A 230213-nucleotide genomic window follows, 5' to 3' on the forward strand; every position below is an offset into this window, starting at 1 on the left:
TAACATGGCGTTTTCGTTAGAAGACAAAGTGCAGCGTGGCTTGCATTTTGCGATTGTCGATGAAGTTGACTCGATTCTTATCGATGAAGCGCGTACGCCGCTGATTATTTCGGGCGCGGTAGACGAAAATACGGATCTCTATAAAGTCGTTAATCAGTTGGCTCAGCAGCTTGAGAAAGGCGAAGAGAGTGAAGATGACGATGCCCCGGTGGTCGGCGACTTCTTAGTTGACGAAAAGCAGAAACAGGTAGAGCTAACGGAACAGGGGCATAACAAAGTTGAAGAGCTAATGCGCGGCGAGGGTTTATTGGGCGATGAAGAGTCGCTCTATGCCGCGCAAAACCTCAATTTGCTTCAGCATATGCATTCGGCCCTGCGCGCCCGCTACCTCTATAATCGTGATGTCGATTATATCGTTTCTGAAGGTCAGGTAGTCATCGTCGACGAACACACTGGCCGTTCTATGCCAGGGCGCCGTTGGTCGGAAGGCTTGCACCAGGCTGTAGAAGCCAAAGAGGGCGTTACGGTACAGCGCGAAAGCCAAACGCTTGCCTCGACCACCTTCCAGAACTATTTCCGTCTGTATGAGAAGTTAGCCGGTATGACCGGTACAGCGGATACTGAAGCCTTTGAATTTCGTCAAATTTATGGCCTCGACGTGGTGGTTATTCCTACCAACCGTCCATTGGCACGTAAAGACCTGAACGATCTGGTCTATTTGAGCGCTGAAGAGAAATACGAAGCGATCATTAAAGATGTCAAAACTGAGACAGAAGCTGGGCGCCCTGTGCTGGTTGGTACGGCCTCAATTGAAACATCGGAGTACCTTGCCAACCTGATGCGAGAGGCCGGCCTCGCGTTCAACGTGCTTAACGCCAAACAGCACCAGAGTGAAGCCGAAATTATCGCTCAGGCAGGCCGCCCAGGGGCAATTACCATCGCCACCAACATGGCTGGCCGGGGTACCGATATTGTGCTGGGCGGCAATTGGGAGGCTGAATCGGCCAAGCTACAAAACCCAAGCCAAGAGCAGGTTGATGCGTTAAAGGCTGAGTGGCAGGCACGCCACGATGCTGTGTTGGCCGCCGGCGGCTTACATGTGGTGGGGTCTGAGCGCCATGAGTCTCGGCGTATCGACAATCAGCTGCGTGGCCGTGCTGGTCGCCAGGGCGACCCCGGCTCCACGCGGTTCTTCTTGTCGCTTGAAGACAGCCTGATGCGTCTGTTTGGCTCTGATCGTGTTAAGCGCTTGATGCAGGCGTTAGGGCTTGAGCATGGTGAAGCCATTGAGCATAAGATGGTCTCCAATGCGGTTGAGCGTGCCCAGAAAAAAGTCGAAGGGCGTAACTTCGATATTCGTAAGCAGCTGCTTGAGTACGATGACGTTGCCAACGACCAGCGCCGGGTGATCTACGACCAGCGTAATGAAATTCTCGCCGCGGACGATGTGGCTGATGCCGTTATCGGTATTCGTGAAGAGGTAATGGAAACGGCAATTAGCAGCTATGTTCCTCCTCAGAGCCTGCCCGAACAGTGGGATTTGCCCGGTTTGGAAGCGCACCTGAAAACAGAGTTTAATCTTGATGCGCCCGTGGTTAAGTGGGCTGCTGAGGATGATCGCTTTAGCGAGGAGCAGTTACGCGAGCGACTGCAGACCATGCACCGTGAAGCCTATGCGGCAAAAGTGGCTGCAGCGGGCGAGAAACTGATTCGTCGCTTTGAGAAGCAAGTCATGCTGCAGGTGTTGGATACGCGCTGGAAAGAGCACCTTCAGTCAATGGATCATCTGCGCCGTGGTATTCACCTGCGTGGCTATGCCCAGAAAAACCCCAAGCAAGAGTACAAGCGTGAATCGTTTGAGCTCTTCCAACACCTGCTTGACCATATTAAAGAAGATGTAACGCGCATTCTGAGCCACGTTCAGGTTCGCCAGCCCGAGGAAGTGGATGCCCTTGAGCGTCAACGCCGCGAAGCGCTGGAGCGCGAAACCGCCACCGCCGCTAGTCGCCATGACGCCCCGGCCCCTGAGCAGACTGAGAGCGAACATGAGACGTCAGGCAGTGAAGGGCGTCCGGTGCGTCGCGAAGGCCCCAAAGTGGGCCGTAACGACCCCTGTTTTTGTGGTTCAGGTAAAAAGTACAAGCAGTGCTGTGGAAAATTAAGCTAACGGCGATTGTGTCTGAGATAGCGTCTGACCAAGGTTTGCCTAAAGGAGAGAATCATGGCAGTGGGAAACACTCCCTTTCCAGAGTTGCCACCCCTGCAAGGGGTGCGCCTTGGGGTTGCAATGGCGGGTATCAAAAAGCCGAATCGTCGTGATGTGGTGGTGATTGAACTGCCCGACACAGCGACGGTGTCGGGGGTTTTTACCCGTAACGCCTTTTGTGCAGCGCCGGTAGTAGTGGCCAAGCAGCACCTTGAACAGCGCCGTGCGGAGCACCGCTCTCCGCGTTATTGGTTGATCAATACCGGCAACGCGAACGCGGGCACTGGCGAGGCAGGCTTGCGCGATGCGCGGGCATGCTGTGCTGAGCTTGCCAAGCAGGTGGGAGTTGCGACTGAAGATATAATGCCATTCTCAACCGGTGTGATTGGTGAACCGCTGCCAATGGAGAAACTGCTAGCGGGATTAGCACCGGCGCTTGAAAGTTTGTCCAGCGACAGTGTTGCCTGGGAGCACGCAGGCGAGGGCATTTTAACCACTGATACCCGGGCCAAAGGGGCCAGTGTCACGGTTGAAATAGGTAATCAGCAGGTAACGATTAACGGCATCACGAAAGGGTCGGGCATGATCAAGCCCAACATGGCGACCATGTTGGGCTTTGTGGTGACCGATGCAGCTATCGAGGCACCGCTACTGGATCGGCTTCTGCGTGAAACCGTCGACCGCTCGTTTAACTGCATCACGGTGGATAGCGATACCTCTACCAATGACGCCTGTATGTTGGCAGCGACTGGCACAGGCCCTCGAATCGCTGATGAAGCGCAGATAGCCGCGTTCAGTAACGCTTTACAACGGGTAATGACCGAGCTGGCGCAAGCGATCATTCGCGATGCTGAAGGGGCGACCAAGTTCGTTACCCTGCAGGTTGGCGAAGCGCAAAGTCGTCAAGAAGCACTTGATGTAGCTTTCACCGTTGCTCACTCGCCGCTGGTCAAAACAGCGCTGTACGCTTCTGATGCCAACTGGGGGCGAATTCTAGCAGCCGTCGGGCGGGCGCCGGTGAACGACTTTGACGTTAACCGCGTGGTGATTGACTTAGGCGATGTGCGTTTAGTCGAACAAGGCGGACGCGCGGCAGGTTACACCGAAGCAGCAGGAAGCGCTGTCATGGCGCAGTCAGAAATTACCATTCGCATTAACTTGGGGCGCGGCGAAGAGAGTGCCACGGTGTGGACCTCTGACCTCTCTCATGACTATGTGTCTATCAACGCGGATTACCGTAGCTAGTCGGTCGCTCTCAGCCGAGGGCATTGGTTGGCAGGGGTAATGGACACACGCAGCGAGATAGCGCCGATGGCAAAAGCGTTGGTGCGCGCAGTGGATCAAGACGTAACGAGTATATGAGTATATGAGCATAAAGGTAAAACGACGGGTTCACGTCGCGGCAGCTGCGATTATCAGCGCCGATCAACAGCAAGTACTGATCGCCCGTCGGCCGTCAAACGTTGATCATGGCGGACTGTGGGAGTTTCCAGGTGGCAAACTAGCACCTTATGAGACCGGTCTTGAAGGATTAAAGCGAGAACTGCATGAAGAGCTGGGCGTCGAGATTGTTTGTGCTCAGCCGTTGATTCGCGTTCACCATGAGTATCCTGACAAGCATATCCTGCTTGATGTCTGGCAGGTGCATGAGTTTGCCGGAGAGCCTTTTGGCCGTGAAGGGCAGGCCGTGCGCTGGGTGCCTATGAGCGAACTCTCCAACTATCCTTTCCCGGCAGCAAATTTACCGATACTGCGGGCGGTAAGGTTGCCTACCGAGTATTTGATCACCAACGAAGAGGCTGATGAAGCGCGTTTTGATGCGTTTTTGGAGCGCGCGCTGCGTGAAGACAAGATTCGCTTGGTGCAGCTGCGTGCCAAGCAGTTGGACGAAGCGGCTTATCTCGCCCGTGCTCAGCGAGCTCTGACCCTATGCCGTGAGTACGGCGCGCGGCTGCTGCTTAATGGTGAGCCTACTCTGCTGGATCATATTGACGCTGATGGCATTCATTTGACCAGCGAGCGTTTGATGCAGCTTGAACGTCGTCCGATTGCTGAAAATAAATGGCTTTCCGCATCGACGCACAACCAGAAGCAGCTTACCCAAGCAGCCGTATTAGGCTGTGACTTTGTCAGCCTGTCGCCGCTGCGCACCACGCCATCGCACCCTGAAGTCGCTCCGCTCGGTTGGCATGACTTTCAACAGTTGGTCGAGCGTGCTGGTATGCCGGTGTTTGCATTAGGCGGTATGACGCGCTTTGATGCCAATCACGCTCGTGCCGTAGGCGCTCAAGGGATCGCCTCAATTCGCGATTTCTGGAAGTAATACGCTGCGTTAATCGGTCGTGGGTCATCAAAAACGCCTGCCTGAGTATTGATCCCAGGCAGGCGTTTTGTTTTCTAGGGGGCGGGGTTAGTCGCGGTAACGGCGAGTTAGATCCCCATAGGCATCTACTCGACGATCCCTCAGGTAGGGCCAAATGCGGCGTGTGTTTTCACTGCGCGCCATATCAAGCTCAACGACTAACTGTTCAGTCTCTTCCCCCGCATGGTCCAATAGTTCACCTTGCGGCCCACAGACAAAACTACCCCCCAGAACTGAATGCCATCGCCGACTTCGGAGTGATCTGCCTCAAAACCAACCCGGTTAGCTACCAGCACGGGTAAACCGTTGGCTACGCCGTGGGCGCGCTGAATTACTGTCCAGGCATCTTTCTGGCGTGCCTTTTCAGCGGCACCGTCATTGGGATCCCAGCCAATCGCAGTGGGGTAGAGCAGTAAGTCCGCACCGGCCAGGGCCATCAATCGGGCGGCTTCCGGATACCACTGATCCCAGCAGACCAGTACGCCAAGACGACCTACGGATGTCTCAATGGGTGTAAAGCCTTCACCGCGGGCGCTGTCATGGTCGCCTGGCGTAAAATAGAACTTCTCATAAAACCCAGGATCATCGGGAATGTGCATCTTGCGGTACTGCCCAACGCGCCCCTTGGCGCGGTCATAGACCACGGCGGTATTGTGGTAAAGCCCTGGGGCGCGGCGTTCAAACAACGAACCGACCAGGACAATGTCCAGCTCCTTAGCGAGTGCTGCAAGACGCTGGCCGGTCGGGCCATCCAACGGCTCTGCTAGGTCAAACAGCGAAGGGTCTTCGAACTGGCAAAAGTAATGAGTGGCATGCAGTTCTTGCAGCAGTACCAACTGAGCGCCTTGCTCAACGGCACTGCGAATACCTGCTTCACTGGTAGCCAGGCTTTGCGCTTTATCAGGCCACGCAGGTTGCTGCACAACAGCGACGGTTAGTGTCGTCGACATGGTGACTCCTTTAGCAAATAGCGGTCGCAGAAAACGTACTCTGGGTAAGCGTGCCTTGTGGAAGCTGCATGGTTAAGCAGTGCAGGCTGCCATGTTGGCGAATAACGCTGACGCACTCAATCGGAATTAGGGTGTGTTCGGGAAATGCACTTGCCAGCGCGTGTAGCGCGGTGACATCCGCCGGGTCGCCGTAAGTAGGAACCAGTACGGCTTGATTGATGATCAGAAAATTAGCGTAAGTGGCTGGCAGGCGGTGGCCGTCATCAGGGTCGAAGCAGGCCTGGGGCCAAGGTAGCGCGATTAAACGGTAGGGTTCACCATTGCGTTGTCGAAACGCCTGTAACGCCTGCTCCATCGCCGCCAGTGCCGGATAATGAGGATCATTGGGATCATCGCAGCGTACATAGGCGATGGTGGTTGGATCGCAAAAACGGGCAAGCGTATCGATATGACTGTCGGTATCGTCGCCTTCTAAATGACCATTGGCCAGCCACAATACGCGGTCAACACCAAAATCTTGGGCGAGCTGGGCTTCTACATCTTCTCGCGATAGCGTTGGGTTGCGGTTGGGATTAAGCAGGCATGCTTCTGTAGTGAGCAGAGTGCCTTCTCCATCGGTTTCGATACCGCCACCTTCCAGCACTAAATTCCGTGTCGCTACCGGGCAAGCCCAAACGCCCGCCTCGGCAAGCCACTGGGTAAGCCGATTATCACGCTCAGCGGGGAATTTACCGCCCCAGCCGGTGAAGGTGTAATCAAGCATCAGCATCTGGCCCTGGTCGTCGATAACACTGATCGGCCCATGGTCTCTCGCCCAGGTATCATCAGTGGGTGCGACAATAAGCTGCAGCCGGGAAGCAGGCACGCCGTAAGCGTCAAATGTAGTGGCTAAGCGTTGTTGCGTTAACTCATCGGGCACACAAATCAGCACGCGCTGAAAGCGTGTCGTGGCGATCACAATGCGTTCCAGGGTGGCTTCGATGCGAGCAAGCAAGGGCGCCCAATCGCCGTCTGGCCGCGGCCAGGTCAATTGTATTCCGTCTTGGGGATACCATTCGGGTAGCAAACGATAAGTCATAAAAGCGCAGGCCCACGGTCAGCAGTAAATCGGCGCAATGTAGGCGGTGGCGGGGCAAGTTGCAAGCATAAGGTTTTTAATCTGAACGCTCGCAGGGCTGATCGCTCTAATGGCCGTTTGGAACATGCAGCGAGACTAAAAAAACCGTACCATGAGCGCTTATTGATAAGGAATGACGCCATGCTTGATCGTTTGCCTTTCCTGGTGGGGCTGCGCTACGTGCGCGCTAAACGCCGGAACCACTTTATTTCGTTTATTTCGCTTACCTCAATGCTGGGGTTAATGTTAGGGGTCGCCGTACTTATTCTGGTGTTGTCGGTAATGAACGGCTTTGACCATGAGCTAAGGACGCGCATTTTAGGCATGGTTCCACACGCCAAAATTGAGTCCCGTGTGGGAATGGTCGAATGGGAGTCTCTTGCCGAAGAGCTGATGCAGCGAGAGCGGGTCATTGGCGCGGCGCCTTTTGTCGAGCAGCAGGGCATGTTTTCGGTCGGTGGCCACAATCAGGGTGCCATGGTGAATGGTATTAATCCCGATTGGGAAGACCGTGTCTCCATTATTGGCGAACATATGAGCCAAGGTGCATTAGCCGATTTGGTGCCCGGTGAGTGGAATGTAGTGCTGGGGTCGATGCTGGCGCGCAGCCTGGGTGTTGGCGTTGGGGACCGCGTGACGCTGTTGGTGCCTGAGGCTTCGATTACCCCGGCTGGGGTGTTCCCGCGCTTAAAGCGCTTCACCGTTAGCGGTATTTTTAGTGTCGGTGCTGATTTAGACGCCAACCTGGCCTACGCCAATATTGAAGATATGCAGACGCTTGCCCGCTTGGGTGACGCCATTGGCGGGCTTCGCCTACAGCTCGACGACCTGTTTGCTGCTAGTAGCGAAACTCAGGCCATTCTCAACGAGCTTGGCCCTGAGTACCTTGGCAGCGACTGGACGTTCTCTCATGGCAATTTGTTCCAGGCGATACAGATGGAAAAGCGCATGATTGCGCTGCTATTAACCGTCATTATCGCCGTGGCAGCGTTTAATATCGTCTCTACGCTGGTCATGGTAGTCACCGACAAAAGCGCGGATATCGCCATTCTGCGTACGATAGGTGCTAAGCCGAGCTCGATTATGGGGATTTTTATTGTTCAGGGCATGGCCATTGGGCTGATTGGTATCGCCATGGGGGTGGCCGTTGGTGTACTGCTGGCGCTGACCATCGCTGATCTGATTGGCTGGGTGGAAGGGACATTGGGCATTCAGTTCTTGGATGCTGGGGTTTACTTCATTAGCGATTTACCTTCTCGCTTACAGTGGGATGATGTTAGCCGTATCGTATTGGCAGCCTTTGGGCTGACATTCCTGTCCACGCTCTATCCTGCTTGGCGTGCGGCGCGGGTTCAGCCAGCGGATGTATTGCGCTATGAATAATGGCTTCAGGAATAAGGATGACATGATGTCTACGAATACGGTGTCTACCCACGCACAAACAGACGCAGCCATTATGCTCGATTGCCAAGCGCTGACTAAGACTTACAGCGAAGGCCCTCAGGATCTAACGGTGCTCGATAAGCTCAGCCTGCAAGTGCGCGCTGGAGAGCGGGTGGCTATCGTCGGCAGTTCGGGCTCCGGTAAGACCACATTGCTGAATCTGCTGGGAGGGCTCGACCGCCCCAGCGAAGGCAGTGTGGTGATCGCTGGTGAGCCGCTATCGGGTTTGAATGAAGCGGCGCTGGGCAGCTTTCGAAACCGCTACATTGGGTTTGTGTATCAGTTTCACCACCTGCTGGCGGAGTTCACCGCCGTAGAAAATGCGGCGTTGCCGCTGATTATTCGCGGCCAGTCGAAAAAGGCGGCCGAGCAGCGGGCGATGCAGATATTGGAGCGAGTGGGCATGCAGCCGCGTGCCGACCATAAGCCAGGTGAGCTTTCTGGTGGTGAGCGTCAACGCGTGGCGATTGCCCGGGCACTGGTTACCGACCCCAGCTTGGTGCTGATGGATGAACCCACGGGTAACCTTGATCAGACCACTGCAGCGACTATTTTGGCGCTGATGGATGAGCTGGCCAAAGAGAGCGCCTGTGCCTTTGTGATTGTGACCCACGATGTGAGCCTTGCCGCTCATCAGGATCGTGTGCTTAAGCTGGATGCAGGTAGGTTGGTCGAGCAAACGCCAGCGCGTTAACGATGGAGATAGGCTCTTAAAGCTTAATCATCAAATTCTGCTTCAATCTGCGCACGCCGCTGCCGACGTTTTTGGCGGCGGCGTTTCCAATTATGGGAGACGTGCCAGCGCCAGATTAAGCGGATACCGATATTGACGACGATCGCTAATATCAACGCTGTCACCAGCGAGCCAACGATCAGAGGCGGCATAATGTCGTGCATCTGTTCGGCAATCCAGCGCGTTGAAATACGCGAGGGGGCTTCTCGTACAGGCGCACCGAGTATGAAAGTGCCAATCCGATAATTGCCGTAAAAAATGAGCGGCATTGTTAAAGGGTTAGTGATCCATACCAAACCGATCGAAAGGGCTAAGTTGCAGCGCGTTAAGCGAGCACCCAGCGCAGCGACCACCATCTGAAAAGGGATGGGGAGCATGGCGCAAAACACGCCCACGCTAAACGCATTGGCAACGCTTCGGCGAGTTAGTAGCCACAAACCCGGGTCTGCAATCAGCGGTGCCATAAAGCGTAGCGAGCGCTGTTTTCTGATGGTGTCGGGTTTGGGCATGTAGCGCTGCAGGAACCTGCGCGGCATGACGGATACTCTTACCTATCGATGCTGCCCATTATCCATATAGCGTTGCCCTTCGGCTATGCTAGGCCATCAATGAACATTCGACAGGGAGAGTTCTATGCGGTTAGGGGTCGCCATGCCCGCTGCACTTGCAGCTCTCGCTGGAGGGATTTTGGCATGGTACAGCCATGCCGCTGGGATGACCTCCAATGCGTTCGGATGGGTGCTGGTAGCCGCGTTGTTGATAGTGGCGTGGCAACCCCGCCGAGGTATATGGCTACTGATGGGTCTATGGGTATTTGCAGGCGTTCAGCAGCAATGGGCGAGCCGTTTGCCGACAGGCCTGAGTGGTGAGGATATAGTTGTTGAAGCCACTGTGCTTAACGCTCAGCCGTCGGGAGACGCAACGCGTCTGATCCTGCGTGTTGATAGCTGCCAAGGCCCGGCACAACGACCACGTTGCGCGGTGATAAACAAGGTGCGGGTAACGGCTTATAGCGATCAAGCTTTTTATCCCGGTGAACAGTGGCGAATGACGCTACGTTTGCGGCCTCCCAGTGGTTTTGCCAACCCCGGTACGTTTGATTATGAGCAGTGGCTATGGCGTGAGGGAATTCACGCCACTGGGTATCTGCGCCAAGATCCACCGCCGGTTCGGCTAGCTTCCGCCGGGCCATCGCTGCGTCAGTTGGGGGTGGGTTTTTTAGCCCAGCAGGCGCTGGATGAGCGCACTAAACGCTGGTTGGCGGCGCTGACACTGGGTGATAGCGAACAGCTTACCCAAGATGACTGGTCGTTGTTGAATGCGACCGGCACCACCCATCTGGTCGTTATTTCAGGCTTACACGTTGGGCTGGTGACGTCATTTGTATTGATGCTTGCCAAGCTCGGTGCGCGCTTAACGACGCCTACCAACTGGCGCATGCGCGCTTGGCCTTGGTGGGTGGCGGCAGTAGCCTGCATCAGTTACGCCACGCTTGCCGGGATGGCACCGCCCGCTATGCGTGCCATGGTGATGACGTTGATTGGCCTGTGGGTGCTTAGTGGTCGACATGCACCAAGCCCATGGCAAGGGTGGTGGTTGGCCATTGCGCTGGTGCTCCTCGTTGATCCGTTGGCTCTGTGGCGGCCCGGTATGTGGCTGTCATTTGTGGCGGTGGCATGGTTGATCACTATTTGGCAGGGGCGGCGGCGCCCTCGGGGAATTAAGGGCTGGTGTTGGGCGCTGGTCAGATCGCAGTTACTGCTTGCACCGTTAATGGCCGCCGCTGTGCTGGTAGCATTTGGGCGCATAGCGCCCGCCGCCCCGCTGATTAACCTAGTGGCCGTGCCGTGGGTGAGTTCCATCATGGTGCCTACGGCGTTACTGGGTTGGTTATTATCGCCGGTGCCTTTTCTAGGCCATGCTTTGTGGTGGCTGTTTGAGGCTGCGCTTAATATTTTCCATTTACTGTTGAGCCTCTCTGTCCAGCACTGGCCGCTATGGGAGCCTGATCGGCCATTAACTTATCCGCTGGCCTTTGCGCTGTTGCTACTGTCACTCTGTTGGGGAGTGCCTGCGGTGCTGCCGGGGATGCGGCTAGCCGCTACAGCATTGGTGGTGGCGCTGCCTTTGTGGTCGCTATCGTCAATGACTCCCCAGCAGGGGCTTCGAGTGAGTGTGCATGATGTGGGGCAAGGGCAGTTGATAGAGCTGCGCAGTGAACATTATCGACTGCTTTATGACACTGGACCGCGCTTTCGCGGCGGTTTTATGCCGCTGGAAACGCTGTGGTCGCCGGGTCAGCGCTTTGATCAGGTGATCGTTAGTCACGCCGATAACGACCATGCGGGTGGCGTTAATGCGTTATTAGCCGAGCATCAGGTTAAACAGTGGATAGCGCCCGCTGGTGAGACTCTGTCAATAGACAGCCGGGCGTGCCAGCGAGGTCAAACTTGGCAGCGCGATGGCGTTAATTATCGCTTTTTATGGCCGCCAGCGGGCGCTAATGCTTTGTCGCCCAATGATCGATCCTGCGTGTTGGAAGTCAGTGTAGGCGAGCATCGGCTGCTCATCACGGGGGATGTGAGTACCGAGATAGAGCGACGCTTTTTGCGTGAAGTGGATTCGCCTGTCTCTATGCTTGTCGCGGGGCATCACGGCAGTGGAACGAGTTCGGGTATTCAGTTCGTACGTCATACCGCCCCTGAACATGTTGTTTTTAGCGCAGGACGTGATAATCCTTTTCAGCATCCTGGAGATGCCGTCGTGCGCCGTTTTCGTGATCAGGAGAGCTGTTTGTGGAGTACGGCCCAAGACGGCGCACTGCGTTTTTGGCTGGAAGCTGCTCGTCCTTTTGAGGTTAGAACGACGCGACCACGGTCAAGTCGACGCAATCGGTGTTGAACCACGTCGCCATCAGGTAGAATTCACCGCATTGCACACTATTGCCGGGAGCGCGTGTGGCTGATTCAAGTTGGGGTATTTACAAGCGGTTATTGGGCTATGTTAAGCCACATTGGCGCGCGTTTGCGCTGGCGCTGGTGGGGTTTGTGGTATATGCCGCGTCGAGTACCGCACTGGCGGAAATGATGAAGCGGCTGATTGATGGCATTCAAAACCCGGATGCGGCCTTCCGGTTCTTCTTGCCGCTGTTTGTCATTATTATGTTCTCCGCCCGCGGGGTAGGCACTTTTTTAAGTACTTACTTTATGGCTTATGTGGGACGCTACGTGATTCATACCCTGCGCTGCGATGTATTTGCTCATCTTCTTCATCTGCCTGGCCGGTTTTTTGACCACCACTCCAGCGGTCAACTGGTATCGCGGGTGACCTACCACGTCGAGCAAGTGGCAGGGGCGGCCACCAAGGCGGTGACGATTATTTTACGTGAAGGCCTGTTCGTCGTCGGCTTAGTGCTTTATCTGCTCTGGACCAACTGGATGCTCACGCTACTGTTTTTAGGCGTGACGCCGATTATCGCCGTCGTAGTGAGTTACGTCAGTAAGCGGTTTAGGCGTATCTCCAAGCGCATTCAGCACTCTATGGGCGATGTAACCCATATTGCATCGGAAGCGTTGTCTGGCTATCGCGTAGTGCGCACCCATGGCGCAGAAGATTATGAAAAGCAGCGCTTTGAGCGAGTGAGTGAAGAGAATCGTCGTCAAAGTATGAAAGAGGCCATGACCCGGGCGGTTAGCTCGCCGGTAATTCTGATGCTGGTGGCTATCTCTATGGCGCTGCTGGTATGGCTGGCGATGGCGCCCTCCCTGATGGAGAACATGACTCCCGGTGAGTTTGTCGCCTTTATTACGGCCGCCGCCCTGATGATCAAGCCGGTGCGACAATTGACTGAGATTAACGGTGAGATTCAGAAAGGGTTGGCGGCAGCTTCAGAGCTTTTTGGTCTACTGGATATGACGCCGGAGCAGGATAACGGTAAGCGTATTGCCAGCCGTTTAAGCGGTGAGGTCGTTATCGATAAGGTTAGCTTCCGCTATGCTGACGACCAACCCGAAGTACTGCATGAAATTAATCTACGGCTGGCGCCAGGTGAACTGGTGGCGATAGTCGGTCGCTCGGGAAGTGGTAAATCTACGCTGGTGAGCCTATTGCCGCGCTTCTATCGGCCTAGCCAAGGCATTATCACCATTGATGGCGTCAATGTTGATGAGTACGCGCTTGGGCCGCTGCGCCAGCAGATTGCCTTGGTCTCCCAGCAGGTGACGCTATTTAATGCCTCAATTGCCGATAACATTGCCTATGGGGTGGCTAATCCTGACCCACAGGCTATTCAAGCGGCGGCTGAAGCGGCCTATGCCCACGAGTTTATCGACAAACTACCCGATGGTTATGCGACCACCGTAGGCGAAAACGGCGTGATGCTCTCGGGTGGGCAACGTCAGCGGCTGGCGATTGCTCGGGCTATCTTCAAGGATGCGCCGCTGTTGGTACTCGATGAGGCCACCTCGGCGCTGGATACGGAATCCGAGCGCTATATTCAGAAAGCGCTGGAGCGCGTTTGTGAGGGGCGCACTACATTGGTGATTGCCCACCGCCTGTCCACCATCGAACGGGCCGACCGGATCGTAGTGATGGATCAGGGGCGTATTATTGAAGAGGGTAGCCATCAGGCGTTGTTGGATGCTGATGGCGCCTATGCAGCGCTGCATCAGTTGCAGTTTCAAGAAGCATTATGACCCAGCCTACAAAAGCGCAAAAGACTAGGACACTGGCAGAGCGTTGGCTGCAAGGTGTCTATCAGGGCAGCCGTTGGCTTTGGCCGCTGAAGCCCTTAGGGGCGCTTTATCAATGGGGAATGGCCCGCCGTGAACAGGCCTACCAGCGTGGTAAGAAGGCTACGTGGAAGGCCCCCGTGCCGGTAATTGTGGTCGGCAATATTACCTTAGGCGGGACCGGGAAGTCGCCGTTAGTGGCGTGGTTGGGCAATTGGCTGGTGGCGCAGGGCTGGTCGCCAGGTATTGTTACCCGCGGTTATGGCGGAACATCCTCGCACTATCCCTTGTTTGTCACCGCCGCCACTAATGTTACCGAAAGCGGCGATGAACCCTTGATGCTCGCGCAGCAGACAGGGCTACCGGTAGTGGCAGACCCCAAACGGTCACGCGGCGTGCAGGCGCTAGTGGCGGCGGGTTGCGATATTATTTTGAGCGACGATGGCTTGCAGCACTTGGCGCTGGCGCGGGATATTGAGCTAGTCGTGGTTGATGGTGCCCGCGGTTTAGGTAATGGTCGCTGCTTACCCGCCGGGCCGCTGCGCGAATCGCCCAGCCGGTTGCAACGCGTTGATGCCGTGATCGTCAATGGTGACTCACAACAGACGTTGCCGGTCGGCTCTGTGACCACTATGCAGTTAGCACCGCGTTATTGGCGCCGCTTAGATGACGGTGCTCGGTTTTCGCTAGCGCCGCTGCCGTTTTCGCTACCAGTTCACGCGGTGGCGGGTATTGGCAATCCCGAGCGCTTTTTTCGCACGCTTTCCGATTTGGGGGTCAGTGGTGACTGGCATCCATTGGCCGATCACCAGCAGTACAGCGCTGAGGCGCTAAACTTTACAGATATCCGCCCGGTGATCATGACAGCCAAAGATGCGGTTAAATGTTATGCCCTGGCGCCGCCGAATAGTTGGGTACTAGAGGTGGAAGCAGCGCTTCCACCCGAATTTGAACACTGGCTGGCAGCGCGGCTGTCGGCACTTTCCTAAAGGAGTCACGCGCATGGATAAGGAACTGCTGGCAATGCTGGTCTGCCCGTTGTGTAACGGCAAGCTGAAATATGACCGCGAAGCCCAAGAGCTGCGTTGCCACTACGATGGCTTGGCCTATCCCATTCAAGAGGGTATTCCCGTCATGCTGCCGGAAGAAGCCCGTGCCATGGATGCCGATGAGAAACTGCCTACTTCCCCTGGTCGCGCGCCAGGGAGCGCTTCAGGACGCGCTTCAGGACAATCCGGAGGCGTTTAATGGCTTCTCCTGACGTTGCCGTGCCTGACTTTACGGTTGTCGTACCCGCCCGCTATGGCTCCACCCGTTTGCCCGGCAAGCCGCTGTTAGAAATTGCCGGAGAGCCGATGGTCGCCCACGTATGGCGTCGCGCATGCCAAAGCCATGCCAGCCGGGTTGTGGTGGCCACGGACGATAGCCGCATTCGCGATGCCATGTTGCCCTATGGTGCTGAGGTGATCATGACGCGCGACGATCATCCGTCGGGCACTGACCGCTTAGCCGAAGTGGCTGATATCTTAGCGCTAGCGGATGACGCTCTGCTGGTTAATGTGCAGGGCGATGAGCCTTTGATTCCGCCTGCCTTGATTGATCAAGTGGCTCTTCGCTTGGCCGATGACCCCGAGGCATCGATTGCCACGCTGGCAGAGCCTATCAACGATGTCGACACGCTGTTTAATCCCAATGTGGTCAAGGTGGTGCGCACACTGCAGGGCCGAGCGCTGTATTTCTCGCGTGCGCCCATCCCCTGGGATCGAGAGCATTTCAAACAGGCGCCCACGCTACTGGCGACCGATGCCTGGCTGCGCCATATCGGCCTCTATGCTTACCGCGCAGGTTTTCTAGCGGCTTACCGTGACTGGCCAGCCTCTAGCCTGGAGCAACTTGAACAGCTTGAGCAACTGCGTGCGTTACAAAACGGCCACGCGATACAGGTAGCCTTAGCCTGTGAGGTAAATCCCGCGGGTATTGATACTGCCGAGGATTTAGCCCGTGTGCGTGCGCTGCTTGCCTAGCGCCTAAGGAGAGTTGTTGTGAAAGTGTTATTTGTTTGTCTAGGCAATATTTGCCGTTCGCCCACCGCAGAAGGTGTTTTTCGCCGAGCCCTTGAGCAAGCAGGGCTAGCCGACGACGTTGAAATAGACTCCTGCGGGGTCGGCAGTTGGCATGTGGGCAAAGCGCCAGACTCGCGCGCCCAGCAAGCGGCCTTATGCCGTGGTATCGATTTAAGTGGCCTGCGTGCCCGCCAGCTAAATGTGCAGGATTTTGCTGAGTTTGATTACGTGCTGGGTATGGATCAGGACAATTTGCGCGCCATACGTGACCTGAAACCCGCCAATAGCCAAGCTCATGTCGGCCTGTTTTTAGATTTTGCCGGGACGCCTGGTACAGAGGTGCCTGATCCTTATTATGGCGGGGATGAGGGCTTTGAAAACGTTCTAAATATGATTGAAGCCGCATCAGACGGGCTCATTCAGCACCTCAAACGTGAGCGCTGAGGTGGCGGCTTTTAATCAGCAGACCAATATTGATTTAACCCTTGCCAATACGCTGCGGCTACCTTGTCACGCCGAGCACTATGCAGCGCCGGGCACACTGTCAGCACTGCGCACTGCACTCGCTTATGCGCACGCTCAGGGCTGGCCCGTGACGTTGCTGGGCGGTGGCAGCAATGTACTGCTGCCTGAGCAGTTGCCGGGCCTGGTGCTATGCCCAGCCTTAAAGCAATGGTGGTTGAGACATTCAAAAGGCGCTCAACAAGGGGATGTGTTTGCCCAAGTGGGCGCTGGGGTTAATTGGCACGCCTTAGTCATGGCGACTGCCGCACGGGGGTTGTGGGGAATCGAAAACTTGGCGCTAATTCCCGGTAGTTGCGGGGCGGCACCGGTGCAAAATATTGGCGCCTACGGCGTTGAGCTTGCTGACACGCTGCAAGCGGTGCAGGTCATGGAGCTCGCCACTGGACGCTGTTATTGGTTAAGTACTCAAGAGTGCGCGTTTGCTTACCGGGACAGCATCTTTAAAGGCGAGTTAGCCGATAGTGTTGTGATTACCCAGCTAATAGTGCGTTTATCACGCATGCCAGCGCCGCAACTGCATTATGGCGATCTTGCCGCGCGGTTATCTGCCACACCCTCGCCGCTTGAGATTGCTGAAGCCGTTTGTGCTATTCGCCGCGAGAAGCTACCCGACCCTGAGGTGCTTGCCAACGCGGGGAGTTTCTTCAAAAATCCGCTAGTAAGTGATGAGCAGGCAGCACAGCTTTCGCGTCAGTATCCTGCGATGCCCCATTTTCCCCAGGCTGGAGGGCAAACAAAGTTAGCGGCAGGTTGGTTGATCGACCAGTGTGGTTTAAAAGGAATGCGCGACGGCGCCTTTGGCGTACACCAGCATCAAGCGCTGGTGCTGGTGCATTTTGGTGGCGGTGATCGCCTCGGCTTGATGAAAATCGCCAACTATATCGCCGCTCAAGTAAAAACACGCTTTGGTGTGCTGTTAGAACCCGAACCACGTTTTATTAATCCTTAACGCCCTTTTCCAGCGAATCCTTCTGCCGTTTTTAAAAGGCGTCTCCTAAACAGCAAAATCCCCGCTCAAGCGGGGATTTTGCTGTTGCAACACGCGACCGATTTTACTCGGAGTGGGTGTCCTGTTGCGCCTGTTTACGCTTTTCACGCGGATCGTTGTGAGCCCGTGTGCGACGGCGACGTGGTTTAGGCGTTTCTTCAGTTGCTACGTCTTCAACGGGTGCTTCGCTAGCCACCGGCTGAGCAGGCTGAGGCTCTGCTTCAGCTGTCTCTAGATCGCCGCTATTCTGTTCGACGCTCTTCTCTTCCTGGCCTTGCTTTTCCTCAGCTTGCATTTGCTCGCTGCTGGATGGCTCTTCAACTGAAGAGGTCGCGTCGTCACGCTCAGAAGCGCTCTCAGAAACGCTTGGTGTTACTGTTTCCTGGCGAGTTTCCTGGGCGTTAGTTGTCGCTTCAGGCTGGCGCTGTTCGCTGCTTTGATCCGTGTCAGCGCTACTGAGAGGCTCAGCGGCAGCTTCTTCAATAGTGGCCGCCGGATCGACCGCGTTGGCCGCAGGCGGTTCGATAGCTTCAGGCGCTACCAATTCGCTAGCACTTGGCTGGTTATCAGCAGTTTGCTCAGTTTCAGCAGGCTCCGAGTTAGCTTCGGTTGTTTCTGAGTTCACCTCAGGTGGCGCTGACGTAGTCTTACTTTCTTCAGGGTGAGGTTCCGTCGTTTCAGAAGCGGCAGCAGGTGTCGGCTCTTCGCTGGTGACGGGTTCACTCGGCTTGGCAGCGGCTTCCTGCTCAGCGGTCTCAGAAGCAGGTTGAGCAGCTTCATCAGCAGAGGCGGCGACGTCAGCATTCGGTGTCTCGGCTGCCGTTGCTTCTGAAGCCGGTTTTTCTTTAGCAGGTGCCTCTACTTCCTTCGCGTCTGACGTTTCGGTTGTCGGCGCAACAGGCGCTTCATCCGCTGGTTCAGCGGTTTCTGGCGCTTCATTTACCACTTCTGCCTGCAGCTTTAACTGCTCGGCTTCTGCCTGTGGGTTAATTGCCTGTGTGCGTGTGCGGTTACGCGGGTTGTTACGCGTACGCTTCGGCTTGCCGTCATCCTGCTTGGCTTCTGGCTGTTTGGCAGTTTCATCGGGTTGGCTGTCTTGGCCAGCTTCGCGACGTGGCTCTTTCGGCGCTGCGCTTTTGCCGTTGTTGCTCTTTTTAGAGCTATCTTTGCCAGAACTATCTTTGCCGGAACTATCCGACTGGCTCTCTTTACGAGGCGCTTTGTTGGCCGACTCTTCGGTGGCATCGTCTTGCTGGGGATGGCGACGACGATTGCGAGTGCGGCTGGGACCGCTGCGCTTGTCGCTGTTATCGTCACCGGCAGGACGCGGAGCAGTGGTGGGTTGCTCGCTTTTTTGCTCGGCTTTTTGTTCAGTTTTTGGCTCAGGCCGGGTGCTGTTATCGCTGCGCGACTCGTTACGGCTAGTGTTGTCGCCGCGCTCATTGCGTGAGGGTTTCTGCCGCGACTCACTGCTGCGCTGATTGGTTTTACGCTCGCTTGGCTTGCGCGGTGCCGGGGTTTCAGTCTTGGGCTCTGGCGTAGCTTCAGTATTACTTTCGTCGCTGCCTAGCAACTTGGCGAAACCACGGATAAAGCGGCCAATGACGCTGGGTTGCTCGCTGGTCGCCGGTACTACTTTCGCCGCCGGGGCAGCAGCAGGCGCTTTCTCTTCGGTTTGCAGCGATGCCGGCGCAGGGGCGTTATGCGTAACGCTTTTCACTGCTGCTTCGGCGCGTTGAGCGGGCGGTACGAAGCTGGGTGTTGGCTCTTTGCCTACTTCGGTATCCGTGGAGAGCTCAAAGCTCGAAAGGCTTTGAGTGTCATCCTCGTCTAAATGATCATCGCGCAGGCGCTGAACGTCGTAGTGGGGCGTATCCATATCAGGATTGGGTAGCAGCACAACGCGAACATTTTGGCGGGACTCTAAATCGGCCAGCACACTGCGTTTTTCATTGAGCAGATACGTAGCGACGGGTACCGGCAGAATAGCGCGAATCTGCGCGCTGTTCTCTTTCATGGCCTCTTCTTCAATCAGGCGCATGATCGACAGCGACAGCGAACGCACATCGCGAATGGTGCCTTGGCCATTACAGCGCGGGCAAACCACGCCGCTGGTTTCACCCAGCGAAGGACGCAGGCGCTGACGGGACATTTCCATTAGGCCAAAGCGTGAGATGCGACCAATCTGCACCCGCGCGCGGTCTAGCTTAAGCGCATCGCGCATGCGGTTTTCAACTTCACGCTGGTTGCGCGCAGGCCCCATGTCGATAAAGTCGATGACAACTAACCCGCCGATGTCGCGCAAGCGTAGCTGGCGGGCGATCTCGTCGGCGGCTTCAGAGTTGGTCTGTAGGGCGGTTTCTTCGATATCGCTGCCGCGGGTGGCGCGGGCCGAGTTGATATCGATGGAGACCAGTGCCTCAGTGTGATCGATCACAATCGAGCCACCGGAAGGAAGCTTTACTTCGCGCTGGTAGGCCGTTTCGATTTGCGATTCGATCTGAAAGCGCGAGAACAGCGGTACTTCATCAGCATAAAGTTTAATCTTCTGCTGATACGAGGGCATGACCTGGCGAATAAAGCTCAGTGCTTCGGCGTGAATCTCGGGGCTGTCGATCAATACTTCGCCGATGTCCTGGCGCAAATAGTCACGCATAGCGCGAATGATGACGTTGGATTCACGGTAGATTAGGAATGGGGCAGGGCGCTTGGCGGCTTCAGTGGTAATCGATTCCCACACCTGGACCAGATAATCCAAGTCCCACTGCAGTTCTTCCGGGTTACGGCCAATGCCCGCAGTGCGCACAATCAGGCCCATTTTGTCCGGCACGGTCAATTGACCCATGGCATCTTTGAGCTGACTACGCTCATCGCCTTCGATACGGCGAGAAATGCCACCCGCACGCGGGTTGTTGGGCATCAACACCAAAAAGCGGCCAGCCAGGCTGACAAAGGTGGTAAGTGCGGCGCCTTTATTGCCACGCTCTTCCTTGTCAACCTGAACGATGACTTCTTGGCCCTCTTTGAGTACTTCTTTAATGCTGGGACGTCCGGAAACGTCTTTTACAAAGTACTCTTTAGAGATCTCTTTGAGCGGCAAAAAGCCGTGGCGGTCAGCGCCGTAATCGACAAAGGCAGCTTCAAGTGAGGGCTCTACGCGGGTGATTTTACCACGATAGATATTGGCTTTTTTCTGTTCTCGAGCGCCGGATTCGATGTCTAAATCGTACAGGCGTTGTCCATCAACTAAAGCGACGCGCAGCTCTTCGGGCTGTGTCGCATTAATAAGCATCCGTTTCATGTTGTCTCGCATAGCGTTGCGTACCGGCGAACTGCCTATGGGGTGACGTAGGCGAACCGCTGGGTGCTGCGTGCTTGTGCTCGGCGCATTGCAATGCTGACGCGTCAAGCCGGGAAGGCATCATCGCCAACCCGGCCAGTAGGGCGTTGAGTACGTGGCGGAGGCAGGACGTGTTCCGGTGGTTGTCACATCCATCCGGCCCTGCTGACACCGCCGACACCTAGCATTCATCGATTCACCAACGCCGGCCACCGGCACAGCGTTGAACTTGTCGCCCGGAGTCAGCCAGCGCCTTGTGACGAGAAAGGAGGGGGCTGCTCAGGGCGTGGCGTTGTTAAGTTACTGCCTGCCGTTGAGGGCTAGGCTTATCTTCATCTGCCGGCATGAAAAACGGGCGGCAGATTTACTGCATTTTTTAAGATCAGATGTTGATACTGGAAAAACGGGCAATGCGTACACTGACGTCGTCTTTCGTGTTCAGGCCTGCGTGTTAGTCGGGCAGGCGCATTAACCGAGCTCAGCGTTGATGTTTTCTGCTAACCAATTTAACGAATTAGCTATCTATCAGCTAGTCACTAGCGGTAGACAAGAAAGCTTTCTGTGCTTGGCTGGTGAACGTTTTGGAATATAACAGTAAAGACAACGACCAGCAATTGACGCAATGCCCTTGGGTCTACGCTAGAATGCCGTTTTTAGCTGATGTCATCGAACTACAGCAGGAGCAAGCGGCAATGTCCGAAGGGCGTGAAGTACAGTGGGTGGATATTGCCCCAGAGCAGGCTGGGCAGCGAATTGATAATTTTCTCATGACGCGGCTCAAAGGAGCGCCACGGGCGCTTATCTATCGCATCGTGCGTAAAGGCGAAGTGCGCGTTAATAAAAAGCGCGTAAAGGTGGATTACCGTTTGCAAGCAGGCGATTTAGTTCGCGTTCCGCCGCTGCGCTTGGCGCCCCGTGAGGCGGTCAAGGAAGTGAGCGATAATTTACGCGACCTGTTAGTGGGCAGCGTTATCATGGAAGGCCCTGATTGGATGGTGCTCAACAAGCCTTCAGGCTTGGCGGTACATGGTGGTAGCGGGGTTAAGATTGGCTTAATTGAAGCGCTACGTCAGGTGCGCGATGATTTGAGCTTCCTGGAGTTGGTTCACCGTTTAGATCGCGATACATCAGGCTGTTTGCTGCTCGCTAAATCCCGTGATGCGTTGGTGACGCTTAATGAGTCACTGAAAAAACACGGCATGGACAAGCGCTATCTAGCCTTGGTGAGCGGGCGCTGGCCAGCGCGTAAAACCTACGAAAGCGCGCGTTTGGATCGCTTTGATGCGGGCAATGGCGAGCGTCGGGTAAGGGTTGATCCCAATGGTAAAGTGTCGCGTACTCATTTCTCGGTGGTCGAGACGTTCGAAAAAGTCACCTTGATCGAAGCCGAGCCAGTGACAGGGCGCACCCACCAGATTCGTGTGCACGCTGCTCATGCAGGCCATGCACTGCTGGGCGACGATAAATACGCCACCCGTGAAAGCGGTTACCTTACCAAGCAATTAGGGCTGGGGCGCTTGTTTCTGCATGCGCGTGCGCTTACCTTTCCCGAGCCTACCAATGGTCGACCGGTGACCGTCAAAGCGCCACTGCCAGAGGCGCTGGAAGAAGCGCTTAAGCGTGCTCGCCAATAAGCCGTTTACTAATCCGCCCTTGATAAGGAGCTGCCATGCAGTACGAGCTGATTATATTTGATTGGGATGGCACCTTGATGGACTCGGTGCCGCGGATAGTGTCGTGCATGCAGGCGGCTGCGCTGGAGGCCGAGTGGGGAGAACTCTCGGCGGAGGAGGTGGAAGATATTATTGGGTTAGGGCTGCCTGAGGCCATTGCCCAGCTTTGCCCAGGTATTTTACCAGCTCAGGCCGAACGCCTACGTGAGCGTTATTCGCACCATTTTGTGACGGCGGATGCGACGCCGATGCTGTTTTTTGCCGGGGTTGAGGCGCAGATCGCCCGTTTGCGCGGTCGTGAGCAGCAGCGGCTAGCGGTAGCGACCGGCAAAAGTCGCCGTGGCCTCGACCGCATTTTTGCTGAGACCGACAGCGGTGCCTGGTTTCACGCCAGCCGCACGGCGGATGAAACCCGCTCGAAGCCACATCCTCAAATGCTTACGGAGCTGTTGACTGAGCTTGAAGTGCCCGTCGAGCGAGCGGTGATGGTCGGCGATACAGAATACGACTTGGAAATGGCGCGAGCGATTGGCATGGATCGAATAGGCGTGACTTACGGTGTGCATACGCCAGAGCGTTTGGCACTGAGTCGCCCCAAGTGGATTGCCCATAGCATCGATGAGCTTTTTGATCGGTTGTACAGTGAGTAGCCAGCGTTTACATAAGGACATTTTATGAGCGACGACCCAACCCGCCCCGGTGGCACAAACGACGGACGTGACGGCCCGACCAATGATGATCGCAATGAGGTGAGGGAGGATCGTTGGACACAGGGATCAGAGGTGCCTCCTAGTAAGGGCGCTAAGCCGATGTCGGGTGCGCCAGACGATGATGCCGAAACCCTGCGCGAACGCCAACGGCTGGCGCAGCTGGAAATGATGGATCACTGGATAGGCGGCGTGTTAACGGAACAGCGACGCACTCGCCGCTGGAAGCTGTTTTTCCGCCTGATGATGCTCACTATTGTGTTGGTGACGCTATTTACCATCCTTTATAGTCTGTTTTGGGATTCGCCTAGTGCTACCGCGCCCACACAGCGACACTTAGGGATTGTGGAGGTCAGCGGGGTAATTGCCAGCGATTCGCCTGCCAATGCCGAGCGCATCATTGAGGGGCTGAATAACGCCTGGGAGGCGGAAGGCGCTTCCGCTGTGGTACTGCACATTAATAGCCCAGGTGGTAGCCCGGTGCAGTCTCAGCGTATCTATGCAGAAATTATGCGTCTACGCGAGCAGGGCGATAAGCCGATTATCGCAGTGATCGAAGATATCGGTGCCAGCGGCGCTTATTATATTGCGGCGGCGGCGGATGAGATCATTGCCTCGCCGGTGAGCCTGGTGGGCTCTATTGGTGTTATTTACGCGGGCTTTGGTTTTGAAGAGGCAATAGCGCGTATTGGTGTGGAGCGCCGCGTGCTGACTGCTGGTGAAAATAAAGCCTTTCTTGACCCGTTTCAGCCGCTGGATGAAGAGGCGGAGCAGTTTTGGCATGGAGTGCTCAGCCAAACTCACCGTCAGTTTATTGATGATGTGCGTGCGGGAAGAGGTGAAAGGCTTAGCGACAGCCCCGATATATTTTCAGGCCTAGTCTGGAGTGGTGAGCAGAGCGTTGATCTAGGCTTGGTTGACCAATTAGGCAGCCTTGAGCAAGTGGCGCGTGACCGAGTGGGAGGCACCCATTGGGTCGATTATACGCCGAGTCTTGATCCATTTGAGCGCCTGACGCGCCGCTTTACCCAGGTCGTCGCCGAGGTGTTGGGCGTCAGTGCGCCCGCTACCCCGCTGCGCTTCTAAGCGCTTAGTTGCCAAGCCCTTGGTTTGTCAGGCTCTATTGATAATCAGGAGGCGCCAAGCGGGTCTAAACCCGCTTGGCGCAGCATGTCGCAAAGCGCAATCAGTGGTAACCCAATCAATGCGTTAGGGTCGCGGCCTTCAAGCTTCTCAAACAGCGCTATGCCTATGCCTTCCATTCGAAAGCTGCCAGCGCTGTCGAGTGGCTGTTCTTTGGCGACATAGTTTTCAATTTCCTGGACGCTCAAGTGGCGGAAAACCACCTCGAATGGCTCGACGTGTACCTGATGACGCTGGTGGCGTGTATCCAGCAGCGCTAAACCGGTCAAAAAAGTGACACGCTGGCCGGAAAAGCGGCTTAGATTAGCGCGTGCCTTGGCTTCGGTATGCGGTTTGCCAAGAATGTCGCCTTCAAATACTGCTACTTGGTCAGAGCCGATAATGCAGTGATGGGGAAAATGGTGCGCAACGGCGTTAGCTTTGCTGAGCGCTAGTCGATGGACCAGAGCGTGGGGTGTTTCGCCACTATGGGGCGTTTCATCAATATCCGGCGAATAGCATTGGTAGGGGAGCTGCAGTCGATCCAGTAGCTCGCGTCGCCAACGCGAGCTGGAGGCCAGTACCAGCTCGGTCGTTGATGCCTGACTGCTTGATGGCTCGGTCATTGCGGATGAAGTCACAAATAGCTCCTGGCTGGGTAGTGGCGCATGTCTAAGGGATGTGTGTGCAACGTGGCGCAAATGCAATTTCAAAGCAATAGAGTGTAGCGAAAGCAGCTAAACCTGCCTATGTTGGCCGTTTATTGAGGCCGCGGTTGGTTATTTATTGAGGAAGGCATGAAGAAATATACCGACAGCTTTGACACCAGCAGGGGGAGTGCCTATCATTGCGCGCCTATGTTGACCTCACAACTCCCCAGTCGGGTTGAGCCTTATAAGCTCGCAGCCCGCCACGAACGAATCGAAGGCTTGGTAGCGCTGGATAAACTGCCACGTCTTGCCGAAGAAGCGGGTGTCCAAACCGGCGACTGTCATGTCGTGCTTGAGTTTGGCGTCGATGCTCAAGGTCGTCGTGAAATTCGTGGCCACTTGCAAGCGACGTTGGCGCTTGCCTGCCGACGCTGCCTAGTGCCGCTGCCTCAAGAGGTGAGCAGTGACTTTTTGCTTGGAATGGTCACTGACGAAGCCTTAGCGGCCGAGTTGCCTGCTAGTCATGAACCGGTGCTGGTGGAAAAGGAACAGCTGGATCTTTTGACGGTGGTTGAGGATGAATTGATTCTTAGCCTGCCTCAAGTGGTCTATCACGATGAAGCCGAATGTCATGTCTCGGCGGAGCAGCTGGTCAGCAAAACAGAAGGCGCGGCGGCAGAAACAACGCCAGCGACGAATCCATTCGCGGTGCTCAATGTCTTAAAAGGCAAAAAATAAGCACCCTTTACCTTAAATACCTTGGAGTAAACACCCATGGCAGTTCAACAGAACCGTAAAACTCGTTCCAAGCGCGGCATGCGTCGTAGCCACGATGCACTGACCGCTCCGACGCTGTCTCAAGACAAAGAAACCGGTACGACTCACCTGCGTCACCACATTTCTCCAGACGGTTTCTACCGTGGTCGTAAAGTGATTGAGGTATAAACCTCAATTGCGTTATTAAGCGGCTAAACGGACTCAGTGCGGTATGCGCCTAGCGATAGATGTGATGGGGGGTGACCAAGGCCCTCATGCGATTATCACAGGTGCTGCAAAGGCAGTGGTGGAACACCCAGACCTTGAGCTGATTCTGTTTGGCCCGCGTCAGCAGATTCTTGCTGAGCTTTCACGCTTGCCGCAGCCTCTGGCTGCGGCAACGTCACGTTTGGTGGCGCGAGAAGCACCTGACTGCATTATGCCATCGACAACCGCTGCCTGGGCGCTGCGCAGGGGGCAGGCGACCAGTATGGTGCGCATGCTGCGAAGTGTCGCTCAGGGCGAGGCGGTTGCCGGTGTAAGTGCGGGTAATACGGCAGCGCTTGTGGCATTAGCAAGGCGCGAGCTGGGGATGGTCGAGGGTATTTCTCGGCCAGCGATCAGTACCGCGATTCCAGCGCGCCAAGGGCGTCGCTGTTATTTGCTGGACTTAGGCGCCAATGTGGACTCTCCCGCTCATCGGCTGGTGGATTTTGCGCTAATGGGCGCGGCGATGGCGCAGTGTGTCGATGGCACGGCTATGCCACGTGTTGCGCTGCTCAATGTTGGTGCTGAGGCCACTAAAGGATGCGCCAGCGTTCGCGAAGCTGATCGTTTGCTGCGCGAGCATGCCAATAGTGGTGCTTTTGATTATCAAGGTTATGCCGAGGGTGGTGACCTGTTTAAAGGCCAGCTTGACGTCGTGGTATGCGATGGCTTTGTGGGTAACGCTGTGCTCAAGGCAAGCGAAGGGTTGACCAGTATGTTGGTTGAACGCGTACAGATGGCGTTTGAATCGCGCTTAAGTGGCCGTTTAGCAAGCCTACTGGCCAAGCCTGTGTTGAGGCGTTTAAAGCAGGAGTTAGATCCTGTGCGCTATAACGGGGCCAGTTTGTTGGGGTTGCGCGGTATCGTGGTGAAAAGTCACGGCAGTACCCATGCCGATGGTTTCTACTACGCTATCCAGCGTGCTCTTCAGGAAGTAGAACATAATTTACCTGCGCGGATCGCAGGCCGTTGGCAGGCGCCATTAAGTGAAGCAGTGGCACCTGCGAGCCATGATTAGATAATAAATAGTTTATTTTTTGCGAGTTTATAGGTGGCATCAGGATGTGCCAATAATCTCGCCTATCGCTCATATGAGCAAATGCCTACAAGTGCAAAGGTGAACGACATGTCTCAACCCCTTGCCCTCATTTTCCCCGGGCAAGGCTCTCAGCAGGTTGGAATGCTGCGAGAGCTGGCCGAGCGCTATAGTGTGGTGGGAACGACATTTGAGGAAGCGTCGGATGCTTTGGGCTACGACTTATGGAAAGTCGTCCAAGAGGGTCCTGAAGCATCGCTTAATGCAACCGCGTGCACCCAGCCCGCATTACTTTCTGCCAGCGTCGCTATTTGGCGCGTTTGGCAGGAGCTAGAAGGGCCTCGGCCTACTGTAATGGCGGGCCATAGCTTGGGCGAATACAGCGCGATGGTGTGCGCTGGCGTCATGAGCTTTGCCGAAGGCGTTAACTTAGTGCGTCTGCGCGGTGAGGCCATGCAGGAGGCCGTTCCCGCGGGTGAAGGTGGTATGGCAGCCATCCTTGGTTTGGCAGACGAGGCGGTTGAAGCCGCCTGTGAAAAAGCCGCCCAGGGCGACGTGGTGTCTGCTGTCAACTACAACTCCCCTGGGCAGGTCGTAGTGGCAGGCTCTAAAGCAGCCGTGGAGCGGGCTATCGTTGCCTGCCAAGAAGCGGGGGCCAAGCGCGCTATGTCATTGCCCGTTTCCGTTCCTTCGCATTGTGCGTTAATGCGCCCGGCCGCCGAGCGCCTAGCGGAGGCTATGCAGTCGATTAAATTGCGAGCGCCACGCTATACCGTGATTCAAAATGTTGACGCCAAGGCGCATGCTGATACCGCTACACTGCGTACACGCCTCATCGAACAGCTTTATCAACCAGTGCGCTGGAGCGCCTGCGTTGAGGCAATGGCCAGTCAAGGCGTTGAAGTATTTATTGAGTGCGGGCCTGGAAAGGTGTTGACCGGTCTCAATAAGCGTATCGTGAAGGGTAGCAAGGGGTTGGCAGTGAATGATCCTGACAGCCTGAATGCTGCGCTTGAGCTGGCGCGTGAAACGTTAGCTGATAAAGCGTGACCAAGGGTTGTGTTATTCCGCTATCCTTGCTTGATTACACGGTTAGAGGCAGAACGTTATGACCCAAGAAAGTAGAGTTGCCCTGGTAACAGGGGCCAGTCGCGGTATTGGCCAGGCCATTGCTCGTGAGCTAGGCCGTCAAGGCCATATCGTCATTGGCACAGCGACCAGCGAATCCGGTGCTGAGAAAATTGATGCTGATTTAAAAGAGAATGGCATAGAAGGCGCAGGTCTGTGTCTTAACGTGACCGACCAGGCCAGCATTGACAGCGTATTGAAAACCATCACTGAGCGCTTTGGTGCGCCGACCATTTTGGTTAACAATGCCGGTATCACGCGAGACAATTTGCTGATGCGTATGAAGGAAGATGAGTGGGACTCCGTGATGGATACCAACTTAAAATCTGTCTATCGTGTTAGTAAGGCGTGTTTGCGGGGTATGACCAAGGCGCGTTTTGGGCGTATTGTGTCGATCAGCTCTGTAGTGGCAACCATGGGCAACCTGGGCCAAACTAACTATGCTGCAGCCAAAGCCGGTATGGAGGGGTTTAGCAGAGCCTTGGCGCGTGAGGTATCCTCGCGAGCAATCACGGTGAATGCGGTGGCGCCGGGCTTTATTGCCACCGATATGACCGAGGCGCTGCCCGAAGCCCAGCATGAAATGTTACTTAAGCAAATTCCGTTGGCTCGCTTAGGGGCGCCGGAAGAGATCGCCGCAGCGGTTGGCTTTCTGACCAGTGATGCAGCCGGTTACATCACCGGTGAGACGCTTCACGTGAATGGCGGCATGAATATGCGTTGATGGCCTTGGGGATGGCGGTTGCGTCGACCCAAGGGCGTCTATAAACTACCCCGCAGCTTTTGGCTTGCGGTTTCCAAATAGCTGGTTATCAAAAACGGCTAATGTGAACGACTGGAGTACGTTAATGAGTACTATTGAAGAGCGCGTTAAGAAAGTGGTAGCAGAGCGCCTGAACGTTAAAGAAGAAGACATCCAAAACAGCTCTTCTTTTACAGAAGACTTGGGTGCTGATTCGCTCGACACCGTTGAGCTGGTCATGGCTTTGGAAGAGGAATTCGATACTGAAATTCCTGATGAAGAAGCCGAGAAAATCACCACGGTTCAAGAAGCCATCGATTACGTGAACGCCCACCAGTAAGGGCTGCGTCGATGCATCGAACCAGGGTGGGGTGCTAGTCACCCGCCTTAAGAGCCGTCCTTTCGCAGGGCGGCTTTTTTGCTTTGCTGCCACAATGCTTATAACGTTCAATCTCCGTTATACTGTTGACCAAATTTAAGCAGCGAATGACCCAAGTGGGTCGCGTCACCATGGATGCCTGGAGGAAAGCTAATGGCACGGAAAAGGGTAGTGGTAACTGGGTTAGGCCTGGTGACCCCAGTGGGCAATAGCGTAGATGAATCGTGGGCCAACATTGTTGCTGGTAAAAGCGGTATTACGCCTATTGAGCATTTTGACACCAGTGGCTTTAACACGCGTTTTGGTGGGTCGATCAAGAACTTTGATATTAGTCCGTACCTGAATCCTAAAGATGCTCGCAAGATGGATCTCTTTATTCAGTACGGTATGGCGGCGGGCGCTCAAGCGGTTGAAGATTCCGGTATCGAGTGCACTGAAGAGAATGCGGATCGTATCGGTGTGGCTATCGGTTCAGGCATTGGCGGTCTACCCATGATTGAACATAACCACAACGCGCTCAACAAGGGTGGGGCCCGTAAGGTGTCGCCGTTCTTTGTGCCGGGTTCCATCATTAATATGATTTCGGGCAATATGGCGATTCAGCACGGCTTTAGAGGGCCGAATATCGCGATTACCACTGCCTGTACCACCGGTACCCATAATATTGGCTACAGCGCGCGCACGATCGCCTATGGCGACGCAGACGTCATGGTCTGTGGTGGTGCCGAGATGGCGACAACCCCGCTAGGTCTGGGCGGCTTTTCAGCTGCACGCGCGCTCTCAACACGTAATGATGATCCTCAGGCGGCCAGCCGCCCGTGGGATACTGATCGCGATGGCTTTGTGTTATCGGACGGTGCGGGTGTGTTGGTGCTAGAAGAGTATGAGCATGCCAAAGCGCGCGGCGCTCACATCTATGCCGAGCTGGTCGGTTTTGGCATGAGTGATGATGCTTACCACATGACATCGCCACCGGAAGACGGCCGTGGTGCAGCGCTCTCTATGCGCAATGCCATCAAAGATGCCCAGGTTGACGTTTCTGAAGTGCACTATATCAATGCCCATGGCACTTCAACCGCGGCAGGTGACCTGGCAGAAAGTCGAGCCATTGAGAACGTACTGGGTGATGCAGCCAATAATGTGGCCGTGAGCTCTACCAAGTCGATGATCGGCCACCTGTTGGGTGCCGCTGGTGCGGTAGAGGCAGTGTTCAGCATTCTGGCAATTCGTGACCAGATCGCACCGCCGACCATCAACCTGGATAACCCGCAGCCGGGTTGCAATCTGGATTATGTGCCGCACACCGCGCGGAACATGCGGATTGATATGGCGCTTTCCAACTCCTTTGGCTTTGGTGGCACTAACGGTTCGCTGTTATTCAAGAAGGTGTAATTGACGATGTTGCCGCCCGCGTTATCTGACGAACAAACTGTGCCGTTTGATGATCGCGGGCTAGCGTATGGTGATGGTCTCTTTGAAACGGTACTGTTGCGTGCAGGTGCACCGGTGCTGTGGCGCTATCACACAGACCGCCTAGCGAAGGGGTGTCGGCGCCTAAATATACCGTTACCTTGCCAAGCAGCACTAGATGCCACGTGGCAGGGTGATTGCACCGCTGAGCTGGAAGTCCTCAAGCTTATCCTGACGCGTGGCAGTGGCGGGCGGGGTTATGCGCAGCCGGATGAAGTAACACCGCGTTTGCTTAGTCGCCGTACGCCATTTCAGCCCTCGATTCAGCGCTGGCAGCAGGGTGTCACAGTCAGGCTTTGTGATTTGCGCCTTAGCCGCCAGCCGCGGTTAGCCGGTATTAAGCATCTTAATCGGCTGGAGAACGTACTGGCCCGCCAGGAGTGGAGCGATGCCGCGACCGCCGAAGGTCTGCTCGCTGATAGCGAAGGCCGGGTCATAGAAGCCACCAGTATGAATGTTTTTTGGCTGCAGGCGGGGCAGGTGTTCACGCCTTTTATTGACCAATGCGGCGTAGCAGGAACACTGCGCGCTGGTTTAATTGATCAAGGTGTCGTAGCCCAGGGGGGGGTGTCGCTGGATCGCCTTGCAGAGGTCGAGCGGCTATGGGTAGCAAACTCTGTTCAGGGAGTGTGGCCCGTGTCGACGCTGCTAGCAGCGGATGGCTCGTTGCTGCAGCGCTGGGCTGTGAGTGAGTCTGATCCCTTCCAACGCTTGGCCCATCAGTTGTTAGGCTTTGCCTAAACGCCAGCCTTTTTATCAATATCGCCCCGCAATTATTTTGAGGTGTCATGGTGAAACGGTTATTAACCGCTTTGTTAGTCGTAGTCATAATCGGGGCTGCCGGTGCAGTAGGTGGTTATTTTTATTGGCAGAGCCGCTTAGAGGCACCGCTAGCGCTTGATGAGCCAACGCTTTACCAAGTGCCTTCTGGTGCGGGGTTTCATCAGGTGGTGGCGGAGTTGGAATCCCAGGGCATACTGGAAGATGCTTGGGCGTTTCGCTTATTAGCGCGGGTGGAGCCTGAGCGCGTGCCGCGGTTGCGTACTGGGGAATATCAGCTTTTGCCGGATATGAGCGGGCTGGAAATGATGGCGCTGCTAGGCAGTAATAACGTTGTCACCTATCGGCTGACGATTCCTGAGGGGTGGACCTTTCGTCAAATGCGCGACTTGCTTAATGCCGCGCCAAAACTTGACCATCGCACGGCTGATTTGAGCGACGAAGAGGTGATGGCACTACTTGATCGTGAAGGCACCTTTCCTGAGGGATGGTTCTTTCCCGATACCTATCGTTACCACTTGGGGATGAGCGACGTCGATCTACTACAGCAGTCGCTTGAGCGTATGGAAAGAATTCTGGACAGTGTCTGGGAAGAGCGTGCCGACGACCTGACCATTGAGTCACCCTATGAGGCGCTTATTATGGCCTCTTTGATTGAGCGCGAAACGGGGGCGCCGGAGGAGCGTCGTGAAATCGCCGGTGTGTTCAAGCGACGCATGGAGCAGGGAATGCGCTTACAAACCGACCCGACGATTATTTATGGCATGGGCGAGCGCTATGAAGGCCGCATCACCCGCGCTGATCTACGTGAAGCGACGCCCTATAACACTTATGTGATTGATGGCATGCCGCCCACGCCGATCGCTTTGCCGGGGCGTGCGTCATTGGAAGCGGCGGTAAACCCGCTACCCGGCGAAACGCTCTATTTTGTTTCCCGGGGCGATGGCACACATCACTTCTCGCGTACATTGCGGGAGCATAATAATGCCGTTAATCGCTATATTCGCAATCGGTAATAGCTATGACCTATCATCAAAGTCATCACCACATTGATCACCACATTGATCACCACAGTAAGGGAGCATGATGAGTAAGCGGGGACGCTTCATTACGCTGGAAGGCGGCGAAGGCGTGGGAAAGTCTACCAATGTGGGCTTTGTCGCCGAGTGGTTGGAAGCCCAGGGGCTGGAAGTGGTGCGCACACGTGAGCCGGGGGGAACTGAGCGAGGCGAAGCTATTCGAGCACTGCTGCTGGACCCGGCCCCCCAAGAGCCGCTGCATGTGGACGCAGAACTGCTGCTTATGTTTGCCGCTAGGGCGCAGCATTTAGCGGAGAAAATTCTGCCTGCCCTGGCAAGAGGCGCATGGGTAGTGTGTGATCGCTTTACTGACGCTACCTTTGCCTATCAGGGCGGCGGCCGAGGTATTGCCAAGGAGCGTATCGCCGTGCTGGAAAATTTTGTCCAGCAGGGACTCTCGCCCGATTTAACGCTTTTGCTCGATATGCCTAAAGAGGCGGCAAAGCAGCGTTTAGAAGTACGCCTGCGCGATCGTCACGAGCAGCTTGACCGTTTTGAGCAAGAGCAGGCCGATTTTTTCCAAGCTGTACGCGACGCCTATTTGGCACGAGCAGAAGAAGCCCCCGAACGTTTTGCAGTGATTGAAGCTCAACACTCCCTTGAAGAAGTACAGGCGCAGATTCGTAGGACCCTTTCGGCGCGAGTAACAGCATGGCGTTAACCGGTGTTATGCCGTGGCACCTTGCCACCTGGCATCAGTTAACCCGTCTGGCCGATGGAGGGCGGATGCCCCATGCGCTGCTCATTCATGGCGCCCATGGGGTAGGTAAGCAGCAGTTGGCGGAGGCGTTAATCGCCCGGACACTTTGCGCCACTCCTGCCGACCAGGCCTGCGGCCATTGCCATAGCTGCGCGATGTTGGCATCGGGGTACCATCCTGATTTGCTGCGGGTCTCGCCGGAAGAGGGCAAGCGCCAGATTCGTATTGACCCTATTCGCGAGGTTAACCGTTTTGTTTCGCAAACGGCTCAGCAGGGGGGATACCGGGTCATTGTCATTTCACCGGCTGAGGCAATGAACGTTGCCGCTGCTAATGCGCTGCTCAAAAGCCTTGAGGAACCCGGCGATAAAACGCTGTTTATTCTGCTCTCTGACGTGCCTTCACGGATGCTGCCGACGATCCGCTCGCGCTGTCAGCAGTGGTCCCTGCCCAGTATTGCCTTTGAGGCATGTCGCGGTTGGCTGATCGAGAAACTTAACAGTGCCGACGAAGCCTACTTCTGGTGGCAGGTAGCGGGTGGCCTGCCGCTGCTGGCGGTGGAGCTGGCCGCGCCCGAAGAGCGTGCTTTGCGCCACCAAATTCACGACAGTTTTGAGCAGTTGGTGCGCGGCGCAGAGCCTGTCTCAGAGGCCGCGCGACTGGATCGCCAGGCGATTGATGCCATCTTGTGGTACGGTATCGCCTGGCTGGAAGACCTGATTCGTCTCGGTTTATCCGGTGAAGCGGCAGTGCTGCACAATCCTGATCTTGAGCCGCTTTATCGTCAGGCGGTCAAAAATGGCCGGGTGCAGGATTGGTTTCGCCTGCTGGATTATGCCCGTGAACAGCGGCGTCTGTTGGCGGTGGGAGCTAACCCAAATCCCCAGTTGGTGCTTGAGGCGTGGTTGGTTCGCTGGGCGGCTCTGCTGCGCTCCTAGCGGAATGTGTTCTCCCTATTTCACAGTAATCTAGCGAGGTTGTTATGGCAGCCCAAAAAGCGCTCTCTCTTAACATTCCCGATGTGCCGACACTGCTCTCCGCTTATATGCCATTTCTGGACCGTGGGGGGATTTTTGTGCCCACTCAGACTCCCTATGCACTGGGTCAGCAGGTATTTTTACTGCTGACGCTGCCGGGTGAAAGCGAACGTCTTTCAATCACCGGCCACGTGGTATGGGTCTCGCCCGAGGGTGTCAGCGGCCGCCGCATTCCTGGTATTGGTCTACATTTCAGCCAGCAAGATTACCCTGTGCGTGACCGCATTGAGACGCTGCTTGCCGGACAGTTGGATAAGGCAGCCCCGTCGTTCACGCTCTGATTAAACCGTCGTTGATACCTTTAAAGTAAGCACCATGGTGTTAACGCCCTATCCGTTGTCGAGACCTGCATGTTTGTTGATTCGCACTGTCACCTAGATCGTTTATCTGACCAGACTCACGGGGGCGACCTCGCTGCCACGCTGGAGGCTGCGCGCGCGGCCCACGTTAGCCAATTTCTTGCGGTCGCCGTTACCTTGGAGGAGTTGCCGCAACTCGCAGCCATTGCTCGTGCGCATCACGATGTGGCGATTTCTGCTGGTTTGCATCCTTTGCATCACAGTGAGAGCGAGCCCAACGTTGAGGATATAAAAGAAGCTGCCGAGCAGTATGGTGCGGTAGCCATCGGCGAAACCGGGCTGGATTATCACTACCGCGACAGCGTGCCGGTAGACGTACAGCACGAGCGTTTCAAGCGTCATTTGATCGCTGCGCGTGAGTTAGAACTACCAGTGATTGTGCATACCCGTGAAGCAAAAGAAGAAACCCTGGCGTTGCTGCGTGAATATAGCGACCCTCGCGTGGGCGGTGTATTACACTGTTTTACTGAAGACTTGGCGATGGCCCGTGAAGCCGTAAGGCTGGGCTTTTACATTTCGTTATCGGGGATTATCACCTTTCGTAACGCTGCACCGCTGCGCGAGCTAGCCCGCCAGCTGCCGCTGGATCGCCTGCTAATCGAAACCGATAGCCCCTATCTTGCTCCTGTGCCTTATCGCGGCAAGCCCAACGAGCCGGCCTGGGTAGTGGAAGTGGCGGAGTGCATCGCTAACGAGCGGGGGATCAGTGTTGATGAGGTCGCCATGCAGACCACCGCCAACTTTTATCAGCTCTTTCGTGCCGCCGCGCCTGATGCTCCGCACCATGTCAAAGAGGCGTTAGAGCAGTCTGGGCTTCTATAGCCGTGTGAGTTGAATGCGCTTAAGCAAGGAGGGCGAGATGAATATCGATAGATTGCTGCTGCAGCGTGACGAAGTGGGAGGCACTATTCCTCCCCTTGACCAATGGCAGCCTCCGCTCTCAGGAGACATGAACCTGCGTATTCACGCCGATGGCAGTTGGTGGCACGAAGGACAGACCTTTGCCCGTCCCAAGGTGGCGCGTTTATTGGCCACGCTGCTACGTCTTGACGAAGATGGTTACTGCTTAGTCACGCCGGTAGAGCGTTGGCGGATAGAGGTGGAAGACCTACCGCTGGTCGCTGTAGAGGCCGACTTTCACGACGATGCCTGGTGGTTCACCACCCAGTTTGACGATGTCGTTCGCTTGGATGCCGAGCACCCGCTTTCCGTCACTTTAACGCCTCAAGGCGAGGCAGTTCCGCAACTGCCGGTACGTTTTGGGCTGGCCGCCAGGCTGCACCGTAATGTGTATTACCAGCTTGTTGACGCAGCAGAAGCCCGTGAAAACGACGATGGCACTACTGAGATTGGGTTAATGAGTGCTGGTCAGTGGTTTGCGCTCGGTCAGCTTGACGATGAAGCATCAGGCGAGGCGCCGTGAAGTTAACCGCTGAACAGCAGGCCGTTGTGAATCATACCGCCGGTCATGCGCGGGTGGCGGCCGTCGCAGGCGCAGGTAAAACCACTACCATGGCCGCTCGGGTGCTACACCTGTTGGCCCGTGGTGTGCCGCAAAAGCGCATTCTGGTGTTGATGTTTAACCGTTCCGCCAAGGATGATTTTCAGCGCCGTTTAGCGTCAATGGCGCCTGCCGGGCAGGCGCTGCCGGATGTGCGCACGTTTCACTCGCTGGGCCACCGCTTAACCCAAAGCCTATGTCGCTGGGGGGCGTTTGCGCCTCGTCAGCTATTATCCGCCGATTGGCAATTAGAGAGGCTGCTTCGTCAAGCGAGCCTTAATGTGCTGCGCGACGCAGTTGAGCGCCGTGATGCTGCGCTAGAAGGAGATCGGCTTGAAACCTTGGCCCACTTCTGCGGCTTGGTTAAAGCAGAGATGATTACCCCTGAATCGCTCTATGAACGACTCAATGTTGACCCGGATACCGACTATTTTCCGGCCGCTTTTGCCGAGGCGGAGCGGCTACTAGAGTCGGAAGGGGTGATGACCTACGCTGATTTACTTTATCGCCCTTTGCAGGCATTAGAGGAGGATAGCGCCCTGCGTGGTCGCGTCGAGGGGTTTCTGGATCATGTCATTATTGACGAGTATCAAGATATTAATGCCGCTCAGCAGCGCCTTTTATCAGTGCTGGTGGGCAGCCGTGCTGAGGTAATGGCGGTCGGCGATGCTAACCAATGCATCTATGAGTGGCGTGGCGCCAAACCCGATACGATGCTGGAAAATTTTACCGCCACCTTTGGCGAGGCCACCGACTACCCACTATCTACCACGTTCCGTCATGGCCATGCCTTGGCGCTTACCGCTAATCATGCCATTGCCGCCAATCAGCGCCGCCCCAATCAGCTGTGTCTGGCCGCACCCAATAACCCTGATACGCGCGTCTCGGTCGGGCAGGGCAGCCGGCTGTTACTGGATGCCTTGATGGATTGGCAGGCCCAGGGGCGTGCATTTAACGAGGCCAGTTTGCTGGTGCGTAGTTGGGCGCTTTCAGTACCTTTCCAGCTGGCGCTTTTGCAGGCGGGAATCCCGTTTCGGCTTCAGCGCGAGGATCGTTTTGTCTTTCGTCTGCCGTTGGTACAGGCACTCGCTGGGTACTTGAAGCTGTCGCGTCGTCCCGATCTGCTGCGCGATCCGCAGCAACTATTACTGCTGCTTTCCCAGCCGACTCCCTTTGTTGCTCGTGAGCGACTGCAGCGATTAGCCCATCAGCTGGCGACTACTCAGCAATGGCCTGAGCGGCATGACCCTATGTTGACGGCATTAAAGCCGATCCAACGGCGTACGCTTAAAAAACGCTGGTTGCTGCTATGTGAATTGCCGCAGCTGAGTGCATGGCCGCCCGCCAAGCTGTTAAGGCATGTAGTGGAAACCATTGAGGCGGAAAAAACACTTAAACGGGCAGCGGCGCGGCGGGATAAAGGCGAAGAGGATGTACGCTTACTTGATGTATTAATCGAACAAGCCCAAAGCGTTCAAGATCCAGATGCCTTCATCGAGCTGCTGGAGCGTCCGGTTGAAAACCAGGCGGGCGGCGTGCTGATTAGCACAGTGCACGGTGCCAAAGGGCTTGAGTGGCCACTGGTCGCAGTAGTCGGTGTCAATGAAGAGGATTTTCCCCACTATAGCCGCGATAATCCACTTAGCGATGAGCGCTTGGAGGAGGAGCGGCGGTTGTTCTACGTAGCCATCACTCGTGCCCAAGAACAGCTATTAGTGCTCCATGATGGGGGCGCACATCGTCCCAGTCGCTTTATTGCCGAAAGTGCCTGGCAGGACAGTATGCGTGTGGCCTCTTGTCTAGCTAACCCCAATGCGCCAGAAGCATCGCTGCAAGTGACATCGGTGGGGCTGGTTGAGCGTTATCTGGCGCGTTTAGGACGTGATGACATTGTGCTCGCAGCGGCACACGTGGAAGAGCATAAGACAACTTATTCGGCCGATACGCGCTTTTATCCCGGTCAGCGTCTGCACCATGCGGTATTTGGTGAGGGGGAAGTGGCGGCTGTAGAGGGAAATGCGAGCGACCCGGTGATTGATGTGCGCTTTGACCAAGCTGGCCGTCGCAGGCTTATTGCCCGCCGAGCGCCCATTCAGCTATTGGAATGCTCGCAAAGCGCTATTCTCTCTTAGCGTATAAGTTGAATGCGAAAGGGGGGGGCTACGGCTAGTAGGAATGCACGCTCCCTTCTAGCCGTAACGTTCATGCGGCTGTCTTACATATTAGGATAGTTGGGGCCGCCGCCGCCTTCCGGTGCTACCCACGTGATATTTTGCGCTGGGTCTTTAATATCACAGGTTTTGCAGTGTACGCAGTTCTGGAAGTTAATCTGAAAACGCGGCTGTCCCTCGCTATCTTCAACCACTTCGTACACACCGGCCGGGCAGTAGCGCTGTGCCGGTTCTGCATATTTAGGCAGGTTCTCACGGATCGGTAGCTCCGGATCCTCCAGGCGTAAATGGCACGGCTGGTTTTCTTCATGATTGGTATTCGACAGAAACACTGATGACGGTTTGTCGAAGGAAAGCTTTCCATCCGGCTTGGGATAGTTAATCTTTTCAAACTCGTCCGCAGGCTTCAGGGCGCCGTGATCGGTAGTGGTGTCATGCACGTTGGGTAACTTGTTGCCCAGCAGCTGGTGGGCAAAGTTATACGCGCCGCCACCGATGGTGCCATATTTATGGATAGCCGGGCCGAAGCTGGCGCTCTCTTTAAGCTCTTGATACGCCCAGCTGGCTTCCCACTTCTGAGTAAAACTCGTCAGTTCCTGAGCGCCCTCATCACCGCCTTTAATTGCCTCAAACACGCTCTCGGCAGCCACTAAGCCCGACTTCATGGCGGTGTGTAAGCCCTTAATTTTGGAAAAGTTGAGCGTGCCCGCATCACAGCCGACCAGCAGGCCTCCGGGGAAAGTCATTTTTGGCAGGCAGTTAAAGCCACCTTTGGTAATGGCCCGGGCGCCGTAAGCAACGCGTTTGCCTTCCTTAAGGTATTGGCTAATAGCCGGATGATGTTTCATACGCTGAAATTCATCAAACGGTGAAAGCCATGGGTTTTGGTAGCCAAGATCCATAATCAGGCCGACCACCACCTGCTGATTTTCCGCATGGTACAAAAACCACCCGCCGTGGGTGTTGTTATCTAAAGGCCAGCCTGAGCCGTGAACTACTAGGCCAGGTTCATGTTGCTCGGCAGGTACATCCCACAGCTCTTTGAGGCCAATACCGTAGTGCTGGGGGTCGCGACCCGCATCCAGCGAGAAGTCTTTAATTAAGCGCTTCCCAATATGGCCGCGCGAGCCCTCAGCAAATAGTGTGTATTTGGCGCGCAGTTCCATACCCGGCATGTAGCCATCTTTGGGTGTACCATCAGCGGCGACGCCCATATCACCAATCAGAATGCCGCGCACAGCATTATCTTCAATGATAACGTCCTGGGCGGCAAAGCCTGGAAAGATTTCAACGCCGAGCGCTTCTGCCTGCTCGGCCAGCCAGCGGCAGAGGTTACCGGCACTGATCACGTAACGTTGCTGATCGCCACCGGTGTTATGCATACTTTTCGGCACAAGTGCGTTAGGCACTTTTTGCGCTTTCTCGGCGTCCTTAAGCAAAACAACGTCATCGCGAATGGCGGGCGTATTGAGAGGCGCGCCGCGTTCTTTCCAGTCTGGAAAGAGTTCAGTCAGTGCGCGGGGCTCAAAAACCGCTCCTGACAAAATATGAGCGCCAACTTCTGAGCCTTTCTCAACCACACAGACCGTTAATTCTTGCTCCGCCTCGTTAGCTTGCTGCATGAGTCGGCAGGCGGCGGAAAGCCCGGATGGGCCAGCGCCGACAATGACGACATCAAAGTCCATTACATCGCGTTCAACAGTTTCCACCCGGCTTCTCCTTATTCTCTTTAAAGCGCCAATATCTGTAAAAGCTAGTGAAGGCCTACTTATGGGTACTAGCTTATAAACAGATGGCCTTAATTTAAAACGGTCGTTTGCTTCTGGTTATGCCCCATGATAGGCATAATACCTGTGTCAGGTCACGCCTACGATGGTGCAAACAGCATTTCTTGGCTGTATGTGTTGCTAGCGATAGTTCAGTGCTAAGACCAAGGCATTAGCTAGCAAGTATTGTCACTAACTGGCAGGCTATGGCAAATTGATAGGGTTTTTCAATCATGTACCTATCAAACGCTTGAATGAATTTGACGGCACTGCCATTTTTGGCAGTGCTCGGGCAAGATGTTTTGCTAATAACGTATGCAGTAACTCTATTACTAGTCGCTATTTAATAAGGGGTGCTCGCGAAGCGGGTGCCATCCCAGGTTAACGGCTTTTATTACAAGCCAAGCGAGGAACCTATGAAAGTACTCGTCGCGGTGAAACGCGTCATCGACTACAACGTCAAAATCCGCGTGAAAGCGGACCACTCCGATGTGGACTTGACCAACGTCAAAATGGCCATGAACCCTTTCTGCGAAATTGCCGTGGAAGAAGCCGTGCGCCTGAAAGAGAAGGGCGTGGCGACCGAAGTCGTCGCCGTCACGGTAGGGCCCAAAGCCGCCCAAGAGCAGCTGCGTACCGCGCTGGCGCTGGGGGCAGACCGCGCCATCCATATCGAAACCGACGAGCGCGTAGAATCGCTGGCCGTAGCCAAACTGCTGGCGAAGGTAGTGGATGAAGAGCAGCCCGGCCTAGTGATTCTTGGCAAGCAAGCCATCGACACCGACAACAACCAGACCGGACAGATGCTCGCCGCGCTGACGGGTCTGCCGCAAGGCACTTTCGCCTCGGAAGTGGCGGTGGACGGGGACACGGTTAACGTCACCCGTGAAATCGACGGCGGCCTGCAAACCATCGCTCTCACGCTCCCGGCGATTGTCACCACCGACCTGCGCCTGAACGAGCCGCGCTACGCCAAGCTACCGGACATCATGAAGGCCAAGAAAAAGCCGCTGGATGTAAAAACTCCTGCCGACTACGGCGTGGAAGTGGCCTCTAAGGTGAGCCTGCTCAAGGTGGAATCCCCTGCCGAGCGCAAAGGCGGTGTCAAAGTGGCCTCGGTCGACGAGCTGATCGACAAACTGAAAAACGAAGCCAAAGTTCTTTAAGGTCGGTTCTTGACTCTCCGTACTTTGAGATAAACGCTTTGAAAGGAGCTGATGCTATGAGCATTTTGGTACTTGCCGACCTACATGAAGGCCAACTGGCTGGCGCCACCGCCCACGTAGTAGCGGCCGCCCAGGCCATTGGTGGCGATATTGATATTTTGGTCGCCGGTGAAGGCGTTCAAGCGGCAGCAGACGCTGCGGCGAAACTCGACGGCGTTAATAAAGTACGCGTGGCGGACAACGCTGTTTACGCCCACCAGCTTGCCGAGCCCATGGGCGCGCTGCTGGTAGAACTGGCCGATGGCTACAGCCACGTACTGGCCAGCGCTTCTACCACCGGCAAGAACGTCCTGCCGCGCCTAGCCGCGCTAAAAGACGTCAGCCAGCTATCGGATGTGCTGGGTGTCGAGAGTGCCGATACCTTCCTGCGTCCGATTTACGCCGGTAACGCCATTGCCACGGTGAAAAGCGATGATGCGCTGAAAGTGATCACCATTCGTACCACCGGCTTTGATGCCGTCGGTGAAAGCGGCAGCGCCACGATTGAAGCGGTGGATTTTGTCGCCGACAACAGCCAATCCAGCTTCGTCAAAGAAGAGTTGGCCCAGAGCGACCGTCCAGAACTAGGCGGCGCCAAGGTGGTGATCTCCGGTGGCCGCGGCATGGGCAACGGCGAGAACTTTAAGCTGCTGGATGGCATTGCTGACAAGCTGGGCGCCGCTATTGGTGCTTCCCGCGCGGCGGTCGACGCTGGCTTTGTACCCAACGACATGCAGGTCGGTCAGACCGGCAAAATCGTCGCGCCGGACCTGTATATTGCCGTGGGTATCTCGGGTGCCATTCAGCACTTGGCGGGCATGAAAGACTCCAAAGTCATCGTCGCCATCAATAAGGACGACGAAGCGCCGATCTTCCAGGTGGCCGACTATGGCTTGGTGGGGGATCTGTTCGAGATCCTGCCGGAGCTTGAGAGCAAGTTGTAAGCATTTGAATAATCTATAAACATTGAGCCGACTTCGCCAGAAGTCGGCTTTTTTGTGATGGGTACATTAGGTAAACTGCCAATAGTTGACTAAAGTACTGGGGCAAAAGGTAAGAAAATCCACCCCGGTGGTTGAAAAAGCTGCGGGCTGACCGCACATAGGTAAGTGAAAGCAACGAAAGCCACTCAAGGAGATGATGATATGGCACATACACTACCCGAATTGCCGTACGCATATGACGCTCTCGAACCAAACATTGATGCAATGACGATGGAAATTCACCACTCTCGTCACCATCAAACTTACATCAACAACCTGAATGCCGCGCTTGAAGGCACAGGTCTTGAAGATGTACCTGTCGAAGAACTGGTCGCTAATCTGGATCGTGTTCCGGAAGCCAAGCGTCAAGCCGTTATCAACAACGGCGGTGGTCACGCCAACCACTCCATGTTCTGGCAGATGATGTCGCCTAACGGTGGCGGTAATGCTCAAGGTGATGTTGCAAAAGCGATTGATGCCGAGCTCGGCGGCCTTGAAGCTTTTAAAGAAGAATTCAAAAAAGCGGCCGTTGGTCGTTTTGGTAGCGGTTGGGCATGGCTCTCCGTTACACCTGAGAAAAAACTGGTAGTCGAAAATACCCTGAACCAAGACAGCCCGCTGATGCACGGCAATACGCCGCTACTCGGTTTGGATGTTTGGGAGCATGCGTACTACCTGAAGTATCAAAACAAGCGTCCTGACTATATTGCTGCGTTTTTCAACGTGGTCAATTGGGAAGACGTTGAGCGTCGTTACCAGGCTGCGATTAGCTAATACGGCTATGACCCGCTAATGGCGTCAGTTCTGGCGCTGTGAAAAAACCGCCCACTTTTAGTGGGCGGTTTTTTTATTGTCAGGGATAGCCTTGGGTATTAGCTGTCAATATCCTGTGGGTAAAAAATACCACATATGCTTGAATTGATTTTCCAATGGTCTATATATAGTATGCGTTGTGTCTTTTAGTGAGGGCGGGCACTAGATGTGCTCTACCCGAAAAATGCCGCTATGAAAAGAGGGTTACCCATGGAAATTCAGATTTATAGCAAGCCAGCTTGTGTTCAATGCACCGCTACTTACCGTGCGCTCGACAAGCAGGGGCTCGATTACACCGTTATCGATATTACCGCAGAGTCCGGTGCCCAAGAAGAAGTAGAAGCGCTGGGCTATCGGCAGCTTCCCGTCGTAGTCGTCGGCGAAGATCACTGGTCGGGTTTCCGTCCTGATCGTATTCAAGCACTGGCCTAAGCCAACAAAATGCTGGCAAGTTGCTCACACACACCGATGGCCGGCAATTTGGTGTACTTCTCTACTAAATCAGGTAACACCCATCGTTTTGTAGAAAAGCTTGGTTTTGTCGCCACGCGGCTGCCGCTAAATCGAGATGAGCCTGCGCTACGTGTTTCCCAGCCTTATATTTTAGTTACCCCTACGTATGGTGGGGGAAGTTCACAGGGTGCCGTACCCAAACAGGTCATTCATTTTCTCAACGACACGCATAACCGGAACCTCCTGCGGGGAGTCATTGCTGCGGGAAACACCAATTTTGGCGAAGCATATGGTCTTGCTGGCCGCATCATTGCGAAAAAATGCCACGTACCGCTGCTGTATCGATTTGAATTATTTGGCACTGACGATGACGTGGTCAACGTGCGCAAAGGAGTAGAAGAGTTTTGGAAACGACTAACGTAGCTACCCAGAATGTGTCAGAAACAAAACGGCCTGCGGCGGCTCCTGAGGCGCGCACGCTGGATTACCACGCACTCAATGCCATGCTCAATCTATACGGGGCCAACGGCGAGTTACAGCTGGAGAGAGATCGCGAAGCGGCTCGCCAGTACTTTTTACAGCACGTTAACCAGAACACGGTGTTCTTCCACTCGTTAGAAGAGAAGCTCGATTACCTCGTGGAAGAGCAGTACTACGAAGCGGAAATGCTGGGCCAGTACAGCTTTGCCTTTATCAAAGCGCTGTTCGAGCAAGCCTATGCATATAAATTTCGCTTCCCAAGTTTTTTGGGCGCTTTCAAGTACTACACCAGCTATACGCTGAAGACGTTTGACGGCAAGCGCTATTTAGAGCGCTATGAAGACCGCGTCTGCATGGTCGCGCTGACCTTGGCCCGGGGCGATGAAACGCTGGCCAAGTCACTGGTCGATGAAATCATCTCCGGCCGTTTTCAGCCCGCGACACCCACTTTCTTGAACTGCGGCAAACAGCAGCGCGGCGAACTGGTGTCGTGCTTCCTGCTACGCATCGAAGACAATATGGAGTCGATCGGTCGCTCCATTAACTCGGCGCTGCAGCTTTCCAAGCGGGGCGGTGGCGTTGCCTTCCTGCTCTCCAATATTCGTGAGTCTGGTGCGCCCATCAAGCGCATTGAGAACCAGTCATCGGGCATTATCCCGATCATGAAGCTGCTGGAAGACGCGTTCTCCTACGCGAACCAACTGGGCGCACGTCAGGGCGCGGGAGCGGTCTACCTGAATGCTCACCACCCGGACATCCTGCGCTTTCTCGACACCAAGCGGGAAAATGCCGACGAGAAAATTCGTATCAAAACGCTCTCCTTGGGCGTGACGATTCCGGATATTACCTTTGAACTCGCCAAGCGCAACGACGACATGTACCTGTTCTCGCCCTACGATGTCGAGCGGGTTTACGGTGTTCCGTTTGGTGATATCAGCGTTACCGAGAAATACCAGGAGATGGTCGCAGATGCGCGTATTCGCAAGCACAAGATCAATGCACGCGCCTTCTTCCAAACGTTGGCAGAGCTGCAGTTTGAGTCGGGTTACCCGTATATCATGTTTGAAGATACGGTAAACCGCGCCAACCCGATTGCTGGCCGTATCAATATGAGCAACCTGTGCTCGGAAATCCTCCAGGTCAACACACCGACTGAGTATGACGATGACCTCGGTTATCGCCATATCGGCCAGGATATCTCCTGTAACCTGGGCTCTATGAACATTGCCAAGGTGATGGACGCAGGGGATATCGGTACCAGCGTTGAAATTGCCATCCGCGGTCTTACCGCTGTTTCGGAAATGAGCAACCTGCGCAGTGTGCCTTCTATTGCCGAAGGCAATGCCCAGTCGCGGGCGATTGGCCTTGGCCAGATGAACCTACACGGCTATCTGGCGCGTGAGCACATCTACTACGGCTCCGATGAGGGGTTGGACTTTACCAATCTCTACTTCTACTGCGTGGCGTTCCACGCCATACGTGCGTCCAACCGGTTAGCGATTGAGCACAAGGATACGTTTGCAGATTTTGCCAACTCCACCTACGCCTCGGGAACCTTCTTCGATAAGTACACTGACCAGGCGTGGCTGCCCCGTACCGACAAAGTACGTGAGCTGTTCGAGCGTAGCGGTATTGCGTTGCCGACCCAAGATGATTGGCAGGAACTGAAAGCGTCGGTCATGGCCCACGGTTTATACAACCGTAACCTGCAGGCGGTACCGCCCACCGGCTCAATCTCTTACATCAATAACTCCACCTCCAGTATTCACCCGGTGGCGGCGAGAATCGAGATTCGTAAAGAGGGCAAGCTAGGCCGTGTTTATTACCCGGCACCGTTCCTGGATGAAGCCAATTTTGACTACTTCCAGGACGCCTACGAAATCGGCCCGGAAAAGATCATCGATACCTACGCGGAAGCCTCGCAGCACGTCGACCAAGGGCTATCGCTAACGCTGTTCTTCCCGGATACCGCTAGCACGCGCGATATCAATAAAGCGCAAATTTACGCCTGGAAAAAAGGCATCAAAACGCTTTACTACATTCGCCTGCGTCAAAGTGCTTTGGAAGGCACCGAGGTAGAAGGCTGCGTTTCTTGCACGCTGTAATCAGCAAGCGCTTTGTATCTGTTATTGAATGCCCGGTGTTGATCGCCGGGCATTGAACGCTACGTTTTGAGAGCAATGCCATGAACACCATGCAACGTTTATCGCGAGTTGATGCGATTAACTGGAATCGACTCCAGGATGATAAAGACCTGGAAGTGTGGAACCGTCTGACCAGTAATTTTTGGCTACCCGAAAAGGTGCCCTTGTCTAATGATATTCAGTCCTGGAACACTCTGACTGAAAAAGAAAAGCAGCTGACGATCCGCGTATTCACCGGCCTCACACTGCTGGACACCATCCAAAGCAGCGTGGGTGCACCGGTATTAATGGAGGATGCCCGCACTCCCCACGAAGAGGCGGTTTACACCAACATCGCCTTCATGGAATCAGTGCACGCACGCTCCTACAGCTCAATTTTCTCGACGCTCTGTACCACCCGTGATGTGGACGATGCCTTTCGCTGGAGTGAAGAGAACCCTACGCTGCAGGCGAAATCTCAGCTGATATTAGAGCGTTACCGCTCGGATGATCCACTAATGCGCAAAGTCGCCAGCGTGTTTCTTGAGTCATTTCTGTTCTACTCCGGCTTCTACCTGCCAATGTACTGGTCAAGCCATGCCAAGTTGACTAACACCGCCGACCTGATTCGCTTGATCATTCGTGACGAAGCAGTGCACGGCTACTATATTGGCTACAAGTTCCAACAGGCACTCGCGGAAGCGACGCCAGCGCGGCAGCAAGAAGTCAAAGATTACGCCTACGAGCTGCTACTGGAACTTTACGACAACGAAGTGCGCTACACCGAATCGCTGTATGACGAAGTTGGCCTAAGTGAAGACGTGAAGAAATTCCTTCACTACAACGCCAATAAAGCGCTGATGAACCTTGGCTATGAGCCACTTTTCCCCAGCAGCGTCACCGATGTGGATCCGACTATCATGGCGGCGCTTTCACCCAATGCCGACGAGAATCACGACTTCTTCTCCGGCTCCGGCTCTTCCTACGTGATCGGCAAAGCCGTCGCCACCGAAGACGACGACTGGGCGTTTTAATAGGGTTAGGTATTAATGGTTTAGGGTGGAGAACGAAGGAGAGGGGTATGACAGGGAATGTTGGTAGTGTACTGAAAATTGCCGCTGCCGTGGTGAGTGACCCAGATGGGCGCTTGCTATTGGTACGTAAGCACATTACGTCTTTCTATATGCAGCCAGGCGGCAAAATCGATGCCGGTGAGAGCGCGCTAGAGGCGTTGTGCCGCGAGCTGCAAGAGGAGCTTGGCTTGCATGTTAGGGAGGATGAGCTGATGCCGCTCGGAATGTATTCCGTGCCAGCGGCTAATGAGCCGGGCGTGATGCTTGAAGCGCATCTGTTTGGCCTTGTTATTGACGAGCCTGTCGAGGCGGCCGCTGAAATTGCCGAAGCAAAATGGGTGACCCGTGAAGCGGCTTGGCAGCTTCCTCTAGCGCCGCTGACGAAAGAGTATGTAGCAGTAAAGCACACATAGTGATGTTTGTGATGAAAGGGCGCTGATAGGCGCCTTTTTTATGCGCGCTCGATGAGAGATAACGCCTGATTGTTAATGATAAATATTGTCATTTATTATATTAGTGGTAGGCTAGTCAGCGTAAAAGTTAAACGCAAATCGTTCTAATACCTAATTAGTTTTTAGCCGGGCGGTGACAGCCGCTGGCTACTCAGTGACGGAGAGTCGACGTGCTGAACAGGCCTTTTTTTGCCTTACGTGGATGGTGGCTAGCGGGGGTGCTGGCCAGTGGCACGCTGCTGGCAAGTGAACAAGCAGTGGCTCAAGCGGCCGAAAGTGTAGAAGCCCAGCAAACCCAGGCGGCACTTCAGGCGCAAATTGATGCTGCCGATGAACAAACGCGTGAGCAACTGCAAGAGCTACGCCGCTTAGAGCGCGAAACACGCCAGTTAGACGCTGAAAATGCCTCACTGACCGGGCGGTTAGCTGAAGAAGCCGAACGTCAGCAGCGTCTGGCGACTGCTTTGGATACGCTTGAAGAGACGCGTGCAGCGCTGCCTGTGATTGAACAAAATATGTCTGTTCAGCTCAGCCAATGGATTGAACGTGACCTGCCGTTTCTACGCGAGGAGCGGCTGGCACGGGTTGAGCGTCAGCCTGATGAACAGGGCGAAAACACCATTGAACGCATTAATGGGCTACTCGAAGCCTGGCGTGTCGAGATCGACTATGGCCGTGAGATGGATAGCTGGCGGGGGCGTTTAAGCCAGGATGGCCGCGAACGTGAAGTGGATTTTTTACGTGTTGGCCGTATCGGTTTTTATTATCTAACTCCTGATGGGCGCGAAGGCGGGGTGTGGAATGCTGAAAGCGGTGGATGGCAGCCGCTTGATGACGACTACCTGCGTGAAGTGCGTAATGGGCTGCGAATGGCGAAAGATCAGCGCGCGCCGGATTTATTAACCTTGCCGCTCTCAATCAGTGCGAATGACCAGCAGGGAGAGCAACCATGAGCCGACCAACTCTCCGTCAACTTTTTTATGCCTGCTTGATATTAGGGCTGGTAGCGATCAGTGGCGCATCAATGGCACAAACTGAAAGCGCAACGTCGCTGCGTGAAGCACGAGAAGCGGCTGAAACGCGTGATCAGCAGCGTTTAATGGGATTTTTAGACGACCAGCAAGCATTAGAGTCTGCGCTTGAGCAGGCCCGCGCCGAACACGAAGAGGCTCAGCAGCAGCATGAAGCGTTAGAGATCCAGCAGGCAGAGCAAACCGATCAAGCCAGCGAGTTAAGCGAGCGTCAGGCGGAGCAGGGCGAGGCACTGACAGCGTTGCTGTCTAACCTTGCCCGGCATAGCTCAGAAATTCGCAATGCACTGGGTGACGAGAGTTTGCTTTCCCTAGAAGAGGGGTCGCTGCCGCCACGTTTGGATGAAGTCGAAGTGCTCGAACGCCATCAATTGGAAGAGGTGGTGGATCGCTTGGCGGCATTAACGGCGCGTACGGGCCGCGCTGAGCACCTTTCACTGCCTGTCGCCGATGCTAACGGCGAAGTAGCCACCCGTGAGTTAATGCGGCTTGGAGATTTCGCAGCCTTTACCGAAAACGAGCTTTTAGAGCGCGGAGAAAATGACGGCAACCTAGTGGTATTGCCGCGTACACCTGATGCCATTGGCGGGTTGCTAGCGGATTACTACCAGGGCGAGAGCCATGTCTTCGCTGTTGATCCTACTCAGGGCAGCGTGCTGGAAGCCCTAGCCCAGCAGCCCAGTCTGTGGGAGCGTTTCCAGCAAGGCGGTTATGTCGGCTATGTGGTCGTTGCATTAGGCATTTTAGGTCTGATCATTGGGTTAGGGCAGTACCTCTATTTAGTGCTCGTTAGCCTGCGTGTTAATCAACAGCGTCAGTCGCTCAGCCAGTTAAAACCTAACAACCCACTGGGGCGTGTATTGCTGCGTTTTGAAGGCATGGACAAACACCAGACCCCTGAAGCGTTGGAAGCACGTTTGGATGAGGCGGTGCTGGCTGAGCTGCCAAAACTGGAGCGAAGCCAGCCAATGGTCAAATTGCTGGCCGCGATTGCGCCGTTGCTTGGCTTGTTGGGTACGGTCACCGGCATGATCGTAACTTTCCAGGCGATTACCGTGTTTGGCACCGGCGACCCGCAACTGATGGCGGGCGGTATTAGCCAAGCACTGGTAACCACTGTACTCGGTTTGATCACCGCCGTGCCGCTGCTGTTCGTGCAGACAGCCCTGTCGGGTCGTAGCCGCTATTTAACCCACGTGATTGAAGGGCAGGCGAGCGCGACATTAGCGGATCACCTTGAATCTCACACGGCGGTGGTGAACTAACATGTCCACGCTTCCTCTCTGGCTCGAACCCGTCGAGCGTTTGGTAGAGGCGGGTGGCCCGGTGCTTGTCGTACTGGCAGCAGTGGCCGTACTGGTATTTGCTATGGCCATGGAGCGCTGGTGGTACTACCGAATAACCTGGCGTATAGCTCGGCGACAGTTGCTACGTCGTTGGGCGGCGCGCAGTGATCATGTTAGTTGGAGCGCCCGCACGCTGCGTCAAGTGTGGGCCGAAGCGCTAGTGGCCAGGCTGCGCAAACCCTTGCCATGGTTGAAGCTACTGGTCGCACTGTGCCCTTTGCTGGGGCTGTTAGGCACGGTAACCGGCATGATTAGCGTATTCGATAGCCTTTCGCTTAGCGAGACCCATCAAGCCCGCGCCATGGCGGACGGTGTCGCCCGGGCAACCCTGCCTACGTTAACCGGCATGGCCATTGCCGTCGTAGGGCTTTTATTTATTAGTCGCTTAGAGCACGTCATTCGCCGTGAAGACCAGCGGCTGCATGATCGATTGGCACGGGCACTGGAGGATAATGATGCGTAGACGTCGTTCCATAGATGCGTCTGCCGAGAGCAATGAGGTGAATCTTACCCCCATGCTCGACGTAGTATTTATCATGCTGATTTTCTTTATCGTCACGACTAGCTTTGTTAAAGAGAGCGGTGTGGAAATTGATCGCCCCGAATCCAGCGCTGCGACGCCGCGCCCGGACGCCCAGGTGCTTGTGGCGATTTCCCCGGAAGGCGCCGTATGGGTGGATGGCAGTCCGGTGGATGCTCACCGGGTTGGCCAGCAGGTCGCCGATATGCTGAGTGACGATGGCTCGGTGGTTATCCAGGCAGACCGCGAATCCACCACGGGCTTGCTGATCGAAGTCATGGATCGCCTGCGGGAAGCGGGCGTTGACCAAGTGGCGGTGGCGGCGAGTCGGAGTGGGTCATGATGCGACATCTGCTGTCGTTATTGGGGGGCATCGTGCTGGCGGTAGGCTTGTTCTGGCTGCTGGCGCAGTTGGTTGCCCCCCCTGAGCGAGAGCCCGAAGAGATGACCATGACCATGGCAATGACCATGGTTGAAGCGCCAGAAGTGGCCCCTGAGCAAGAGGCACCTACGCCTCAACCTGTAGAAGCTGCGCCCCAACAAGCGCCACCGCCCATGCCCGCACCCGAGCCGCCTCCGGTAGCGGAAAGCACGATTAGTTTGCCGGAAGTAGAGCTACCGGATGAGCCTGTTGAGCCTATTGAAATGGACAGCGAACTCCCCGAGCTCACCGAAGTAGAGCCGGAGCCCGAGCCACAGCCTGAACCTGCTCCAGAACCAGCCCCAGAGCCTGCGCCGAGAGAGGCGCCTGCCGAGCCAGCGCCCGCTACTACAACGGCTGAGCAGAGTGAACCTGCTGAGCGTGAAGCTGCGCCACAGGCTGAGCCAGCGCCCTCTAACGAGCCGGTTAGCGTAGGTCAGGCGACGCCCACCAGTCGGGTCAATCCAAGCTATCCAGCGCGGGCTCAGCGCCGCGGCATGGAAGGCTTTGTAGAAGTAGCCTTTATGATTCGTCGTGATGGCAGCGTGGATGCCTCATCGATACGGGTAACTAATGCGCAGCCACGTCGCGTGTTTGATGACGCTGCGCAGGAGGCGATTGCTCAGTGGCAATTTGAACCCAGTGATCGGTTACGCAATGCCACCCAGCGGATCGAGTTTCAGTTGAGGTAGCGGAATGAAGCGTCTTATATGCCTTTTATTATTAAGCGTTTGGTCTCTCTCGTCACAGGCTGGCCCTGCGCTGCAAGGCGATGTCATTGCTGACCTCAATGCTCTGCAAAGCCTGTTAAAAGAGAGCCAGTCGCAAGAGGCCGCGTTGGCTCAAGTCATTGAGAGGGCAACTGCCCAGGCCGAGCGGTTGGCATCCGGTAATCAGTCGGATCAGTGGGCCAGTGCGCTCTATCAACAGTTGGCGGCAGGTGCCTTGGCACGACAGGATCAGCATGCTGCGGCAGCGGATCGGCTGACCATTGCCCGTGGCTTAAACGGTGTGGATAGTGCCCAGGCAGCCCGTTGGCTACGTGAGGAGGCCTCGCTGCGCCGTGCTGCCGGCCAACGTAATCAGGCCATTGAGTTACTCAGTGAGTGGTTGTCCAATCAGCAAGACATTGAGGCTGTTTGGCAGTTAACCCGTCTTCTGGCTCAGCAGGAGCGCTGGGAAGAAGCCGCCGTCTGGCTTGAGCAGGCACTTAATGAAACGTCAGAGCTAACTGAAACGCAGCAGGCTCTGGCGCTTGCTGTGTTTCGCAATGCGGGACAAGGCGAACAGGCATTGGGTTGGCTGCTGGATGGCTTGAGTGCACAAAGCGACGCCGCCGATTGGCGCCAAGCCGCCGGGCTTGCTCAGCAGGCTGGTCAGGCAGGGGTGGCTGCTGGGCTGTGGGAAGCAGCGTGGCAATTAGAAAAATTACCCGAGCAGCAAGATTTTTGGCTGTTGATTCAGCTTCATCTCTCGGGTGGAAGCCCCGCTAGGGCGGCAGAGCATCTAGAGTGGGCATTGAAGGAGGGCGATATAGTCCGCGATGAGTCCCATCTGCGTTTGCTTGCCAACGCCTGGCGGCAGGCGAAAGACGTTGAGAAGGCTCTGAATGCCTGGCACACCTTAGCGCTGCATACTCAAGCTGCCGCCGACTGGCGAGCCTATGGCCAGCTCGCTTACGCCTGGGGTGAGGATGGGCAAGCGAAACAAGCCTTTGCCCGCGCCTCGTCGCTAGGTGACAAGGAGGCGGAGCAGTGGCTGTCCAGCTTTAACTAGAAAAGAGTACGTAGAAAAACTACGCCTTAAGCGTGAGAGCGAAGTCGCTCCAGGTAGGTGCGTGATCAGAGGGTCGTTCCATGCCGCGCAGATCGTAGTCGATACCCGCGCCGGTGGTCTGCTCGGCCAGCGCCTTGGTGACTAGAATATAGTCGATACGCAGGCCGCGCTTGGGTTCCTGGTTAAACCCTTTTGAGCGGTAGTCGAACCAGCTAAAGCGGTCATCGCTTTGTGGATAGCAGAGGCGATAGCTGTCGGTAAGCCCCCAGGCTTTAATGCCTTCGAGCCATTCGCGCTCAATGGGTTGAAAGCTGGTTTTGCCTTCACGCAGCCAGCGCTTGCGGTTAGCATCACCGATACCAATGTCCTGATCTTCTGGCGAGATATTAAAGTCGCCCATGATCGCCAGCCGCTCGTCAGGCCGGTGCTGCTCGTTAAGCAATCGCGCTAGCTGGCCATAAAAGCGCTCTTTGTGGGGAAATTTGGTCGGGTGAGTAACGTTTTCCCCCTGAGGAAAATAGCCGTTCCATACCGTCACGGCTTCTCCATCTTCCGCGATCAGACGAACGCCGATCATGCGGCGCTGAGCGTCTTCCTCATCGTCGGGAAAGCCGTAAAAAATCTCTTCGGGCGCCTGGCGGCACATTAAAGCGACGCCATAATGGCCCTTTTGGCCGTGGTAAAAAACGTGGTAGCCCATCGCTTCCACATCGGTAAGCGGGAACTCGCTGTCCTGTACTTTGGTTTCTTGCAGCCCAATCACGTCCGGCTGCTGAGTGTAGATCAACGCCTGTAACTGGTGAAGTCGTGCCCGGATGCCATTAATGTTGAACGAAACCAAACGCATTATGAATCACTTCCCTTGGGGTTGTTGGATTCATTGCCTTTGTCAGGATGAATGGCAATATCCTGCCCGCTCTGCTGACGAGCGAGTTTTCTCACCGCCTGCAGTTTGCGCTGCTGCTGCTTTTTCGCTACAAAGCGGCGCGATGGGGCCACTTGGTCCGGATTGTCGTGGCGCCATTTTTTATAATCTTTACGCCGGCCGGTACGAATCGTTACCTTGTCGGCCAGTGAACGAGTTTTTTTCTTACGCGTCATGTCGCGCTCCTTACGTCGATTTGACGGCTATTCTAACAGGCCTTGGGACTCCTTCGACAGCAGGACGCGCTCTTATCGCCAAGCCCTGGTACAATGCGCACGTCAAGAAGCCAACTTCCACAGCAATGGACAGATAGACAGCCTATGAGCGAGTCGGAACAGACCACAGCCCCGGCCCAGAATCGCAAGCCAAAACGCCGCCGTCGTAAACCGCGTCGTCGCCAGTCGAACTGGGATCTTCGTCAGTTTCAGGTGCCCGCCGTGGCCGGTAAGTGGCGCTTTCATGACTTTGATCTGCCGCTGACATTAATGCGCGCTATTCACGCCCAAGGGTTTGAATACTGCACACCTATTCAAGCCGAGGCCCTGCGCCAAACGCTATTAGGTGGTGACATTGTCGGTAAGGCGCAAACGGGAACCGGTAAAACCGCAGCCTTTTTGATCTCTGTGATGGCCTACTTCCTGGAAGAGCCAACACCCAATGGTCAAAAGCCAGGTGCACCGCGCGCCTTGATTATTGCGCCTACCCGCGAGCTGGCGCTGCAGATCGAAAAAGATGCTAAAGCGTTAGCACGATTTACCCAGCTCAATGTGGCGAGTGTGGTCGGCGGTATGGACTACCAGAAGCAGCGTGAAAGCCTGGGTAGCAAGATCGATATTCTGGTGGCAACACCAGGGCGTCTGTTGGATTTCCATCAGAAGCGCGATATCGACCTCAATGAAGTTGAAGTATTGGTGTTAGATGAAGCCGACCGTATGTTGTCGATGGGCTTTATTCCCGATGTGAAGCGAATCATTCGCTACACGCCAAAGAAAGAGGAGCGTCAGACCTTCCTCTTCTCGGCCACCTTTACTGACGATATCCTGAACCTTGCTAGCCAATGGACGCTGGAACCTGCCCACGTTGAGATCGAAGTCACGGTTGAAAATCAGGCGGATATCGATCAGCGCGTTTACCTAGTATCTGATGACGACAAGCAGCGCCTGTTGGTCAATCTACTTCAGCAAGAGAGCTTTGAGCGCGTTATGGTCTTTGGTAACCGCCGTGATCTGGTGCGCAAGCTTGACGACCTACTCAAAAAAGCTGGCGTAAGCGTGGCGATGCTGTCAGGTGATGTGCCTCAGGGGCAGCGTATCAAAACCCTGGAAAGCTTCCGCGAAGGCGACATTCAGGTGTTGGTGGCGACTGACGTTGCTGGTCGTGGGATTCACATTGAAGACGTCAGCCACGTTATCAATTACACCCTGCCCGAAGACCCGGAAGACTACGTACACCGTATCGGTCGTACCGGTCGCGCCGGTGCCAAGGGTGTGTCAATTAGCTTCGTCGGCGAAGAGGATGCATTCTCACTGCCGGAAATCGAACGCTATATCAACGACAAGCTTCCCTGCGTACATCCGCCGGAAGGTATGCTCTAAGCCGCATGCTGGATGATGCCCTCAAAAGCGAGATTCAAGACGCTTACCGTCGCGTGGTGGATACTCTTGAGCTAACACCACGCTACGGGCAGCGCATGATGATTGCCGAGATCGCCCGGACGCTGGGTAATATAGAGAGCGACAGCGAAGGTAAGCGCACAAGTGATACTCATGTGTGTGTGCTTGAAGCGGGCACCGGTACTGGGAAAACGCTGGCTTATCTGATCGCCGCCTTGCCGATCGCGAAAGCGCGCGGCAAGCGGCTGATTATTTCCACGGCCACAGTTGCCCTTCAGGAGCAGGTGCTTAACCAGGATTTACCCTCGCTGGCCAGCCACAGCGGCATCCCCTTTCGTTATGCATTAGCTAAAGGGCGTGGTCGTTATGTGTGCGTGGCGCGTCTGGATCAAGCGCTAGAAGGCACTGAACCCAACCCAACGCTCTCGCTGTTTGAGCAGTCGCTGCAAACACAAAGCAGTGATTTTACGGTCATTGCCAGCGATATGGCCCAAGCCTATGGCCAGGGCGAATGGGAAGGGGATCGTGATAACTGGCCAGAAGCGATTGAGGATGCCCATTGGCGGCGGCTAACGGTGGATCACCGCCAGTGCACGGGCAGGCGCTGCGGGCACTTTGGTGCCTGCGCGTTTTTCCGTTCTCGACGAGAGCTTGAAAACGCTGACGTTATCGTCGCAAATCATGATCTTGTGCTGGCTGACTTGGCTTTGGGCGGCGGCGCTATTCTGCCTGACCCGGCGGACTGCATCTTTGTGTTTGACGAAGGTCATCACTTGCCCGAGAAGGCGCTTTCCCATTTTGCTCACCGCTTTGCGGTGCACGGCTGCTTGCGCTGGCTGAAAACGTTGAGAAGCAGTTTGACCGACCTTCACCAGGCGTTGGCTATTCAGCCAACGGTGTCGCGGCTTTTGGTCAGCTTGCCAGAGCTGATTCATAACCTGGAACCCGCACTAGGCGATGTGTTTAGCATGGGTCATCAGTTGGCGGAGCGGCCAAATGGTTTGGCTGACGAAGAGGCCACTCATCAATCGCGTTTTGAGAAGGGTCAAGTGCCCGAGGCTCTGCGGGAGCAGGCGCAGCAATTGTTGGTGATGTTCGCCTCGCTGTCGCGCTGCTTGGAGAGCATTAGCGACATCCTGCGTGAAAGCCTTGATCCTGATAAGCAGACCGGCCTTGATCGTGAGCAGGCAGAAACTTGGCTGCCGCTCGTTGCGTTGCTTCATGGGCGTGCCTTAGAGGCGCATGCGTTGTGGCAGGCGTTTAGTGAGCAGGATGTTGCTAACGAGGCGCCCAGCGCTCGTTGGATTACCCTAAGCCGGGTAGCCGGTGAGCCGGAGATTGAGTTTTCGGCCAGCCCCGTTTCAGCCGCCCATACCCTGGCCAAGCATTTATGGGGGCGCTGCCATGGGGCGGTAGTCACCTCAGCGACCCTGACGGCCTTGGGTCGCTTTGAGCGCCTGCAAGAGCGGGCAGGCTTGGCCAATCGCTATCGCTATCAGGCGTTGCCGAGCCCCTTTGATTACGCCAATGCGGTGCTGCGCGTGCCTAAAGAGGCCACCGACCCTGGGGATAGGGATGCCCACGAGCGGGCGATTGTGACGTTTGTATCGCAGTTGGATGATAAAGAGGCGGCGCTAGTGCTGTTCTCCTCCCGTGCCCAGCTGCGGGCGGTCGATAAAGCACTGCCCGTTAGTGTGAAAGAGCGAGTGCTCGCTCAGGATGCACTGCCAAAACGCGAGTTGATCGAGCGTCATCGAGCAGCTGTGGACAGGGGGGAGGGCAGTATTATTTTTGGCTTGGCGAGCTTTGCCGAGGGGATCGATCTTCCCGGCGACTATTTGACGCACGTGGTGATTACGCGGCTACCTTTTGCGGTGCCAGACGATCCAGTGGGCGCTACATTAGCGGAATGGATAGAGAGCCAGGGTGGTAACGCGTTTATGCGCATTAGCGTGCCTGATGCGTCTATTAAACTGGTGCAGGCCTGCGGGCGTTTGATTCGCAAAGAGAGTGATCGTGGGACGATCACTTTGCTGGATAAGCGGGTGATTACCCGCCGCTACGGACAAGCACTGCTGGATGCACTGCCGCCATTTCGGCGTGAAATTAGTCGCTAGTGATTATCCAGTGTGCTGGGAAACAACACAAAACCCCGCCGTAGCGGGGTTGTCAACCTACTTGGCGATGCGCTTGGCTAGCGTGTCGGCAAGTTTATCGTTCATGCGGTTGAAGGTTTCTACCGTGGCGTCCCAGTCGATGCAGGCATCGGTAATCGAGACGCCATACTGCAGCTGGCTGAGATCCTGCGGCAATTTTTGATTGCCCCAGCCAATGTTGGATTCAACCATCAGACCTATGATGGAGGTGTTGCCTTCCAGGATTTGGTTGGTAACGTTTTCCAATACTAACGGCTGTAGCGCTGCGTCTTTGTTGGAGTTGGCGTGGGAGCAGTCAATCATGATGTTGGGTGATAGTTTGGCTTTCTCGAGCTCTTTTTCCGCCAGGGTAACGCTTACGCTATCGTAGTTGGGCTTGCCGTTGCCGCCACGTAGAACAACGTGGCCGTAGGCGTTGCCCCGGGTGCGAATAATGGCCACCTGGCCTGCTTGGTTAATACCCAGGAAATTGTGCGGGCTGGCTACGGACTGAAGCGCGTTAATCGCCACATCCAGGCTGCCGTCGGTACCGTTTTTAAAGCCGACCGGGCAGGAGAGGCCGGAAGCCATTTCCCGGTGGGTTTGCGACTCGGTCGTGCGGGCGCCAATCGCTGACCAGCTAATGCAGTCTTGCATATACTGGGGAGAGATGGGATCGAGTGCTTCGGTAGCGAGCGGTAAGCCCATTTCAGCGAGATCGACCAGCAGTTTTCGAGCGATGTGCAGACCTTCATCAATCTCAAAAGAGTCGTTGAGGTGCGGGTCGTTGATTAGGCCTTTCCAGCCCACCGTTGTGCGCGGCTTTTCAAAATAGACACGCATCACTATATACAGGCTGTCGCTGACTTGATCGGCAAGTTTGCGAAGACGGCGGGCATAATCAAGCGCTGCTTCCACGTCGTGGATAGAGCAAGGGCCGACCACTACCAATAGTCGCGGGTCGCTGCCATCCAGGATGCTCTGAATGGTTTTACGCCCCTCTATTACGGTGCGCTCTGCTGCCTCCGTTAACGGTATGGCATTCTTGAGCGCTTCTGGCGTGGTGAGAACGTCTTGAGCGATGACGTTAAGGTTATTAACCTGCTGTTCTGACATCTTGCTACCTGTGCTTTCGTAATGGCTGAAAAAGTGAGGGGACGATAAAAGTGGCGTCTACTATCGCTTGCCGGGGAGGTAAAAATCAATTGTTGTGGAACTATAGCAGCATTGAAAGTGTCAGCCGCAGGGTTTTGTGAAAGGAGCTAAGTGCTTGATGCCCTGCACGGAACGCGCAACACTGAGGCTCTGTTTTAACTGGGCCCTGTCTTTAAAATTCGGTACCGTTATAAAATGCAACAACATATACGGGCGATGTATTCGCTCTTTTATTCACTCTATTATTAATCAATGCCCATAGGGACGCTATGCTGCTTGCTGTGAACGCCCACTTGTCAGGGCTAATAGGAATGGGGCTCGGCGCACGCCGTACGAGCTGGAGGAGCGTGTGAATGGGCACTCGGGAAACAGACCAACAGCTTGTGGAACGTGCCCAAAAAGGCGATACGCGCGCTTTCGATTTGCTGGTAAAAAAGTACCAGCACAAAATTATCGGCCTGATCGGTCGTTACGTTCATGATCACTCTGAAGTGCAGGATGTGGCTCAGGAGGCATTTATCAAGGCGTATCGCGCCTTGGGCAAGTTTCGCGCCGAAAGCGCGTTTTATACCTGGATGTACCGTATTGCTATCAACACTGCCAAAAATTATTTGGTCTCGCGGGGCAGGCGTCCCCCGGGCAGCGATCTAGATATTGTTGATGCTGAAATTATCGATCAAAGTGGCCGATTGGCCGATTCAGAATCGCCGGAAGCGGCCATTGCTAGAGATCAGCTTGAAGCAGCGGTTTACCAAGCTATTGCCAACTTACCTGATGATCTGCGCACAGCGATTACCTTGCGAGAGCTGGATGGTCTTGCTTACGAAGATATCGCTCAGGTAATGCAGTGTCCGGTGGGGACCGTTCGTTCACGAATTTTCCGCGCTCGGGAAGCGGTTGATGAGCATATTCGTCCGTTAGTATCGACGGCCAGGAACAGTCGCGACGAATGACGGTCACTAGTAGAAGGGCTAAGTGATCGCTTTGAATCGCCACCACAAAAAATGAAGGTTTTACTTTTTTTGTGAACTGTCTGGCACGTTTAGCGTCATAAAGCATGACTATCTTGATGAGCACAATGGCTGTATCAATGTGCAAAGCGTCATGAACTTAGCGTTGTAACCTAGTTAGGTGGATATCCTAAGTAGCGTGTAACGGAGTCTTGGCCTTGGAAGTCGTCGGTGTGATGGCGCCTGTTCAGAGTGACCGCCATGCCAGTACTTCTTTTAAACAGTGTGAGGGTGTGAAGTATGAGTCAAAACACACGGGAATCACTTTCGGTGTTGATGGATGGCGAAAGTGATGAGCTAGAGCTTCGCCGAGTGTTGAAGGCGCTGCCTAACGATGATGACGCCGCCGATACTTGGCGCCGCTATCATCTTGCGCGCAGCATGATGCAACGTGAGCAGGGTGTCGATGTAAGCGTTGATCTTTCTGCTGGCATCATGGCCCGATTGCGTGACGAGCCTGCTCCCATAACGCAAGGCTCAGACCAAGTAGCCCATCGTGCTGGAGGGATATCGTTTGCCCGTGGTGCTGGCGTTGCTGCTGCTGTCTCCTTGATGGTTATTACAGGGGTGCAGTTCTTTGGCAATGATTCGCCGGTTGGTCAAGGTGGCGACATTGCAACGACTGCTTCCAGTACTAATGGGGGGACTCAAGTGCAACCCGTTAGTTTGGCGTCTCAGCCGGCAGTTGCTGGGCGTGCGGATATGCCGATGTTTGAACCTACGCCGTTTAGGCTTAGCGGGCAGGCAGGTCAAAGTGGCTTGATGAATATTAGTGAAGCTGGCTTTTCAGCGCAGACTCCTCAGGGAGTAACCGCTTCACAAGGCACTAACATTGATGTTGATCAGATTGGCTTACTGCAATCTTACTTAAAACAGCACACCCAAAGTGCCGCTTACGGTAGTGGTGACAGCTGGATGCCGCTGATGCGTTCTTCTGCAGTAACTGAGCCACTAGGGCAGCGCTAAGCCTCAATGACGGGCTTTTTCATGGCGCCTATTAGGTGAGCAGGGAGTGCGCTAGATGGAAGTGCGCAATATAATGGTTGCCCTGCGGACTAAGCGAGCATGGGGGCTAGCTGCTCTGGCTTGTGTGCTCTCTTTTGATGTCTATGCAGAGAGCACAAATGAACAAGCAGAAAGCCATGCTGGTTATGAATGTGCAGTGGTTTCGCAGCAGGCGCCTAGCAGCGCAACGCAGTGGCTTGAGCGTGGTTTGTGGGCCAGCCACTGTTATGCCTTTCAAGCAAGAGCCGTCGCTATTGATCCAATCGGGGTGCGCACTCTTGCGCTTTCACACCGAATTCAAGACGGTATCCGACAGCAGGTAGTTCAGTATTTAGATGGTCCCTCTGTCAGTATCGAGCGACGCTCGCCAGTCGGGCGGTTAGCCTGGACAGAAGAGGACAGCACTGGGGAGCTGCCTTCGCCAGCGCGGTGGGCCGCCCACCTCGAGCAGTTCTATTCCATTGAGCTTGAAGATAACGCGCGTGTTGCCGGTCGTGAAGCGGTTAAACTAATGTTTGAGCCCCGCGATCAATGGCGTTTTTCCCATGAGTGGTGGCTAGATCAAGACACTGGCCTATTGCTGAAGCATGTGCTCATTGATCAGCAAGGGCGAATCATTGAAACTTTTCAAATCACTCAGCTTCAATCGCCTCAAAAGTATACTGGGATCGTTAGGGTAGATGATTCTAAGGTCGTGCTGAGTACTCCCTGGCAAGTTACCTGGTTGCCCGAAGGATTTGTTGCCCAACCGATTAATTTTACCGGCAATGATCGTCGGCATCAGCGAGTTTATAGCGACGGTTTAGCGACGGTAAGTATCTTTGTAGAACCTCTTTCCTCTGATGCTACTACCGCTTTAAAAGAAGGCGTCCAGCAACTGGGTGTTTCTGCTGTTGCCATTGAGCATACAATGAGCGCTGAAGGTCGTTGGCAGATGGTGGCCATTGGTGAGCTGCCTGTAGCAACGCTCCAACGGATCGTCCGTTCAATTAATTTTGATTTGCTTCAATCAAAGACCAGTAGTGATAGTCACGATGAGGATGAACCTTAGTGTTTTCGTTTTACGCATGACGAGAAATGAGATGACGACCCCCACTTCATGCTCCCCCTTATTACGCGCTGGCACCGTTGTAGGGTTTAAGCCTCAGCACCTTATTGTAGAAATATCTGCCCAAGAGAACTGTGAGCAGTGTGCACAGGGCAGAGGGTGCGGTTTAGGGTTGTTAGCACGTCGGCGCAGCCAGCATATTGCTGTAGCACTTCCTGAGTCAGCCCGAGGTATTGAGCAGCGCTATCCGTTAGGAAAGTTGGTCACCATAAGCTTGCCAAGTGCGTCCGTCACGTTGCTCGCTTTTTTTGTTTATGGGTTGCCTTTACTGCTAGCGCTGTTGCTATCCGGCTTAGCCGCGCGTGTTAGTGACTCAATTTGGCTGCCGCCACTGATCTTTTTTATCGCCTTGATGGGCGGTGCGCTAAGTATTAACTACCTAATACGTGGGCGAGGGGAACGCTTTCGCCCACGCTTGGTCAATTAGTTTGTTAATTTAGTTCTCCGGCACTTTTCTATGAACGTTGCTGTGAGTTATTGATCTGCCTTCGATTACTATCACCTTAAGTAGGAGCTCTTGCATGAAGCGCTTGATACTCCCCTCCACCCTATGGGTATGCGTGGTGGCGTTGCTAACCTTTGGCCAAGCGGCCAGCGCTCAGGGTTTGCCTGATTTTACCGAGCTGGTAGAGGATGCCGCCCCTGGGGTGGTCAATATTGCTACCAGCAGAACGGTTCAGCGTAGCAGCGTCCCGGGTTTTGAAGGGTTCGGCGGTCAGGAAATCCCAGAAATTTTCCGCCATTTTTTTGGCGATAGCTTCCCCGAGCCGCCTAGCAATGGGCAAGGACGTAGTGAAGAGCGTCAATCCTTAGGTTCCGGATTCGTTATTAGCGAGGATGGCTACGTGATGACTAACGCACACGTTGTTCAAGACGCTGATGAGATTCTCGTGCGGCTCAATGATCGACGTGAGTTGAGTGCCCAAGTGATTGGTAGTGACCCACAAACCGATGTGGCACTCCTCAAAATAGAGGCCAATGACCTACCGACACTGACGCTGGGCGATTCTGACGAACTCAAAGTTGGCGAATGGGTAGCGGCGATTGGCTCGCCTTTCGGTTTTGATCACTCTGTCACTGCGGGTATCGTCAGTGCGATCAATCGCACCTTGCCGCGTGATGCGTATGTTCCCTTTATTCAAACGGATGTGGCGATCAATCCCGGTAACTCCGGTGGTCCGCTATTTAATCTTGAGGGCGAAGTGGTCGGCATCAATTCACAAATCTTTACTCGTAGCGGCGGTTTCATGGGTGTCTCATTCGCGATTCCCATCAACGTGGCCATGGATGTGGCCGAGCAATTGCGTGAAGATGGCCGAGTTAATCGCGGCTGGTTAGGTGTCATGATCCAGCCGGTCTCCGAAGATTTGGCTGAGTCGTTTGGCATGGAGAGTGCGATTGGTGCGCTGATTGCTGACCTTGATCCCGAAGGCCCTGCCGCGCAGGGCGGCCTCCAGGCTGGTGATGTCATTCTTGAAGTCAATGGTGAAGAGGTCGAGCGCTCAAGCTCACTGCCGCGTCTAATTGGCAAAGGTGCGCCCGGTACCGAGGTAGAGCTTACCTTGATGCGTGATGGCGAACAGCTGACCGAATCAGTAGAGCTGGGCAGTTGGCCGGACGCCGAGCAGCAAACTGCGCAAGCCACTAGCAACAACCAAACACGTCTTGGCGTAATGGTCGCTGAAATTGATGATGCTATGCGTGAGCAGCTAAATATCTCAGGTGGTGTGGTAGTTCGCCAAGTTGAGTCTGATAGCGTGGCAGCTAAAGCGGGGATCCGACCTGGGGATGTACTGGTAAGTATCGATCATCGCAGTGTCTCTTCTTCAGAGGAATTAATGAGCATTGTCGAAGAGTTGCCTACTGATCGTGCCATTCCGTTGCGCCTGTTCCGCGAGGGTCGTTCGTTGTTTGTAGCGCTTCGCCTAGAATAATCCGCCTATTGTTACTCCTAGTCCGGCGGTTCTCGCCGGACTATGGCTGCTAACCTGTCTCACCCTTTCGATAATTAAGCTCGCCAGACTGTATTTCCGTTGACCTCTATTTCCCCCCGCCCACTTTATCGCCCTTATCGCTTTCGATCACTCCTCGTTCCTTTTTCTACGTTCTTTACGATTACCTTTTTTATCAACTAGGTTTTCTATCATGTCGTGCTCGAATCGGCCTAGCACCACCATGATGATTAGCCCCAAAATGGTGACCATAACGGCTAATGGGAAATTATTGATGCCCGCGGCAACGCCGACGGCACCGGCCAGCCAAATCGAGGCGCCAGTGGTAATCCCTTCAATGTGGGCGCCACTGCGAATGATACTGCCAGCACCCAAAAAACCTATGCCACCAATCACGCCCTCAACAACACGATTAGGATCGATACTTGCCGCGTGATCCCCTTCACCCGTAGCAAATAGCACGCTCATGCCAACAATGATGAACGCAGACGAGCCAAGTGACACCAGCATATGAGAACGAAGCCCCGCGGGTTTGCCACGAAGCTCCCGTTCCAAGCCAAGACACAGGGCCAAGCCGGAGGCAACAAGCAGGCGGGCTAGCATATCCAGGATAGGGATTTCGGTTTCCATGGCACTCCTTTTTAAAGCTCATCCAATAAAACCCTAGTATAGGAACAAGCAAACACCATGGAATAGGTAAATTTGGCTTGCCTCTATGCCTGCGCAAGGGTTGATAAGGAGTACGTATAGAACATTAGCAAGGTGATTAGGTAGCGGTTATTTTTGGCATTTTTTGATGAACATAGCACCGGAACCCCGCTAACGGTACAATGACACCAAATTTCGACTGCGCATTTCAAGGTACTTTTTTTAATCGTACTCGATTGCCTACATACCCGGATTAAATCGGCAAATGACCCAAGAAAACGATAGTAAAATCAAGCATATAAGAAATTTCTCTATTATCGCACATATTGACCATGGTAAATCGACACTCTCTGATCGTTTGATTCAGACCTGTGAAGGGTTAACGGAACGTGAGCTTAAAGAGCAAGTGCTCGATTCCATGGACATTGAGCGTGAGCGTGGTATTACCATCAAGGCCCAGTCGGTGACGCTGGATTATACGGCTGCCGATGGCAAGGTTTACCAGCTCAACTTTATCGATACGCCGGGGCACGTTGATTTCTCTTACGAAGTGTCGCGTTCGCTCTACGCCTGTGAAGGTGCACTGCTGGTAGTCGATGCAGCGCAAGGCGTGGAAGCCCAGTCGGTGGCCAACTGCTATACCGCGATTGAACAAGGCCTGGAAGTTCTGCCGGTACTTAACAAAATCGATTTGCCGCAGGCAGATTGTGACAAGGTTTCTCAGGAAATCGAGGAGATCATCGGGCTTGATGCTACCGATGCCTGCCGGGTGTCGGCGAAAAGCGGTATTGGAATCGACGCCCTGCTTGAACGCTTGGTGCGTGATATTCCGCCACCCAAAGGCGATCCCGATGCCCCCTTACAAGCGCTTATTATCGACTCCTGGTTTGATAACTATCTCGGCGTAGTCTCACTGGTGCGTCTATTTGATGGGACGCTGCGCAAAGGCGATAAGATCCGTATTAAGTCGACGGGCCGCGATTGGGGCACGACGGAAGTGGGTATTTTTACCCCCCAGCGTAAACAGACTAATATCCTGCGTGCCGGTGAAGTTGGTTTTATTGTCGCTGGCATCAAGGAGATTCACGGGGCGCCGGTAGGCGATACGATTACCCATACGAAAACCCCTGACGTCGCGCGCTTACCTGGTTTCCAAAAAGTGAAGCCACAGGTTTATGCCGGTATGTTCCCGGTCAGCGCGGATGATTACGAAGACTTCCGCGATGCGCTGGAAAAACTGGCGCTTAATGATGCCTCGCTTGAATATGTGCCAGAGAACTCCGATGCTCTTGGCTTCGGTTTCCGGGTGGGCTTTCTTGGCACGCTACACATGGAGATTGTTCAAGAGCGCCTGGAGCGTGAGTATAATATTGATCTGCTCACCACGGCGCCAACGGTTGTTTATGAGCTAGCGATGAAAAACGGCGACGTTAACTACGTCTCCAACCCCTCCAAGCTGCCCGATATGGCCGACGTAGATGAAATGCGCGAGCCAGTTGTCCGCGCCAGCATCCTGGTTCCCCAGGAGTATGTGGGCAACGTGATTACCGAGTGTGAACAGCGCCGGGGTACGCAGCGGGATATGCAGTTCTTGGGCAACCAGATTCAACTGGCCTACGAACTGCCGATGTCAGAAGTGGTCATGGACTTCTTTGATCGCCTGAAATCTATTTCGAAAGGGTATGCATCGCTTGAGTACAACTTCGAACGCTTTGAAGAAGCCAAGTTGGTACGTTTAGACGTACTCATTAACGGTGATAAAGTCGATGCATTAGCCGTCATTATTCACCGTGACCATGCCCATCATCGCGGTCGTTTGCTAGTGGAAAAAATGAAAGAGCTTATTCCGCGGCAAATGTTTGATGTGGCCATCCAGGCCGCTATCGGTGGTCAGGTAGTCGCGCGCTCGACGGTCAAGGCATTACGCAAAAACGTGACCGCCAAGTGTTACGGTGGCGATGTCAGCCGTAAGAAGAAACTGCTCGAGAAACAGAAAGCGGGTAAGAAACGCATGAAACAAGTGGGGCGTGTGGAAATTCCCCAGGATGCCTTCCTTGCTGTGCTCAAGGTAAACGACTAGGAAAGAACACCACCCATGGATTTTTCATTACTTTTGGTACTCGCTGTTGCGCTTTCGGGCGTTGTTTACCTGTTGGACGTGCTGGTATTAAAACCCAAGCGCCGCCAACGTTTCGCCACAGCAGAGGCCAATACCAAGGAAGGGCTTGATCCTGCTACCAGTGAAAAACTGCTTAAAGAACCCTGGCCGGTCGACTACGCACGTTCATTTTTTCCGGTGCTATTGGTGGTGCTGGTGGTGCGTAGTTTTGTCATTGAGCCCTTCCAAATTCCCTCGGGTTCAATGCGACCAACGCTCGAAGTGGGCGACTTTATTCTGGTCAACAAATTTGCTTACGGACTACGATTACCCGTGGTGAATACGCGCTTTATCGAAGTAGATGATCCCGAGCGGGGCGACGTGATGGTGTTTCGTTTTCCAGGTGAACCGTCAGTGAATTTCATCAAGCGGGTGGTCGGTATGCCAGGGGATCGTATCCGTTATGAAGGCAAGCAGCTCTTTATCAACGGGGAGGCGGTGGCTAAAGAGTTGATTGAAGAGGGCCCCGAAGGTTCTCCCCAGCAGCTATTATTAGCTGAACGCCTTGGCGACGCTGAGCACTTTATTTATAACAACCCACGAGACCCAGGCCCGCAGATGCGTGAAGTAGAAGTGCCGGAAGGGCACTATTTCATGATGGGTGATAACCGAGACCATTCCAACGACAGCCGCTATTGGGGCTTTGTGCCGGAAGAGAATATTGTTGGCCGTGCGTTTGGAGTATGGATGCATTGGGATGGCGGGTTGCCGAGTTTTACCAGCGTGCGGCGTATTGAATGAAGCACCTGCTTAGATTGTGGTTAGTCAGTTATGTCACTTTAGTTAACGTCAATGACGTAGGAGAGCTGTGAGTAATTCCTTGAACGCTTTTTGCCGACGAATCGGCCATACCTTTGGCGACGATATGCTATTGGAATTGGCCTTGACCCACCGCAGCTTCGGTGGTCGTAACAATGAGCGCCTGGAATTCCTGGGTGACTCCATTGTCAATTTTGTGATCGCCGAGGCGCTGTTTCAACGCTTCCCCCAGGCTCGTGAAGGTCAGCTCTCACGCCTGCGTGCGCGGTTGGTGAAAGGCCAAACGCTGGCGGAGCTTGCCCGGGAAATGGAGTTCGGTGAGTGCTTGCGGCTAGGCTCTGGTGAGATGAAAAGCGGTGGACATCGCCGTGAATCGATCCTGGCGGACGCGGTTGAAGCCATCATTGGTGCTATCTATCTGGATGCCGGTATGGATGTGGTGCGTGACCGTGTATTGGATTGGTATGCAGAGCGATTGGAAAATATCTCGTTGCAAGATACCCAAAAGGACCCCAAAACGCGTTTGCAGGAGTTTTTGCAGTCGCGTCAAGCCGCCTTGCCGCGCTATGAAGTTGTCTGCGTGAAGGGCGAGGCGCATGCCCAGACCTTTACCGTGGAGTGCTACATTGACCTGCTGGTTGAGCATACCACTGGTAAGGGTCCTAGCCGCCGTCATGCTGAACAGCAAGCAGCAGAAGAAGCACTGTCGTACCTCGAAAAAAGCCCTGGAGAAAAATCATGAGCCAAACCTGCGGATTCGTTGCCATCGTCGGCCGACCCAACGTGGGCAAATCGACCCTCATGAACCGTATTTTGGGGCAGAAAATATCGATTACCTCACGGCGACCACAAACCACGCGCCACAAGGTAATGGGTATTAAAACGGAGAATGAGACCCAGTTCATCTACGTCGATACGCCGGGCATGCACATCATGTCCAAGGACCGTAATAAGGCGATCAACCGCTTTATGAACCAGGCGGCTACCCAGGCACTGCGTGACGTTGATTGTGTGGTGTTTATTATCGACCGCACTCGCTGGACCGAAGAAGATCAAGCGGTATTGAAGCGCCTGGAACATGTCAAAGCGCCGGTTATTTTGGCGGTCAATAAAGTCGACCGTCTCGGCGAGAAAGGCGATCTTTTACCGTGGTTGGCTGAGGTGGGTGCTCGACGCGACTTCGCTGCCATCGTGCCAATTTCAGCTAAACATGGCACCCAGGTGGATACCTTGGAAGAGGAGGTAGCCAAGCATCTCCCTGAAAGCGTTCACTTCTTCCCTGAAGACCAGATTACCGATAAAAGTCTGCGCTTTATGGCCGCTGAGCTGGTGCGTGAAAAAGTAATGCGCCAGTTGGGTGATGAGCTGCCATACCAGATGACCGTTGAGATTGAAGAGTTCCGCGAGACCGAACGTGTGACACATATCAGCGCACTCATCCTTGTTGAGCGGCAGGGTCAAAAAGTTATTTTGATTGGCGAAAACGGCGATCGACTCAAGAGTATTGGTCGTGAAGCACGCCTTGATATGGAGCGCGCGCTGGGCACCAAAGTCATGCTGAATCTCTGGGTGAAAGTGAAGCGTGGCTGGTCGGATGACGAGCGCGCCTTGAAAAGCCTGGGTTACGACCTCGATTGAGTGTAGCGATGGCGCCTGAGCCGGCTTTCTTACTTCATCGTCGGCCTTACCGTGAAACCAGTGCGCTGGTAGATCTACTAACCCTTGACCACGGCAGAGTGCGTGCTGTAGCCCATGGTGGGCAACGGCCCGGATCAAAATCGCGCCAACGTTTGCAGCCTTTTACACCGCTATTCGTGACGTGGCAGGGCAGCCGTGATTTAAAGCGGCTGACGCTGATGGAATCACGCGGCCAAACGGCATTATTAGCGGGTGAAGGTTTGCTATGTGGGCTTTACGCTAATGAGATCGCCACTCGACTATTGCCGCTAGAGTTACCAGCCCCTGATGTGTTCGCCTTTTATACGGCGCTATTGGAAGCGTTGCCAGCGCCCGCTGAGAGGGCGTTAGCGTTGCGCCGTTATGAGTGGGCGCTATTGGAAGCGCTTGAAGCAACGCCGCAATTTACAACACCGGAGGGTAGCGTTTTGGATCCCCAGCTGCACTATCGTTTTGATGCAGCGACGCGCGCTTTTTCCCCGGCCGAACGCGGTTTAGATGGCCGCACGTTGCGCTATATTGAACAGGGTGACTGGCAGCATGAAGGGCTCGCTAACGCTTTGAAGGCGGTGATGCGTGCCGCACTGGCACCGCACCTGGGTTCTACCGTCTTACGCTCGCGAGAATTAATGCTCGATTTAGCGCGACGTCGCCATCGTCCCTAATGGTTGAATTTCTTGCTCACAAACTCTTTCTTATCGCTGCGCTGGAGGCATTATGCACCCCCCTCGGATACTGTTAGGCGTCAATATTGACCACATTGCGACACTTCGCCAAGCCCGAGGTACCCGCTACCCTGATCCTGTTCAAGCCGCGCTAGTGGCTGAAGAGGGGGGCGCTGATGGTATTACGGTGCATTTGCGTGAGGACCGTCGTCATATTCAGCCTCGTGATGTGCGCATTCTGGCCGAAGTGCTTAATACCCGCATGAACCTGGAAATGGCGGTTACCGAAGAGATGCTGGCGCTGGCTGAAGAAGTGCGTCCAGCCCACGTTTGTCTGGTACCTGAGAAGCGTGAAGAACTGACCACTGAAGGTGGCCTGGATGTGGTCGGCGGCTTTGACGTTATTGCCAGCGCCTGCCAGCGATTGAGCGCAGCGGGCTGCGACGTCTCTCTGTTTATCGATCCTGACGTAGAGCAGATCGATGCTGCCCAGCGCGCCGGGGCTCCTACCATCGAGCTGCACACAGGTGCTTACGCAGAAGCTCGACCAGGCAGCGATGCGGCGAATGCGGAGTATCACCGCTTAACAGCTGCCGCCACGTATGCTGTCTCACTAGGATTGGTGGTCAATGCCGGTCACGGCTTGCACTACCATAACGTTGAAGCCATTGCGGCATTGCCAGGCGTCAACGAGCTTAATATTGGTCATGCCATTATTGCCCGTGCGCTGTTTGTTGGCCTGAAAGAGGCCGTACAAGAAATGAAACGCTTGATTATCGCAGGCCAAGAGGCGGGGTTAATGGCAGCTCTCGATGCCCACGATCATGAGCACGACCATGAACATACAGAAGATCATGTGCATAACGGATGCTGCGGGCATTGATCAGAGATTGACTCTTTAGAGATTGACTATTCAGGAGTCCCTACCAAGAGGTTTTTTAGGCGATGATTGTGGGTATTGGCTCCGATATAGCGCGTATTGAGCGCTTTACGCGGGCCGTGCAGCGGCACGGCCCGCGCTTTGCGCAGCGAATTTTAGGGCCTGAAGAGCATACGCTTTGGCTCCAGAAATCCCAGCCTGCCGCCTTCCTCGCCAAACGTTTTGCTGCCAAGGAGGCGTTTGTTAAAGCGCTAGGGCTTGGCCTGCGCCACGGAATGCAGTGGTGTGATATCCAGGTGCTTAATGATGCCTTGGGTAAGCCTTACTTCGTGCTTGACGGTAAAGCAGAGCGGCTACTCCAGGCGGCAGGCGTCACGGCGAGTCATATCACCTTGAGTGACGAAGCCGAGTACGCGGTTGCTTTTGTGGTGTTGGAACGCTCATAGCCAGCCAAGGCCGGACGAAGATTTGTTTTTGGTCTTTAGGTATTAGTTATTGGCTTAGGACCTGAGTAAAAACGGGCGATGTGCTCTTAGTCGTGCCATTGCCCGATATAGATCCTCCAGTAGCCCTTCTACATGGTCTAAGCCGCTGGTCCGCAGCCGTGTTTCCAGCGTCTCTACCAGCAATGCCAGCTCCGGCGCGCCGCAGTAACGGCTGGCGCCATTCAATCCGTGGACCCAATCGAGCAGCATCGGCAAATCTTGTTGTGCAAAAGCGCTACGCATGTGTTGTTCACTTTCGTCCAAGCTGTCGATCAAACGTTTTAGCTGCTCCCGTGCGAGGTACTCTTTACCGCCTGCTAGGCGTGCGCCTATCTCAAGATCCACAACGGGTAGCTTGGCGGGCGTCGTGTGGCTAAATGACTTAATAGTGGTTTTGCTACTGCTCGTTGCAGAAGGTGCTGCATTGCTGCCGGCTAGCCGATGGGTAACCCCCAAAAAGCGATGAAGCAGTTGATGCAGCTGTGCCTCATCAATGGGTTTTATCAGGACGTCATCAAGGCCTTCGGCGAGCCACTTTTGGCGTTCACTGCTGAGGACATGAGCGGTGACCGCTATAATGGGGCAGCGAGCCCAAGTGCTGCTGAGTCGGCGCAACGCTTGGGTGGTTTGTACACCATCCATGCCAGGCATGCGGATATCCATCAGCACCATATCCACATTGCTGGTTCGTGCAAACTCTAGTGCTTGGTGGCCACTTTCTAATGCCGTGATATGCAGGGCGGGATCTTCAAGCATATTTTTGAGCAGCTCACGGTTCGGCGCATTGTCATCCACAATCAGCAACTTGACGGGTTGAGACGACGCTGGCAGAGCAGCTAACGGCCCAGGCTTCTTATAGGACACGAACGCCGGCAGCAGTAATTGCTTAAGCGATGCCACCAATTGAGCGCGTGAAAAGGGTTTGTAAAGCATTTCACCGCCCTGGGGTAATCGCAAAGGGGGCAGATCAAAACTGTTGCCGTTGGCTAAAATCAATACAGGGCAAGGCGTTTGATCAATGACTTTTTGCCAGTAGCGGTGGCGCTCGGGCGTATAATCACTGTGCTCCAACCCCAATATCAGCAGTTGTGCCGGTTCAGAGGCATCAAACGCAATCGGTTGCGCTTCCCAGCGTTGCAGCAAATGCTCCAACACATGGCGGGTAGGCGCATGGGTTTCATAGAGGCAAATAGTGGGGTTGGCTAGGCTAATCTCCGCTGGCCGTTCGATTGCTTTGTGAGCCAGTAGGGGTAGTGTAAAGGAGAAAGTGGTGCCTTGGCCCAATACACTCTCCAGCTCAATCTCGCCACCCATGCGCTCAATGAGCTGGCGGCAGATAGTAAGCCCCAGGCCACTGCCGCCAAACTGGCGTGAATGGCTGGGTTCAGCTTGGGAAAAGGCGCTAAATAAAGCCTTCTGATGGGCATCGCTAAGACCAATCCCGGTGTCACTAACGCTGAGGTTAAGCACGACATGCTGGCCTTCTTGGTTATCCAGCATGACACGCACAATCACATCACCTTCATGAGTGAACTTGAGCGCATTACCAATCAAGTTATTTAACACTTGATGAATACGCAACGGATCACCGCTCAGTGGTGTAGGGACATCGTCATACACCATCGCCACTAAGTGTAACTGCTTGCGCTGGGCTTCAGGCGCGTGAAGCCCAATCACTTCATCAACCAGTGCGACGATATCGATATCCGCTTCTTCAAGAGTAAGGCGATTGGCCTCAAGCTTGGAAAAGTCGAGCACGTCGTTAACCAACATAAGCAGGTTGTCGCAAGCGCGATGGACGTGCTGCAACCATTCCTGCTGGCGCGTATCCAGCGATGAACGGCCCAGCAGCCGACAAAACCCAATAATGCCGTTGAGTGGGGTGCGAATCTCATGGCTCATGTTGGCTAAGAATTCGGATTTCACCGCATTCGCCCGCAAAGCGCTGCGGTGTGCCAAATCGAGCTTTATATTCTGCTCCTCTATGGTTTCCATGGATTCTTGCAGTTCGCTGGTGGCCTGCTCAATTTGCGTTTGCATATCCCGCTGGGCCTGCTGAAAGTGTTCAGCGAGGGTATTAATGTGGCTAGTCAGGTGGTTAAGTTCCGCCGCATTAGAAGGCATCAGATGTAGTCGATAGTCACCGCGGGATAGGCGATAAAGCGCTTGGTTAGCTTCTTCGATAGGGCGGGTGGCATAGCGACTGATGGCGAAGGCGATTAAAAACATCAGCAGGCCAAGCAACATGCCGCCTAAGCTAAGACTAGCAATCAATTTATAACGGCCCAGGGTGAGCGCTCGGGTGTCCATCTCGATAACCAGCCAGCCTGCGCTACTATTGACCGCGCTGACTAAGCTTGTATTGGGCTGGGTAACCTCTAACGGTAAGCGCAGTCGCCAAGCCTCTTCTTCCATGAGCAGTTGGCTGCTAGCGGGCGCTTCCAGAGTGGGTCGCGCAGCGTTGCCCAGTAATAAAAGACGATCGCCTTGCGCATCAAAGAGCGCAACCGCCCGCAATCCTCTCATGGTGAGAAGTTGGCGGGCTAGGGCCTCTAGACGCTGAGAATCACCCTGTGCGACTGCGTCAGCAAAACTGGGTGACAGCAGCTCGCCAGCATTTTCCAAGCGTTCTTGCTGTGCCGCCCGAGCTTCCGTACCACTCTGTATGACCAGTAATACAGCCATCATGGCGTATACCAGGAGCGGGAAACCGAGTAGGGCAAATAGAAGTCGGGTATTCAATGACATGAAAAGAAGCTCGCTGATTCAATGAGGTTGCCTGTCCAGGTCAAGGCAGCACCGATATAATGCAGCATAACGGTTACGATAAGGAATTTTCATGAATGATCTTAAGGGCTATCCCACGTTGGAAGAGGTTGTTGGCAATACGCCATTAGTGCGCCTGAAGCGCATTAGCGCCGGTCACAATAATATTCTGCTGGCCAAGCTTGAAGGCAATAACCCGGCGGGTTCGGTCAAGGATCGCCCCGCACTCTCCATGATCAGCGAGGCGGAAGCCCGTGGTGATATTACCCCCGGCGATACGCTGATTGAGGCAACGTCAGGCAATACCGGCATTGCGCTGGCCATGGCGGCGGCGATCAAAGGCTACAAAATGGTACTCGTGATGCCGGAAAACGCCTCGGAAGAGCGTAAGCAGGCGATGGCAGCCTATGGGGCCAAACTCATTTCTGCCAGTAAAGCTGGCGGCATGGAGGAAGCTCGGGATATAGCGGATGACATGATCGCCAGTGGCGAGGGAAAACCGCTCAATCAGTTCGCCAACCCAGACAACCCGTTGGCGCACTATCGCACCACCGGCCCTGAAGTATGGCAACAAACCGGTGGCGAAGTGACTCACTTTGTAAGCTCAATGGGCACCACGGGCACTATCATGGGCGTGTCACGCTATTTAAAAGAGCAGAACCCGGCTATCCAAATTGTCGGTTTGCAGCCCGCCGATGGCGCCAGCATTCCTGGTATTCGCCGCTGGCCAAAAGAGTACCTTCCCGCCATCTTTGAAGCGCCCCGGGTGGATGTCACACTTGATATCGGCCAACAAGAAGCCGAAGAGCATATGCGTCGTCTAGCCCGCGAAGAGGGCATTCTGGCTGGGGTTTCATCAGGTGGTAGTTTGGCAGGCGCGCTGCGCATTGCCGAGCAAACCGAAAATGCGGTGATTGTGTTTATTGTCTGTGACCGCGGTGACCGCTATCTCTCTACTGGCCTATTTGCCCCAGGAGTATAACCATGGCCATGTTGGGAAAAAGACGGCCGTCTAGGCCCGCGTCAGGTCATTCTGGGCTTGCTGGCACGCCCGGCGGCAAAGCGCGTCATACGGCTACAGATGATGATACGTCGCCCTTGGTGATTGAGCGCTTAGCGCACGATGGCCGTGGCGTCGCCCACTCAGCCAACGGTAAAACCGTGTTTGTTGATCAGGCGTTGCCCGGTGAACAGGTAGAGGTGGCGATTCATCTGACGCGCAAACGTTTTGACGAAGCGCATGTTAAATCACTGCTAACGTCCTCTGATCAGCGTGTTACGCCCCCATGCCCGCATTTTGGCCACTGTGGCGGCTGCGATTTACAACATTTAAATATTGATGCCCAGCGCACCCACAAGCGTGAGGTGGTGCGTGACCTGTTTGCGCGTCAAGGCATCACACTAGGCGAGATTGGCACGATTCAGGGCGATGACCAAGGCTATCGGCGTCGTGCACGGCTGGGCGTCAAGGTAGATAGCCAGGGCAATACGCGCCTTGGCTTTCGAGCTGCCCATAGCCATCGCTTAGTCGACATCGAGCGCTGTCCGGTATTGGTTGATTCCTTACAGCAGTTGTTAACACCACTACGCGAGTTGCTCCAGCGCTTGGATGCCCCGCGCCATGTGGGTCACATAGAATTGCTGGCAACGGCGACCACCCAAGTAGTACTGGTTCGTCAGCTCAAAGAGCACCTTCAGGATGCCGAGCGCTGGCAAGCTTTTGCTCAGCAGCATCAAGTGGCATTAGGCACCTGGTTGGGGCGTGAAACACCCACGCTGCACTGGCATGGCGCGCCCCCGGTGCTGGAAGAGTCGCTAACACTCAACGACCAGCCACCGCTAACACTGAGTTTTGCCCCAGGCGATTTTTTACAGGTCAACGCCCAGGTTAATCAGCAAATGGTTGCCCAAGTGATGCAATGGTTGGCGCCCAAGCCAGGGCAAAAACTGCTCGATCTGTTTGCAGGTATCGGGAATTTCAGCCTACCCATCGCCGCGGCGGGTGCTGAAGTGCACGCGGTGGAAGGCAACCCTGCCATGGTGGCGCGGATTGCGATAAATGCTAAGCACAACGCGCTGATGGTCAGCGGCCAACAAGCCGATTTGAACGACCCCGCCAGCGTTAAAGAGCTGCTATCTGCTCATCGCGATAGTGATGCGCTAGTGCTTGACCCGCCGCGCAGCGGTGGGGAAGCAATTTGTCAGTCGCTGGCGCGCCACCCGGTGCCCAGGGTGGTCTATATTTCCTGTGACCCCGCAACGCTTGCACGGGATGCGGCACATCTTGTGCATGCGGGTTACCGGGTTAAGCAAGTAGCAGTGGCAGATATGTTCCTTCACACTGCGCATATGGAAACACTAATGTTGTTTGAAAATGATGCTGTTTGAAGCTGATGCAGCTAAATGCGTCAAGCCACGGTGACAGCCGTGTGGAGATCGTCCCCCAGAATGGATGAGTGATAGTCATGGTAAAAGTGCGTGAAGACCAGCCGCTAACCGCTAGCGGAAAGGTGGATATACAACAATGGTTAACGCGCCTGCAAGAAGATGTGCGCCTACGTGATCCCGAGCGTTTAGTCGAGGCCTGTGAGCTTGCTGAAACGTTAGAACTAGAAGCCCCTCGCACGCATCGTGTATGGCTTTCGCCGGGTTCCAGCTTCCGCATGGGCCTGGAAATGGCCGATATTCTTGGCGATTTGAAGTTGGATCAGGCCACGCTGGAAGCCGCCGTTCTCTACCGTGCGGTGCGGGAAGGCTTACTGAGCCTTGAGGCGGTGACAAAACGCTTTGGAGAAGAAGTCGCGAGCCTGATCGATGGCGTGCTGCAAATGGCCGCGATCAGCTACCCGTTAGCGCCTGACCATGGCATGGGCCAGCATAATCAGCAGGAAAACCTGCGCAAGATGCTGGTCAACATGGTGGGCGATGTACGTGTCGCCTTAATCAAAATTGCAGAACGTACCTGTGCGCTGCGTCAGGTAAAAGATGCTCCTCGGGAAAAATGTTTACAGGTGGCCAGAGAGGTCGCGGATATTTACGCACCCCTGGCTCACCGTTTGGGTATCGGTCAGCTCAAGTGGGAGCTGGAAGACCTATCGTTTCGTTACTTGCACGAAGACGAATACAAAGCGATTGCCAAGCTGCTGGCGGAAAAACGTCTCGACCGCGACCGCTATATCCACGATGTGGTAGAAACCATCAAGGGCTTGATGGAGGCCCAGCATATTCACCGCTACGATGTGGATGGGCGGGCCAAACATATCTACTCGATCTGGCGCAAAATGAAGCGTAAGCGGATCGATTTTTCACAAGTTCACGACGTGCGCGCAGTGCGGATTCTGGTGCCGGAAGTGGCCGACTGCTACACCGTGCTGGGCATCATCCATTCGCGCTGGCACCACGTGCCGAACGAGTTTGATGACTACATCGCCAACCCCAAGAAAAATGGCTACCAGTCACTGCACACTGCCGTGATGGGGCCGGAAAACAAGGTGCTCGAAATCCAGATTCGCACCTTTGCCATGCACGACGAAGCTGAACTGGGCGTCTGTGCCCACTGGCGCTACAAGGGCCACGATACCAACGCTAAAAGCCGTAGCTATGAAGAAAAAATCGCCTGGCTGCGCCAAGTATTGGAGTGGCAGGACGAAGTGGGTGGCTTTGGCGATCTGCGCGAAGGGCTCTCCAGCGATGTCGCGCCTGACCGCATCTATGTGTTTACACCCGATGGGCATGTGATCGATTTGCCGCGGGTTGCCACGCCTATCGATTTTGCCTACCGAGTGCATACCGAAATTGGCCACCGCTGCCGGGGCGCTAAGATCAATGGGCGCATTGTGCCGCTCACTTATAAGCTCAAAACCGGCCAGCAGATCGAGATACTGACGGCTACCAAAGGCGGGCCAAGCCGCGACTGGTTAAACCCCAGTTTGGGCTATGTGCGCACCTCCCGGGCGCGGGCCAAAATTCAGGCGTGGTTCAAACATCAGGCGCGGGATCAAAACCTGGATGAAGGGCGCGCGCTGTTTGACCGCGAAATGCGCCGCCTGGATGTCGAAGGGCTCGACCTGCCCAAGCTGGCCAAGGCAGTTAACTACCTCAACGCTGACGATATGTACGCCGCCATTGGCGCCGGTGATCTGCGTATTGGCCAAGTGTTGCATCAGGCCCAACAGCTGTTCGGCGAAACCGACGACCAGGAGCAGCTGAATCGTCTGCTAGCCAAGCCTCAGCGGCAATCCAGCAAAGCCACCAAAAGTGATATCACGGTGCTCGGCGTCGGCAATCTGAAAACCAGTATGGCGAACTGCTGTCGGCCAGTGCCTGGGGAGCCGATTATCGGCTTTATTACCCAGGGGCGTGGCGTTACCGTGCACCGCCAGGACTGCAGCAATATTCTGCAATTGCGCCTGGACGAACCCCAGCGCATTATCGAGGTAGAGTGGGGCGAGCGAGCCCAGACCCGCTATCCGGTGACCATTGAGATTCAAGCCTGGGATCGCTCCGGGCTACTGCGCGATGTGACAGGGCTGCTCGGCAATGAAAAAGTCAACGTACTGGCTGTGAATACCTTGACCGATACCGACGAGGGCATCGCCCGATTACGCATTACCTTGGAAGTCGACGGACTGGAATCCCTGGGGCGCCTGTTCTCCCGTATCCAGCAGTTGCCAAACGTTACCGAAGTTCGCCGTTTGCGCAATGCAGACCCGGAAAAGCAAACGCGTAAGGGAGGGGAATGATGCGCCATGGTATGGACGACCTGTTGACCATGATGCAAGTGCTGCGTGACGCCGAGCAGGGCTGCCCATGGGACTTGCAGCAAGACTGGGATAGCATCGTTCCCCACACACTGGAAGAGGCTTACGAGGTCGCCGATGCCATTGAGCGTCGCGCCTTTGACGAGTTGCCCGGTGAGCTCGGCGATTTGCTCTTTCAGGTGGTCTACTACGCTCAGTTTGGTGCCGAAGAGCGGCGCTTCGACTTTGCCGATATTGTCGATACGCTGACCGCAAAAATGTTGCGTCGTCATCCGCACGTGTTTCCGGATGGCACCCTGGCCTCGCGCCGCCCGCCTGGAGTGAGTGCCGAAGAGGTGCAAACCCAGCAGGTGAATAGCCGTTGGGAGTCGCTAAAAGCGGAAGAGAGAGCCGAACGAGCTGTCGCTACGCCGTCGGTTTTAGACGATGTACCACGCACACTGCCAGCGCTCAGCCGGGCCGCCAAGCTCTCCAAGCGCGCCGCGCGGGTAGGCTTTGACTGGCCAGACGCCAAGGGCGTGGTAGCGAAAATTCGCGAAGAGCTGGCCGAAGTCGAGGAGGCGCTCGCCGCCGGTGATCAACAGCACGCCCAGGAAGAAGTTGGCGATCTGCTGTTTGCAGTCACCAATCTTGCCCGCACATTGAACGCTGACCCAGAGCAGTGCCTACGCGCGACCAATGCAAAGTTTGAACGCCGCTTTCGTTATGTCGAAGGCGAGCTTAACGCTGCCCAGCGACCGCTGGCGGAGGCCTCGTTAGACGAGATGGAAACCCACTGGCAGGCAGCTAAAGCACAAGAAAAACAACCTACCCATTCCTGAATTATTATTGATGCGACCCCTGCAAGGAGGCCATGCCAATGAGTCACGACCTACACGAATCTCTGCGCGATAATGTGCGTATTCTGGGCGATAGCCTGGGGCGAACCATTGCCGACGATTTGGGCCAAGCATTTGTCGATAAGATTGAAACTATCCGTGCTCACGCCAAGCGCGGGCGCCAGGGCGATTCTCTGCAGCAGCGCGAGTTGATCGAGTACCTGCGAGATCTGCCTGAGAAAGATCTATTGCCGGTCACCCGGGCGTTTAACCAGTTTTTAAACCTCGCCAACATTGCGGAACAGCACTACCGGGCACGCTTTCGCCGCGTAGAGGATTACAAGCCGGGCTCCCAACCGGTGCTTGGTGAACTGCTTAAGCGCGCTCAGCAGGCGGGTAACTCACCGCGTAAACTGGTTGAGACCCTCGCCAATATGCGCGTTGAGCTGGTGTTGACCGCCCACCCCACGGAAGTTATCCGCCGCACGCTGATTCAGAAATATGACGCCATTGATGAGTGCCTGACTGCCATTGAAAGCTCCGAGGATTACCCTGAACGCGGCACTCGCGCCCAGGGGCGTCTGGAAGAACTGATCAGCCAGGCATGGCACACCGATGAGATTCGCCACGAACGCCCCACGCCGGTTGATGAGGCCAAATGGGGCTTTGCTGTCATTGAAAACTCACTCTGGCAGGCAGTGCCGGACTTCCACCGCGATTTGGATAACCTGCTGCTGGATACCGCCGGTGAGCGCCTACCCCTGGATGCCGCGCCGATTCGCTACGCTTCCTGGATGGGCGGGGATCGCGACGGTAACCCCAACGTGACCGCCCGGGTCACCCGCGAAGTACTACTACTGGGCCGCTGGATGGCCGCCGACCTTTACCTGCGCGATCTTGAGCAGTTGAAGACTGAGCTCTCCATGTGGAAGGCCAACAGCGCGCTTAAAGCCGAGGCGGGCGATGTGGCCGAACCGTATCGCGAAGTGCTAAAGCGCCTGCTGACAAGAATGGAGTCAACCCGGGATTGGGCCAAGGCCGAGCTTGAAGGGCGCAACTATGACGGCGGGCCGATTATCGAAACCCGTGATCAGCTCTATTCACCGTTGCTCGGCTGCTACCGCTCACTATGCGATGTTGGTCTCGACACCATCGCTAACGGCGCGCTGCTGGATACCTTGCGCCGTGTCGCCGTATTCGGCGTTACGCTGACCAAGCTCGATCTGCGCCAGGAGGCCAGCCGCCACGCACAGGTGATTGAAGAGCTGACCAGTACGCTTGGCCTTGGCCACTACCGCGAATGGGACGAAGCCCAGCGTCAAGAATTCCTGCTGGCCGAGTTGGCTTCCCGTCGCCCGCTGATTCCGCGCCGCTGGGAGTGCTCCGCCGAGACACGGGAAGTGCTGGATACTTTTAAGGTGATTGCCCAGGAACACTCCGAAGCGTTAGGCACCTACATTATTTCCATGGCCGCTGAACCGTCGGACGTGCTCACTGTGGCACTGCTGATGAAAGAGGTAGGAGGGCAGGTCACGCTGCCTATCGCTCCGCTGTTTGAGACCCTCAACGACTTGGACCACGCAGGCGATGTGGTGGACCAACTGCTGGCGATACCGGGCTACCGCTCGCTGATTGATGATCGCCAAGAAGTGATGATCGGCTACTCAGATTCAGCCAAAGATGCCGGTCAGTTGGCCGCCGCTTGGGCGCAGTACCGGGCCCAGGAGTCGCTGGTCAATGTGTGTAACCGGCACGGTGTCGATCTAACCCTGTTCCACGGCCGTGGTGGCACCGTTGGTCGTGGTGGTGGCCCGGCCCATGCGGCGATTCTTTCCCAGCCTCCCGGCTCGGTGAACGGCAGCCTGCGAGTGACCGAGCAGGGCGAAATGATTCGCTTCAAGTTCGGCCAGCCTGATATTGCCCTGCGCTCCATGGAGATTTATGCCTGCGCGGTACTGGAAGCCACGCTGTTGCCGCCTCGCGCGCCGGAACCGCATTGGCGTGAAGAGATGGATCAACTCGCCAAGGTAGCGCATGGTGCTTATGTCGGCGTGGTGCGGGAAGACCCCGATTTTGTCCCTTACTTCCGGGCGGTAACGCCGGAGGGCGCTTTAGGAAGGCTGCCGCTAGGCTCACGTCCCACCAAGCGCCGCCAGGATGGCGGTGTAGAAACCCTGCGCGCCATTCCATGGATTTTCGCCTGGACACAGATTCGCCTGATGCTGCCGGCCTGGCTGGGCAGTGGTGAAGCCTTCTCAACCCGCTTAGAGCAGCCCGGCGGCCGCGATGTGCTGCAAGAAATGCGCACTGAGTGGCCCTTCTTCGGCACTTATCTCGACATGCTTGAGATGTTGTTGGCCAAAGCCGACGTGGCCATTGCCGCCTACTACGAGCATCGCCTTGTCGATGAGCCATCGCTAAAGGCGCTGGGCAAAAAGCTACGTGAGCGTTTTGCGCGGCTTGAGGAGGCGGTGCTCGATATTCTCCAACAGGATAAGCTGCTGGAGAACACGCCGTTGATTCGCCAGGCGATCGATGTACGCAATCCGTACATCGACCCGCTGCATGGCCTTCAAGCGGAACTGCTGCAGCGCAACCGCGATGCGGATGGGGCGATCAGCGCCGATCTGTCGCGCGCGTTAATGGTGACCATGGCGGGGATCGCAGCTGGGCTACGCAATACTGGCTAGTTTTTTTATAACCGCAGTTTTTACCACGACGTTTTATAGGATGTTTTATTAGAACGTCCTATCACGACAAAGAGGTGTCAATGTCTTCAGATGCTCAAGCGGTACTCGATTTTTGGTTTGACGCGTTGACGCCTGCTCAGTGGTTTAAAAAAGACCTTGAGATGGATCGCAAGATCCAGGCGCGCTTTGGCGAACTGCACGCCCAGGCCGCCCGGTGCGAGTGCTACCCATGGCGGCAAACGGCTGAGGGGCGGCTGGCGGAAATCATTGTGCTGGATCAGTTCTCGCGCAATATCTACCGCGATGATGCCCGTGCCTTTGCCACCGACACCTTGGCGCTAGCGCTGGCTCAGGAGGCGGTGGCAGCGGGGGCAGACGCCGAGCTATCCAGCCAGCAGCGGGCATTTTTGTATATGCCCTATATGCATAGCGAGTCGGCCGCCATTCATGAGATGGCGATGCAACTGTTCGACCAGCCGGGGTTAGCGAATAACTACGACTTTGAAGTGCGTCACAAGGCGATCATTGATCGCTTCGGGCGTTACCCGCACCGCAATGCACTGTTGGGGCGGGCCTCTACTGACGAGGAGCTGGCTTTTCTAAAGCAGCCCGGCTCCTCTTTTTAACTTTTTGTTCACTCCTTTTAGCCACATGGCGTTTTATGTCGTTACGAAAATCTACCCGTATCAATAAATACATTAGTGAAAGTGGAATGTGCTCTCGCCGTGAAGCAGACCGCTTTGTGGAGCAGGGCAACGTGTGGATTAACGGCCGTCGTGCCACTACCGGCGACCAGGTGGTGGCGGGGGATCTGGTCAAGGTCAATGGACAGGAGATCGAGCCACAGGAAGAGGAGGATCTGGTTCTTATTGCGCTGAACAAGCCGGTGGGCATCGTTAGCACCACCGAGTCCAGCGAAAAAGACAATATCGTTGAGTTTGTAAAACACGGCACGCGTATCTTTCCTATTGGGCGGCTCGACAAAGACTCCCAGGGGCTGATCTTTTTAACCAATAACGGCGATCTGGTTAACAAGATTCTGCGCGCCAATAACAACCACGAAAAAGAGTATCAGGTGACGGTGAACAAGCCGATCACCGACGAGTTTGTCGAGGGCATGCAAGGCGGTGTGCCGATTCTTGGCAAGGTGACCAAGCGCTGCAAGGTGCAAAAAGAGTCCACCTTTGTATTCACCATTACCTTGGTTCAGGGGCTCAATCGGCAAATTCGCCGTATGTGCGAGTACTTCGGCTATGAAGTTACCCAGCTAATTCGCACGCGCATTATGAATGTGCCCCTTAAAGGCTTGGCCCTGGGGGATTGGCGCGATCTCACCCCTAAAGAGATCGACACCATTATCGCGCTGACCGAAAAATCAGAAGCCGTGCCGGAGAAGAAGAGTAAAGCTAAGCCGGAAAGGCCCAACTACAGCTCAGGCGCAGGAAAGGCAAAGCCGCCTTCCGCAAAAGGGCGACCGGCCAAAGCGGGCGCGAAGGCTGCTGGGCCTAAACCGTCTCCCAAAGGTAAAAAAGCCGCCAGCGGAAAAGTCAGTGGAAAAACAGGTACCGGCCCGAAAGGCGGCGTGTCAGGTAAGCCGCAACCCAAGGGCAAAGCCCCCGGCAAGCCTGGTGCTAAAGGTAAGCCCGTTGGTAAAGGCCGCGGTAAGCCAGCGGTGGGCGGCAAACCTTCTCAGCGACGTAAGTAGCTCCTCCTTCTTCAAGAGTCCCCACTGTGATCCCAATCGTCGCTTTTTACGCTGTGGTTAGCATGCTCGCTTACATTACCTACGCCATCGACAAAAAGTCGGCTATCAATAACCGCCGTCGAGTGAGCGAGAAAACGTTACATCTGCTTGGGGTAGTGGGTGGCTGGCCGGGTGCGTTCCTGGCTCAACAGCGGCTGCGGCATAAAACCCAGAAAACCGCCTTCCAGGCTACGTTCTGGCTGACGGTTGTTGTAAATCTGGCCTGTGCGGGGTGGCTAACGGTTTCATTGAACCTCATTTAGCCACCCTATGCTGCGTGCCTACGCTCTGGCTTGATCGTTGGGCGCGAAAAGAAAGTTGGCTATCAACTCCTTACCGCCTTCGGTCGCGAACGATTCAGGGTGGAATTGAATGCCGTGAATCGGGTACTCCCGGTGCTTAACGCCCATTAGTTCGAATTCACCCATTGCCTGCCAGCGGCTGCGCTGTTCAAAATTATCCGCTTCCAGGGCACCCACGGTGGCGGTTACTTCCAGGCACTCGGGTAAAGTGGTCGCATCGGCAATCAGTGAGTGATAACGCATCACTTCAAGCTGGTCAGGCACGCCGTTAAACACCGAGCGATTGTCGTGATTGATCGGGCTAATCTTACCGTGCATAGGTAGCGGCGCTTTAACTACCTTGCCGCCGAACACATGCACGATGCCCTGCATGCCCAGGCAAACCCCCAGCAGCGGGGTGGTCTTACCCAGTTTTTCTATTACCTCGGCGCACACGCCAAAGTAGCGTGGGTCATCCGGCGAGCCGGGGCCGGGGGAAATAATGATGCGATCCGGCGCCAGCGCCTCAATGGCGTGGAAATCGATCTGGTCGTTGCGTTTAACGATGATCTTAAAATAAGGCAACCCGTCGCGATTCTTCTCAGTGGTCAAGATTTCACCAATAAACTGGTAAAGATTATAGGTGAAGGAGTCGTAGTTATCGATGATCAGCACCTTCATGCGGGGCTCTCCATATCCGTGCTCATAAAAGGGGCCAGGGCCTTGCGAGTGCCAGCGAACTTGCGGCGAATCTCTTCGTACTCATCCTCGGCGTTGCTATCGAACACGTTGCCGCCGCAGGTTTGTACGTAGGCGCGCTCGCCGTTCACAAACACCGTGCGAATGGGGATGGCAAAGGTGCAGTCGCCGTTAAACGAGAACTGGCCCACCGCACCGCCATAGGGACCGCGCCCGTCGGTTTCCAGATCATCGATAATCTTCATTGCCTCGATCTTGGGCGCGCCGGTGAGCGTGCCCGCCGGGAAGTTACTCGCCAGAGCGGTGAACATGTCTTCGCCTTCGGCAATAATCCCGACAATTTCGCTGGAGATATGCTGTACGTGGCTAAAGCGCTTGATATCCATCAGGCTGCGCACTTTTACCGTGCCAAACTGGGCCACCCGGCCAATATCGTTGCGGTGCAGATCCACAATCATATTGTGCTCGGCGATCTCCTTGGGGTCGTTGAGCAGCGCCCGGGCGAGCTGAGTGTCTTCCTGGGGCGTTTGGCCGCGGAGGGTGGTGCCTGCCAGCGGGAAGGTTTCCATCTCACCCTGGCGCAGGCGGAACAGTAGCTCCGGGCTTGCGCCGATCAGCTTCTGCTCGCCGAATTTGACGTAGTACATTTGGGGTGACGGATTGATGGTGCGTAGTTGGTCATAAAGGGCCAGCGTGTCGCCTTGAATGCGAAAGCGCTTTTTAAAGCCGACCTCGCACTGAAACACCTTGCCGTCGATGATGTCTTGCTTCACCTTGGCGACCGCCTCGGCGTGCTCGGCTTTGCTCATGGTGTCGCCCAGCGCGGTAATGTGCAGTGGGCCTGCGGGTTCTTCGTCGGCGTCTATCAGGGTTTGCAGGAAGTCGTAACGGCTATTGTCGTAGTAGAAGTAGGTAACCTCCCCGGTCATTTTGTCGAGGATCAGGCCGTCTTTATACAGCCCAAAGCGGAAGGTATCGAAGTCGTCGCTGGCTTTTAGGGTCAGCGAGGGCTCGAAGTACTGCATCGCGTCGTAACCTAGGTAGCCGCTTAAGCCACCCGCGTACTTACGCGAAATAATATTTTGGGGGATCAGGCTACGCAGTAGTTCATAAGGGTTATCGCTTGGGTACTCGTTTGCATTGCCGTTACGGTCTTCGATAGTTAGCGTGTTGCCATTGGCATACAGCGTGTATTCGGGGTCGAAGCCGATGATCGAGTGGCGTGCAATATGGCTATCTTCGCCAAGCGACTCCAGCATGTAGCAGGTATCAAACTGCCGGTCGATTTTTTGAAACAGGGCAAAGAAGTCGCAGTCCGCCGCCAGCGTCACGTAGTGTGGTTTGCGTGGCAGCGTAAACGGCTGCGGGCTCGAGGCATGCGTATTGGCAATGGTCATGGTGCATCGTTCCGTGAAGAAGCTTGTGAAGAGGGTAGCGGTGTTGAAGCGTGCAAGGTGGACAACGCGCGCGAACCCCGGGAAACCGTGGCGATACCCACCCCTAGGGTTTCGGCAATTTTGCGGTGCGGCACCCCTTCGCGCAGCAGCTTAAAAATCTGTAGGCGTTTACTGATTTCTTGATACTCTGCGGGAGTCAGCAGGTCGGCCAGTGCTGCGTCCATTGCCTCGGGTGAGTCTATGGCGAGCAAGTGGCGAATAAGCTCAGCCTGGTAGTGATCGTTTGTCGTCATGTTGTAAAGGTAAGTTGTGAAACCATCGAAGAATGCCATCGGTTAATAAGTAATGTACTAGCGTACTAGTACGCTACATTATTGCTCAGGGAAGTCAAGCAGCTCGTTCTATTTTGAGGAAACACGATGACCGGCTATTTTATTCAAGCCTTTATTTATCTTGTCGCCGCGGTAATTGCGGTTCCCCTTGCCAAACGGTTTGGGCTGGGCTCGGTACTGGGTTATTTGGTCGCCGGGGTAGTGATTGGCCCGATCCTGGGGCTGGTGGGCCAGGAAACCACCACTATTCAGCATTTTGCCGAGTTTGGCGTGGTCATGATGCTATTTTTGGTCGGCATGGAGCTTGATCCCAAGGGCCTTTGGGCGATGCGGGTGAGGCTGATCGGGCTAGGTGGGCTTCAGGTTGTGCTAACCGCTGCTGCAGGCACCGCTATTGCTTTGTGGCTAGGGCTAGTGATGCAAACTGCCCTGGCGGTGGGGCTCATTTTTGCGCTCTCTTCCACGGCGATTGTGCTGCAAACGTTGAACGAGAAGGGGCTTGCCAAAACCGAAGGGGGCCGCAGCGCCTTTTCGGTGCTGCTGTTCCAGGATATTGCCGTTATTCCCATGCTGGCGCTAATTCCGCTGCTGGCACTTCCCGAGTTAATGGGCGGCGTTAGCGATGATGGACACGCCAGCTTAAGCCTGGTCGCACACTTGCCCGGCTGGGCACATGCCTTGGTGGTCGTGGCGGCCATCGCGAGCGTGATAGCGGCAGGCTACTATTTAGTGCCCCTGCTGTTTCGCTATGTGATTAGTTCTGGCCTGCGCGAAGTATTTACCGCCACGGCCCTGATGCTGGTCATCGGCATTGCCGCGCTAATGAGTTTGGTTAATTTATCGCCCGCCCTCGGCGCGTTCCTGGCCGGGGTGGTACTTGCCAACAGCGAATTTAAACACGAGTTGGAAGCCAATATTGAGCCCTTCAAAGGCCTACTGTTGGGGTTGTTCTTTATTACCGTGGGGGCAGGTATTAATTTCTCGGTGCTGGCGGCCGAGTGGGGCACGGTTCTCTCGTTAGGCGTGGCCGTGATCGTGGTAAAAGGCGTGATTCTGCTCGGTTTAGCACTGCTGTTTCGAGTGCGTGGCAGCAATGGCTGGCTATTCACCCTGGGCCTTGCCCAGGCAGGTGAATTTGGTTTTGTGCTGCTGACCTATAGCGTTCAAAACAGCGTGATTCCTACCGATATCTCCCAGGTACTTTCGTTAGTCGTGGCGTTATCGATGTTTTTAACACCGCTACTGTTTATTGCTTACGACCGGTTGGTTCTGCCGCGCTACCGCAGTGCCAAGAACGACGACCGGGAAGCTGATGCAATAGAAGAGCAGGCCCCGGTGATCGTTGCGGGCGTAGGGCGGTTTGGACAAATTATTTGTCGCCTGCTGCGCGCCAATAATATTCCTATTGTGGCACTGGACCATGAGATCGAACAGATTGAAAACCTGCGCAAAATTAACATCAAAAGCTACTTTGGCGACGCTAGCCGCTCCGATTTGCTCGAAACCGCTGGTATCGAGCATGCCCGGTTAATCGTTATTGCCTTGGACGACCGCGACCGCGCTGTGCACATGGTCAAGCATGTGAAGCAGTACTATCCGCATGTCTGGGTGCTAGCCCGCGCCTTTGATCGCGGCCATGGCTATCAACTGCGAGAAGCAGGGGCTGATGACGTTGTCAGTGAAACCTACCACTCCGCATTGGAATTGGGCGGCCATGCGCTAACGGCGATGGGTGTTCACCCCATGCGGGCCAAGCAAATGACCTGGGCGTTTGTGCAAAATGAGGATGCCCATGAGGACGAGCTGTTTGAAGCCTGGAAGGAGATCGAGGGGAGTATTAGCTTCAGCCCCCGCTACGGCGAGCTGTTTATGAAGCTGGAAGAAGCGCTGAACAGTGCGATGCAACAAGAGTGGCACGAGCCCCAGCGCGAAGACGTACCGATCTGGACGCCACCTGAAGAGGGTAAGCAATGAAACAAAAAAGTTAGCAACAAGAAGGTAACTGCCAAACTTTTAAAATAGGCGGGTCGTGGGAAAACCTCCATTGTTGACTTACTAAGACAAGCATCGACGACTTGAACAACGCCTGACAATCGATGAGGTGATGCCCCGATTAATCGCTATCCGAGGTCATTGGACAGTCTAACAACCCGCAATTAGACGCTACTAGAGACAAGCTATAGATACCTCCTTGCTGTGGGGACAGTAGAGCGGACAGCTTCCATTACTGAATTATTCAGTAGGCATTGAGCGCGCATTTGCCGCTGATGAAAACAAGCGCAAATATTGAGGCGATATTACCCTGCCGGGCGTCGCATAACGGTCATCAATAACCCGGCACCAAACAAGCTACCGGCGCCGCAGCGGTGTAGCAGTCGCCGAAACTTGGCGGTCATTAGTTGTCGGCTAGTCGTCGACAACAGTGTGTAGCCGAGATCCGAGATAACACCCATTATAAGAAACGTAGCAAATAAAATTGCCAACTGCGGCGCTAAGGGCTGAGTTTGGTTAATAAACTGCGGCATGAACGCCATGAAAAACAGAATGCTTTTGGGATTTAGGAGTGTCACCCAAAATGCTTTCGCGGTGCCTTGTTTGACGTTGGCTTCCGAGGTTTCCAGGTCGTTCAATTGGCCGGATTCATGCCACATTTTAATACCCAAATAAAGCAGATAGAGAACCCCTAGCCATTTAACGATGGCGAATAGATTCGCCGATGCCATCAGCAGAGCGCCGACGCCTGCAAACGAGAGTGACATGGCCACCAGATCACCTAAGAAAAAGCCGGGCAACATTGCCAATGCGGCTTTGCGGCCTTGATTGATACCGGTCGTTACCAACAGGGCAACGGCGGGGCCGGGAGATGCGATGATCAAAAACGACGCCAGCACAAATGATAACCAAAGCTCAATCGACATAGCGTTAAACTTCCAATTGTTGAATTATTGACTATATCTTGCGTCACTAGCGGCTCAGCTTGAGCGTTCGTGCCCCTGGAGCGACAAAATGCCAACCGTCTATGCAATGACGCGATAGTCTGGGAGGAATAGCCGTAGCTATTTTTAATGTAATCATTAACGCATTTTTTTTGAAAAAAATGAAATTCAAAACGGCAAGTGCAACGAGGCGCTTAGCATAGTGAGGTGTTCAAGTGTGGGGGAGTTGATACGTTCGTATTCCAGCCGGCTAACAAGCCGATTGACCGTTACGGTGGCACCGAAGCCTTGCAGCATCGCGGTGCCACTTTCATCGGCACCTTCCACATCGCTTTCACCGCGCCATTCGGTGATGCCGGACTTCGCATAGACGCTAAAGGCGCCCATGCGAACACCGGCGACAATGGCGCCGCCTAAACTTAAGGTATCCATAATCAGCGGATTAACACTGGACGAGGTGGAGATTTCTTCGCTTTCCCGGTAGGCGATTTCCGCGCCAATATCCAGTTGAGGAAGCCGCCAGGGGCTGAAGCCAGCTGTTACGCGGAAGCCGCTGGAGTAGTTGTCCAGGCTTTGCAGGTCGCTACCTTCCAGGATAACGCCGTTTTCTAGCTGCATAAGTTCGCTGTCGGGGGCGGTATAAGCCATCACCGGCGGGTTATCGTCGGCGTAGCTGCTAAACCAGGGAACAGAACAGCACAGCAGAGTAATTGCCAAGCGTTTCATTGGCATTTCTCGTACACCTATTGTCGTATACGTATGGGTAGAGAAAGAAAAGCTATTCCTAATCAGGTTAGCAACTGACTTGGATTTCCACCACTTTAATTGCGCCGTTGGCTAGGTTATCGACTAAATTTTTACTCATGGTGATAAAGCGCTCGCCGAACACCCACTTGGGGGAGAGCACCGCTTGGCGTGGCGTCTGCTCTTTTTGGCGCTGACGTTGGCGCCACTCCAAGGCTATTTCGCTCCAATCTTCAACATGTTCAAGCACAAAGCCGCCCGTTTCGAGCAAATGGGTTAATGACGTTAAGGTCAGTAGGTGCGAGTGCTCAGGAGAAGCCGCCCATGGCACTGGGTAGTGAAGCTGTGCCACGTGGGGGCCGCTGACCACTTCATGCATGACTAGCTGCCCGCCTGGGCGCAGAATCCGTCGGCTTTCTGCGATTACCCCGGCTGCGTCAGGCATATTCATCAGGCTGTGTTGAAACAGCACGGCATCAAAACTGTTATCCGCAAACGGCAGGGCACTGGCACTGCCGGTGACCCAGGCAAGTGGTGGTGCGTTAGGTTGGTTAACTCGTGAACTCAGCGCTCTATTTAACGCACTAAACCCATGAGTAATATCCAGCCCGGTCATTTGAAACCCTAGCGCCGCGCCTTGGCGCATTAATCCACCTAGCCCAGCGCCGATATCCAGCACTTTGCCGTGGGTGTCAGGGTTAAGTCGTTCAAGCAGCCGAGTAGAGGCCGCCACGCCGCCAATATGCAGCTGATCCAGCGGGGCGAGTTGGTGCAGCGTGGGGCCGTCCGGGTAGTGGGCATCTATTTGTGCCAGCACCTCATCAGCGCGCAGGGCGCGCTGATAGTGATCCACTAAATGGTTGGGGCTGGTCATTGCGCGTTATGACTCTTGATCCAAACCTGATTCTTGATCTAAACCTAGTTCCTGAATCGAAATTTCACGCATCTTGAATTTCTGGATCTTGCCCGTCACTGTCATCGGAAACTCGTCAACGAACTTGAAGTAGCGTGGAATTTTGAAGTGAGTGATTTTGCCTTTGCAGTACTCGCGCAGCTCTTCACCGGTGACTTCGCTCGCGGTACTGTTGAGTTTCACCCAAGCAATCAGCTCTTCGCCGTACTTCTTATCGGGTACCCCTGTGACCTGTACTTCGGAAATCGCCGGGTGGGCGTAAAGGAACTCCTCAATCTCTTTGGGATAAACGTTCTCACCACCGCGTATCACCATATCTTTGATGCGCCCTACGATCTGGATATAACCCTCTTCATCCATCGTGGCCAGGTCGCCGGTGTGCATCCAGCCTGCTTCGTCAATCGCTTCAGCGGTCGCTTTATCGTTGTTCCAGTACTTCAGCATCACGCTGTAACCGCGGGTACACAGCTCGCCAATTTCACCGCGGGGGAGAATGCCGCCGTTGCCGGGGTCGACAATTTTATTTTCCAGATGCGGTTGGGTGCGACCCACGGTGGAAACGCGCTTCTCGATGCTGTCGTTGGCGCCGGTCTGGGTAGATACCGGGCTGGTTTCCGTCATGCCGTAGGCGATCTGCACGCCTTTCATGTTCATCTTGCTAATGACCTGCTTCATGATTTCAGCGGGGCAGATAGAGCCCGCCATAATGCCGGTGCGCAGGGATGAGAGATCGGTGCCAGGGAAATCCGGGTGATCAAGCTCGGCGATAAACATGGTTGGCACGCCATAAAGCGCGGTAGCTTTTTGCTCGTGCACCGCCTTGAGCACCTTGCCGGGATCAAAGCCTTCATCCGGGTAGATCATGGTGGCGCCGTGGGTCATACAACCCAGATTCCCCATGACCATACCAAAGCAGTGGTAAAGCGGTACGGGGATCACCAAACGGTCTTCGCTGGTGAAGCCCATGCTCTCCGCCACAAAAAAGCCGTTGTTGAGAATATTGTGGTGCGAAAGAGTTGCGCCTTTAGGGAAGCCCGTGGTGCCAGAGGTGTACTGGATATTGATGGCGTCATCAAATTGCAGCGTTGCTTGCAAGTCGTCAACGTCGGTTTGGCTAACCTTGCTGGCTTCGTTCATCAAGTCAGACCAACGCCACATACCGCTCAGTTTTTCGCTGCTTAAGTTAATAATGCACTCAAGGTCAGGCAGTTTTTGCGACTTGAGTTCGCCTTCAATGCAAGTGTTAAGCTCTGGCGCCAATTCATACAGCATGGCGCTGTAGTCAGAGCTTTTGAAACTGTTAGCGGTGACCAGAAAACGCGCGCCGGATTGGTTCAGCGCGTACTCCAGCTCATGGGTGCGGTAAGAAGGATTGATGTTGACCAGAATGGCGCCAATTTTGGCGGTGGCAAACTGTGTTAACGTCCATTCGCTGCAGTTAGGTGCCCAAATGGCCACCCGGTCACCTTTGTTGACGCCGATGGAGAGCAGGGCGCGGGCGCAGCGATTGACCTCTTCCTGAAGCTGGCGGTAGCTCCAGTGAATATTCTGGTGTAGCACAATCAGCGCATCGTTATCGGCATGTAGGGTGGCAATTTGATCGAATTTGTCGCCAATGGTCATGCCCAGAAGGGGCTTGTCCGCCATGCTGCTGGAGTAGCTGGGTAGGGTAAGAGCAGGTGATGCCATGTTAAATCTCTCCGATGTCTTTTTTTTATCTAAACGGGAAGGCAGAGAATCGTTAGTCGTTTTATTTTTTATTATTAATGACCAATATTAGCTTCTAAGGCCTTTAGCCAGGGCGACTCTGGAGCTGGGTTTACGGCCGAGCTCATGAGTAATCCAGAACCCGGTATCAATCACGGCCTGTAGGTCGATACCCGTTTCTATGTTCAGCCCTTCAAGCAAATAGAGCACATCTTCAGTAGCCACATTACCTAGTGCCCCTTTTGCGTAAGGGCAGCCACCGAGCCCAGCAGCGGCTGAATCAATAACGCTAACACCCTCTTCAAGGACGGCATAAAGATTTGCCAGCGCCATGCCGTAGGTGTCATGAAAGTGGGCGGCCAGAAACTCAATGGGCACCTGCTGGCGCGTCGCCTCAATCATGCGTTTAGCGGCCAGCGGCGTGCCGACGCCAATGGTGTCGCCTAACGACACCTCGTAGCAGCCCATCTCATAAAGCGCCTTGGCCACCTCAGCCACTTTTGTCGGGGCGATCTCACCTTCGTAAGGGCAGCCCAAAACACATGAAACGTAGCCACGCACGCGAACGCCCGCATCGCGGGCTCGCTCTAGTACGGGTTCAAAGCGCACCAGCGACTCGGCAATAGAGCAGTTAATGTTCTTTTGCGAGAAGGCTTCTGACGCCGCACCAAATACCGCGACCTCTTCAACACCCACGGTTAAGGCGTTTTCAAGCCCTTTTAAATTGGGCGTAAGCGCGGAGTAAACCACGCCAGGCTGACGGTGAATGCCGGCCATGACCTCAACGGCATCACCCATTTGCGGCACCCATTTGGGTGACACGAAGCTGGCGGCTTCAATATGCGTGATACCTGCCTTGGCGAGTCGCTCAATCAGAGCAATTTTAGTCGCGGTGGGCACGATGGCCCCCGGCTCGTTTTGCAGGCCGTCACGGGGAGACATTTCAAACAGCTTTACAGAGGTAGGTAATGGCATCAGTGACTCCTATTCGTTGGCAGCAAAGTCGAGCAGCACGGCGCCTTGGTTCACGGTGTCCCCCGCCTTGAAGTGGAACGTCTCCACACTACCGTCGGCGGGGGCCGTCATGGTGTGCTCCATTTTCATCGCTTCCATCACCATCAGCGGCATGCCTTTCTCAACCGTCACGCCGGGTTCCACCAGCAGGGCGACGACCGTGCCGTTCATGGGGGCGGTTAGCGTGGACTCCGCTTCGTGGTGACCGTGGTCGATGGCATCAATGCGCCGCCAGAACAGGCGGGTTTCACCGCTGGAATCGGCCATCACGACCACATGACCATCGCGGCACGCCTGCAAGCGGCGGCGGTGACCATTCAAGGTAACGGCAACCGCGTCACCGGTGAGCGGCTGCAGGCTCGCGGTTAGCGTTTCATCGCCGATGGTGAGGTTCCACAGTGATTCGGCTGCGTTGCGTTTACCTTCGACGATCACTACCGCGTCATCGCTGTCAGCGGCTTGAATATTCGTAGGGTCACACAGCGCAATGCGAATGGTGTGTGGCGCATTCAAGCGGAAGCCGTCGTGGCGATCCCAGGGCGAGTCGCTTTCGCACTCTTGGGCTAGTTGATTCAGGCCAATCAGCGCCGCGCTGGCGTAGGCTTCTGTGCTGTAAGTGCGCGGTGCAAAAAGCGTCGCTTCATTGCGCTCGATAAAGCGTGTGTCCAGCTCCACGTTCTTAAAGCCAGGATGCGTTGCCAGGCGCATTAAGAAGGCACGGTTAGTCACTACGCCCTGAACGTCCAGCGCCGCTAAGGCGCGGTTAAGCGTTGCCAGCGCTGCATCGCGGTCGGCACCATGAACGATTAGCTTGGCGAGCATGGGGTCGTAGTGCATCGACACCGCGTCACCGCTCTCTACACCGCTATCTAAACGCACCTGATCATCGCTTAGTCCAGCGCCTTCTAAATCCAGTGCGAAGCGAGTGAGCAAGCCCGTGGCGGGGAGGAAATCCTGTTCCGGGTCTTCGGCGTAAATACGTGCTTCAAAGCTATGGCCGGTAATCGTCAGCTCATCCTGGGTGCAAGGCAGCGGTTCGCCCATGGCCACACGCAACTGCCACTCGACCAAATCCTGACCGGTGATCATCTCAGTGACGGGATGCTCGACCTGAAGACGGGTGTTCATCTCCATAAAGTAGAACGAGCCATCCGCATCTAACAGGAACTCGACGGTGCCTGCGCCCACGTAGCCGATCTCCTGAGCGGCGCGCACGGCGGCATCGCCCATAGCGCAGCGCAGCTCGGCGGTCATGCCGGGAGCGGGGGCTTCTTCGATCACTTTTTGATGACGGCGCTGAACGCTGCAGTCCCGCTCGAACAGATAAACGCCGTTGCCATGGCGGTCGCAGAATACCTGTACTTCCACATGGCGTGGCTGCACCAGATACTTCTCAATCAGCATTCGGTCGTCACCGAAGGCGGCTTTTGATTCACGGCGGCAGCCATCTAACGCGGCTTGAAAACCATCACTTGATTCGACGACACGCATGCCTTTGCCACCGCCGCCAGCGCTGGCTTTAAGCATGACCGGGTAGCCGATTTTGTCGGCTTCGCTGCGAAGCAGGGCATCGTCCTGGTCGTCGCCGTGATAGCCAGGCACCAGCGGTACACCGGCATTGGCCATACGCGCTTTAGCAGCGGATTTGTCGCCCATGGCGGCAATCGCCGAGGCGGGCGGGCCAACAAAGGTAATGCCCGCTTCTTCAAGGGCTTTAACGAAGGTACCGTTTTCGGAAAGAAAGCCGTAGCCGGGGTGAATAGCGCCGGTGCCGGTACGCTTGGCAGCTTCGATTACGGCATCGATATTGAGATAACTTTCCCGCGCGGCGGCAGGGCCTAAACGCACGGCCTCGTCAGCTTCGCGCACATGGAGGGCGCTGGCATCAGCATCGGAATATACCGCGACGGTTTTCAGGCCCATACGACGGGCAGTGCGCATCACGCGGCAGGCGATTTCGCCGCGGTTGGCGATTAGTAGGGTATCAAAAGGCGTCGTGCGAGCGGCTTTTTCGTGTTTTTTCATGAGCGACGCTCCGAAGCGTGGGGTATGTTATTAGAATCGGCCCAGACGGGGCGGCGCTTTTCAAAGAAACTGGATAAACCCTCTTGCCCTTCTTGGCTTACCCGCAGCTTGGCGATCACCTGGCAGGTATGCTCACGGGTATCGTCACTGTCAGACGATTGAGCAACCGCGGCCATCAGTGCTTTGGTGGCGCGCTGGGCCTGGGGCGAGCCTGCCAATAGCGTCGTCAGCATGGCGTCAACTGTGCTGTCTAACGCATCGTGTTCTACCACCTGATGCGCTAAACCGAGTGCGAGCGCCGTTGGGGCGTCCATCACTTCTGCGGTTAGTGCATAGCGGCGCATCTGTCGCTCGCCCAGGGCACGCTGGACATAGGGGCTGATGACTGCGGGCGATAGGCCAATTTTGACTTCTGATAGGCAGAACTTGGCTTTGTCCGAGGCGATCACCACATCGCAGCAGGCGGCCAGACCCACCGCACCACCAAAGGCGGCGCCTTGAACGCGGCAAACCGTGGGGCAGGGCAGTGTATCGAGGCTATGCATAAGTGCTGCCAGCTTGCGGGAATCGGCGAGGTTATCGTCAAGGTCGTAGCCGACCATGCGCTTCATCCAGTTTAGATCGGCACCCGCAGAGAAGCTTTTGCCTTCGGAGCCCAGCACCACGACGCGCACATCACCCGCTTCCGCAAGGGTGTGTAGCTGGTCAAGATGCGAGTTCAATTCAGCGATCAGGCTGTCGTCAAAGGCGTTATGTACCTCGGGACGGTTTAAGGTCAGGCGGGCCACGCCGTCTTCGATAATCAGTGTTGAGTAAGCCATGGTGATTGCCCCTTACATCCGGAACACGCCGAAGCGTGTCTCTTCGATTTCGGCATTCATCGCAGCCGCTAAAGAGAGCCCCAGCACATCGCGGGTTTGCAGCGGATCGATCACGCCGTCGTCCCACAAGCGGGCGCTGGCGTAATAGGGATGGCCTTGATGCTCGTACTGCTCGCGGGTGGGCTGCTTGAAGTTTTCTTCTTCCTCTTTGCTCCATTCGCGGCCTTCGCGCTCATGCTGCTCGCGCTTAACCTGGGCCAGTACGCCCGCTGCCTGTTCGCCACCCATGACGGATATGCGTGCGTTGGGCCACATAAACAGCAGGTTAGGATCATAAGCACGGCCACACATACCGTAGTTACCGGCGCCGAAGCTGCCGCCAATCAGTACGGTGTACTTAGGCACCTTGGCGCAGGCCACTGCTGTCACCAGCTTGGCACCGTGCTTGGCAATACCTTCGTGTTCGTACTTGGAGCCGACCATAAAGCCGGTAATGTTCTGGAGGAAGATCAGCGGGATCTTGCGCTGGGCGCATAACTCGATAAAGTGCGCGCCTTTCACCGCACTTTCTGAAAACAGCACGCCGTTATTGGCCACGATGCCTACCGGGTAGCCGTGAATATGCGCAAAGCCAGTGACCAAGGTTTCGCCGTAGTAGCGCTTAAATTCGTCAAAGTCGGAGTCGTCGACGATACGCCCAATCACTTCGCGCACATCGTAGGGCTTTTTAAGATCGGTGCCGACAATGCCATACAGCTCGGAAGGATCGAGTTTGGGGGGGTTAGGTGCCTGCATGGCGAGCTTGCCACGCTTTTGCCAGTTCAGCCGCGATACGCAGGCGCGAGCAAGCTGCAGCGCATGGGCATCGTTTTCCGCGTAGTGATCAGCGACGCCGCTGACCTTGGCGTGAACATCCGCGCCGCCCAGGTCTTCGGCGCTGATGCTTTCACCAGTGGCGGCTTTTACTAGTGGTGGGCCGCCAAGGAAAATCGTGCCCTGCTCTTTAACGATGATGGATTCGTCTGCCATGGCAGGCACGTAGGCGCCGCCCGCGGTGCAGGAACCCATCACCACGGCGATTTGCGGGATGCCTTCCGCCGACATGGTCGCCTGGTTATAAAAGATACGCCCGAAGTGGTCGCGATCAGGGAATACTTCGTCCTGGCGGGGCAGGAAGGCGCCGCCTGAATCGACCAGATAGATGCACGGCAGGCGATGCTTGCGGGCAATCTCCTGAGCGCGAATATGTTTTTTCACCGTGAGCGGGAAGTAAGTGCCACCTTTCACCGTGGCGTCGTTGGCGACAATCACGCACTCGACGCCGGAAACACGACCAATACCGGTGACGACGCCAGCGGCGGGAATCTCGCTATCGTATATGTTGTGAGCCGCCAGGGCGGAAAACTCTAAAAACGGTGAGCCTTCATCGATCAAGTGATCGATGCGGTCGCGGACAAACAGCTTGCCCCGGCTTTCGTGGCGCTCGCGGGCTTTGGCACCGCCACCCTGGGCGACGGCGGCGGTCAGCTCACGCAGTTTATGTACTTCACCGAGCATTGAGGCTTCGTTGGTTTGAAACACATCGCTGCGCGGGTTGATCTGAGTGGAGATGGAGCTCATGACAGGACCCTTACTTACTTTCGGTGAAGAGTTCGCGACCAATCAGCATCCGCCGAATCTCGCTGGTGCCCGCGCCAATTTCATACAGTTTGGCGTCGCGCAGCAGGCGCCCGGTGGGGTACTCGTTGATATAGCCGTTGCCGCCGAGTAGCTGAATGGAGTCCAGCGCTACCTGAGTGGCCTTTTCGGCACAGTAGAGGATCACCCCAGCGGCGTCTTTACGTGAAGTTTGGCCACGATCACAGGCACCCGCTACGGCATATAGATAGGCCCGGCAGGCGTTCAGGGTGGTGTACATATCCGCCACTTTGCCTTGAACCAATTGGAACTCACCAATCGACTGATTGAACTGCTTGCGCTCGTGGATATAGGGCATCACCACATCCATGGCGGCCTGCATAATGCCAATCGGGCCTGCGGCCAATACGGTGCGCTCGTAATCCAAACCACTCATGAGTACGCGCACGCCTTTGCCTTCCCCGCCTAGAATGTTTTCAGCGGGAACGGCGCAGTCCTGGAAGACCAGTTCACAGGTGTTGGAACCGCGCATGCCCAGCTTGTCGAGCTTCTGGGCGGTAGAGAAACCGGGCATACCTTTTTCGATAATAAAGGCGGTAATGCCTTTGGAACCCGCTTCAGGGTCGGTTTTGGCGTATACCACCAATACATCGGCATCCGGACCGTTGGTAATCCACATTTTGTTGCCGTTAAGGATGTAGTGATCGCCATTCTGCTTGGCACGCAGTTGCATCGAGACCACATCAGAGCCTGCGCCGGGTTCCGACATGGCCAAAGCGCCCACGTGATCGCCGCTGATCAGCTTGGGGAGATACTTGGCTTTCTGTTCGGGGGAGGCGTTGATCTTGATCTGGTTAACGCACAGGTTGGAGTGGGCGCCGTAAGAGAGCGCTACCGATGCGCTGGCCCGTGAGATCTCTTCCATGGCGATACAGTGGGCGAGATAGCCCATACCGCTACCGCCATCCTCTTCAGAGACGGTGATGCCGAGCAGACCCATATCACCAAACTTCTTCCACAGATCATTAGGGAACTCGTTATTGCGGTCGATTTCGGCAGCGCGGGGAGCAATCTCGCTGGCCGCAAAGGCGTTGACCTGCTCACGCAGCATGTTCAGCTCGTCATCGAGGCCAAAATTAAGTTCTGAATAGTGTGAAAACATGGTCAATCACCTGTTGCAGATTTTTGTATTAGCTTGTGTTAGCTATTTGTGTCGGCGAGTCGATCTGGCGTTAGTTCGCGCGACGCGTCAATGCATAGTGGCGGAAGAGGGAGCAGACGCTTTGTCGGACGTACCCGTGCGCTCCTCTTCGTTCTGTTTTTCCTGGGGCTCTTTTTCTAGTAGTTCTTCGAGTGCCTGGCGGCAGCGAATCTCAGCACTTTCAAGCTCTAGCTGCACCATGGTGATGTCTTTCATTTGTTGGTCTAGCGCCGCACGGCGTTCGCCTATCTTGCTAAGCATTAGATGCAGCTGTTTTTTGCTGCCGCTGCGGGTTTCGTCCCAAAGCTCGAACAGTTCACGAATCTCTGCCAATGAAAATCCCAGCCGCTTGCCGCGAATGGTAAGTTTCAGCCGCACACGGTCTTTGCTGCTATAAACCCTGGTTTGCCCACGCCGAGAAGGGTGGAGCAACTCCTGATCTTCATAGAAGCGAATGCTACGGGTGGTTAAATCAAACTCGTTGGCTAGTTCACTGATTGAGTAAGTTTTGCTCATGGTGTCGTTCTCTCAAAAGGCATTGTTCTTAAGGACAGTTCCTAAGAATAAGTCCCAAGATATGACACCTATGGAACACTGCCACTGAGGCTAAAACAAGTTTACGTTAACGTAAAGCTATTGTTGTGAGCAGTTTAAAAGCGTTGAAATGGTGTAAGTCACTGATATTTATCTTTTGAACGCAGTTGTTAATTCAGGATAATCTCGTCGATAGACCAAAGTTGTAATTGTATTGCTATACCGACAGTTGCTAGTTTGCACATACACCTTACGTTCAGGTAAGGCAGTCGCAGCCGCTTCTGCCATGTCTGTAAAGATCTAGCACAACAACAATAAGAGGCTTGCCACTCTATGAGTGAAAACGATGTCCTTCAGGGACCTGTCCTCGAAACCCGAGGGCTGACCAAAGAGTTTCGCGGCTTTACTGCCGTGGACGACGTCAATCTTCAGGTACAGGAAGGGCATATTCACGCACTGATTGGCCCAAACGGCGCCGGTAAAACTACCGTTTTCAACTTGTTGACCAAATTTTTGCCGCCTACCCGCGGCGATATTTTGTATCGCGGCAATTCAATCACCAGTAAAAAATCCAACGAAATTGCTCAGTTAGGATTAGTTCGTTCTTTTCAGATATCAGCGGTGTTTGCTCATATGACGGCGCTGGAAAACGTGCGTGTGGCACTGCAGCGCAAACTGGGTACCTCGTTTCACTTTTGGAAATCTGAAAAATCGCTGGATCACCTCAATGAGCGAGCGCTTGAGCTGCTAGAAGAAGTAGGACTGCGGGAATACGCCGACACCCTAACGGTTGAAATGCCCTATGGGCGCAAGCGGGCACTTGAACTTGCGACTACGCTGGCACTGGACCCGACCATGATGCTGCTCGATGAACCCACTCAAGGCATGGGGGCGGAAGATGTAGACCGCATCGTGGCGCTGATCAAACGCGTTTCACAAGGCCGTACGGTATTGATGGTGGAACATAACCTGAGTGTGGTTAGCCGCCTTTGTGACCGTATTACCGTGCTGGCGCGGGGCGCAGTATTGGCCGAGGGAGATTATGAAACTGTCTCCCGTAACCCTCTGGTGCGTGAAGCCTATATGGGCAGCGACGCCGCGGAAGAGGATGGTTCTGAAAAAGAGGGGGCGGCCGTATGAACATCGCTGAAGCCCAAACACCTGTTGAAAACAATCAAAGTCTGGAGATGTTGCGGGTGCAGGATCTACACGCCTTTTATGGCGAGTCGCATATTCTGCACGGGGTCAATTTTGATGTGAAGCGCGGCGAGCTGGTAACGCTGCTGGGCCGCAACGGCGCGGGGCGTAGCACCACGCTGAAATCGATCATGAACATGGTGGGGCGGCGTACCGGCTCAATCGTGATTAACGGTAATGAAACGCTGCACATGAAGCCGCACCATATTCCGCGGCTAGGGGTTGGCTACTGCCCAGAAGAGCGCGGCATTTTTGCCAGTTTAGATGTGCATGAAAATCTCTTGTTGCCGCCAACGGTGCGCTCGGGCGGCATGAGTCTCGATGAAATCTACGCCATGTTCCCCAACCTTTATGAGCGGCGCAGAAGTCAGGGCACACGGCTTTCCGGTGGCGAGCAGCAGATGTTAGCCATGGCGCGCATTCTGCGTACCGGGGCGCGCATGTTGCTGTTGGATGAAATAACCGAAGGGCTCGCGCCCGTGATCGTGCAGAAGCTGGCGGAGGTGCTGGTGAAGCTCAAGGAGCGCGGCATGACGATTGTGCTGGTGGAGCAAAATTTCCGCTTTGCGGCCCCACTGGCGGATCGCCACTTCGTGATGGATCACGGTCAGATTATTGAAGAAATCACCGCTGCACAGTTGCCATCGCGTCGTGAACATCTCAACTCAATGCTGGGGGTATAACGCACCGTTTACAGACCCTTAAATGCTCTTTACGCCAACAGTTTCGCGCTCACAAAAAATAATATCAATCAGCAGCTTGCGGTACGCACTATCACGACAGCCCAACGACTACTCGACCGCGAGTCAACAATTACAAAACAACAAAGGCCTCCGGGCCAGGAGACGAATATGACCTTTTTGAAAAAAACGCTGGCTGCCAGCATCGCCGTTGCAGCAGCTTCAAGCCTTGCTGTGTCTACCGCTCAGGCTGATATGAGCGACGGTGAAGTACGTATTGGCTACCTGGCGGATATGTCCGGCACCTATCGCGACTTGGCAGGCCCAGGCGGCCTGACCGCGATGGAGATGGCGGTGGCCGATTTTGGTGGCAGCGTCAATGGTGCCCCAATCGTGATTTCCAGTGCGGATGACCGTAACAGCGCCGACGTAGGTGCCAATACTGTGCGCGGCTGGATCGATCAGGATAACGTCGATATGGTGGGCGGCCTGGTCGCCTCCTCGGTCTCGATTGCGGTCACCAAAGTGCTGGAAGAGAACAATGGTCTGGGGATCGTTTCCGGCTCTGCGGCATCAAGCATTACCAACGAACACTGCACCCCAAACCATATTCACTGGGTGTACGACACTTATCCACTCGCTAACGGTACCGCCAAAGCGGTCGTTGAGCAGGGCGGCGACAGCTGGTTTATGCTGACCGCCGACTACGCCTTCGGCCATGCGCTTGAAGCCGACGTAACCAAAGTGGTGGAAGAGAGTGGCGGTGAAATCGTAGGCGGCGTACGCCACCCGTTCCCCACGAATGACTTCTCCTCTTACATTCTTCAGGCTCAGGGCTCCGGCGCCAAGATCATTGGTCTGGCCAACGCCGGTGCGGACACCGTCAACGCGATCACCACAGCCAGCCAGTTTGGTTTGACTCAATCCGGTCAGCAACTGGCAGGTTTGTTGATCTTCCTGAATGATGTTCACGCACTGGGCCTGGATGCCACTCAGAACCTGCTACTCACTACCGGCTGGTACTGGGACATGGATGAGCAGTCCCGTGAATGGGCGCAGCGTTACTTCGATGAAGTCGGCCGCATGCCCACCATGGTCCAAGCCGGTATCTACTCCAGCACCATGCACTACCTGAAAGCCGTGGAAGCCGCTGGCACTGATGATCCTGAAACCATCCGCGCTAAAATGGCGGAAGAGCCCATTAACGATTTCTTTGCCCGCAATGGCCGCATTCGTGAAGATGGCCGCATGGTGCATGACATGTACCTTGCCCAGGTGAAAACGCCAGAAGAATCCACCGGTGAGTGGGATCTTTACGAAATCCTCAGCACCATTCCCGCCGAAGAAGCCTACCGCCCGCTGTCTGAAAGCCAGTGCAAGCTGGTGCAGAACTGATTTTCGGACTCGCTAGTAATCGCAAGTGACGTTTAGTACCGGTTGGCGGCAAGTTGCCGCCAACTGTTTGATGGCGAGGAGAGTCGCGTTATGACGATGATATTCGGCGTGCCATTGGCCGTCTTCATGGGGCAGCTCACGCTGGGCCTTGTGAATGGGGCCTTTTACGCACTGCTTAGCCTGGGCCTGGCGGTCATCTTCGGCCTGTTGAAGATCGTCAACTTCGCCCACGGGGCACAATATATGCTGGGGGCTTTCGCCGCGCTGTTGGGCTTTCGTTATCTAGGCATTAATTACTGGCTGGCGCTACTGTTGGTGCCTTTAGTCGTCGGCGCCTTTGGTGTGCTGCTAGAGCGCTTTTTACTCCGCAGAATTGCCCATATAGACCACCTCTATGGGCTACTGCTGACGTTTGGGTTAGCGCTGATTTTTGAAGGCACGCTGGTCAACTTCTTCGGCGTTTCCGGCGCGCGCTACGCAACGCCTGAGATTTTGCAGGGTGGTTTGAATCTCGGTTTTATGTTCCTTCCCACCTATCGTGCCTGGGTGCTGGTCGCTGCGCTGGCAATGTGTCTGTTTACCTGGTTTATGATCGAGCGTACGCGGTTAGGGGCTTACCTGCGTGCGGGTACTGAAAACTCGCAATTGATGCAGGCCTTTGGCGTCAATGTTCCGCTGCTGATCACCCTTACTTACGGGTTTGGGGTGGGCTTGGCCGCATTCGCTGGGGTTTTGGCTGCACCGCTCTATCCGGTATCACCTACCATGGGCTCCAGCCTCCTCATCGTCGTGTTCGCGGTGGTGGTAATCGGCGGCATGGGCTCGATTTTAGGCGCCATTATTACCGGTCTCGCCATGGGCATCATCGAAGGCCTGACCAAGGTGTACTACCCGGAGGCCTCCAATACGGTGATCTTCCTCGTCATGATCCTCGTGCTCATGTTGCGCCCCGTTGGGCTGTTCGGTAAGGAGGCATAGACATGGCAGAATCTCAATCAATAGCGGCCCCGTCTGCAGTGCTGGAACGCCAGAAGCGGGCCAAGTTTCGCCGCAATATGTTCTATCTGGCGCTAATCGTAGTGGGGCTGGTGGCGCCATTTTTGGCCTACCCCGTGTTCTTGATGAAAGTGCTCTGTTTTGCACTGTTCGCCTGCGCCTTTAACCTGCTGCTTGGTTATGCTGGGCTGTTGTCCTTCGGCCATGCGGCTTTCCTGGCTACCGGTGGCTACGTAACGGGTTACCTGTTGGCGAGCTACCCAGGGTTAACGCCTGAATTGGGCATTATCGCTGGTACAGTGCTGGCAACGCTGCTGGGGGTGGTGTTTGGAGTGCTCTCCATTCGTCGACAGGGTATCTATTTTGCCATGGTGACGTTGGCGATCGCCCAACTGGTCTACTTCATGTTTGTGCAGGCGCCGTTTACCGGCGGTGAGGATGGCTTGCACGGCGTTCCCCGCGGCGAACTGTTTGGGTTTATCAGCCTGAGCAGCAATCTAGCAATGTACTACTTCGTATTCGCAATCTTTATCTTTGGCTTCGCGCTTATTCAGCGCACGGTGCACTCGCCGTTTGGCCAAGTGCTGAAAGCGATTCGTGAAAACGAGCCTCGCGCGGTATCGCTGGGCTACAACACCGATGCCTACAAACTGGTGGCGTTCGTTATCTCTGCCGGTTTAGCAGGGCTGGCCGGTTCAACCAAAACCGTGGTCTTCCAGTTGGCTTCGCTGACCGATGCGCACTGGCACATGTCCGGTGAAGTGATTCTAATGACGCTGCTGGGCGGTGTAGGCACCTTGCTTGGTCCCTTGATGGGCGCGGGAATTGTGGTCAGTCTTCAGCATATTTTAGCGCAGTCGCCGCTGGGCAACTGGGTGAGCGTGATTTTGGGCATAATCTTTGTGATCTGTGTTCTCAGCTTCCGCAGCGGGATCATTGGTGAACTGGACAAGATGTACCGCAAAAACTTTAAGTAACACCTTTGCTATCCATAGCACTCTCTCTGTCCCGTACTTATAAGTACTTCCTATTGGGCGCCGGTTGGCGCCCTTTTTTCTATTCGTTTTTCAACGCAAAGATTGAGCGCCTACACCTAAGGTCGCAAGCGCTGGCAGGTTGCTTGTGGACGGGTAAATGGATAAGTTAACGTTAACGTCAATTATAACGACAACAGCAGTGCGCACGCGCATTCGCGGAGATACGCCATGAATTTTGAACTCAACGAAGATCAGGTCGCCTTTGCCGATATGGCACGGGCGTTTGCCCAAAACGAGCTAGAGCCCCATGCGGCTGAGTGGGATCAAACCTCGTTCTTTCCAGTTGATGTGATTCGCAAAGCCGGCGAGCTGGGCTTCTGCTCGTTATATGCCCCAGAAAGCGTAGGCGGGCTGGGGCTTTCCCGGTTAGACGCCAGCATTATTTTCGAGCAGCTCTCCATGGGCTGCACCTCGACTACCGCCTATCTCACTATCCATAACATGGTGACCTGGATGTTAGCGGATTTCGGCACGCCGGATGTAGTTGAGCAGTGGGGCGCAAGGCTGGCCTCGGGCGAGCTGCTTGGCTCCTACTGCTTAACCGAGCCTAACTCAGGTTCCGACGCCGCTTCGCTGAAGACCACCGCCAAGCGCGATGGCGATCACTACGTGCTGAACGGCAGCAAAATGTTTATTTCCGGTGCGGGCAGTACTGATTTTCTAGTCGTGATGGCGCGCACTGGCGGCGAAGGTGCCAAAGGCGTTTCCGCGTTTGCGGTCGATGCCAAGAGCGACGGCATCAGCTACGGGCGCAAAGAAGAGAAAATGGGCTGGAACAGCCAGCCCACCCGCATGATCACTTTTGAAGATGTGCGGGTGCCCGCCAATCATTTGCTCGGTAACGAAGGCGACGGCTTCAAAATTGCCATGAAAGGCCTGGATGGTGGCCGGATCAACATTGCTACTTGCTCGATCGGCACCGCTCAGCAGGCGATTAACAAAGCCCGTGAGTATATGCTGGAGCGTAAGCAGTTCGGCAAGCGCTTAGCCGAGTTTCAGGCGCTGCAGTTTCGCTTAGCCGATATGGTCACTGAGCTGGTCGCCGCGCGGCAGCTGGTGCGTATGGCTGCCACCAAACTAGACGCAGGCCATGCTGACGCCACCACTTATTGTGCCATGGCCAAGCGCTTTGCCACCGATGTGGGCTTCAAGGTGTGTGACGAAGCGCTTCAGCTCTACGGCGGCAACGGCTATATCAAGGAGTACCCCATGGAGCGTTACGTGCGCGATACTCGGGTACACCGGATTCTTGAAGGCACCAACGAAATCATGCGATTGATCATCTCCCGCCGGGTATTGGCGGACGGTGCCACCGAGCTGTAAAAGGATAAGGAATGCCCATGAGCAGCGTACTGTTTACCGAACACCCCACCCAAGACGGGCACATCATCGCCGAGATCAAGCTCAACGCTGAGCGTTCGCTCAATGCCTTAACGCTTGAGATGTGCGAAGCGATGTTGCCGCGCCTTCGCGACTGGGCTACCGACGAGCGAGTGGTGGCAATTTTGCTGGATAGCGCAGGCGAAAAAGCCTTTTGCGCCGGTGGTGATGTCGTCAATCTGTATAAAACGATTACTGGGGATGGGGATCCCAGCTTCCCCGAGCGCTTTTTTGAAACCGAGTATCGGCTCGATTTCCTACTCCACACCTATCCCAAGCCGGTGATCTGCTGGGGCAATGGCATTGTCATGGGCGGCGGCATGGGGCTACTAAGTGCCAGCAGTCACCGGGTAGTGACCGAAACATCGCGGCTGGCCATGCCGGAAGTCACTATTGGACTCTATCCGGATGTGGGCGCCAGTTGGTTCTTGAATCGCCTGCCTAACGGAACCGGGCGCTTTTTAGCCATGACCGGCTGCCAAATTAGCGCGCCGGATGCGGTACACCTTGGTCTGGCCGACCGCTGTATTGCCAGCCACCACCGTGATGCCTTGTTTCAGCAGTTGATCGATGCGCGTTGGGGCAAAGGCGCCAACACCGATGCCAACGGCGTGGTTAACCGCATTATGCGAGAGCTTGAGCAAACATCGCAGCCCGTGTTTGCTGAGCTGGAAGCACCCGTATATCAACACTCTCCGCTGATTCGTGAGTTGATGGACCACGACAGCGTAGAGCAAAGCGTCGCGGCCATTGCAGCGGTGCAAAGTGACAATAAATGGTTTAGCAAAGCCCAGAAAACGCTGGCTCACGGCAGCTCAGTCTCGGTGAAATTGATCGATGAGCAGCTAACGCGCGCCAAACATATGTCGCTGGCGGAAGTGTTCCAATCCGAGATGGCGCTTTCCGTTCAGTGCTGCCGCCACCGCGAGTTCCCCGAGGGCGTGCGCGCCCTACTGGTCGATAAAGATGGCCAACCGGCATGGACTTACCCCGATGTGGCCTCGGTCGAACAGAGCTTTATCGATGAGCTGTTAGCGTCGCCGTGGGATAAGAATCCACTTGCCGATTTAGGCTAAATCGCAGACCAAGATCAAATCCTCATAAACGAATAATAAGGACAACACTCATGACTACCGTCGCGTTTATTGGTTTAGGCAATATGGGTGGCCCGATGGCCGCCAACCTATCGAAAGCGGGTTTTAACGTTCGCGCTTTTGACCTTTCAGAAGACGCACTAGAAACAGCCAAATCCAACGGCTGTGAAGTCGCTTTTTCGGCCCAGGAAGCTGCCACTGGCGCGGATTTTGTCATCTCAATGCTGCCTGCAGGCAAGCATGTGCGCGGACTCTATGTTGAGGGCGATACCCCGCTGTTCGAAGTGATCAAGCAGAGCGCGCTGGTGATCGACTGCTCCACGATTGATGCCGATACCGCCCGCAGCGTAGCCGCCGAAGGCGAGAAGCTGGGCATTGGCTTTGTGGATGCGCCGGTTTCCGGTGGGGTAGGCGGAGCCCAAGCGGGCACGCTGACCTTTATCGTCGGCGGCTCGGATGCTCAGTTCGAACAGGCCAAATTGGTGCTGGACGTGATGGGCAAAAACATCTTCCACGCCGGTGACCATGGTGCGGGGCAGGTGGCCAAAGTCTGCAACAACATGCTGCTATCCATCCTGATGGCGGGCACCTGTGAAGCGATCAACATGGGCGTCAAAAACGGTCTGGATCCCGCGGTGCTTTCGGAAATCATGAAGCAGAGTTCTGGTGGCAACTGGGCGTTGAATGTGTATAACCCCTACCCAGGCGTCATGGAAAATGCACCCGCTTCGAAAAACTACCAAGGCGGCTTCCAGGTAGACCTGATGATCAAGGATCTGGGCCTGGCCATGGATGTCAGCCAGCAAAGCGCCTCTGCGGTGCCCATGGGCTCCGCCGCCCGCTCGCTGTTTACCCTTCATAAAGCCAAGGGCAACGGCAAACTCGACTTCTCAAGCCTGATGCAATTTTATCAGGATAAAGCGTAAAACGAGAGGCGAGAGGAGTGAGGGGGCTCTAGCGCGTGGTAACGAGTAGTGAACGCAGCGAGTAACGAGGCACCCGCGAGAGGGCGGCAAAGCCGCCCCCCCTGCATCGCCTCCAAGCCCGCTCCAACTTGCCACCCAACCCCGCGCGAGGCAAACTCAGCCTCCTCACTCTGCTCAAACAAAAAGGATTGCCATGATTACGCTTTGGGGTCGCAATAACTCCACCAACGTCAAAAAAGTGCTGTGGGTAATGGAAGAGCTGGAACTGCCTTTCGAGCAAATCCAAGCCGGTCTTCAGCACGGGGTAAACAACACACCAGAGTACCTAGCCATGAACCCCACAGGTTTAGTGCCACTACTCAAAGACGACGCCACCAATAGCGTTCTCTGGGAATCTAACGCCATTATTCGCTACCTTGCCGCGCAATATGGCCAGAACAAGCTATGGATTGAAGTCCCCGCCAAGCGCGCACAGATGGAAAAATGGATGGAGTGGGCCAACAGCACACTAACCCCTGCCCATCGCAAGATACTGATGGGCTTTGTCAGAACACCGCCCGAAAAACGCGATAATGCCGCCATCGAAGCAGCGGTGAAGGAGTGCGAAGCGCTATTTGCAATAATGGATAACGCGCTGGCAAACCAGACCTGGTTTTCCGGCGACGCTTTTGGCCTGGGCGATATCTCCATTGCGCCCTTCATTTACAACATGCTCAACAGCGGCCTAACCTGGCAAACCCACCCCAACCTAGAGCGGTGGTACCAACAGCTTACTGAGCTGCCCAGCTTCCAGAAGGTTGTGATGATCCCTGTGACTTAACGGTTAAAGCTCGCTTCTAACGCTGCTATCTTATTATCGAGCGCCTGCAACTCCTTACACGCCAACCTATGGCGCTGGGCGCTCTCAATCAACGGCCCCAAAATAGCCCCACGTTCGGTGGGGCGTTTAGCCTCCACATCCTGCAGCATGGATGCTTTATTGTTCGCGGTGTTCTCAATGACTTGCCAAACCAATGCCAGCCAACCATCCTCACCCTGGCGGTTATTTGGCGGCTGAATGTCCTCAGTTAACATAATCGCCGCAACTTCTTTCACCACTGCCACAACACGGTCCGCATACGCTTCACCGCGTAATTCACCGTTATGCACATTATTTAACGCCACCAACGGATTAATCGCTGCATTCACGGCCAGCTTCTGCCATAACCGCTGACGAATATCTTCCACCTTAGTCGCGGCGAGACCCGCCTGGGTCAGTGTCTGCGCTAGTGTTTCTGCCAACTCACCGTGTTGATTATTCAAATCGCCAACAAAGGTATGCCCGCGTCCTGCATGCACAACGCCATCATCACCCGTTAAATAAGCGCCTTCGGTGGTTGTCGCGCAAAGCACTGGCCCCGGCCAAGCTTGGGTAATGCGCGGCTGCGCCAAAAAACCGTTTTGCCACAGCACGAGCGGCGTGGAAGGGTGGACAATGCTGGCAAGGCTTTCAAGCGCCGCCTCAGCAGCCATGGCTTTGGTGGTGATATGCACAAAGGCAGGCGGTTCATTTGCTTCAGAAGCCAATGGGGCAACAGTGAGCACATTTAGACGTTGTACACGCTGCTCGCCTTCAGGCGTGGTAAGCGTTTGCTGTTCAGGCAGCGTTCTGCGACCGATTAGCTTGGTGGTCACAAGAGGTGAAAGAGAATGGGCCAATAGGCGGCCAATGGCACCAGGGCCGAGTATCCAGTGGGAAGCCATCATTGAGTACGCTACTCCGCAGTGGTGTTGTCACCCAGCATACCGTGTTCACTAATGCTGGGTAAGATGACAAAGGCCAGTAGAGCCCTTTACTATACTGTGGTCTCGCAAAAAGGGAGGCGTATTACTCAAGCTAAATGTTTGAAGTATTACAAGGCGTTGGCAACTTGAGCTCTCTAGTAAACACCGTGAAATTATAATATTTATGTAATTTCAGACAATCGGACAGAGACCGTCTATGGTTTTCACCTATATAGGTAAACGTGAATGTCTGGTGCTGTGAGGTATTCTTTTCTAAAAGCGTGCCTGCATTAAAAATGAAAGGCTAAAGCGGAAAGTGGCAGTTTAAAATTGCTATAGATGATGAAGTTATTGGTTTATTAACATCGGTGCCTAGACAACATTGCATTTTCGATATTAGGCTTGGCAGGGCACCGTAGTCCTTGATTAGCTAGGCATTGATTAATTCCCTAGCACATTGGTCTCGCTTTTCTTTGATGATTTTGCAGCTTTCTTTTCTTTTGCAGTTAAAAGTGGTTTCTTCTTGGTATTTTTTTTACTGTCTTGTCCTTTGCTCATAATATTTACCTTTATTAATCCACAGTTTGACCAAAATTAAGCTGCATAAAGCCAGCTTTTGAGAATAGATATTAGCGCACAAATCGTCACTGCGCATTGTTATATAATGATGACCCTAATAAAAATAAATGAAAGAAATTGTTGAACCTGACAGGTGCCTAGCTACATCAGTAATGCTGATCTCTAAAATCCTATTCTGCGCATAAAAAGCTTGGAGATAAAATGCTTCCATTGATAAGTAGGTTGTTGATTTTATTAATAATCACGTTTTTTAACAGCCAAACGCTGTTGGCTCTCAAAAAAAATAGCGCATGAGTCTCAGAGCTTTTACATGAGCATGGGCATGCGCAGTGCGACCGATTAGCGTGGTAAGCAGTTTCGCTTAAACCAGTGTCCACTCTTGCTGGGTAAGATCAGTTTTACCTGAATTCGTGAATCGGTTTACTAATGCTACTAACTTATAGCGTTGACGTTGCGCATCGGCACGTTTACACCAGTGAGTTTGGCTCCTGCGTTTCCTTTCGTTCAGCCCTTAAAAACTATAGGCCGAGAATCGGGTCGGTCAATCCTGCTTGATCAGCGAGTACCTTGATCAACGTGCAGCGAACTGGGTCGGGTATGCGTGGGTCATTAATGGTTTCTGTCATCGTTGCCTTCACCCTGTGTGCCCATTGCATGTCGGGCACGCCGAGCGCGTCGGCACCAATACCAATCCGAGTAGGCCGAAAACAGGGAAGCGATACAAGGGGAGATCTAGCGGACGGCTTTCTTCGATCAGCTCGGGTTTACCATCTGCATCAAGGACCACATATCTGCCTAGGATGACATCGGCGGGGTAGAATTGCCGGCCCTTGTCGGCCGGCTTTGTCGGGGAAGGCCCTAAGATCAACGAGCGATGCGGGTACTGGCGTCGGTAAAGCCGGTCAGCGAAATATCCAGATCCAGGCGTTCACCGCGTGGATCAATCATGCTGAGGGTTGCTGTGCTGCCACTGCGGAGTTGCTGCAACATCGCTGGTTCAATGGGGACGTCAGCACGGCAGCCTTGCTCTTGGCAGACCTGATAGGGGAACTGGATTGGCTCACCGTTATCCACACTCAATTGCAAGCCTGCTGCCAGACGTACCCCCAGCGGCACGAAGAAGCTCATCACCGGGTCATCGATCTGAGGCGGGTAGTCGAGAATTACCTGCATCAAGGGCTGGTCGCTGTCAGGTTGCGTAACCAATTGCGCCATCGCACACGGAGTCGGGCCCTCGGCATTACGCTGGCAGCGGACTTCCCAATCCTGGAACGATTCGGTGGTGACATCATTACCGGCAGCCGCTCCCGGCTGTTGTTGGCTGAAGGCGTTGGGAGACAACGCTAAGAGCGATAATAGCCCTATCTTGCATAAGTTTTGAGTCAGGTTTTGAGTCAGATTGTGCGGCATTGGCGTAACCTCCTGTTGGTTCGCTGATGGTGAATAATCATACTCACCATGCCTGTTTGTTCGCTTGAGGTCGAGCCCCTTAGGTTAACAGAGCTAGGTTAACAGAGCGTGGCTGGGCGGTTACTTTCCTCTCCACTCAGTCTCCTGTTCTTAGTCGGCTGTATGGCGACTATCGTTTTCCCCACGCCACTGGACAATACTCATTGGTGTTGCCCAGCGCTACTTTAGCCACGTTATTCAGTGTCCGAGCTGCTAACTTCTGTCTCTACTTGGCCGCGTCGCTGCATCCAGCGCATCACGATCCAGCACAGCGCTGCCCAGCTCGCCCCAGCCGTCCAGCCGGCAAGCACATCAGTCGGCCAATGCACTCCGAGATAGACGCGGCTTATGCCTACCAGCAGGGTCAGTAATATTGCCAGAATCAAAAGGTATGCCTTCAGCCTCAGCGCGGGCTGCACGCGGGTGAGTAGCGCGGCCAGGGTGAGGTAGGTCACGGCAGACATCATTGAGTGGCCGCTGGGAAAGCTTGCGGTGTAGACCATGGCTTCATGAGGCACGAGATCCGGACGAGGGCGATCAAACCCCATCTTCATCACGGTGCTAAGGAGTATGCCGCCCGGCACTGCGATCGAGGCAAAGAGGGCCGCGCGATAGCGTCTGGCGAGTAACAGGTAGCCCAGGGCGCCCAGAGTGATAAGTACCAGTACGCCAACACCGCCAAGCGCGGTAAAGTCCCGCCCCATTTCCTCGACCCAGCCTGGCCCGATTGGGTCGCTAAGATCGGCGGGGTTGCGAAGGGCGAGTAGCAGGCTCTCATCGACGCTCTGGGTGTCCCCCTCAGTGACTTCGTCGGCCAGCGCGACGAACCCCCAAACCCCGCCGGAAAGTACCGCGACGCATAGCAGCATCGCTAGTTCGTAGCGGCCGAGCCGAGCCAGCAAGGAGAAGCTATGGTGTCCAGCTTGTCTAATTTTTTCATGGCGCTTCATTTGCAACTCCTTTGCTTTGATAAGTGATTCGCAACGTCTATTCTGACGCTCTTATGGTGTCAGTGTTATCAATAGCGCAGAAAACCACTTACTTCTAAAGCAGGATGACGTTTTACCAGGGGGCCGTTTAGCAAGATAGTCAGACATTGACGCCGAAGGTCTTGCGACAATGCGGGGGCTGACCTGATGACGCTGCCTGAAATATTGTCGAAACGACGTTGACGTGTGGCATTCTGGAGCCGGATCATCCCTGTAGTATTCATGCAACCATTTGATAATATGTATAATTCATAACCTACGTTAGGTTGGTAAAGTAGGCAAATGTTTTAGAATAACGCTAATAAACCATTTGCCTGAGGGGTAACAGAGTGTCTCTCATCGATACAGAAGTGATGCGGGGCCTTAGTACTCAAGGCGCGCTGTCTCCAGAAGACAAAGCGCTATTGCTGGGCCTTGAGCTCAGCCCTAGGTACATGTCGGCTAACGAGGTGCTCTGGCAGGAAAGCGAGGATGCTGATCTGTTCTGCGTGGTCAAGGAGGGCTGGGCATACTCCTATCGCAACTTAAAAAATGGTTCAAAGCAGGTCCTCAAGTTCTATCTCCCTGGCGATATCATCGGTATTCGCGATTTTGGTTTCACTCGCCGACTGGCAAGTGCGGCAATGATTAATAAAGGTGTGATCTGTCCGTTCTCATATCAGCAGCTTTTTGAACTTTTTGGGCGTTCGAACCTAGCCGCCGGCATCGTGGCCACAGCAACACGCCAGCAGGCGCAACTCTCCGAGCGGCTGATTTACCTCGGCAAGTATTCAGCCCACGAGCAGCTGGCACACTTTCTCTACGAAATCTATCTGCGACTCAAACGGATCGAGGCCGTCAAGGATAATAGCTTCTTCATGCCGCTCACTCAGGAACTGATTAGCGACGCGCTGGGGATGAGCCCGGTTCACGTGAGCCGGACTTTCTCAATGCTGCGTGAGGAGGGGTTGGTGATCCGAAACCGTCAGCACGTGAAGTTACCCGACCCCGAAGCGCTGGCGCGGTTAGTCGAATTCAATGATAGCTATATCGATGAACTCTTACCTCCCTCATTTAATGAACTTCTAAAAGCTAGCTTATAAAGCGCCGGTTGCCTCTATTGGCTGATAACAGCCCCCACCAAAGTCCCCCAGCTTCCATGAGGATCTGGTTTTATTATAGCTATTGCTCTTCCTCCATCACTTCCTCGACCCATTCCACCCACGTTTCGGTAAGGCGTTGGCCAAGCCGCAGCGTAAGGTAATGGTTAAAAGTCTGCATGACAGATAGAGCTATTAAGCTTTGAACAGGGCACTCCTATCGACATGGGTCTTATGCTAACTTAGCATTAACAGCCTGTGAGGTAGTTTTCCATGTCTATTGAAATCTGGTTCGCCTTTGCCCTTGCGTCGGTGGCGTTGCTTGCCATCCCTGGGCCAACGATTTTGACCGTGGTCAGCTACTCCATTGCCCAAGGCAGGCGCGCCAATATTCCCCTAGTTGTTGCAGTGGCGTTGGGTGACTCAACGGCGCTGCTCTTTTCACTGCTTGGCCTGGGAGCGGTGTTAGCCACCTCGGCCTTTTGGTTCACCGTGATTAAATGGATCGGCGGTTTATACCTGCTTTATATGGGCATAAAGCTGTTGCGTGCCGGTATATCGTCGGTGCAGTCGGTAACACCGGCGGTATCAGGTTCGCGCTGGAAGCTCTTCACTAACACCTATCTCGTTACTGCGCTTAACCCGAAGGGCATTATCTTCTTCGTCGCCTTTTTGCCGCAATTCGTCAGCCCGAACGCCAATGCTGGGCAACAACTGTGGATACTTGCGATCACGTTTGTGGCGTTGGCAACGCTTAATGCCACTCTCTACGCCGTATTCGCAACGTCGGTGCGCAAGATGCTGGCATCGCGTCGCGCCCAGCGTCGCTTCAACTTGGTTGGCGGAACGTTACTCTCTTCAGCGGGTGTCTGGGCGCTGCTTGCCAAGCGGCCTGTGTAAGCAAAGGGCGGTAAATTTGATGATGAAAATGCTGTGCCTAGCGGGAGGCAACTGTGAGTGAAACTCTTCAAGAATTGCTAATGGAAGTTGAGCGATTTGGCCAACAAAACGATGCTGCCATTTCTGAACGCCCAAGACGAATGCTCAATATCACCCGTGATACGGGGGAGTTTCTATCGGTACTTGTTCAAGCAACCAACGCGCAACGAGTGTTGGAAATTGGCACTTCCAACGGGTACTCCACCTTGTGGCTGGCCCAGGCGGCACAGATGATTGGAGGGCACGTCACCACCGTTGAACTTTCCGAATTCAAGCTTGCGATGGCCGCGAGGAATTTTGAGCGCTCAGGCCTCTCTAAGGTCATCACTCAGCATCGAGGGGAGGCGGGTGGTCTTCTTGAAAGCATAGACGATGCCTGTTTCGATCTGGTCTTTTTAGACTCAAAACGCTCTGATTATGTGCAATGGTGGCCTAATATCCAGCGAGTTTTACGCAAAGGTGGGCTTCTTGTGGTGGATAACGCCACCTCCCATACAGATGAAATGGCTCCTTTCATGGTGCAGGTATCGGCAGATCCCAATTTCACCACATGCACCGTCCCCGTTGGTAATGGTGAGTTTCTGGCGACGCGGTGTGGTAGTTAACGGGCAACTCTTATCATAGCTAAAAAGCACTCTAGCTGGTCATTAAAGAGGAGGCTGTATTTTATTTATCAATGAACGTAAATCATCAAAACATAAGTGGAATAAACCATGATCAGAGATGCCGTAAAGGGTGATTCGGAAGGCATAGCGCACATTTATAATTACTACATTGAAAATACCGCTATTTCATTTGAAGAAACGCCAGTATCGGGTACCGATATCGAGCGCAGAATCGAGAATGTTCAAATGGCCGGTTTACCCTGGATGGTGGCAGTGGAAGATTATGCTGTGGTGGGCTATGCCTACGCGACTAAATGGAAAGAGAGGAGCGCCTATCGATTTTCAGCCGAGGTCAGTGTCTACCTTTCCAACCAGGTGCAGGGTAGGGGCTTGGGTGCATCGTTGTATGAAACACTCTTTTCTAAGCTCAAAGAAGGCGGGATTAATACGGTGATTGGCGGCATTACGCTACCCAACCCAGCCAGTGTCGCACTGCATGAAAAAATGGGTATGAAGAAAGTGGCACATTTTGAAAATGTTGGGTTTAAGTTCAATCAGTGGCAAGACGTTGGGTACTGGCAGTTAAGCTTGGGGGAAAGGTCAGGAGCTGAGCAAGCGGTATCCAGTCGATGATAGCGACGCGAGTTTGCTCGGTAATTTCGAACGGGACAGGTCGGTGTGTCTTTTGCTGCATCACCATGGCTCGTGGAGATATGCGCGTACCATGGGCTATATCCCGTACTTGTCAATTGACGAGGTCGCAGCCCTTAATTTGCTATCGATGATTAAATTGAAGAGGGCAATGTCTCTCGTCTTTTTTGCAAGTTGTAGCTGTACACGGATGGCCCAGATATCTCGAAGACGCAGAGGTGCCTTCTGCCCAACCAATTTGCTTTATTCCAAGGTACAAAGGAGATTTCAGTCGCTGAGGACGCATTTCTCGCTAACGAGAAACGCCTGGACAAGCTCACTAAACTCAAAGTCGATTAGGAGGCTAAGGGCTTAATCATGGCTCTGCCGCGCTTGTAAAAGCTGGTAGGGCTCCTTAGTAGGTGTATCTTAGGCGTTACCCGATTAATTCCAGGTGTTGGCATAATGAGTGAGGATATTTTGATCTGCCTTGCTGGCCGTAAATGGTGCCAATACGGCTGAGCTCTGTAATCGCCAACTAGTTTTCGGGTTTTCACACAGCCTCGCCCTTTATTGGGCACATTACGCTACTTTGTCATGTTGTAAATTTAAAAAAATGGCCTTTGGCTAGTAGCAATAATTAACCACTAAAAAATCACAGTAATGGAAGAGTTCCTTTTCATTGGGTGAGTTCTCAGAGTAGTTAATTTAAGTGACCTTGATTTTTGATAATTCTTTGCCGCTATGTGCGTAAGCGCACGGTGAGTGCTTTCTGTAGGCGTCATCCTAAGAGAGAGTTTGGCAAAGGAAATGCCTAAACAAGGATGTTGCGCTATGCGCTGTAAGGATTCAGCGCCCCTTTCTCATAGTAATAATAGTATTCCATTCTTCGTCCTGCTGTTGTCCTTGGCATTAGGTATCGTCACCTGACATTGTTTTTGACGAATAATCTCTACTCTCGCCCCGGCAGATGCTAACAGCATGGCCCATCAACTTTCATTACTAATGATGAGTAACCATATCTGTAGTGCTGCGATGGGCATTTACGAGCAATGGTTCGAGTAAGAGCACCGAGATGAGGGAGGGGGCAACTCCTTCTCCATGGCATGAAGGCTTAGCATTAAAGTGATCCGCGGTAAGGAAAATGTCATGAAAATCATTTTTATGCTAACGCTTGGAACGATAGCCTTGCTTTTGGCTTTCACCGCCCAGGATTCGCTTAGTGCGAGAATCTTCCTTGCTACGGTGGGTCTTGTGTTATTCGCGGTGGCGCTGAGTCCGAGATCTGCTCAGGGTGAAGAGAAGGCATCCAGACCCTGAATCCAAGCTAATCAATGTGCGCTATTTCAGCGATCGATCTGAAGTGGCAGGGCCCTTGGAGGGCATCCTAGCAATCACATAGATACCTATACATTGTTGTTCAGCTGCAATCGAAGAGAAGGGTTCAGCTTAAAATTCAGAAAGAACTACCCAGAATAAGGCTTTCCAGAGCGGTCTTTCTTTGCGGGTAGCATTATGAGCCAAACTAAACTGGCAAAGGAGGTTTTATGACGACATCTTCAGATACCCACAATCGTCTGACCGCGTTAAAAAAATTCGGAACTGACCCTGGGTCGTTGCATGCAGACACCTATATCCCGAAGAATTTTCAGAAGAATGGGCCACTCGTCGTCGTTCTACACGGCAGCACCCAGTCGGCTGAGAGCTATAATCACGGATCAGGCTGGTCAACTCTCGCCGATGAATGCGGGATAGCGCTTCTGTATCCGGAGCAGAGGAAAACCAATAACGCTCTTAGCAGCTTCAATTGGTTCAAGACTGGCGACACCCGCCGTGGCGGAGGCGAACCACTCTCTATTCGTCATATGATCAATCAGGTCGTTGAGGATCACTGTATCGACCCAACACGTGTGTACATCACGGGGTTGTCCTCGGGTGGGGCAATGGCATCTGTGATGCTGGCGACCTATCCAGAGGTATTCGCGGGAGGTGCGATCATCGCTGGACTACCCTACCGCAGCGCGGACACTCTGATGCAAGCGATGGTTCGCATGAAAGGATATGGCGGCCCTTCGGATAGCAAGCTCGACTCGCTTGTGCGTGGAGCGTCGACATTTGACGGCCCTTGGCCAACAATTTCGGTCTGGCATGGTGGCAGCGATTCGACTGTAGACAATGCCAACGCTGATTCTATCGTTCGACAGTGGCAGAAGATTCACGAGGTCGAAGGGCCACCGACCCGAGTTGAGCAGGTAGATGGTTTTCCCCGACAGGTCTGGTGCAACGCGGACAGGCGGGAGGTGATCGAGGAATACATCATCGGCAAGATGGGGCACGGTACGCCGATCATGGCTGAGGGGGAAGACGGCCTCGGGGAAGAAGGCAAGTATATGCTGGAAGTCGGTATTTCTTCGACCCGCCATATAGCGCATTTCTGGGATCTTACTGCGTAAGGTAGCGGTGGCCGGTTGGTTCTTTCCACCATCGCTTAGACACTCAAGATAGTGCCAACGTACAACGCTCTGCTCGAATGGCTCAGATAATGTAAAGCTTCGTCTAAGGCGCTTGCTCTGCATTATCTGAGCATTTTTCATTTGTCAGCACTTATAGTGTGAGGTCTACATTTTGCTCACACGTAACTATTCGTCCTTTCTCTTCCAACCGAGACATCCGTCTGAACGAATATGTAGTCGGTTCATGTTGCTGGATAAAAGGGCTTGGGAGAGAGGTCAGAGCGCTACTTCTCTTTTCTTTTACAATGACTTCATTACTCTGGCATATAGTGCGCAATCTTCGGTGTAGCACTCGCAGGCCGTCTCAATCAGGCCCGGTCGGTCAAGCACGACGATTGCGCCACGGTGATAACGAATTAAGCTACGGGCCTGAAGGGCGGACGCTGCCAGCGTAATCCCGGCACGCCGGACACCGAGCATCATGGCGAGAAACTCATGGGTCAGCTGCAATTGAGCAGAGTTAGCGCGATCCTCCGTCATCAGCAGCCAGCGGGCGAGCCGGGCTTCAATCTGATGAAAGTGGTTACAGGCCACTGATTTCGCTAGCTGATTCATCACCACATAGAGGTACTTATTTAACCGTTGATGCAGCACAGGGCCCTTCTCAAGTAGCCACTGGAAGCGGGCAGCGCTGATACGCAAGGCGGTCCCCGAGCCCTGAACCAATGCAAGGAGGGGCGCCTCATTGATAGCTAGCACCAGCGAGGTGCCCAGCATACCTTCTCGGCCTGCCATCGCGACTTCAAGCCGGATGCCACCATTGATGACTGCAGTGAGTGAATTAAAACTATCGATGGGGAAGTAAACGTGGGTGATCGTATCGCCGGGCTGGAATAACACTTTGCCAAAGGCAAGTTCCACGGTTTCACAGTCAGCCATCAAGGCATACCGCTCAACGTCTGGTAGCGACGCAAGTAGCTGATTGGTGTTAGGAGTGTGCAAAAAATAAGACATGCGCCTCTCCGGTCATAAGAACCTGGCATCGGCACAATGAAGGTAATAATCATTTCAATGTCGGCTGCAAAACCATCATTAGAAAAACTTCTAACGTTAGTTTTACATAATAACATTGGATACTTCACGCGTCGGCTCGCTAGCGTACACAACGCGCTAATACATTTTTGCGGTTAGACTTGTTGCCTTGATTTAGGGGCTTAAATTACGTTGTTACGTTCTCGTGGCTCAGCAGGCGGTCGTACTCTTCCTTGACGACCGCATAGCATTCACAGACACGCTCTTCTAGCCCAGCCCGGTCTATTACAGTGATACATCCACGACTATAGGAGATCAAACCGGATTTCTGAAGTTTACCCGCCGACTCAGACACCCCTTCGCGACGAACACCGAGCATATTGGAGATCAATTCCTGAGTCATGTTTAATGTCTTGCCAGGTAACCGATCAATGCTGAGCAGCAGCCAGCGACATAGCTGCTGATCGAGGCTGTGATGACGATTGCATACCGCCGTCTGTGCCATCTGCGTTAGCAAGGCTTGGGTGTAGCGCAGCAGCAACCGTTGCATCGGACCAGCGCGGTAGAATTCGTTTTTGAGCAAGTTACCCTTAAGACGATAAGCGTGCCCGGCACTCTGTACGACCGCTCGGTTGGGTGTAGTCTCACCGCCCATAAAGAGCGACACGCCTACAATGCCTTCATGGCCTACAACGGCAATCTCTGTTGAAGCACCGTTCTCCATTACATAAAGCAATGAAACAATGGAATCAACCGGAAAGTAGACATGGCTCATCAGCTCTCCGGACTCCCCCAGCGATTGGCCCAATGTCAGCGTCACCTTTTCGAGATCAGGCAATAGGCGATTCAGTTCTTCTTCCGGCAGTCGGCTAAGCAACGCGTTTTGTTGAAAATCACGCGGTTCAAGCATTGAATACCCCTCTCTCATTATCTCAAGCGTCATGCAGTCTTGTTTAAACTAGCACTGGGGAGCATGTGTTATAGGTATTTTTATACGGTGATGTACGCCGATTCACATACACGTAGATAAGTATAGAATATCGGGAGCACAGGACTGTATGCTAACGCACATAAAGTTTTCGGACAGGTAGAGGAGCCGTCAGTGACCGCTGGAAAGCGTTCACGCTGGGTGAATTTCTCACGCTGTGTGCGCCAACGCATGGTTATGTGGTTATTTACCCGTTAGTTTCATTCTTAGAGCTTCGATGGATTTGCCTATACAACAGGTTGTTGCACTATGCGCTGCAAGGAGCAAGCGGCGCCGCTAACGTAAGATCTTCCAGTTCGACCTCGCAAGGAACGCGCCGCTACTCTTATTAAATCCTCTTGTTTTTTCTGAGTGTTATATAGTTGCATTTTAAATTATGCGATACGTACGGTAGCGCGCAGAGCTGAAGCATGTGGCTCCCTTAATGTTGGTAAACGACGGTAATTTTCTCGAACCTGACACATATATGTCTCATTGGGTCTTATGAGTTATGGTCGATCATTGGTGCGCTCAGCAAGCCTTTAGCTCAGGTCTTCAAGATTGTCGATGGGCAAACACTAAAGACGGCTAGCAGCCCGGCCCAACGAGCCATGGAAGAGAACCGCGCTGTCGGGCTCGCCATGGATTGCATTCTGATTCGCCAAGATGGTAGTCAGTTAGAGATAGAGGACTCAGCAGCGCCCATCCATGATCGTAATGGCGATCTCAGGGGGCGGTGATCGTGTTTCATGATGCCTGCCATTCGCCCACCCAATCGCTAAAGCTTGCCTATCTGGCGCAGCATGATTCACTCACTGGCTTGCCCAATCGCATCCTGCTTTTAGAAAGACTTTCCCGAGCCATCGGTTTGGCGAAGCGGCATCAGCATCAGGTCGCTCTGATATATCTAGACCTTGACGACTTCAAGCCCATCAACGACTCACTTTGCCATGCAGTAGGCGATTGTCTTTTAAAGTCAGTTGCTGTTCGCCTCAGCGACTGTATCCGCGACACAGACACGATATGCCGTCAGGGGGGCGACGAGTTCGTGGTGCTATTGAGTGAAATTGAAAAGCCTCAGGATGCAGTCAGAATTGCAGAGAAAATACTTGGCGCGTTAGCCGCGCCGCATCAAATCGGTAACCATGAGTTGCGTATTACCGCCAGTATCGGGATCAGCCTCTATCCCGACCACGGAACCAATGACCGTACGTTGCTCAATAATGCTGACACGGCCATGTATCAGGCGAAAAATAGCGGTTGTAACACCTACCAACTGTTCAAGGCCGACATGAATGACACGAGAGACCAACGTACCCATATTGAGTCTCAACTTCATCAGGCCTTGAAGGAAGAGTCTCTCTTTCTAAATTTCCAACCCAGGGTAGATGTAACTACCGGTGACAGGGTTAGTGCTGAAGCGCTGGTGCGCTGCTGCAATTCAACTGTTGGCAATATGGCACCCATGGCGTTTCTACCTGTCGCGGAAACTAGCGGACTTATCGTTCCCATTGGTCACCGGGGGCTGCGTGAGGTCTGCCATCGTCTACAGGCGTGGCGAGCTGAAGGCGTCAATATCGTGCCTATCGCGGTGAATATTTCCGCCATTGAACTGCGAGATAATACATTGCCCGTTCGAATTGCCGAGGTATTGGCCGAGACTGGGTTAGAAACACACTTTTTAGAATTAGAGGTAACCGAAAGCAGTCTCTTGCATAATCAAAATGTAGGCCTGAAGGGGGGAGAAAAAGGAATTTCTTACAAGATATTGGTTAGGTCGCACTGCTGAAAGTAAAAATTAGCCATGAGAAAAATGTACTCCTCCAACCATAACCTTGATCAAGGTGTACATGGTTTCCTTTCATTCACATGCATCACTATTGGGACGAATCCAGCGTTTACGATTCATGGATTGCCAATCAATCGAGCAGAACTGTCGAGGCCTATTAGGATCCATTCATAGAGCCTGGTTCGAAGATAATCCGCTGCCGAACAATGTGGACTTCCCTGAGCTAAAGGCATGGTATTAAAGGCTGCAAGAGGGCGAGGATGCAGCACGCACATTACAACTACACTCACTTAAATACGTAAACGTTGAGCTGCACTTCGCATTTGCGCGCCGGTAATGGCGAACGTTATATCAGAATGGCCTGAACGTCCGTTTTGGGCGGATAACGAAGGCTCAGCCTAGGACGTCGTTTGTCCATAATGACGACCGCTCGCTTATGTGTTCTGTTGCCTGCACTGCAATGCAGCGAATACAGATGCAGTACAGAAATGAGTAATCAGCCGTTAACAGCTGCCACTAGGCCACCAAATGAGAACGAAATGTTCTATCGGTAATGTGGGTATGAGACTGTGAAGGCGAATATTTCATCAATCATGTTCTGTTAGGTCAGTAAAGTTTAAAGACATAAACCACGTAAGTAATTTTTGGTGTTGGGTTTTAACTTTAATTAAACTAATACCTTTTTATTAAATAAAAGCATTGCTTACTTAGTTAATATGTATCAATCTTGTGCTTTGACAGCAGACATCTGCTCGAAAACATTAACTCGCTCAGTATGGGCGGCCACAAGCCAGCACTGTCAGATAAATATATGCCCCTTAGATGGGGCGTTTTTATTTTTGGTGTTTGAGATCGCTTACACATACAGAAGGCAATGCCCAGCCTATACCGGCAATAGTAGATATTACGATCACAAGGTGACGCCAGGAATGCCCATTTAGCATGACAATCGCCACACCCGCGGTTGGTATTTTAAAATGGAAGGGAGCTTAAAGCGTCAAGGGTGGGGCACTTTCCATAAAACGCTTTCCAGTAGCGATTTAAAATTAGCGCTATCTATTCTCCTCTCTGGAGTCCATCCTTGTTGTTGATATTTAATGTCGAAAGACGCGCAGGCAAAATGTTGCATTCGGCTTCATAGCTGCAAATTATGGAGCCCTCTATGAAAACCATTCTCCTCACGCCTAACCTCCTTATGACCCGTAAGTTAGAAAGTATCTTTCTTCTCACCGATAAGGAGAAAGAGGCAATAAGTAACTTACCGATTAAAACAATGGCCCTTCGTTCAGGACAAGACATATCAAAAGTAAGCGATCAGCCTACTAAATGCTGCCTTATTATTGAGGGGTTTACGTGTTCTTATAAGCTGACTGCTGAAGGAAAACGTCAAATAATGTCGCTTTTTATACCGGGCGATATCCCTGATTTGCAAAGCTTGCATTTGCCGTATTTGGATATGAATATTGCCTCGATTACTCCTTGCCTGCTTGGCTTTATTGAACACGATGATATGCACAACATCTGTGAGCATAATCCACGACTTTACGCCGCTTTCTGGCGTGAGACCTTGGTTTGCGCCTCTATCACACGGGAGTGGCTGTTAAACACTGGGCAACGCCAAGGGTACAGTCGCATTGCCCACCTTCTCTGCGAGCTGATGGTACGACTTAAGGCGGTAGGGTTGGCTAAAGAGGCAACGTTCGTTATGCCCGTTACCCAGGCGGAGTTAGGGGATTCGACAGGCCTGACGCCTATCCATGTGAATAGAGTGCTCCAGGCGCTTCGTGCAGATGGGTTAATTCACAGTAATAAAAATCAGATAACCGTACCTGATTGGGAAAAGTTAAAGGAAGCGGGAGAGTTCGACTCTCTTTACCTGTACTTAGTGGAAGAACCACACTAGGCTCAGGGACTTATGCGCCGTCATGGCGAATCAGTTTTCATCGCTTCCAGACGGCAGGTCAACACCCATTAAGCTACCCATCTCCGCTTGAACCACGTTATTCAGTGCCCAACCCGCTAACTTCTGTCTCTACCTGCCCACGTCGCTTCATCCAGCGCATCACGATCCAGCACAGCGCTGCCCAGCTTGCCCCAGCCGTCCAGCCGGCAAGCACATCGGTCGGTCAATGCACTCCGAGATAGACGCGGCTTATGCCTACCAGCAGGGTCAGTAATATCGCCAGAATCAAAAGGTATGCCTTCAGCCTCAGCGCGGGCTGCACGCGGGTGAGTAGCGCGGCCAGGGTAAGGTAGGTCACGGCAGACATCATTGAGTGGCTGCTGGGAAAGCTCGCGGTGTAGACCATGGCTTCATGAGGCACGAGATCCGGGAGAGCGATCAAAACCCATCTTCATCACAGTGCTGAGTAGTAGGCCGCCGGGCACCGCGATCGAGGCAAAGAGGGCCGCGCGGTAGCGTCTAGCGAGTAACAGGTAGTCCAGGGCACCCAGAGTGATAAGTAACAGCACGCCAACACCGCCAAGCGCGGCAAAATCCCGCCCCATTTCCTCGACCCAGCCTGGCCCGATCGGATCGCTAAGGTCGGCGGGATTGCGAAGGGCGAGCAGCAGACTCTCATCGACGCTCTGGGTGTCCCCCTCAGTGACTTCGTCGGCCAGCGCGACGAACCCCCAGATCCCACCGGAAAGTACCGCGACGCATAGCAGCATCGCTAGTTCGTAGCGGCCGAGCCGAGCCAGCAAGGAGAAGCTATGGTGTCCAGCTTGTCTAATTTTTTCATGGCGCTTCATTTGCAACTACTTTGCTTTGATAATTCACACGCAACGTCGACTCCAGTCGAATGGGTTTTAAAGTGGCGACTGAGCCCAGGTATCCCATCAGAACTACCTGAAAGGCCGCTTTGACCGGATGCTACCATTGGTAAATTATCACTTAGCATGGATGGTGACGAAGTAGTTAGCTGGGCTCAGCTCAATTATCGTTTTGTTCTGTGTACTGGCGCCTGAATGTCTGCGGTGCGTGTAGGTATATGCTCGCCTATGATAGCTGACCATGTGTTAATTTGAGCACGGTAAGTTTCAGTATTAGGCACTCATTCAACATCTTAAAGGCGCACCCGCCTTAGTCTGCCAGCGAGCGCCAGTGGAAAAGATAGAGATAGAAGAGGGCGATACTCAGCCGGGTCTTCGCTAAACAGGAGCCAGCTATTGGAGTCGAACCCACACACGTATTCTTTGCCCACTTCAGGCTCTTTCACCTGAAAGCGTCTACTTGAAGAAGGTACCGCAGCAATAACGAAGATACCCGAGGGAGCCCAAATCAACTGGAGAAACTCAGGCAATTAGCATTATCAGTCAGCGCGGAAAGCCTCGTACTTTTAGTGCGAGGATTGATAGTGCGGCATCCGCTAAGACGCCTTGTGTCTTGCAGCCTTACAATATTTCGTTTAAATTGTAAGTTATGAAAACCGAACGCGCTTTCAGATACCGCTTTTACCCTACGCCCGAGCAGGCAACCTTGCTGGCACGGACGTTTGGGTGCGTGCGGTTTGTCTGGAACGCGGTGCTTCGCTATCGCACCGATGCGTTCTATCAGCGTCAGGAAAAGATCGGTTACAACGACGCAAGCGCGTTTTTAACGCAGTTGAAAAAGCAGCCTGACACCGCGTTCCTGGCCGAAGTCAGTTCGGTGCCGTTGCAACAATGTCTGCGACATCAGCAAATGGCGTTTAAGCATTTCTTTGCCAAGCGGGCACGCTATCCCAGCTTTAAATTCAAAAAGCATCGCCAGTCGGCCACCTTTGCCAGTTCGGCGTTTTCATACCGTGCCGGCCTGATCACGCTAGCCAAGTGCAGCGAACCGCTTAATATTCGCTGGAGCCGCGACTTGCCCACCCATCCGAGCAGTGTCACCGTCTCCAAAGATGCAGCCGGGCGATATTTCATCAGCTGTCTGTGCACAGTGGAGACGGAAGCGTTTGATATAGTCCCGAAGATGGTGGGCATTGATCTTGGGCTGAAAGATTTGTTCGTCACCAGTGACGGAAAGCGAGTTAATAATCCGCGCCATACGGCGCGCTATGCCCGCAAGCTGGCGCGGGCGCAGCGGCAATTGAGCCGAAAGCAAAAAGGCTCGAATAACCGTGCCAAGGCGCGGCTAAAGGTTGCTAAATGCCACGCTAAAATTGCCGATAGTCGGCTTGACCATCTCCATAAACTCACCCGCCAGATCGTCAACGAGAACCAAGTGATCGCGGCGGAGAGTTTGCAGGTTAAGAATATGGTCAAAAATCGGCCTCTATCCAAAGCCATTAGCGATGTCAGCTGGGGTGAGCTGGTGCGCCAGCTTGAGTACAAATCGGCTTGGGCGGGACGGCAGTTCGTCCAAATTGACCGCTGGTACCCCAGCAGCAAACGCTGTCATGGCTGTGGCTTTGTGATGGCATCACTACCACTGAATGTCCGTACCTGGGATTGCCCGGGCTGCGACACCCAAGGCATTGATCGTGACCTCAATGCCGCCCGCAACATCCTACAAGCAGGCACCGCGCTATTAGCCGGTGCCGAGAGTTAAAGTCAATACCGAAGGGCATTCGGGAATCTACGCCTGTGGAGTTTGTGTCAGACCGGCAATGCCAAGGCATTGAAGGCGGCGAACAACGAAGCAGGAACCTGGGAGGTGACAACCAGGGAATCCCCTTCCTTTCCGCCGCAAGGCGGCAGCGCAAGTTGAGGGAGGAGAGGATGTCAATGAACTGTTCTGTTATGTAGCCACTTTTCGAATACCAAAGGCAATAGTGGTTTAGCGATAAAATATCCCTGGGCTTCGTCGCAGCCTAGTTCCATGAGGCGGCGGTAGGAGATATCGTTTTCTATTCCTTCGGCTACCACTCGGTAGCCTAGGTCATGGGCCATTGAAATCATGGAATTAACCAGCGTCTCGGTGCGCGCGTCCTGACCAAGCTCGGTGATAAAGCGGCGGTCTATTTTTACGGTGTGGGCAGGAATCTCATGCAGATAGGAGAGACTGCTATAGCCGGTACCAAAATCGTCAATAGCGATTCGCAATCCTGCCGCTATTAACGCCTTAAGCTGGTTGGCCGCTATCTGTCCCTGTCCAATCAGAGCGCTTTCGGTAAGTTCTACTTCTATAGCGGTACTCGGAAGTGACATGCGCGCCATTTCATCCAAAAGCCGAACGGCAAAATCCTCCTCCTCAAGGTTGGTCGCTGATACATTGATCGAAATCTGGAGTGTTTCTCCTTGTTGATGCCAAGCCTTCGCCTGACGAATGGCGTGACGCAACACCCACTGCGTTAATGGTTTTGCCATGGGGGTATTTTCGATCAGTGGAATAAACTCGCCAGGCGATACCTCTCCCAAGGTTGGGTGATGCCACCGCAACAGGGCTTCCGCTCCTAAACACTCGCCGCTGCCAAGGGAGACGCGTGGTTGGAAAACCAGGTAAAGCTCATCCTCACTTTCTAGTGCCCGGCCGATGTCGCCCAGCAGGGTAAAGCGCCGTTGATAATGGGCATCCAAGGCCAATGAAAAGAGCCCGGCAACTTCTCCAGCCTGGCGAGCATCCAGGCAAGCGGCATGAGCGGTTCGCAAGACATCCGCGGCTTTAACTTCGCCCAGACAAAAGGGAGCGATGCCCGTGATGGGGTGTATCAATACTGGAACGTCGCGGGTGGATTCGAGTGCGAGCAGCGCTTGGCGTAAACGAATAGCCTCTTCCAGCAGATCAGCATCACTCGCTTGGTTCACCAGATGCACGAATTGACATCCGCCCAGGTAATAGAGCGTTGATGCTGAACCGATGGTCTGTTGAAGGCAACGAGCGGCAATCCGTGCCAGCTCATCAAGAAAAGCGGGGCCCATGTTACGGTGAAGCGTACTTAATTCATTGGCATCGACCACCTCGGTAAATAACGCAACCCTTCGTCCGTTCGGTGCATCTCGCTCCATGTCTTGCAGGTCTTCGGCAAACTGATGACGGTTGGAAAGGCCCGTCATCGGGTCGATTCGGCCGAAAGCATGCTGCAATTCAATCTGTGCCATTACCATGGCAGCCAGATCGTAGAGCGTCGCTTGCTCTTGCTCAGACACCTCACGTGGTTGAGTGCCCAGAACGCACATCGCGCCCAAGGTATGGCCCTCTCGCGTCACTAGCGGTGCACCCGCGTAGAAACGAATGCCTGAGTTTGCTAAATAGCTATTCCGGTAGCAGTCCGAGGCGAGAAGATCCGGGATGATAAGGATTTTAGAGGAGTTACAGACATCTGCGCAGGGCGCTGTTTCACGGGGTATCTCCCAATGATCAACGCCTACCCTAGACTTAAACCACTGACGGTTTGCATCTGTAAGCGACACGGCTGCGATTGGCAAACCGAAAAGCTGACTGGCCATCCTTGTGATCCGGTCAAAGCTTTCACTGGGAGAGGTATCCAGCAGATTTAACTGTCGGAGTGCGAACAAACGATCCTGTTCTTGGGTATTCATTATGCGTTGCACTACCCTGTGGAGAATATTGATCCTTGAGTAATGATTATACTAATCAAATGTGAATGTCATTGTTTGATAAAATACACTTTTTTAAGCTTTTTACATTAGGGCCATTAATGGTTACGAGATCGTCAGGTGCAGAATTTACCCCATGAGCTGGATCAGAAGATATCCTGGCTTCGGAACTGACATCTTCACTGCCGGTCTCATTTGGCTTTTGCCCCGAGCTCATGCAACTTGAAGAACCACTCATTGCGTTTCTGCTCGTTCATTGTCTCCACGCTACCGATCAGTGTCTCACGTACCGGCGAGAAGCCGACAAAGCCGAGGATATTGCGCTCCAGCGATTTGACGCTGTGAGCCCGGTAGAGATGACGATAGATCACTGCTGGCATGCCCATGGTCACCACTAGCCGTGCCGAGCGTCCGGTCAGTCCCTTTTTTCCCAGCGGGTTGCCTTCCACGTACTCGAAGGCGAAGCCTGGGCGCAGCACTTGTTCCAAGAACGCTTTGACCAGAGCCGGCATGTCGCCAAGCCACAGTGGAAAGATCAGTACTAGGTGCTGGCACCAGTCGATGGATTTCTGCGCCGCCGTCAGTGAAGCGGGCAGAGGGGTCGTTTGCCACTCCTGCTGGCTGCGTAGCAGCGGGAATTCCAGGGAGGCGAGGTCGGTCAGGCGTATCTCATGGCCGTTAGCCTGGGCACCTTTGCAGTAGTGATCTGCAAGAGAATGGCAAAGGTGCGCCTTGCTGGCATCGGGGTGGCCCTGCAGGATCAGAATTCGCTGGCTCATGTGGGTGGGTTCTCGCTGCAAGCAGAGTGATAAGAGGTTGCATTCAGTATAGGCACAAGGAGAGAGATTCAGGTGTATTCGATTGCATGTGTCGTTCTTGCCGAACAGTGTAAGAGGGTGCCTTTATTAGGCGGTTCTTAATCAGGCTTTTGCTGCTTATCTGGACACAGTTATTTAATAAGGGATGCTAGATGGGTTTAGGTGTGTAAGCACAAGTGCTAAAAGATTACTGTTGGCCGAATTTACAATCTTCTTCCAACTTAATGTCTAGAGTAACGTTAAGGCTTCTTCCGTGAGGCCTATTCAGGTACGTTCTGGCAATGCAGGTAAGTCGGGTCAAATTGCGAAAATTGCTTTAACCGATCCCAGTCTAGGATCGTCAAGCGTTTCTTCTCTAGTTTCACCAAGCCTTCGTGGCGTAGCTTTTGAAGAACGCGATTGATATGTACCTGCGTTAGCCCCATCGACTCACTCAGTTCCGCCTGGGTCAGTGGAAATTCAATACCATCATCTTCAGCACTTCCAGCCATCCTAGTGCGTATCAGCATCTCACAAAAAATATGTGCCAAGCGCGCCTCGGCCGGCCGAGTTCCCATATTAACCAGCCATACACGTAAAACGGCTTCATCCACAAGCGTTGACCAGAAAAGCGCTCGCGCCAGTCGGTGGTGGTTTTCCATTATATTACGTATCTCAACCGCTGGAAATTTGTGCATTGTCACTGGGGTAAGCGCGCGTATTGAGTGATCCATTTCTTCGAGAATGGTGATATGCACATCACATAGATCGCCCGGAATCAGGAAGGCCATAATGTGATTATCGCCATTTTCCAAAAGCTTGTAGCGACATGCCCACCCCTTTTCTATGAGATAGACGTTTTCAGGCCGCTCGCCTTCCTTAATGATAACGTCTCCTTTCTGCACAGCGATGCTTCGGGTGCCCGCCGTTTCCATTACCTGTATTTCCTCTTTGGAGAGAGTCATGTAGTAGCTTAATTTGTTAACCAATGAAGTAATCAATGTCTCTCTCCTCTATCTAGTGAGTGTACTTACAGTTATCTCTTATATATAGCTCAAGGCAGTATGGCAGGCATTAAGAGAAGAAAAAGAGGGATTTCCTGCACAATATTGGTTAGTGCGCACTGCTGAAAGTAAAAATTAACCATGAGAGAAATGTACTCTTCCAGCCGTAACCTTGGTACAGGTGTACATGGGCACTTGTCATTCACACGCGCCACTGGGTCGAATTCAGCTTTTGGGCACCAGCAAAATAAGGGGGAAGTGATAGGGGGGTATCATTAGACCCGGTACGCAAAGCGCCACGGTTCTATTGGATGAAGGCTTATTCCGGAAGCTGGTGCTCTAGCCGATATAGCGTACTATCCATTTTGATCAGCTTGGTGGCGACACTACTTAGGCTAAGGGGCTGATTGCGCCCGCTTTCTTTGCATCCATCACACTGTCTTTGTTCCCTCAACCGCGCTTCGAGCGCCTGAGCGGAAATGGCGCGGCTAATAAACCAGACACCCTGCCCCAGCTGTTGGATACAGCCATTTCTAGCAGTATCCGGCGCTGTTCATCGGTTTGGCATCACTGGAAGACGAGTCTGTCCGCCTGGCAGATCTTGTCAGCACCTTCCAGCTCAGAGAAGGCGTTGCATCGTCGGCTCCGTCGCTGCCTCAAAAGCCACTGAGATCTGAGGTATCCACTGCGGCAAACTAACGATAATCTAAAGCTGGCCAGTAGGCTCATATAAAGAAAACCATTGAAGGCTCAACATCAGGGTGACCCCACAGGAGAGTCACCTCAATGTTGCCGTCATACGTTAGATGTCATTTGGGCTTTTTGAGTGAGCCAGGTGATAAGGCTGTCCAGCGGCATCGGTTTGGCAAACAGGTAGCCTTGGAAAACCTCGCAGCCTAGCGACATCAAATAGTCGTGTTGTTCTACCGTTTCGATACCTTCGGCAACCACCCTAAGGTCAAGCTCCAGCGCCAAGGTAATAACGCCCTGGCAGATAGCGGCGTTCTTGTCGCTCTTGGCAGCATCCTGCACGAAGCTACGGTCGATCTTGATCTTGTCGATGGGCAGGTCGCGCAGGTAACTCAGGCTGGAAAAACCGGTGCCGAAGTCGTCAATGGCAGTACTAACACCCATGCTACTCAGGGCGTGGAGGATATCGATGGCGCCGTCGGCATCACGCATCAGGATGCCTTCAGTCAGTTCTAGTTCCAAATGCTCAGGTGCAAGGTGCGTCTCGTTCAGTACATTGCGCAACGTGCTGAGGAAGTTGGGGCGGTGAAACTGAAGGGGCGAGAGGTTGACTGCCATGCGTCCTGTTAACAGGCCTTGTGCCACCAGCTGTTGGGCGTCTTTACAGGCCTGCCGCATCACCCAGCGGCTTAGCGGAATGATCTGACCGGTCTCCTCCGCAATGGGAATAAACGTCGCTGGCGAGATAAAGCCTTTGGTCGGGTGGTACCAGCGAACCAACGCTTCCAGTCCGTCGACATCGCCTTCTCGGTTAATCAGGGGCTGGTAATGCAGATTGAGATGGCCGTGCTCGATGGCTTCCTGTAGCTCGCTGCGCAGGGTAACGCGCTGACTGAGCTTTCTGTCGAGATCGTCCGTATACACCTCGTAGGTATTACGGCCTTGCTGCTTGGCTTTGTACATGGCCATGTCCGCGTGCTGAAGCAGCCGCTCGGGTTCATCAATCCCGCCGCGATTGATGGCGATACCAATGCTGGCCGATACGTGGAGCTCGTGGCCGCTGACCCGGTGGGGTTTATTGAGTGCATCCAACAGCCGGCCAGCCACTTCTTCGGCTTCATCGGGGTGACTCAAGTCGGGCAGCAGCAGCACGAACTCATCGCCACCCAAACGGGCGAGGGTATCACTGGCCCGCAACCCCTGCTGCAGCTTCTCTGCTACGCTGATCAAGAGCTGATCACCAACATTGTGACCAAGCGTATCGTTGATAGGTTTGAACTCATCCAGATCCACGAACAGCACGGCCAACGTTTGGCCATTGCGAGCCGCCAATTCGACGTCATGGGCCAAATGATCACTGAATAGCGCTCGATTACCAAGGCCGGTCAAAACGTCGTGGGTCGCCTGGTAAGCCAGCTGGCCCTCCTGCTCTTTACGCTCGGAGCTATCGTTGATGATGCAGATGAAGTGGCTAACCCGCTGGTTGGCATCCTTCACCGGCGACAGGAACAGTTGGTTCCAAAAAGGGGAGCCATCGCGACGATAAGTGCGCACGGTGGTAGAAAGGCTAGTGCCGTGCTGGAACGCTGCTTGGATCTGCTCAGTGTCCGCAGTATCCGTTTCAGCGCTGCTGAGAAGTAGCGGCGCGTGGCCGATGACTTCTTGCTCTAGATAACCGGTGATACGCGTGAACGCGGGGTTCACATACACCACCTGTTGTTCATCCGTACGAACGTCAATGATCATGGCACCGTTGCCGCTCGCTGCAAGGCTACGCTCCAGGATGTGCAGCCTCTCCTCAGCGGCAACGCGATCGGTAATGTCCTTGGCAATACCGAAGACTCCGTTGACCTCACCATCGACCACAATGGGCACCATTGTCACTTCCAGGTCTTGATAACCCCCCACGCGCACGAAGCGCATGGTATAGCTGCTTGGGAGACCGTTGACGGCGCGATTGAAAGCGGTCTCCGTACGCTCTACATCCTGCTTGGAACACGCTGGTTCACAGACGACTGAGCGGAAGTGTTTTCCCAATAAGTCGCTTTCCGAGAGCCCCACGATGGCTTCCGTCACCGGATTGAGGCTTTCGTAGGTGCCGTCACGATGATGGGCAAATACCGCATCTGGATTCTGGGTGAACAGAGATCGGAAGCGCTGCTCATTGAGCTGCAAAGCAGCGGCTTGTTGTTCACGGAAGGCGATGAGGGCACGGCTGATGATCAACTGATAAGAAAACACTAAACCCAGCAGACCAAAGATCACCGGCAGAGCGCCGGGCAGGCTGTTCAACGACAGCGGCCCATCCAGTGCTGTAATCGTGAAGGTCGGCCCGCCGGGCAACGTCACCTTGCGTGAATCAAACGTCCTCTGGATCTGGGCTTCGTGCCCATCTTTGGCCGTCAGAGTGCCCCACATTTGGTCGTTTGAGGTATAAGTGATGGTGAAGCCACTCGTATCCAGGTGACGCTGCAACTGGATGATCTCAGCTAAGTCGATGGCAGCCAGCATGGTAGTCTGCCCCCGATCGAACGTCACCGCTAGTAAGCCGTAGCTGCTGCGTTCGGGATCAGGAAAATGCCAACTGACACGCTGATGAAGTTCATTTTGCTGACGTAGCCAGCCCAGTGTTGCTGGGCTGGTCAGTTGATCCATCATCCATAGTAGGTTCGCCGGTTCGCGACCCACTTGCCATCGTACTTGGGCGTCATCGGCTAAGTGAACGATGGCCAGCAAGCTTGGCTCGTCACGCATGTAGGTTCGCATCTCTACCTCTTGGAGCTCGCGAACGACACGGCGACCCTCGTCTCTTAGCGCCATCCAGCGCTCTGTTAGGCGCTCAATCTGTTTTACTCTTGACTCAATTCGCTGCTCCATGCCATCGGCGACATTGTTCACTAGCGTATCGGCAGCGGTGAGGCGGGCGTTGTACTGTACCCAGCTGCTGGCCAGCCAGATCATAATGCTGACCGTGACGCCTACCACACCGACGATAATGGCAGAGCGGGGAAGGGGCAGCGTCGGATAGGTGTGCTGATGGGCAATAATCAGTAGAGCTGCGCCCAGCAGGAGGCAGAATAAGCTACCCATGGAAGTGAGGCCTGCCACCGAGTCGGGCGGCGTCTGGGTGATCAGTGGGTAAGCCAACGTAGTAACGCCGATTATGATCGATGCCCAGCCGATCAAACGATAACCGCGCCGGGTGTCCCCTGATGTTGGAGAAAAGAAACAACTCGTTCCCATGATCACTACCAGCAACGCAGGTACCGTGCCCAGGCGTGGCTGCCCGGTGAGCCATGAAAGCCCGTCGTCCGTTCCTGGTGCGAGAAGATCATGACCAAGGCTATAACCACCCAATGCGATCATCAAGCCGCCAGCTAAACGTCGCCAGCGTGGCTGGTGGCTCAGCAGGGCTAGTAGGCCGACGCTAACCATCAGCACGGCAAGGGTGCCGTCAGGGCTCAAACGCCACTGTGGCGGTAGCGGGAGGTGAGCAACGCGGTCTAGCAACAGGCTGCTGACACCAATCAGCAAGCAGCTAGTGAGCAGAATCAAAAGCCAAGCCTGCATGGCGAGACGACGGTTAGACTGAGCCATCTGTTGTTGTCCTTCGGCTATGGTGTGCGGTTCAAGCATTGCCCCGATGGGAAGGAGAAACAGGGGAGGCCTTACAGGCGGTCATTTAGTCGGCAGTGACCAAAAAATATTGCGCTGTTATACAGGAGTAAGCTTAGTGTGCAATTAGAAATAAGTATTATAAAAGCGGGTTTTTATTAACATACGCTGGTAATCATGTAAACAAATGTTTCAGTTAGAGGTTGAGGTGTTTTGTGACAGATAGCCCATTCCCTATGCCACCGTCCCTGCTACTTTTGCTAGCCGACGCCATCCTCATACTTCATGTGTTGTTTGTGACCTTCGTGGTACTCGGCTTATTCGCAGTATACGCGGGCTATTTTCTGAACTGGCAGTGGGTGCGCAATCGCATTTTCCGCATCGTGCATTTGTGCGCGATTGGCTATGTGGTCGTTCAAGCCTGGTTAGGTGTTGTTTGCCCGTTAACCACCTGGGAAATGGCGCTTAGAGCAGAGGTGGGGGCTGGCACCTATTCGGGGTCATTTATTCAGCACTGGCTGCATAGCCTGCTCTATTTCACGTTACCGGCGTGGGTGTTTGTGGTGGTTTATTCGCTATTCGGCAGCTTGGTGTTGGCGAGTTGGTTTGTGGTGAAGCCTCGTCAGCACTCTCCATAGAAGATGGGCGTGTACTAAACTTTGCGTATCACACCTGGGAGCAGCTCATGCGGCACTTATACCTAATGCGGCACGCCAAGGCCAAACAGCCCAGTGGCGATATGACCGACCACCAACGGCCGTTGCGAAAGCGGGGTAAGCGTCAGGCAGCGGCGATGGCGCCTGTGCTGCAGCGCTGGCAAGCGTTCGAAGGGGAGATTTACGTCAGTACAGCGGCTCGCACGCGAGAAACTTTCGCCGAAATAGCAGCGCAACTGCCTGAAAGCACCCTGACCAAACAAGCTCACTTCAATGAAGACCTATACACTTTCGATGGTGGCGGGCTGCAGACATGGCTCAAAGCGTTACCGAATAAAGCCGAAAGGGTACTGGTGATTGGACATAACCCGGCGCTGTACGATCTGGCACGTTGGCTCGATAAGACGGTGCCGGATTCGCTGCCCACCGGTAGCGTGCTGCATTTCACGCTGTCTGGCACTGCCTGGAAAAGTTTAGGGCAGGGCGATGCCAAGCTGGTGGGCTGCCTCACTCCAGAAGTGGCCAGTTACCCACTTTTCAAGCGCCTTGCCCCTCAACCACCTAAACACAAAAGCGACACCGCCAGCCGTATGCGTGACATGCTGGCGCATCAGTATCAAATGATCCGGGCCTTGGAACCTGGCGTCATCGCAGGTGTTGATCCTGAATTTCTGCACCAGTATCGGGTCAACCTGCGCCGTAGCCGAGCAGTTGGTGAGTCCGTGCGCTCCATTACCAAGGTGCCTGGCCTGAAGAAGATGCTTAAGCGGCTCAAGCATCGTGCCCAGGCCACCAGTGACCTGCGTGATATTGATGTGTTTCTGGAGGATATGGTCAAGACGCCCTCGCCGCTCTCTGCGGTTGCTCGCCAGGGATTGACGCAGTGGCTGCAGGCTAACCAGCGGGAACGGCACCAGACGCTGTGCCAGCAGTTAAATGCACCGGCGTACGCTGAAGAGCTTGAGGGCTGGCAGAGTTTTATCGCTTCCGATGATGTTGGAAAGGCGCTGTCAAAACTCACGCTAAAACGCATCAAGGCAGTACTGGATGAGCGCATCACACGCCACGATGAGGATCTGGCGGCACTCTCATTGGACGCTCACGACGCCGAGTTCCATGAACTGCGCAAGGGCGTGAAGCGGATTCGTTACCTGGCTGATTTAAACCCAGAGACTCCTGAGCCGTTCCTGACTGAATTAAAGCACCGCCAGGGCCTGCTCGGCGACTATCAAGACCTGTGTACCCGTCAGGCTTGGCTGGATGCGTTTAGCGCAAGTCCCGATAACGACCCGCAACAACAGCAGGAGTGTACCCAGTGGCGCGCTTCGTTAGAGAAGCCGAAGCTGGCGCTGCGCAAGAAAGTATTGGCGTTGAAACCTTTCTCAAACGTTACAGCTTAACGTAACAAGGTAGCCTTGCCGCCAGTCGTTACGCGATATATGATCCGTATATGATTTATATTCGTTTCATATACTGGATGGTGTGATGGGTATCGTAAAAATCAATGATCAGCTGCACGAAGATATTCGCAAAGCGAGCTCGGTGATGGTGCGTTCTATCAATGCCCAGGCGGAGTACTGGATAAAAGTAGGTATGCTCGCTGAGGCCAATCCGAGCATGACTTTCTCTGAGATTATGCGTGAGCAAATGAAACAAGCCGACGTTGAAGTAAGGAAAGTAGCCGGTGAGTGAGGTAGCGCTGAAAAACGAGGAGGAGTTGCGCTTAATGCGGGAAGCCGGTCGGCTACTCGGATTGGTGTTCAGTCATCTCGACCAACGGATAGCGCCCGGCGTATCCACCATGGCGATTAACGATTGGGCCGAGCGTTATATCGTCGATTACCTGAAGGCTCGCCCGGCCAGTAAGGGGCAATACGATTACCAATACGTATTGAATGCCTCAGTGAACCACGTAGTGTGCCATGGCATTCCATCCGACAAGCAAACGCTCAAATCAGGCGATATCGTCAATGTCGACATTACCCTGGAGAAAGACGGCTTTATTGCTGACTCCAGCAAGATGTACCTGATTGGCGATGTCACTCCCTATGCCAAGCGACTGGTCGATAAAACCTATGAAGCCATGTGGCAAGGGATTCAAGCGGTCAAGCCCGGTGCCACCTTGGGCGATGTGGGTTATGCGATTCAGCAACATGCCGAACAGCATGGCTACTCTGTGGTTCGTGAGTATTGCGGCCACGGCATTGGCCGGGAAATGCATGAAGAGCCGGAGGTGCTGCATTACGGAAAGAAAGGCAGAGGCTTGGCGTTAAAAGAGGGCATGGTGTTTACCATCGAGCCCATGATTAATCAGGGCAGGGCCAAGATAAAAACCAAGCGGGATGGTTGGACGGTGGTGACCAGTGACAAGACATTGTCAGCCCAGTGGGAGCACACGATTGCCGTCACTGCTTCCGGTTTTGAAGTGCTCACCCTTCGGGCTGAAGAGCGTCTTCCCGATGAACTCAATCAATCTGGCGAAGATCATTAGGTGCGTTAAGCTGAAAGCACGACTTTCTGCATGGAGAGACTTTGCTTTCTATGGGTAAGCACTTGAGCAGTAACGTTTGAAAGCCAGACGAAATGGAGGTCAGCGATGGCTAAAAAACCGACAGGCCGCGGAAACGGTAACACACCCACTGGAGAAAACGGGGCGCTTGCCACCGTATCGTGTAGCACCGAAAAACTTCTGTTGGCGGCCCTGGAGCGGGGAGGCAGCTGTCTGGAAACAGGGCGCTTTCTTATCAGCTTTCGTGACGGATGGATGGAAGAGGGTATCAAGTCGTTAAAAGCCCAGAACTTTCGGGTGGCCGATGCCCGTGACTTTACCGATCAGGCCGTCAGCCTGGAAGACGCTGGGGATGCCGAAGCGATGGTGTTTCCCGAGCTAGGCGTGGCACTGGTGGGTGGTGATGCCTTGGAGCAACATGGCATGAGTGTGTTGGATAAGGTGTCAGCGGATAGTCCTATCGAAATCATTGAGCCGGAGTACTTTGCGTTTTCCGAGAGCTCTGGTTTTAAAAGCTCTGATTTTAAAAATGCTGATTCTAAAAACTCTGGTTCTAAAAACTCTGGTTCTAAAAACTCAGAGTACCTCCGCGGCTTCTTGCGGGCAGCGAGTACCATCGCGCGCGACTTGGGTGTCGACCTTGATAGGGAGGACACCGATGAGGGGGCGGAGTCTGACGCTCAGCAGTCGACATGGGGGTTAACCCGGTGCAGGGTGACGCAAAGTAGTTGGAGTGGTGCAGGTATTAAGGTGGCCGTGCTGGATACCGGAATGGATCTTGGCCACCCGGATTTCGCTGGACGGGAATTCGTTACCCGCTCGTTCGTTGGGGAGCCGGTGCAAGATATGAATGGGCACGGTACGCACTGTATCGGCACGGCCTGTGGACCCGAGGCGCCAAGTGAAAGCACGCAGCGTTACGGTATCGCATATGAAGCGGAGGTCTTCGTCGGGAAGGTGCTGACCAACTCGGGCAGCAGTACCGGGGCGGGCGTGCTCGCTGGCTTGAACTGGGCCATCGCCAACCGGTGTGAGGTGATCTCGATGTCGCTTGGCAGCCAGAGCCCGGTGCAGGCCGCCTACACCCATGCGGGTGAAGCGGCGCTGCGTAATGGGTGCCTCATTATTGCCGCGGCGGGGAATTCTGCGACCAATACCGGCGCACCTGCCAACTCGCCTACCGTGATGTCAGTCGCGTCTCTCGATCCGAACCTAAAGCCCTCAAGCTTTTCTAATCATGGCAAGATTGAGATTGCTGCGCCTGGGCGCGATATCTTCTCCTCATGGCCACGGCCTACTCGGCATAAGTCGATCAGTGGCACCAGCATGGCGGCACCACACGTGGCAGGCTGCGCAGCCCTTTGGGCACAGTCTGATGACTCATTGCGGGGCAGGAAGCTGTGGCAGCAATTGATGGCTTCAGCACAAGAGCTGCCATTGCCGGAATCCAGCGTGGGAGAAGGTTTGGTGCAGGCGCCCTAACAGGGGCGACGCGCTGGGCAGCCACTTCTTTCAGGCTGTCCAGCGCACTCACTTCGGAGATAATGCCAGATGCCAACGGTAGCGCTATGGGTGATCACTATTTCCAGCGATCAACCGATAAATGAAATGGCCACGCGTCTCAGCGAGGAAGGACTGACCATCAAGGATATCCTCGAAGAGATCGGCTGTATAACCGGCTCCGCAGACGATGTCACGGCGGAACGGCTGAAGCATATACAGGGCGTGGTGGATATTGCGCCCGATATGCAGATTGATGTGGGGCCGCCGGGGGCGGATGAGACTTGGTAAGCTTATTCACCTTTCAACATAGAAGTGGAGCTGCCAAAAAGAGGAGATTAGTCGCAACCTTAGGTGGTGATAGGGGAAAGACTGGCGCACTCTTGAGAGTAGGTGCGGATATCCTAGGCTAGCGATCTCCGCACCAAACAAGAGGCTGTTGAATTCAATTACTAGGCTGATTCGGCTATTGCATTAGCCACCATTTCCTTCTGTAAGTCAGCAACCAGAGTTTCAACATCGCGCAGAGCCTCAGCAATCGATTTATCCAACACCTCCCCACCCGCTTCCTGACCTTCGATCGCGATGTAGTGAACGCGAGTGATACCGATAAACGCCAGCGCGGTGGCCAAGTGTGGTTCAAGATGGTTCATATGGGCCATTTCTTCACCGGGAGCCATATTGACGCCACCTCTAGCCGTAAGAACAATCGCTTGCCTTGGGCGGTCATCCAGTTTTGGAATGTAAGGGTCGGTCGGGTTGCTCTCGTCAATATCCACTGTTCGGCCAGCGCGCACTACTAGATCGATCCACGCCTTAAGGGCGGCAGGCATGCCGAAGTTGTAGAGTGGGGTACCGATAACGAGAATATCTGAGGCAATCAGTTCATCTACCAACTGATCGCTTTCTGCCAGCGCATTTTTCATCCAAGGCTCTAGATGTTCCTCAGGCGTAAACGCAGACGCAATCCAGTCATGGTTGATAAAAGAGGGTGGGTGTTGGCCGATATCCCGGTAGGTGACGGTGTCTTTCGGACGACTGGATTGCCAGTGGTTTATGAATCGCTGAGACAGGTGGCGGCTGTGGGAGCCGTGCTCATCTTTTCCCGCAATTCCGGGGCGTGCGCTAGCGTCTATGTGCAGGATATGAGACATGGGGAAACTCCAGTTATGAGCTAAACTCATCTATGATTAACGACAGACTTAGCGTAGGCCTTGATCAGTGGCCCAAACAAACGATCTTTTCTTGCTGTAATAGATGAGCAAAACTCATTCATGAGCACTCGACGATTACCCTCACTGTCAGCACTTCGCGCCTTTGAAGCGGCTGCCCGCCATCAAAGTGCCAAGCAGGCGGCGCTAGAGCTCTCGGTGACACCTACTGCCATTAGCCATCAAATTCGTGGGCTTGAGGAGGCGCTGGGCATTGCGCTGTTTATTCGCAAGCCCAGGCAACTTGAACTTACTCCGCGCGGGCGGGAGCTGCAGCAGGTGTTGGAAGCTTCGTTCGACAATATTAGTCACACCATTGAGCGTCTGAGCGCCATACCGGAACGCCGTGGAATTACCCTCACGACCACCCCAGTCGTGGCAGTGCGCTGGCTACTGCCTTGGGTTTGCCTGCTGCGTGACGCCCATCCCGGCATTGACCTGCGCATTCATGCCTCCCATGAGCCTGTTGCGCTGGATGGCGTTACTGCCGATCTCGCCATTCGCCATGGCGATGGACGCTGGCCTGGGTTAGTGGCTGAAAAACTGTTTGATACCACGTTGATTCCAACCTGCAGCCCGCAACTTGTGAAGCACGTTGCAGGCGATTTCACGAAGTATCCGCTGATTCACTTTCGTCCTCAGGGCATATTGATTTCGCCAATGGATTGGGTTGGCTATCAAAAAGTAGCGCAGATACCGGGATTGAGTATCGACGCAGGATTGGCTTTTTCTGATGAAAGCCACGCTATCTCGGCGGCTGTTGGTGGTCAGGGGGTGATGCTGATGAGCCGACAACTGATTGAGGATGAGCTGGCCGAAGGCCGTCTGGTGCAACCCTTTGGCCCCGAACTAAATGACCGCGCCTTTTTCCTGGTCTACCCAGAAAGCCGCCGCAACGATCCGACCCTTCTGGCTATCCGGGAGTGGGTGATGGCGGTACCGGGAGTTAAATCAAAACAGTAAACTTATATTTGAATCCAGTTTATACCGTTATCTTGAGTGGGTTATCTATCCGGACCACCTTTCTGCCTATCGAGTGCATAACGATTGAACAGCGGATCATTTCACCCAATGTTGTTAACTCGTTTTCTTTCTACTGACGGTACTTCTCTTTTTGGTATAACGCTTGCTTGTCTTACCCGTGCGCTTCGCTGGCGTGCTGGTTTCCCCCTGGGCGGTCTGCAGGCTCTGCCTTAACTTGGCCGCGTCGCTGTGGGTGAGCAGGCCGCGTAGATCATCCAGCAGCGCTTGCTGAAACGCGCCAGGGTCGTCTTGTTGTTCGGAAATCGCCCGTAGGCGCTGTTCCCAAAGGGCGGTTCGTTCGGGCGTGCTGACAGCGCTAGGCAGGGCGGTGATCAAGGCAGTGCCAAGCTTGGTGGCGCGCAGGGCTTTTTGCTGGCGAACTAAGTAGCCGCGCTGTACCAGGGTTTCGATAATGCCCGCCCGGGTGGCTTCTGTACCCAGGCCGTCGGTGTCGCGGAGGGTGCGGCGTACGTCCGGATCATCCACGTAACGACCAATGTTCATCATCGCCTTGATCAGGCTGGCATCGGTGAACGGTTCCGGCGGGCGAGTCTCTTTCTCTTCAACGCCTGCGCCAAGTGCCTGGCATGACTCTCCTTGGGTGAGCGGGGGCAGCGGTGGGGTTTCATCGCGGGTGGTGAAGAGCGGCTTCCAGCCGGGGTCGAGAATACTTTGCCCGCGGGCACGGAAGGCTTCATTCAGTAGCGTAAACTCCGCTTTGACTTCAAAAGTGCGCAGCGGGCGATAGAACTGTGCCATCACGTTGCGCACTATGAGTCGATACACATGGCCTTCGGTGTCGGAAAGCTGACTGAAATCTGCCGGTTTGCCGGTGGGTGCGATCGCATGGTGCGCGCCCACCTGCTTATCGTTCCACGCTTTGGAGCGCAATGTGAAGTCCGCCCCATTAAGCCACTGCTGTAGTGCTTGATCGTTTTGGCAGGCGCTGGTCAGGCTGCGTTGGGCAAGCTGAAGATGCTCTTCCGGCAGGTAGCGGCAATCGGAGCGGGGGTAGGTAATCAGTTTATGGCGCTCATAAAGTCGCTGACAAATATCCAACACCATCTGCGCGGAAAGTCCATGGCGGCGGGCGGCGTCTACCTGAAGGGCAGAGAGTGAATAGGGCAGCGGCGGTGCCTGGCGTTTCTCCTGCTGGTCGAGTTTGGTCAGTTGCCCTGATGCGCCGGGTAACTGTGCTGCTAGGGCATCCGCGGGCGTGCGATCAACCAAGCGCCCTTGATCATCGAGAGGCTCATGCTCTTTGGGGGCCCACCAGGCGCGCAGTTGACCCTGGGCGACGTTGAGATCCACCCATAGTGGATAGAACGGGTGGGGTACAAAGTCGCGGATGGCGTTGTCGCGGCGCACGATCAGCCCCAGCACCGGGGTTTGCACACGGCCTACGGAAAGCACGCCGTCGTGCCCCGCTTGGCGGCCGGTGAGTGTCCAGGCACGGGTTAGATTGATGCCATACAGCCAGTCGGCACGGGAACGCGCCTGGGCTGCTAGAAAGAGCGGCTGGTACTCAACGTTGGAGCGTAGCTTGGCAAGCGCTCGGCTGACGGCGGGCTTGTTAAGATCGCTAATCAGCAGCCGCTGCACCGGGCCGCGATATTTCATGTACTCGATCACTTCCTGCACCAACAGCTGGCCCTCGCGGTCCGGGTCGCCAGCGTGCACGACATCGGTGGCCTGTTTGATCAGTTTGCGAATCACCGCCAGTTGGCCGCGTGCTTTTGAACGAGGCATCAATTTCCACTGGTGCGGCACAATCGGGAGACGATCTAAACGCCACTGTTTATCGGCGGGATCGTAGGCCTCCGGCGGCGCTTGCTCTAATAAATGCCCCAGGCACCAAGTGACGGTGGTGTCACCACACACCACTGCGCCATCCTGGCGTCGGTTAGTGCCCGGTAATGCCTCAGCAATGGCTTGGGCGAGGCTGGGTTTTTCGGCAATTATCAGGCGCATAGCAGCGAAGCCTTTATCGTATCCTTTGATGGCGCCTATGGTAGCAGACGCCTTCATCGTTAGTGACCGGGATTGGTTTGTGTGGTTGAGATACGTAGTGTGATGCGAGAAGTGGTCAATGCTGTTAACTTGTATAAATTGTGTATAGATAATTTTATTTGCTGGCACTGTCGTTAGCCATAGAGACAGTGACGTGAGGGCATGACCAATGCGTGAACAAGGTAGAACACGGCGCTTGATGGGCTTGGGCGCACGTACTGGTGGGGCGTTGCTGAAAACCCGCTTAGGTGGCCAGGCGGATTGGCGCGCCCTGGGCGAAGCGCTGTTTGAAGGGCTTTCAGAGCTTAAAGGCCCGGCCATGAAGCTTGCGCAAATCATGTCTCAATGGGATGACCTGCTGCCCCCAGATCTTGCTGAGGAGCTAGCTCGCCTGCAGCGCCAGGCCGAACCTATGCCGTGGCCGCGGATTCGAGAAGCGTTGGTACTGCAATATGGCGATATCGACTACTACTTCAGCGAAATCGAGGAGCGGCCGTTTGCCAGTGCCTCCATGGGGCAGGTGCATCGGGCGACTACCCACGAAGGCGAAACGATTGTGCTCAAGGTGCAGTACCCTGGCCTTGCCGAGGTGCTGGAGAGCGATTTGATTCAGGTGCGGCGCATTATGCGGTTAGGCCGCTGGTTTAAAGTGCCTCAGGCGCGGCTGGATGCGCTGTTTGATGAGCTCGCTGAAAGCCTGCGTGGGGAGTTGGATTATTACGCCGAAGCTGCCGCGTTGGCCCGCTACCGTGAACGCTATCAAGACGATCCCCGACTGGTGATTCCCGAGCCTTTGCCAGCGCTCTCCGGCCAACATGTGTTGGCAATGCGCTTTGTCGACGGTACACCGTTACGAGAGCTGGCGGACGCCGATGATGCGACGCGCCAGGGCATTGCCCAAACATTAGCCGATTGGATTACCCAGGAGCTATTTACCTACGGCGAACTGCACGCTGACCCCCATGCGGGTAACTTCGCTGCCGATGCCCAAGGGCGACTGGTGATTTACGATTTAGGCGCGGTGATCGCCTTGCCGGAGACGCGCATCAAAGCAATGATGCAACTGCTTGATGCTACGCTAAAGCATGACCCCATGGGCATGGATGAGGCGCTGATGCAGATGGGTGGTCGCCAGGGGCAGGGCGCGCCGTTAGCGCTCTATCGCGAATCGGCGGAGTGTATCGCGCCGCTGTTCGCGCCGGGTGAACAGGATTTCAGCGACGTGCGTGTTCACCGTCGTTTACGCGAGCTCACGCCAAAGGTCTGGGCGGCCATGGACCGCCTGCAGCCACCTGCAGATACACTGCTGCTTTCACGCGCGCTCAATGGTCACTACTGGAATCTTGTGCGTTTAGGCGCTCGGTTGGATATGAATGAGCGTACGACCCCATTGTTACAATGGGCCCATTAACGATAAACCGATTGCCGCTGCGGGGGCGACGGCCTTCGTGATAAACTATGCCGCTTTCATTTTAGACATCGATTACGGGTCATCGTAAAACACAGTGGAGACGGCAATGCTGGCGGTATGGGTCGATCAGCTGCTGGGATTTGCCTCCGGGGCACTCTCGGCAATCAGGCAACAAGAACACTATCCGGACTTCATGACCTGGGTACGCGCCAAAGGGGCGGACTCATTTGAAGGCGATGTGGCCATGGCTCAGGCATTGGCGCCGGTGCTGTGGTCGCAAACGCCGCTGGAGCGGCTTAGCTTTGCCTGCGAGCCACTTGCCACGCCGGGGCGCAACGAGCCGTGCTGGTGTGACTCCGGACGCAAATTCAAGCAGTGCTGCTACAAAGTCGAGTTTCCCACCGACATCCCCGATCAGATGATGTGGATGCTCTCGCTGCGTGAGTGGAAGGGCGCTACCCTGAAAGCGGCGCTGGATAGCCAGCAGGCACCGGCGCAAGCGCTGCTGGAAGCGGGCCTTATTGCGGCTGAAAGCGGCCAGACCGGTCGCGCCATGCAGATTCTAGAATCGCTGTTTGACGGCAGCGACTGGTCGCGGCTGCCCGAGCAGGCTGAGCCCGCCTTTGAAATCCTGCTGGATATTTATCAAGAGCGCGGTTTTACCCGCAAGCGTGCCGATCTGCTCGACGATGTCATGGAGCGCGGCCCGCTGTTCCTGCGCGGCGTCGCTCTCGAACGCCTGTGTCTGATGCACCTGGATAATGATGATTTAGACAGCGCCCGGGGTGCCTTTGTAAAAGCCCAACAGGCGCTGCCCGATTCGCCTACCTTGGCTTATATCGAAGCCATGCTGCTGCTACATGAAGGCCACGAGCAGGAAGCCAAGGAGCGTGCCAACTTCTGGTATCGCCGCCTGGTTCGCCAGGGCGAACTGGACGAAGACCAGCTGGATTTCCTGGCCGCTCTGGCGGAAAACCCCGGCGCAACGCTTGCCGACCAATTGCTTAGTGCAGAAGAAGATCTGGCCACACCGCTGGTGTCGCTTCAGGCGTTGCTGGCAGCGTTGCCTACCGCGCCGAAAATTGATATTCAGGCTGATCCTGAAAGTGGCCGATTGCTGTATAACGCCAGCGCCCGTGAAGCCACGCTGTTTGCCGGCTGGCATGAGCAGTTTCAAGTGCTGGTCGACGAAGATGTCGCGTTGGGTTTTCGCGACGACCCATGGGGTAATGCCATTGAGTGGATGTCAGCGCTTTGCGCGCACCCTGAGTGGCTGGATGCCCCGCAGGTAGTACAAGACCTAACGTTGGCACTTACCAGCCGCTTTGGCAGCCTGCCTTGGATGGCACCGAGCCTGCTTGAGCCATTGGCGCTACGCCTCTCGCGCTGGTTAGAGCAAGCCCGCGCTGAAGGCGACGGCAACTTGTGCTGGGATGATGCCAACAACGCTATGTTGCTACGCACTGGCTTGGCTCTGGTAGTAGGGATGGAGCGCGGTGCGCGTCAGCACTCTCGGAAGCTGGCCGAAGAGTTACTGTTGATCGATCAGGAAGATAGCTTGGGGCTGCGCGAACTGGTGCTCGATCAACTGCTGCGGGATGACCGCAACGAAGAAGCACTGGCGTTAGCCGAAGAGAATGACGACGACGGCTCACTGGTGCTGGGGCTCTTAATGGGTAAAACCCTAGCGCTCTATCGGTTAGAGCAGCGTGAGGCGGCAGAAGCCGCCCTTGGCGATGTGGTTGGCCACAATCGCTACGCGTTAGAGCTAATTTGTGCAGAGAGCCCGCGGCCTTCCATGCCCCACCCAGATGGCCAGGTAGACCCCGGCTCCCGGGCCGAAGCATGGCAGTACCGCACGCTGATGCGCGACCAGTGGCGCACGACGCCGGGCGCCTTGGATTGGCTCGAAACACATCGCTAGTTCAAATCTTCACTGGCCTAAAGCCCCAAGCCTGTTTAAGCAGGCTTGGGGCTAGGCACTAACTGTTTGTCTCGGCTGATCCAAATCGCCAAGATAATAGCAGGCAGGCCTAGCAACGTTGCGATGACAAAGAAGCTTGGGTAGCCCTGAGCAGTAACGACCAATCCTCCAAACCCGCTTAAAAACTTTCCTGGTAGCGTCATTAGCGATGAGAACAGCGCGTACTGCGTTGCGGTATAGGCGCGAGATGTGAGGCTGGAAAGGAAGGCGATAAATACCGCGCTGGCTAAACCGTTGGCGAGGTTATCGCCAATAATCGTGACCACTAGCATCGGTAGCTGACTTCCCACCATCGCCAGTAAGGCAAACAGCAAGTTGGTTACCATCACCAACCCAGCGCCAAAGATCAGCAAAGGCCCGATGCCATAACGCGCGACAAAAAGCCCACCTAAAATGCCGCCTGCGATACTCATCGCAATACCAAATATATTGGTCACGTTAGCAATCTCTGCCAGCGAAAACCCCAGATCGATATAGAGTGGATTGGCCATTGAGGCCATGGCCAAATCACTAATTCTAAACACCGCAATAAACACCAAAATCCCCAGGGCTTTAACACCGTAGCGGCTGAAGAAATCAGTAAAGGGGCAGACCAATGCACCAATGCTCCAGGCCCCGAGACGGCGTATGATTTTCGGTTTGCCACGGCTGGCGCGAATAAATGCCCGGACCTTGGGTTCGTGAATAAGCTGTATAGAGAGCGAAGCCCGCTTGGGTTCCGGGCGTAGCAAAACCGTCAGCGCGCCAACGCTCATCAGCGCCGCCATGCTGAGGTAGGCAACGTTCCAGGATGCTGACGCGGCGATATAGAGCGCCCCGGCGCCGGCAGCCAGTAAGCCGCCGCGATAGCCAATAATATAGGTCGAGGCCATGGCGGCTTGAACATCGTCATCGGCGGATTCGATCCGGTAGGCATCGATGGCAATATCTTGCGTCGCTGAGCCAAAGGCAACCAGGAGCGCAAAGAGGGCCACCCAGCCGAGATTGCCGACCGGGCTTAAACCGGCGAGTCCCACCAGCCCGGCAGCAATCATCCCTTGCGCTAATAGCATCCAACCGCGGCGCTGGCCGAAAGTGCGGGTCATCAACGGTAGCGCTAACCGGTCAACGACCGGGGCCCAGAAAAACTTGATCGAGTAGAGCATGCCGATCCAGGCAAAAAAGCCGATCGCCGCAACTTCCACGCCATCACTGCGTAGCCAGGCGGAAAGCGTGGAAAACACCAGCAGAAACGGCAGGCCTGCAGAAAACCCCAAAAACAGCATGGTAATAACGGGCGCACGACAATAAATCGCCAGTGCAGCAAGCCAACTGCGCTGGGGGGTGGGGTTTAACATTAAACGCTACTCCTAGTGGAAAGACGCTGGCAACGGCCAAGTGATAAACTGACGCAGTGTTCGATTACAAAGCCGACAGCTTACCGGAGAGGAGTTTTCCATGTCGATTACGGCGCATCAGGTAGTTACCTTGCACTATGTCCTCAGCGACGTGCTCAACGATGGCAGCAAGCAGGTATTGGATGACTCCCAGGCGCGCAATAAGCCGTTGGAGTACTTGCATGGGCACGACAATATTGTACCTGGGCTAGAAAATGCGTTAGCGGGCCAAACCGTTGATGCCGAGTTAAGCGTTCAACTAATGCCGGCGGATGCCTACGGTGTGCGTAACGAAGATTTGGTTCAAGAAGTCAGCCGAGGCTCTTTTGGTAACGCGGAGTTGGCACCGGGCAGCCGTTTTCAAACTGAGGGTGAGGCCGGCCCTCAAATTGTTACGGTACTGGAAGTTGATGGTGATCGGGTTACCGTGGATACCAACCACCCACTGGCGGGCCGCACGCTGAATTATAAAGTGACCATTTTAGGCGTGCGTGAAGCTACCCGTGCAGAGTTAGCCAAAGGCCACCCGTTGCCACCAGGTACCGAGCATAGCAAAGTTGAAGACCGCAAGGTGTTGTAACGCAATACCTCCAAAAATTGATCGGTATCAATTTTGTATTTAACCGCTAAACCTCGTCTTACGTAACTTGACCTGGGTCAGGATTCTCCCGCCATTGAAAGACTAGTATCTACGCATACATCACGGCGGGAGGATTCACCATGTATTGGGATGACACAATTGTTTTCGGCTTGGCCACCGTCGCGTTAGTGATCGCTTTTATGGTGGGCTGGGTTGGCTTCGTGATTCGTGATCATCTGCGTAAAGATGAGCGCAAGAAGTAGCTTGTCCCGTTCATGTAAACCTTGTCAGGGGAGGGGGTTTGCTAACGTAGTAAACTTCCTTTTGCCAGCCCATATTGGGCTGGCTTTTTTAACGTGTGAACGGTGAACAGTTGCTAAAACTTAGTAAGTTGAAAGTAGCTAGCGTGCGTTGAAGAGCAATACAGGTCTTGCTCTGGTAAAGTTCGTTGAAGGAATGAACACACCAGGAAGCTTAGCCATGAACGCAGTTGCCTTACACCGCAGCCCATGGGTTCGAGCACGTAGTCGGTTAGCGTGCGTGTTGATATTTGTAAGTTTAGCTCTTCCCTCGGCGGCCTTTGCCCAGGCGCTCAACATGATCAACGGCGATGTGACGCAAAAGATTACGTTAAGTGATCTACGCGCTATCTCCGACACCACGTTCACTCTTTACGACCCCTACCAAGGGCGCGATGTAGAAATGCGGGGCATAGCGTTTCGTCGTTTCCTCGTTGATCAATTTGGCGATGTACCTCCCGCGCTTCACTTTGTCGCCTGGGACGATTACGAAGTCACCCTGGAAGGGTGGGATGATCCCAGCTGGTATTTAATTACAACGGAAGATGGCGACCCGCTAACCATACGTACACGTGGTCCCGTTCGGCTAGTTGAGCGCGACTATAATGAGCAGGGTGATCGTGATGTTGAGAACCTACGTGATTTTAACGACTGGATCTGGATGATTCGCAGCATAGAGGCTAAGTGGTGACATCCAAAATCAAGCCTGCTGTTCAGCCAACACTGCAGCCGCGTACTATTGCGCGTCAACATCGCTATTTAACTTGGCTGTCACTGAGCTTGATGAGTTTTTTAGGTCTGATGGTGCTGATTGTCTATGAATCGCGCTGGGTCTACCCCGAAATACAGGCTTACTTCAGTCAAACCGGCAGTTTGACAGGCCAGCAACTGTCGACCCGTTCGCGTGTTTATCTGCAAAATGCACAATCCGAGCTACTGAGCGACCAACCTGAGCAGGCGGCCATTGATGCAGCCCTTATTAACATCGAGCTCTCTTATGGACTATTCGATGTGCACGTCTATCGACGCCAATATGAGTGCACTGAGCCAAGCCTGAGGGATTTAAATCGCCTGGTAGAGTGGCTAGAGCTGGGTGAAATTGATCGCGTCGCGGCGGTAGGTGAGCTGTTCGCCCCCATCCAGTGCCTGACGCATATTGAGATGAGCCAGCTAGACCGCCGAGGGGTGGCAATTAATGATTTTTCAGAAAGTACCCGTCAGCATAATCAAGTACTGACGTATTCCAGCCTGTTGATTTTTGTCATGGGGTTAGTGTTTTGGTGGCTGCATGAGCGTCAACTACGCCGCACTGACTACGCTACGCAAGAGACATTTGAGTGGATGCAGCGCGCGATGCGTGACCCGCTAACCGGCATTGGTAACCGCAGCGCCTTGCACCAGGATGTATTGGCGAAAAAGCATCAGTCGCTGGGACTCATCCTGGTCGATATCGACTTTTTCAAGCAGTACAACGATGCCTATGGGCATCCACAAGGCGATACCCTTTTACGCCAACTGGCCATATTGATTGGTGAAACGCTTAATGATGAAGCACAGCTCTATCGCCTGGGAGGTGATGAGTTCGCGGCGTTAATTCACTGTCCTGATATCGAAACGCTGAAACGTTATTGCCACCAGTTGATCGAGGGGTTGCGTGAAGCTGGCTTTGCTCATCCTGCCCACCCTGATAAAAAGGGCGTGACTCTAAGCGTAGGCGGGAGCCGTTTTGTGGCCGGTGAGCACACCTTCGCCCAAGCGTATGAAGCTGCGGACAAAGCGCTCTACAGGGTTAAAGCGGCGGGCCGCGATGGCTGGCAGGTTACTGAAGACGCATCACCTCTGCATACATAGGGGCTAGCCTGCCCAGCAGTTCATTTCGCGCGCTAAGGGCAATCCCTTCCTCCTGCATAGCCGCATCGAGATGTTCAACTAAACGATTAAAATGCACATCTGTCAGTCCCATGTTTTGATGAGCACGATCCATCGGCGGGCCTTCATAACGACAGGGGCCATCGCTCACATCACACAGCTTGTTGGCCAGTGAGTCGGCAAAAAAATCAATATTCGTGTTAGCGAAAAAGCCCACCATATCGTCGTCATCTGCAATTCGGTACAGGAAATTTTCGACAACCGCATCGATAGATGCTTCTCCGCCCAGTCGCTCGTAGAGCGTCGTGGGTGTGGAGTGATGCGCACAGCCTGCGTGCGTAAAGGCGACGGCTGCAAAAGAGAGCGCGATTAAACAGCGGCGCGTGGAGTAGAGACTGCATGGAAAGGTCATAGCGCTCCGCTTAGAAAGCTGCCTGAATGGAAAGATAGCCGCCGCGCTGGGAGGGTAGACCGGCAATGTCGCCTAAATCCAACCACGCGCCCGTTAGCGATAAGTGCTTATTGAAGAAGTAGGCGCTGTAGAGGCTTTGCCAATCGTCTTCTCTCGCTACGCTCAAATTATCGGGCTTTTGGCGATATTCACTGCCTACTACCCATTGTGGCGTAAGAAATATGCCCAAACTGCCCTCGGCGACCCAGGCGCGGCTACCTTGATCGCCACCAAAGCCAAGCAGGCCACCCTGGTTGGCATCGGTATTACGCAGGGTCGCGTTAAGCAGCACATTGCGACCCGCAAATGCACTAAACAGGAGCTTGCTGGCGCTAAGGTACGCATCGGTCCCGCGCGTTTCATCGGCGCCTAGGGCGGTGGGGATAGTGCCATCCGCCAATCGCTTGTGATGTACGCCAGCACTCCAGATGCCCCAGGGGTGGTAGAGCACATCACCGAGTAGTCGAACCTTGGCGCCGTAAATGTCCTGGCCTAGTTCGCCACCCTGAGTTTCTAAATCAAGCGTTTGTCGAGCTACTGAGACTTCAACACGATCACCAATATTCAGGCTGGCGCCGGTCACTGTCAGCCGGAAGTCGTCTACCGAGGCGCGAGTAGCGCTAGCGGTTACGCCTACCTCCTGCTCGCTGGCAGTGCTGGATAGCATTGCCCATGGTGACAACCCACCGCCTGCTGCGCCCTCTATTGCATTGACCCCGCCGGTACCAAGGATACGGCTACCAGCGAGAGTTGGCGTTGCCGCGAACGCCAAGCACATGGCAATACAGGCGGTCATACGATGGCGAATCAAGCGCTTCGATAAGAGCTGGAGGGTAAAGGGCCGCGGAAGAAAGGGCTGATGCGGTGAAAGCGTGTAGCGTAACGTCATGGTGTTCTCTAGTTAGTTCTCTCATGGCGATATAGCGGGGCGGGGAAGTACTAGCGGGGTGAAATTGTCCAGCCAGTCGATAAGCGCGTCACTGGGCATCGGTTTGGCAATCCAGTACCCCTGTAAGTAGTCACATCCGAGCTTGCTCAACAGTTCGGCGCTGGCACGATTTTCTACACCTTCAGCGACTAAGCGCAGGCCTAAGCTATGTCCCATCTCTATGGTTGAACGGACGATCGTAAAATCATCTTTTTGAGAATCAATGGCCAGTACAAACGACTTATCGATCTTGAGCTCATCTACCGGCAGGCGTTTGATTTGTGCCAGCGAGGAGTAGCCGGTGCCGTAGTCGTCTATCGCTATTTGTAACCCCAACTGATTAAGCTCCATCAGTGTGGCCATGGCCACATCGACATCTTGCATCACCGCACTTTCAGTGACTTCTAAACTCAACTGCTCTGGTGTGAGCTGGTGACGAGCCAGCAGGTCTGCTAGGTGGGTGGCTAATTGCGGGTCCATCACATCACCGGCAGAGAGGTTGACGGCTACCGAGAGGTGGTAACCACGCTGCTTCCAGGTCTGCAGTTGGGCACAAACGTGGGTTAGCATCCACTGGCTTAGCATTCGAATATTGCCCGAACGTTCGGCTAACCCTATAAATTCATCCGGCGGCACAAATCCCAGTGACGGATGACGCCAGCGCATCAATGCTTCGAACTGATTCACTAAACCGGTGCGGGAATCTACCTTGGGTTGATACGCCATCCACAGCTCGCTGTTACTGACAGCATCCTGTAGATCACGAATCAGCGTCAGCTGTCGTAAATGACGCTCATCTTGTCCCTCAAGGTAGTATTGATGTGAATGGCGATGGCGGCGCGCCATGTCTAACGCGATATCGGCACGGCGTAACAAGAGTTGAGGGCTGTCACCATGATCGGGATAGTTGGTTTCACCCGCTGAAAGGGAAGGGGTGATAGGCGATTTATCCAGATCAATGGGCTGGCTTAGGAGACTAAAGAGGTGCGTGCGCCAAGCCAAGCTGCTGCTTGATTGTTTGATAAGAAGTAGCAGCTCATCACCGTCCAGCCGATAGGCTCTGCTCTCGGGTGCAGGCAAATGCTGTAAACGGTTGGCCAACGTGACCAGCATATGATCCCCCAACGCGTAGCCAAAGGTGTCATTAATATCGCGAAAATTATTAATCGCTAGCCGTAATAAGGTAAAGGGTTCGCCCTGTTGGATTAAGAGACGGATATCTTCCTGTGCGCTGATTCGATTGGGTAGATCGGTCAGTAAATCGTGTCGTGACTGATGATGGAGTATGGCCTCGCGTTGCGCGATATCGTTCTGCATGGAAAGCAGGGTCGAGGCTAAAAGTCCTGTTTCACTTCGCTCAGCGCCAATAGGCAAGTGGGTGACATGCTCGCCCTGGCCTATCCGCTGTGCCGCATTGGCGAGTGCCATCAGCGGTTTGCTCATGCTTCGTGCGCTCCACATGGCAACCAATATGGTAAACAGCAGGATTAACGCAACGATACCCAACAACTGCCACTGCAATGAACGGTAGGCACCCAGTAAATCATTACGGGAAAGTTGCAGTAGTGCATAGGTTTGATTGGTATCGTCAGCATAGAGCGAACTGGCATAGGAGAGGTACTCAGCATCGGGTGTCATTTGGCTGCTGTAGGAGTACTCTCCTGTCATGAGCTCGTTGCTGCTGCCGCTCATTAGCTGCATCGCTAACTGCTCATGGTGAGAGCTTGCAAGATAGCTGATTTCACCGTTATCCCGGTAGTTGACTACGCTGATATCTAGCCCCGTTAGTGAATTTATCTCCCCCGTTATCGCTTCATTGATCAAAAAGCCCATACCTACCCAACCAATCAAGTGGGGCGCACGCACGGGCAGTAGAGCAAACTCGTACGGCTGACCTTCCGCAATCACAACGCTCACGGCGGCACCTTCTTGGCGTGCCTGCTCCAACAGGTGCGGGAAAGGCATCGGGCTATCCTGTGAATGATGGCTACTCGCCATAATGTGGCCATCAAGGCCACTCAAAAGCACCATATCGGCATTGGCACGGTCGCCATGGTTGGCCAGCACGGAGTAGAGGGTTTCGGTATCCTGGGTTGAAACGACGCTCTTAAATCCAAAATCGTCGGCGAGGATAGCAACGTTATTGCTTAATTGTTCGCCGCGCGCATCCAACAACTGCTGCAGTACGTTGGCGCCCACTTCTAAGCGCTGGGAGCCTTTGGCAAGAACATCGTTTTGCGTAGCGCGTAGAAACGCCACGCCAGTGGCGAGTTGAGAGACAATCACCACCGTTAGCAGTACCAGCATCAGGCGCGTTCGAAAGCGCATAGCGACCTCGGAAAATGGCGGATCAACATCTTGTAAGCAGTAGGTAATGCCTAACTGGCGTCTCTAAATCGCTGCTGAAGAGGAGACAGCGTTGGCGCCGGTGGAGGTACCGCATTCAGTTCTAATCGGACGTCCAGTTGGTCTGTATCGGTAATGGTGCCTTCCCACCAGACTTGCTGGCTATCATCGAGACGTGGATGCCAAACACGAACGCGATGCTGACCAGGCGGTAAAGCAGGTAGGGTAAGCATGCCTTCCACGTCCGTTGTCGCTGCGTAAGGGGCGTCACTCACCACAATGAATGCCTGCATATGGTCATGGATATTGCATCCCAATACGACGACCCCTGCCTGATCAAAATGAACGGGTGGGGGTGTTTCCTGTAGGTACAGATTCAAATCAAACGTTTTCGCCGGTGAAAAAGAGTAAACGTGGTGGCGTGTGGTGTCCTGATTGGGAAATGCCACATAACTGCCGGTGGGCACGGTTAGCACCCTGGGATGAAAGGTCGCATCGCGCTGATAGATATTCTGTTCTTGTGGCTGATTGGCAGATGCTGAGTCGTAGTAGACCTCCACAACGGCATCCTCAAGGGGTAAGCCTTCGTCGCTGTTGACGGTGATCTGTGCAGCGTTAGCGGTCGTGCTAAAGAGAGTTATCGCCAGCCCAACGAGCGCAGCAGTGAATGTGCTGATAAAACCAACATAAAGGCGACGTTGTATTGGCATTGGAGTCGGCATCTCACGTTGAGGGGTAATATTTGTCATTGGCAGCGTGTTTTTCTGATGCTGCGTTGAGGCTAATAGTGAAAGGATTATGCAAGAAAGTCATGCTTTCGGCTTAACGGTAAGCCAACTCTTGCAAAAAAGAGTAAACAATGGGGAAAGCAGCCCCGATGAGTGGCGCTCTGTTGAAGCGGTGGTTAAAGTGAATACTGAGGAAACGGTGTTCGATAACTGCGGAGAAGTGATATGAGCACTCAGGATGAAGTCACCACAATGCTAAAACAGCGACGTTCACGCCGACAGGTCTTGGCTAGTCTAGGGCTTGGCGCAGCGGCGCTTTACGTAGCTCCCACACTGCTTTCAACGGGGCAGGCTGAAGCACATGAACGCGGGCGCTCTCGCCCTAAGGGCCGCCATCAGCATCAGCACCAACATCATTCGGGGCGTCGCCACTCAAAGCCCAGCTTTTCAAGGCCTGACCATTCAAGACCCCATTATTCACGGCCGAACTATTCTAGACCTCACTATGACCGGCCGAACTATTCCAGGCCAAGCTACGACCGGCCAGACTATTCACAGCCTGGTTATTCTCGCAACGGTTATTCGCGTCCCCACCGATATGACGAACGTCCTCGTTGGGAGCGTGATGGTGTGATTGAGCTGCGTATCAGCCGCCTACTTCCACGCGGCTGGTGAAACCGATGATGACGTCTGACGCCGAAGCCGTTGATTACGCGCTCACCGGTCTGGGACCGTGTATTCGCCTGGTGAATGCTCAGCCACTGCTGCCGGTTCTTCAAGCTGCCATGCCAGGCTGGCCGCTTACCCCATGTCCGTTACAGCCAAACAAGCCAGATATTTGTGTTTGGCAGCAGGAAGAGGGGTTTTGGCAGCAGGCACCGGCATTGCCCAAGGGGATGTGGCTGGAAACGCCAGTCAGCACGGCGTGCAGCGTTATTGCAGATATGTCTGGGGCCTATTTGCGCCAGCATCCAGCCTATATTGGATTGCACTGCGGTGCGGCTGAGATAGACGGTCAATTAGTCATTTTTCCTGAGTCTCACCGTGCCGGTAAAAGTACGTTGACCTGTGCGTTTGCAGCCGCTGGATACCGTGTTTTTGGCGATGATGTCGTGGCGCTGACGCCTCAAGGCAAGGGGGTTTCGCTGGGTGTCGCGCCACGTTTGCGTTTACCGCTTCCCACCACGATTGCGAACGAGTTACAGGACTTTATTCATCGGCACCGAGGGCCGAGCGATGATCGCTATGGCTATGTGGCGTTGGACGAAACATTGCTGGCCCGCCACGGAGAGCAGTGCCCGGTCGGTGCCATTATATTGATTGACCGGGATAACAGTGTTGCTCGTCCCCAGCTTACGTCGCTGCAACATGGAGAAGGGTTGTGGCAACTGTTAAAGCAGAATTTTGCCGACACGCTTTCCGACCAGGAGCTGATTGATAAATTCTGGCCTCTGGTACAGCGCATGCCCTGTTTCCTGCTGCGCTATTCAGATGCATATGAAGCGGCCGCTTTTGTAGGGCGCGAACTAAAAGAGGCGCTTCACACCCAGCCGGCTACTTACACATCGCCTTCACAGGCCGCGGCAATGCCTGAGGCTGCGGCACTGGATCGAAACGATTTGCGCCAGTGGCGAGCGCGTCCAACGGCGCATGAGTATCCTCTCGGCGATGAGCTATTCGTGATCGTGGAGGAGGGGGGCGAGATCCATCGTATGAACGTAACTAGCCGAGCGGCATGGGCATTACTGCAGCATGAAGCACTGACCATCGAGGAGCTAAGCCAAACGCTGGTGGCATTTTTTATGCCGGTCTCTCTTGAGCAAGTACGTAGCGACATGGCTGAGTTGCTGGGGCAGTTCTTAGCCGTTGGCTTAATTGAGCCCGTTGCAAGCGCCTCTTAACGCGATCTAGGCTGACGCCACGTGTCTCGCCACGCATGCATGACGCGTTCTGGGTACCACGTCTCTCCTAAGCTGCCATTATATCGCGCCAACGCACGAGTAAAGTCGCCACTCTCAATGGCTAGGTAGTGCGCCAGGATCGTACAGCCATAGCGTAAATTGCGCGGCGGGTGGGTGAGGTCGTCAATCGGCAACCCTAGCTCGCTTATCCAGAAAGGCATGATTTGCATCAAGCCAACAGCACCCGCTGATGAAATGGCATCGGCTTTGAACGCGCTTTCGACCTGAATTAGGGCTAACACCAAATCCGGTGGCAAACCTGCGAGTCTGGCTTCTTGGTAGATACGCGTGAGCAGCGTTTGACGTTGGGCCGCATCATCAATGAAGCGCGCCAGTGGCGCATCCATTTGCATGCGCCACTGGCGGGCTGCCCACTGCTGTTGAGCGGTTTGATGCTGCTGGTTGGCCGTTTCAAGGGTCGGGCGCAGAGCCGATGGCAGCGGCTGTGCTGCTAATGGCACAGCGACTACCAACAGCACGCCAAGCGTTATAGCAACGCTTGGCCGTTGTGCCATCATTAACCACCGCGGCACAAAGCCTAGAGCCCGCCACGCGGTGACAACCTTTGCCGACTTAGCGGGACTTCTCACACAAAAAGTCGATAATTTGATCGGCGGGCACCATCGTGGCGTCGCTATCACGGCGGCCTTTGTATTCCAGTTCACCGTTGTCTAAACCACGGTCACCAATCACCAGACGGTGGGGTACGCCCATTAATTCCAGATCCGCAAACTTAACCCCAGGGCGGGTATCACGGTCGTCTAGCAGTACGTCTAATCCGGCTGCGGTGAGCGCTTGATAAAGGCGCTCCGACTCCTCGCGGACACGCTGGGATTTGTGCGCATTCATGGGTACCAACGCCACTTGGAAGGGCGCAATCGCATTGGGCCAGATAATGCCGGATTCGTCGTGGTTCTGTTCAATGGCAGCGGCGACTACGCGGGTCACGCCGATGCCGTAGCAACCCATCCACGGATGGCTGGTTTTGCCATTGTCACCCAGCACATTGGCGTTCATCGCTTGGGAGTACTTTTGGCCAAGTTGGAAAACGTGACCGACTTCGATACCGCGCTTGATGGAGAGCGTGCCTTGGCCATCGGGAGACGGATCGCCTTCAATGACATTGCGTAGATCGGCAATCTCGGGCAGGGCCACATCGCGCTCCCAGTTAATACCGAAGTAGTGCTTGTCATCCACATTGGCACCGGCGCCAAAGTCGCTCATCAATGCCACGCTGCGGTCAATAATGACCGGCATTTTCAGGCCGACCGGGCCCAGTGAGCCGGGTCCGGCACCCACCGTTGCACGAATCTCTTCTTCGCTGGCCATGGTTAGCGGAGCAGCGACGTTGGCCAGGTTTTCTGCCTTCACTTCGTTCAGCTCATGATCGCCACGAATCAGCAGCGCGATCAGGCCGCCTTCGGCTGCATGAACCATCAACGTTTTAACGGTTTTTTCAATCGGCAGCTCAAACTGTTCCACCAAACTGGCGATGGTCTTGGCATCGGGCGTATCGACCAGACGCAGCTCTTCGGTGGGTTCGGCACGAGTTGCCTGGCTGCCAAGCGGAGCAGGTAGCGCCTCGGCTTTCTCCATGTTGGCCGCATAATCGGAGGAGTTGGAGAACACGATATCGTCTTCACCGGAATCGGCGAGTACGTGGAATTCGTGAGAGCCGGTGCCGCCAATCGAGCCGTTGTCAGCGATGACGGGACGAAAGTTAAGCCCTAACCGCGTGAAAATGCGCGTGTAGGCATCGTACATATCTTGATAGGTCTGCTTCAGTGACGCTTCATCAAGGTGGAAGGAGTAGGCATCCTTCATAATGAACTCACGCGAGCGCATCACCCCAAAGCGTGGACGAATCTCATCGCGGAATTTGGTTTGAATCTGGTAGAAATTGATCGGTAGTTGCTTGTAGCTGGCGATCTCTTTACGCACTAGGTCGGTGATGACCTCTTCATGGGTCGGGCCAACGCAGTAGTCGCGGTCATGACGATCTTTTAAACGCAACAGCTCAGGGCCGTACTGCTCCCAACGGCCAGACTCTTGCCAAAGCTCTGCAGGTTGTACGGCGGGCATGAGCACTTCTTGAGCGCCTGCTCGGTTCATCTCTTCGCGTACAATGGCTTCTACTTTACGCAACGTGCGCAGGCCAAGCGGCAGCCACGTATAAAGCCCTGATGTTAAACGACGAATCATACCGGCGCGAAGCATTAGCTGGTGGCTAATGACTTCGGCGTCGGCCGGAGTTTCTTTCAGGGTGGCAATCAATAATTGGCTGGCGCGCATGGGCGTGAGCATTCCTTGTGCATAAAAGAGATCGTGCTTATAAAAAGCAAAGCTTAGAAAACGAAGCACTTAACAACAGCGTGGTGGCTCCGTTAGCGTTGAATTGAGTCATTGTACGGCCTAGCGCTTAAAGCGGCAAAATAGTGCTTATCGTCAAATCATCTATGCTTTTGCATGGCTGTGCTAGACTAGGCTGGTTTTAGGGCGCGATGGTCGGTAATAACAAGACATGAAAATAATGCTTCAACACAGCATGTTAGGCCGATTATCGTTACTATTCTGATTGAGGGAACCTTCATGCATCAAGCAGTTCGTCGCTGGTTGACAGGCGCCGTGGTTGGCGTTTCCATCGTGTCATTAAGTGGTTGCGGTACGCTTTTTCATCCTGAGCGCAAAGGCCAGTTGAGCGGTGATATTGATCCCGTTATTGCCATCGCCAATGGAGTAGGATTGCTGTTCTTTATCGTTCCTGGGGTGATTGCTTACGCCGTGGATTTCTCTAATGGCACCATCTATCTGCCGGGCCGCAGTAGCGCCTCAGTTGATGTTCACCACTTAGACGACGCTATGGATGTCGCTTCCCTGGAAAAACTGCTGTCTGAAAAAGCCGGTCAGCCGGTCAGTCTAGAGAGCGAGTTGGTCATGATCGAAGAGATGGGTAGCCTGGACGAAGCCCTCGCCATGGTGCGTATGTCAGGCGTGCTGGACGAAGAAAAGCTTTCCGCGATGTAACGTCGAGCGTTAGTCGCTAAAACCCAGCTCGGCTTTTTGCCGGGCTGGGTTTTTTATGCGGCTTCATTCGCTACGCGTACTGAGCTGGATTGGGGACGCTGGGAAAACGCGGCGGATGCGCTTCCATATAGGCATTGCAGGCACGCAGAACGCGGATATCGTCAAACTTGCCCCCAGCTAACTGAAAGCCTACCGGCAAGCCGTTATCGGTAAATCCGCAGGGTACCGATGCGGCGGGTTGCTGACTGAGGTTGAATGGGTAGCTAAACGGTGCCCACTCTTCCCAGTCCTGCATACCGCTGCCTGGGGGCACTTCCTGATTAATTTCAAACGGACTGACTGCCACCGAGGGCGTCATCAGTAAATGATATTCTTGATTGAAGTGTTCCAGGCGTTGCGTTAATGCCGCGCGGTCGGCCAGGGCACGAAACAGCTCAACGGCTTTCCAGGGCTCTGCTTCGCGGGCATTGGCTACCATGCCGGGATCTAAAAGCGTGCGCTGATGTTGGCTCGTTTGCGACCACTGCTCTAATGAGGCGGTAAACCATAGCTTGCGAAATGTCTCCAGTGGTGACGTAAAGCCTGGGTTTACCTCGACGATTTCAGCGCCCAACTCCTCCAATCTCATGGCCGCTTCATGCACACGCTCGGCAATTTGCGGGTCTACCTTGGCGTAACCAAGATCCGCGGAGTAGCCAATCCGCAGCCCGGTTAATCCTTTGTCCAGGTCGACCCCCCAGCACTCAGGCTGGCCGCGAGTGGCGTAGGGGTCTCGATAATCGTAGCGACCTATCACATTCAGCATGCTGACCGCGTCGCGCACGGTGCGTGTCAGTGGCCCCAGATGTGAAAGGCTGGGCTCTTTTGCGGGCGGCCATTGAGGTGTCCAGCCGTAGGTGGGCTTGAAGCCAAATACCCCCGTAAACGCCGCGGGAATACGAATCGAGCCGCCTGAATCGCCGCCCTGATGCAGCACGCCCATATTAAGCGCGGCGGCCACGGCGGCACCGCCGGAAGAGCCGCCGGGGGTTAAGCGTGTATCCCAAGGGTTCGCCGTAGCGCCAAATACGCGGTTATCGGTAACGGCCTTCCAACCGAACTCGGGCGTGTTGGTTTTACCCAGAATTACCGCGCCGGCTTCGCGCAACATCCGTGCCGGCGGGGCATCGGTTTCACATAACCCTTTAGACGAAGTTAATGAGCCTTCCCGACAAGGCATACCCGCCACTTGGGTAAGGTCTTTAAGCGACACCGGAACACCATCAATGGGACTTAACTGCTTCCCTTGCCCCCAGCGCCTTGCAGAAGCCTTGGCCGCTGACTCAGCCCCTTCTGCATCGACGTGCACATAAGCATTTACGTCTGGATTGAAGCGCTCAATCCGATCAAGGGCAGCGCGGGTCGCTTCTAGCGGTGAAACTTTTCTACTTTTAAACAAACGAGCTAGGGTCTGGGCATCCAAACTGCCGAGATCGGTATCGCTCATTACATACTCCTTACGTCGGCTGAAGTTTGGGTAAAGGAGTTTAAGGGTAGGCAAGCATTGGTCGGGGTGCAAAAGACTCAGCCATGCAGAGGTTAATGGCCTGACTTATTTGGTAGCCTGGGCGCGCAGCCAGTTAATCTCTTCAGCCCATATCTCGGGCTCGACTGTCTCAAGTATCATCGGAATACCGTTAATCCTTGTATCTTGCATGATGGTCGTAAAAGCGGGCAGGCCGATGTTGCCTTTGCCGAGACTATGGTGGCGGTCCACTCGGCTGGCAAAGCTGCTCTTCGCATCGTTTAGGTGCATGCCGCGCAGGTACTCAAATCCCATCACGCTGCCAAGCTCATCAAGTGTTGCCTGTGTGGCTTCTGCGCTGCGCAGATCATACCCAGCTGCAAATGCGTGGCAGGTGTCGATGCATACGCCCACACGGGCTTTATCATCGACATGGTCGATGATCTCGGCTAGATGCTCGAAGCGCCAGCCGAGGTTGGTGCCTTGCCCAGCGGTGTTTTCAATCACCGCGGTGACGTTTTGGGTATGCGCCAACGCCTCATTAACGGATTCAGCAATGCGCTTTAAACAATCGCTTTCGCTGATTTTGTTTAAGTGGCTACCGGGATGGAAATTAAGCAGCGTCAGGCCAAGCTGCTCGCAGCGCTGCATTTCATCTAAAAAGGCGTCCCGGGATTTGGCTAAGCCTTCCTGATCTGGATGACCCAGATTAATCAGGTAGCTGTCGTGGGGTAAAATTTGACCAGGCGAAAAGTGGTGTTCGGCGCAGGCATCGCGAAAGGCTTGAATCGCGGCCTCGGTGAGCGGCTTGCCTTTCCATTGGCGCTGGTTTTTGGTGAACAGTGCAAACGCATCGGCACCGATCTCTACCGCCCGGTGAACGGCTTGGTCTGCACCGCCAGCGGCGCTCACGTGGGCTCCCAGGTATTTCACAACGGACTCCTTGTCATTGTTTGAACGTACTCAAGCATCTGAATGGATCAATGGCTATCTAGAAAGCGCTTGAACGCAGCGGGTTCGTCGGTAATCACCCCGGCGATACCCCACGCCCAGCGGCTATGGAAGGCGCTGGGATCATTGGCGGTATAGCACAGGATCTGGTAGCCGTCCTGTTGCATGGCCTCGACCTGGGCGCGCTTTAGGCGTGACCAGGACGGATGCACGCTAAAAGCGTCAATGGCTTCGCACTGTGCTCGCCAGGTTTTGGGTACGCCATTGTACAGCACGCCCAGCGCCAGACGCTCCTTACCTGCCAACTGACGGCAGTGGGTTAGGGCCTCGGTATTGAAGGAGGAGATGATAAGCCGCTCGGGGGGCAGGGTGTCCAGCATCTCGGGCAGGGCGCGCTCAACCAACGCGATGGGGTCGCGTCCTTTGTTGACCTTGATCTCCATGTTGACGCCCATTTCCAGCTTGTTAAGCAGCGCTAGCATCTCTCCCAGACTGGGCATTTTTTCCCCTGCAAAGCGATCACCAAACCAGCTGCCCGCATCCAGCGTTTTCGCCGTTGCCCAACTCATGGAGGCCAGGCTGCCTCGCCCGTTCGAGCAGCGTGCCACGTCGGCGTCGTGCCAGATGACCGGGGTGCCATCACCGAGCAGTTGCACATCCAGCTCTACCCAGGTGGCGCCCGCCTGATGAGCGGCGCGCACTGCGGCCAAGGTGTTTTCGGGAGCAGCGGCAGAGTAGCCGCGGTGGGCAATCAGCGAGGGAACTTGAATAGCGGGATGCGTCATGACAGCGCTCTAAGCCTTTGGACGATAAAGGAGTGTAGATTCTAGCATGGGGGGATGACAGCGGGATTTCACCGCTAAACAGCATAGGGGTGAAAATAGGCTAGCGTGCTAGCTTGATTTAAACGTCATGACGCGCTTGTATAGCGGCACCTGTTGTCTTGACTATCTTGTACAAACCCAACAATGAAAGGAAACCCTAATGTCTAAGCGTATACAATTTGCCCAGACCGGCGGTTCCGAAGTGCTTGAACTGGTCGACGTAAACCCCGCTGAACCCGGTCAGGGCGAAGTGCGTATCGCCAACAAAGCCGTTGGCCTCAATTTTATCGATATCTATTTTCGTACCGGGCTTTATCCCGCCCCTGCGATGCCTTCTGGCCTTGGCACCGAAGGCGCCGGTGTGGTCGATGCTGTCGGCGCTGGCGTGACGCACTTAAGCGTCGGTGATCGCGTCGCTTATGCCCAAGGGCCTTTGGGCGCTTATGCAGAACTGCATACGCTGCCTGCGGCGAAAGTGGTCAAGCTCCCCGATTTTGTTGATTTCGAGACGGCAGCGGCCAGTATGCTCAAGGGCCTGACCGTGCAGTACCTGCTGCGCCAGACCTATGAGCTGAAAGGCGGCGAAACCATTCTGTTCCATGCGGCTGCCGGTGGGGTAGGGTCGATTGCCTGCCAGTGGGCGAAGTCATTAGGCGTCAAGCTGATTGGTACCGTCAGTTCCCAGGAAAAAGCGGATCTGGCCATGGCCAATGGTGCCTGGGCGACGATCAATTACAGCGAAGAGAACGTGGTCGAGCGGGTGCGCGAGCTGACTAACGGCGAAATGTGTGATGTGGTGTATGACTCGGTAGGCAAGGATACCTGGGAAATGTCGCTGGACTGCCTGAAGACGCGCGGCTTGATGGTGAGCTTTGGCAACGCTTCTGGCCCGGTGGATGGTGTCAATATCGGCATCCTCAACCAGAAGGGCGCGCTTTACGTGACTCGCCCCAGCCTGAACGGTTACGCCGATACGCGCGAGCGTCTGGAAATGATGTGCCAGGAGTTCTTCGCCATGCTCGAGAGCGGAAAGATCAAGATTGACATCGCCAACCGCTATCCGCTGGCGGAAGCGGGTAACGCCCAGGACGCCCTACAGAGCCGTAAAACTACCGGCTCGACTATTCTCTTGCCCTAATTCCTACCTACCTAAGTACCCTACATACGCACCTACATACACACCCAGCTGACGCATTCGGCTCTCAACGCTTGCCACGTTATTGGCAAGCTGGCCAGGGCCGAATGCCTTGGTTGGCTATTCAACGGTCGATGCGTATGCAGGGACTATACCTGTGTATAGTAAACGTCTAATGTGCGTGGAGAATAGCCATGCCTGTGGCGTGGCGTGCATCAATCGTATGCTGCCGTTATCAAACGGTGGCAAGGGAGTAGGAAAAGGATGTCGGCTGAGGAGATGAGTGTTGAGAGCTCAGGTGCTGAGGGCTCAGGTGTTGAGAGTCTCAATCTTGAAGCGTTAGGTCTTGAATGGTTGGCGCTTTCGCCAAGTACGTTGGTGTTTATCGTGCTTGGCTTGACGCTGGTTGCGTTCATATGGGGACGCTTTCGCTACGATCTAGTCGCGTTGGCGGCATTGCTGGGATCGGTCATGCTTGGGCTAGTGCCTGCCGAGAACGCCTTTATGGGTTTCGGCCATCCGGCGGTGATTACAGTGGCCGCCGTGCTAGTACTTAGCCGGGGCTTTGAACGCTCCGGTGTGGTCGATATTATTTCCAATCAAGTGTTAAAAGTGGGTGAAAACCTGCTGCTTCAGCTATTAGTTCTGGTGGGTACCGTCGTGTTGTTATCGGGCATTATGAACAATGTAGGCGCTCTCGCACTGCTGTTACCGGTGGCGATGCGGTTGGCTCGTGAACATAATACCTCGCCCTCTTTACTGCTGATGCCGCTGGCGTTCGGGTCTCTGCTGGGCGGCCTGACAACCTTAATTGGCACGCCACCCAATATCATTATCTCTAGTTACCGGCGCGATGTGACGGGTGAAGCGTTTAGCATGTTTAGCTTTTCGCCTGTCGGGATTGCGGTGGCGCTGGTGGGGCTTGTGTTTATTGTGTTGGTGGGCTGGCGCTTGACGCCGAAGCGCAGCGGCCAAGCCTCTACCGATGAAATGTTCGATACCGCCAACTATTTGGTGGAATTGAAAGTAGGTGAAGAGTCGAAAGCTAAAGGCTTAACGTTACAGCAACTGCGCGATGAGCTGGACGAACCCATCCCCGTGTTAGCGGTCGTTCGCGATGATAACCGTCGTGCTGGCTATAACTTCCACGGCGCCTTGGAAGAGGGCGATATCCTGTTGTTGGAAGCAGGGCCCGATGAACTCCAGATGCTGGAAGACAAGGTAGGGCTTAGTGCGATAGCCGAACTGGAAGAAGAGGCGGAAGACGCTGAACACACTGCAAGCAGCGAAGAGGGCGAGAAAGCTGGCACGGATGAAGCGAAAGATGCGGCACAGGATCGGCAGCCGGTGGATACCGAAGGCTTGCAGCTAATTGAAGCCGTGGTACGCAATGATTCCATGATGATTAACCGCAGCGTGCGTCAGCTACGCCTGAATCATCAGTTTGGCCTGCACTTGGTGGCCGTGGCCCGTGACGGTGGGCGCTTGAAGCAGCGCCTGCGTGATATCCGGTTCAAGAATGGTGATGTGTTACTGCTACAGGGCAGTGAGAATGAAATGTCCGATAGTCTGGCCTCCCTCGGTTGCCTGCCGTTAGCGAGCCGGGAATTGCATCTGGGACAGCCGCGCAAGCTGGCCATGTCGATCGCCATTTTTGCCTTAGCAATTATTGCCATGCTGTTCGATCTGCTGCCTGCTGCAGTCGCCATGAGTACCGCTGCTTTGATTTCGCTACTGATTGGTGTATTGCCGTTGCGCGAAGGGTATCAAGCCATCGACGGCCCTGTGATCGTGCTGTTGGCCGCAATGATACCCGTGGGGGAGGCGCTTGAAACCAGTGGCGGCGCCGACCTGATTGCCGATGCACTGCTGCGCTTTGGCAGCGACTGGCCGGTGGTGGTCACCATGGTGGGGCTGTTCCTGCTCTCTATGCTGCTCTCGAATGTGGTCAACAACGCGGCGGCTGCGCTGCTGATGGCGCCGATTGCAGTCAGCCTGGCCAATGGGTTCGATGTCTCGCTCGATCCGTTCTTGATGGTGGTGGCCGTAAGTGCTTCCTGTGCATTTTTAACTCCCATCGGCCATCAGTCGAATACACTGGTGCTGGGCCCAGGGGGCTATCGGTTCGGTGATTACTGGAAGCTGGGGCTACCGCTTTCGCTGGTAGTACTGGCTGTCGCTATCCCGCTGATTCTTCTAGTATGGCCGCTTTAAAAAACGTCTAACGGTCCGGCCTGTCGGTGTGATGGTAGCGAAGAGAGGATGAAGGCTATTAGGTTTCGAAAATTTTGCTAACCTATTACGTTCAGAAACCAAGAAAATCGAACAGGCCGGGCTTATGAACCAACAATTTCGTCAGGATGCCATTGTCGAGCTAGTTCGTCAGCACGGCTACATGAGTATCGAACAGCTCACCGACCACTTTGCGGTGACACCGCAGACCATTCGGCGGGATTTGAATACCCTGGCTGATGAAGGCCGTGTGCGCCGTGTGCATGGCGGTGTAGGCATCGAATCCAGCACGGTGAATACCGCCTACAGCACGCGCAAGACGCTTCACCTGGAAGAGAAGGAGCGCATTGCCCGCTGCTTGGCGCAACACATACCCAACCACTCGTCGCTGTTCATCAACATCGGTACCAGCAATGAAGTGATTGCCCACGCGTTGCTGGAGCACCAGGGTCTCGAGATCATTACTAACAACCTGAATGTGGCGGCCATTCTTCAGCATAAAGAGGATTTTACCGTGATCATCGCCGGGGGGCAGGTGCGCTCTCGCGATGGCGGGATTATCGGCGAAGCCACCATCGACTTTATCAATCAGTTCAAGGTGGATTACGGCATCATCGGCATCAGTGGCATTGACGAGGATGGCTCACTGCTGGAATTTGACTACCAGGAAGTACGTGTCGCCCAAGCGATTATTGCCAATTCGCGGCGCATCTACCTGGCGGCAGACTACTCCAAATTTCACCGTAACCCGGTGGTGCGGCAGGGCAATCTGGAGCAGTTGGATGCGCTCTTCACCGATCGCAAACCGCCGGAAGCGATCCAGCGCTTGCTGACCCAGCACGATGTAGCGCTGCATATCGCCTAGCCTAGCCGTCTTTGTCGCAGTTTCATCCTTGAGCATTTAGAGCGGCTGGAGTAGCCTTAAAACATAATAAAGCGAAAGCAAGTCAACAAAATCGAAAGACAATACAACAAAGCGAACTCGACATGTCCTCTTATATACTCGCCATTGATCAGGGTACCACCAGCTCGCGCGCTATTCTCTTTGACCGCGAAGGTCAGGTGGCGGCCGTCGCTCAGCAGGAATTCACCCAGCACTTCCCTCACGACGGCTGGATCGAGCACAACCCCGAAGATATCTGGGAAACAGTAGTGGCCACCTGCCGAGAAGTGATGGCCAGTGCCGAGATTACGCCAGACCAGATTGCCGGTATCGGCATTACCAACCAGCGTGAAACCACCATCCTGTGGGATCGTAAAACCGGCAAGCCGCTGTATAACGCCATTGTCTGGCAGGATCGCCGCACTTCGGATTTGTGCCAATCGCTGCGGGATAAAGGGCATACCGAGATCGTTCAAGCCAAGACCGGCCTGCTGATTGATCCTTATTTCTCGGCGACCAAGCTTGCTTGGCTGCTGGAGAATGTCGAGAGCGCACGTGAGCGCGCCGAACGAGGGGAACTGGCCTTCGGTACCGTCGACAGCTTCCTAATCTGGCGGTTGACCGGCGGCCAGCAGCACGTGACCGATGCCACCAACGCATCACGCACCGCGCTGTTCAATATTCATACCCAGGAGTGGGACGACGAGCTATTGGCACTGTTCGATATACCCGCCAATTTACTGCCCGAAGTGAAAGATTCCAGCGATGATTTCGGTACTACCGAGGCGCACTGGCTAGGCGCACCGCTTCCCATCGCAGGGGTAGCAGGCGACCAGCAGGCTGCGTTGGTCGGGCAGGCGTGCTTTCAACCGGGGATGGGCAAGAGTACCTACGGTACCGGCTGCTTTATGATTGTGAACACCGGTGAGACGCCCTCGCTTTCGCGTAATCGTTTGTTGACTACGATTGGCTACCGGCTTAACGGTAAGCCGACCTATGCGATGGAAGGCAGTATTTTCGTGGCCGGGGCGACGGTACAGTGGTTGCGGGATGGTCTGAATCTGTTTGCCGATGCCTCGGAAACCGAAGCGCTGGCTCAGAAGACCCGCAGTGGGCATAGCGTTTATCTGGTGCCCGCTTTTACCGGTTTAGGGGCGCCGCACTGGGACCCAAAAGCACGTGGCGCGATTTTTGGTTTAACCCGCGATACCGGTATTGCTGAAATAGTCGCCGCGGGGCTCCAGGCGGTGTGCTACCAAACCCGTGACCTGCAGCACTGCATGAATGACGATATGGAGGCGCCGCCGGGCAATTTACGGGTTGACGGTGGTATGGTGAAAAACAGCTGGGTGATGCAGTTTCTTGCCGATATGCTGGGCGTGCAGGTGGATCGCCCCACCATATTGGAAACCACTGCGCTGGGGGCTGCTTATTTAGCAGGTCTGCGTCTGGGCTGGTATCAAACACTGGAAGAGATCGAACAACTGTGGCGCTGCGAGAAGAGCTTTATGCCCACCATGGAAGAAGCTACACGTGAGCAGCTTTACCAGGGTTGGTTGGATGCGGTGTCGAGAGTCCGCTCCACGCCTTAGATAATGACCTGAATTCAACTAATAAGTGCAGCACCCCTACTTAAGCACACTATCTATTCACTCTTTCGATTCTTTATAATGCGGCGGCCAATTAAGCAATTGGCCGCCTTTCTTCGCTTTTAGCGCCCCTCATGAAAGTCTTTAACACCATTAACGCTTATTGAGCGTTTATGTAGTCGAGTTACAACCATGCCTGCGGCCAATGACGCATTGTGAGCTTTCCTGCTGTAGCCCATAGTGAGGTCATGGATCAGGAAGGTGACTCGTTATCCCGAATCACTGAACTAATCCCTGCTACAGAACGATAGCGCTTCAGTATTACCCTAGCGCTAAAGGGCGAAGGTCTTGTAACGCTTGTGACCGTTTCGCAGTTACCGAACTGGGCACTTATCCGGCCCAGCATGAGTAGCAACGTCACCATACGTCGTTAATTAAGATGGCTGCTTTTAAACCGATTGGCGGTTAGGCAGCGGATGACCATACCATGAGGTAGTACTAATGAACTGCATCGAACTGAGCCAACAAGCCAATAGCATCGCCAGCTCCTTCAGCAAGCAAGATCTCGCCAGGTTAGTGGTGGCGCTGAAGGGTAATCGTGAGTCACTGCAACATGCGGTTGAGGTAATCGACACGGTGGATAGTCGTTCAGGCTGCACACTGGAAGAGGCCTGGGATGAAGTGCTCGCGGGAGACTCTCAACTTCGTATTGAAGATGAAGAGTAAAATAAAACAATTGCTTAAATAACCATTAGCCCCCCTTATTGATATAAGGGGGGCTTTTTAGTTTTATAGACAATTAAGCATTGGCCATGGGTGTAAAAGGGAGTGATGTGTCCCGGTGTTGTTCGAAGTAACTGTTAAAATGCTCTTCCGCATCGTCGCCAAATAATACCCGACAGGCTTCTTTCAGACCGTTTGAATGGCGCAACTGCTCATGGGGCACAACCAGCGAAACCTTGGCCCGGCGGCGTAAAAAATCTTCAAGCTGGGTGATCATTTCGTGATCGCGGGCGTGCTCAAGTTCACAGCGAATATACTCGGTGCCCTCAATCAGAATTTCACCCTGGGCAGGATCCTGGCGGATTTTTTCCAACATCTGAATAGCCTGGTCGGCATAACGCCGCCAGAGCCGTGTGGAGAGCAGTTCAGATGAGGTCTGGGAGGTCATGGCATCCAGGTTCATGCGCTTGGCCTGATCCATAAACTGCTGCTTGACGGGGTTGGGTGGTTCGCCGTACCAGTGGAATTTAGGGTCTGTGAGGGTAACGCCCAACTGGCTGATCTCTTCGGCAATTTCATCACCCACATTCAAGCAATCGGTGAGCTTGCCGCCAAAGATACTGATATGCGCGCTTTCGGCATTAGTGTCGACTACATGCTTGCGCGATAGCTGCAGGAAGTCTCGATCGTTGCCTTGATCATCTTTGATCGCTAATGGTCGTACGCCGCAGCGGGTAGAGATAATATCGTCCTGGCTCAATGGCTTGGCCAGGGTCAGACGTTTGTTGATATTTTCCAGCACAAAGGCGATATCGTCAGCGGTGACTTCCACCTCCGGGTGCTCCATATGGGTATCGGTAGTGCCGATGCAGGTACGGTTACCCATGGGAATGACAAAGAACAATCGGCCATCGTCAGCAAAAAACGCCAGCACCCGCTGGGAATCCGTTAATTGCGGAACGATGAGGTGAATGCCTTTGGAGTAGAGGTGGTGGTGAGTGGTTTTTTGGCCGGTCAGCTCATTATGCTGATCCACCCACGGGCCGGCCGCATTGATGAGTACCTTGGCGCGTATATCGAAGGTGTTGCCATCCATCACGTTGCGTGCCTTGGTCACCCACAGGCCATCCTGGCGCTCGGCGCCGAGTGATTCGACGTAGTTGGCGGCAATCGCACCATAGTTAAGCGCTTGGCGAACAAAGTTGAAGACAAATCGAGCGTCGTTATCGTGCAGGTAGGCGTCAGAATACTCAAAACCGCCAACGGCCCCCTCAATGTCGATGATTGGCTCTTCCTGCTTGATTTTATTCGGTGAGAGCAGACGCGGCAGTTTGGTGAAGCCGTTGCCCATCAGCCAGTAAAGCCAGGTGCCCGCCCATAGGTAGCGTGGAGAGTGGCGGAAACCTTTTGAAATAGTGGTTAGGAAACGGATTTCCTGCACCGTAGAAGGGTAACTCTTGATCAAGTGATTACGGCTTTTGCATAGTTTACGAACCAGGGCAAAATCCTTGCTTTCCATGTATTTAATGCCTCCCCACACCAGGTTGGAGGAGTGCATGCTGGTACTGCCGGCGAAGTCGCCGCGATCAATTAGTGCGACTTTTGCGCCTTTTCCAGCCAGCGCTGCTGCGGTGGCGGCGCCATTGATGCCGCCGCCGATAATCAGAGCATCAAAGGTCTCGTTAGGTAGCTTCTCAATGTTTCTATTTCGCAGTTTCATAGCGGATCCAATTAACCAATCAATAGCCCGGTTGCAGTGGGTGTTCTCTCTTTTGCTCTGGCATACCGCCAATGAAACCCTTGGCAGGGCGGGCGACTGCCCGCCCTGCAAGCTTTGACGCGTAGTTTTTCTAAACTTAGTTATTCTTAAGCTTAGTTACTCTTGGCGCGTACCGGCGGCCATCCAGGCTTCCATCATTTCATCGTAAGGAACGGTGGTGCCTTGCGGCATTTCGTTATCCAGCTTGGCTTTCGGGGCGCCTTCCTGATCCAGCCAGACCTGTGGATCCTGCTCTTCGTTAAGTACAGGTGCGTAGCTGTCGAAGACGTTAGCGCGGGCCAAACGGTTCATGGTGCTGTCCAGGTCTGCCGCTAGCTTGTCGAGACCTTCCTGGGGTGTGACTTCACCACTCATGACCGGTGCAAGATTCTGCCACCACAGCGGTGCCATGCGCGGATAGTCAGGTACGTTGGTACCGGTCGGGGTCCAGTTGGACTCGTTGGGGCTGCGGTAGAATTCCACCAGGCCACCCAGCTTGGGCGCCATTTCGGTCATCTGCTCAGAGAAGATGTCAGACTCACGAATCGGCGTTAAACCATGCATAAGTTTTTCCAGCGAGGTGGTTTTCGCCACGGTGAACTGGGCAAATAGCCACGCAGCGGTGCGGCGGTCTTCCGGTGTTGAGTCGAAGAACGTCCATGCGCCCACGTCCTGGTAGCCAACCTTCATACCCTCTTCCCAGTAGGGACCGGTGGGGGAAGGAGCCATGCGCCACAGCGGATTACCTTCATCATCGGTCACGGCAACCGAGGGGTCGGTCATGTCGGCTGTGAACGCGGTGTACCAGAAGATTTGCTGGGCAATATGGCCTTGCGCGGGCACGGGGCCTGCTTCACCAAAGGTCATGCCCTGCGCTTCTTCAGGTGCGTAGGCGCGTAGCCAATCGACGGCTTTCTGCATTGCAAACACGGAGGCCGGCGAGTTGGTAGCACCGCCACGGCTGACGCTGGCGCCTACCGGCTGGCTATCTTCATTGACGCGGATACCCCAGTCATCCACTGGGTTACCGAAGGGAACCCCTTGGCTGCCCATGCCCGCCATGGAGAGCCAGGAGTCGTGGAAACGCCAACCTAGTGACGGATCACGACGACCGTAATCCATGTGACCATAAATCTTGGTGCCGTCTATCTCACCCACGTCCTCGGTGAAGAACTTGGCGATATCTTCGTAAGCGGTCCAGTTGGTCGGTACGCCGAGTTCGTAGCCGTAGATTTCCTTAAACTGGGCCATCAGGTCGGGGTCGGTGAACCAGTCATGGCGGAACCAGTAGAGGTTGGCGAACTGCTGGGTCGGGAGCTGGTAGATGCTGCCATCTGGGCCGGTACCATATTGCAGGCCGATGAAGTCATCCAGGTCCAGCGTGGGCAGGGTGTAGTCGGCCCACTCGTTCTCCATCGCTTCAGAGAGGTTGATGGTGGTGCCATAGCGGATATGCGTGCCAATGGAGTCGGTATCATTGACGAAGCCGTCATAGATGCTGTTGCCCGACTGCATCTGGTTCTGCATGGTATCCACGACATCGCCTTCACCAATGATGTTGTGGGTCAGGTTAATGCCGGTCAGCTCGCTAAAGGCTTCCGCCAACACTTCACTTTCATACACGTGGGTAGTGAGGCCTTCCGCCACGGTTTGAATGTCCATGTCACGGAAAGGCTCGGCAGCCTTGGCAAACCACATCAGTTCTTCGATCTGCTCTTCACGGCTTAGTGTCGAGTTCTGGAAGTGCTCATCGACCAAGCGTTCAGCAATGGCGCGGGCATCCTCTTCCTGCGCTGACAGCGTACCCGATGCCAGCAGCAAGCTGGCGGCGAGGGTTGTCAGTTTGAATTTGTTGTAGTGCTTTTGCATGGTGACCTCGTTTTGTTGTGTTCTTCCTTGATGGCTTGGCCGTCCTTGATACCGAATAAACGCTGAAGTGCTTTTTCAACAACTTGTTAAGGGCTATCTCAAGAGGCTGTCTCAAGGGCTAGCCCCAGCGCATTAAAACCAGTAGCCATACGGCTGATACCGCTAGTGCAATCCAGATGGATAATGAAGTGAAACCAATCACTCCCAGGTGGATAAAGGCCGCCGAGAGCAGGCCGATAAACAGCCGGTCTCCGCGAGTGGTGGCAATGGGTAAAAACCCTTTGCGCTCTATGGTGGGAGACAGGATCTCCCATATCGTCATCCCCGCCAGCATGGCAGCGATTGATGAAAAGAATATGGCGGTGGGCATGGTCCATACCATCCAAGACATGGTGCGCTCTCCTCAGGTACGGCCCAGGGCAAAGCCCTTGGCGATATGGTTACGGACGAAATAGACCACCAGAATGCCGGGAATAATGGTCAGCACACCGGCGGCGGCCAGGGTGCCCCAGTCAATTCCGGAGGCTGTCGAGGTGCGCGTCATAATCATGCCGATTGGTTGGGCATCGGTGGCGGTTAGCGTGCGTGCCAGGAGCAGTTCCACCCAAGAGAACATGAACAGGAAGAACAGCGTGACGCCAATGCCCGAACGGATCATCGGAATGAAAATCTTGACGAAGAAGCGCGGAAAGCTATAGCCGTCGATATAGGCCGTTTCGTCGATCTCCTTGGGCACGCTGCTCATGAAGCCTTCCAGAATCCAGATCGCCAGCGGGATATTAAAAAGACAGTGGGCCAGCGCGACGGCAATGTGGGTGTCGAAAAGGCCTACCGAGTAGTAAAGCTGGAAGTAGGGCAGCAGGAAGACGGCGGGGGGAGCCATCAAGTTGGTCAGCAGCCAGAAGAACAGGTGCTTGTCGCCGATAAAGGTGTAGCGGCTAAAGGCGTAAGCGGCCGGTAGCGCGACGCAAATGGTGATCAGCATATTCATGGCCACGTAGAGCATCGAGTTGACGTAGCCCATGTACCAGCTTGAGTTGGTGAAGATGCCAATATAGTTGTCAAAGGTCAGGTTTTGCGGCCACAACGTCATCGAGCCAAGAATTTCGCTGTTGGTCTGCAGCGACATGTTGATCAACCAGTAAATGGGCAGGATCATCAGCGCCAGATAAAGGCCAAGCAGGATACGTGAGCGCCAATGCGCCCGAGCAGTGCGGTTACGCCGCTTGGCAGGTGAAACTTTGCTAAAAATCGTGTTGTACTTTTCACCGCGCTGGGTGTTTTCGAGTTGGTAGCTCATGTTAGGCACCTCCATGCGGGGGCTTGTCTTTCTGCATGTGCATGATGGTGGTGTAGAACACCCAGCTCACCAGCAGAATGACAAGGAAGTAGATCAGCGAGAACGCGGCAGAAGGCCCCAGGTCCTGCTGGCCGATTGCCATGGTGGCCAGCGACTGACTCAGGAAGGTGGTCGAGCTGCCAGGGCCGCCGCCGGTCAACACGAAGGGCTCGGCGTAGATCATGAACGAGTGCATGAAGCGCAGCAGGACGGCGATAACGAGCACGTTGGTGAGTTTGGGCAACTGGATATAGCGGAACACTGCCCACTTGGAGGCACGGTCAATACGTGCAGCCTGATAGTAGGCTTCAGGAATCGAGCGCAGGCCGCTGTAGCAAAGCATGGCCACCAGCGGGGTCCAGTGCCATACATCCATCAACACGATGGTTACCCAGGCATCGCTGGCGTCACCGGTGATGTTGTAGTTGATGCCCAGTTCGCGCAGCCCCCAGCCCATTAAGCCAATATCGCCACGGGTAAAGATTTGCCAGATGCTGCCCACCACGTTCCAGGGAATCAGCAGCGGCAGCGTGATCAATATCAACACGGCGGAGGCCTGCCAGCCCCGTTTGGGCATGATCAGGGCGATCCCTATTCCCAGCGGAATCTGGATAGCCAGAATAATCAATGAGAACGAAATCTGGCGCAGAAACGCCGCTTGTAGCGCCTCATCGTTAAGCATGGTTTTAAACCACTCGGTGCCAGTGAAAAAGCTGGCGTTAGGGCCGAGCACATCCTGCACCGAGTAGTTGACGACGGTCATCAGTGGAATGATGGCGGAGAACGCCACCAATACCAGCATGGGAAGCACCAGCAGCCACGCTTTGTTGTTGGGTACCTTGTTATTCATGGCCGGTCTCCACGAGGTATTCATCGATATAGAGAGCGAGTTTTGCTGTATCGAACTCAGCAAACGCCGCTTCCCCCACGGGTGAGTGCCCTTCGGGAAGGCGTGCCTTGAAGGTTTGTGCGTTGAGCTTATAGGTCAGCAGGGAGTAAGTGCCCAAATCCTGAACGCTGAAGACCTCAATCGGTACGCTATCGGCGGTCGGGCTGGCGGTTATGGCAATAAATTCGGGACGGATACCCAGTTTGATATTGCGGGAACTGGCGGTCGCAATCGCACGTTTTACCGACTCGCTGACCGGCAGTGATTGATCCCCGAACATGACGTGCTCATCTCGATACTCGATGGCCATGAAGTTCATGCCGGGGCTGCCGATAAAATACCCCACGAAGGTGTGGGCCGGGCGTTCAAACAGCTCTCGGGGCGTGCCGAACTGAACCACTTGACCGTCGTACATCACGGCTATCTTGTCCGCGAAGGTAGACGCCTCCAACTGGTCGTGGGTCACGTAGATCATGGTGATATTGAAGCGTTCGTGAATCTCCTTGAGCTTGCGGCGCAGCTTCCACTTTAGCTGTGGATCGATCACCGTCAGCGGCTCATCAAACAGGATGGCCGTCACGTCATCGCGTACCAGCCCTCGCCCCATGGAGACTTTCTGCTTTTCATCGGCGGTCAGGTTCTTCGCCTTGCGGTTCAGCAGCGGCGTCAGTTCCAGAATGTCGGCGACTTCAAGCACCTTAGGTTTCACCCGGTACTCGGGGGTATTCATATTGCGCAGGGGAAAGGCGAGGTTGTCGAACACCGTCATGGTGTCGTAGATCACCGGGAACTGAAAAACCTGGGCAATATTCCGCTCTTCAGGGGGAAGTTCGTTAACCCGCTGGCCGTCAAAAAGAACGTCACCCTCTGAGGGTTCAAGCAGACCGGAAATGATATTGAGTAGCGTTGATTTACCGCAACCCGATGGCCCCAAAAGCGCATAGGCACCGCCTTGATGCCACACGTGATCCATCTGCCGAATAGCGTAATCTTCGGCACCCTTGGGCGTTTTTTCATAGGAGTGCGCCAGACCTTTTAAAGTGATCTCAGCCATGGGCAGCTCCTCCCTGACGCGCAGGAATATGGACTGTATGTCCCTGTTTGTCGAAGGCGTAAAGTTGATGGGTGGGGAAGTAAACTTTCAGGGGTTCATTAACACTAAACTGGTGAATGCCCGCTAGGTGCAGCACTAAGGGGAAACGTTCGTGGTGAACATGCAGGAAGGTTTCAGAGCCGCTGATTTCTGCTACATCCACATGGACGTCCAGCGTCAGGTCATCGGCGCGTTGTGGCTGCAAGGTGAGGTGCGAAGCGCGGACACCAAAATCATAGTCACCTGGCTCCAAGCGCTTTAACTTGTCATCGCAGGGAAAGTGTAACGTTTGATCGAAAGTGATTTCGGTATCGGTAAGCCGACCGGGAACAATGTTAATTGGCGGCTCGGAGAACATTTCAGCGCTGAAGCGGCCGTTTGGCTCCCGGTAAACCTGTTCGGTAGGGCCATACTGAAGCAATCTGCCTTCATGCAGGACGGCAGTGTTTCCACCCAGCGCCAGCGCTTCGTTGGGCTCGGTAGTGGCATACACCGCGATGCAGTTGCGCGCTTTGAAGAGATCACGAAGCTCGTCGCGCAGCTCTTCGCGGAGTTTGTAATCCAGGTTGACCAGCGGTTCATCAAACAGAATTAAGTCGGCATCTTTGATCAAGGCCCGCCCCATGGCGGTGCGCTGCTGTTGGCCGCCGGAAAGCTCTTGCGGGTAGCGGTTAAGCAAGTGCTCGATATGCAGCATTTCAGCAATTTCGCCTACTCGCTTATCAATCTCGCTTTTTGGGTGTTTGGCCAGTTTCAGCGGCGACGCAATGTTGTCGTAAACGGTGAGGCTGGGGTAGTTGATAAACTGCTGATACACCATGGAAACATTGCGCTTGCGCACGGAGACGTTGGTGACGTCCTTGCCATCCATGATGATTTTTCCGCGGGTAGGGGGCTCAAGTCCCGCCATAAGACGCATTAGAGTGGTTTTTCCGGCCAGCGTCCGCCCTAGCAATACATTGAATGAGCCTGGCTCAAGCGCTAGGTCTATTCCACTGATATGAGGCACACCGTTAACGATGTGATCGATATTTTGCAAATGTAAGGACATGCCGATCTCGCTAGCGTCATTGTTATTGGAGCATGCTATTAGAAAGGCGACAAAATAGGTGAGGTCGCTTTCGTTTACGAAAGGCTAGTTGATCACTTGCGAACTTGCAACGCGTTTTTGGGCGATAGGACTAGGCATTTAGGCGTAGAAAGCGAACACAAAAAAGCCGACTACTAGCGCGCAGTAGTCGGCTATGGCTATCAGTAACTTACTGAATAATAGTGGTTACTTAATGTTTTCTTCTTCCTGCTGTGGTGCAGAGGCAGGTTTGCCGTTGTGATCGATCAGTGTGGACTTGTTCTTGGCAAAGGCGTCGTAGGCAAAATCATCCACGGTGAGCATTTTCAGAACTTCCGTTTCGAAGGTGCGCATAAATGCGGCGTTCTCAGCACTTTACAGGCCTGTTTTCAGGCCTACTGCATGCGGGTCTCATGATGCAGTGCATAGGTATTACACCTCTGTTTCATTGGAGCATAAGCGAACTAAACTGTCTGATAACGAAGTTAACAAGCAATACTTGTCCCAAAAAAGCGCAGCAGGAAAAAGTGTTTTTCCCAGATGTGCGATGCTATTACCGAGTCATGCGCCAATATGTCCAGCTAACCGGTCATCATACGCGTAGGCGTTTATCCAGTGATCCTCTGGAAAAAACAATGCCGACTTGATCGGCAGGTCACGCCACGTCTGCAAAGTTGCCAGCTTCTGTAAGGTTAACCAGTTTGGGGTTGGGATAGTTTTGCTCAAGCATAATTTATGCAACAAGACCGTTGAAACGTTATAAATCGTTTACATTTAGTATAAAGTTTTCTGAGGGTTTGGTCGTGGGCTGTATCGACCGCGCCAAAGACTATAAATATTGTTGTACGCAGAGAGCTACGCGTAGATACACATAATCCAACCGAGACCACAGATGACAAACTCCCTGACGATGGCGTCGAGCCATGTCCTTCTTGCTGGCAGCATTTCAAACACTACAGAGAACGAGCTCATCGACCGAGCACACGCATTTGTCGATACGTTTGTTGAGGAAGTACTCAAGGTCGGCGGTGGCTTTGTGATTTATGTAGCTGCGGAACCAGTCAATGCAGATGAGAAGCCGCTACTGTTTGATTGGACGGTAGCCAAGGCCGTTGACAAGCTGATTCCCGGTAACAGTTCGCAGGTTCGCCTAAAAATTGTGGCCTCACATGAGCGACTCCAAAATAAGGCCAACCCTCAACAGCGTCAGTTGCTCATGAGCATGATTGCGAGAGGTGTCGCCGAACTCGTCTCTCTCGACGACGAAGTGCTGACTGGCGGCAATGTCGGCGATGAGCAAATTGAGCATGCAACTGCAATGGTGGTGCTGGGCGGTGGAAAGGGCGTTTTAGATCGCGCGCGCAAGATGGCCAAGAAGCAGTTGCCGGTGCTGCCACTTGATTTGCAGTTGGGCGCAAACAGCGAAGATGGCTCTGGTGCGCTTGGCGTCCTGAAGAATTTCAACAGCAATCCTCTGAACTACATGCCGAATAGCGGTAATAAGGTTGTCAAGGCGCTTCCCGCTCTGTCGTTGCAAGAGCCTGTCATATCTTTACACGACATTAGCAAACGCATCGTAAAAATTTTTTATGAGGAAGAGCAGTCCAGGCTTGCGGCCTTGCCACCTGATGTACTAGTGCTGACTGCTCTAGACGTGGAGTTAGCCGCAGCAAAGCAGGCATTTGGTATCGCAGAAGATGCCGAGCATACGATCACGGAGAATGGTTTCCACGTATGGAAAGCACCCATTACCAAACGTGGCGGTAAGACTGCTAGTTGCGTGGTAGCGTGCTTTGCGGGTGCTGGCAACGTAGACGCTGCTTCTGTTACTTCCATGCTCTTGGGCGAGCTAAGGCCAGCCAACGTGATGATGTTGGGGATAGCAGCTGGTCTGCGGGGCAAGTGTGCACTGGGAGAGGTCATCCTTGCGGAAAGAATCGTCGCTTATGAAGGCGCCGCTCTTATTGAGGGCGGAGAAATCGAAGTGCGTCCCGAAATTACCAGGTTAAATATGCGAGTTCGCCAAGACCTAAGTTCCTATCTCTCCAATAGAACGACCCTCGTATCTCGCCTCACGGAGAGCTATAGGGCGATGGGCATCGAGTTTCCCGACCAAGTTGAGGCTGGCCCCGTTGCTAAAGGGGTATTGCCGAAAACAGCCACTGTTGGTAGTGGCGAAAAGCTCCTTCGTGACCCAGAGAAGTTCCTGGGGCTGCGTGAGATTCATGGTAAGACAGAAGTGGCTGAAATGGAGGGAGCGGGTCTTTTTGCTGCTTGCGCTAACTTTGGTAAGCCTGTCCTGATGGTGCGTGGTATCAGCGATTTCGGGGATTCTAATAAGGATAATAGGTTCCACCTCTTGGCGGCGCAGACTGCAGCAGCTGTTACTGCCGATTACATAGCTAACGGCTTGACATTATAAGACTAAATGAAACGCCATTCTCGTGCCGGATTATCAGTGGAGTAGCCATGCCTTTATCAAACACCGAGCTTGAATATTTCGACCACAATTTTTTGCGCCTTCCAGGACCTAAGCGTACGGAATATCATAAACAAGTCGACAATCTCATCAGCGAGCTGAAAAAGCGAATTACAGGCAAATCAGAGCTCGAGATCACAAAGGTAGTGAAGGCAGGCTCATTTGCCAAATTCACTATTATGCAAAAATTAGACGGCTATCCGACAGACATTGATATCGTGTTTTACATCACAGGCGTAGAAGAAAATAGCAAGTCTTATGAGGCCCTGTGCAACCAGGTTCATGATTTGCTGATAGATATTTACCCAACGAAGAAAGTTGAGGACTTCGAAATTCAGCGTCGCTCTGCAAAGGTGACATTCGTTAAGAGCGGCTTAGAAGTAGACGTCGTACCGGTTTTGCAACACGGGACGGATTTAGACCACGGCTGGCAATACGATATTCAGAGCGGAGCTAGGAACCTCACTTGTGCACCGTGCCACATTCAGTTCATTCGCACGCGGAAGGATAAGGATAAGCACTTTCGCACATTGGTGCGCTTGGCTAAGCGCTGGAAGCACTTTCATGATATCCCTGGCCTGAAGTCCTTCCATATAGAGCTTATTATGGCCCATCTAGTCGATACAGATGGACCTGCCGTGAGCATCGAGAGGCGCTTCAGAGAATTCTTGGTTTATATCGCCCGTACCAAGCTAAGTGAGCGCATAGACTTTCCAGAAAATTCCGGTAAGCCGATTGTCAGCTTTAACGATCCAGTTGTAATTATTGATCCGGTGAGTCCAGAGAACAATGTGGCATCTCGAATCACTAAGGACGAACAAGAGCTTATCGCTAAACATGCGGAAACTACCTGGGAAACGGCGACTTACGCGTCTGTGGAAAACAATAATGAGGTTTGGAAGGAAATCTTCGGCAACCGTTTCAAGGTCAAGGATCAATAAGGATGAGCACTTATTCGAGCACCACGACTTACACGGTTGCCGATGTTGAAAAAGTCATGCGTAGTGTTAAGGCTGATTTGATTATGATTGCCAATACTACCAAGGCGATGACTGAAGAGGACGCGGCGAAATATGCCCACGACATCGAACTTCTGGCCAAGAAAAACCACCTCAAATTTGCCGACGTGACGCTCATGAGCGGCTCCTCTGAGGTAAGAGCTATCAAGTATGAGTTTCATGCCGAAGGGGCGACGGGAACAGAACGGCCCGGTGGTGTCTTGTGGCCGCTGACGCCGAAAGATAAGGGTGGACGGATTCGTCTCCAGTTACGGTATACCGACTCATCGTCGGAGGAAGAGCGAGCTGATCTTCCATTGAAGGTTTCTTGGGTACCCGCGTCTGCCGATACTAGTCACAAAGACTTGATCTCCTCGGCAGGGCGTGGCTATAGCAGCAATGGATTTGGTACAAATAGGGAGGATTTTTCGTGAGCAACACATCCGTATTCGAAGTAAAAACTAACCTGCCAACAGCCCAGCTCGATGCTCAAGCGCAGAAATTGTTGGGTTTTGAGTCACGCTATCAGCGCGTTAGGAAGCGTCTTCAGCTCCTTCTTCAGGCGAATGAATTGGAGCGCTGGAGCCAAACACATCACAAAAAGCAGATTGCGGTCATCGGACTACTGAATGACCAGTATCCTCTAGCCATTTTTCATGGCGATGTTGGAACAGGAAAAACTGCGAACGCCGAGGCGATTGCAAATCGCCTCGCACGTGATGCAAACATCGAGGATGCAATTCTCTTTAAGCTGAGCAATAAAGTCCGCGGCACCGGTAAAGTCGGCGAAATGGGCACTCTGATTACCCAAGCCTTTGAAGACATTATCAGATCCATTGGTCCGGGCAAGGGCCGGGCTTTCCTGATTATTGATGAAGGCGACTCGCTGGGCGCATCCCGCAGTCAGGACAATAGCCATCACGAAGATAAGGTGGGCGTGAACACGCTGATACAATCTATCGACAACATGCGCATGCATGGCGGACGCATTTTTGCCATCCTTTGCACGAATCGCCTAGCCGCTCTTGACGCTGCGGTCATTCGCCGCGCTTCGATTGTCGAGGAGTTCGCGCGGCCTTCCGACGCAGAGCGAAATGAGCTTTTTACTAAAGATTTGAGTGATATGGGCTTCTCAGCTACTGAAATCAAGAAACTGGTTAATGCGACCGCTGCGACAGATACTAAGCCGACCTGGACATACTCTGATATTCGGACACGTTTATACCCGGCTGCGGTGTCTTTGGCGTTCCCTGATTCTCCACTGACGATGGAGCATTTCCATCAAGCTGTTGATGAATTAGAGCCATCACCCGTGATGGAAGGGTGATTTAACAGCGATTACCGGAGCAATTCAATGAGCAAGAAGCGAGAAGTCTTTATTTCTATCGACGTTGAAACTGCCGGCCCCGTTGTCGGTGAGCACAGCATGCTTACGGTAGGCGCCTGCTTGGCGTATCATCCCGAGATATCTTTCTCAGTCATGCTAAAGCCGATTAGTGATAAATCGGTTGCTTCAGCTCTAGAAGTCACAGGACTGACGTTGATACAGGCTGAAAAAGACGGTCTGGCACCAGTCGATGCTATGTCGCAGTTTGCCGACTGGATTGTCAAAAACGTACCGGAAGACAGCACTCCGGTATTTGTAGGGCTGAATGCACCATTTGACTGGGGATTCGTGAACTACTACTTCCTTAAGTACTTGGGCACCAACCCATTTGGCTTCACGGCGCTGGATATCAAAGCTCTTTTCATGGGTGTCATGGGATGCACATGGCACGAGACCAAGTCCAGCGCCATTGATAAGGTTGTGAATCCTAGTCAGAAGGGAGACCACGATGCCCTTCACGACGCAAGATACCAAGCCGAGCTGTTCAGGTTGGTCTTCGAATTAAGACAAAAAACCAAATAGTTATTAATTCCGGCACAATTATCTGTGCTTGACACTTGGTTCTTTTATTCAGGTCTACTCCATTTCTTCGGGGGGCGTTTCGCTGTAGTTTGAGGCGATTCAGTATTTCCATAAAAGTAAAGCGTTGGCCAAACACGCTGTTAGCCCCCTCAGACTACCCACTTGGGGCCTTGTTGAGGGGGCTGACTTGTTGTGTTGAGAGGGTTATTTCGCGCTGGTTTCCTCCTGCTTAGGCGCTGGGGCAGGTTTGCCGTTGTGGTCGATCAGCGTGGACTTGTTCTTGGCAAAGGCGTCGTAGGCAAAATCATCCACGGTGAGCATTTCCAGCACCTCTGCCTCAAAGGTGCGCATGAAGTCGGCATCTTCTTCATTGATCAGCCCTTTTTCCAGACCAGCCTCTACACGTGCCTCAGGATGCAGCGCCGTTTGCGGGAGTTCACCTTTGGCATACGCCTTGTTCAATGTGCGGTAGATCGCTTCGGCGCGGTCATAATCGACCAGCAAAGCGTTGTAGCGCGCCAGCGGGTTACGTTGCTCACCGTCATCCGCATCCCAGGTGTTTTCCAGCAGCTTGGTACGCAAGGCGCTGTGTGTAGAAACACGCTTAGCGATATCGCGAGCCAAATCATCGTGGGGTTTGTTCCAGCGGCGGCCGGTCGGCATCACTACGGCGTTGAGGGTTTTACCCAGGGCGCGATTGGGTAGATTATCGAAAATCTCAACGAACGCCTGTTCTGCACGCTGAAGCAGGAAACGACAGCTGTAGTGCAGCAGCGCTTCTTCGCCTTCTACTTTACTGCCCGCTTGCCACTGCTTGAGCACCATGGAGGTCAGGTAGAGGTTAGAAAGCACATCCCCCAGCCGGGCGGAGATCATTTCGCGTTTCTTCAGCGCTGAACCCAGGCTTGCCATGGCTGCGTCGGCACATAGGCCAAAGCCAGCGGAAAGGCGGGCAATATCCTGAGCATAGATGGTGGCTGGGCCATCAAAGGGAACGCTGGATTTGCCGATGCCAAAGCCGAGGGTAAAGGCGCGCGCGGCGTTACCAAAGATCAAGCCTGCATGACCAAAGAAGGCTTTATCGAACGCCTTCATGTCATTGGCGTCTTTTGCGGCCAGCTCTTCAAGCACGTAAGGGTGGCAGCGGATCGCGCCCTGACCAAAGATCATCAGGTTGCGGGTCATGATATTGGCGCCTTCCACGGTGATCGCCACCGGGTTGGCGCTGTAGCCGATACCCAGGTAGTTGCGCGGGCCGAGCGTCACCGCTTTGCCACCGTGAACATCCATGGCATCACTAAGCAGCACGCGCTGGAATTCGGTCAACTGGCTTTTCAGAATGGCTGAGGGCACCGCAGGCTTTTCGCCGTGATCGATCATATTGGCAGTTTGATACACGGTGGCCTGGGAGATATAGGCCAGCGCTGCCATGCGGGCAAGGGGCTCTTGCACACCTTCCATTTCGGCCACCGGCACATTGAACTGGCGACGTACGCGAGTGAAGCCACCGCTCCAACCCAAAGCGTAGCGCGCGGTACCAGTAGCGCCTGAGGGCAGCGTGATGCAGCGGCCGATCGAGAGACACTCGACCAGCATCCGCCAGCCCTGGCCGATCATGTCCGGGCCACCAATGATGGTATCCAGCGGTACAAAGACATCTTTACCGATAATCGGGCCGTTCATAAACGGGCTGCCGATAGGGTGGTGACGACGACCGATTTCCATGCCATCGGTATCGCGGGGAATCAGTGCCAGCGTAATGCCGCGATCTTCTTCATCACCCAGCAGCTTTTCAGGGTCAAAGAGACGGAAGGCAAGACCGACGACTGTGGCGATGGGCGCCAGCGTGATCCAGCGTTTTTCGAAGTTAAGGCGCAGGCCAAGCACTTCTTCGCCATTAATAGTCTGCTTACATACAACGCCGGTATCGGGCAGTGACGTGGCATCAGAACCTGCACGAGGGCCGGTGAGGCCAAAGCAGGGAATCTCACGGCCATCGGATAAGCGTGGCAGGTAGTGATCTTTCTGCTCTTGAGTACCGTATTTAAGCAACAGCTCGCCAGGCCCCAAGGAGTTAGGTACGCCCACGGTGACCATCAGGGTTTCGTTGGCGGAGAGCTTTTGCAGCACCATGGACTGCGCTTTGGCCGAGAAGCCCAGGCCGCCGTACTCCTTCGGAATAATCATGCCGAAGAAGCCCTCTTTTTTCAGGTAGTCCCAAAGCTGCTGGGGCAGGTCTGCGCGCTCTTGGGCGATATCCCAGGCGTTGCACATGCCAGCGGCTTTGGCACACTGATTGGCTAAGAAAGCTTTTTCATCGTCGCGCAAGCCTTCGTCTTTAAAGGCGAGCAGCTTTTCCCACTGGGGTTTGCCCGAAAATAGCTCACCGTCCCAAGAAACGCTGCCCGCTTCCAGGGCCGTGCGCTCGGTGGCGGACACTTTGGGCGCCACTTTTTTAAAGGTGGTGAAGAGGCGCGGTGTCAGCCATTTGCGACGCAAGGCGGGCAGGCCTGCCACGGCGACAGCGGCGGCGCCAATCAATAGCAGAACGCCGATCACTTCAGCGTCTAACAGCAGGCCGACAAGGCCCAATACGCCAAGCACCACAAGCGCCGCGGGGGCGCCTGCTTCGCGACGCATGACCACGAGCAGGCCACCAACGGCGAGCACGATAAGGAGTAGGGTGAGCATAATAGTTCTCTCTGTTTCAGGCCTATAACGACAGCCTGCTGTTGTTAATGAGCGCGTTAATCGAACACTTGTTTGAATATTGGCAGATAGGCGCGGTTTTATGCAAGCCTTTAGGTATGTTTACACCCGGATGCCTTGTTAGATATAAAAAAATGCCATGACGTGAAGCCATGGCATTTTGAGTGGCGAATAGACTGAATGTTCAGGCGCGTTTGGCAGGCGCGCCGTTGGCGACATAGTAGTCCACACTCGCCCGGGGCAGCGGCTCATTACCCTTGATGTGGTCGGCGATCTTTTCCGCCAGCATAATGGTGGGGGCATTCAGGTTGCCGGTAGGAATCACCGGGAAGAGCGAGGCGTCGACCACGCGCAGACCTTCAATACCATGCACGCGCCCCTGGCCGTCGGTGACCGCCATCTCGCCTTCGCCCATTCGGCAACTGCCGCAGGGGTGATAGGCGGTTTCGGCATGCTCTTTGACGAAGGCGTCGAGTTCGGCGTCGGACTGCACGTCCGGTCCGGGCGCTATTTCACGACCGCGGTACTTCTCAAAGGCTGGCTGGGCGATGATGTCACGAGTGAGGCGGATAGCATCACGGAACTCTTGCCAGTCTTTCTCTTCGGCCATGTAGTTAAACAGGATGCTGGGCGCCGCATGTGGATCTTTTGACGTCAGGCGGATACGGCCGCGACTTTCAGAGCGCATCGAGCCGACGTGGGCCTGGAAACCGTGGGCCTGCACCGCGCTCTTGCCGTTGTAGCTGATGGCGATGGGCAGGAAGTGGTACTGCAGATTGGGCCACTCCTCTTCATCCCGGCTGCGAATAAAGCCACAGGATTCAAACTGATTACTGGCGCCAACGCCGGTGCCATTGAATAGCCATTCGGCGCCAATCTTAGGCTGGTTGTACCACTTCAAGGCCGGGTAAAGTGAGATTGGCTCTTTGCACTCGTACTGGATGTACATTTCCAGGTGATCCTGGAGATTTTCACCCACGCCGGGCAGGGCGTGAACCGTCTCGATATTCAGTTCGTTCAGCAGTTCTGGATTGCCAATGCCTGAACGCTGCAGAATCTGCGGCGAGGCGATAGCGCCACCGCATAGCAACACTTCGCGGCGTACGTAGGCCTGCTGTTTTTCGCCTTTTTGTTCATAGCGAACACCAACGGCGCGTTTACCTTCAAACTCAATCACATCGGTAACGGCATGTGTTTCGATAGTAAGGTTATGGCGCTTCTTGGCAATGTCTAGGTAGCCCCGGGCCGTGGACGCGCGGCGGCCTTTGGGCGTGACGAAACGGTCCATGGGGCCGAAGCCCTCTTGCTGGTAGCCGTTGACGTCTTCAGTCTCTGGGTAGCCTGCCTGTTTACCAGCTTCAATAAAGGTGCGATAGAGCGGGTTGTTAGTGGACTTTGGCGTGGTCACGCTCACCGGTCCATCGCCGCCGTGATAGCTATTGGGCCCAATGTCGCGGGTTTCGCACTTTTTGAAGTAGGGCAGGCAGCTCAGGTAGTCCCAATCTTCGAGTCCGGGCTGTTTGGCCCAGTTGTCGTAATCGAGCGCATTGCCGCGGATATAGCACATGCCATTAATCAGCGAGGAGCCGCCCAGGCCTTTACCGCGGCCACATTCCATACGGCGGCCGTCCATATAGGGTTCGGGGTCGGTTTCGAAAGCCCAGTTATAGCGCTTTCCCTGAAGCGGGAAGGCAAGGGCGGCAGGCATTTGAGTGCGGAAATCGAGGCGGTAGTCCGGCCCACCCGCTTCTATCAGCAGTACGCTGACGTTGCTGTCTTCGGTGAGGCGAGTAGCGAGTACATTGCCCGCGGAGCCTGCGCCGATAATGATGTAATCAAATTCGCGTGGTTGAGACATAGTGAATTACCGAGTCTAAGATGGGGCGGGGCTTCCTGGCGGTAGCTTTACGCGAGGGCGCTGTGAACCCATCCCTGGGCGCTACTTTTCCCATCCATGGGAAAAGACCCTCGCTACAAGCCACCCCCAGCGCCCTTGTCAGTTAGTGCGCAAAAAGTGGTGCTTTGATTTAAAACACTGACTCGAACGGCCCCATCTCGATCTGTACCGACTTGGTTTGGGTATAGTGGTTAAGCGTCTCGATACCATTCTCGCGACCAATACCCGACTCTTTATAGCCGCCTACCGGCATCTCGGAGGGAGACTCGCCCCAGGTGTTGATCCAGCAGATACCCGCTTCCAACTGGTGAATGACACGGTGGGCGCGGTTCAAACTTTCACTGAAGACACCGGCGGCAAGGCCATAAGTGGTGTCGTTGGCGCGGCGAATGACTTCTGCTTCGTCATCAAAGGCGAGCACCGACATCACTGGGCCGAAGATCTCTTCACGCACAATGCGCATTTCGTCGGTGCAGTCGGTGAAGACCGTTGGTGCGGCCCAGGCGCCATCGGCAAAGCTGCCGGTATTCCAGTCGTCGCCACCCACGAGCAGGCGAGCGCCTTGCTCCTTGCCCAGAGAAATATACGAAAGCACTTTTTCCTGGTGCTCAAAGCTGACCAGCGGGCCAAAGTTGACGCTAGGATCCATAGGGTCGCCTGCTTTGATTCGCTTGACGCGCTCTATCAGCTTGGCTTCAAAGGCGTCTTTAACGCTGCTCTCAACAAACACCCGCGTTCCGTTGGTGCAAATTTGGCCGCTGGAGTAGAAGTTGGCCATCATGGCGGCATCGGCGGCGCGATCAAGGTCGGCATCCGCGAAGACCAGCAGCGGCGATTTGCCCCCCAATTCCATGGTGACGTCTTTTAATGTCGAGCTAGCCGCGGCGGCCATGACTTTTTTGCCGGTGCCCGCTTCGCCGGTGAACGATACCTTGGCGATACCAGGATGCTCAGTGAGCATGGCGCCTACGCGACCATCGCCCTGTACCACGTTGAACACGCCGTTGGGCAGGCCAGCCTCGGTGAAGATTTCCGCCAGTTTCATCACGGTGAGTGGCGTGACTTCACTGGGCTTGAACACCACCGCGTTGCCTGCGGCCAGTGCCGGGGCGGCTTTCCAGCAGGCGATTTGAATGGGATAGTTCCAGGCGCCAATCGCACCAATTACGCCTAGCGGCTCGCGGCGGGTATACACGAAAGAGCTGTCGCGTAGGGGAATCTGGCTGCCTTGAATAGCAGGCGCTAGGCCAGCGTAGTACTCGAGCGCATCTGCGCCGGTGACGATATCGACGCTAGCCGTTTCGCTGATCGGCTTGCCGGTATTGCGGGTTTCAAGCTCGGCAAGCTCATCATTCCGCTCTCTTAATAGCGCAACAGCGCGCAATAAGATGCGCGAGCGTTCCATGCCGGTCATTGCAGCCCATTCACGCTGGCCCCGCAGAGCGGCTTCTACAGCCGTGTCGACATCCGCTTGGCTTGCCTGACCAATCGTGGCCAGCAAGCTGCCATAAAACGGGTTGGTGACTGTGAAGGTGTCGCCTGATGTGGCGTCTACCTGGCGACCATCAATATAGAGTGGCTGTATGTTTTGAGCGGCCATGTCGGTCTCCATGAATAAGTTAATTAACTATAAATATTGGATGCTTTCGTAGTGCATCCATGATGAGCAAAAAGCTGGTCGAGATAGGTGTGCGCAAGGTGGCGAGCTTCTGCCGCGTCAAGACCTTCAGGCGTCAGGGCGCCGCGCAGCCATAAGCCATCAATCATGGCCGCCAAGCCGCGGGCCGCGTTACGGGCCTCGGTAGGGGGCATGACGCGTTTAAACTGGTGACATAAATTGCTGTAAAGGCGGCGATCATTGACGTTTTGCAACCGCTGTAGCATGGGTTTATGCATGCTGCTGGCCCAGAAGGCTAACCAGGTCTTGGCGGCTGGGCCGGTGACCTGGGTGCGGTCAAAGTTGCCCTCGATAATGGCACCGATATGAGCACGCGGGGCGTTGTCTTCCAGCGCATAGCGGCGCACTGCCACGGCCTTGGTAAGGTCGGTCAAAATTTGCCGCATGGTGGCCTCAAGCAGGCCATCCTTGCCGCCAAAATAGTGACTGATAATACCCGCTGAAACGCCCGCATGACGTGCAATACGCATGACGGTGGCTTCTGCCAGACCGACTTCATCAATGGCTACCATGGTCGCGTTGATCAACTGCTGGCGGCGTATCGGTTCCATTCCCACCTTTGGCACAGCGCTCTCCTAATTCGTTGAATGCCTAACTTGGGTAGATGCTTGAAACCCAGGCGCAGGCATGATTACCTAACCATGATGGCATTTTTTTATTGAACGTTCAATCAATAAAAAGGCGCCGACATTTACACTGGATGCGACCTCTGCCATCAATGAGTGTTCGCAGCAGACGTTTAAGGGGAACCACGATCATGAGCAGAACTTCTTCACGCTACGCAGGTGCTTTATTGCTGGCAGCAGGCCTACCAGCGGTGGCTTACGCCGACGAGTGCAGCAGCGTGCGCTTTGCAGAAGTGGGCTGGACGGACATCACCGCGACGACGGCGCTAGCCAGTGAAGTACTTGAAGGGCTTGGTTACGAGCCAAGCGTGGATACGGTTTCCGTGCCGATCGCCTACGCAGGCATGCGCAACAATGATTTTGATGTCTTTCTGGGTAATTGGATGCCCTCAATGGCTTCCATCAGCGACCCCTATATCGAGCGTGGAGAGGTTGAGCGCCTGGTGGCTAACCTGGAAGGGGCGAAGTACACCCTTGCAGTGCCCCAGTATGTTTACGACGCTGGCGTGACCTCGGTTAACGATTTAGCGGAGCATGCCGACCAGTTTGATCGCAGCTTGCACGGCATCGAGGCGGGTAACGATGGCAACGAGATGATTGAGCAGATGATCGATGATGACGCTTATGGCCTTGGCGATTGGCAGGTAATAGATTCCAGCGAAGCGGGAATGCTGGCAGAACTGCGCGCCCGAGTACCCAACGAGCAGTGGATGGTGTTTTTGGGCTGGGAGCCGCATCCCATGAACTCCAACTTTGAGATGGCCTACCTTTCTGATGCCGATGACTATTTTGGCCCAGATCTGGGCGGCGCCACGGTGCACACCAATACCCGTGCGGGCTTTGTGGAGGAGTGCCCCAATGTGGGCACGCTATTGCGCAACATGACGTTTACCCTGGAAATGGAAAACCAGCTAATGAGCGCGATCATGGATGATGGCGAAGACCCTCGTGATGCCGCGCGTGATTACTTGAAGGCCAATGATGGCGTGCTGGACGAGTGGTTAGACGGCGTGACCACACGCAACGGCGAGCCTGGTGCTGAGGCCGTGCGTACTGCTATTCAATAAGTCAATTTTGGTGATAGCGGCAAGCCGGAATCCGGCTTGCCTTTCATCGTTAAGGTAGGCATAATCTGCACCCGTTGATGAGGAAAGGCTACGTAGCTCAGCTGGTTAGAGCACATCACTCATAATGATGGGGTCCCCTGTTCAAATCAGGGCGTAGCCACCACATCAGCATTAGCACACTTACTTAACAACCGAGTGTGCCGTTATGGTGGCCCCTTAGGTCCTCCCGCAACGCTAAACTGCGAACCCCGCCAGGCCCGGAAGGGAGCAACGGTAGTGGTGGCTGCGTGTGCCGGGATGTGGCTTCTGGGGTCGCCTCCATTTCTAGTCGTTTCCTGCCTGTTTTGACATAAATTGCCTTCAAAATGACATAATCTGCGATTTGTCATGACATAACCTATTTTTGTAATAATCCTACGAAATGGGGTGATGTTATGTATAGGCGCAAGCTCCGAAAGTGCTAATTTTTATTTTTACCGGAAATCGTTTTAAAGTGTTGTTTTTGAGCTGTTTTCAAAGATGTAACGGCTATTAAAGGCAGCAGAGCGTAGTGCAGCTTGGTAGCGCGTGGCACTGCGGTTGCAAAGGTCGCAGGTTGGAATCTCTCTTTCCGCTAAGTATTACGAATAAGCCTCTTACTTTCATAGGCTTTTTTGTGTCTGTAATTTCATCAGCCCATACTTCTGTTTTGGCTCTCTCTGGAATGCATAGAAGGCCTCTGGACGATTCTGCCCTTAGTCATGATAACCGGGCTTTGAAATATACAGCTGCTATATATCTGCCAGTATAATGAAAGCTAATGCTCTACGCAGCGTTGACTGGCTACTGTCATCATCCGCTGCTCATTTTGATATCAGTCTATCTATTTAAACCTTAGCGAGCCCCTTGAAGCTCATTAAGGCATCCTTGCTTTTTAATCATCCCAATTTTGCAAAGCTAGCTGTGTATATTCTATTGCTCTGCGCTGGTTAGCTACACTCGTCTAACTTTTACTGGTAAGCCTTGGCGCACGCTGGCCCCACTGATTGGCTCTAGCCAAGTGCCATCTACTTTCCGTGTGGGGTCTTGGAAGCCTAGGTCATTAATATTGATCCCTGCACGCATCCAGGGCATATCCGGCTGGGATACACCGTCGATGACATGTGGCGTGGCACCTAAATCCTTGTGGCCATAGCCGTGCTCAATGCCCAGGGCACCAGGTATTACGCTTTCACTGACAAGTGCCAACCCCACCACGCTTCCGCCAGGGCTTTCTATGAGAATGGTATCACCGTGCTGGATACCAAAGCGCTCGGCGTCTTGGCGGTGCATTTGTATCGGGTTATAAGGCTTGATCATACGTAGCCGCTCACTGCCAATGGCGTAAGAGTTCATCAGGTTGGATTTGAACGAGAAAGCTAGCAGCGGCCACTCCTGCTCAGAAAATACCTCGCGCATGGGTTGCTTGTTCGCCAGCTGAGGCAGCTTATGGCAGGGGACGCCGCTATTGGGAAGGCCATTAGTGGTATCAATACTGGTGCCTACCGATTCGTTGTAAACACACAGCGTTTGCTTCCACTGGTATTTCAATTTTTCACCGATGAAGTGCTCGCTGGCATCTTCAAAGCGTCCACCCCGGGCATAGAGATAGGCGACTCGAGCGCGTTCATCAGTTTTTAGCGTTCGTGCGATTTTAGGCAGCAGTGGGGTAATGCCTCCATGAGCAATATCAGCGTCATCTGCTTCTGGCAGTGGCTCTTCTTGAAAAGAGATATTGGCCGCGGCTCGTAGGTAGTAATCCTCAGCGCGATTGAGCGGGTGCAGATTTCCTTGGGCATCGGGAATTGCGTTGTCGCCAAAGCCGGGCAGACCCAGGCGCTTGGCAACGGCGATAAAGAAGCTGTCCATTGATACTGGTTCGCCCTCGGCGGTTTTTTGCTGGCGTGGCTCAACTACGGGCCAGCAGGCGGTGGTTAGTTTGCCGAGGGTGCCTTTCCACGCGCCAGCAAACCCCCACACCTCGTACATCACGGAATCAGGCACGATGTAGTCGGCGTAGCGGTTGGTTTCATTGATGAAGCCATCCACGGCGACAAAGAGCCCTAGCCGCTTGGGATCCTTCAGCTTGTCGACAATGACGCTTTTCAGACCGGCCTGACCATAAATCGGGTTGGCCATACAGCCAATCACCGCTTTGATGGGGTAAGGATAGCCATCTAGTGCCGAGGGTAGGTGCTCTGTGAGTGTCGGCGGTGCCAACGAGCGCCACGGCGCTCTAGCCGGGTAAGGATTTTCGCCTGCGGCGACTTTGCGCTGATACTCGGAAGACTTTTCGTAGGGGAAGCGCGAGCGGGATAGAAATACTCCCTGAGGCGCGCGCTTACCAGGAAAGTTGGCTAAGTCGTAGCGTGGGCCCTCGCCGGTACCGCTGTAAGTGCCGCCGCCCAAGGCGCTGCCACCCTTCATATTGTAGTTGCCCGCCAGCAGGTTCAGCATTTGCACGCTGAACGCGGCGTAGAAACCGTTACCCGACATCATGCCGCCGTGACAGTTAACAGCGGCTTTTCTGCCATGGCTGGCATAGCGGCTGGCCAATTCAATAATCGTCGCCTTGGGAATGCCACAATGCTCTGCATAGGTGTCTAGGTCGTACTCGTGGGCAGATTCGCTTAGCAACGTCAGGCTGCTTTTGACGGTCACGGTGGTGCCATCGGCAAGCTCAACCGGACGTTCGGCAAAGAGCTCGGCGGTCATCACCTCTTCGCTTAGCGCGAGTTCGCCATTGGCGACTACCATCGGCGAGTCAGTATCGTTACCCGCTTCTGCTAGACCCAGGTCGCTGGCGCGAAGAAAATAACCTCTGCGGGGGTGTTCATAGGTGTCAATCACCAAATGAGTGGCGTTGGAGTGGGTGGTTTCGCCCGCTGCATCGGCGGCGGCTTGGCCGGGCAGGACTAGGAAGTCGCTAGCATAGCCCTGGTTGTCGAGTAGCCACTGGATGATTGCCATGGCAAAAGCGCTGTCTGTCCCAGGACGAATAGGCACCCAGCGGTTATTGTCGGCTGCGTGGGAGGTGGCGGCATTGAGCGCTGGGTCGACCACCACGTACTCCAACGTACCGGCTGCACGGGCTTGGGCAATCAAGCGGCCTTGGCGTTTAAACGGGTTGCCCGCTTGGCTGGGCGCACAGCCGATATACATGATGAACCGTGCGTTTTGGATATCCGGCTTAACGTGGGCGTTGGTGACAATATTGTTCATCACCGCGCCAGATCCCATGCGGAAAGCCAAACCACAGTAAGCGCCATGGTGACCATAATTGCGGGTAGCAAAGGCATTGAGGGTAAAGCGCTTGAGTAGGTCTGAGCGCCCGTAGTCAGTGGCTTCCATTACCATTAATTGGTTGGCCTTGGGGCCATATTCAGGGTTGTCAGGGTCGATCAGGGTGTCGTGATCGCGAATATCGCGCAGTCCATCAACGTGGCCTTCGTTAAACAGGTCGCCGCCTTCGCAGATTTCTTCAATTAGCTGCTCAAAGGAGATTTTCTGCCATTGACGGCTTCCACGTTCACCTACTCGTTTCAGGCAGTGGTCGACTCGGAAAGGGTTGGTAATTTGGCTCATCATGGCGTTGCCACGGGCGCAGGCGGTGGAGCGGTTTATCTGACCCTGTTCACCATAGGCGCTAACACTGCGCAGTGCATCCGCCACCGGTGTACGCATAGGTAAATGGTCGTCGGCGGATAGCGGGTGGTAGGGATTGCCTGATACCCGCAGTACTTCGCCAAGGGTGTCATCGACCCTCACTCTCACGCCGCATCGGGTAGTACAGCCGTAACAAATAGTGAAGGCGACTCGCTGGCCGGGGGTTAAGGTGAGTTCACCAGTGTCTAAATCGACTCGGTATTCTGGAGTCAGCGAGTTGCCATGAATATTGTGCCTGGGTTTTTCACCCGCGCTACCGGTAATGCCCTTAGCCATTTTTGCCAGTGGGTCGGCATAGCCCACAGCAAAAGTGGCTGCACCACCGGCGACGGCAGCGCCTTTTAGAAAACGGCGGCGTGACGGGTCTTGAGCAGACTTAGACATGACTAGACGCTCCTTTTTTCGCGGTGAGAGAATGAATAGAAGCATCTGGGGCAGCGTGGCTTGGCGTTGCTATAAGGCCGCCCTGTTGGGCCTCACGCCAGGGAATAAACAGTTCGATCAGTAGAATAGCGGCGAGCCAGAGGCCGAAGGTGCCAACAATGCCTAAAATACCGTAAGAACCGGCGGGAATACCGTAATGATGAAAGCCCGCACTATTGCGCGCCACATGCTGAACATCCATCAGCACCACCCAGCGGAACATCCAGCCCATGTGTATGGCTATGAGGCCTAGCAACCATGCCCAGGTAAACAGTGCAGGCTGGCTAGAGGTTGGGGCGCCGCGCGCCCCCGGCTGGCGCAGGGTAGGACGAGTCAATAACAACAACACGGCGGCAAATAGCGCTAAGCCGGTAATCCCTCCCCATAGGGCGGTATTGCGCCACGAGTCGCTATGGCGCACGGATTCCAATGCGGCGGCAACTGAGCCTACGTGGGCATTCACGCCATCCAAAAACCAGCTAATCGCGATTAAGCCTGCTAGCGCACAGGTCACTAGCAACACATACAGCATTTGTCGTATCGTAGTTTGCGAACAAAGCCCACTCATCCGGTTCAGCACTAACACCAGCCCGGAGGCGGCGATAAATCCGGTAGTCACCAGCATAGGCGGTAGCCATACGGTGTTCCAAAGCGGGCGGGCTTTTACGATTGCAAGCTCCGCACCGGTGTAAAGCATAATGCCGCTGGAAAGCCCCAGCGCAGCCAGACCTACCACGGTGATCAGCGCTCTGGGCGTTGCGCCAGTGCCCAGTGAAAGCCAGGTGGCTAGCATGCCGCTGAGTCCTGGTGTGCTGCGCTGTGCCTGCAGCGCGGGCCGCCATGCCAGCCAAGCAAGTCCAAGCACGCTAACCAAATAAAGCGGTAGAACAACACTGCCAATCGACATCCACGAGTGGCTATTGGCGTAAGCGTAGAAGTGCCAGAACCGCAGCGGCTGGTGCAAATCCGCGAGTAGCGCAACGGGCGCTACCAGCGTAGTGCTAACGCAAGTGATTAGCGCCAGACGCGCGGTAGGCAGCCAGGCTTTTTTGCCGAATACCAGTGCTGGGGCGGCTAGCCAAAGGCTGGCGTAGGAAACCGCAATCATAAAAAAGTACTGCACCGCCCACGGGTACCAAGCGATGTCATAGCGCGGTGCCAGTAGCTCAATGGTGGAATTCATAGCCCATCTCCTGACCGTGGGGGTCGAGTACTTCGAGCGCAACGGGCTCTGCCTTAGGACGTGTGGTGAAGCGCTCATCCATGCCTAGGTAGAACACCTGAGGAAGGGTGTTTTTTTCTGGTTGTAGCACCATCAATGCATCGTGATGTTCGTGAATCATGCGGCTGATTTGGCTTTGAGGATCGCGCATATCCCCAATCATGCGGGCACCGCCCACGCAGCTCTCAACGCAAGCAGGCAACAGCCCGGCTTCTAGACGGTGGGCACAGAAAGTGCACTTATCGGCGGTTTGAGTGCGTTGGTTAATAAAGCGAGCATCGTAGGGGCAAGCATTGACGCAATAGGCACACCCTACGCAGCGGTCGCTATCGACCACCACAATGCCATCCTGCTGCTGGTAAGTGGCTTCTACAGGGCAGACCGGGACGCAGGGTGGGTTTTCACAGTGGTTACACAGCCGGGGCAGCATAAAGGTGGCTAATTCGCCGCTTTCCTGATGCTGTACTTCATACTGGGAGACCGTGGTGCGAAACTGTCCCAGCGGTGCAGCGTTTTCGATATGACACGATACCGTACAGGCCTGGCAGCCGATGCACTGGCGTAAATCGATAAGCATACCGTAGCGTTTAGTTGGGTCGCCTTCGCGGCGGGCAGGTTGCTGATTAATGCCAGCTTGGGCAAGGCTTGAAAACGGCATCAGCGCAGCGCCTGCGCTTAAGCGTGCCATTTGACCCAAGAGCGAGCGACGTATTGCGTCCATAGCGCCTCCTTGGCGAAATAAACGGCATTCGCAGGGCGAATGTCGTAATACGCTTAGATTACGCCTTTGCTCAAGGTGGAAAGTTGATACGTGTCAATGTGTTAGGATATATCGCTTAATGCTCTCTTAATGTTAAATGACTAAGTGGCTGTTCTGTATATGGAATTTAATTTAGTATTAAATAATTGGCTTGCTACATGGGAAATTTTTTAGCGCGCATATGTAAAAAAAACGCTTGCCCTAATAAACATGGCAAGCGCTTTTTCTATGGTTTTGTTTGCTTAATAGGCACTATTAAATTTTACATGTATTAATGCCTATTAATTTATAAGCTGGGCAGAAGTTAAATAACCCGGTGGCTAGCGGCAATACGCCGACCCAGCCCCACACCCCGATAGTACCTGTCAGGGCCAGTACGATCAGTGCAATCCCAATCAGGATGCGTAAGATTTTATCGATACCACCGACGTTGCGACTCATAATTGACTCCTTAAGCTCAGTTTGGGTGCTCAAAAACTGTAAACAGGAATGGACGGATCGCGCATCATTTCCGCTATGGGGCCAGGTGCCGCCACCCCCACGCCTTCAAGAAGGTCGTCTTCTTCGTTTTTGCTGTTAGGCAGGTAAATGGCACATACATCCACCGTTGCGCCATTCTCTAATAGCATATTAAGCATGCCTTCCGGTTTGACTTGGCCCGCCGGGTTGCTCGGTGGTGTGTGGATAGCTTCAGCACTTGCGTATCCCTCGACGGCCAAATCACCAGCAGCATCACAAAGCAGTATATGTAGGTGGGTGCCTTGCTGCTGCATGGCGTTGGATAGAAGCATGGCCATGCCTTGGGTCTGCAGTGAGTCGCTAGTAAGGATAACTAAAGCCTGGTCTTCAGCTCCGTTACTACCATAGCTGTCAGCTATTGAGAGGCTAGAGAAACCGATGGCAGCAGTAGCGGCTGCCAGTGCCAAGATAATGTTGCTGGTTTTAAGTGTGTTAGTCATGCGGTCATCTCGTTGGGTTTGATCAATGTCTAAGCCCCGCTGCTTAAGCGGTGAGCCATATATCGGAGTGTTAGTGCGCAGGGTGCCATGCCACATCAGGATTGATGTCATAGCTCCACGGAAGGCCCGAATTGCGCCACCCATCCTGCGCTCTTACACCCTGGGACTGACCCTTCTTGAGATTTTCACCCTCGAAACCATCGGTCATGGAGTAGACTTCGCTGTATCCCATCTCGGCGATCACATCGGCAGCGGGGGCGCTGCGGGTGGCTCCGGAGCGACACATGACAATGATCGGGTCTTCTTTGTTTACGCCCAGCGCTTCTATTTTGGCGCTTACTTGCACCGCGAAGTCAGCGTTTTTGACCATTGGCCAAGTCTTCGCTTCTCCATCGAAGTTGTCGCGCTCGGCTAGCACCCAAGGTACATGAATATCGGTGGGCTCAGCGAAGCCCGTAAACTTGATCTCAATGGGGTCACGTACGTCAATGAGTACAGCACGATCGTTATCTTGCATGAGGTCATGAGCCTCAATGGCTGTGACATAGAGACCTAATGTTGTTTCCCGGTAGGCCTCGACTTCGTCTGCAATAGAGGGTGTGGCTCCTAAGGCCATCGTGATTCCGATGACGGCAGCCATAGGTAGTAAAGAGCTATTAATAATTATTTTATCTATCGTAATAACTTTAAGTTGCATTCGTTGAGAATAGACCTCTTCTCACTTAAAAACACGAGGCATGTGGTCGCAGCTTGATCTATATCAAGCCAATATGATTTTTCGTGGTCGTGAAATGACGTAACGATGCTACTGGGCGGTGAAACGCTGAATGGCCCCCGCTATATATCTTGGAACTTCGTCGCTTCTTCGCAGGAAAAGCTGGAGGCCGCAAAGCAGGCTTGGGTAGAAGCGGATTTTGAAAATGGTCGCTTTCGCCTTCCCCCGGCAGACGATGCTGAGTTCATTCCTTTTCCCGGAAAGCCTGCTAAATAACGCTCCCAAAGAAGCTGGCTGCTCCAGGCAGCCAGCGTACTCCACTCGTTGATTCAGTTACGCTTAGCAAGACATTTGACCAACCCGGCCGCTGTTGAAATCATCTATTGTCTCCATGATCGCCTGTTCGCTGTTCATCCCAAAAAAGCAATGACCCAAGACTGGCTCCTTAAACGGTCGTTACTCTGCAGTAGAATCGAGGGAGTGAGCCATATCGCATGAAAATGGTTTCTTCCTAATGACAACCGGATACGGGTTTGAAGAGCGGTATGGCTAGTATGATGTGGTGAGGTTCTCCAAATGGCCTGGTGCGCGCCCGCCGATTTCCGCCGGGCGCGACAAGGGGTTTAAGTGCTGGTCACGGCGTCTTGGCCACGACGATCCAAACTGCCAGAGAATCGAGTGAGCACCAGTGCTAGGGTGACGATGCCAGCGCCAATCCAGGCGGTATCGGTCAGGCTCATGCCGTCGACCACATAGCCACCAGTCACAGAGCCCAAGGCAATACCGATGTTGAAGGCGGCAATGTTGAGGCCGGAAGCGACATCGACGGCTTCGGGCACGTAGCGCTCAGCCAACTGCACCACGTAAACCTGTAGGCCAGGCACGTTACCGAATGCGAAAGCACCCCAGATAAGCACGGTCAGTACAGCGGTTACTGGATGTGTGGCGGAAACTGCCAATACCAGCAAGGTGGCGATAAGGCCTGAGAAAATCAGCGTCAGAGCGCTGATGGGGCCCATACGATCGGCCATCTTTCCGCCGTAAATGTTGCCAAACGCTACCGAGACGCCGTAGACCAGCAGGATCAGGCTGATGGCGTTATTCCCGAATCCGCTAACCTCCTGCAGGATAGGTGCTAGGTAGGTAAATGCAGTGAATGTGCCGCCATAGCCAAGAATGGTGATCAGATATACGAGCAAGAGGCGCGGATGCGTTAAAACCTTAAACTGCTGGCTGAGAGAGGCTGGAACAGCTTTTTTCAGGTTATTGGGTACGAGCAGGGCGCTACCGATCAGGGCTAAGAGGCCAAGGGAAGAAACCACTAAGAAAGTGGCACGCCAACCGAAGTTTTGACCAATCCAGGTGCCTAGGGGAACACCCGTGACGAGAGCCACCGTCAGGCCTGTGAACATGATAGCAATAGCGCTGGCTTCCTTGTCCTTGCTGACTAGGCTAGTGGCGATGGTCGAGCCGATGGAGAAAAACACACCATGGGCCAAGCCCGTTAAGATGCGTGCCGAAATCAATGAGCCGTAGCCTGGCGCTTGCCAAGCTAAAAGGTTGCCGATGATAAACAAGGCCATCAGGCCAAGAAGCACCCACTTGCGATTCAGGCGACCGGTCATCGCTGTCAGCACGGGTGCGCCGACAGCAACCCCGGCCGCATAGAGGCTAACCAAGAGACCGGCCGAAGGTAGCGAAACGCCCAAATCCTGGGCAATGGTAGGCACCAATCCGACGATCACGAATTCGGTGGTGCCAATGGCAAAGGCACTGAGCGTCAGTGCGAACAATGCAATAGGCATAGCAAATCTCCTTAGAGGAAAGTAGGTCACTACGTAACGCAGGGGAGTTTGCGCTTGCTGCCTTGTGTGATAAACGGCTATAAAATAGAAACACTTTTACATTATTAACAATAATGTGCCGATCAAGGAATAGAGGATGCTGAGCCGTACTGTCGATCTTCAGTTGCTGGTGGCCGTGGTGGACAGCGGTGGGTTTAGCGCTGCCGCCCGCCAAATGGACGTCCCTGTAGCTAAGGTGTCCCGCGCTGTTCAACGCCTGGAGCAGCAACTGGGTACCCCACTACTTAACCGAACAACACGTAGCGTGACGTTGACGAGTGAAGGGCGCACTTTCGTCGAGCGAGTAAGGCTGGGATTGAGTACGTTAGAGGAGGCTGAAGAAGCCATGCGATTGAGCCAGGCGCGTCCTAGTGGCCGCTTGCGAGTTGATGCAGCCACGCCTTTTGTGCTGCATCAACTGGTACCCTTGATCGGGGCGTTTCGCGAGCATTACCCTGGAATCGAGCTTGAGCTATCGGCCTCTGATGACATCATCAACCTTCTGGAGCAGCGAACAGACGTGGCAATTCGGATTGGCGGTTTAGAAGATTCCACACTGCACGCCCGTCCTTTAGGTCGGTCGCCATTGCAATTAGTGGCTAGTCCTCAGTACTTAGAGCGCCATGGTGTGCCGGTGAGTCCTGTCGCATTGCGTGATCACCAGTTGCTAGGGTTTCTTAACGCCGATAACCTCAACCGTTGGCCTGTGGAAGGCCTTCCTCAGGAAGGCCCCAATATTCAAGCCCAGATGAGAACTTCTAGCGGGGAAGTGATGCGTCAGCTTTGCCTTGCTGGTGAAGGCATCGCCTGCTTCTCACGCTTTATGATTCGGAATGATCTTGAGAGAGGATCTTTGGTCGGATTTATGATGGATCGAATGATCAGTCCTCATCCTCGTGAAATGGTCCAGGCGGTCTATTATCGTAATACGGCCCTTTCGGGGCGAATTGGAGCTTTTCTTGACTTTGTGGCTCCACGGTTAAGGCTTTGATCTAAAACATTTTAATTTAAATTGCCTCTTGCCCGGAATTAATATCTAAATACGGCCAGTCACTCGTGGGGCCAAGAATGACGCGCAGCGCCCTTAACAAGTGCTGTTCCTGGGGGCAGCCTCAGTATGACTTGAGGCCTATATGCCCCACAAGGAAAGTGCTAGCCGACGGCAGGGAAGTTTCTACATTTGAGAAATCTGAATGCAACCAGAGAACAGCTTTGAGCTGAAGGTTTATCTGGCAAAGCTACGTAATATTACTACGAAAATGGTGACGCCATGTATCACTGCAAGCGTCGCCACTCCCGCCTTGAAAATGCTCAAGTTTGCTATTCCCGAAAAAGACTATATAAACGATAGTATATTCTCTGGAGTTCGTTAATTCGTTCAATAGTCTATAACTGCCAACAGAGTTACGTGTTGTCGCGCTTGTTTTCTACAGAATCTCCTCACACCTAGTTTATAAAAATCCTACATTTTCTATATGTGGCACCATATTTTTTCGAGAGAGGCGATTACCAAATCAGGCAAGAAATGGACAGTATTGTGCAATGCGTTTCAGTCTTATTGAAGCTAATAATGTATGTGTTGGTGACAACTCTAACTAGCTTGGAGTCAAAAAAATGTAATGAAATACCAGATAGGTGGGTGAGAAGGAGATGGCGTTTGCAATGCGGTAGACGCTGAAGCCACATAGGTTCTCATCATCTGTAGGGGCCTTTTCGTGCGTACCTTTTTCAGCTGAGGGGGGACAACACTAGTTAAGTAAAAGGAGTAAAATCATGAAAATGTTAAATGCGGTATTAATGATTACATTAGTGCTTATCTCAGGTGTAGCACTCGCTGAGAAGGGGGCGGCTGAGGATAGCAGGGTTGTTTATTCCGAATCGAAGTCTCCGCAACAAGGCAGCGGCACACGAAGTTTATCACCCTCCGAGTTGCGTGTCAGAAACCCTTAAGCGAAGCAGCCTGATCTGATATGATCAGTATTGCCGGGCAGGCATAACATCCTTCGGGCTGCCCGGTAACTTGCTAGGTTTCAATAAAATCAGCCGCTAATTAGGCAAGAACTCATCCATGTGGTGACCCTTTAATAACAAGCTGTATGTAATAAAATATTTGGCGGCAAGCCAGTTATTGATCTTCCCTCTTAAGCTTTTGCTTCATCGAAAGCAAATGGCCTATTCTTCGCGCAAGTATTTTGCATGTCTAACCTCCTAGTCAGAAGTGACAGGCTATTGAGCTTAGCGCTACTCATTCAGGAATTGACATCAGGAATGCAAGATATCTTGAGAAATTCTTGATCTGCGTCACCACGTTTACATTTTCTAGTTTCATACTGGTTGTAAAGACCAATGCTGGCACTAGCCGTTATACGCTCTTTTCCTTCTGAATGACTAGTTAGTCAAGGATGCCGAATCGTGCCCTCCACGCTGAGAAAAGTGGTATGGCGAATGTTAATAATTGCCGGTGTTGTATTTATTGCCGGTGTGTTGGTGTGGCTGGAGCTTCGACCTGAGGGGCTGGGTGATGGTTTTGCCAGCGGTAATGGGCGAATTGAAGCGACAGAGATCGATATTGCTACCAAGCAGGCGGGTCGTATCGAAGCTGTGCTTGTTGGCGAAGGGGAGCAGGTCGAGCCGAATCAGCTCTTGGCGCGTATGGACACGAAGGTGCTAGAAGCCGAACTGGGGCAGGCCAGGGCACAGGTTCGACAAGCCGAGAGTGCGAGACGGACCGCCCAGGCACAAGTAGCTCAACGACAGAGCGAAAAAACGGCTGCTGAGGCCGTCGTGCTGCAACGAGACGCCGAGCTGTTGCAGCGCACAAGCGTTATGATCGCACCCGGGCATTGGTGGCTCGCAATGCCTTGTCGAGGCAGCAACTCGACGATGACTTGGCCAGCCTGGAGAGTACCGAAGCCGCGCTGGCCGCTGCACGTGCGGGTGTGCTCTCCGCCTTGGCAGCCATCGAGGCAGCCGATTCAAAGGTTATTGAATCACAGGCGGCCATTGAGGCAGCCAGCGCAACAGTGGACAAGCTGGAGGCAGATCTTGAAGACAGTCAACTGCGCAGTGACCGGGTGGCAAGGGTTCAATATCGTGTCGCCCAGCCCGGTGAAGTGCTGCCAGCCGGGGGTGTGGTACTCAACCTCGTCGATCTGACCGATGTCTACATGACCTTTTTCCTGCCTGAGCGTCAAGCCGGGCGTGTTGCGTTGGGTGCCGACGTGCACCTGGTGCTGGACGCAGCACCTCAGTATGTAATCCAGGCTAACGTCAGCTACGTCTCCAGCGTGGCCCAATTCACTCCCAAGTCCGTGGAGACAGCTAGCGAACGTGAAAAGCTGATGTTTCGGGTCAAGGCCCGTATCGACCCCGCGCTACTTGAACAGCACCTAGACAAAGTCAAAACCGGTTTGCCGGGCATGGCCTATCTCAAGCTTGATGATACGCTCGATTGGCCCGACGAACTGAAGGTCAACGTGACGCCATGACCATTGATGGATCTGTAGTGCGGCTGGAAGGTGTCAGCTTGCGCTATGGTTCAGTGCATGCGTTATCCGGTCTAAATTTGGCCATTCCCGCTGGCTGTATGGTGGGGTTGATCGGGCCCGATGGCGTCGGTAAGTCCAGTCTGATGGCCCTGATTGCCGGTGCCAGAAAAATTCAGCAGGGTAGGGTTGTCGTATTAGACGGCGACATGGCAGAAGGGCGGCATCGCAAAGAGGTGTGTCGGAGGATTGCCTATATGCCTCAGGGGTTGGGAAAGAACCTCTATCCCACCCTGACAGTCTTTGAAAATCTCGATTTCTTCGGCCGTCTATTCGGTCTGGATCGTCAGAGCCGGCATAGTCGTATTGCCGAACTTTTGCATAGTACTGGGCTGGCTAGGTTCACGGAACGCCCTGTCGGCAAGCTCTCCGGCGGTATGAAGCAAAAGCTGGGGTTATGCTGTGCGCTGATCCACGATCCCGACCTGTTGATACTCGATGAACCCACCACGGGCGTCGATCCTTTATCACGGGCTCAGTTTTGGGACCTGATTGGGCGGATACGGAGCAAGCGTCCAGGTATGAGCGTGTTAGTCGCCACTGCCTATATGGAGGAGGCTCGAAACTTCGACTGGTTGGTGGTGATGGATGACGGGCAGGTATTGAATACTGGCGCGCCTAACGATCTGCTGGCAGCGACGGGAAGTGCAACGCTCGAGGAAGCTTTTATCAGGTTGTTGCCTGAGACTAAACGGCGCAGGTATCGAGAGTTCAAAATATCGCCCCGCCAACCTGATGCCAATATAGCCATCGAGGCCCATGGACTGACCAAGCGGTTCGGCGATTTTGTCGCCGTGGATCGCGCCGACTTTCGTATCGAGCGCGGTGAAATATTTGGTTTCCTGGGATCCAATGGTTGTGGGAAGACCACCACGATGAAGATGCTCACCGGGCTACTATCCGCCAGCGAAGGAAAGGCATTGCTGTTCGATAAGCCCGTCGATCCGCGCGATATTGCTACGCGCAGTCGGGTGGGCTACATGTCCCAGGGTTTTTCTCTCTATACAGAACTGACGCTACGTCAGAACCTTGAGTTGCATGCGCACCTGTTTCATCTGCCTAAGGCTGAGCGTGCCACACGCGTGAGGGAGATGCTGGATCGCTTTGATCTCACGGCAGTGGCTGACAAATTACCGCCAGCGCTTCCACTGGGAGTGCGTCAACGGCTGTCGTTGGCGGTGGCAGTTATTCACCGACCTGAGTTATTGATTCTTGATGAACCCACCTCCGGGGTGGATCCGATAGCACGCGATAACTTCTGGCTGCTGTTAGGGCAGATCTCCCGTGGAGAGGGAGTGACGATCTTTATCTCCACCCACTTCATGAACGAGGCAATGCGCTGCGACCGGATCGCTTTGATGCATGCCGGGCGCGTATTGGCTACCGACACCCCTGAGAAGCTACTAGCGTCGCGTGGCTTACCCACACTAGAAGCTACCTTTATGGCGTATCTGAAAGAGGCTAGTAAGATAGATGAAGCCGAGTCCGAAAAGCCGACGACTACCTCTCTCAAACCGCACCCGCCGACCCGGTCAGGCGGGCTGACCGTTAGCTTGCGCCGTTTGTTCAGCTATACCCACCGAGAGACCCTGGAGCTACGTCGCGACCCGATACGCGCCACGCTGGCGCTGCTGGGTAGTCTGATCCTAATGTTTATCATGGGATATGGCATCAATATGGATGTCGAACATTTGACCTATGCCGTGCTCGACCGTGACCAGACCACGACCAGCCAAGCGTATACTCTCAATCTAACGGGATCGCGTTATTTCACCGAAAAGCCTCCTCTGACCGACTACAGCGATGTACAGCAGCGTCTACGCAGCGGCGACATCAGCCTGGCGGTGGAAATTCCGCCAGGGTTTGGCCGTGATATCAAGCGTGGCAATGTGCCCAAAGTTGCTTACTGGGTCGATGGTTCCATGCCGGTCAGGGCCGATACTATCAAGGGGTATGTCGAGGGGATTCATGCGGACACCTTGGCTCGCTTGAGCGAAGGGGCTGGAGCTTTTTCTCCTCCCGTCGAGATTGCCATTCGCTACCGCTACAATCCCGACGTTAGAAGTCTGCCAGCCATGGCCCCGGCGATGATCCCACTGCTGCTCATGTTGATACCTGCGATGCTGACTGCCTTGGGAGTCGTACGTGAGAAGGAGCTCGGCTCTATTATCAATCTCTACGTTACGCCGGTTTCTCGGTTGGAATTTCTGCTCGGCAAACAGTTGCCCTACATCATGCTGGCGATGATCAATTTCGTCACCCTGGTGGCGTTCGCCGTGTTGGCCTTTGGTGTGCCGGTGAAGGGTAGCCTGCTGACATTGAGCCTAGGCGCGCTGCTCTATGTCATCTGTTCCACGGGGATGGGATTGTTGATGTCATCGGTTCTGCATAGTCAGATTGCCGCTATCTTCGGTACCGCCATCGCTACACTGGTGCCTGCGATCCAGTTTTCGGGGCTACTCTCTCCAGTTTCCGCGCTGCAAGGGGGTGCGGCTGTCATTGGACATATCTATCCCACCAGCCATTTTTTGATTATCAGCCGAGGCGTGTTTTCCAAAGCGCTCAGTCTGGGAGATCTGACACCGTATTTTCTGGCCCTGCTGATCACCATCCCCGTACTGACGTTATTGAGTGTTTTGGGTCTCAGGAAACAGGAGCGCTGAGATGGCCAGGCTTGCCAATATTCTGCAACTGGGTATCAAAGAAATACGCAGCCTGTATCGCGACCCGGCTCTGATGTTACTGATCATTTACTCGTTCACTTTGGGGATCTACCTGAGTGCCACTGGCGAGCCGGAGGCGCCATTCCGAGCTAGCGTGGCCATTGTCGACGAGGATCAGTCTCAGGCATCCTTACGTATTGTTAATGCCTTTCAGCTTCCCTATTTTTTGCCGCCTGAATTTATCGATATTGGCCAGATGGATCGTGGCATGGATGCGGGGCGTTATACCTTTACACTTAATATTCCTCCTAACTTTCAGCGTGATCTGCTGGCCGCTCGACAGCCGACCATTCAGTTGAATGTCGACGCTACCCAGATCAGTCAGGCATTTACGGGAGCTGGGCATATTCAGCGGATTATCAGTGATGAGGTGGCCGATTTCATCGGAACATACCAGCACCCATCGCCGGGCCGCATTGAGGCAGTAGTTCGTGCTGAATTCAACGCTAATCTCAACCGAAGTTGGTTCGGCGCCATTAATGAAGCTATCAATCAAATCACCATGTTGTCGATTATCCTGACAGGAGCAGCGTTGATCCGTGAACGAGAGCACGGCACCATTGAGCATTTGTTGGTCATGCCGGTCACCTCGTTCGAGATCATGTTGGCCAAGGTCTGGTCGATGGGGTTGATCGTGCTGTTGGCTTCGGTCTTCGCACTACGCATCATCGTCGAGGGTTGGCTGCAAGTACCTCTTCGCGGCTCGCAGACGCTCTATCTTTTCGGCGCCACGCTACTGCTGTTTGCGACCACATCAATGGGGATTTTTCTGGGCACGTTGGCGCGCTCAATGCCGCAACTGGGCCTGTTAATCATTCTGGTACTGATTCCCCTGCAGATTCTGTCGGGTGGGATGACCCCGCGTGAAAGCATGCCTGAGCTTGTGCAGCGCATCATGTTTGTCGCCCCGACCACTCACTTTGTCGAACTTGCTCAGGCCATTCTCTTTCGTGGCGCCGGATTGGGAATTGTCTGGCCGCATTTGTTGGCGCTGGCCATCATTGGCAGCGCGTTTTTTTTGGGCGCCCTTTTAAGGCTCAGAAAAGCACAAGAATGATCCAGCTTATATGCGATCCGTCGCTGGCCTGTCAGCTATCTCTACTACTCCCCCGATGGGCGGAAAATCTTGGGCGGTCAGCGTCTCGCGCTCCAGCAGCATGGCGGCACCGGTCTCCAGTACCTGGCGACGGCGGGTCAGTATCTGGGTGGCGCTATCAAAAGCGTCGTCGACCAGCCTGCGTATGGCAGTATCGATTTCACGGGCTGTTTCCTCGGAGTAGGTCTTGGGCTTTGCGAGCCCAAATTTGTCGCCTAGAAAAGCTTGCCGGTCTTCCTCATAAATGACTTGACCGCCTTCCTCACTCATTCCGAACCGGGTGACCATGCTACGGGCAATATCGGTCACCTTGGCCAAGTCATCAGCCGCTCCAGTGGAAATTTCATTGAAAATCATGCGTTCGGCGGCTCGGCCGCCCATCAGCACTGCCATGCGACTCTTTAGGTCGGCAACCGTTTGCAGGAAACGCTCCTCTGTTGGGCGCTGGATTGTATAGCCCAAGGCGCCCACCCCTCGTGGAATGATAGAGATTTTGTGTACAGGGTCCATTCCAGGCAACGAAGCGGCGACGAGAGCATGGCCCATTTCGTGATGCGCTACTACGCGTCGCTCATGTTCATTAAGCACACGGCTTTTCTTCTCCAGTCCAGCAACGATGCGTTCCACGGCGAGTGTAAAATCGCTTAATGCCACCGCATCGGCATCACGGCGCGTGGCTAGCAGAGCCGCTTCATTGACCAAGTTGGCTAGATCAGCACCGGTAAACCCTGGAGTCAAGGCGGCTATCTGCTCGGCATCGACATCAGACGCCAACTTGTTGAGGTGTTTTAGATGTACATTGAGAATGGCAATACGTCCCCGACGCTCGGGGCGATCGACCAAAACCTGACGGTCGAAGCGTCCTGCACGCAGCAGGGCGGGATCAAGGATCTCGGGTCGGTTAGTCGCGGCCAGAAGTACAATCCCGGATGATGTATCAAAGCCATCTAGCTCAGTTAGTAGCTGGTTGAGGGTCTGTTCCTTTTCGTCATGACCGCCACCGAGCATACCAAGCCCTCGGGCGCCGCCGAGGGCATCCAGCTCATCAATAAAAATGATACACGGCGTGGCTTTTGCAGCTTGCTCAAAGAGGTCTCTAACTCGGGCTGCCCCCACGCCGACGAACATCTCTACGAACTCGGACCCTGAAATCGAAAAGAAGGGAACGCCAGCTTCGCCAGCCACGGCACGGGCCAGCAGCGTCTTGCCAGTGCCAGGAGGGCCAACCAGAAGGATGCCCTTCGGCACGTGAGCCCCCAGGCGACCATAACGCTGAGGGTCGCGCAAAAAGGCCACTACTTCCTTGAGTTCATCCTTGGCTTCGTCAATGCCAGCCACGTCGGCGAAGGTCACCTTGGTTTCGGTCTCAACATAAACACGGGCTTTCGATTTGCCCAGTGTCATCATGCTGCCGAAGCCTCCCTGACTTGATACCATACGGCGTAGGAAAAATCCCCAGATAGCGAATACGAGCAGGAACGGCAAGAGCCAAGAAAGCAGAGAGGTCAGCCATGACTCACTAGGCGCACCATTGAAAGTGACATCGTATTGGGCTAGCTCATTGGCCAAGGTCGGGTCGATGCGATAGGTGGTGAAGCCAGTAGTACCGTCGGAGAGTGGCGTATTGTAGGTGCCTTTGATCCGCTCTGAACTAACATCAAGCGTGTTGATGATGCCTTGCTCAAGATGATGACGAAACTCGGAATAGGGAATCGGTTCGTAGGAACGCCCCTCCGCAATGAAATCCTGAACCAATAGGACAAAAATATAGCCGAAAATAAAAAAGAGGATATATGCTTGGTAACGTTTGTCCATGCTAACCTCAATGCGGCTTACTAGAGGGCCTGATTGGAGGAGGTTTCGCCCTTGTTACAGATCAGCGCAGTTTTTGCAGCGGGTTGTGTAGGGCAAGGCCCTGAGACGATCTGGTGCGATGGGCTTGCCACATTTCTCGCAGAAGTCTCCGACCTGGGCAGCGATGCGTGCCAAGGCGCGTTCGGCCTGGGCCAGTTCTAGCCTGGCTTCTTCCTCCAGCCGCGCGACAACTTCGTCGTTTTGAACCTCTAGCGCCTGATCATCAAGATCTTTATTCAGAGCGCCACTGCTTCGATGCTGGTGTTCTTCATAGTGATGGATGCGGGCTTTGAGCTCTAACCGTAGGTTGTCTAGCCAGGCCTTTCTATCTTGAGTAGACATGATGTACCCGTTAATGTTGGTTAGTACGTGGCTCTATTGAGCGGTATATGGCATCTAATACACTTGGTACAGCTCGCGTTATGCTCAAACCTGTTTTAATCGGGCCGACGGTGGCGTTACACCATCACGGCTTTCTGAGTAAGGTCCAACAGCATGAGCGCTAGAACTTGTAGCTGTGACTAAAGATCTTCCAGCTTTTCCGCGTCTCGTATCATGCGCATGATTTCGTGTTGTTCTAAAGCGAGGAGGCCATTCAATAATTCCTCGGTGGACGAGACTTCAGCCCGTGTCGATAAATAGCGATAGAGATCAATAATACGATCATGTACTGCTAGCAAAGAGCGCAGGACATCGTCAGTGCTCATGTTGGCAAAGTCTAAATTACCCAGTGTTTCAAGCTTGAAAGGGTACTTGTCAAAGTATTCTGCACACCACGTTTGGAGCGTGGCTTTCTCTGCATCTTCCTCGCTCAATGCTATGACCCTGCTAAGTTCTTGTTCATGTTGGGAAAGATAGTCAAGTAACATGCGCAGCTTTTCTTGCCGGGCATCCATGGCGGCGCGCTTCAGTGTATCGGCCAGATTGGCATGCAATTGCCGGGTCAGCTCCAATATGTCTTTAATGGTTTCAACCGTCATGCCCTTGTCCTATCTCAGGTTGGCTCTTGTTGGAAGTGATGCGTTACTGAGCAGAATCTTTAGATCTCACACCAAATGCGCTCTCTTAGGTCATCGCTGAGCTTTGATACCTTACGCGCGCGTTTTAACGTCGCTTCTGTCATATCACCAGTGATTTCATGATAGCAGGACACCATAGACGAAGGTGTTAGCAGACCCTCAAGGCCCAACATGCAGCTTGTCAGCTTGTTGCAGGAACTCGTCACGGTTGAAAAGAAGTCTAGTTCGTGACGCGTTGCGTCATTCAGTGTCTCTAGCCAAATTCGCTGCAACTTGATCGCTGTATTAGTGGATTCCATCCACGGTTGAGACCACAAAACGAGCAAGTTTTCTGTGAGAGGTGCTTTCAAAGGCTGTTTTGTAAGATCTGACGTTACCATTTTATTGTCCTCTTTGAAGGTAAGGCCGTATAGATGGCTTTAATGTTGTTGTAATATTTTATGTTTTTACCAGCCAGCCGACACTGACGTTTTATGGTGTCTATACAAAAAGTTAGCTAGAACTCCAATAATAACTTTCAAATAGTATAGACGACATGGGTGCACAAAAATTTGACCGTTGTCAGCTTTATGGCTTGAAATTTTTTATGGATAGTATGCTTGATTTCAAGGAGAGAGCTGCTGCTAAGGATGGGGTGCCTTGTTGTTTTGAAAATGATAACCTAAATGATTAGATTTTTAGTTATCATGATAGTGATAAAGTATTAATAGTTGATTAGTTAAAAACAGGTAAGATTTTAATGAGTGTTAATTTTTTAATGTTGATATAGAAAATTGACCGGTATCATAGAAAACGAGCTTTACCTCACACTAGGATGCCCTTTGAAAAGCTGCCCATTGTTGGGCTTTTTTTGATGATTAGAGGGCTTTAATGATGGATAACTTGACAGCACTTACTTATCTACCGCAAGACCAGTTGAGCTTAGCTTATTTGCACGAGGTACGTGAGCTGAATCGCTACCGGGGCTTGGCACTGAGTTTTCTGCCCTTTGATCCACCTATTAGTCGCCTGATGGATGCGATTGGTATGGAGTGTGTGCACAGACTCTGCAGTTTGCAGGAAGTGGCTAGTCAGATGGAGCTTGGCGCTTGCGCAAATGCTAACCAGCAAAAGGAGCCTCCTTTTTTTAATAAAGTTAATAAGCACCTCTTCGTTGTTGATGAAAATATGGGGAAATACCTACTAGCAAATGCCGAAAAATCCGCTGAAGCGACGTGTACGTTCTTTGGTTGGCTGCTGGAAACAAATGCGACGCCTGAGCTACATCAGCCATTATTCGACTTTGTGACACAGAAAACGAAAGAGTGCCATGTGCTTCGGGAGTGTCGTGAGCAGTGGGGAGTAGGCTCTTCTAAGTTAAGTCTTGCGATGTGATTAAAGCGCCGCTTTGTACACAACATATGTCAGCGGAGGAGCATATTTCTACTGACGCAGAGTGAGCTACGTTGAGAGGTTTTTTTTGCGCTAGATCAATACTGTTATGGGTAAGTGCTTTTATTTGCTTGGAGAGCTTCTCTTCAAGAGAGCTTACACTATAACTATTCATACTCTACTAATAGTCGCTGTGGTCGAGGCATGGGTTTGTGCAAAAAATAGCGCACAAAAGCTAGGTAAGGGACGTTAGTTAAATTGTAGTTTACGTGCTTAGGGAAGTCGCATGAAGGTCATGGTGCTTGAGAAACAGGGTGGGCCTTTGCAGTGTCATGAAAGGGTAATTCCTACGCCGGGGCCGGGGCAGGTACTGCTTAAAGTAGAGGCGTGCGCCGTGTGTCGTACTGACTTGCACCTACTCGATGGAGAATTGCCAGACATCCATTATCCGATTATTCCTGGCCACGAAATTATTGGTCATGTTGTCGAGTGTGGCCCTGGTGTGTCGCTGGAGAAGGGAGTACGACTGGGTATTCCCTGGCTAGGGTATAGCTGCGGTGAATGCCGTTACTGTTTACATGGGCAGGAGAACCTTTGTGATCAGGCGCGCTTTACTGGCTACCAGATTGATGGTGGCTTTGCTGAATACACGCTGGCGGACCATCGCTTCTGCTTTTCAATCGGCCCCGACTATAGCGCTGTAGAAGCTGCTCCACTGATGTGTGCTGGTCTGATCGGCTATCGTTCTCTAGTCATGTGTGGCGATGACCTGCAGCGTCTCGGTATTTATGGCGTTGGCGCGGCGGCGCATATCGTGGCGCAGGTCGCAAAACGGCAGGGCGTGGAAGTGTACGCCTTTACTCGCCCGGGCGATAAAGCGTCTCAACGATTTGCGCAACACTTGGGCGCGATGTGGGTAGGTAGCTCTGAACAGTTGCCGGAGGTACCCCTGGATGCCGCTATCATTTTTGCACCCGTGGGGAAGCTGGTACCCCTTGCACTTCGTGCCGTGCGCAAAGGGGGAGTCGTTGTCTGTGGCGGTATACACATGACTGACATTCCCTCTTTCCCTTATGCGCTACTCTGGGGAGAGCGCCAATTACGCTCGGTAGCTAACCTGACCCGCCAGGACGGTAAGGCGTTTTTATCGCTGGCCTCCCAAGCGACCCTTCAAACCAGTACAACCTGCTATCCGCTCCACGCTGCTAATGAAGCGCTTAAGGATCTCAGGGAAGGCAAAGTAACCGGCGCTGCAGTATTGGTGATGGAGACATCACCAGCATCTGAGATGTTCGATGTCGATTCGTAAGTTGGGTACTTTGTTTTCCCACACCACGATCACTTTGCTTGCTGCCATGACCGTGATGAAGTCGATACCGTGACGGTGGTGATCTGTGACAGTGATTGCTTATTCCTCTTGGATACGTCTGCCAGGGAGTCAGGATGGAAACGCCTACTGCCGATACCAGTTTGTTATTAGATAACTCGTCTTTGGGGGTTCATGCTAGGCATATTGATGAGGTCCTTGCGGACTTGAAGACTTCATCGTCGGGTCTGACAGCAGGCGAAGCGACCAGGCGCTTGGCTAAGTACGGACGCAACCAGTTACCGGTAGTGGCTGGCCGCCACCCACTGTTTCGTTTTCTTGCGCATTTTCATAATGCATTAATCTATTTTCTGTTAGCGGCAGCGCTCGCTGCATCACTGCTAGGGCATTTTGTCGATGCATCGGTCATTGCTGCGGTGGTCTTAGTCAACGCCGTGGTCGGTTTTATTCAGGAAGGTAAGGCGGAAAAGGCGCTGAGCGCGATCCACAATCTTATCGCCCCGCACGCTTATCTGGTAAGAGAAGGAAGGCGAGTCAAGGTGCCTGTCGAAGAGATTGTACCTGGGGATATCGTGTCGCTTGAGCCAGGGGAACGGGTTCCTGCTGACCTGCGGCTTATTCGTACGAGTGCTTTACGTATCGAAGAAGCCATTCTGACTGGTGAGTCGGTAGCAGCAGAAAAGCAGGTAATACCAGCATCAAAGGAAGCTGCGCTGGGTGACCGGCACTCAATGGCCTATTCGGGTACGCTGGTGGCTGCTGGGCAAGGGCTAGGTGTCGTGGTCGCAACGGGGGGTGCTACGGAAATCGGGCGCATCAGTGCTTTGTTGCGAGAGGTGCAGCCATTGACCACACCGCTGCTGCGCCAGATTAATCATTTTGGAAAGCAGTTTACTTGGATCACCCTGGCGGTGGCGGCCGTACTCTTTGCCTTTGCGGTATTAGTACGTGGCTATGCATGGCCGGACGCACTGATAGCTGTCGTTGCTCTGGCGGTGGGGGCTATTCCTGAAGGCTTACCAGCAGTCATCACCATTACATTGGCTATTGGTGTACAGCGCATGGCGCGTCGTCATGCAGCGATCCGGCAGCTACCGGCGGTAGAAACACTCGGCGCTACGTCGGTCATCTGTTCCGATAAGACCGGCACCTTGACGCGTAACGAAATGACAGTGCGACGGCTGGAAGTCCCTCATGGGCAGTACACGGTGACAGGTTCGGGCTATGTGCCGGAAGGTCGGCTGGAAGCCGCTTCTACCGATGATGCTGCTGCGGATAAACAGCGGCTAGAGAGTAGTTGTTTAGTGCTATCGGGAGCGCTGTGCAACGATGCCCAATTGAACCAGGAAAATGGTGCTTGGCATGTGATGGGCGATCCGATGGAAGGGGCGCTGGTGGCGTTGGCGATGAAAGCTGGTTTGGAGCCGGAGCTAACCCGCCATGAATGGCCGCGACTTGATGAGATCCCCTTTGATGCCAAGCATCGTTTTATGGCCACGCTTCATCGCCATTCAGCAGGCGATGGTCGGATTTTTGTCAAGGGCGCCCCCGATGAACTGCTGACGAGATGTATCGCCCAAATAGATGGTGAAGGGACGGCGCCGTTAGACCGAGATACCTGGGGCGCCAAGGTCGCGAATGCAGCCGCCCAGGGAGAAAGAGTGCTCGGCTTTGCGGTTAAAACAGTAGCCTCCGATATTGATAAGCTGGCTTTTTCCGACCTGGATGGGCTTGTCTTCATTGGCCTGATAGGGTTTATCGACCCCCCGCGCCAAGAGGCAGTGGCCGCCATTAAAGAGTGCCACTCTGCAGGTATTGCGGTGAAAATGATTACCGGTGATCACGCTGAGACGGCTGCGGCGATTGCTCGGCAGCTAGGATTTGGAGAGGAACCATACGTCCTGACGGGGCGTGATCTTGATGACATTTCAGACACTGACCTGCCTGCTATCGTGACCGAAACCAGTGTGTTTGCTCGAACCAACCCTGAACACAAACTGCGTATCGTGCGTGCCTTGCAGTCGACGGGGGCGATCGTGGCCATGACCGGCGATGGCGTCAATGATGCACCGTCGTTGAAGCAGGCAAATGTCGGTGTTGGCATGGGGCATAAAGGGACTGATGCAGCGAAGGAGGCCTCCCAGATGGTCTTGCTGGATGATAACTTCGCCTCCATCGTCGCTGCAGTGAATGAAGGGCGAGTAGTCTATGACAATATCCGCAAAGTAACCGCGTGGACACTGCCTACTAATGGCGGCGAGGTATTGGCGGTGATTGCCGCTATCTTGTTTAACTTCTCAATGCCGATGTCTGCGGTGCAGATTTTGTGGATCAATCTTGTTACGGCGGGCACCCTTGGCCTTGCTCTAGCGTTCGAACCGGCAGAGCCCAACGTCATGCAGCGCCGCCCTAGGCCTGCCAACCAAGGGCTGCTGACACCTTTTTTGATCTGGCGGGTAGCGCTTGTGTCGTTCCTGTTTCTGGCAGCGGTGTTGGGCGTATTTTTTTACTCACTAGGGCGAGGGGATGAGCTTGCGATGGCTCGCACCTTAGTGGTCAATTTGATCGTCGTATTGGAAATTTTCTATCTATTTAACGTGCGCTATCTACACTACACTTCATTTAGCTGGCAGGGGCTAATAGGCACCCCCGCTGTGCTGTCTGCTGTCACTGTGGTGATCGTTGCTCAGGCATTGTTTACCTACTGGCCTGTTATGCATGCCCTTTTCGATACGCGTCCGTTAGCATTTTTGGATGGCGTATTAGTCATCAGCATCGGCATGGTGATGATGGCTATATTGGAAGTCGAGAAAATTGTGATGCGCCGAACAGGCTGGCTAAATCAATAAACAGAGGTAGAGGAGTGTGTCTAGGATTAAGCAAGTACGTGCTCGGCTGCTAACGCTTGATCCGTTTCCTGTATGGCTGTTTGTTGGCTTTGTGCTGTTCTGGATATGGCTGGCCATAGCACCTTATTACCGCTCAGATTGGCTGCTTGAAAATATTCTGGTGTTTGCCGCGGTGCCCGTATTGGGTTGGTTGTGGTATCAGGGTGGTGTCTCGCGTCTGGCATGGTTAAGCATTTTTCTATTTTTAATATTTCATGAAGTTGGTGCTCATTATACCTATTCTGAAGTGCCCTATGACCACTGGTTGAGAACACTGCTTGGGTTTTCTCTGGACCAACGGTTTAGCTTTGAGCGTAATCAGTACGACCGCTGGGTACATTTCCTTTATGGACTGCTACTTTTTCCACTGATGAAAGATCTTGTGAAAAGACGCCTACTATATGAGGCAGTTTTATGGCGCCTACTACCGGTGGTGCTGATTTTATCCCATTCGGCGTTTTATGAGATTGCTGAGTGGCTGGCTGTTGTACTCTTCCCAGGGGAATTGGGGGAGTCATACCTAGGTGCCCAGGGAGATATTTGGGATGCGCAGAAGGATATGGCGTTAGCACTTTTAGGAGCTTTCATAGCCAGTGCGCTGAGTGTGCCAGTGCGCTATTTAGTAGCTAGAATTAGCTCGGCCGCCAATAAATAGGCAGTTTTAATAGTGGGTAGAAGCTATTCTAAAATACATCAATGCACCACTGAAAGGAGTGGTAGCATTGTGCTTTACTACTGCTAACAGTTGCATGGGGTGATAGATAAAAAATATTAACTTTAGTATTCTCTTGTTGATTTAGTCATATGAAAATCTTGCAGTTTATTAAGTTGTTTTATAGCGTTTATTTGAGGCGCTATGCAGTAAGTGTATAAGTTTTTTTAGGGGTTGGATATGGGGTTTGTATGATTACGTCTTAAGACTTATTTGGTTGCTTAAGTCGCTAAAAGTTGTTGCCTATCGTTTTGCGTGTTTTATTTATTTCTCTAATCGTGGAGGGTTTATTCCACTATATATTAGTGGGCGACGCTCAGCTTCGTTAGCTAGCCAGGCTCAAAGAACACAAAATGAATAGCGTCTTCATCAAGCTAGCCATACAGAGCTATGCTTTTCTGACATAGCTGCCGGGGGCGTTTTCGAGAGGTGGGTAGTTTTGTGAACCAACGTGAGGTGCCTCGACAAGGGGGCCTGATCTTGCTGCCAACCATGATTGCCATGCACCCCACCAGGAGCCTGGCTTAATTGCTGTACGCTCCAGCCACGTGTCTGGATCAATATAGGAGTCACCTTCAAAGGCGGTGGCTATTCGATAATGCCGATGCGATTGTTCAGGGGGACTAATAATACCCGCGTTATGACCACCGCTAGTGAGCAAAAAAGTAATCTCCGGTGCATCTGCAAGAAGGTGCAATCTATAAGTGGATCGCCATGGTGCGACATGGTCCCACTCTGTGCCAACACAGAAAATAGGTATTTGTATATCGCTAAGCGCCACCGGGCGGCCTTCTACCCGCAAGCGTCCTTCGGCTAAGTCATTATTTAAAAATAGGGTACGCAAATATTCAGAATGCATACGGTAGGGCATGCGCGTTGCATCGGTGTTCCAGGCGAGAAGGTCGTTAATGGGTTGCCTTGCGCCTAACAAATACTCGTTCACGGCCCGGGACCAGATTAAATCGTTGGAGCGCAGTATCTGGAATACCCCTGACATTTGTTTCGTATCGAGAATGCCCTGAGCCCACATTAAGTCTTCAAGGAAAGCGAGCTGCTTTTCATCAATAAAAAGCATTAGTTCACCAGCTTCTCGGAAGTCCGTTTGTGCGGCGAAGAGTGTCATTGAGGCCAAGCGGTTGGCTCCATTTCTGGCCATCGCAGAAGCGGTAATAGCCAACAGGGTGCCGCCCAGGCAGTAGCCTACCGCATGTATTTTCTGACTAGGAAATAAGTTTTCGATGACATAGAGACTCGCCAGAATGCCTTGTTGCCGATAGTCATCCATTCCAATATCGCGATCTTCGGCCGTTGGGTTGCGCCAGGAAATTATAAAAACCGTATGGCCATGATCGACTAAGTACTTAACAAGCGAGTTATGGGGGGACAAATCCAGGATGTAATACTTCATGATCCATGCAGGCACAATGAGTATAGGCATCACATGTACTTCTTCTGTAGTAGGGGTGTACTGGATTAGCTCGATCAGATGATTGCGAAAGATAACCTTGCCCGGTGTAATTGCTACATTTTCTCCAACGACATACATTTCAGAACCCGCTGACCTTTTGCCGAGATAGTGGTTTTGGATATCTTCACAGTAGTGCTGCAGCCCTTGTATTAAGTTGGCTCCAGCGCTCTCAACAGTTTTTTGGAGCACCGCGGGATTAGTCAGTAAAAAATTGGAGGGCGAGAACACATCAAGCCACTGGCGGGCACCGAATTCTACTGCCTGCTCGTGATGCAGGGATAAGCCGCGTAGTCCGGTGGTGGCGTTATGCCACCACTGCTGTTGAAGAAGGAAGCCCTGATAAAGCAGATTATAGGGGAAGTAACGCCAGGCAGGGTCACGAAAACGACGATCCTGGGGCAGGGGATCAATACAAGCTGTGGCATTGGGGTCGAAGGCCGAATGGCTGGCCCAAGACAGCAAGCGTAGCTGTTTCTTCATTGCTTTTTGTACTAGATGAGCTTGAGTTCCAGGAGAAGTCTGGAGGCTTGATAGCCAGTCCAAGTAAGTCAGCATGGCCGATGTAGGAGAAATGCCGAGTGTTAGCCCTGCCAGTGATGCTCGTACCAGCCTGTCCAAATGTTGGTATTGTGTCTCATCATAAAGCATTGTTATTAACCCTAGAAACTGAGCGTTAGTTTATCTAACAATAACACTTACTTACCTTTACTGGTTCACTTTACTCGAGTGCCAAGTGACGCTGATGCCACTGTACTTTAAGCTGTCCGTATATATAACAAAAGCAATAACGAAAAATTATTGTGATATGAGTTCTATTGATAGGTTTAATATGAGTTCAAATTGGCTGCTACACAATAATTTTACTACCATTTTATAGGTGAGTTGGGGTGAAGCTGGTTTTAATTGCTCTGGATCAAGTTTTTTGCGTATTAGTGCTTTTTGATTACATGTGTCACCTTCTAAATAAAAATGTTTGCGCTATAAATATACCATGGCTTGTAATGTAGCCATTGAGAAAAAGAAGGATAAAAATGCAATTTAGCCCTTTTCTTAAGTAAAAGAAATACATAGGAGTAGTGTCATGGAAAAAGCAATCAGCAAGCCTGTAATGGCGGAAAAAGATACGGACTCACTTTCCAGTAAGCGCTCTTTAAGCCCGCTGGAAGAGTTTGATCGTATGATAGAGGGTTTCTTCGAGCGCAGCTGGATGAAGCCCTTTTTCAAGGAAGACTTAATAAAAGAACGGCTAGGTTTTTTCGGTCAACATAACCCTAAAGTTGACATCATTGATCGAGACATAGAAATCGAAGTGCGCGCTGAGATGCCAGGGGTTGACCGGAAAGAAATAGACCTGGAAATAACCGAACACGCCGTGATGTTGAAAGGCCAGCGTTCTGGAGAAACCCAGGAAAAACAGGATGAGTATTACCATTCAGAAATTTGGCAAGGTGCCTTTTCTCGGACGATTGCCTTGCCAGTAGAAGTGGATACTAAACATGCTGAAGCTAAATTTAAAGACGGCATATTGACAATCACCATGCCAAAAGCCAAACAGGCTTTACGGCGCAAGCTTGAAATCAAGTAGGTAGAGTGAGTATTTCTACGTAATAAGAAGATTTGCTTGCAAAACTGAAGGAGTACTAAGGATGCCAAAGTCAGATAGTCAAATTCAGAAAGATGTGCTTGCCGAACTCGAGTATGAACCCACTGTTCGTGCTTCGAATATTGGGGTAGAGGTTAACGACGGCATTGTGACATTAGCAGGCCATGTAGATAGTTATGCAGAGAAGTGGCATGCAGAAATGGCAGCGCAGCGAGTTAGCGGTGTTAAAGGCGTTGCCGTTGAAATGGATGTAAAATTGCCTGGGAATAACAAGCGCACTGATGCGGATATTGCTCGTGCGGTTAAAAATACGCTGGAGTGGAATATATACATTCCAAATGACCCATTAAAGGTAATGGTTGAAGACGGTTGGGTGACGCTAACCGGCGAAGTCCCCTGGGAGTATCAACGGCGTTTGGCTGCTAGTTCCATACGCTACTTGACAGGGGTTACGGGTGTGAGTAACCAAATCGTTCTCAAACCTAAGCCTACCGCTGCTGCTGTCAAGGCCGATATTGAGGCCTCACTTAAACGTAGAGCTATCCAGGATGCCAATGCGATCAAAGTCGAGGTGCACGATCACGACGTAATACTAAGTGGCAAGGCACACAGCATCGCGGAAAAAGACTTAATACACCATTCTGCATGGAGTTCGCCCGGCGTATGGAAGGTAATAGATGATATAAGGGTTTGAAGGCGATAAGTAATAAAATTTCAAAACGTAGAATGGTCATCGAATCGCTAGAAGGGTTCGATGACTCTATCTTTTGTCTGCCGTTTTTTGTTGAATTGATGTTCTCTATCACTATATCCGCTCGTTTGAGACGCTGGGTGAACCGGCCCCAGCCTACCTGCCACCGGGCGAGACACCTCCCGCCCCCTATGTGGATTTATCCCGGAGTTATTTATCGACGAGATGGCTACGTCAGAAGGATTTTGTCGTGGCGCTTGCCGTAGCCCCACTTCATAATCGACCCAGCTATCGTATGGTAGCGTCGGTGAAGGCCAAAATAATTTATTAGCTAGCAGATAGTGCCTTCAACCATAGGGCCGGGGGAATGAAGGGTGATGACCACCTTCCTATCGCCAAGATCCACCGCCTCGAACTGACCTTGGGTAATGTGCCAGCTAAGACGCTGACAGGCGCAGGCTATCGTCTGCGTTGAGAGGCCGTCATCAACTATAAGCTTTAAATTTATCATCTTGGCCGCAGAAACTGAGTGCAACACCTAAGAATTTTAGTAAGGTGTTGGATTTATGTCCTATTCAGAACTCAGCATCGAAGAACGTGCCACCATACAGGTAAGCCTCAGGCAAGGCATGAGTCTCCGCCAGATTGCTCACATGTTGAGGCGTTCTCCGTCTACCCTCAGCCGTGAAGTACGGCGCAACCAAACTCAGTCAGGTGCCTACTGTGCTCATAGTGCGCAGACGCACCGCTGCGCTCGACGCATGGTTTGTCGCCCAAAACGTAAGCTGCTGTTGGGGAGTGAACGCTTTGAGCTGGTCATTCATATGCTTCGCAACCGCTTGTCTCCAGAACAAATAGCAGGCAAGCTCAAACGCATGATGACGCCCAGTTTTGAAGATGCTTACGTCTGCCGTGAGACGGTCTACAACGCCATTTACGCCTTGCCTGTGGGCCAGCTTAAGAAAGAGTTGATTCACTGCCTGCGCCAAGGCAAATCGACCCGTAAGCCTCGCCGTGGTCAGGTCGATCGCCGTGGCCAAATACCCGACATGGTGAGCATTCACCTTCGTCCACCGGAGATAGAGAAGCGCGAAATGCCAGGCCACTGGGAGGGCGATTTAATCAAAGGTAAGAACAATGCCTCTGCCGTCGGCACGTTAGTTGAACTCAGCAGTGGCTACGTCATCCTCGCCAAATTACATGACGCCACAGCGACCTCAGCTGTTGAGGGATTTAGCGCAGCACTCAACCGAATGCCACTAGCCGCACGCAAGAGCATGACGTATGACCAAGGCCGAGAAATGGCTAAGCATGCACAGATTACCCAAGCAACGGGTGTTGCAATCTACTTTTGTGACCCTCACAGCCCATGGCAACGCGGTAGCAATGAAAACATCAATGGCTTGATACGGCAGTATTTACCGAAAGGGACGGATCTGTCGCACCACACCCAAGAGGAACTTGATGCCATTGCATTACAGCTGAATATGCGGCCTCGAAAGCGCTTTGACTTCAGGTGCCCAGTTGAAGTGCTGGGCGAAATATTGGCGAAACACCAAGAAAGCCCACCAGCCATTCATTAAGTAGCGTTGCACTCAGAGACTGCATCCACCCATTATTAATTAATGAAAAATATTTACGGCTAATGCTTTTTTATTAATTAAGTTAAGCGTAATGATGGTTTTCTTACTATTTTTATTTATAAAAATACCTTATATAAATTATGGTTTGTAAATTTTTTTATTTATTTAATGTTCATGGTGATTTTGATTTATTTAATTTACGTTAACTTTTTATTACTGGCTGAAAAGCTAACATATATCATAGTAACTGAGCTTTGTTCCGCTCTAAGATAATTTTTTGAAATCCTCCCGGCCTTGAGATGTTTTATACCCTTAGAGGGCTTTGCCAATGGTTAGCTTAGCAGTACTTAGTCCCCTGCCTCAGGATCAAATAACCTTAGCTTACTCGCAAGAGACACGTGAGTTGTATCGCTATCGTGGGTTGGCACTTTGCTTTCTGCCCTTTGATCCCCCCGTTAGCCGTTTGATGAGCGCCATTGGTATGGAGTGCGAACATAGGATTTTTAACTTGCAGGAAGTGGCAAAGCAGATGGAGTTAGTTCTTCCTTCAACTATTAGCCAGCTAAGAGAAATGTCCTTTTTAAATAAAAATAGCAGGCATTTTTTCGTGTTGGATGAAACTATGGGTAGGCAGGTTCTTCTTGACGCTGAAGAGGCGGCTGAAACGTCGCATACATTCTTTAGCAGGCTATCGGAAACCAACGCGATTCCTGAGTTACAGCAACTGTTATCTACCTTTGTAGCTCAGAAATATAGTGAGTATCACGTCGTAAAAGAGTGTCGTGAGCAATGGAAGAACGCTCTCTATGCGCTGGGTTGTGCTTCATAAGCTGTGCCTTATAAAACAGATAGCTGTTTATTTGCCACTACACTCATGGTGGGAGTGCGTGTCTATGATCATGCCAATACGGAACAAACCTGGTTTTCAAGATTATTTTGGTGATGATGCCGACTCAATGTTGAAGTTCCTTTGGGATTTTTTTCCTGCATCAATGATAATTATTCGTTTTGAAGAGCCGGGTAATTTTGTCGTCGAGGCAGTCAACCCCACTCAGCAAGCTATGTTAAGCAGCAAAAAGATATACGTGGGGGAGCATCTATCCCATATATTTCCTGAATCGTTATGTGATGAGCTCATTGCAAATTGTGGTCACTGTGTAGCAGACGGAGTGCCGGTTCGTTACGAAATGGCGGGTGGATACATTGATGGGGAATATCATCAGACCGACTGCCAGATCCTACTCAAACCTATTAGTACTCTTCAAGGAGTAATTACTCATTTGCTCTGCATCGTCAATAACCCAAACACTTACAGCCGTTCGAAGGTGGCTCATTATTCCGAACTAGAAATAGAGCGTCGGGTGATGGAGCGTACCGATGAATTGACGGCCGTTAATCAGCAATTAAGCTACTTAGCGACTCATGATTGGCTCACTGAAGCGTTTAACCGCCGTCATCTTCTTGAGTTAGCGACGACTGAGTTCAAGCGAGTTTACCGTTATGGGTTATCACTCGGCCTGTTAATGCTGGATATTGATCACTTTAAGTCAATCAACGATGAAAAGGGCCACGCCGCTGGAGATCAGGCGTTGCAAACGGTGACTCGCGCAATACGAGCGACGGTTCGTAACTGCGATTTGGTCGGGCGCTATGGCGGTGATGAATTCATCATCGTGTTGCCCGAAACCGATCTCCATGGAGCCCGCGTAATTGCCGAGCGGTTGAGAAGTACACTGCAGGGAGCTGAGCTATTTATCAGCATTGGCCTCGCCACGCTAGAGCGTAATGACCAAACGATTGATGATGTGATCAACCGCGCGGATCATTTATTATTGAGCGCTAAGCGAAATGGTCGTAACCGAATAGAAAGCGCTTCCCTTACCCTTATATCTTGATGGCTGGCGTTTAGTGGCTACTATATTTAGCTTCCTTGATTAACGCCTACCTCATGTCTTCAATATACGCTTGCGTCCAGCTAGCTATCGCGGTACTACAGTTATCTCTTAGCTTTGGATAGCTCGATGAAAAAAATGCTGCTGCGATGGCTGCTTACTCTCGTAGTGCTTTTAGCGCTGCTGCTAGTAGGGCCTGTATGGATATTGGCAAGTAATCAAGTGGTAACAGAAGGGCATTGGTCATCGTTGGATCGCACCTCTGCTGGGATCGCCCCAGACCCAGCAGCGATCTCCGAAGCCGTGGTGCAGGTCTATTCTGCCCGCGCCTATAATTGGCGCGGGGCGTTTGGCGAACATATCTGGATTGCGACGAAAGCAGAGAATGCTGATAGCTACCGGCTGCACCAAGTGTTGAGCTGGCGTCGCCCTACGGTAGTCTCTTCTATTGATACCCCTGATCGCGCCTGGTTTGGTAACCCGCCCACGCTGCTGGCTGATTACCGCGGTGGCGCGGCTGCACAATTAATACCCAAGATAGAATCCGCTGCTGCTGACTACCCTCAAGCCGACCTTTATCGCTTATGGCCCGGGCCTAACAGCAACAGTTTTATCGCTTGGGTGATTCGTGAAGTACCAGACTTTGAGGTGACGCTGCCCGTTACCGCTATCGGCAAAGATTATATTTTCAACGGTATTTTGGCACCTGCGCCAAGTGGCACGGGTTACCAGCTCTCATTAGGCGGGGTAGCCGGTATTATGCTGGCGCTAGAAGAGGGCATCGAAATTAATGTTCTCGGCTTGAGTTTTGGTATTGATGTGATGCGTCCTGCCTTGAAGCTGCCAGGTATAGGGCGCCTTGGAATGCCCGCACGAGTAGCGAGCGGTGAGCTTTAATTTTCTGCAACCTGCGCTTATCCCATCACAGGAGCCTTGAAGTTTAACCCGATAGCTTCTTGATGAGCATTTAGCTTTTCTGCTGCTGCTCGGTAAATCGCTGCATTATATCCAGTGTTTCATCGCTCACGTGGTGCTCCATGCCTTCAGCATCAATACGAGCAGTGGCATCTTTGACTCCCAGCGCGCGTAAAAAATGCAATACGATATCGTGCCGAGCGCGTGAGGTTTCCGCCATTTTCTGGCCTGCCTCGGTCAGAAACAGAGAGCGGTAGGGCTTGCTAGTCACCAGCTCAAGCTCATTTAGGCGCCTGATCATTTTCGATACGGTTGCCTGACTAACCGCCATGCGGTTGGCAATGTCCGCCGCACGCGCTTCGCCACGATGCGTCAGTAAATCCCCAATCAGCTCAACGTAGTCTTCAATCAGCTCGGTTTCATGGGCATTACGCACCGTTGCATACTGCTGAGCATGCTGCTCCACGGGCGGAAGGGCATCACCATGAATGCTTGGGGCGGTTAATGAAGCGTTCGGATTAGAATCAGTCATTGGCAAATTATATCGGAAGCAGTGGCAATAATCATTGGATCGTACTTGGGATAGTAGCCTATTTTTACGCAACATTGTTAGCCAAGGCTAAACTATTTGCACAGTGCTTTATTTTTGAGCTACAGTCTACTTATCAGTAATGCGAAAGGGATGAATAATGAATAAGCGCAATCTTTGTATAGCTTTGAGCCTGCCGCTGTGGTTAAACGCAGCAATGGTGAATGCTCAGGGTGAGGATGTTGCGCCATCGCCTTTGAATGTTGCCGTAACGTTTTCCGTGCTTGGCGATATTGTTACCCGCGTGGCGGGGGAGAATGCCAACGTATCAGTATTAACCCCGGTTGGTGCGGAAGTGCATGAGTGGGAACTGACCCCAAGTAATTTTGCGGCGTTAGAAACAGCAAACATCGTTTTCTATAACGGTTACCAGTTGGAGCAGTGGATGCCCCAGGTGGAAGCAACCCTTGTAGATGGCACGCCGCTAGTGGCGATAGCTGAAGCTTCTGAGTACCCCACTCAAACCATTATTACCGGCGATATGGAAGGCGATGTCGATCCCCATCTCTGGATGGATCCGCGGGCTGTTGCTACCTACGTTCAGGTAATTGCTAACGAGCTAGAGCATGTACTTCCTCAGCGGGCTGAAGAGTTCCAGCAGCGTGCTGAGGCGTTGAAAAAAGAGCTGCATACGCTGCACGTTGAACTTCAAGAGCGCTTAGAAGCGATACCTGACGAACGGCGGGTATTGTTAAGTAGCGAAGCTGCCTTTTTATATTTCTCAGATGCTTACCATTTTGAACATGACGGCATCTGGGGCACCAACGCTGAGACCGAGGGCTCGCCCCGTCAGCTTATGCGAGTGGTGGATATGATCAATGAGCGCCAACCCGCCGCGCTGTTTTGGGAAAGCACTATTTCTGACCGCCATGTGACCAGTTTGGCGCGGGATACAGGCGTTAAAGTGGCTGGGCCTTTATATGTGGACTCATTGAGTGAGCCAAGTGGTGAAGCTGGCGACTATTTCACCATGATGCGTCACAACGTTGAGTTGTTGCGTCAGACCTTGGCAACCGAGTAAATAGCGATGGCAACTACCTCCCCTGTGGCGATTGAGATCAAAGGCCTCTACGCGGCCTACCAGCGTCAGCCGGTGCTTGAAAATATTAACCTGCGTTTTCCGGCAGGCCAATGGACCGCTATTGTAGGCCCGAACGGGGCAGGGAAATCGACACTTTTTCATGTGCTTACCGGTAGCATGAAGGCACTGCGTGGCAGTGTTCAGGCGTTTGGTGAGCCGATTTCGACGCACCGTAAAGCGGGACATATTGCTTATATGGCTCAGCGCGAAGCGATTGAATGGGATTTTCCTGTCTCGGTCTGGGAAACTGTGATGGGTGGCCGCTATGGGCATATGCGTCATGACCCCTTGTGGCGGCGTCTGTTGCCTTCACGTTGGTATGATTGCCGCCATGGCGAGGCGGTAAAGAGCGCGCTAGAAGCGGTGGATATGCTGGCGTTGGCGAAACGCCCGATTGGCGCGCTATCCGGTGGGCAGAAAAAGCGTGTTTTACTTGCCCGTACGCTTGCTCAGCAGGCCAATATTTTACTGCTTGATGAGCCACTGGCGGGTGTAGACCCACCTAGTGAGCGGTTGATTTTAGACGTGCTGGCCGGTGAGCGAGAGGCTGGACGTACGGTAATTATGGTCACTCACGATATGCCAGGGGCACGGCGCCACGTCGACCATGTGGTGTTGATCAATCGTTTTATTCGTGGGGTAGGCTCGCCTGATGAGATGCTCAGCGATGCCAAGTTGGCTGAGCTTGCAGTGAGTTCCACCGAGCAGTCGGCGAATGATGTGCAGGTCGATAAAGCATCTTCCTTAACGGCAGCGCAGGGGTAACTAACGTGGCAGAACTAATGGCAACACTTGGCCTGTTTGGCGATGCGTTGGTGAGCGGGCTCATTGCCGCCATCATGGTTATTGTCAATTTATTTCCCGCTAGCATTTCAGATGCTTTCCAGTACGCCTTTATGCAGCGCGCCTTATTGACCTCGGTGTTGGTGGGGGCTATCTGCGGTATTTTATCCTGCTACGTGGTGCTTAAGCGCTGGTCACTTCTAGGCGACGCGATCTCCCATGCGGTGCTGCCGGGGGTGGCCATTGCCTATCTGTTAGGCTGGCCCTTCTTTATTGGCGCGTTTATTACTGGCGCGCTGACCTCAGTGGGCATTGGTGCGATTGAGCGCCACACGCGAATCAAATCCGATGCGGCCATGGGATTAATGTTTACCGGTGCTTTTGCACTGGGCATTGTGATTATCAGCAAAATCGCCTCCAGCACCCACCTGATGCATATCCTGTTTGGCAATGTGCTGGGTGTTCAGCAATCGGCACTATTGCTGACCTTAGTGGCCAGCGTGATTGCCTTGCTGGTGGTGTGGCTCGCTTATCGGCCGTTGCTGCTCTACGCGTTTGACCCCCAGCAGGCTCAGGCGCTGGGTTTCAATACCAGCGTGATTCACTACGGTTTGATCTTGCTGCTGACGCTTACCATCGTGGCGAGTTTAGAAACGGTGGGCATTATTTTAGTGGTCGCCATGCTGATTACTCCAGGCGCCACGGCGCACTTACTCACGGACCGCTTTAAAACCATGATGCTGATTTCAGTGGGCGTGGGCGTTAGCTCAGCGGTCATTGGGCTGTGGCTTTCTGTGGTGTTGGACGTTGCTTCTGGCGGCACCATTGTATTGGTCGCTACCAGTTGGTTTTTTATGGCGCTGCTTTTTTCGCCCAAGCAGGGTGTATTGATGCGCCAATGGCGTCGCTGGCGCATGGGCCAGCCTTAGGGAACAGTGTCAATTACTTACAAAAAGTAGGGCGTTGCGAAACTTATGGCTGCGCCTGATCGGCCGATTCGGAAAGTGATTTAATCTGGTTTTTTACCCCTACGGCATCCTCTACATCGAGCTGAAAAGCGATACCCGTGCCAGGTGTCTCATCAAATTCGCCCACTTGGGCAATCGCCTCAAGAATATGGCGGCTGCGGTGCTCCTCCGCCAGGAACAGCAGCAT

Annotated in this window: 204 protein-coding genes, 1 tRNA gene, 1 other RNA gene and 2 pseudogenes (2 of these 208 cut by a window edge); 134 read left to right on the forward strand and 74 right to left on the reverse strand. The window is 53.9% G+C overall.

The window, feature by feature from the left end:
* The 3 genes from secA to Q3Y66_RS07570 all read left to right on the forward strand — a co-directional run.
* Positions 1 to 2167, forward strand: partial view of a preprotein translocase subunit SecA gene (gene secA / locus Q3Y66_RS07560; protein ID WP_008958697.1) — the 3' portion only. 566 nt of this gene lie to the left of the window's left edge; the window shows 2167 of its 2733 coding nt (coding positions 567-2733); the start codon falls outside the window, past its left edge; the stop codon is at positions 2165 to 2167.
* A gap of 54 nt (positions 2168 to 2221) precedes the next feature.
* Entirely contained in the window at positions 2222 to 3451 is a 1230-nt protein-coding gene (argJ, locus tag Q3Y66_RS07565) for a bifunctional glutamate N-acetyltransferase/amino-acid acetyltransferase ArgJ (RefSeq protein WP_303319543.1), read from the forward strand.
* Positions 3452 to 3572: 121 nt separating this feature from the next.
* Positions 3573 to 4529 (forward strand): Nudix family hydrolase, encoded by a 957-nt coding sequence (locus Q3Y66_RS07570; protein ID WP_008956824.1) that lies wholly within the window; start codon positions 3573 to 3575, stop codon positions 4527 to 4529.
* Between the two features lie 87 nt (positions 4530 to 4616).
* Here Q3Y66_RS07570 and Q3Y66_RS07575 read toward each other — a convergent pair.
* Positions 4617 to 5518 (reverse strand): annotated as a pseudogene (locus tag Q3Y66_RS07575) (carbon-nitrogen hydrolase).
* Between the two features lie 10 nt (positions 5519 to 5528).
* A complete protein-coding gene (locus Q3Y66_RS07580) occupies positions 5529 to 6596 on the reverse strand; it encodes an agmatine/peptidylarginine deiminase (protein ID WP_035586257.1) in 1068 nt (355 codons plus the stop codon).
* Between the two features lie 180 nt (positions 6597 to 6776).
* Here Q3Y66_RS07580 and Q3Y66_RS07585 point away from each other — a divergent pair, with 180 nt between their 5' ends.
* Positions 6777 to 8018: a lipoprotein-releasing ABC transporter permease subunit gene (locus Q3Y66_RS07585; RefSeq protein WP_008956821.1), complete on the forward strand. Its 1242-nt coding sequence runs from the start codon at positions 6777 to 6779 to the stop codon at positions 8016 to 8018.
* Positions 8019 to 8043: 25 nt separating this feature from the next.
* Positions 8044 to 8772, forward strand: coding sequence for an ABC transporter ATP-binding protein (locus Q3Y66_RS07590; protein ID WP_008956820.1), 729 nt, complete (start codon positions 8044 to 8046; stop codon positions 8770 to 8772).
* Between the two features lie 23 nt (positions 8773 to 8795).
* On the opposite strand, the gene Q3Y66_RS07595 is transcribed toward Q3Y66_RS07590, so the two are convergent.
* Positions 8796 to 9347 carry a DUF2062 domain-containing protein gene (locus Q3Y66_RS07595; RefSeq protein WP_008956819.1) on the reverse strand — a complete coding sequence of 184 codons (552 nt, stop codon included), beginning with the start codon at positions 9345 to 9347 and terminating at the stop codon, positions 8796 to 8798.
* A gap of 97 nt (positions 9348 to 9444) precedes the next feature.
* Between Q3Y66_RS07595 and Q3Y66_RS07600 the strand changes: the two genes are divergently transcribed.
* The 7 genes from Q3Y66_RS07600 to murB are packed head-to-tail and all read left to right on the forward strand — an operon-like array spanning position 9445 to position 17078.
* Positions 9445 to 11712, forward strand: coding sequence for a DNA internalization-related competence protein ComEC/Rec2 (locus tag Q3Y66_RS07600; protein WP_008956818.1), 2268 nt, complete (start codon positions 9445 to 9447; stop codon positions 11710 to 11712).
* Between the two features lie 56 nt (positions 11713 to 11768).
* A complete protein-coding gene (msbA, locus tag Q3Y66_RS07605) occupies positions 11769 to 13505 on the forward strand; it encodes a lipid A export permease/ATP-binding protein MsbA (RefSeq protein ID WP_008956817.1) in 1737 nt (578 codons plus the stop codon).
* Positions 13502 to 14530: a tetraacyldisaccharide 4'-kinase gene (lpxK, locus tag Q3Y66_RS07610; protein WP_008956816.1), complete on the forward strand. Its 1029-nt coding sequence runs from the start codon at positions 13502 to 13504 to the stop codon at positions 14528 to 14530. The genes msbA and lpxK overlap by 4 nt, the downstream gene beginning before the upstream one ends.
* Before the next feature lie 13 nt (positions 14531 to 14543).
* Positions 14544 to 14789 carry a Trm112 family protein gene (locus tag Q3Y66_RS07615; RefSeq protein WP_008956815.1) on the forward strand — a complete coding sequence of 82 codons (246 nt, stop codon included), beginning with the start codon at positions 14544 to 14546 and terminating at the stop codon, positions 14787 to 14789.
* The gene (kdsB, locus tag Q3Y66_RS07620; RefSeq protein ID WP_008956814.1) at positions 14789 to 15565 is read left to right on the forward strand and encodes a 3-deoxy-manno-octulosonate cytidylyltransferase; all 777 of its coding nucleotides are present in this window, start codon (positions 14789 to 14791) and stop codon (positions 15563 to 15565) included. The genes Q3Y66_RS07615 and kdsB overlap by 1 nt, the downstream gene beginning before the upstream one ends.
* A gap of 18 nt (positions 15566 to 15583) precedes the next feature.
* Entirely contained in the window at positions 15584 to 16048 is a 465-nt protein-coding gene (locus Q3Y66_RS07625; RefSeq protein WP_008956813.1) for a low molecular weight protein-tyrosine-phosphatase, read from the forward strand.
* A gap of 1 nt (position 16049) precedes the next feature.
* Positions 16050 to 17078 carry a UDP-N-acetylmuramate dehydrogenase gene (gene murB / locus Q3Y66_RS07630; RefSeq protein WP_035586255.1) on the forward strand — a complete coding sequence of 343 codons (1029 nt, stop codon included), beginning with the start codon at positions 16050 to 16052 and terminating at the stop codon, positions 17076 to 17078.
* Positions 17079 to 17181: 103 nt separating this feature from the next.
* Here murB and rne read toward each other — a convergent pair whose 3' ends face one another.
* Positions 17182 to 20418: a ribonuclease E gene (gene rne, locus Q3Y66_RS07635; protein ID WP_008956811.1), complete on the reverse strand. Its 3237-nt coding sequence runs from the start codon at positions 20416 to 20418 to the stop codon at positions 17182 to 17184.
* Positions 20419 to 21149: 731 nt separating this feature from the next.
* Here rne and Q3Y66_RS07640 point away from each other — a divergent pair.
* The 3 genes from Q3Y66_RS07640 to sppA are packed head-to-tail and all read left to right on the forward strand — an operon-like array spanning position 21150 to position 23923.
* Positions 21150 to 22091 (forward strand): RluA family pseudouridine synthase, encoded by a 942-nt coding sequence (locus Q3Y66_RS07640; RefSeq protein ID WP_008956810.1) that lies wholly within the window; start codon positions 21150 to 21152, stop codon positions 22089 to 22091.
* 35 nt (positions 22092 to 22126) lie between these two features.
* Entirely contained in the window at positions 22127 to 22780 is a 654-nt protein-coding gene (locus Q3Y66_RS07645; RefSeq protein WP_008956809.1) for an HAD family hydrolase, read from the forward strand.
* A gap of 24 nt (positions 22781 to 22804) precedes the next feature.
* Positions 22805 to 23923, forward strand: coding sequence for a signal peptide peptidase SppA (gene sppA / locus Q3Y66_RS07650; RefSeq protein ID WP_008956808.1), 1119 nt, complete (start codon positions 22805 to 22807; stop codon positions 23921 to 23923).
* A 44-nt stretch (positions 23924 to 23967) separates the two neighbouring features.
* Here sppA and Q3Y66_RS07655 read toward each other — a convergent pair whose 3' ends face one another.
* Positions 23968 to 24585 carry a nucleoside triphosphate pyrophosphatase gene (locus Q3Y66_RS07655; protein WP_008956807.1) on the reverse strand — a complete coding sequence of 206 codons (618 nt, stop codon included), beginning with the start codon at positions 24583 to 24585 and terminating at the stop codon, positions 23968 to 23970.
* 231 nt (positions 24586 to 24816) lie between these two features.
* Between Q3Y66_RS07655 and Q3Y66_RS07660 the strand changes: the two genes are divergently transcribed.
* The 15 genes from Q3Y66_RS07660 (at position 24817) to Q3Y66_RS07730 (ending at position 37975) form a co-directional block, all read left to right on the forward strand.
* Positions 24817 to 25347, forward strand: coding sequence for a YceD family protein (locus Q3Y66_RS07660; RefSeq protein ID WP_008956806.1), 531 nt, complete (start codon positions 24817 to 24819; stop codon positions 25345 to 25347).
* Positions 25348 to 25383: 36 nt separating this feature from the next.
* Entirely contained in the window at positions 25384 to 25554 is a 171-nt protein-coding gene (gene rpmF, locus Q3Y66_RS07665) for a 50S ribosomal protein L32 (protein WP_008956805.1), read from the forward strand.
* Between the two features lie 43 nt (positions 25555 to 25597).
* On the forward strand, positions 25598 to 26650 hold the full coding sequence (plsX, locus tag Q3Y66_RS07670; protein WP_008956804.1) for a phosphate acyltransferase PlsX: 1053 nt from the start codon (positions 25598 to 25600) through the stop codon (positions 26648 to 26650).
* Between the two features lie 108 nt (positions 26651 to 26758).
* Positions 26759 to 27718, forward strand: a complete 960-nt coding sequence (fabD, locus tag Q3Y66_RS07675) for an ACP S-malonyltransferase (protein ID WP_008956803.1) — start codon at positions 26759 to 26761, stop codon at positions 27716 to 27718.
* A gap of 58 nt (positions 27719 to 27776) precedes the next feature.
* Positions 27777 to 28520: a 3-oxoacyl-ACP reductase FabG gene (fabG, locus tag Q3Y66_RS07680; RefSeq protein ID WP_008956802.1), complete on the forward strand. Its 744-nt coding sequence runs from the start codon at positions 27777 to 27779 to the stop codon at positions 28518 to 28520.
* Between the two features lie 124 nt (positions 28521 to 28644).
* Positions 28645 to 28878: an acyl carrier protein gene (acpP, locus tag Q3Y66_RS07685; RefSeq protein WP_008956801.1), complete on the forward strand. Its 234-nt coding sequence runs from the start codon at positions 28645 to 28647 to the stop codon at positions 28876 to 28878.
* 192 nt (positions 28879 to 29070) lie between these two features.
* Positions 29071 to 30309, forward strand: coding sequence for a beta-ketoacyl-ACP synthase II (fabF, locus tag Q3Y66_RS07690; RefSeq protein ID WP_008956800.1), 1239 nt, complete (start codon positions 29071 to 29073; stop codon positions 30307 to 30309).
* A gap of 6 nt (positions 30310 to 30315) precedes the next feature.
* Positions 30316 to 31128, forward strand: coding sequence for an aminodeoxychorismate lyase (gene pabC, locus Q3Y66_RS07695; protein WP_008956799.1), 813 nt, complete (start codon positions 30316 to 30318; stop codon positions 31126 to 31128).
* A gap of 47 nt (positions 31129 to 31175) precedes the next feature.
* On the forward strand, positions 31176 to 32183 hold the full coding sequence (gene mltG, locus Q3Y66_RS07700) for an endolytic transglycosylase MltG (protein WP_008956798.1): 1008 nt from the start codon (positions 31176 to 31178) through the stop codon (positions 32181 to 32183).
* Between the two features lie 70 nt (positions 32184 to 32253).
* Positions 32254 to 32907, forward strand: a complete 654-nt coding sequence (tmk, locus tag Q3Y66_RS07705; protein ID WP_008956797.1) for a dTMP kinase — start codon at positions 32254 to 32256, stop codon at positions 32905 to 32907.
* Positions 32898 to 33884, forward strand: coding sequence for a DNA polymerase III subunit delta' (locus Q3Y66_RS07710; protein ID WP_008956796.1), 987 nt, complete (start codon positions 32898 to 32900; stop codon positions 33882 to 33884). The genes tmk and Q3Y66_RS07710 overlap by 10 nt, the downstream gene beginning before the upstream one ends.
* A gap of 44 nt (positions 33885 to 33928) precedes the next feature.
* The gene (locus tag Q3Y66_RS07715; protein WP_008956795.1) at positions 33929 to 34264 is read left to right on the forward strand and encodes a PilZ domain-containing protein; all 336 of its coding nucleotides are present in this window, start codon (positions 33929 to 33931) and stop codon (positions 34262 to 34264) included.
* Positions 34265 to 34333: 69 nt separating this feature from the next.
* On the forward strand, positions 34334 to 35164 hold the full coding sequence (locus Q3Y66_RS07720; RefSeq protein ID WP_008956794.1) for a TatD family hydrolase: 831 nt from the start codon (positions 34334 to 34336) through the stop codon (positions 35162 to 35164).
* Positions 35165 to 35201: 37 nt separating this feature from the next.
* On the forward strand, positions 35202 to 35765 hold the full coding sequence (locus Q3Y66_RS07725; RefSeq protein ID WP_008956793.1) for a DUF1285 domain-containing protein: 564 nt from the start codon (positions 35202 to 35204) through the stop codon (positions 35763 to 35765).
* Entirely contained in the window at positions 35762 to 37975 is a 2214-nt protein-coding gene (locus Q3Y66_RS07730) for an ATP-dependent helicase (protein WP_008956792.1), read from the forward strand. The genes Q3Y66_RS07725 and Q3Y66_RS07730 overlap by 4 nt, the downstream gene beginning before the upstream one ends.
* A gap of 83 nt (positions 37976 to 38058) precedes the next feature.
* Here Q3Y66_RS07730 and Q3Y66_RS07735 read toward each other — a convergent pair whose 3' ends face one another.
* On the reverse strand, positions 38059 to 39723 hold the full coding sequence (locus Q3Y66_RS07735; RefSeq protein ID WP_008956791.1) for an electron transfer flavoprotein-ubiquinone oxidoreductase: 1665 nt from the start codon (positions 39721 to 39723) through the stop codon (positions 38059 to 38061).
* Positions 39724 to 40196: 473 nt separating this feature from the next.
* On the opposite strand from Q3Y66_RS07735, the gene Q3Y66_RS07740 reads away from it, so the two are divergent.
* The 14 genes from Q3Y66_RS07740 (at position 40197) to Q3Y66_RS07805 (ending at position 52456) form a co-directional block, all read left to right on the forward strand.
* Positions 40197 to 40946, forward strand: a complete 750-nt coding sequence (locus tag Q3Y66_RS07740; protein WP_008956790.1) for an electron transfer flavoprotein subunit beta/FixA family protein — start codon at positions 40197 to 40199, stop codon at positions 40944 to 40946.
* Positions 40947 to 41002: 56 nt separating this feature from the next.
* Entirely contained in the window at positions 41003 to 41929 is a 927-nt protein-coding gene (locus Q3Y66_RS07745; protein ID WP_008956789.1) for an electron transfer flavoprotein subunit alpha/FixB family protein, read from the forward strand.
* Between the two features lie 201 nt (positions 41930 to 42130).
* Positions 42131 to 42742 carry a superoxide dismutase gene (locus tag Q3Y66_RS07750; protein WP_008956788.1) on the forward strand — a complete coding sequence of 204 codons (612 nt, stop codon included), beginning with the start codon at positions 42131 to 42133 and terminating at the stop codon, positions 42740 to 42742.
* A gap of 249 nt (positions 42743 to 42991) precedes the next feature.
* Positions 42992 to 43213, forward strand: coding sequence for a glutaredoxin-like protein NrdH (gene nrdH, locus Q3Y66_RS07755; RefSeq protein WP_008956787.1), 222 nt, complete (start codon positions 42992 to 42994; stop codon positions 43211 to 43213).
* A gap of 9 nt (positions 43214 to 43222) precedes the next feature.
* On the forward strand, positions 43223 to 43657 hold the full coding sequence (nrdI, locus tag Q3Y66_RS07760) for a class Ib ribonucleoside-diphosphate reductase assembly flavoprotein NrdI (RefSeq protein WP_083832196.1): 435 nt from the start codon (positions 43223 to 43225) through the stop codon (positions 43655 to 43657).
* Positions 43639 to 45819, forward strand: coding sequence for a class 1b ribonucleoside-diphosphate reductase subunit alpha (gene nrdE / locus Q3Y66_RS07765; protein WP_238528457.1), 2181 nt, complete (start codon positions 43639 to 43641; stop codon positions 45817 to 45819). The genes nrdI and nrdE overlap by 19 nt, the downstream gene beginning before the upstream one ends.
* An 80-nt stretch (positions 45820 to 45899) precedes the next feature.
* Complete coding sequence (gene nrdF, locus Q3Y66_RS07770; RefSeq protein ID WP_008956784.1) at positions 45900 to 46871, forward strand: class 1b ribonucleoside-diphosphate reductase subunit beta; 972 nt, start codon at positions 45900 to 45902, stop codon at positions 46869 to 46871.
* A gap of 47 nt (positions 46872 to 46918) precedes the next feature.
* Entirely contained in the window at positions 46919 to 47323 is a 405-nt protein-coding gene (locus tag Q3Y66_RS07775) for an NUDIX domain-containing protein (protein WP_008956783.1), read from the forward strand.
* 209 nt (positions 47324 to 47532) lie between these two features.
* A complete protein-coding gene (locus Q3Y66_RS07780; RefSeq protein WP_008956782.1) occupies positions 47533 to 48315 on the forward strand; it encodes a DUF3450 domain-containing protein in 783 nt (260 codons plus the stop codon).
* A complete protein-coding gene (locus Q3Y66_RS07785; protein ID WP_008956781.1) occupies positions 48312 to 49658 on the forward strand; it encodes a MotA/TolQ/ExbB proton channel family protein in 1347 nt (448 codons plus the stop codon). Before Q3Y66_RS07780 ends, Q3Y66_RS07785 begins: the two co-directional genes overlap by 4 nt.
* Position 49659: 1 nt before the next feature.
* Positions 49660 to 50202, forward strand: coding sequence for a MotA/TolQ/ExbB proton channel family protein (locus Q3Y66_RS07790; protein WP_008956780.1), 543 nt, complete (start codon positions 49660 to 49662; stop codon positions 50200 to 50202).
* Complete coding sequence (locus Q3Y66_RS07795) at positions 50195 to 50602, forward strand: biopolymer transporter ExbD (protein ID WP_008956779.1); 408 nt, start codon at positions 50195 to 50197, stop codon at positions 50600 to 50602. The genes Q3Y66_RS07790 and Q3Y66_RS07795 overlap by 8 nt, the downstream gene beginning before the upstream one ends.
* Positions 50599 to 51372 (forward strand): energy transducer TonB, encoded by a 774-nt coding sequence (locus Q3Y66_RS07800; protein WP_008956778.1) that lies wholly within the window; start codon positions 50599 to 50601, stop codon positions 51370 to 51372. Before Q3Y66_RS07795 ends, Q3Y66_RS07800 begins: the two co-directional genes overlap by 4 nt.
* 4 nt (positions 51373 to 51376) lie before the next feature.
* Complete coding sequence (locus Q3Y66_RS07805) at positions 51377 to 52456, forward strand: hypothetical protein (protein ID WP_008956777.1); 1080 nt, start codon at positions 51377 to 51379, stop codon at positions 52454 to 52456.
* 19 nt (positions 52457 to 52475) lie between these two features.
* Here Q3Y66_RS07805 and xthA read toward each other — a convergent pair whose 3' ends face one another.
* Both xthA and Q3Y66_RS07815 read right to left on the reverse strand, forming a co-directional pair.
* Positions 52476 to 53303 carry an exodeoxyribonuclease III gene (gene xthA, locus Q3Y66_RS07810; RefSeq protein ID WP_008956776.1) on the reverse strand — a complete coding sequence of 276 codons (828 nt, stop codon included), beginning with the start codon at positions 53301 to 53303 and terminating at the stop codon, positions 52476 to 52478.
* The gene (locus Q3Y66_RS07815) at positions 53303 to 53557 is read right to left on the reverse strand and encodes a hypothetical protein (protein WP_008956775.1); all 255 of its coding nucleotides are present in this window, start codon (positions 53555 to 53557) and stop codon (positions 53303 to 53305) included. The genes xthA and Q3Y66_RS07815 overlap by 1 nt, the downstream gene beginning before the upstream one ends.
* A 144-nt stretch (positions 53558 to 53701) precedes the next feature.
* On the opposite strand from Q3Y66_RS07815, the gene rhlB reads away from it, so the two are divergent.
* Positions 53702 to 54976: an ATP-dependent RNA helicase RhlB gene (gene rhlB / locus Q3Y66_RS07820; RefSeq protein WP_008956774.1), complete on the forward strand. Its 1275-nt coding sequence runs from the start codon at positions 53702 to 53704 to the stop codon at positions 54974 to 54976.
* 5 nt (positions 54977 to 54981) lie between these two features.
* Positions 54982 to 57111, forward strand: a complete 2130-nt coding sequence (gene dinG, locus Q3Y66_RS07825) for an ATP-dependent DNA helicase DinG (RefSeq protein ID WP_008956773.1) — start codon at positions 54982 to 54984, stop codon at positions 57109 to 57111.
* A gap of 57 nt (positions 57112 to 57168) precedes the next feature.
* On the opposite strand, the gene Q3Y66_RS07830 is transcribed toward dinG, so the two are convergent.
* Positions 57169 to 58245, reverse strand: a complete 1077-nt coding sequence (locus tag Q3Y66_RS07830; protein WP_008956772.1) for a 3-deoxy-7-phosphoheptulonate synthase — start codon at positions 58243 to 58245, stop codon at positions 57169 to 57171.
* A gap of 392 nt (positions 58246 to 58637) precedes the next feature.
* Here Q3Y66_RS07830 and rpoE point away from each other — a divergent pair, with 392 nt between their 5' ends.
* The 5 genes from rpoE to Q3Y66_RS07855 all read left to right on the forward strand — a co-directional run bounded on the left by rpoE (position 58638) and on the right by Q3Y66_RS07855 (position 63341).
* On the forward strand, positions 58638 to 59237 hold the full coding sequence (rpoE, locus tag Q3Y66_RS07835; protein WP_008956771.1) for an RNA polymerase sigma factor RpoE: 600 nt from the start codon (positions 58638 to 58640) through the stop codon (positions 59235 to 59237).
* A 297-nt stretch (positions 59238 to 59534) separates the two neighbouring features.
* Positions 59535 to 60260, forward strand: a complete 726-nt coding sequence (locus Q3Y66_RS07840) for a sigma-E factor negative regulatory protein (protein WP_008956770.1) — start codon at positions 59535 to 59537, stop codon at positions 60258 to 60260.
* Positions 60261 to 60315: 55 nt separating this feature from the next.
* Positions 60316 to 61350 (forward strand): MucB/RseB C-terminal domain-containing protein, encoded by a 1035-nt coding sequence (locus Q3Y66_RS07845; RefSeq protein ID WP_008956769.1) that lies wholly within the window; start codon positions 60316 to 60318, stop codon positions 61348 to 61350.
* A 31-nt stretch (positions 61351 to 61381) separates the two neighbouring features.
* The gene (locus tag Q3Y66_RS07850; RefSeq protein WP_008956768.1) at positions 61382 to 61834 is read left to right on the forward strand and encodes a SoxR reducing system RseC family protein; all 453 of its coding nucleotides are present in this window, start codon (positions 61382 to 61384) and stop codon (positions 61832 to 61834) included.
* A 94-nt stretch (positions 61835 to 61928) separates the two neighbouring features.
* Complete coding sequence (locus tag Q3Y66_RS07855; RefSeq protein ID WP_008956767.1) at positions 61929 to 63341, forward strand: DegQ family serine endoprotease; 1413 nt, start codon at positions 61929 to 61931, stop codon at positions 63339 to 63341.
* Between the two features lie 147 nt (positions 63342 to 63488).
* On the opposite strand, the gene Q3Y66_RS07860 is transcribed toward Q3Y66_RS07855, so the two are convergent.
* The gene (locus Q3Y66_RS07860) at positions 63489 to 63989 is read right to left on the reverse strand and encodes an MgtC/SapB family protein (protein ID WP_008956766.1); all 501 of its coding nucleotides are present in this window, start codon (positions 63987 to 63989) and stop codon (positions 63489 to 63491) included.
* Positions 63990 to 64272: 283 nt separating this feature from the next.
* Between Q3Y66_RS07860 and lepA the strand changes: the two genes are divergently transcribed.
* The 7 genes from lepA (at position 64273) to acpS (ending at position 70592) form a co-directional block, all read left to right on the forward strand.
* Positions 64273 to 66087, forward strand: coding sequence for a translation elongation factor 4 (gene lepA / locus Q3Y66_RS07865; protein ID WP_008956765.1), 1815 nt, complete (start codon positions 64273 to 64275; stop codon positions 66085 to 66087).
* Between the two features lie 15 nt (positions 66088 to 66102).
* Positions 66103 to 66906 (forward strand): signal peptidase I, encoded by an 804-nt coding sequence (gene lepB / locus Q3Y66_RS07870; RefSeq protein ID WP_008956764.1) that lies wholly within the window; start codon positions 66103 to 66105, stop codon positions 66904 to 66906.
* Positions 66907 to 66973: 67 nt separating this feature from the next.
* On the forward strand, positions 66974 to 67666 hold the full coding sequence (gene rnc, locus Q3Y66_RS07875; protein ID WP_035586249.1) for a ribonuclease III: 693 nt from the start codon (positions 66974 to 66976) through the stop codon (positions 67664 to 67666).
* On the forward strand, positions 67663 to 68562 hold the full coding sequence (gene era, locus Q3Y66_RS07880; protein WP_008956762.1) for a GTPase Era: 900 nt from the start codon (positions 67663 to 67665) through the stop codon (positions 68560 to 68562). The genes rnc and era overlap by 4 nt, the downstream gene beginning before the upstream one ends.
* An 8-nt stretch (positions 68563 to 68570) precedes the next feature.
* Complete coding sequence (gene recO, locus Q3Y66_RS07885; RefSeq protein ID WP_008956761.1) at positions 68571 to 69266, forward strand: DNA repair protein RecO; 696 nt, start codon at positions 68571 to 68573, stop codon at positions 69264 to 69266.
* 52 nt (positions 69267 to 69318) lie between these two features.
* A complete protein-coding gene (gene pdxJ, locus Q3Y66_RS07890; RefSeq protein WP_008956760.1) occupies positions 69319 to 70149 on the forward strand; it encodes a pyridoxine 5'-phosphate synthase in 831 nt (276 codons plus the stop codon).
* Positions 70150 to 70211: 62 nt separating this feature from the next.
* Positions 70212 to 70592, forward strand: coding sequence for a holo-ACP synthase (gene acpS / locus Q3Y66_RS07895; RefSeq protein WP_008956759.1), 381 nt, complete (start codon positions 70212 to 70214; stop codon positions 70590 to 70592).
* A gap of 54 nt (positions 70593 to 70646) precedes the next feature.
* On the opposite strand, the gene Q3Y66_RS07900 is transcribed toward acpS, so the two are convergent.
* Positions 70647 to 73379 (reverse strand): ATP-binding protein, encoded by a 2733-nt coding sequence (locus tag Q3Y66_RS07900; protein WP_008956758.1) that lies wholly within the window; start codon positions 73377 to 73379, stop codon positions 70647 to 70649.
* Between the two features lie 91 nt (positions 73380 to 73470).
* Here Q3Y66_RS07900 and cysM point away from each other — a divergent pair, with 91 nt between their 5' ends.
* From cysM to Q3Y66_RS07940, 8 genes are all read left to right on the forward strand, one after another.
* Entirely contained in the window at positions 73471 to 74379 is a 909-nt protein-coding gene (cysM, locus tag Q3Y66_RS07905; RefSeq protein WP_008956757.1) for a cysteine synthase CysM, read from the forward strand.
* Between the two features lie 2 nt (positions 74380 to 74381).
* Entirely contained in the window at positions 74382 to 75785 is a 1404-nt protein-coding gene (rlmD, locus tag Q3Y66_RS07910; RefSeq protein ID WP_008956756.1) for a 23S rRNA (uracil(1939)-C(5))-methyltransferase RlmD, read from the forward strand.
* 77 nt (positions 75786 to 75862) lie between these two features.
* Positions 75863 to 78139: a GTP diphosphokinase gene (relA, locus tag Q3Y66_RS07915; protein ID WP_008956755.1), complete on the forward strand. Its 2277-nt coding sequence runs from the start codon at positions 75863 to 75865 to the stop codon at positions 78137 to 78139.
* The gene (gene mazG, locus Q3Y66_RS07920; RefSeq protein WP_008956754.1) at positions 78139 to 78978 is read left to right on the forward strand and encodes a nucleoside triphosphate pyrophosphohydrolase; all 840 of its coding nucleotides are present in this window, start codon (positions 78139 to 78141) and stop codon (positions 78976 to 78978) included. The genes relA and mazG overlap by 1 nt, the downstream gene beginning before the upstream one ends.
* 38 nt (positions 78979 to 79016) lie before the next feature.
* Positions 79017 to 81665, forward strand: a complete 2649-nt coding sequence (ppc, locus tag Q3Y66_RS07925; protein ID WP_008956753.1) for a phosphoenolpyruvate carboxylase — start codon at positions 79017 to 79019, stop codon at positions 81663 to 81665.
* 80 nt (positions 81666 to 81745) lie between these two features.
* Complete coding sequence (locus Q3Y66_RS07930; protein ID WP_008956752.1) at positions 81746 to 82291, forward strand: DUF924 family protein; 546 nt, start codon at positions 81746 to 81748, stop codon at positions 82289 to 82291.
* A gap of 35 nt (positions 82292 to 82326) precedes the next feature.
* Positions 82327 to 83370: a 23S rRNA pseudouridine(2604) synthase RluF gene (rluF, locus tag Q3Y66_RS07935; RefSeq protein ID WP_035586247.1), complete on the forward strand. Its 1044-nt coding sequence runs from the start codon at positions 82327 to 82329 to the stop codon at positions 83368 to 83370.
* A 26-nt stretch (positions 83371 to 83396) separates the two neighbouring features.
* Positions 83397 to 83672: a DUF1294 domain-containing protein gene (locus Q3Y66_RS07940; protein ID WP_008956750.1), complete on the forward strand. Its 276-nt coding sequence runs from the start codon at positions 83397 to 83399 to the stop codon at positions 83670 to 83672.
* An 18-nt stretch (positions 83673 to 83690) separates the two neighbouring features.
* Here Q3Y66_RS07940 and Q3Y66_RS07945 read toward each other — a convergent pair whose 3' ends face one another.
* From Q3Y66_RS07945 to Q3Y66_RS07955, 3 genes are read right to left on the reverse strand one after another with little or no spacing between them, the layout of a single operon-like run.
* Positions 83691 to 84371 carry an aminodeoxychorismate/anthranilate synthase component II gene (locus Q3Y66_RS07945; protein ID WP_008956749.1) on the reverse strand — a complete coding sequence of 227 codons (681 nt, stop codon included), beginning with the start codon at positions 84369 to 84371 and terminating at the stop codon, positions 83691 to 83693.
* Positions 84368 to 85786: an anthranilate synthase component I family protein gene (locus tag Q3Y66_RS07950; protein ID WP_008956748.1), complete on the reverse strand. Its 1419-nt coding sequence runs from the start codon at positions 85784 to 85786 to the stop codon at positions 84368 to 84370. The genes Q3Y66_RS07945 and Q3Y66_RS07950 overlap by 4 nt, the downstream gene beginning before the upstream one ends.
* Positions 85783 to 86079 carry a Trp family transcriptional regulator gene (locus Q3Y66_RS07955; RefSeq protein WP_008956747.1) on the reverse strand — a complete coding sequence of 99 codons (297 nt, stop codon included), beginning with the start codon at positions 86077 to 86079 and terminating at the stop codon, positions 85783 to 85785. Before Q3Y66_RS07955 ends, Q3Y66_RS07950 begins: the two co-directional genes overlap by 4 nt.
* A gap of 126 nt (positions 86080 to 86205) precedes the next feature.
* Here Q3Y66_RS07955 and Q3Y66_RS07960 point away from each other — a divergent pair, with 126 nt between their 5' ends.
* The gene (locus tag Q3Y66_RS07960; RefSeq protein ID WP_008956746.1) at positions 86206 to 88092 is read left to right on the forward strand and encodes a monovalent cation:proton antiporter-2 (CPA2) family protein; all 1887 of its coding nucleotides are present in this window, start codon (positions 86206 to 86208) and stop codon (positions 88090 to 88092) included.
* 323 nt (positions 88093 to 88415) lie between these two features.
* On the opposite strand, the gene Q3Y66_RS07965 is transcribed toward Q3Y66_RS07960, so the two are convergent.
* The 10 genes from Q3Y66_RS07965 to Q3Y66_RS08010 all read right to left on the reverse strand — a co-directional run bounded on the left by Q3Y66_RS07965 (position 88416) and on the right by Q3Y66_RS08010 (position 99633).
* The gene (locus tag Q3Y66_RS07965) at positions 88416 to 89036 is read right to left on the reverse strand and encodes a LysE family translocator (protein ID WP_008956745.1); all 621 of its coding nucleotides are present in this window, start codon (positions 89034 to 89036) and stop codon (positions 88416 to 88418) included.
* A 186-nt stretch (positions 89037 to 89222) separates the two neighbouring features.
* Entirely contained in the window at positions 89223 to 89786 is a 564-nt protein-coding gene (locus tag Q3Y66_RS07970; protein WP_035566081.1) for a hypothetical protein, read from the reverse strand.
* A gap of 61 nt (positions 89787 to 89847) precedes the next feature.
* Positions 89848 to 90672, reverse strand: coding sequence for a class I SAM-dependent methyltransferase (locus tag Q3Y66_RS07975; protein WP_008956743.1), 825 nt, complete (start codon positions 90670 to 90672; stop codon positions 89848 to 89850).
* Positions 90673 to 90678: 6 nt separating this feature from the next.
* Positions 90679 to 92400: an AMP-binding protein gene (locus Q3Y66_RS07980; RefSeq protein WP_008956742.1), complete on the reverse strand. Its 1722-nt coding sequence runs from the start codon at positions 92398 to 92400 to the stop codon at positions 90679 to 90681.
* Positions 92401 to 92487: 87 nt separating this feature from the next.
* On the reverse strand, positions 92488 to 93393 hold the full coding sequence (locus Q3Y66_RS07985; RefSeq protein WP_008956741.1) for a hydroxymethylglutaryl-CoA lyase: 906 nt from the start codon (positions 93391 to 93393) through the stop codon (positions 92488 to 92490).
* A 9-nt stretch (positions 93394 to 93402) separates the two neighbouring features.
* Complete coding sequence (locus tag Q3Y66_RS07990) at positions 93403 to 95457, reverse strand: acetyl/propionyl/methylcrotonyl-CoA carboxylase subunit alpha (protein WP_008956740.1); 2055 nt, start codon at positions 95455 to 95457, stop codon at positions 93403 to 93405.
* Positions 95454 to 96278 carry an enoyl-CoA hydratase/isomerase family protein gene (locus tag Q3Y66_RS07995; RefSeq protein ID WP_008956739.1) on the reverse strand — a complete coding sequence of 275 codons (825 nt, stop codon included), beginning with the start codon at positions 96276 to 96278 and terminating at the stop codon, positions 95454 to 95456. The genes Q3Y66_RS07990 and Q3Y66_RS07995 overlap by 4 nt, the downstream gene beginning before the upstream one ends.
* Positions 96279 to 96290: 12 nt before the next feature.
* Positions 96291 to 97898 (reverse strand): carboxyl transferase domain-containing protein, encoded by a 1608-nt coding sequence (locus Q3Y66_RS08000; protein ID WP_008956738.1) that lies wholly within the window; start codon positions 97896 to 97898, stop codon positions 96291 to 96293.
* Positions 97899 to 97908: 10 nt separating this feature from the next.
* Entirely contained in the window at positions 97909 to 99078 is a 1170-nt protein-coding gene (locus Q3Y66_RS08005; protein ID WP_008956737.1) for an isovaleryl-CoA dehydrogenase, read from the reverse strand.
* A gap of 87 nt (positions 99079 to 99165) precedes the next feature.
* Entirely contained in the window at positions 99166 to 99633 is a 468-nt protein-coding gene (locus Q3Y66_RS08010) for a MerR family DNA-binding transcriptional regulator (protein ID WP_008956736.1), read from the reverse strand.
* Positions 99634 to 99984: 351 nt separating this feature from the next.
* Here Q3Y66_RS08010 and Q3Y66_RS08015 point away from each other — a divergent pair, with 351 nt between their 5' ends.
* The 9 genes from Q3Y66_RS08015 to Q3Y66_RS08055 all read left to right on the forward strand — a co-directional run bounded on the left by Q3Y66_RS08015 (position 99985) and on the right by Q3Y66_RS08055 (position 109176).
* On the forward strand, positions 99985 to 100791 hold the full coding sequence (locus Q3Y66_RS08015; RefSeq protein WP_008956735.1) for an ABC transporter ATP-binding protein: 807 nt from the start codon (positions 99985 to 99987) through the stop codon (positions 100789 to 100791).
* Positions 100788 to 101531, forward strand: coding sequence for an ABC transporter ATP-binding protein (locus Q3Y66_RS08020; RefSeq protein ID WP_008956734.1), 744 nt, complete (start codon positions 100788 to 100790; stop codon positions 101529 to 101531). Before Q3Y66_RS08015 ends, Q3Y66_RS08020 begins: the two co-directional genes overlap by 4 nt.
* 168 nt (positions 101532 to 101699) lie before the next feature.
* Positions 101700 to 102923 (forward strand): ABC transporter substrate-binding protein, encoded by a 1224-nt coding sequence (locus tag Q3Y66_RS08025; RefSeq protein ID WP_008956733.1) that lies wholly within the window; start codon positions 101700 to 101702, stop codon positions 102921 to 102923.
* Positions 102924 to 103013: 90 nt separating this feature from the next.
* Complete coding sequence (locus Q3Y66_RS08030; protein WP_008956732.1) at positions 103014 to 103901, forward strand: branched-chain amino acid ABC transporter permease; 888 nt, start codon at positions 103014 to 103016, stop codon at positions 103899 to 103901.
* Between the two features lie 2 nt (positions 103902 to 103903).
* Positions 103904 to 104896 (forward strand): branched-chain amino acid ABC transporter permease, encoded by a 993-nt coding sequence (locus Q3Y66_RS08035; protein WP_008956731.1) that lies wholly within the window; start codon positions 103904 to 103906, stop codon positions 104894 to 104896.
* Between the two features lie 228 nt (positions 104897 to 105124).
* The gene (locus tag Q3Y66_RS08040; RefSeq protein WP_008956730.1) at positions 105125 to 106279 is read left to right on the forward strand and encodes an acyl-CoA dehydrogenase family protein; all 1155 of its coding nucleotides are present in this window, start codon (positions 105125 to 105127) and stop codon (positions 106277 to 106279) included.
* A 17-nt stretch (positions 106280 to 106296) separates the two neighbouring features.
* On the forward strand, positions 106297 to 107412 hold the full coding sequence (locus Q3Y66_RS08045) for an enoyl-CoA hydratase/isomerase family protein (RefSeq protein ID WP_008956729.1): 1116 nt from the start codon (positions 106297 to 106299) through the stop codon (positions 107410 to 107412).
* Positions 107413 to 107447: 35 nt separating this feature from the next.
* The gene (gene mmsB, locus Q3Y66_RS08050; protein WP_274377703.1) at positions 107448 to 108356 is read left to right on the forward strand and encodes a 3-hydroxyisobutyrate dehydrogenase; all 909 of its coding nucleotides are present in this window, start codon (positions 107448 to 107450) and stop codon (positions 108354 to 108356) included.
* A gap of 193 nt (positions 108357 to 108549) precedes the next feature.
* Positions 108550 to 109176 carry a glutathione S-transferase family protein gene (locus Q3Y66_RS08055; protein ID WP_008956727.1) on the forward strand — a complete coding sequence of 209 codons (627 nt, stop codon included), beginning with the start codon at positions 108550 to 108552 and terminating at the stop codon, positions 109174 to 109176.
* Here Q3Y66_RS08055 and Q3Y66_RS08060 read toward each other — a convergent pair.
* The 3 genes from Q3Y66_RS08060 to Q3Y66_RS08070 all read right to left on the reverse strand — a co-directional run bounded on the left by Q3Y66_RS08060 (position 109173) and on the right by Q3Y66_RS08070 (position 113098).
* Positions 109173 to 110099, reverse strand: coding sequence for a ketopantoate reductase family protein (locus tag Q3Y66_RS08060; RefSeq protein ID WP_035586281.1), 927 nt, complete (start codon positions 110097 to 110099; stop codon positions 109173 to 109175). The genes Q3Y66_RS08055 and Q3Y66_RS08060 overlap by 4 nt on opposite strands.
* A gap of 1464 nt (positions 110100 to 111563) precedes the next feature.
* Positions 111564 to 112109, reverse strand: coding sequence for an invasion associated locus B family protein (locus Q3Y66_RS08065; RefSeq protein ID WP_008956723.1), 546 nt, complete (start codon positions 112107 to 112109; stop codon positions 111564 to 111566).
* A gap of 233 nt (positions 112110 to 112342) precedes the next feature.
* Positions 112343 to 113098 (reverse strand): phosphatase PAP2 family protein, encoded by a 756-nt coding sequence (locus Q3Y66_RS08070; RefSeq protein ID WP_008956722.1) that lies wholly within the window; start codon positions 113096 to 113098, stop codon positions 112343 to 112345.
* A gap of 368 nt (positions 113099 to 113466) precedes the next feature.
* Here Q3Y66_RS08070 and Q3Y66_RS08075 point away from each other — a divergent pair, with 368 nt between their 5' ends.
* On the forward strand, positions 113467 to 114219 hold the full coding sequence (locus Q3Y66_RS08075) for a Crp/Fnr family transcriptional regulator (protein ID WP_008956721.1): 753 nt from the start codon (positions 113467 to 113469) through the stop codon (positions 114217 to 114219).
* Between the two features lie 79 nt (positions 114220 to 114298).
* On the opposite strand, the gene Q3Y66_RS08080 is transcribed toward Q3Y66_RS08075, so the two are convergent.
* Positions 114299 to 114397: a hypothetical protein gene (locus tag Q3Y66_RS08080; protein WP_008956720.1), complete on the reverse strand. Its 99-nt coding sequence runs from the start codon at positions 114395 to 114397 to the stop codon at positions 114299 to 114301.
* 92 nt (positions 114398 to 114489) lie between these two features.
* Here Q3Y66_RS08080 and Q3Y66_RS08085 point away from each other — a divergent pair, with 92 nt between their 5' ends.
* The 4 genes from Q3Y66_RS08085 (at position 114490) to Q3Y66_RS08100 (ending at position 118843) form a co-directional block, all read left to right on the forward strand.
* Positions 114490 to 115116 carry a LysE family translocator gene (locus Q3Y66_RS08085; RefSeq protein WP_008956719.1) on the forward strand — a complete coding sequence of 209 codons (627 nt, stop codon included), beginning with the start codon at positions 114490 to 114492 and terminating at the stop codon, positions 115114 to 115116.
* Between the two features lie 53 nt (positions 115117 to 115169).
* Positions 115170 to 115760: an O-methyltransferase gene (locus Q3Y66_RS08090; RefSeq protein ID WP_035586244.1), complete on the forward strand. Its 591-nt coding sequence runs from the start codon at positions 115170 to 115172 to the stop codon at positions 115758 to 115760.
* Positions 115761 to 115868: 108 nt separating this feature from the next.
* A complete protein-coding gene (locus Q3Y66_RS08095; RefSeq protein ID WP_008956717.1) occupies positions 115869 to 116393 on the forward strand; it encodes an arsinothricin resistance N-acetyltransferase ArsN1 family B in 525 nt (174 codons plus the stop codon).
* 1544 nt (positions 116394 to 117937) lie between these two features.
* Positions 117938 to 118843 carry a PHB depolymerase family esterase gene (locus Q3Y66_RS08100; protein ID WP_008956714.1) on the forward strand — a complete coding sequence of 302 codons (906 nt, stop codon included), beginning with the start codon at positions 117938 to 117940 and terminating at the stop codon, positions 118841 to 118843.
* Positions 118844 to 119143: 300 nt separating this feature from the next.
* On the opposite strand, the gene Q3Y66_RS08105 is transcribed toward Q3Y66_RS08100, so the two are convergent.
* On the reverse strand, positions 119144 to 119857 hold the full coding sequence (locus tag Q3Y66_RS08105; RefSeq protein WP_008956713.1) for a Crp/Fnr family transcriptional regulator: 714 nt from the start codon (positions 119855 to 119857) through the stop codon (positions 119144 to 119146).
* 205 nt (positions 119858 to 120062) lie between these two features.
* Positions 120063 to 120785 carry a Crp/Fnr family transcriptional regulator gene (locus tag Q3Y66_RS08110; RefSeq protein WP_008956712.1) on the reverse strand — a complete coding sequence of 241 codons (723 nt, stop codon included), beginning with the start codon at positions 120783 to 120785 and terminating at the stop codon, positions 120063 to 120065.
* A 668-nt stretch (positions 120786 to 121453) separates the two neighbouring features.
* On the opposite strand from Q3Y66_RS08110, the gene Q3Y66_RS08115 reads away from it, so the two are divergent.
* From Q3Y66_RS08115 to Q3Y66_RS08125, 3 genes are all read left to right on the forward strand, one after another.
* Positions 121454 to 121582, forward strand: a complete 129-nt coding sequence (locus Q3Y66_RS08115) for a hypothetical protein (RefSeq protein WP_008956711.1) — start codon at positions 121454 to 121456, stop codon at positions 121580 to 121582.
* 2 nt (positions 121583 to 121584) lie between these two features.
* Entirely contained in the window at positions 121585 to 122631 is a 1047-nt protein-coding gene (locus Q3Y66_RS08120; RefSeq protein ID WP_050805281.1) for a bifunctional diguanylate cyclase/phosphodiesterase, read from the forward strand.
* Positions 122632 to 123793: 1162 nt separating this feature from the next.
* Positions 123794 to 124534 (forward strand): Crp/Fnr family transcriptional regulator, encoded by a 741-nt coding sequence (locus Q3Y66_RS08125; protein ID WP_008956709.1) that lies wholly within the window; start codon positions 123794 to 123796, stop codon positions 124532 to 124534.
* Between the two features lie 223 nt (positions 124535 to 124757).
* Here Q3Y66_RS08125 and Q3Y66_RS08130 read toward each other — a convergent pair whose 3' ends face one another.
* Both Q3Y66_RS08130 and Q3Y66_RS08135 read right to left on the reverse strand, forming a co-directional pair.
* Complete coding sequence (locus tag Q3Y66_RS08130; RefSeq protein ID WP_008956708.1) at positions 124758 to 124904, reverse strand: hypothetical protein; 147 nt, start codon at positions 124902 to 124904, stop codon at positions 124758 to 124760.
* A gap of 40 nt (positions 124905 to 124944) precedes the next feature.
* Positions 124945 to 125385, reverse strand: a complete 441-nt coding sequence (locus tag Q3Y66_RS08135) for a phosphoesterase (RefSeq protein ID WP_008956707.1) — start codon at positions 125383 to 125385, stop codon at positions 124945 to 124947.
* A 670-nt stretch (positions 125386 to 126055) separates the two neighbouring features.
* On the opposite strand from Q3Y66_RS08135, the gene Q3Y66_RS08140 reads away from it, so the two are divergent.
* Positions 126056 to 127168 carry an RNA-guided endonuclease TnpB family protein gene (locus tag Q3Y66_RS08140; RefSeq protein ID WP_008956706.1) on the forward strand — a complete coding sequence of 371 codons (1113 nt, stop codon included), beginning with the start codon at positions 126056 to 126058 and terminating at the stop codon, positions 127166 to 127168.
* 173 nt (positions 127169 to 127341) lie between these two features.
* Here Q3Y66_RS08140 and Q3Y66_RS08145 read toward each other — a convergent pair whose 3' ends face one another.
* From Q3Y66_RS08145 to Q3Y66_RS08160, 4 genes are all read right to left on the reverse strand, one after another.
* Positions 127342 to 129099, reverse strand: coding sequence for a sensor domain-containing phosphodiesterase (locus Q3Y66_RS08145; RefSeq protein WP_008956705.1), 1758 nt, complete (start codon positions 129097 to 129099; stop codon positions 127342 to 127344).
* Positions 129100 to 129308: 209 nt separating this feature from the next.
* Entirely contained in the window at positions 129309 to 129896 is a 588-nt protein-coding gene (locus tag Q3Y66_RS08150; protein ID WP_008956704.1) for an NAD(P)H-dependent oxidoreductase, read from the reverse strand.
* Between the two features lie 299 nt (positions 129897 to 130195).
* The gene (locus Q3Y66_RS08155; RefSeq protein ID WP_008956703.1) at positions 130196 to 130849 is read right to left on the reverse strand and encodes a Crp/Fnr family transcriptional regulator; all 654 of its coding nucleotides are present in this window, start codon (positions 130847 to 130849) and stop codon (positions 130196 to 130198) included.
* A gap of 864 nt (positions 130850 to 131713) precedes the next feature.
* Positions 131714 to 135205 (reverse strand): EAL domain-containing protein, encoded by a 3492-nt coding sequence (locus Q3Y66_RS08160; RefSeq protein WP_008956702.1) that lies wholly within the window; start codon positions 135203 to 135205, stop codon positions 131714 to 131716.
* Between the two features lie 254 nt (positions 135206 to 135459).
* Here Q3Y66_RS08160 and Q3Y66_RS08165 point away from each other — a divergent pair, with 254 nt between their 5' ends.
* The 6 genes from Q3Y66_RS08165 to Q3Y66_RS08190 all read left to right on the forward strand — a co-directional run bounded on the left by Q3Y66_RS08165 (position 135460) and on the right by Q3Y66_RS08190 (position 140179).
* Positions 135460 to 135861 (forward strand): DUF2784 domain-containing protein, encoded by a 402-nt coding sequence (locus tag Q3Y66_RS08165; protein WP_008956701.1) that lies wholly within the window; start codon positions 135460 to 135462, stop codon positions 135859 to 135861.
* 47 nt (positions 135862 to 135908) lie between these two features.
* A complete protein-coding gene (locus tag Q3Y66_RS08170; protein ID WP_008956700.1) occupies positions 135909 to 137279 on the forward strand; it encodes a CHAD domain-containing protein in 1371 nt (456 codons plus the stop codon).
* A gap of 85 nt (positions 137280 to 137364) precedes the next feature.
* Complete coding sequence (locus Q3Y66_RS08175; protein WP_008956699.1) at positions 137365 to 137571, forward strand: ParD-like family protein; 207 nt, start codon at positions 137365 to 137367, stop codon at positions 137569 to 137571.
* Entirely contained in the window at positions 137564 to 138370 is an 807-nt protein-coding gene (gene map / locus Q3Y66_RS08180) for a type I methionyl aminopeptidase (protein ID WP_008956698.1), read from the forward strand. The genes Q3Y66_RS08175 and map overlap by 8 nt, the downstream gene beginning before the upstream one ends.
* Positions 138371 to 138475: 105 nt before the next feature.
* On the forward strand, positions 138476 to 139870 hold the full coding sequence (locus Q3Y66_RS08185; protein ID WP_008956697.1) for a S8 family serine peptidase: 1395 nt from the start codon (positions 138476 to 138478) through the stop codon (positions 139868 to 139870).
* Between the two features lie 69 nt (positions 139871 to 139939).
* Positions 139940 to 140179 carry a hypothetical protein gene (locus Q3Y66_RS08190; protein ID WP_008956696.1) on the forward strand — a complete coding sequence of 80 codons (240 nt, stop codon included), beginning with the start codon at positions 139940 to 139942 and terminating at the stop codon, positions 140177 to 140179.
* 161 nt (positions 140180 to 140340) lie between these two features.
* Here the strand turns inward: Q3Y66_RS08190 and Q3Y66_RS08195 are convergent, their stop codons facing one another.
* Positions 140341 to 141042 carry an FMN-dependent NADH-azoreductase gene (locus Q3Y66_RS08195; protein ID WP_008956695.1) on the reverse strand — a complete coding sequence of 234 codons (702 nt, stop codon included), beginning with the start codon at positions 141040 to 141042 and terminating at the stop codon, positions 140341 to 140343.
* A gap of 120 nt (positions 141043 to 141162) precedes the next feature.
* Here Q3Y66_RS08195 and Q3Y66_RS08200 point away from each other — a divergent pair, with 120 nt between their 5' ends.
* Positions 141163 to 142062, forward strand: coding sequence for a LysR substrate-binding domain-containing protein (locus tag Q3Y66_RS08200; protein WP_008956694.1), 900 nt, complete (start codon positions 141163 to 141165; stop codon positions 142060 to 142062).
* 114 nt (positions 142063 to 142176) lie between these two features.
* Here Q3Y66_RS08200 and Q3Y66_RS08205 read toward each other — a convergent pair whose 3' ends face one another.
* Positions 142177 to 144093, reverse strand: coding sequence for a DNA topoisomerase III (locus Q3Y66_RS08205; RefSeq protein ID WP_008956693.1), 1917 nt, complete (start codon positions 144091 to 144093; stop codon positions 142177 to 142179).
* A gap of 208 nt (positions 144094 to 144301) precedes the next feature.
* Here Q3Y66_RS08205 and Q3Y66_RS08210 point away from each other — a divergent pair, with 208 nt between their 5' ends.
* Entirely contained in the window at positions 144302 to 145543 is a 1242-nt protein-coding gene (locus Q3Y66_RS08210) for an AarF/ABC1/UbiB kinase family protein (protein WP_035586239.1), read from the forward strand.
* Positions 145544 to 145649: 106 nt separating this feature from the next.
* On the forward strand, positions 145650 to 147467 hold the full coding sequence (locus Q3Y66_RS08215; protein ID WP_008956691.1) for an SEC-C domain-containing protein: 1818 nt from the start codon (positions 145650 to 145652) through the stop codon (positions 147465 to 147467).
* Positions 147468 to 147502: 35 nt separating this feature from the next.
* On the opposite strand, the gene Q3Y66_RS08220 is transcribed toward Q3Y66_RS08215, so the two are convergent.
* Entirely contained in the window at positions 147503 to 148864 is a 1362-nt protein-coding gene (locus Q3Y66_RS08220; protein WP_008956690.1) for an MFS transporter, read from the reverse strand.
* A gap of 100 nt (positions 148865 to 148964) precedes the next feature.
* On the opposite strand from Q3Y66_RS08220, the gene Q3Y66_RS08225 reads away from it, so the two are divergent.
* From Q3Y66_RS08225 to Q3Y66_RS08240, 4 genes are all read left to right on the forward strand, one after another.
* The gene (locus Q3Y66_RS08225) at positions 148965 to 149483 is read left to right on the forward strand and encodes a peptidylprolyl isomerase (RefSeq protein WP_008956689.1); all 519 of its coding nucleotides are present in this window, start codon (positions 148965 to 148967) and stop codon (positions 149481 to 149483) included.
* A 140-nt stretch (positions 149484 to 149623) separates the two neighbouring features.
* The gene (gene ccoM / locus Q3Y66_RS08230) at positions 149624 to 149746 is read left to right on the forward strand and encodes a cytochrome c oxidase subunit CcoM (protein WP_008956688.1); all 123 of its coding nucleotides are present in this window, start codon (positions 149624 to 149626) and stop codon (positions 149744 to 149746) included.
* Positions 149747 to 149963: 217 nt separating this feature from the next.
* A complete protein-coding gene (locus Q3Y66_RS08235; protein ID WP_008956687.1) occupies positions 149964 to 150473 on the forward strand; it encodes a hypothetical protein in 510 nt (169 codons plus the stop codon).
* The gene (locus tag Q3Y66_RS08240) at positions 150467 to 151633 is read left to right on the forward strand and encodes a diguanylate cyclase (protein ID WP_238528456.1); all 1167 of its coding nucleotides are present in this window, start codon (positions 150467 to 150469) and stop codon (positions 151631 to 151633) included. Before Q3Y66_RS08235 ends, Q3Y66_RS08240 begins: the two co-directional genes overlap by 7 nt.
* On the opposite strand, the gene Q3Y66_RS08245 is transcribed toward Q3Y66_RS08240, so the two are convergent.
* The 4 genes from Q3Y66_RS08245 to Q3Y66_RS08260 are packed head-to-tail and all read right to left on the reverse strand — an operon-like array spanning position 151602 to position 156086.
* Positions 151602 to 152063 carry a group 1 truncated hemoglobin gene (locus Q3Y66_RS08245; RefSeq protein ID WP_008956685.1) on the reverse strand — a complete coding sequence of 154 codons (462 nt, stop codon included), beginning with the start codon at positions 152061 to 152063 and terminating at the stop codon, positions 151602 to 151604. The genes Q3Y66_RS08240 and Q3Y66_RS08245 overlap by 32 nt on opposite strands.
* A gap of 10 nt (positions 152064 to 152073) precedes the next feature.
* Positions 152074 to 152991 (reverse strand): DUF3034 family protein, encoded by a 918-nt coding sequence (locus Q3Y66_RS08250; protein ID WP_008956684.1) that lies wholly within the window; start codon positions 152989 to 152991, stop codon positions 152074 to 152076.
* 21 nt (positions 152992 to 153012) lie between these two features.
* Complete coding sequence (locus Q3Y66_RS08255) at positions 153013 to 155358, reverse strand: bifunctional diguanylate cyclase/phosphodiesterase (protein WP_008956683.1); 2346 nt, start codon at positions 155356 to 155358, stop codon at positions 153013 to 153015.
* 50 nt (positions 155359 to 155408) lie between these two features.
* A complete protein-coding gene (locus Q3Y66_RS08260; RefSeq protein ID WP_008956682.1) occupies positions 155409 to 156086 on the reverse strand; it encodes a hypothetical protein in 678 nt (225 codons plus the stop codon).
* A 379-nt stretch (positions 156087 to 156465) separates the two neighbouring features.
* Here Q3Y66_RS08260 and Q3Y66_RS08265 point away from each other — a divergent pair, with 379 nt between their 5' ends.
* On the forward strand, positions 156466 to 156738 hold the full coding sequence (locus Q3Y66_RS08265) for a hypothetical protein (RefSeq protein ID WP_008956680.1): 273 nt from the start codon (positions 156466 to 156468) through the stop codon (positions 156736 to 156738).
* Between the two features lie 46 nt (positions 156739 to 156784).
* On the forward strand, positions 156785 to 158005 hold the full coding sequence (locus Q3Y66_RS08270) for a PqqD family protein (RefSeq protein ID WP_008956679.1): 1221 nt from the start codon (positions 156785 to 156787) through the stop codon (positions 158003 to 158005).
* On the opposite strand, the gene Q3Y66_RS08275 is transcribed toward Q3Y66_RS08270, so the two are convergent.
* Both Q3Y66_RS08275 and Q3Y66_RS08280 read right to left on the reverse strand, forming a co-directional pair.
* A complete protein-coding gene (locus Q3Y66_RS08275) occupies positions 158002 to 158583 on the reverse strand; it encodes a transglycosylase SLT domain-containing protein (RefSeq protein WP_303319544.1) in 582 nt (193 codons plus the stop codon). The two genes, Q3Y66_RS08270 and Q3Y66_RS08275, sit on opposite strands and share 4 nt — an antisense overlap.
* Before the next feature lie 55 nt (positions 158584 to 158638).
* Positions 158639 to 160357, reverse strand: a complete 1719-nt coding sequence (locus Q3Y66_RS08280) for a proline--tRNA ligase (RefSeq protein ID WP_008956677.1) — start codon at positions 160355 to 160357, stop codon at positions 158639 to 158641.
* A gap of 297 nt (positions 160358 to 160654) precedes the next feature.
* Here Q3Y66_RS08280 and Q3Y66_RS08285 point away from each other — a divergent pair, with 297 nt between their 5' ends.
* On the forward strand, positions 160655 to 161089 hold the full coding sequence (locus Q3Y66_RS08285; RefSeq protein WP_008956676.1) for a hypothetical protein: 435 nt from the start codon (positions 160655 to 160657) through the stop codon (positions 161087 to 161089).
* Between the two features lie 70 nt (positions 161090 to 161159).
* On the opposite strand, the gene Q3Y66_RS08290 is transcribed toward Q3Y66_RS08285, so the two are convergent.
* From Q3Y66_RS08290 to Q3Y66_RS08300, 3 genes are all read right to left on the reverse strand, one after another.
* Positions 161160 to 162575 (reverse strand): amidase, encoded by a 1416-nt coding sequence (locus Q3Y66_RS08290; RefSeq protein ID WP_008956675.1) that lies wholly within the window; start codon positions 162573 to 162575, stop codon positions 161160 to 161162.
* 105 nt (positions 162576 to 162680) lie between these two features.
* On the reverse strand, positions 162681 to 163526 hold the full coding sequence (gene nfo, locus Q3Y66_RS08295; protein ID WP_008956674.1) for a deoxyribonuclease IV: 846 nt from the start codon (positions 163524 to 163526) through the stop codon (positions 162681 to 162683).
* A gap of 47 nt (positions 163527 to 163573) precedes the next feature.
* On the reverse strand, positions 163574 to 164329 hold the full coding sequence (locus Q3Y66_RS08300; protein ID WP_008956673.1) for a glycerophosphoryl diester phosphodiesterase: 756 nt from the start codon (positions 164327 to 164329) through the stop codon (positions 163574 to 163576).
* Positions 164330 to 164528: 199 nt separating this feature from the next.
* Between Q3Y66_RS08300 and Q3Y66_RS08305 the strand changes: the two genes are divergently transcribed.
* From Q3Y66_RS08305 to Q3Y66_RS08325, 5 genes are all read left to right on the forward strand, one after another.
* On the forward strand, positions 164529 to 165506 hold the full coding sequence (locus Q3Y66_RS08305) for an NADPH:quinone reductase (RefSeq protein ID WP_008956672.1): 978 nt from the start codon (positions 164529 to 164531) through the stop codon (positions 165504 to 165506).
* A gap of 276 nt (positions 165507 to 165782) precedes the next feature.
* Positions 165783 to 167717: an SLC13 family permease gene (locus Q3Y66_RS08310; protein ID WP_238528454.1), complete on the forward strand. Its 1935-nt coding sequence runs from the start codon at positions 165783 to 165785 to the stop codon at positions 167715 to 167717.
* 124 nt (positions 167718 to 167841) lie between these two features.
* Complete coding sequence (locus Q3Y66_RS08315; protein ID WP_008956670.1) at positions 167842 to 168600, forward strand: DeoR/GlpR family transcriptional regulator; 759 nt, start codon at positions 167842 to 167844, stop codon at positions 168598 to 168600.
* Between the two features lie 122 nt (positions 168601 to 168722).
* Complete coding sequence (gene glpK, locus Q3Y66_RS08320; protein ID WP_008956669.1) at positions 168723 to 170210, forward strand: glycerol kinase GlpK; 1488 nt, start codon at positions 168723 to 168725, stop codon at positions 170208 to 170210.
* Positions 170211 to 170708: 498 nt separating this feature from the next.
* Positions 170709 to 170933 carry a hypothetical protein gene (locus tag Q3Y66_RS08325; RefSeq protein WP_008956668.1) on the forward strand — a complete coding sequence of 75 codons (225 nt, stop codon included), beginning with the start codon at positions 170709 to 170711 and terminating at the stop codon, positions 170931 to 170933.
* A gap of 73 nt (positions 170934 to 171006) precedes the next feature.
* Here Q3Y66_RS08325 and Q3Y66_RS08330 read toward each other — a convergent pair whose 3' ends face one another.
* The 8 genes from Q3Y66_RS08330 to Q3Y66_RS08365 all read right to left on the reverse strand — a co-directional run bounded on the left by Q3Y66_RS08330 (position 171007) and on the right by Q3Y66_RS08365 (position 179302).
* A complete protein-coding gene (locus tag Q3Y66_RS08330) occupies positions 171007 to 172650 on the reverse strand; it encodes a glycerol-3-phosphate dehydrogenase/oxidase (RefSeq protein WP_008956667.1) in 1644 nt (547 codons plus the stop codon).
* Positions 172651 to 172806: 156 nt separating this feature from the next.
* The gene (locus Q3Y66_RS08335) at positions 172807 to 174558 is read right to left on the reverse strand and encodes an ABC transporter substrate-binding protein (RefSeq protein ID WP_008956666.1); all 1752 of its coding nucleotides are present in this window, start codon (positions 174556 to 174558) and stop codon (positions 172807 to 172809) included.
* A gap of 118 nt (positions 174559 to 174676) precedes the next feature.
* Positions 174677 to 174949: a DUF2160 domain-containing protein gene (locus Q3Y66_RS08340; RefSeq protein WP_008956665.1), complete on the reverse strand. Its 273-nt coding sequence runs from the start codon at positions 174947 to 174949 to the stop codon at positions 174677 to 174679.
* Positions 174950 to 174961: 12 nt separating this feature from the next.
* A complete protein-coding gene (locus tag Q3Y66_RS08345; RefSeq protein WP_008956663.1) occupies positions 174962 to 175858 on the reverse strand; it encodes a carbohydrate ABC transporter permease in 897 nt (298 codons plus the stop codon).
* Position 175859: 1 nt separating this feature from the next.
* On the reverse strand, positions 175860 to 176747 hold the full coding sequence (locus tag Q3Y66_RS08350; RefSeq protein ID WP_008956662.1) for a carbohydrate ABC transporter permease: 888 nt from the start codon (positions 176745 to 176747) through the stop codon (positions 175860 to 175862).
* Complete coding sequence (locus tag Q3Y66_RS08355) at positions 176740 to 177840, reverse strand: ABC transporter ATP-binding protein (protein ID WP_008956661.1); 1101 nt, start codon at positions 177838 to 177840, stop codon at positions 176740 to 176742. Before Q3Y66_RS08355 ends, Q3Y66_RS08350 begins: the two co-directional genes overlap by 8 nt.
* Positions 177833 to 178930, reverse strand: a complete 1098-nt coding sequence (locus Q3Y66_RS08360) for an ABC transporter ATP-binding protein (RefSeq protein WP_008956660.1) — start codon at positions 178928 to 178930, stop codon at positions 177833 to 177835. The genes Q3Y66_RS08355 and Q3Y66_RS08360 overlap by 8 nt, the downstream gene beginning before the upstream one ends.
* Positions 178931 to 179155: 225 nt before the next feature.
* A complete protein-coding gene (locus Q3Y66_RS08365) occupies positions 179156 to 179302 on the reverse strand; it encodes a hypothetical protein (RefSeq protein WP_008956659.1) in 147 nt (48 codons plus the stop codon).
* A 538-nt stretch (positions 179303 to 179840) separates the two neighbouring features.
* Between Q3Y66_RS08365 and Q3Y66_RS08370 the strand changes: the two genes are divergently transcribed.
* Genes Q3Y66_RS08370 through Q3Y66_RS08390 form a run of 5 tightly spaced genes read left to right on the forward strand, consistent with a single transcriptional unit; the run spans position 179841 to position 184334 of the window.
* The gene (locus Q3Y66_RS08370; protein WP_008956658.1) at positions 179841 to 181370 is read left to right on the forward strand and encodes a phosphorylase; all 1530 of its coding nucleotides are present in this window, start codon (positions 179841 to 179843) and stop codon (positions 181368 to 181370) included.
* 47 nt (positions 181371 to 181417) lie between these two features.
* A complete protein-coding gene (locus Q3Y66_RS08375) occupies positions 181418 to 182368 on the forward strand; it encodes a CBASS oligonucleotide cyclase (protein WP_008956657.1) in 951 nt (316 codons plus the stop codon).
* A 2-nt stretch (positions 182369 to 182370) separates the two neighbouring features.
* On the forward strand, positions 182371 to 182859 hold the full coding sequence (locus Q3Y66_RS08380) for a hypothetical protein (RefSeq protein WP_008956656.1): 489 nt from the start codon (positions 182371 to 182373) through the stop codon (positions 182857 to 182859).
* Positions 182856 to 183752: an ATP-binding protein gene (locus Q3Y66_RS08385; protein WP_008956655.1), complete on the forward strand. Its 897-nt coding sequence runs from the start codon at positions 182856 to 182858 to the stop codon at positions 183750 to 183752. Before Q3Y66_RS08380 ends, Q3Y66_RS08385 begins: the two co-directional genes overlap by 4 nt.
* 27 nt (positions 183753 to 183779) lie before the next feature.
* Entirely contained in the window at positions 183780 to 184334 is a 555-nt protein-coding gene (locus Q3Y66_RS08390; protein ID WP_008956654.1) for a 3'-5' exonuclease, read from the forward strand.
* Between the two features lie 204 nt (positions 184335 to 184538).
* Here the strand turns inward: Q3Y66_RS08390 and Q3Y66_RS08395 are convergent, their stop codons facing one another.
* From Q3Y66_RS08395 to betI, 4 genes are all read right to left on the reverse strand, one after another.
* Positions 184539 to 187025, reverse strand: coding sequence for an acyl-CoA dehydrogenase (locus Q3Y66_RS08395; RefSeq protein WP_008956653.1), 2487 nt, complete (start codon positions 187023 to 187025; stop codon positions 184539 to 184541).
* A 202-nt stretch (positions 187026 to 187227) separates the two neighbouring features.
* Positions 187228 to 188901: a choline dehydrogenase gene (gene betA, locus Q3Y66_RS08400; protein WP_008956652.1), complete on the reverse strand. Its 1674-nt coding sequence runs from the start codon at positions 188899 to 188901 to the stop codon at positions 187228 to 187230.
* A gap of 169 nt (positions 188902 to 189070) precedes the next feature.
* Positions 189071 to 190540, reverse strand: a complete 1470-nt coding sequence (gene betB / locus Q3Y66_RS08405; RefSeq protein WP_008956651.1) for a betaine-aldehyde dehydrogenase — start codon at positions 190538 to 190540, stop codon at positions 189071 to 189073.
* Positions 190541 to 190563: 23 nt separating this feature from the next.
* Positions 190564 to 191184: a transcriptional regulator BetI gene (gene betI / locus Q3Y66_RS08410; RefSeq protein WP_193365447.1), complete on the reverse strand. Its 621-nt coding sequence runs from the start codon at positions 191182 to 191184 to the stop codon at positions 190564 to 190566.
* A gap of 191 nt (positions 191185 to 191375) precedes the next feature.
* Here betI and Q3Y66_RS08415 point away from each other — a divergent pair, with 191 nt between their 5' ends.
* The 3 genes from Q3Y66_RS08415 to ffs all read left to right on the forward strand — a co-directional run bounded on the left by Q3Y66_RS08415 (position 191376) and on the right by ffs (position 192623).
* Positions 191376 to 192311: a choline ABC transporter substrate-binding protein gene (locus tag Q3Y66_RS08415; RefSeq protein ID WP_008956649.1), complete on the forward strand. Its 936-nt coding sequence runs from the start codon at positions 191376 to 191378 to the stop codon at positions 192309 to 192311.
* 86 nt (positions 192312 to 192397) lie between these two features.
* A tRNA-Met gene (locus tag Q3Y66_RS08420) sits at positions 192398 to 192474 on the forward strand.
* A 52-nt stretch (positions 192475 to 192526) separates the two neighbouring features.
* Positions 192527 to 192623: signal recognition particle sRNA small type (ffs, locus tag Q3Y66_RS08425), an RNA gene on the forward strand.
* A 660-nt stretch (positions 192624 to 193283) separates the two neighbouring features.
* Here ffs and Q3Y66_RS08430 read toward each other — a convergent pair.
* The 6 genes from Q3Y66_RS08430 to Q3Y66_RS08455 form a co-directional block, all read right to left on the reverse strand.
* A complete protein-coding gene (locus Q3Y66_RS08430; RefSeq protein ID WP_008956648.1) occupies positions 193284 to 196379 on the reverse strand; it encodes a molybdopterin-dependent oxidoreductase in 3096 nt (1031 codons plus the stop codon).
* Entirely contained in the window at positions 196372 to 197601 is a 1230-nt protein-coding gene (gene nrfD, locus Q3Y66_RS08435; protein ID WP_008956647.1) for an NrfD/PsrC family molybdoenzyme membrane anchor subunit, read from the reverse strand. The genes Q3Y66_RS08430 and nrfD overlap by 8 nt, the downstream gene beginning before the upstream one ends.
* Positions 197585 to 198361: a sulfate reduction electron transfer complex DsrMKJOP subunit DsrO gene (gene dsrO, locus Q3Y66_RS08440; protein ID WP_008956646.1), complete on the reverse strand. Its 777-nt coding sequence runs from the start codon at positions 198359 to 198361 to the stop codon at positions 197585 to 197587. Before dsrO ends, nrfD begins: the two co-directional genes overlap by 17 nt.
* A gap of 294 nt (positions 198362 to 198655) precedes the next feature.
* Positions 198656 to 198841 carry a DUF2892 domain-containing protein gene (locus Q3Y66_RS08445; protein WP_008956645.1) on the reverse strand — a complete coding sequence of 62 codons (186 nt, stop codon included), beginning with the start codon at positions 198839 to 198841 and terminating at the stop codon, positions 198656 to 198658.
* A gap of 29 nt (positions 198842 to 198870) precedes the next feature.
* Positions 198871 to 199359, reverse strand: a complete 489-nt coding sequence (locus tag Q3Y66_RS08450; protein WP_035586264.1) for a hypothetical protein — start codon at positions 199357 to 199359, stop codon at positions 198871 to 198873.
* 70 nt (positions 199360 to 199429) lie between these two features.
* The gene (locus Q3Y66_RS08455) at positions 199430 to 199975 is read right to left on the reverse strand and encodes a rhodanese-like domain-containing protein (protein ID WP_238528451.1); all 546 of its coding nucleotides are present in this window, start codon (positions 199973 to 199975) and stop codon (positions 199430 to 199432) included.
* Between the two features lie 186 nt (positions 199976 to 200161).
* Between Q3Y66_RS08455 and Q3Y66_RS08460 the strand changes: the two genes are divergently transcribed.
* Entirely contained in the window at positions 200162 to 200350 is a 189-nt protein-coding gene (locus Q3Y66_RS08460; protein WP_008956642.1) for a pirin-like C-terminal cupin domain-containing protein, read from the forward strand.
* A 347-nt stretch (positions 200351 to 200697) separates the two neighbouring features.
* On the opposite strand, the gene Q3Y66_RS08465 is transcribed toward Q3Y66_RS08460, so the two are convergent.
* Positions 200698 to 201879, reverse strand: a complete 1182-nt coding sequence (locus Q3Y66_RS08465; protein ID WP_008956641.1) for an MFS transporter — start codon at positions 201877 to 201879, stop codon at positions 200698 to 200700.
* 136 nt (positions 201880 to 202015) lie between these two features.
* Here Q3Y66_RS08465 and Q3Y66_RS08470 point away from each other — a divergent pair, with 136 nt between their 5' ends.
* From Q3Y66_RS08470 to Q3Y66_RS08495, 6 genes and pseudogenes are all read left to right on the forward strand, one after another.
* Entirely contained in the window at positions 202016 to 202909 is an 894-nt protein-coding gene (locus Q3Y66_RS08470; RefSeq protein WP_008956640.1) for a LysR family transcriptional regulator, read from the forward strand.
* A 782-nt stretch (positions 202910 to 203691) separates the two neighbouring features.
* A complete protein-coding gene (locus Q3Y66_RS08475; RefSeq protein ID WP_008956638.1) occupies positions 203692 to 203868 on the forward strand; it encodes a hypothetical protein in 177 nt (58 codons plus the stop codon).
* A gap of 495 nt (positions 203869 to 204363) precedes the next feature.
* Positions 204364 to 204561: pseudogene (locus Q3Y66_RS08480) on the forward strand (hemolysin D); the annotation flags it as partial.
* 218 nt (positions 204562 to 204779) lie between these two features.
* A complete protein-coding gene (locus tag Q3Y66_RS08485; RefSeq protein ID WP_238528449.1) occupies positions 204780 to 205406 on the forward strand; it encodes an HlyD family secretion protein in 627 nt (208 codons plus the stop codon).
* Positions 205403 to 208126 carry a ribosome-associated ATPase/putative transporter RbbA gene (rbbA, locus tag Q3Y66_RS08490; RefSeq protein WP_008956636.1) on the forward strand — a complete coding sequence of 908 codons (2724 nt, stop codon included), beginning with the start codon at positions 205403 to 205405 and terminating at the stop codon, positions 208124 to 208126. Before Q3Y66_RS08485 ends, rbbA begins: the two co-directional genes overlap by 4 nt.
* 1 nt (position 208127) lies before the next feature.
* On the forward strand, positions 208128 to 209243 hold the full coding sequence (locus tag Q3Y66_RS08495; protein ID WP_008956635.1) for an ABC transporter permease: 1116 nt from the start codon (positions 208128 to 208130) through the stop codon (positions 209241 to 209243).
* 6 nt (positions 209244 to 209249) lie between these two features.
* Here Q3Y66_RS08495 and ftsH read toward each other — a convergent pair whose 3' ends face one another.
* The 3 genes from ftsH to Q3Y66_RS08510 all read right to left on the reverse strand — a co-directional run bounded on the left by ftsH (position 209250) and on the right by Q3Y66_RS08510 (position 212116).
* Positions 209250 to 211097, reverse strand: coding sequence for an ATP-dependent zinc metalloprotease FtsH (gene ftsH, locus Q3Y66_RS08500; RefSeq protein WP_008956634.1), 1848 nt, complete (start codon positions 211095 to 211097; stop codon positions 209250 to 209252).
* A gap of 54 nt (positions 211098 to 211151) precedes the next feature.
* Positions 211152 to 211478 carry a TraR/DksA C4-type zinc finger protein gene (locus tag Q3Y66_RS08505; RefSeq protein ID WP_008956633.1) on the reverse strand — a complete coding sequence of 109 codons (327 nt, stop codon included), beginning with the start codon at positions 211476 to 211478 and terminating at the stop codon, positions 211152 to 211154.
* A 179-nt stretch (positions 211479 to 211657) separates the two neighbouring features.
* Positions 211658 to 212116, reverse strand: coding sequence for a hypothetical protein (locus Q3Y66_RS08510; protein WP_008956632.1), 459 nt, complete (start codon positions 212114 to 212116; stop codon positions 211658 to 211660).
* A gap of 909 nt (positions 212117 to 213025) precedes the next feature.
* Between Q3Y66_RS08510 and Q3Y66_RS08515 the strand changes: the two genes are divergently transcribed.
* The 4 genes from Q3Y66_RS08515 (at position 213026) to Q3Y66_RS08530 (ending at position 218396) form a co-directional block, all read left to right on the forward strand.
* On the forward strand, positions 213026 to 213529 hold the full coding sequence (locus Q3Y66_RS08515) for a hypothetical protein (RefSeq protein ID WP_008956630.1): 504 nt from the start codon (positions 213026 to 213028) through the stop codon (positions 213527 to 213529).
* Positions 213530 to 213812: 283 nt separating this feature from the next.
* Positions 213813 to 214835, forward strand: a complete 1023-nt coding sequence (locus Q3Y66_RS08520) for a zinc-dependent alcohol dehydrogenase family protein (RefSeq protein WP_008956629.1) — start codon at positions 213813 to 213815, stop codon at positions 214833 to 214835.
* 134 nt (positions 214836 to 214969) lie between these two features.
* The gene (locus Q3Y66_RS08525) at positions 214970 to 217702 is read left to right on the forward strand and encodes an HAD-IC family P-type ATPase (protein ID WP_008956628.1); all 2733 of its coding nucleotides are present in this window, start codon (positions 214970 to 214972) and stop codon (positions 217700 to 217702) included.
* 16 nt (positions 217703 to 217718) lie between these two features.
* On the forward strand, positions 217719 to 218396 hold the full coding sequence (locus Q3Y66_RS08530; RefSeq protein ID WP_008956627.1) for a DUF2238 domain-containing protein: 678 nt from the start codon (positions 217719 to 217721) through the stop codon (positions 218394 to 218396).
* A 445-nt stretch (positions 218397 to 218841) separates the two neighbouring features.
* On the opposite strand, the gene Q3Y66_RS08535 is transcribed toward Q3Y66_RS08530, so the two are convergent.
* Positions 218842 to 220569 carry an alpha/beta hydrolase gene (locus Q3Y66_RS08535; protein ID WP_083832186.1) on the reverse strand — a complete coding sequence of 576 codons (1728 nt, stop codon included), beginning with the start codon at positions 220567 to 220569 and terminating at the stop codon, positions 218842 to 218844.
* A gap of 433 nt (positions 220570 to 221002) precedes the next feature.
* On the opposite strand from Q3Y66_RS08535, the gene Q3Y66_RS08540 reads away from it, so the two are divergent.
* Entirely contained in the window at positions 221003 to 221506 is a 504-nt protein-coding gene (locus tag Q3Y66_RS08540) for an Hsp20/alpha crystallin family protein (protein ID WP_008956625.1), read from the forward strand.
* A 61-nt stretch (positions 221507 to 221567) separates the two neighbouring features.
* Positions 221568 to 222218 (forward strand): BON domain-containing protein, encoded by a 651-nt coding sequence (locus Q3Y66_RS08545; protein ID WP_008956624.1) that lies wholly within the window; start codon positions 221568 to 221570, stop codon positions 222216 to 222218.
* 328 nt (positions 222219 to 222546) lie between these two features.
* Here Q3Y66_RS08545 and Q3Y66_RS08550 read toward each other — a convergent pair whose 3' ends face one another.
* A complete protein-coding gene (locus Q3Y66_RS08550) occupies positions 222547 to 222726 on the reverse strand; it encodes a DUF1326 domain-containing protein (RefSeq protein ID WP_008956623.1) in 180 nt (59 codons plus the stop codon).
* A 55-nt stretch (positions 222727 to 222781) separates the two neighbouring features.
* Between Q3Y66_RS08550 and Q3Y66_RS08555 the strand changes: the two genes are divergently transcribed.
* The 4 genes from Q3Y66_RS08555 to Q3Y66_RS08570 all read left to right on the forward strand — a co-directional run bounded on the left by Q3Y66_RS08555 (position 222782) and on the right by Q3Y66_RS08570 (position 226587).
* The gene (locus Q3Y66_RS08555; protein WP_008958868.1) at positions 222782 to 223798 is read left to right on the forward strand and encodes an IS30 family transposase; all 1017 of its coding nucleotides are present in this window, start codon (positions 222782 to 222784) and stop codon (positions 223796 to 223798) included.
* Positions 223799 to 224201: 403 nt separating this feature from the next.
* Positions 224202 to 224627, forward strand: a complete 426-nt coding sequence (locus Q3Y66_RS08560; protein WP_238528441.1) for a hypothetical protein — start codon at positions 224202 to 224204, stop codon at positions 224625 to 224627.
* A 64-nt stretch (positions 224628 to 224691) separates the two neighbouring features.
* Positions 224692 to 225693 (forward strand): GGDEF domain-containing protein, encoded by a 1002-nt coding sequence (locus Q3Y66_RS08565; RefSeq protein WP_008956456.1) that lies wholly within the window; start codon positions 224692 to 224694, stop codon positions 225691 to 225693.
* 126 nt (positions 225694 to 225819) lie between these two features.
* Positions 225820 to 226587, forward strand: coding sequence for a DUF3750 domain-containing protein (locus Q3Y66_RS08570; protein WP_008956455.1), 768 nt, complete (start codon positions 225820 to 225822; stop codon positions 226585 to 226587).
* 70 nt (positions 226588 to 226657) lie between these two features.
* Here the strand turns inward: Q3Y66_RS08570 and mntR are convergent, their stop codons facing one another.
* On the reverse strand, positions 226658 to 227137 hold the full coding sequence (gene mntR / locus Q3Y66_RS08575; RefSeq protein WP_008956454.1) for a manganese-binding transcriptional regulator MntR: 480 nt from the start codon (positions 227135 to 227137) through the stop codon (positions 226658 to 226660).
* 157 nt (positions 227138 to 227294) lie between these two features.
* On the opposite strand from mntR, the gene Q3Y66_RS08580 reads away from it, so the two are divergent.
* From Q3Y66_RS08580 to Q3Y66_RS08590, 3 genes are read left to right on the forward strand one after another with little or no spacing between them, the layout of a single operon-like run.
* Positions 227295 to 228215 (forward strand): metal ABC transporter substrate-binding protein, encoded by a 921-nt coding sequence (locus tag Q3Y66_RS08580; RefSeq protein ID WP_008956453.1) that lies wholly within the window; start codon positions 227295 to 227297, stop codon positions 228213 to 228215.
* Positions 228216 to 228221: 6 nt separating this feature from the next.
* Positions 228222 to 229040, forward strand: a complete 819-nt coding sequence (locus Q3Y66_RS08585) for a metal ABC transporter ATP-binding protein (RefSeq protein WP_008956452.1) — start codon at positions 228222 to 228224, stop codon at positions 229038 to 229040.
* Between the two features lie 5 nt (positions 229041 to 229045).
* Complete coding sequence (locus Q3Y66_RS08590; protein WP_232774937.1) at positions 229046 to 229987, forward strand: metal ABC transporter permease; 942 nt, start codon at positions 229046 to 229048, stop codon at positions 229985 to 229987.
* A gap of 43 nt (positions 229988 to 230030) precedes the next feature.
* On the opposite strand, the gene Q3Y66_RS08595 is transcribed toward Q3Y66_RS08590, so the two are convergent.
* On the reverse strand, positions 230031 to 230213 hold the 3' portion of the coding sequence (locus Q3Y66_RS08595; RefSeq protein WP_008956450.1) for a P-II family nitrogen regulator. The gene runs 171 nt beyond the window's last position; the window shows 183 of its 354 coding nt (coding positions 172-354); the start codon falls outside the window, past its right edge — the gene reads right to left on this strand; its stop codon occupies positions 230031 to 230033.

Origin of the sequence: Halomonas sp. HAL1 (genome assembly GCF_030544485.1) — a bacterium.
GTDB classification, from domain to species: domain Bacteria; phylum Pseudomonadota; class Gammaproteobacteria; order Pseudomonadales; family Halomonadaceae; genus Vreelandella; species Vreelandella arctica.

What these genes read in the sequence shown, in the direction of transcription:
- argJ (WP_303319543.1), top strand. Translation starts at nt 2,222, where the DNA reads ATGGCAGTGGGAAACACTCCCTTTCCAGAGTTGCCACCCCTGCAAGGG.
- Q3Y66_RS07570 (WP_008956824.1), top strand. Translation starts at nt 3,573, where the DNA reads ATGAGCATAAAGGTAAAACGACGGGTTCACGTCGCGGCAGCTGCGATT.
- Q3Y66_RS07580 (WP_035586257.1), bottom strand. Translation starts at nt 6,596, where the DNA reads ATGACTTATCGTTTGCTACCCGAATGGTATCCCCAAGACGGAATACAA.
- Q3Y66_RS07585 (WP_008956821.1), top strand. Translation starts at nt 6,777, where the DNA reads ATGCTTGATCGTTTGCCTTTCCTGGTGGGGCTGCGCTACGTGCGCGCT.
- Q3Y66_RS07590 (WP_008956820.1), top strand. Translation starts at nt 8,044, where the DNA reads ATGTCTACGAATACGGTGTCTACCCACGCACAAACAGACGCAGCCATT.
- Q3Y66_RS07595 (WP_008956819.1), bottom strand. Translation starts at nt 9,347, where the DNA reads ATGCCGCGCAGGTTCCTGCAGCGCTACATGCCCAAACCCGACACCATC.
- Q3Y66_RS07600 (WP_008956818.1), top strand. Translation starts at nt 9,445, where the DNA reads ATGCGGTTAGGGGTCGCCATGCCCGCTGCACTTGCAGCTCTCGCTGGA.
- lpxK (WP_008956816.1), top strand. Translation starts at nt 13,502, where the DNA reads ATGACCCAGCCTACAAAAGCGCAAAAGACTAGGACACTGGCAGAGCGT.
- Q3Y66_RS07615 (WP_008956815.1), top strand. Translation starts at nt 14,544, where the DNA reads ATGGATAAGGAACTGCTGGCAATGCTGGTCTGCCCGTTGTGTAACGGC.
- kdsB (WP_008956814.1), top strand. Translation starts at nt 14,789, where the DNA reads ATGGCTTCTCCTGACGTTGCCGTGCCTGACTTTACGGTTGTCGTACCC.
- rne (WP_008956811.1), bottom strand. Translation starts at nt 20,418, where the DNA reads ATGAAACGGATGCTTATTAATGCGACACAGCCCGAAGAGCTGCGCGTC.
- Q3Y66_RS07640 (WP_008956810.1), top strand. Translation starts at nt 21,150, where the DNA reads ATGTCCGAAGGGCGTGAAGTACAGTGGGTGGATATTGCCCCAGAGCAG.
- Q3Y66_RS07645 (WP_008956809.1), top strand. Translation starts at nt 22,127, where the DNA reads ATGCAGTACGAGCTGATTATATTTGATTGGGATGGCACCTTGATGGAC.
- sppA (WP_008956808.1), top strand. Translation starts at nt 22,805, where the DNA reads ATGAGCGACGACCCAACCCGCCCCGGTGGCACAAACGACGGACGTGAC.
- Q3Y66_RS07655 (WP_008956807.1), bottom strand. Translation starts at nt 24,585, where the DNA reads ATGACCGAGCCATCAAGCAGTCAGGCATCAACGACCGAGCTGGTACTG.
- Q3Y66_RS07660 (WP_008956806.1), top strand. Translation starts at nt 24,817, where the DNA reads ATGTTGACCTCACAACTCCCCAGTCGGGTTGAGCCTTATAAGCTCGCA.
- rpmF (WP_008956805.1), top strand. Translation starts at nt 25,384, where the DNA reads ATGGCAGTTCAACAGAACCGTAAAACTCGTTCCAAGCGCGGCATGCGT.
- plsX (WP_008956804.1), top strand. Translation starts at nt 25,598, where the DNA reads ATGCGCCTAGCGATAGATGTGATGGGGGGTGACCAAGGCCCTCATGCG.
- fabD (WP_008956803.1), top strand. Translation starts at nt 26,759, where the DNA reads ATGTCTCAACCCCTTGCCCTCATTTTCCCCGGGCAAGGCTCTCAGCAG.
- fabG (WP_008956802.1), top strand. Translation starts at nt 27,777, where the DNA reads ATGACCCAAGAAAGTAGAGTTGCCCTGGTAACAGGGGCCAGTCGCGGT.
- acpP (WP_008956801.1), top strand. Translation starts at nt 28,645, where the DNA reads ATGAGTACTATTGAAGAGCGCGTTAAGAAAGTGGTAGCAGAGCGCCTG.
- fabF (WP_008956800.1), top strand. Translation starts at nt 29,071, where the DNA reads ATGGCACGGAAAAGGGTAGTGGTAACTGGGTTAGGCCTGGTGACCCCA.
- pabC (WP_008956799.1), top strand. Translation starts at nt 30,316, where the DNA reads ATGTTGCCGCCCGCGTTATCTGACGAACAAACTGTGCCGTTTGATGAT.
- mltG (WP_008956798.1), top strand. Translation starts at nt 31,176, where the DNA reads ATGGTGAAACGGTTATTAACCGCTTTGTTAGTCGTAGTCATAATCGGG.
- tmk (WP_008956797.1), top strand. Translation starts at nt 32,254, where the DNA reads ATGAGTAAGCGGGGACGCTTCATTACGCTGGAAGGCGGCGAAGGCGTG.
- Q3Y66_RS07710 (WP_008956796.1), top strand. Translation starts at nt 32,898, where the DNA reads ATGGCGTTAACCGGTGTTATGCCGTGGCACCTTGCCACCTGGCATCAG.
- Q3Y66_RS07715 (WP_008956795.1), top strand. Translation starts at nt 33,929, where the DNA reads ATGGCAGCCCAAAAAGCGCTCTCTCTTAACATTCCCGATGTGCCGACA.
- Q3Y66_RS07720 (WP_008956794.1), top strand. Translation starts at nt 34,334, where the DNA reads ATGTTTGTTGATTCGCACTGTCACCTAGATCGTTTATCTGACCAGACT.
- Q3Y66_RS07725 (WP_008956793.1), top strand. Translation starts at nt 35,202, where the DNA reads ATGAATATCGATAGATTGCTGCTGCAGCGTGACGAAGTGGGAGGCACT.
- Q3Y66_RS07740 (WP_008956790.1), top strand. Translation starts at nt 40,197, where the DNA reads ATGAAAGTACTCGTCGCGGTGAAACGCGTCATCGACTACAACGTCAAA.
- Q3Y66_RS07745 (WP_008956789.1), top strand. Translation starts at nt 41,003, where the DNA reads ATGAGCATTTTGGTACTTGCCGACCTACATGAAGGCCAACTGGCTGGC.
- Q3Y66_RS07750 (WP_008956788.1), top strand. Translation starts at nt 42,131, where the DNA reads ATGGCACATACACTACCCGAATTGCCGTACGCATATGACGCTCTCGAA.
- nrdH (WP_008956787.1), top strand. Translation starts at nt 42,992, where the DNA reads ATGGAAATTCAGATTTATAGCAAGCCAGCTTGTGTTCAATGCACCGCT.
- nrdI (WP_083832196.1), top strand. Translation starts at nt 43,223, where the DNA reads ATGCTGGCAAGTTGCTCACACACACCGATGGCCGGCAATTTGGTGTAC.
- nrdF (WP_008956784.1), top strand. Translation starts at nt 45,900, where the DNA reads ATGAACACCATGCAACGTTTATCGCGAGTTGATGCGATTAACTGGAAT.
- Q3Y66_RS07775 (WP_008956783.1), top strand. Translation starts at nt 46,919, where the DNA reads ATGACAGGGAATGTTGGTAGTGTACTGAAAATTGCCGCTGCCGTGGTG.
- Q3Y66_RS07785 (WP_008956781.1), top strand. Translation starts at nt 48,312, where the DNA reads ATGAGCCGACCAACTCTCCGTCAACTTTTTTATGCCTGCTTGATATTA.
- Q3Y66_RS07790 (WP_008956780.1), top strand. Translation starts at nt 49,660, where the DNA reads ATGTCCACGCTTCCTCTCTGGCTCGAACCCGTCGAGCGTTTGGTAGAG.
- Q3Y66_RS07795 (WP_008956779.1), top strand. Translation starts at nt 50,195, where the DNA reads ATGCGTAGACGTCGTTCCATAGATGCGTCTGCCGAGAGCAATGAGGTG.
- Q3Y66_RS07800 (WP_008956778.1), top strand. Translation starts at nt 50,599, where the DNA reads ATGATGCGACATCTGCTGTCGTTATTGGGGGGCATCGTGCTGGCGGTA.
- Q3Y66_RS07805 (WP_008956777.1), top strand. Translation starts at nt 51,377, where the DNA reads ATGAAGCGTCTTATATGCCTTTTATTATTAAGCGTTTGGTCTCTCTCG.
- xthA (WP_008956776.1), bottom strand. Translation starts at nt 53,303, where the DNA reads ATGCGTTTGGTTTCGTTCAACATTAATGGCATCCGGGCACGACTTCAC.
- Q3Y66_RS07815 (WP_008956775.1), bottom strand. Translation starts at nt 53,557, where the DNA reads ATGACGCGTAAGAAAAAAACTCGTTCACTGGCCGACAAGGTAACGATT.
- rhlB (WP_008956774.1), top strand. Translation starts at nt 53,702, where the DNA reads ATGAGCGAGTCGGAACAGACCACAGCCCCGGCCCAGAATCGCAAGCCA.
- dinG (WP_008956773.1), top strand. Translation starts at nt 54,982, where the DNA reads ATGCTGGATGATGCCCTCAAAAGCGAGATTCAAGACGCTTACCGTCGC.
- Q3Y66_RS07830 (WP_008956772.1), bottom strand. Translation starts at nt 58,245, where the DNA reads ATGTCAGAACAGCAGGTTAATAACCTTAACGTCATCGCTCAAGACGTT.
- rpoE (WP_008956771.1), top strand. Translation starts at nt 58,638, where the DNA reads ATGGGCACTCGGGAAACAGACCAACAGCTTGTGGAACGTGCCCAAAAA.
- Q3Y66_RS07840 (WP_008956770.1), top strand. Translation starts at nt 59,535, where the DNA reads ATGAGTCAAAACACACGGGAATCACTTTCGGTGTTGATGGATGGCGAA.
- Q3Y66_RS07845 (WP_008956769.1), top strand. Translation starts at nt 60,316, where the DNA reads ATGGAAGTGCGCAATATAATGGTTGCCCTGCGGACTAAGCGAGCATGG.
- Q3Y66_RS07850 (WP_008956768.1), top strand. Translation starts at nt 61,382, where the DNA reads ATGACGACCCCCACTTCATGCTCCCCCTTATTACGCGCTGGCACCGTT.
- Q3Y66_RS07855 (WP_008956767.1), top strand. Translation starts at nt 61,929, where the DNA reads ATGAAGCGCTTGATACTCCCCTCCACCCTATGGGTATGCGTGGTGGCG.
- Q3Y66_RS07860 (WP_008956766.1), bottom strand. Translation starts at nt 63,989, where the DNA reads ATGGAAACCGAAATCCCTATCCTGGATATGCTAGCCCGCCTGCTTGTT.
- lepA (WP_008956765.1), top strand. Translation starts at nt 64,273, where the DNA reads ATGACCCAAGAAAACGATAGTAAAATCAAGCATATAAGAAATTTCTCT.
- lepB (WP_008956764.1), top strand. Translation starts at nt 66,103, where the DNA reads ATGGATTTTTCATTACTTTTGGTACTCGCTGTTGCGCTTTCGGGCGTT.
- era (WP_008956762.1), top strand. Translation starts at nt 67,663, where the DNA reads ATGAGCCAAACCTGCGGATTCGTTGCCATCGTCGGCCGACCCAACGTG.
- recO (WP_008956761.1), top strand. Translation starts at nt 68,571, where the DNA reads ATGGCGCCTGAGCCGGCTTTCTTACTTCATCGTCGGCCTTACCGTGAA.
- pdxJ (WP_008956760.1), top strand. Translation starts at nt 69,319, where the DNA reads ATGCACCCCCCTCGGATACTGTTAGGCGTCAATATTGACCACATTGCG.
- acpS (WP_008956759.1), top strand. Translation starts at nt 70,212, where the DNA reads ATGATTGTGGGTATTGGCTCCGATATAGCGCGTATTGAGCGCTTTACG.
- Q3Y66_RS07900 (WP_008956758.1), bottom strand. Translation starts at nt 73,379, where the DNA reads ATGTCATTGAATACCCGACTTCTATTTGCCCTACTCGGTTTCCCGCTC.
- cysM (WP_008956757.1), top strand. Translation starts at nt 73,471, where the DNA reads ATGAATGATCTTAAGGGCTATCCCACGTTGGAAGAGGTTGTTGGCAAT.
- rlmD (WP_008956756.1), top strand. Translation starts at nt 74,382, where the DNA reads ATGGCCATGTTGGGAAAAAGACGGCCGTCTAGGCCCGCGTCAGGTCAT.
- relA (WP_008956755.1), top strand. Translation starts at nt 75,863, where the DNA reads ATGGTAAAAGTGCGTGAAGACCAGCCGCTAACCGCTAGCGGAAAGGTG.
- mazG (WP_008956754.1), top strand. Translation starts at nt 78,139, where the DNA reads ATGCGCCATGGTATGGACGACCTGTTGACCATGATGCAAGTGCTGCGT.
- ppc (WP_008956753.1), top strand. Translation starts at nt 79,017, where the DNA reads ATGAGTCACGACCTACACGAATCTCTGCGCGATAATGTGCGTATTCTG.
- Q3Y66_RS07930 (WP_008956752.1), top strand. Translation starts at nt 81,746, where the DNA reads ATGTCTTCAGATGCTCAAGCGGTACTCGATTTTTGGTTTGACGCGTTG.
- rluF (WP_035586247.1), top strand. Translation starts at nt 82,327, where the DNA reads ATGTCGTTACGAAAATCTACCCGTATCAATAAATACATTAGTGAAAGT.
- Q3Y66_RS07945 (WP_008956749.1), bottom strand. Translation starts at nt 84,371, where the DNA reads ATGAAGGTGCTGATCATCGATAACTACGACTCCTTCACCTATAATCTT.
- Q3Y66_RS07950 (WP_008956748.1), bottom strand. Translation starts at nt 85,786, where the DNA reads ATGACCATTGCCAATACGCATGCCTCGAGCCCGCAGCCGTTTACGCTG.
- Q3Y66_RS07955 (WP_008956747.1), bottom strand. Translation starts at nt 86,079, where the DNA reads ATGACGACAAACGATCACTACCAGGCTGAGCTTATTCGCCACTTGCTC.
- Q3Y66_RS07960 (WP_008956746.1), top strand. Translation starts at nt 86,206, where the DNA reads ATGACCGGCTATTTTATTCAAGCCTTTATTTATCTTGTCGCCGCGGTA.
- Q3Y66_RS07965 (WP_008956745.1), bottom strand. Translation starts at nt 89,036, where the DNA reads ATGTCGATTGAGCTTTGGTTATCATTTGTGCTGGCGTCGTTTTTGATC.
- Q3Y66_RS07970 (WP_035566081.1), bottom strand. Translation starts at nt 89,786, where the DNA reads ATGCCAATGAAACGCTTGGCAATTACTCTGCTGTGCTGTTCTGTTCCC.
- Q3Y66_RS07975 (WP_008956743.1), bottom strand. Translation starts at nt 90,672, where the DNA reads ATGACCAGCCCCAACCATTTAGTGGATCACTATCAGCGCGCCCTGCGC.
- Q3Y66_RS07980 (WP_008956742.1), bottom strand. Translation starts at nt 92,400, where the DNA reads ATGGCATCACCTGCTCTTACCCTACCCAGCTACTCCAGCAGCATGGCG.
- Q3Y66_RS07985 (WP_008956741.1), bottom strand. Translation starts at nt 93,393, where the DNA reads ATGCCATTACCTACCTCTGTAAAGCTGTTTGAAATGTCTCCCCGTGAC.
- Q3Y66_RS07990 (WP_008956740.1), bottom strand. Translation starts at nt 95,457, where the DNA reads ATGAAAAAACACGAAAAAGCCGCTCGCACGACGCCTTTTGATACCCTA.
- Q3Y66_RS07995 (WP_008956739.1), bottom strand. Translation starts at nt 96,278, where the DNA reads ATGGCTTACTCAACACTGATTATCGAAGACGGCGTGGCCCGCCTGACC.
- Q3Y66_RS08000 (WP_008956738.1), bottom strand. Translation starts at nt 97,898, where the DNA reads ATGAGCTCCATCTCCACTCAGATCAACCCGCGCAGCGATGTGTTTCAA.
- Q3Y66_RS08005 (WP_008956737.1), bottom strand. Translation starts at nt 99,078, where the DNA reads ATGTTTTCACACTATTCAGAACTTAATTTTGGCCTCGATGACGAGCTG.
- Q3Y66_RS08010 (WP_008956736.1), bottom strand. Translation starts at nt 99,633, where the DNA reads ATGAGCAAAACTTACTCAATCAGTGAACTAGCCAACGAGTTTGATTTA.
- Q3Y66_RS08015 (WP_008956735.1), top strand. Translation starts at nt 99,985, where the DNA reads ATGAGTGAAAACGATGTCCTTCAGGGACCTGTCCTCGAAACCCGAGGG.
- Q3Y66_RS08020 (WP_008956734.1), top strand. Translation starts at nt 100,788, where the DNA reads ATGAACATCGCTGAAGCCCAAACACCTGTTGAAAACAATCAAAGTCTG.
- Q3Y66_RS08025 (WP_008956733.1), top strand. Translation starts at nt 101,700, where the DNA reads ATGACCTTTTTGAAAAAAACGCTGGCTGCCAGCATCGCCGTTGCAGCA.
- Q3Y66_RS08030 (WP_008956732.1), top strand. Translation starts at nt 103,014, where the DNA reads ATGACGATGATATTCGGCGTGCCATTGGCCGTCTTCATGGGGCAGCTC.
- Q3Y66_RS08035 (WP_008956731.1), top strand. Translation starts at nt 103,904, where the DNA reads ATGGCAGAATCTCAATCAATAGCGGCCCCGTCTGCAGTGCTGGAACGC.
- Q3Y66_RS08040 (WP_008956730.1), top strand. Translation starts at nt 105,125, where the DNA reads ATGAATTTTGAACTCAACGAAGATCAGGTCGCCTTTGCCGATATGGCA.
- Q3Y66_RS08045 (WP_008956729.1), top strand. Translation starts at nt 106,297, where the DNA reads ATGAGCAGCGTACTGTTTACCGAACACCCCACCCAAGACGGGCACATC.
- Q3Y66_RS08055 (WP_008956727.1), top strand. Translation starts at nt 108,550, where the DNA reads ATGATTACGCTTTGGGGTCGCAATAACTCCACCAACGTCAAAAAAGTG.
- Q3Y66_RS08060 (WP_035586281.1), bottom strand. Translation starts at nt 110,099, where the DNA reads ATGGCTTCCCACTGGATACTCGGCCCTGGTGCCATTGGCCGCCTATTG.
- Q3Y66_RS08065 (WP_008956723.1), bottom strand. Translation starts at nt 112,109, where the DNA reads ATGCCGCACAATCTGACTCAAAACCTGACTCAAAACTTATGCAAGATA.
- Q3Y66_RS08070 (WP_008956722.1), bottom strand. Translation starts at nt 113,098, where the DNA reads ATGAAGCGCCATGAAAAAATTAGACAAGCTGGACACCATAGCTTCTCC.
- Q3Y66_RS08080 (WP_008956720.1), bottom strand. Translation starts at nt 114,397, where the DNA reads ATGCAGACTTTTAACCATTACCTTACGCTGCGGCTTGGCCAACGCCTT.
- Q3Y66_RS08085 (WP_008956719.1), top strand. Translation starts at nt 114,490, where the DNA reads ATGTCTATTGAAATCTGGTTCGCCTTTGCCCTTGCGTCGGTGGCGTTG.
- Q3Y66_RS08095 (WP_008956717.1), top strand. Translation starts at nt 115,869, where the DNA reads ATGATCAGAGATGCCGTAAAGGGTGATTCGGAAGGCATAGCGCACATT.
- Q3Y66_RS08100 (WP_008956714.1), top strand. Translation starts at nt 117,938, where the DNA reads ATGACGACATCTTCAGATACCCACAATCGTCTGACCGCGTTAAAAAAA.
- Q3Y66_RS08105 (WP_008956713.1), bottom strand. Translation starts at nt 119,857, where the DNA reads ATGTCTTATTTTTTGCACACTCCTAACACCAATCAGCTACTTGCGTCG.
- Q3Y66_RS08110 (WP_008956712.1), bottom strand. Translation starts at nt 120,785, where the DNA reads ATGCTTGAACCGCGTGATTTTCAACAAAACGCGTTGCTTAGCCGACTG.
- Q3Y66_RS08115 (WP_008956711.1), top strand. Translation starts at nt 121,454, where the DNA reads ATGGAAGAGAACCGCGCTGTCGGGCTCGCCATGGATTGCATTCTGATT.
- Q3Y66_RS08125 (WP_008956709.1), top strand. Translation starts at nt 123,794, where the DNA reads ATGAAAACCATTCTCCTCACGCCTAACCTCCTTATGACCCGTAAGTTA.
- Q3Y66_RS08130 (WP_008956708.1), bottom strand. Translation starts at nt 124,904, where the DNA reads ATGATGTCTGCCGTGACCTACCTTACCCTGGCCGCGCTACTCACCCGC.
- Q3Y66_RS08135 (WP_008956707.1), bottom strand. Translation starts at nt 125,385, where the DNA reads ATGAAGCGCCATGAAAAAATTAGACAAGCTGGACACCATAGCTTCTCC.
- Q3Y66_RS08140 (WP_008956706.1), top strand. Translation starts at nt 126,056, where the DNA reads ATGAAAACCGAACGCGCTTTCAGATACCGCTTTTACCCTACGCCCGAG.
- Q3Y66_RS08145 (WP_008956705.1), bottom strand. Translation starts at nt 129,099, where the DNA reads ATGAATACCCAAGAACAGGATCGTTTGTTCGCACTCCGACAGTTAAAT.
- Q3Y66_RS08150 (WP_008956704.1), bottom strand. Translation starts at nt 129,896, where the DNA reads ATGAGCCAGCGAATTCTGATCCTGCAGGGCCACCCCGATGCCAGCAAG.
- Q3Y66_RS08155 (WP_008956703.1), bottom strand. Translation starts at nt 130,849, where the DNA reads ATGGAAACGGCGGGCACCCGAAGCATCGCTGTGCAGAAAGGAGACGTT.
- Q3Y66_RS08160 (WP_008956702.1), bottom strand. Translation starts at nt 135,205, where the DNA reads ATGGCTCAGTCTAACCGTCGTCTCGCCATGCAGGCTTGGCTTTTGATT.
- Q3Y66_RS08165 (WP_008956701.1), top strand. Translation starts at nt 135,460, where the DNA reads ATGCCACCGTCCCTGCTACTTTTGCTAGCCGACGCCATCCTCATACTT.
- Q3Y66_RS08170 (WP_008956700.1), top strand. Translation starts at nt 135,909, where the DNA reads ATGCGGCACTTATACCTAATGCGGCACGCCAAGGCCAAACAGCCCAGT.
- Q3Y66_RS08175 (WP_008956699.1), top strand. Translation starts at nt 137,365, where the DNA reads ATGGGTATCGTAAAAATCAATGATCAGCTGCACGAAGATATTCGCAAA.
- Q3Y66_RS08185 (WP_008956697.1), top strand. Translation starts at nt 138,476, where the DNA reads ATGGCTAAAAAACCGACAGGCCGCGGAAACGGTAACACACCCACTGGA.
- Q3Y66_RS08190 (WP_008956696.1), top strand. Translation starts at nt 139,940, where the DNA reads ATGCCAACGGTAGCGCTATGGGTGATCACTATTTCCAGCGATCAACCG.
- Q3Y66_RS08195 (WP_008956695.1), bottom strand. Translation starts at nt 141,042, where the DNA reads ATGTCTCATATCCTGCACATAGACGCTAGCGCACGCCCCGGAATTGCG.
- Q3Y66_RS08200 (WP_008956694.1), top strand. Translation starts at nt 141,163, where the DNA reads ATGAGCACTCGACGATTACCCTCACTGTCAGCACTTCGCGCCTTTGAA.
- Q3Y66_RS08205 (WP_008956693.1), bottom strand. Translation starts at nt 144,093, where the DNA reads ATGCGCCTGATAATTGCCGAAAAACCCAGCCTCGCCCAAGCCATTGCT.
- Q3Y66_RS08210 (WP_035586239.1), top strand. Translation starts at nt 144,302, where the DNA reads ATGCGTGAACAAGGTAGAACACGGCGCTTGATGGGCTTGGGCGCACGT.
- Q3Y66_RS08215 (WP_008956691.1), top strand. Translation starts at nt 145,650, where the DNA reads ATGCTGGCGGTATGGGTCGATCAGCTGCTGGGATTTGCCTCCGGGGCA.
- Q3Y66_RS08220 (WP_008956690.1), bottom strand. Translation starts at nt 148,864, where the DNA reads ATGTTAAACCCCACCCCCCAGCGCAGTTGGCTTGCTGCACTGGCGATT.
- Q3Y66_RS08225 (WP_008956689.1), top strand. Translation starts at nt 148,965, where the DNA reads ATGTCGATTACGGCGCATCAGGTAGTTACCTTGCACTATGTCCTCAGC.
- ccoM (WP_008956688.1), top strand. Translation starts at nt 149,624, where the DNA reads ATGTATTGGGATGACACAATTGTTTTCGGCTTGGCCACCGTCGCGTTA.
- Q3Y66_RS08235 (WP_008956687.1), top strand. Translation starts at nt 149,964, where the DNA reads ATGAACGCAGTTGCCTTACACCGCAGCCCATGGGTTCGAGCACGTAGT.
- Q3Y66_RS08245 (WP_008956685.1), bottom strand. Translation starts at nt 152,063, where the DNA reads ATGACCTTTCCATGCAGTCTCTACTCCACGCGCCGCTGTTTAATCGCG.
- Q3Y66_RS08250 (WP_008956684.1), bottom strand. Translation starts at nt 152,991, where the DNA reads ATGACGTTACGCTACACGCTTTCACCGCATCAGCCCTTTCTTCCGCGG.
- Q3Y66_RS08255 (WP_008956683.1), bottom strand. Translation starts at nt 155,358, where the DNA reads ATGCGCTTTCGAACGCGCCTGATGCTGGTACTGCTAACGGTGGTGATT.
- Q3Y66_RS08260 (WP_008956682.1), bottom strand. Translation starts at nt 156,086, where the DNA reads ATGCCAATACAACGTCGCCTTTATGTTGGTTTTATCAGCACATTCACT.
- Q3Y66_RS08265 (WP_008956680.1), top strand. Translation starts at nt 156,466, where the DNA reads ATGAACGCGGGCGCTCTCGCCCTAAGGGCCGCCATCAGCATCAGCACC.
- Q3Y66_RS08270 (WP_008956679.1), top strand. Translation starts at nt 156,785, where the DNA reads ATGATGACGTCTGACGCCGAAGCCGTTGATTACGCGCTCACCGGTCTG.
- Q3Y66_RS08275 (WP_303319544.1), bottom strand. Translation starts at nt 158,583, where the DNA reads ATGATGGCACAACGGCCAAGCGTTGCTATAACGCTTGGCGTGCTGTTG.
- Q3Y66_RS08280 (WP_008956677.1), bottom strand. Translation starts at nt 160,357, where the DNA reads ATGCGCGCCAGCCAATTATTGATTGCCACCCTGAAAGAAACTCCGGCC.
- Q3Y66_RS08285 (WP_008956676.1), top strand. Translation starts at nt 160,655, where the DNA reads ATGCATCAAGCAGTTCGTCGCTGGTTGACAGGCGCCGTGGTTGGCGTT.
- Q3Y66_RS08290 (WP_008956675.1), bottom strand. Translation starts at nt 162,575, where the DNA reads ATGAGCGATACCGATCTCGGCAGTTTGGATGCCCAGACCCTAGCTCGT.
- Q3Y66_RS08300 (WP_008956673.1), bottom strand. Translation starts at nt 164,329, where the DNA reads ATGACGCATCCCGCTATTCAAGTTCCCTCGCTGATTGCCCACCGCGGC.
- Q3Y66_RS08305 (WP_008956672.1), top strand. Translation starts at nt 164,529, where the DNA reads ATGTCTAAGCGTATACAATTTGCCCAGACCGGCGGTTCCGAAGTGCTT.
- Q3Y66_RS08310 (WP_238528454.1), top strand. Translation starts at nt 165,783, where the DNA reads ATGAGTGTTGAGAGCTCAGGTGCTGAGGGCTCAGGTGTTGAGAGTCTC.
- Q3Y66_RS08315 (WP_008956670.1), top strand. Translation starts at nt 167,842, where the DNA reads ATGAACCAACAATTTCGTCAGGATGCCATTGTCGAGCTAGTTCGTCAG.
- glpK (WP_008956669.1), top strand. Translation starts at nt 168,723, where the DNA reads ATGTCCTCTTATATACTCGCCATTGATCAGGGTACCACCAGCTCGCGC.
- Q3Y66_RS08325 (WP_008956668.1), top strand. Translation starts at nt 170,709, where the DNA reads ATGAACTGCATCGAACTGAGCCAACAAGCCAATAGCATCGCCAGCTCC.
- Q3Y66_RS08330 (WP_008956667.1), bottom strand. Translation starts at nt 172,650, where the DNA reads ATGAAACTGCGAAATAGAAACATTGAGAAGCTACCTAACGAGACCTTT.
- Q3Y66_RS08335 (WP_008956666.1), bottom strand. Translation starts at nt 174,558, where the DNA reads ATGCAAAAGCACTACAACAAATTCAAACTGACAACCCTCGCCGCCAGC.
- Q3Y66_RS08340 (WP_008956665.1), bottom strand. Translation starts at nt 174,949, where the DNA reads ATGTCTTGGATGGTATGGACCATGCCCACCGCCATATTCTTTTCATCA.
- Q3Y66_RS08345 (WP_008956663.1), bottom strand. Translation starts at nt 175,858, where the DNA reads ATGAGCTACCAACTCGAAAACACCCAGCGCGGTGAAAAGTACAACACG.
- Q3Y66_RS08350 (WP_008956662.1), bottom strand. Translation starts at nt 176,747, where the DNA reads ATGAATAACAAGGTACCCAACAACAAAGCGTGGCTGCTGGTGCTTCCC.
- Q3Y66_RS08355 (WP_008956661.1), bottom strand. Translation starts at nt 177,840, where the DNA reads ATGGCTGAGATCACTTTAAAAGGTCTGGCGCACTCCTATGAAAAAACG.
- Q3Y66_RS08360 (WP_008956660.1), bottom strand. Translation starts at nt 178,930, where the DNA reads ATGTCCTTACATTTGCAAAATATCGATCACATCGTTAACGGTGTGCCT.
- Q3Y66_RS08365 (WP_008956659.1), bottom strand. Translation starts at nt 179,302, where the DNA reads ATGCGCACCTTCGAAACGGAAGTTCTGAAAATGCTCACCGTGGATGAT.
- Q3Y66_RS08370 (WP_008956658.1), top strand. Translation starts at nt 179,841, where the DNA reads ATGACAAACTCCCTGACGATGGCGTCGAGCCATGTCCTTCTTGCTGGC.
- Q3Y66_RS08375 (WP_008956657.1), top strand. Translation starts at nt 181,418, where the DNA reads ATGCCTTTATCAAACACCGAGCTTGAATATTTCGACCACAATTTTTTG.
- Q3Y66_RS08380 (WP_008956656.1), top strand. Translation starts at nt 182,371, where the DNA reads ATGAGCACTTATTCGAGCACCACGACTTACACGGTTGCCGATGTTGAA.
- Q3Y66_RS08390 (WP_008956654.1), top strand. Translation starts at nt 183,780, where the DNA reads ATGAGCAAGAAGCGAGAAGTCTTTATTTCTATCGACGTTGAAACTGCC.
- Q3Y66_RS08395 (WP_008956653.1), bottom strand. Translation starts at nt 187,025, where the DNA reads ATGCTCACCCTACTCCTTATCGTGCTCGCCGTTGGTGGCCTGCTCGTG.
- betA (WP_008956652.1), bottom strand. Translation starts at nt 188,901, where the DNA reads ATGTCTCAACCACGCGAATTTGATTACATCATTATCGGCGCAGGCTCC.
- betB (WP_008956651.1), bottom strand. Translation starts at nt 190,540, where the DNA reads ATGGCCGCTCAAAACATACAGCCACTCTATATTGATGGTCGCCAGGTA.
- Q3Y66_RS08415 (WP_008956649.1), top strand. Translation starts at nt 191,376, where the DNA reads ATGAGCAGAACTTCTTCACGCTACGCAGGTGCTTTATTGCTGGCAGCA.
- Q3Y66_RS08430 (WP_008956648.1), bottom strand. Translation starts at nt 196,379, where the DNA reads ATGTCTAAGTCTGCTCAAGACCCGTCACGCCGCCGTTTTCTAAAAGGC.
- nrfD (WP_008956647.1), bottom strand. Translation starts at nt 197,601, where the DNA reads ATGAATTCCACCATTGAGCTACTGGCACCGCGCTATGACATCGCTTGG.
- dsrO (WP_008956646.1), bottom strand. Translation starts at nt 198,361, where the DNA reads ATGGACGCAATACGTCGCTCGCTCTTGGGTCAAATGGCACGCTTAAGC.
- Q3Y66_RS08445 (WP_008956645.1), bottom strand. Translation starts at nt 198,841, where the DNA reads ATGAGTCGCAACGTCGGTGGTATCGATAAAATCTTACGCATCCTGATT.
- Q3Y66_RS08450 (WP_035586264.1), bottom strand. Translation starts at nt 199,359, where the DNA reads ATGACTAACACACTTAAAACCAGCAACATTATCTTGGCACTGGCAGCC.
- Q3Y66_RS08455 (WP_238528451.1), bottom strand. Translation starts at nt 199,975, where the DNA reads ATGGCCTTAGGAGCCACACCCTCTATTGCAGACGAAGTCGAGGCCTAC.
- Q3Y66_RS08460 (WP_008956642.1), top strand. Translation starts at nt 200,162, where the DNA reads ATGCTACTGGGCGGTGAAACGCTGAATGGCCCCCGCTATATATCTTGG.
- Q3Y66_RS08465 (WP_008956641.1), bottom strand. Translation starts at nt 201,879, where the DNA reads ATGCCTATTGCATTGTTCGCACTGACGCTCAGTGCCTTTGCCATTGGC.
- Q3Y66_RS08470 (WP_008956640.1), top strand. Translation starts at nt 202,016, where the DNA reads ATGCTGAGCCGTACTGTCGATCTTCAGTTGCTGGTGGCCGTGGTGGAC.
- Q3Y66_RS08475 (WP_008956638.1), top strand. Translation starts at nt 203,692, where the DNA reads ATGAAAATGTTAAATGCGGTATTAATGATTACATTAGTGCTTATCTCA.
- rbbA (WP_008956636.1), top strand. Translation starts at nt 205,403, where the DNA reads ATGACCATTGATGGATCTGTAGTGCGGCTGGAAGGTGTCAGCTTGCGC.
- Q3Y66_RS08495 (WP_008956635.1), top strand. Translation starts at nt 208,128, where the DNA reads ATGGCCAGGCTTGCCAATATTCTGCAACTGGGTATCAAAGAAATACGC.
- ftsH (WP_008956634.1), bottom strand. Translation starts at nt 211,097, where the DNA reads ATGGACAAACGTTACCAAGCATATATCCTCTTTTTTATTTTCGGCTAT.
- Q3Y66_RS08505 (WP_008956633.1), bottom strand. Translation starts at nt 211,478, where the DNA reads ATGTCTACTCAAGATAGAAAGGCCTGGCTAGACAACCTACGGTTAGAG.
- Q3Y66_RS08510 (WP_008956632.1), bottom strand. Translation starts at nt 212,116, where the DNA reads ATGACGGTTGAAACCATTAAAGACATATTGGAGCTGACCCGGCAATTG.
- Q3Y66_RS08515 (WP_008956630.1), top strand. Translation starts at nt 213,026, where the DNA reads ATGATGGATAACTTGACAGCACTTACTTATCTACCGCAAGACCAGTTG.
- Q3Y66_RS08520 (WP_008956629.1), top strand. Translation starts at nt 213,813, where the DNA reads ATGAAGGTCATGGTGCTTGAGAAACAGGGTGGGCCTTTGCAGTGTCAT.
- Q3Y66_RS08525 (WP_008956628.1), top strand. Translation starts at nt 214,970, where the DNA reads ATGGAAACGCCTACTGCCGATACCAGTTTGTTATTAGATAACTCGTCT.
- Q3Y66_RS08535 (WP_083832186.1), bottom strand. Translation starts at nt 220,569, where the DNA reads ATGCTTTATGATGAGACACAATACCAACATTTGGACAGGCTGGTACGA.
- Q3Y66_RS08540 (WP_008956625.1), top strand. Translation starts at nt 221,003, where the DNA reads ATGGAAAAAGCAATCAGCAAGCCTGTAATGGCGGAAAAAGATACGGAC.
- Q3Y66_RS08545 (WP_008956624.1), top strand. Translation starts at nt 221,568, where the DNA reads ATGCCAAAGTCAGATAGTCAAATTCAGAAAGATGTGCTTGCCGAACTC.
- Q3Y66_RS08550 (WP_008956623.1), bottom strand. Translation starts at nt 222,726, where the DNA reads ATGATAAATTTAAAGCTTATAGTTGATGACGGCCTCTCAACGCAGACG.
- Q3Y66_RS08555 (WP_008958868.1), top strand. Translation starts at nt 222,782, where the DNA reads ATGTCCTATTCAGAACTCAGCATCGAAGAACGTGCCACCATACAGGTA.
- Q3Y66_RS08565 (WP_008956456.1), top strand. Translation starts at nt 224,692, where the DNA reads ATGATCATGCCAATACGGAACAAACCTGGTTTTCAAGATTATTTTGGT.
- Q3Y66_RS08570 (WP_008956455.1), top strand. Translation starts at nt 225,820, where the DNA reads ATGAAAAAAATGCTGCTGCGATGGCTGCTTACTCTCGTAGTGCTTTTA.
- mntR (WP_008956454.1), bottom strand. Translation starts at nt 227,137, where the DNA reads ATGACTGATTCTAATCCGAACGCTTCATTAACCGCCCCAAGCATTCAT.
- Q3Y66_RS08580 (WP_008956453.1), top strand. Translation starts at nt 227,295, where the DNA reads ATGAATAAGCGCAATCTTTGTATAGCTTTGAGCCTGCCGCTGTGGTTA.
- Q3Y66_RS08585 (WP_008956452.1), top strand. Translation starts at nt 228,222, where the DNA reads ATGGCAACTACCTCCCCTGTGGCGATTGAGATCAAAGGCCTCTACGCG.